The sequence below is a fragment of the Streptomyces sp. NPDC002853 genome (genome assembly GCF_053591915.1).
In genome coordinates this window covers 55,558-283,117 of record NZ_JBSFUS010000001.1, presented here as the reverse complement: position 1 = coordinate 283,117, position 227,560 = coordinate 55,558, and the positions used below count along the sequence as shown (strand labels likewise).

The window sequence follows — 227,560 nt, the reverse complement described above, 5'->3', positions numbered from 1 at the left end:
TCGGCGGCGACCAGCTGGCTGACGATGTCCTTGGCCGGGCACTCCTTGCGAGCGGCGGCGAGATTCATCGCGTAGGAGACGATCTCCATGGCCGCCTCGGCGCCGACCTCCTCGGTGATCGCGTACTCCGGGTCGTCGTAGGCCGCCATCTTGTTGGACCAGTCGAAGATCTTCGTACGGTCGTCCTGGGGCACGCCGATGAGCTCGGCGATCGCCTGGAGGGGAAGTTCCACGGCGACGTTGGTGACGAAGTCGAAGGAGCCGTCGGCCGCGGCGTTCGCCAGGGCCGTCTCGACGATGGAGCCCGCGCGCTCGCGCAGGGCGTCCTCCAGGGAACGTATGGCGCGGGGGGTGAAGCCGCGCTGCACGATCTGGCGGACGCGGGTGTGCTCGGGCGGGTCCATGTTCAGCATGATCAGCTTCTGGACCTCGATCTGGTCGCGGCTGATCGTCTCGTTGAACCGGATGACCGCGGTGTTGAGGTTCGAGGAGAACAACTCCGGGTGCGTGGAGACGTACTTGACGTCCGCGTGCCGGGTGACGGCCCAGTAGCCCGAGTCGTCGAAGCCGGAGATGCGTGGCGGCTGGGCGATCCAGCGCACCGGTTCGGTCTGCCGCAGCTGGGCGAACTCCGGGTGGGGCACGCGCTCTTGGAGCAGGTCGGGATCGGTGAAGTCGAACCCGTCGGGCAGCGCTGGACAGGGCATCGGCAACTCCAGGAGTTCAGTTCTGGCAGCTCTGTAGCTGTCCTGACGGTCCATCAGGAGATGACCCGCAAGGTAGTAACGGGTTCTACAAGTGGCAAGGCCCGCGTCGGGGTCGCTTCCCCAAGCTCTTAAAGATCAGGGGAGGCCCCACTGTGTACGTCCTGCGCAAGGTGCGTGCAAGCCCCTTGCGGTGCCGGGGTCGCGCTCAGCAGACTGCTTGCAGAACTAGAACGCGTACTAGTTCTCCGCGTGGGTGCCGGGACACTCGCGCGGGATGCGGATGGAGAGGACGCCCATGGCCGCGGAACCTGTCATCGTCGAAGCCGTACGCACCCCCATAGGTAAGCGCGGCGGCGCGCTCGCCAATCTCCACCCCGCCTATCTGCTCGGTGAGACCTACCGCGAGCTCCTCGGCCGCACGGGCATCCACGCCGACTGCGTCGAGCAGATCGTGGGCGGCACGGTCACGCACGCCGGGGAGCAGTCCATGAACCCGGCACGCACGGCCTGGCTCACCATGGGCCTTCCGTACGAGACCGCCGCGACGACGGTGGACTGTCAGTGCGGCTCGTCGCAGCAGGCCAGCCACATGGTCGCCAACATGGTCGCGGCCGGTGTCATCGACGTGGGCATCAGCTGCGGCGTCGAGGCGATGTCGCGGGTGCCGCTGGGGTCGGGCTCCAAGCACGGTCCTGGCAAGCCGTTCCCCGAGGAGTGGAACGTCGATCTGCCCAACCAGTTCGAGGCGGCCGAGCGGATCGCCCGTCATCGTGGCCTGACCAGGGAGAACGTCGACTCGCTCGGCCTCATCTCGCAGGAGCGCGCCGCGACCGCCTGGGCCGAGGAGCGCTTCAAGCGCGAGACGTTCGCCGTCCAGGTCCCGACGACGGAGGAGGAGCAGGCCGCCGGGCAGGGCATGTGGCGCCTCGTCGACCGGGACGAGGGGCTGCGGGACACCACGATGGAGGGCCTCGAGCGGCTCAAGCCGGTGATGCCGACCGCCGTGCACACCGCGGGCAACTCCTCGCAGATCTCGGACGGCGCGGCGGCGATCATGTGGGCGTCGAAGCGGATGGCGCGGGCCCTGAAGCTGCGGCCGCGCGCGCGGATCGTGGCACAGGCGCTGGTGGGCGCCGATCCGCACTTCCATCTGGACGGACCGATCGACGCGACACGGGCGGTGCTCGGCAAGGCGGGGATGTCCCTGAAGGACATCGACCTCGTGGAGATCAACGAGGCGTTCGCATCGGTGGTGCTGAGCTGGGCGCAGGTCTTCGAGCAGGACCTGGAGAAGGTGAACGTGAACGGGGGCGCGATAGCCATCGGCCACCCGGTCGGGGCGACCGGGGCGCGGCTGATCACCACCGCCCTGCATGAACTCGAGCGGCGGGACAAGGAGTTCGCGCTGATCACGATGTGCGCGGGCGGGGCCGTCGCCACGGGGACGATCATCCAGCGGCTGTAGGCCGTTTCCGGAAGCCGAAAACGCCGGACGGACTGGAGTATCCAGCCTGTCCGGCGTTTGAGGACGAACTCGGCGGAGCCGGTGATCTCCGGTGCGCCGCGAGGGAGTTCGCTCAGTACGAGCCGTTGGCCTGCCAGTGGTTCCACGCGCCGACCGGGCTGCCGTAGCGGTCGTTCATGTAGTCGAGGCCCCACTTGATCTGGGTCTCGGGGTTGGTCTTCCAGTCTGAGCCCGCCGACGCCATCTTCGTGGCGGGCAGGGCCTGGACCAGGCCGTAGGCGCCGGAGGAGGCGTTCGTGGCCTTGGGGTTCCAGCCGCTCTCGTGCTCCACGATCTTGCTGAACGCCTTGTACTGAGCGGGGTCCGGGATCATCTTCTTCGCGATCGCCTGGGCCGAGGAAGGCGCCGCGGCGGGAGCGGCGGCCGGAGCCGCGGCCTTCGCCGCCGTGGGGGTGGCGGCCTGGGCCGCGCCCGCGCTGAACACCATGCCGGTCGTGGCGACGGCCACGGCGGCACCGGTGAGGGCCTTCTTCGGGGTGGCGATACGGCGGAGGAGCGTGGCGGACAAAGCGTGGCCTTCCGTGGGGGACATGGTGTCGCGGGCATGCCGTGGGCCACGGGGGTGTGGCCGGAAGAATGCGTCGGCGCCGTGGGCCTTGCGACCGGCGGCGCCGTGCGACTCGATCCAGAGAAGCAGGGCTGCCACGTCTCCGCAATGACCCTTTTTACTAGTGGATGTCGCATGTGTGCGGAAGGTCCCTCATGTGACGTGGCTCTCAATCCGCAGGTCAGCGCAGGTTTTGACGCGTACGTGCCACCAGGCTGCCGCTACGGCCCGCCCTAGTAGAGGACCAAAGTACTGTGGGCCGCCTCACCGCGAAGGACCCCGAAGGGCGACGGAGAGTCACCGGCCACTCACGGCTTCGGCCCCTCGAATGTGACCTGTGCCTCGAAGGCGGCCCGGCGAGTGGCCCGGCGCAGCGCCTTCAGGACGGCGGGGCCGAGGGCGAGGCTCAGCAGGACGGTCACGACGGCGCGGGGCAGGTCCCAGCCCAGCGAGGTCGCCAGGCAGTACGCGATGAAGCGGCCGAGGTTGTCGCCGACGGGGTCGCCGGGCACGAAGGAGACGCCGGTCGCGAGGCCGCCGAGGTAGGGCCACCCCTGCAGATTCATGACGGTCCCGTACAGGACGGACGAGACGGCCCCATAGGCGGCGAGCAGCCACAGCTCCCCGCGCCCGCGCAGGGTGTCCGGTCCCGGCAGCAGCCCCGCCCCCATGCAGACCCACCCCATGGACAGCATCTGGAACGGCATCCACGGCCCGACGCCGCCGGTGAGCAGCGCGGAGGCGAACATCGACACGGCACCGAGCACGAACCCGAACCCGGGTCCGAGCACCCGCCCGCTGAGCACCATCAGGAAGAACATCGGCTCGATCCCGGCCGTCCCCGCACCCAGCGGTCGCAGTGCGGCACCGGCGGCTGCGAGCACCCCCAGCATCGCGATGGCCTTCGCGTCGAGCCCGACATCGGCGATGGTCGCCACGACGACGGCGAGCAGCAGCGGAAGCAGCGCCGCGAACAGCCAGGGCGCGTCCTGCGCGTGCGCGCTCAGCCCTGACTCCCCGCCCGCGATCAGCGGCCACCCGAAGGCCACGACGCCTACCGCGCTGACGAGCGCGAGGGCGCCGATCGAGCGCGGCCCCAGGCGGATGGGACGGGCCTGCCGGGCCACGGGGGAGCCGCTCACGGGGTACCGCCCTCGGCGCCCAGGGCGTCCCGTACCTCGGTGACCGTCAGCCACTTCTGCGGGGCGAGGATCTTGGTGGTCTGCGGGGCGAAGGAGGGGGAGGAGACCACGATGTCGGGGGTGGGGCCGTCGGCGACGATCTCACCGTCGGCGAGGATCGCGACCCGGTGGGCCAGTTCCGCGGCCAGTTCCACGTCGTGTGTGGCGAGGACGATGGCGTGGCCGTCGGCGGCGAGGCCGCGCAGGAGCGTGACCAGGCGGGCCTTGGCCGCGTAGTCGAGGCCCCGGGTCGGCTCGTCAAGGAGGAGCAGCGGCGGCCGGGCGGTCAGGACGATCGCCAGGGCCAGGGTGAGGCGCTGGCCCTCCGAGAGGTCGCGGGGGTGGGTGTCGTCCGCGATACCGGGGAGCAGCTCGGTGACCAGCGCGCGGCAGGTGCCGGGCGCCGCCCCCGCGTCCTGGTCGGCGGCCGTGCACTCGGCGGCCACCGTGTCCGCGTAGAGGAGGTCACGTGGCTCCTGGGGGACCAGGCCCACGTGCCGGATCAGCTCGCGGGGGCCGGTGCGGTGGGGGATCGCGCCGCCGACGCGGACCGAGCCGGCCGCCGGTTCGAGCAGGCCCACCAAGGTGGCGAGGAGCGTGGACTTTCCGGCGCCGTTGCGGCCCATCAGGGCCACCGTCTCGCCCGCGGAGACCGTGAGGTCCACGCGGCGCAGGGCCTCCACCCGGCCCCGGCGCACGGCAAGACCCGTGACGCTCGCGGCGGCCGCCTCGGGTGCGTCGGCCTTCGTACGCCTGCGGAGCCGGGCCAGGCCGGTCGCGGGGCGCTCAGCAGGGCGCGCGGCCGTGCCGGCGTCCCGCGGTCCGGCCCCGGCCAGCCGCTCCCGCAGCGAGCCGGCCTGCCTCCTGGCGTCCCGCACCGTCAGCGGCAGCGGGGACCAGCCCACGAGGCGGCCGAGGCCCACCACCGGCGGGAAGACCGGCGAGACGGCCATCAGCGATGCGGGGTCGCCGAGCACGGGCGGCTCACCCGGCGCCGCGAGCAGCAGGACCTGGTCGGCGTACTGAACGACCCGCTCCAGGCGGTGCTCGGCCATCAGGACCGTCGTGCCCAGGTCGTGCACGAGGCGCTGCAGCACGGCGAGGACCTCCTCGGCGGCCGCCGGGTCGAGGGCCGACGTCGGCTCGTCGAGGACGAGGACCTCGGGGTGCGGCGTGAGCACCGAGCCGATGGCGACGCGCTGCTGCTGGCCGCCGGAGAGCGTGGCGATGGGCCGGTCGCGCAGATCGGCGAGGCCGAGGAGGTCGAGGGTCTCCTCGACGCGGCGGCGCATCACGTCGGGGGCGAGCCCGAGCGACTCCATCCCGTACGCGAGCTCGTCCTCGACCGTGTCCGTCACGAAGTGCGAGAGCGGGTCCTGGCCCACCGTGCCGACGACATCGGCGAGTTCACGCGGCTTGTGCGTACGCGTGTCGCGCCCCGCCACCGTCACCCGGCCCCGCAGCGTGCCCCCGGTGAAGTGCGGCACGAGCCCGCTCACCGTGCCGAGCAGCGTCGACTTGCCGACCCCCGAAGGCCCGACGAGGAGCACCAACTCGCCCTCGGGGACGGCGAGATCGACCCCGCGCACGGTGGGCCCCGCGACCCCTTCGTACGTCACGGAGACATCCTCGAAGCGGATCATGAGGGCTCCTTGGTGCGAGCGGGGGCGGAAGGGACGGGGGAAGCGGGGGCGGCGGAGTCGGCGGGCACCGGTGCCACGAAGGCGGGCAGCAGTCCGATGAGGACGGCCACCGCGGGCCACAGCGGCAGCGTCGGCGCCGTCAGGGGGACGACCCCGGGGTGCAGGGCCGCCGCGTCGTACGAGGCGGCCCAGATCATCAGGCCCGCCACCGCGAACCCCGACCCGGCGACGAGCCAGGCGCGCACGCCCCACGCGTCGGGGCGGTAGCGGGTGCGCACGGAGCGCCGGCCGCCGAGGCGGAGCCCGGCGAGGGCGGCGACGAGACCGACGGCGAGGACGGGCAGGCCGTACTCCGTGCCGTCCGCGGTGAGCAGGCCGTACGTGCCCACGCAGACGCCCATCAGACCGCCGAGCGTCAGGGCCGCCGTCGCCCTGCGCACCCCGGCCGGAACCGGCGCGCTGCGGCCGAAGCCGCGCGCGTCCATCGCGGCGGCCAGCGCGACCGACCGCTCGAGCGCGCCCTCGAGGACCGGGAGCCCCACCTGGAGCAGCCCCCGGATGCCCCTGTCCGCACGCCCGCGCAGGCGCCGCGCGGCACGCAGGCGCTGCACATCAATGATCAGGTTCGGCGCGAACGTCATCGCGACGACGATGGCGACCCCCACCTCGTACAGCGCGCCCGGCAGCGACTTGAGCAGCCGTGCCGGGCTCGCCAGGGCATTGGCGGCGCCGACGCAGATGAGCAGACCGGCCAGGCGCACCCCGTCGTAGAGCGCGAAGAGCAGCCCCTCGGCCGTCACCCGGCCCCCGATCCGCACCCCCTTCGCCCAGTCGGGCAGCGGCACTTCGGGGAGCGTCACGATGACGTGCGTACCGGGGATGGGGGAGCCGAGGACGACGGCGAAGACGAGCCGGATCGCGATCACGACGAGGCCCAGCTTCACGAAGGCCCCGTACGACCGCGCCCACGGGGCCGAGGTCCTGCGGGCCGCGACGACATACCCCGCGACCCCGATGAGGAGACCGATCAGCAGGGGATTGGTGGTGCGCGACGCCGCGACGCCGAGCCCGAGCGCCCACACCCACCAGGCGCCGGGGTGCAGCGCGTTGCTCCGGTGCGCCTCGGGGGCCAGACGCCTCCGCGGCGCACCGGGAGCGGTGCTCGGGTGATCGGTCATCGTGCGGTCAGCCGCGTCGGCGGCGTGCCTGCCAGACGGCGGCCCCGCCGAGCAGGGCGATGGCGGCCACGCCCGCGATCAGGCCGACGGAGGGGCCACCGGAGTCGCTGTCCTCGTCGCCCGCGGTCGGCTTCTTCTGCGCGCCCTCGGACTCGCCGTTGCCCGAGACCTGCTCGCCGCAGCCCGACTTCGGGTAGTCCGCGATGGCGCAGAGCAGGGCATTGCTGTCGTAACGCAGGGGCCGCGCGACCGCGGCGAGGGCGTCCGCGCTGGTCGCGTCGTCCGCGATCTGAGCGCAGGCCGTGCGCGGCTTCGGCGGGTTCTCCCCGTCGGGGGCGTCACCGGGCGTGCCGAAGTCGATGACCAGGGCGACCCGCTTGCGGTCGTCCTTGGCCGGGGTCCTGGCGCAGATCGCGTCGAAGTCCGCGGCTCCGCGCGGCTTCGCGGCGTCCTTGGAGTCGGCGGACACGGCGAACCGGAAGCCCTGGACGGCCCCGTCGTCGGGGCGTGCGGTGCTCGGCCCCTGGCTCGCGTAGGCCCACGTGGAGCCGTCCCGGTCCCAGAAGGACCAGTAGCGATACCCGGCGGCCTGGGCGGGGGCGGCGATGAGGACGCCGAGGACGCCGAGCAGGGCGGCGAAGAGCGCCCCGGTCACCAGGCGCCCCCACCGCGCGCGACCCCGCGTCACAGCTGCTGCTTCTTCTTGTTGCCGCTGTAGAGGAAGCCGATGCCGATGCCGGCGACCATGCCGACGCCGATGATCCACCAGATGCTCACGCCGCTGTCGTCGTCGTCCTTCTTCTCGTCGGCGGCCTGCTCCGTCGCCTGCGGGGCAGGGCCCTGCGCGTTGAGCTGCTTGACCAGGTCCGCGCCGCCGAAGTCACGCGGGTCCAGGCCCGAGGCGTGGGCGGCGAAGATCAGCTGGGCGTAGGCGGCGGGGCCGGACTTCTCGGCCCACTGCGCGGAGTTCTTCGCCAGCCACTCGGCCGACTTCTTGGCCTGCTCCGGCTGACCGGCCGCGGCGAGCGCGAGCACCGAGTCGGCGGTGTTGCCGAGGTCGGGCATGTTCTTGGCGCCGGGCATCGACGACATCAGGTGGTCGTCACCCTTGGCGAGGGTCTTCAGGAGGTAGCCCGTGCCGTTCGACGCCGCCTGCTCCGCGGTGTCGGCCTTCGCGCACTTCGGGGCTGCCTCCTGCTTCTTGGCCGCGTCCACGACCAGGCCCTTGCCGTGGGCGCCGAGGACGCCGGCCGCGGTGGCGTCCGCGTTCGGCGAGAGCTTGCCGGACTTGACGTCCGCGAGGCCGAAGGCGCCGCCGTTGGCGGCGGAGCAGCTCATGGAGAGGGCGGGCAGCGCGTCGTACGGGGACTTGCCGTCCTGCGACTTCACCGACTGCGGCTTCTCACCCGCCGCGGCGAGCGCGCCGATGACGATGCCGGTGGAGTTGGCGTCCGACTCCATGCCGGGGGTGTAGCCCCAGCCGCCGTCCTGGTTCTGCACGGACTTCAGCCAGTCGACGCTCTTGCCGACCGTCTTCTTCTGGCCGCCGAGCGCGGCGAGCGCCTGCACGGCCGACGCCGTGGCGTTGCTGTCGAACATCGTTTTGGAGTCGCAGGGTTCGCCCGCGTCGGCGCGGTAAGCGGCGTAGCCGCCGTTCGCGCAACTCTGCCCGGTGAGCCAGTCGACGGACTTCGCGGCGGGCTTCACACCGGCCGAGTCCTGGGCGAGCAGGGCGTACGACTGCCGGAACACCCCGTCGAACTTGGGGTCCGCGTCGCCGTACAGACCGGAGGGCAGCTTGGCGGAGGGCGACGGGGACGCGGTGTCCGCGAAGGCGGCCGGGGCGGCGGCCGAACCGAACACGGCGACGGCGGCCAGGACCGCTGCGCTGCGGCGAACGTTCATGATGCGGCGGGTGCCTCTCCCTGCGGGGGAGCGGGGCAGCGCGGGCGCGTGCGGGCACGGGCACCGGGCGGCTCCGGCTCCGTATACCTCGACGGTGCCGGTCATCGGCGGTTCCGATGACGCGAGCCGGTCACGTTCCGTGCGGGGCGATCCGGCTCTCCGGCGGTCCTTTGGACCGTGGATCACGGCTGCGGGTCAGCGCCGGATTCGCACCGGCTTCCCCCCGTACGGGCATGATGACGACGGGGCCACTCTACCGGCCCGTAGGGCAGGGGCCCCGAGGTGGCCGCCCCCCCTGGCCGGAGGTCACACCGCGCGGTACCGCACGGGATCGTTGCCCACCGCCTCGGCGCGCCCCAGCTTCACCAGGCGCCGCACATGGGCCTCGGCCTCGGAGACCGCGATGTTCCGCGAGCCGTAGCGGATCTGGGCCCAGGGGCGGTTCCACTCCATCTGCTCGGCGAGCTGCCAGGGCGTGAGGGGCTCGGCGAGGAGGGCGAGCAGGTCCGTCAGGCGCTCCTCGTGGTGGGCCAGGATCTCCCGGACGCGGGCCGGGGCGTCGGTGAACGCGTGCTGGTGGGCCGGGAGGACCTCGGCGGGGCCCAGGCGGCCGATGCGCTCCAGGGAGTCGAGGTAGTCGCCGAGCGGATCGGTGACCGTGTCGTCGTCGGGGTCCTCGTACAGACCGATGTGCGGGGTGATCCCGGGGAGCAGATGGTCGCCGGAGAACAGGCGGCCGTGGCCCGGCAGCCGCGCCGGGTGCTCCTCCTCCAGGTGCAGGCAGACGTGGCCGGGGGTGTGGCCGGGGGTCCAGATCGCGCGGAGCCTGCGCCCCGGCAGTTCGAGCAGCTCGCCGGGGGTGATGTCGCGGTCGGGGAGCGCGGCGGCCAGGCCGGGCAGCCGGGGCGCGCGGCCCGCGTCGCGTGCGGCGAGGAGAGGGGCCAGATGGTCGGCGGGGGCGCCCGCGGCCGTCAGCTTCTCCACCATGTAGTCGAACCAGCGGGCGGGTGGCCCGGTCCGGGTGCGGCGTACGACCGACGCGTCCGCCTCGTGCATCGCGATCCACGCGCCCGACGCCTCGCGGACCTTGGCCGAGAGGCCGTGGTGGTCGGGGTGGTGGTGGGTGATGACGACGCCGTGCACCGCGTCGGCGGACGTGCCGCAGGCGGTGAGGCCATCGGCGAGGGCGTCCCAGGAGGTGGGGTCGTCCCAGCCCGTGTCGATGAGGACGGGACCGGCGTCCGTGTCCAGGAGGTGGACGAGGGTGAAGCCCAGGGGGTTGTCCGGGATGGGGACCTTGATGCTCCACACGCCCCCGCCGTGCTCGGTCACCTGCGGATCGGTCACCTGCGTCATGGGGTGCCCTCATCTCTCCGTAACTAGAACCAGTTCCAATGATCGCCCAAGTCGACCGATTCGTCAGGCCACTTGGACAGGCCGGTCGCAAGTGAGGTGCCGGTCACACTCCGCCCCGGCTCCGCCGTGGACTCCTGGAACTAGAACTGGTATCAGTTCTGCATCAGCAAGTCCTGAAACAGCGTCAGAAAAGCGTGCCGCACACGGCGGAATCCCGCAGGAGGCAGTCAGCCATGACCGAGCTCGTGGAACACGGACAGCTGTTCATCGGCGGGGAGCTGGTGGACCCCCTCGGCAAGGACGTCATCGAGGTGGTCTCACCGCACACCGGCCAGGTCTTCGCACGGGTGCCGCACGCCGCGCCCGCCGACGTCGACCTCGCCGTCGCCACCGCGCGCAAGGCGTTCGACGAGGGGCCCTGGCCCCGGATGACCCTCGACGAGCGGATCGAGGTCATCACCAGGATCAAGGACGCGTTCGCCGTGCGGCACGAGGAGATCGCCCGTGTCATCAGCTCCCAGAACGGCACCCCGTACACGTCGAGCGTGATGGTGCAGGCCCTCGCCGCGATGATGGTCTGGGACTCCGCGCTCACGGTCGCGAAGAACTTCACGTACGAGGAGGCGCGTGACGGCGCCCTCGGCAAGATCCTGGTCCGGCGCGAGCCGGTCGGCGTCGTGGCGGCCGTGGTCCCCTGGAACGTCCCGCAGTTCACCGCGGCGGCCAAGCTCGCGCCCGCGCTGCTCGCCGGGTGCCCGGTGATCCTCAAGACCTCGCCCGAGACACCGCTCGACGCGTACATCCTCGCCGACATCGCCACCGAGGCGGGGCTGCCGCAGGGCGTGCTCTCGATCATCTCGGCCGACCGCGAGGTGAGCGAGTACCTCGTCGGCCACCCCGGCGTCGACAAGGTGTCCTTCACCGGCTCCGTCGGTGCGGGCAAGCGCGTCATGGAGGTCGCGGCCCGCAACCTCACGCGCGTGACACTGGAGCTGGGCGGCAAGTCGGCCGCCGTGATCCTGCCGGACGCGGACGCTGCGGCCGCGGTCGCCGGCATCGTCCCCTTCGCCTGGATGATCAACGGTCAGGCGTGTGTGGCCCAGACCCGCATCCTCGTGCCGCACTCCCGACACGACGAGTTCGCCGAGGCCTTCGCCGCCGCGGCCTCGGCGCTCAAGGTCGGCGACCCGCTCGACCCGGAGACCGAACTGGGCCCGCTGGTCGCCAGGCGCCAGCAGCAGCGTTCCCTGGACTACATCCGCATCGGCCAGGAGGAAGGCGCCAAGATCCTTACGGGCGGCGGCCGTCCGGCCGGGTTCGACGACGGGTGGTACGTCGAGCCGACGCTCTTCGGCGGCGTCGACAACTCGATGCGCATCGCCCGCGAGGAGATCTTCGGCCCGGTCATCTGCCTCCTCCCGTACGGCGACGAGAGCGAGGCCGTGAAGATCGCCAACGACTCCGACTACGGGCTCAGCGGCAGCGTGTGGACCGCGGACACGGAGCGCGGCATCGACATCGCGCGCCGGGTGCGCACCGGGACGTACTCGGTGAACACCTTCAGCCTCGACATGCTCGGTCCGTTCGGCGGCTACAAGAACTCCGGTCTCGGGCGGGAGTTCGGGCCCGAGGGGTACGGCGAGTACTTCGAGCACAAGATGATCCACCTCCCGGCCGGATATGAGGGGGCGGGTGCCTGATGGGTGACCGCTGGCACGTCGAGGTGGACCGGTCGGTCTGCATCGGCTCCGGGATGTGCGTGATCACGGCACCGGGCGGCTTCACGCTCGACTCCGCCCGCCAGTCCCACCCCGATGACCCCGAGACCGACGCCAACGAGAAAGTGCTCGAAGCGGCCGAGGGGTGCCCGGTGGAGGCGATCACCATCACCTTGTCCGGCAGCGGGGAGGTCGTTTTCCCGCCGGAGGACTGACGGGGTCCGCTCCCGCGGCGGAATTTACTTGTGTGACGCCGTCTGCGCCGAATTGTGTACGTTCTGCGGGCGTTATGTGTGCTCGAAAGTGTGCGAACAGGACTTTACCCATGCGTTCCGCATGCCCGATCGATGACATCCGTGACTGTCCGTCCCCTTTGCGGCCTGGAACTCTCTGAGCCAGACCACATGGGGAGGAGACGTTCGTGGACAAGCGGTACGAGGTCTACTGTCTGGCTGACAGGCACTTCTACGAGACTCCGGACCGCTTGTCCGTGGGCGGGAGCGCCCCTGAGTTCGAGACCGGGGCACGGCCGGTCCCGCAAGGGTGGCGGTCGGCCCGCCAGGGTGACTGGCTGACTTTCGTCCCCCTCGACGAGGACGGGCACGCACGGCCCGCGCCCCAGCAGGGCTGGAAGATCCATGTGTCCGCCACTCTGGAGAACGCCGACCGCATAGCCGCCGCGGTGCGGGAGCACTGCGTGCCGCGCGCCGTGCCGTTCAAGTTCATCGCGGGCCGGCACCTGCTCCACCTGCGCAACAGCAAGTACGCGGGACGCGACGGCAGCGGCAAGTTCGCCACGATCTACCCGGCCGACGAACAGCAACTGCACTCACTCCTCGTCGAGTTGGGGCGGATACTCGAAGGGTACGAAGGCCCCTACATCCTCACCGACCTGCGCTGGCAGGAAGGCCCGCTGTACGTCAGGTACGGCGCCTTCACCCGCCGCATGTGCGCCGACGAGCGCGGCGGCCTCGTGCCCGCGATCGAGGACGACCAGGGCCGACTCGTCCCCGACTCACGCGACCCGGCCTTCAAGGTCCCCGAGTGGGTGACGCTGCCGCCGTTCCTCGGACCGCAGCTCGCGGCGCGCAACAACACGACGGTCACCGACCTGCCGTATCGCATGGAGAAGGCGCTGCACTTCTCGAACGGCGGCGGGGTCTACGCGGGCACCGACACCCGGGACGGCCGAAAGGTCGTCCTGAAGGAGGGCCGGCCGCACGCGGGCCTGGCCTCCGACGGGGCCGACGCCGTGGCCCGCCTGGAGCGCGAACGGGGCGCGCTGGAGAAGCTGGCGGGCCTCGGTGTCGCGCCCGAGGTACGGGACTGGTTCGAACTCGGCGGCCACCGCTTCCTCGTCATGGACTTCCTGGAGGGCCGCACCCTCAACTCCTTCTTCGCGGACCGGCATCCGCTCCTGGTCAGTGAGCCGGACGCCGGCGCGATCGCCACGTACACGGCCTGGGCGCTGCGGATCCACCGGGCCGTCGAGGAGGCCGTCGCGGCCGTGCACGAGCGGGGTGTCGTCTTCAACGACCTCCATATGTTCAACATCATGGTCGCGCCCGACGAACAGTCCGTCTCCCTCCTCGACTTCGAGGCGGCGACGCGGGTGGGCGAGGGTGGCCGGCAGGTCGTGGCCCACCCCGGGTTCATCGCGCCCGCGGACCGCGAGGGCGTGGACGTCGACCGCTACGCCCTGGCGTGCCTGCGGCTCGCCCTCTTCCTGCCGATCACCACGCTCCTCGCCGTCGACCGGAGCAAGGCCGCGCATCTCGCGACGGTGATCGCCTCGCAATTCCCCGACGTACCCCGCGAGTTCCTCGACGAAGCCGTGGCGGAGATCGAGCGAGGCGGGCAGGACCCGGTCGACGCGAAGGTGACCGGACGCCGGACCGCGGGGCCGGCCACGCCCCTCGTCGACGTAGCCGACTGGCCCTACAGCCGGGACTCGATGGTCAAGGCCATCCTCGCCTCGGCCACCCCGGACCGCGACGACCGGCTCTTCCCCGGCGACATCGCGCAGTTCACCGACAGCGGCGGGCTCGGCCTCGCGCACGGCGCCGCCGGAGTGCTGCTCGCCCTCGCCGAGAGCGGCGGTGAACGCTACGAGGAAGGCGAGCGCTGGCTCCTGAAGCACACCGAGCCCGCGCCGCCCGGCACGCCCCTCGGGCTCGACGACGGCCTCGCGGGCATCGCCCACGTACTCGGCCGGCTCGGCCACCGCACCCGCGCCCTCGACCTGATGGAGACCGTCCTCCAGGAGAACTGGCAGCGGCTCCCCTCCGACCTGCACGGCGGCCTCGCCGGACTCGGCCTCGCCCTCGACGCCCTCGCGCACAGCACCGGCGAGGAGGCGCTCGCCCAGCACGCCCTACAGGCGGCCGAGGTGATCGGCGAGCGGCTGACCTCCTCCGAGGACCCGCCGAAGGGGCGGCCACGGGCCGGGCTGCTGCATGGCGCCACCGGCCCCGCACTGCTCTTCCTGCGGCTCTACGAGAGGAACGGCGACACCGCGCTCCTCGACCTGGCGGCGCGGGCCCTGCGCGTGGACCTGGCCCGGTGCGTCGCGCGGCCGGACGGCAGCCTCGGGGTGGACGAGGGCTGGCGCACGATGCCGTACCTCGGCGACGGCAGCGTAGGCATCGGGATGGTCATCGACGACTACCTCGCGCACCGGGACGACGCCGGGTTCGAGGCGGTACGGCCGGGCATCGTGGCCACCGCGCGCTCACGCTTCTGCGTGCAACCGGGCCTGTTCCAGGGGCGGGCCGGACTGCTGACGCACCTCAACCGCAGCACCGCGCCCGGCATCACGCCCGAGGACATCGCCGCGCAGATCGAGGGCCTCGGCTGGTTCGCGATGCCGTACGCGGGCCAACTCGCCTTCCCCGGGCACCAGATGCTGCGGCTCTCCATGGACCTGCACACCGGAACGGCGGGCTGTCTCCTCGCCCTCGCCGCCGCCCTGGGGGACGGCGGAGCACACGTCCCCTTCCTGCCGCCGCCCAGGCGGCCCCAGAGCCGGTCCCGCCACGCGGCGGGGTCGTGACACCACCCATAAGGACAACTACGTCCCCAAATGAAAGGGAAGACCATGGCGCTTCTCGACCTGCAGAGCATGGAGTCCGACGAGATGACCGGTGGTGGCCACGGTGGCGGCGGCAGCAACGTGAGCCTGCTGCTGTGCTGGAGCGACGCGAGCGTGCTGCTCTGTCTGTGACGCAGACCGTGCCTGAGCGGCACGGTTCGTGAGGGACCGGGCGGTGCCTCTGCCCAGAGGCACCGCCCGGTTCCCGCACGCCCCGGACACCCGGTATGGACAGCAGTCACGGACGGTCGTTGCGGCGGGGGGCCTCCTTCACCGGCGCCCGTCCCGACACCCGGTCGCTTCGTCACGGCTGCTCCGCCAAGGAACACGAGGACTGCGAGGGCCCGCACCGCATGGCGATCACGACCACACGTCCTCCGCGCCCCGGCCACGACGCGGGCCTGTTGAAGGCCGCGACCCGCCACAGCGCCGCACGCTGCGTGACACTCGCCCTGTGCGGTGTCGCGGGGGCCGGCGCGAGCCTTCTCCTGCCGTTCGCGATCGGCAGCGCCCTTGACGCCGTCATCGCGGGACACGCGGCCGGCCACTTCGGCGCCGACGCCACCCGCTGGATCCTCGTCTGCGCGGCGCTGATCGGCGCGAGCGCGCTCCTCGACGCCTGCGAAGGCGTCCTCACCGGAACCACCAACGCCCGTACGACGGCCTGGCTGCGGGGCCGTGTCGGTCGCCACGTCCTGGCCGTCGGCCCGCGCACCACCGCGCGCTTCGCCCCCGGCGACCTGGTGGCCCGCCTCATCGACAACGCGGCGCACGCGGGCGTAGCGCCCGCCACGCTCGCCGGGCTTCTCGCCGTCCTGGTCGTGCCCGTCGGGGCCGTGGCGGCACTCGCCCTGATCGACGGCCTGCTCGCCGTGGCGTTCATCGCCGGTGTCCCCGTACTCGTCCTGCTCCTCCGGGCGTTCACCCGCGCGACCTCCGACTGCGTGACGCGCTACCAGCAGGTCCAGGGTGACATCGCGGGCCGTCTCAGCGAGGCGGTCGGCGGGGCCAGGACCATCGCGGCAGCGCACACCGAGGACCAGGAGGCCAGGCGCGTGCTCGGGCCGCTGCCCGAACTCTCCCGGCACGGGCACCAGATGTGGCGCGTCCAGGGTCGCTCCCAGTCACAGGCCGTGGCCGTCGCCCCTCTCCTGCAGCTCGCGGTCGTCGCGGTCGCGGGCCATCTGGTGCTGCGAGACAGCATCTCCGTGGGCGAGTTGCTGGCCGCGTCCCGGTACGCCGTGCTCGCCACCGGCATCGGCATGCTCGTCGGCCAGCTGGGGGCGCTGGTGCGAGCCAAGGCCGCGGCGCGCCGCCTGGGGGAGGTGCTCGCGGAACCTTCGACCACTTACGGTGACGCGGAACTCCCGCCCGGCGGCGGTCTGTTGGAGTTACGAGGGGTCAAGGTGACCCGCGGCGAGCGCGCCGTACTCGACGGTGTCGACCTGACCGTCCCGGCGGGCCGCACGCTCGCCGTGGTCGGCCGCTCCGGCGCGGGCAAGTCGCTTCTGGCGTCCGTCGCAGGCCGTCTCGCCGACCCCGACGAAGGGGACGTACGCCTCGACGGGGTCCCGCTGCGTTCGCTCGGCCGCGAGGAGCTGCGCCGCGAGGTCGGTTACGCCTTCGAGCGGCCCGCGCTCCTCGGCACGACACTGGAGGGCACCATCGGCTTCGGCGCCCCGCGCCCGACGCCGTTCCGCGTCCGCGAGGCGGCCCGTGCCGCCCACGCGGACCCTTTCATCACACGCCTCCCCGACGGCTACGCCACGCCCTGCGCCGACGCGCCCCTCTCCGGGGGCGAGGCCCAACGCCTGGGCCTGGCACGGGCGTTCGCACGAGGTGGCCGGATCCTGATCCTGGACGACGCGATGTCGAGCCTCGACACGGTGACCGAACACCACATAGCCGAGGCCCTGCTCCACCACACCCCGCACCGCAGCCGCCTGATCATCGCCCACCGCGCGGCGACGGCGGCACGCGCGGACGTGGTCGCCTGGCTGGAGGGCGGCCGCATCCGGGCGGTGGGGACGCATGCGGAGCTGTGGGAGCGGGCGGAGTACAGGGAGGTGTTCGGCGCGTGAGAAAGCCTTCTGGCGCCTCTCGGCCGGGCGGTACGGCCTTTTCGGCCTTCTCGGCGCAGCCGGGCACCTACCGTCGCGGCCTGCGGTTCCTGCGGCGTCGGTGGCAGGTGGTGCTGCGGCTCGCGCTCTGGTCCGTCCTCGAGACCGGGCAGACCTTCCTCACCGGATACGCCCTCGCACGCGCCCTGGACGACGGGTTCCTCGCGGGGCGCGAGGCGGTCGGGCTCGGGTGGCTCGGCGGGGCCGGGCTCGGCGTGGTCGTGGCCGCGTACGGGACGGGGCGGGTGTTCCGTGCGATCGCCGATCTGGTGGAACCCCTGCGGGACACCCTGGTGCGGCAGGTCGTCGGGCGGGGCCTGCGCGAGGCGGACGGCGCCTCCGTGTCCCGGCTCACCCAGCAGGTGGAGATCGCCAGGGACACCTTCGCGGGCCTGGTCCTGGTGTCCCGCTCCTTCGTCTTCACGGCGGCGGGCGCGCTGATCGGCCTGTTCTCGCTGGCCCCGCTCCTCCTCCTGGTCGTCGCGCCACCGCTGCTCGCCGGAGTCGGCCTGTTCGTGGCTGGCCTGCGGCCGCTGGCGCGCCGCCAAGAGGAGTTCCTCGTCGCCGACGAAGGCATCGCGGGGCAACTGGGCGCGGTCGCCCCGGGGTTGCGGGACGTCGCCGCCGCGGGCGCGGAACAGGACGTGGCGGGGGACCTGGACCGGGGCATCGCCGCGGAGTACGCGGCGGCCGGTTCGCTCGCCCGCTGGGGCGTCCTGCGCACGGCGGCCCTCGTGACCGGCGGCCAGCTCCCGCTCGTCCTGCTCCTCGTGACGGCCCCCTGGCTCCTGACCAACGGGGTGACGCCGGGCGCCCTGGTGGGCGCGATCGCGTACGTCACCCAGGCCCTGCTCCCGGCCCTGCACAACCTCATCCACGGCCTGGGCACAAGCGGCTCCCGCCTGGCCATAGTCCTGCGCCGCCTGACATGGACCCCGGAGCCGGAGCTACCTGAGCAGCGGGACACGCACGAGGCTGCCCCCGCCGACGACACGACAGGGGCTGTCGCCGGGACGCCGAAACGCGGCAACACACCTTCGCGAGCCGAGGGACCCGCTTCAGGCGGGGCGCCTGCTGCGGACGAGGGGCCTGGCTCCGGCTACGGGTCTGCCGGGGGTGGGCCTGCCAAGGACGGGCCTCCCGGTGGAGTCCCCGTCCGGGGAGCCGCGTATGGCGGGGTCCCCGCGGCTCACGTGCCCCCCGCCCTCCAGCTCGATTCCGTCACCTTCGCCTACGGACCCCAGGCCGAGCCCGTCGTGCGCGGCCTGTCGCTCAGCGTGCCGCGAGGGGGGCATCTGGCGGTGGTCGGGCCCAGTGGGATCGGGAAGTCCACCCTTGCCGGGCTGGTGGCCGGGCTTTTGAAGCCCGGCAGTGGTGTCGTCCGCGTCGACGGGCGGGCCGTGCGGGGGCGTGAGGGCGTCGCGCGGCGGGTGCTGATCCCGCAGGAGGCGTACGTCTTCAGCGGCACGGTGCGCCAGAACCTGGAGTACCTGCGGGCGGACACCGTCGGTGACGCGGAGTTGCTGGCCGCCGCGCGGGCCGTCGGGCTCAGTGGCGTGATCGAGCGGCTCGGCGGCCTCGCGGCCCCGGTCGACCCCGCCGCGCTCTCCGCGGGCGAACGGCAGCTCGTCGCGCTGACCCGTGCTTACGTCTCGTACGCGCCCCTCGCCCTGCTGGACGAGGCGACCTGCCACCTCGACCCGGTGGCGGAGGCCCGCGCCGAGCGGGCGTTCGCGGCGCGGCCGGGCGGCACCCTCGTGGTGATCGCCCACCGCATCAGCTCGGCACGCCGCGCCGACCGGATCCTGGTGATGGACGGGACGCACACCGTGTGCGGACGCCACGAGGAGCTGCTCGACACCTCACCCCTCTACCGCGAGCTCTCCGGGAACTGGGGGCCGGCGAGCGGTCCGGCGTCCGGTCCGGCCAACGGGGCCTCATACCCAGCCCTCGACCCGCGAGATCCGAATGGCGTCGATCCTGTTCCGGGCCCCGGTCTTGCGGGTGATCGAGGCCATGTAGTTGCGCACCGTCCCGTTCGTCAGATGCAGGCGGTTCGCGATCTCGGCGACGGGCGCGCCCCCGGCGGCCAGCGAGAGCACCAGTAACTCGCGTGCGGTGAGGGGCATCTGAGCAGCCTTCAGGAACCCGAACCCCAAGGTCTCGTCCACGAACCGCCGGCCGGCGGCAACCTGTCTTATCCCGGCCAGTAATCGGTCCGGCGGGCTCGCCTTGTCCACGTAGCCGATGGCCCCCGCGTCCATGCAGCGGCGGAGCAGCCCCGGCCGGTTGCCGGACACCAGGACGAGGAGCGGGCAGCCGAGGCCGCCGAAGACGGGATGGGACTGCTCCCCGAACTCGGCGGACGCGTGGGCCGCGTCGCCGTCGGGGTCGACCACGCAGACGTCGGGACGCACCGCACCCGTACGGTCGCGGGCGTTGTGCCACGGTGCATGGGACACCTCCAGATCCGGCTCACGGGCGAGGCGTTCGGCCAGAGCCGATCGCAGCAGACAGGCGTCGTGCACGAGAAGTACCCGGATCACGCTTCGCTCCTCCAGGTTCCCGCTTCTGGTCCCGATGGCTTCGTACAGCACGTAGCCATTCATACGGCGCCGACGGCTCGTACGGACGCGGATAACTGGCCAAGCGGGACCAAGGAGAGGCTCAGGGGCGCAACTGCCAGGAGGGTGTGCGCCCCCCTTGCAACGGTTCGGGGGTTAGGTGTCGCGTGTTCCCGGGAAAACGGGGCGGCCCGCGCTAGACGGCCTCAGGGGAGGTCAGGTCGATCAAGCGGCACACCATCTCGATGTCGATCTTGACCTGCGCGATCGACGCCCGCCCCGAGAGCCAGGTGATCAGCGCCGAGTGCCAGGTGTGCTCGATGACCCGGACCGCCGAGAGCTGCTCGGGGGTCGGCGCCTCCGCGAGGCCCATCGCGTCCAGGATGATCGCCGTGGTCAGCCGCGAGACCGTGTCCACCTCGGGGCTCACGGAGCGGTCGGCGAACGTCAGCGCCCTGACCATCGCGTCCGCCAGATGCGGCTCGCGCTGCAGGGCACGGAAGGCCCGCATCAGCGTCTCGGCGCACCGTTCGGCGGGCGTCTCGCCGGCGGGCGGGCGCTTACGGATCGTCGTGTGCATGTGCTGGAGCTGGTCCTGCATGGTGGCGACCAGGAGATGCACCTTGGAGGGGAAGTAGCGGTACAGCGTGCCGAGGGCGACGCTGGAGGACTCGGCGACCTCGCGCATCTGCACCGCGTCGAACCCGCCCCTGCTCGCGAGTTGCGCGCTCGCGTGCAGGATGCGGCGGCGGCGCGCCTCCTGCCGCTCGGTCAGGGGCGGTGACGCCGGATCAGCTGCTGCGACTTCCGCTGCCTTGGCTTCCGCTGTCATATGTCCCGTTGTCCGTCGTCCCGGTCCGGTCATGTGGTGGGCCAGCATGGCAGGGCGCCTGCCGTGGCGCGAATCACCTGATCCGGGCCTTACAGCGCGGCTACCTGCCGGTAGATTCAATGCTCGTTCAGCGATCATTCAACGATCAAGTCTGAAACTTGTTCTAGATTACCGTCCCGGCGTAACCTCGCGGACAACCGCAGGCAGAAGGGGGCCGAGAGTGACCGCTGAGGCCATGGAGGCGGGCCCCCGGACGGGGCCGCACGCCGATGGTGACCGTCCGTTGCGCATCGCTCTCCTCACGTACAAGGGCAACCCGTTCTGCGGGGGCCAGGGCGTCTACGTACGTCACCTCTCGCGCGAGCTGGCCCGCCTCGGCCACAGCGTCGAGGTGATCGGCGCGCAGCCCTACCCGGTGCTCGACGAGGGCCTGGAGGGTCTGCGGCTCACCGAGCTGCCGAGCCTCGACCTCTACCGCTCGCCCGACCCCTTCCGCACGCCGAAGCGCGACGAGTACCGCGACTGGGTCGACGCGCTCGAAGTGGCGACGATGTGGACCGGCGGCTTCCCGGAGCCCGCGACGTTCAGCCTGCGGGCCCGTCGCCATCTGCGGGCCAGGCGGGGCGAGTTCGACGTCGTGCACGACAACCAGACGCTCGGCTACGGCCTGTTGGGCGACCTCGGGGCCCCGCTCGTCTCGACGATCCATCACCCCATCACCGTGGACCGCCGCCTCGAACTCGACGCCGCGCCCGACTGGCGGCGCCGCATGTCCGTGCGCCGCTGGTACGCGTTCACGCGCATGCAGAAGCGCGTGGCCCGCCGCCTGCCCTCCGTGCTCACCGTCTCCGGCACGTCGCGCCAGGAGATCGTCGACCACCTCGGCGTACGCGACGACCGCATCAGCGTCGTGCACATCGGCGCCGACACCGACCTCTTCTCGCCGGACCCCTCGATCCCCGAGGTGCCCGGACGCATCGTCACGACGTCCAGCGCGGACGTCCCGCTCAAGGGCCTCATCCATCTCGTCGAGGCGCTGGCCAAGGTCCGCGCCGAGAACCCCGCCGCCCACCTCGTCGTCGTCGGCAAGCGTGCCGAGGACGGCCCCGTGGCGCAGGCCATCGAGCGGTACGGCCTCGAAGACGCCATCGAGTTCGTCAAGGGCATCACCGACGCCGAGCTCGTCGACCTGGTCCGCTCGGCGGAGGTCGCCTGCGTCCCTTCGCTGTACGAGGGCTTCTCGCTCCCCGCTGCCGAGGCCATGGCCACCGGGACGCCGCTCCTCGCGACGACCGGCGGCGCGATCCCGGAGGTCGCGGGGCCCGACGGCGAGACCTGCCTGGCGGTACGCCCCGCCGATCCCGGGGCGCTCGCCGCCGGACTGAACCGACTGCTCGGCGACCCGGAGCTGCGCGCCCGCCTCGGCGCCGCCGGGCGTGAGCGGGTTCTCGCCAAATTCACCTGGGCCCGCGCCGCCCAGGGCACCGCAGAGCTGTACCGCGCGGCGATCGCCACCAACGCGGCCCCGCAATCCGGCCGCCCCCCGGCCACCACCCCGACGTACTCCGGGAGCCATCGCTGATGCTGACCGTCGACTTCACCCGCTTCCCGCTCGCCGCGGGCGACCGCGTCCTCGACCTGGGCTGCGGCGCGGGCCGGCACGCCTTCGAGTGTTACCGGCGGGGGGCCCAGGTGGTGGCCCTCGACCAGAACGCCGAGGAGATCCGCGAGGTCGCCAAGTGGTTCGCCGCGATGAAGGAGGCCGGCGAGGCGCCGGCGGGCGCGACCGCCACGGCGATGGAGGGTGACGCGCTCAACCTGCCGTTCCCCGACGCCTCCTTCGACGTCGTGATCATCTCCGAGGTGATGGAACACATCCCCGACGACAAGGGCGTACTCGCGGAGATGGTCCGCGTGCTCAAGCCCGGCGGCCGCATCGCGGTGACGGTCCCGCGCTACGGCCCCGAGAAGATCTGCTGGGCCCTGTCGGACGCCTACCACGAGGTCGAGGGCGGCCACATCCGCATCTACAAGGCGGACGAACTGCTCGGCAGGATGCGCGAGGCGGGCCTGAAGCCGTACGGCACGCACCACGCGCACGCCCTGCACGCGCCGTACTGGTGGCTGAAGTGCGCGTTCGGCGTGGACAACGACAAGGCGCTGCCCGTGCGGGCGTACCACAAGCTCCTGGTCTGGGACATCATGAAGAAGCCGCTGGCCACGAAGGTGGCGGAGCAGTTGCTCAACCCGGTCGTGGGCAAGAGCTTCGTGGCGTACGCGACGAAGCCGCACCTGCCGAAGACCGACGCGAAGACCGACGCGTGACGAGCCCGGAGCGGACGGAACACCTGGTCCTGCCGGGCGTCCTGACGGCGGATCAGGCCACGCGTACGGTCCGCGGGATTCTCGCGGTCCAGCGCGAGGACGGCGCGATCCCGTGGTTCCGCGGCCACCACCTCGACCCCTGGGACCACACCGAGGCCGCCATGGCCCTGGACGCGGCGGGCGAGCACGCGGCCGCCGCCCGCGCCTACGACTGGCTTGCGCGGCACCAGAATCCGGACGGGTCCTGGTACGCGGCGTACGCCGACGGGGATCCGCACGACGTGACGGACCGGGGCCGCGAGACGAACTTCTGCGCATACATCGCGGTGGGCGTCTGGCACCACTACCTCTCGACGGGCGACGACACGTTCCTCGACCGGCTGTGGCCGACGGTGGTGGCGGCGGTGGAGTTCGTCCTCGCGCTGCAGCAGCCGGGCGGCCAGATCGGCTGGAAGCGCGAGGACGGCGGTGAGCCGGTCAATGACGCGCTCCTGACGGGCAGTTCATCGATCCACCAGGCGCTTCGCTGCGCCCTGGCCATCGCCGAGCAGCGCGAAGAGCCGCAGCCGGACTGGGAGCTGGCGACGGGTGCGCTGGCCCACGCCATCCGCTGTCACCCCGAGCGCTTCCTGGACAAGGGCCGCTACTCGATGGACTGGTACTACCCGGTCCTCGGCGGCGCGCTCACGGGTGCGGAGGCCAAGTCCCGTATGGAGGAGGGTTGGGCCCGCTTCGTGGTGCCGGACCTCGGCGTGCGCTGCGTCGTCCCCAACAACTGGGTGACGGGCGGTGAGAGCGCCGAACTCGCCCTGTCCCTGTGGGTGTTGGGCGAATCGGACCGCGCCCTGGAGATCCTCCAGTCGATCCAGCACCTGCGCGACCCGGAGACCGGCCTGTACTGGACGGGCTACGTCTTCGACGACGGGGCGATCTGGCCCGAGGAGCTCACCACGTGGACGGCGGGCTCCCTGCTGCTCGCGGTGGCGGCACTCGGCGGCGACGAGGCGACCTGCGCGGTCTTCTCAGGCGAACGCCTCCCCGAGGGCCTGGCCCCGGAATGCTGCGGCGCCGCCACCGGGGGCCAGTAGCGACGACCGCGGCGGCGCCGCTGCCGGGGGGTGACAGCGGCGCCCGTGGCGGTACGCGCGGGCTCCTCCGCTCAGTAGCGGCGGAGGCGGCCTGCGATGGCGTGGCCGATGAAGACGTAGACCAGTGCCGCGAGGCCGTAACCGCAGACCACGCGGGCCCAGGCCTCGTCGAACGTGAACAGATCGTGTGACCAGCCGGCCAGCCAGCGGGCCACGTCGTGGATGAACTGGACGAGGTCGTTGGCGCGGTTCGCGTCCAACAGATACATGAGGATCCACAGGCCGAGGATGATGGCCATCACGTCCGCGACGATGACGATGACCCTCGCTGCGGTGCTACCACGTGCTTGTCGGGTGGACATAAAGACCGTGTACCTGCCCCGGCCCGGTTGAAACCCGTACGGGCTCGCCCGAGTGGCGGGCCCCGCCGACCGGGGTGAGGCTGCCGGGAGAGCTGTCCCCAGGCTGTCCACCCCCGGAGGTCCCCGTGTTGCCGTCCGCCGCGACCGTACGCCGGTCTCTCGTCGCCCCTGTGCTGTGCGGAGCCCTGATCGCGGGGGCGACCGGGTGCGGGGGTGACGACGCGGACGCGGCGTCGTCCGCCGCGGCGCCGTCGAGTTCGAGCTCCGCCGAGAAGCAGAAGTTCGCCAAGACGCGGTTCGTGGCGAACGCGGGAATCGCCGCCGGGGCGACGTACCAGTGGATCGTGAAGCCCTTCCGGGCGGGGAAGTTCAAGAAGGGCGCCGACGGGCGGAAGTTCGCCCTGGTCAAGGCGGGCCTCGCCGGGACCCTCGCCTACAACCGCCTGAAGGCGGCGTCGAAGAACGCGAAGGGCGACCCGACGCTGGCAAAGGCGGTGGCCCCGCTGACGGCGGGCATCGACGCCCTCAAGGATCTCCCGTCCAAGCTCCGCAAGGGCGACTCCACGGACTCGGTCGTGAACTCCTTCGACGACGTCATCAAGCAGGTGAAGGACGCGGGGAAGGGCGCGGGGGCGGAGGTCAAGGACAAGGTGCCTTCGGCAGGGGAGCTGGCGAAGGGATAGGCCCCCGGCGAAGGGGCAGGCCCCCGGCCGCGGGCGGCGGGACCGGACCTGTCACCGGCTCCGCCGAGCCGGGCCCCAAGCCCCGGACGGGCTGAGCTAAGCCAGCTCGGCCAGCGTCCGCAGCGTATGCCGATCCGGCGCCAGTACGAGCAGATCCGTGACCGGCCCCTTGCGCCACAACTCGAGCCGCTCCGCGATCCTTTCCCGCGGTCCCACGAGCGAGATCTCGTCGGCGAAGGCATCGGGAACGGCCAGTACCGCCTCTTCCCGGCGCCCCGCCAGAAACAGCTCCTGAATCCGCCGCGCCTCCGCCTCGAATCCCATCCGCGCCATCAGATCCGCATGAAAGTTTCGCGCGGAGTGCCCCATTCCGCCGATATAGAACCCCAGCATCGCCTTGACCGGAAGCAAGCCCTCCGCAGCGTCGTCGCAGACCTTCGCCCGCGCCATGGGCGCGACCATGAAGCCGTCGGGTGCCCCTTCCAGCGAAGCCTCGTACACGTCGGCCCGCATCGGCGACCAGTACAGCGGCAGCCAGCCGTCCGCGATCCGCGCCGTCTGCGCGATGTTCTTCGGGCCCTCCGCACCGAGCAGCACCGGCAGATCCGCCCGCAGTGGATGCGTGATCGGCTTCAGGGGCTTGCCCAGGCCGCTGCCGTCCTCCCCTCGGTAGGGGTGGGAGTGAAAGCGCCCGTCCAGCGCCACAGGCCCCTCGCGGTGCAGCACTTGGCGGATGACGTCCACGTACTCCCGGGTGGCCGTCAGCGGCGACTTCGGGAACGGCCGTCCGTACCACCCCTCCACCACCTGCGGCCCGGAGAGCCCGAGCCCGAGCATCATCCGCCCGCCGGACAGATGGTCCAGGGTCAGTGCGTGCATCGCCGTCGTCACCGGTGACCGTGCCGCCATCTGTACGACCGCCGTGCCCAGCTTGATCCGCGAGGTCTGCGCCGCGATCCAGGTCAGAGGGGTGAAGGCATCGGAGCCCCACGCCTCGGCCGTCCACACGGAGTCATATCCGAGCCGCTCGGCCTCCTGGGCGAGTGCGACGTGCCCGGGGTCGGGGCCGCGCCCCCAGTAGCCGAGTGCGAGTCCCAGGCGCATACGAGATCCCGATCCCTTCCGACTTTCTGACGGCTCGTCAGTTCCCTTCAGGATCGCGACTGTACGACAACGGCCCCCCGCCCGGAAGGGCGAGGGGCCGCGAGGTACGGGAGAGATCAGCCGCGCTGAATCCCCGTGGTGTCCTGCAGCACGCCACGACGGCCGTCCTGCGTCTGGGCCACCAGGCCCGGACCGCGCTGCTCGACGGCCAAGTACCAGGTACCGGGCGCCAGTTCGGCGATCGGCGTCGGCGAGCCGTCCTCCGCGTACAGCGGACGCGGCACCGGCACGGCAAACCAGAACGGCGAGAAGTCACCGGTGGCCTGCGCCTGCCCGGGAGGCGGCGTCTGCTGCTGCGGCTGCCCCGGCTGAGCACCGAAGGGCTGACCCTGCTGCGGCTGACCGGGCTGGGCGCCGTACGGCTGACCCTGCTGCGGCTGGCCCTGAGCACCCGGGTACCCGTACCCACCCTGCGGCTGACCGCCGTAGGGCTGGGGGGCGGGGCGGGGGGCGCCGACGAGGGGGGCCTTGAGCGCCGGAACCAGCGCGGTCGCGACCGCGGCGGCGGCCAGGACCAGGGCGGCGATCAGGCCGAGGATGAGGCCGACGCCGGCTTCGGGGCCGCCAGAGCCACCGCCCAGGCTGCTGTCGAAGAAGAAGCCGTAGGACTGGTCGGCGTCGAAGATCGCACCGAGCGAGCTCCAGGCGGCGGCGATGGTGAAGGCGACGCCCAGCTGGCCGAGGTCGAGACCCGCGACCTTGCGCGGCTGCGGCAGCGCACGGCCCACGACGATGAGCGCGGCACCGATGATCCCGAGCAGGTACACACTCAGCAGCAGGTTGCCGTTCTCCCAGGCGTTGGGGAGCTTGTCGCTGTCGCCGCCGTCGGCGTCAAGGGTGTTGAGGAACGAGGCGATGAAGAGCAACACCGCTGCCCCGATCACCACGCCGTCGCCTCGAGTGAGAGAGCGGATATTCACTTCAGGTCCTTCGTAAGTCGTCTCGTCGGTGGAGGCGTCGCTCGCCCCATGGTCGTGGTGCGGAGCGCGGGGATGGCCCCCCATCGTACGGAGGACATTATCGTTCACGTGGGTGGGGTGTCTGCTCGGCATAAAGACCAACCAACCCGTTATCCCCGGCCAACCAACCCGTTATCCCCGCAGGAAGCTCACGATTCCGTCGGAAATACCCCGCGCCGCCTTCTGCCGCCAGGCACCGCTCGTGAGCAACGCCTCGTCCTTCGCGTCGCGCATGTTGCCGCACTCGATGAAGACCTTCGGGACGGTGGAGAGGTTGAGACCGCCCAGATCCTTGCGCACGTCGAGCCCGGTGCCGTCGCCGACGTAGTTGGAGGGGGCACTGCCGGTCGCGCTCAGGAACTTCCCCGCGATGCGCTCGCCCAGGGCGCGCGACGGGACGACGATCCCGGAGGTGTCCGCGTCGCCGGACTTCACCGATGCGGGAAGGATCACATGGAAGCCGCGGTTGCCCGCGGCCGATCCGTCGGCGTGCACGGAGACGACGGCGTCCGCGTGGGCGTTGTTGCCGATGCGGGCGCGCTCGTCGACGCAGGGCCCCCAGGGGCGGTCGCCGTCCTGGGTGAACTTGACCGTGGCGCCCTGCTTCTCGAGCAGCGTGCGCAGGCGGCGCGAGACGTCGAGGGTGAACTGGGCCTCGCTGTAACCGTTGTTGGTGGAGGTGCCCGTCGTGTCGCACTCCTTGCGGTGCGTGCCGACATTGACGAGGCGGTTGATCTCGGCGGTGTGCTTGCCGTTGCCCGTGTTGTGACCGGGGTCGACGACGATGACCTTGCCCTTGAGCGGGCCGGAGGCGGCGGGGCGGGTGGAGGACTTCGGGGGCTTCGACGTGCTCGGCTCGTCACTCGCGTCGCCGTCGCCCTTGTCCCCCTTGCCGTCGTCCTTCTCGGAGGCGGACGGGGAGGGCGGGGCGGAGGACGAACCCTGCGCGGACTGGCTCGTGGAGGGAAGCGTTCTGGCCGGCTCACTGCCGCCGGGTCCGCTCGTGGCCTCGTAGATGAGCCATCCCGCGAGGGCAGTCGGCACCAGCGCGGCGAGCGTCACGGTGAGGGGGCCGCCGGTGAAACGGCGGGGCGGGCGTGGGGGCTGGCTGTCCGGACCTACGTACGACACGAGAGCGACTCTAACGGGGAGGTCAGATCCCCGCTCCCGTTCGCCGCAGGACGCGCAGGGAGTCGGTTGCCGAGAGCTCGGTGAACGCGCCGGACTCCAGGGCCCTGAGGTAGACGCGGTACGGGGCCTGGCCCGTCATGATGTCCGCCGGGTTCGGGAAGACGTCGTGGATCAGGAGCAGGCCGCCTTCCGCCAGGTGCGGGGCCCAGCCCTCGTAGTCGCCCGTCGCGTGCTCGTCCGTGTGGCCGCCGTCGATGAAGACCAGGCCGAGCGGTCCGCCCCACGCCTTCGCCACCTGCGGGGAGCGGCCGACGATCGCGATCACGTGGTCCTCCAGGCCCGCGTGGTGCAGCGTGCGGCGGAAGGTCGGGAGCGTGTCCATGTGGCCGACCTGCGGGTCGACCGTCTCCGGGTCGTGGTACTCCCAGCCCGGCTGCTGCTCCTCGCTGCCGCGGTGGTGGTCCACGGTGATGGCCGGGACGCCGGCCTGGCGGGCGGCGTCCGCGAGCAGGATCGTGGAGCGGCCGCAGTACGTTCCGACCTCCAGGAGCGGCAGGCCGAGGGCCGCCGCCTCCGTCGCCGCGGCGTACAGGGCGAGGCCTTCCCCGGTCGGCATGAAGCCCTTCGCCGCTTCGAAGGCGGCGAGGATCTCCGGCTTGGGGTGCGGGGCGGCCATGGGGGCCATGCGGGGTTCCTCCCGGTCGTCGATGCGGTGGGGTACGTCGGTGGGCCGCCCTATGCTGCCGTATGGTCCGGCCGTTCAGGGAGGCGGGGCCCGTCGGTCCCGAGTGCGAGGCAGCTTCCCTGAGCCACGTCCCGGCCGATCCGACGGTGCCGCATCCCTTTCCGGACCAGCCTCGGGGCGTGCTCCTGAGGAGGACTCGGAGCACGCCACCGAGTTCGAGACGCGTTTCGCCCTATGCCGGCACGTCACTCCCGCGCGGCAGCAGCAGATCGACCTCCACCGTCTCCCCCCGATGCGCCGCCGCCGAGGCAAGCGGCGCATGCCCGGCCGCCGTTGCCGCCAGGACGTACGAGCCGTCACCCGGGACGGAGAGCGCGTAGCGGCCGCCGTCGTCCGTGAGGGCGGAGCCCGCCTGGCGTCCCCGGCGGTCGATCAGCGTCACCTTGGCCCGCGCGACCGGCGCCCCGGAAGGGCTCAGGACGCGGCCGTGGAAACCGGCCAGCGCCTCCGTGGCCGCGCGCAGGTTCGCGTCCTCCTCGCTGCTGGCCCGCAGTTGGGTCTTGACCGAGCGGCGGGCGGAGGGGAGGAAGAGGGCGAAGACCAGGCCCAGGGCGACCGCGCCCGTCGCGATGAGGAACGACGTGCGGAAGCCCGTCATGGTGGGGATGGCGACGCCGCCCACGTGGTCGGCCGTGTTGGCGAGAACCATGCCGATCACGGCGGACGAGACCGACGTGCCGATGGAGCGCATCAGCGTGTTGAGGCCGTTCGCCGCGCCCGTCTCCGAAGGCGGCACGGCGCCGATGATCAGCGCCGGGAGCGAGGAGTAGGCGAGGCCGATGCCCGCGCCCACGACCACCGCGATGATGATCGTCTGCCAGGCGGCGCTCATCAGGCCGAGTCCCGCCCCGTAGCCGATCGCGATGATCAGCATGCCGAGGATCAGGGTGATCTTCGGGCCGTACTTCGCCGAGAGGCGGGCGTAGATCGGGGCCGTGAACATCATCGTGAGGCCCAGCGGCGCCACGCACAGGCCCGCGACGACCATGGACTGGCCCAGGCCGTAGCCGGTGGAGGCCGGGAGCTGGAGCAGCTGGGGCAGGACCAGCGAGATCGCGTAGAACGCCACGCCGACCATGATCGAGGCCAGGTTGGTGAACAGGACCGCCGGGCGGGCCGTGGTGCGCAGGTCCACCAGCGGCGCCTTGAGGCGCAGCTCCATCACGCCCCAGAGGACGAGCACGACCGCCGCCGCGCCGAACAGGCCAAGGGTCGTGCCGGAGGTCCAGCCCCAGTCGCTGCCCTTGGTGATGGGGAGCAGGAAGAGGACCAGGCCGGCCGAGAGGCCGAGCGCGCCGAGCACGTCGAACGTGCCCTGTGCCTTCACCGTGCTCTCGGGCACGAAGAGGACGGTCAGGAGCATCGACATGACGCCCAGGCCCGCCGCGCCGAAGAAGAGGGTGTGCCAGTCGGCGTGCTGCGCGGTCAGTGCCGCGAGCGGCAGCGCGAGGCCGCCGCCGACGCCGATGGAGGAGCTCATCAGGGCCATCGCCGAGCCGAGCTTCTCGCGGGGCAGCATGTCGCGCATCAGGCCGATGCCGAGCGGGATGGCGCCCATCGCGAAGCCCTGGAGGGCGCGGCCGACGATCATCACGACGAGGTTGTCGGTGAAGCCGCAGATCAGGGAGCCCACGACCATCACGGCGAGGCTCATGAGCAGCATGCGGCGCTTGCCGTAGAGGTCACCGAGGCGGCCCATGATCGGGGTCGAGACGGCCCCGGCGAGCAGGGTCGCCGTCATGACCCAGGTGGCGTTCGACGGCGTGGTGTCGAGCAGCGTCGGCAGGTCCTTGATGACCGGCACCAGGAGCGTCTGCATCACCGCGACGACGATGCCGGCGAAGGCGAGTACGGGGACGACTCCGCGGGTGCCGCGTTGGTGGGTCGTCGACTGCGTCATTACGTGGGGCCTCCGGGGGCGGTGCAAGGCTGGCAGGGGTACGTGCAGTACGAACTTGTTTCCCCGGGCGACTATTCCGACGGATGTCGTACGAGGGGAATTCTTGACCTGTTGTTAACCGGCCGGTTAAGCGGGGCGCCGGTGACCGGTCGCGGGCGGCATCGGGGGGCGGCGCATCTGACCCTGCGTCAGTCTTCCGGAAGATTGGAACGTGTTCTAGTGTGACGCCGTCCCGGAAGCTGCTACCGGCGAGGACGCGCATGGGCATCGGAATCACGCAGGAACAACGGGAGTTGGCGGCGGCGGTGCGCGGCTGGATCGCCCGCGCGGTGCCGCCCGAGGAGATACGCAAGCTGCTCGACGCCCCGCAGGGAACAGGGGGCAGGCCCGCGTACTGGGACGGGCTCGTCGAGCAGGGGCTGCTCGCGGTGCACCTGCCCGAGGAGTGCGGAGGCGGGGGCGGCGACCTCGTGGACCTCGCGGTCGTCCTGGAGGAGGCCGGGCGGGCCGCGCTCCCGGGGCCCTACCTGGCCGGCTCCCTCGCCTCGGTCGTGCTGCACCGGGCAGGCGCCGCCGACCTGGCCGCCGACCTGGCATCCGGGGCGCGGATCGGCGCCGTCGCGCTCGGTGCGGGCACGCTGACCGCGGTGTCCGTGGCGGACGGCTGCCTCCTCGACGGCAGCGCGCCGCCCGTGCTCTGCGGGGCCGACGCCGACCTCCTGATCCTGGCCGCCGAGTCCGCGCGCGGAACCGAGTGGCTGGCCGTCGACGCGGCCGAGCTGACCGTACGTACGCAGGAGAGCGCCGACCCCACGCGGCCCACCGCCGACGTGGCGGCGCACGGCGTCGAGGTCCCGGCCGGGCGGGTGCTCGACATCGACCCGGCACTCGTACGCGACCTGGCCTGTGCCCTGTACGCGGCGGACGCGTGCGGGGTGGCGGCCTGGGCGCTGGAGACCGCCACCGAGTACGCGAAGGTGCGCGAGCAGTTCGGGCGGCCGATCGGGCAGTTCCAGGCGGTCAAGCACCTCTGCGCGGACATGCTGGTGCGCCTGGAGCAGGCACGGGCGCTCACCTGGGACGCGGCACGGGCGGCGGGCGACCCGGCGCCGGGCGAGCCGCCGCACGACGTGCGCGCCCAGGATGTGCGGAGCCTGGTCTCCGCGCTCGCGGCCGGGGGTGCCCTCGACGCCGCGTACTCCTGCGCCAAGGATGCCATCCAGATCCTCGGCGGCATCGGCTTCACCTGGGAGCACGACGCGCATCTGTATCTGCGCAGGTCACTCGTCGCCCGGCAACTGCTCGGCACCGGCGACGCACACCGGCTGCGGGCGGTGCGGCTCGCGGAGGGCGGTGCGCGCCGGGAGCTGCGGATGGAGCTGCCCGAGGAGGCGGCGGCCTACCGGGAGCAGGCGCGCGCGGCCATCACTCCGGCCCGCGGCCTCGACCCGGCCGCCGCACGCAAGGTCCTCGCGCCCACCGGCCATGCCGCGCCACACCTGCCGGAGCCGTACGGCCTCGGCGCCGGGCCCGTCCAACAGCTGGCCGTACAACAGGAGTTGGCGGCGGCCGGGGTGCGCGTCAGCGATCTCGGGATCGCCACCTGGGTGGTGCCCTCGCTCATCGCGTACGGGACGAGGGAGCAGCAGGAGCGGTTCCTGGCGCCGACGCTCAGGGGCGAGGTGCTGTGGTGCCAGCTGTTCAGCGAGCCCGGGGCGGGGTCCGACCTGGCCGCGCTGCGGACACGGGCCGAGCGGGTCGACGGCGGCTGGCTGATCAGCGGCCAGAAGGTGTGGACGAGCGCGGCGCAGTGGGCGGACCACGGCATCCTGCTGGCCCGCACGGACCCCGATGCCCCCAAGCACAAGGGACTCACGTACTTCCTCGTCGACATGAAGCGGGCATCGGGCATCGACATCCGCCCGCTGAAGGAGATCACCGGGGACTCCCTCTTCAACGAGGTCTACTTCGACGACGTCCTGCTGCCCGCCGACGCGGTCGTCGGCGAGGTGAACGACGGCTGGCGGGTCGCGCGGCACACGCTCGGCAACGAACGCGTCCACATGGCCGACCAGTTGACCTTCGACACCGGCCTCGAGGCGCTCATCGAGCGCGTCGGCGAGCTCGACGGCGCCTGCCGCGCGCGCATCGGTGCGCTCGCCGCCGAGGCGCACGCACTCGCCTGCATCGGTCTGCGCACGACGATGCGGCAGGTGGCCGGGGCGGAACCGGGGGCCGGGGCCTCCGTCCGCAAGCTCGTGCAGACCCCGCATCAGCAGAAGGTCGCCGAGCTGGCCCTCGAACTGCTCGGCCCCGCGGGCGCGGTGCGCGAGGGCGCCGGGGAGCGGGCGCTGCACGGCTTCCTGATGTCGCGCTGCCTGACCATCGCGGGCGGGACCACGCAGGTGCAGCTGAACGTCGTCGCGGAACGGCTCCTCGGCCTGCCGAGGGACCCCGAGCCGCGCCCCACCATCTGAAGGAGACGGCTCGTGAAGGCGTACATAGTCGGCGTCGGCATGACGAAGTTCGAGAAGCCCGAGACGCGGGACTGGCAGTACTGGGACATGGCGAAGGAAGCGGGCGGCAAGGCGCTCGACGACGCCGGGATCTCGTACGAGCAGGTGGAACAGGTACCGGTCGGGTACTGCTTCCAGGCCTCGACGGCGGGCCAGCGGGCCGCGTACGAACTGGGCCTGACCGGTGTCCCCGTCTACAACGTGAACAACAACTGCGCGACGGCGTCGACCGCGCTGATGATGGCGCGGCAGTTCGTCGAGGGCGGCATCAGTGACTGCGTGCTCGCGCTGGGCTTCGAGAAGATGGCGCGCGGCGCCCTGGGAGGCGGCAGTGACGGCGGCGACTTCAAGACGTCCCCCGTGGCCCGGCACTACGGCGTGATGGCCGCACGGCACGGCTTCGAGATGACCCCGCCCACCGCCCAGATCTTCGGCAACGCGGCACGCGAGCACATGGAGAGATACGGCACGACCGAGGCGCAGCTCGCCGCCGTGGGCGCGAAGAACCACCGGCACTCGGTGAACAATCCGTACGCCCAGTTCCAGGACGCGTACACCGTCGACGAGATCCTCGCCGCCAAGACCATCCACCGCCCGCTCACCAAGCTGCAGTGCTCGCCGACCTCGGACGGGTCGGCCGCCGCCGTGGTGGTCTCGGAGAGGTTCGTCGAGCGGCACGGCCTGCGGGAGCGTGCCGTGGAGATCGCCGCCCAGGCGATGACCACGGACACGGGGGAGTCCTTCGACTCGGGCTCGTGCATCGACGTCGTGGGGCAGCCGATGTCGCGGGCCGCGGCGCGGCAGGTGTACGAGAGGTCGGGGCTCGGCATCGAGGACGTCGACGTCGTCGAACTGCACGACTGCTTCTCCGTCAACGAGCTCCTCACCTACGAGGCCCTTGGCATGTGCGGGCCGGGGGAGTCGGGGAAGCTCGTCGAGAGCGGCGCCACGACGTACGGCGGGCGCTGGGTGGTGAACCCCTCCGGCGGTCTGATCTCCAAGGGACACCCGCTCGGCGCCACGGGCATCGCCCAAGTGGCCGAGCTGACCTGGCAGTTGCGGGGTGAGGCGGACGCGCGGCAGGTGGCGGGGGCGCGGGTGGGGCTCGCGCACAACATCGGTCTCGGTGGGGCCGCGGTGGTGACGCTGCTGCGCAAGGGGTGAGGAAGGCGGGGCGGGAGGTGAGAAAGGAGGGGCGGGAGTGGCGGAAAGAGGGGCGGGAGTCGGCCCGGGGTCCTAGGACCCACGGCCGAGGATCTCTGCGGCGAAACCCCGATGCAAGGGGCATGCACTCCTGAGAGCATGGCTGTCATGGTCCAAACGCCCCCCGACACTTACATGCCCGCCACCCCACGGAAGTCCGCCCCCGTGTGGGCGGTGGTGCTCGCGGCCTGCGCGGGGCAGTTCCTCGTCGTCCTCGACGTGTCCGTGGTGAACACCGCGCTGCCCTCGATGCGGGCCGACCTCGGCATGAGCGCGGTGGGCCTGCAGTGGGTGGTCAACGCGTACTCGATCGCCTTCGCGGGCTTCATGCTGCTCGGCGGGCGGGCCGGCGACCTCTTCGGCCGCAAGCGGATGTTCCTGGTCGGGCTCGGGCTCTTCACGGTGGCCTCGCTCGCGGGCGGCCTCGCGCAGGCCGAGTGGCAGCTGCTCCTCGCGCGGGCCGTGCAGGGACTCGGCGCGGCGGTGCTCGCCCCCTCGACCCTGACGATCCTGACCTCCGCGGTGCCCGAGGGGCCCGCACGCATACGGGCCATCGGCACCTGGTCGGCGGTGGGCGCGGGCGGTGGCGCGGCGGGCGGCCTGGTCGGCGGAGTCCTCACCGACCTGCTCTCCTGGCGCTGGGTGCTCCTGATCAACGTGCCGATCGGCGCGCTCGTCCTCGTGGCGGGTGTGCTGTGGCTGACCGAGAGCCGCGCGGGCGGCAGCCGCAGGCTCGACCTGCCGGGCGCGGTCCTGGTGACGGGCGGGCTCGCCACCCTCGCGTACGGCATCGTCCAGACCGAGGAGCGCGGCTGGACGGCGGCCGAGACCCTGGTGCCGCTGGCGGTGGGCCTCGTGCTGCTCGCGGCGTTCCTGGTGGTGGAGGCGCGGGCGGCGGTGCCGCTGATGCCGCTGAAGCTGTTCCGGGTGCGGTCGGTGTCGGCGGCGAACGCGGCGATGTTCGTGTGCGGCGCCGGAATGTTCGCCATGTGGATGTTCATGACGCTGTACGCGCAGAACGTACTCGGCTACTCGGCGCTCAAGGCGGGCCTCGCGCTGATCCCGTCCTCGCTGACGATCGTCTTCGGGTCGAAGCTGGCGCCCCGCCTGATGCCGGTGCTCGGGGCGAAGAACGTGTCGCTGCTCGGCATCGTCGTGGCGGCGGCCGGGTTCGGCTGGCAGTCGACGATGACGGCCGACGGCGCGTACCTCACCTCGATCATGCTGCCCGGCATCGTGATGATGTTCGGCGCCGGCCTGGCCGCGACGCCGCTGGCCTCGCTCGGCACGTCCGGGGCGGCGCCGGGCGACGCGGGCCTCGTCTCCGGCCTCATCAACACCTCGCGCACGATGGGCGGGGCGCTGGGCCTCGCGGTGCTCTCGACCGTCGCGGCCTCGCGCATGGGGGGCTCCACGAGCCCCGAGGCGCTGACCGAGGGGTACGCGGCGGCGTTCAGGACCAGCGGCTTCATTCTGCTGGCGGGGGTCGTGGTGCTGCTGGTGTGGATGCCGCGGGAGAAAAAGAGCCCGTCCGGCGCTTGAGGACGAACGCGGCGGGGCCGGTGATCGAGGGTGACTGGGCCGCGGGGCCGGTGATCGAGGGTGACTGGGCCGCGGGGCCGGTGATCGAGGGTGCCTGGGGGCGCGGGGTCGGTGATCGAGGGTGCCTGGGGCCGCGGGGTAGCAGGGTCGCGGGCGGTGGGCTGGTCCAGGGGCGCGGGGTCATGAGCCCCCGGGCCGGGCCAGGGCGGCCCGGGGGCCAAGGGCCGTAGCCCGGGTCAGGGCCCGGGGCCGTAGCCCGGGACAGGGCGCAGGGCCATAGACCGGGACAGGGCGCAGGGCCGTAGACCGGGTCAGGGCCCGGGGTCATAGACCGGGTCAGGGCCCGGGGTCATAGCCCGGGACAGGGCGCAGGGCCGTAGCCCGGGACAGGGCCCAGGGGCCAGTCACAACCAGCCCCGCTGCCTCGCTTCCCGGACCGCCTCCATCCTGTTTCGCGTCCCCGTCTTGCCGATCGCCGCCGAGAGGTAGTTCCGCACGGTCGACTCCGACAGGTGCAGCTTCTCCGCGATGTCGGAGACCGTGGCGCCGTCCACCGAAGCCTTCAGGACGTCCGCCTCCCGGCCGGTCAGCGGGCTCGGCCCCGCGCTCAGGGCGGCCGCGGCCAGCGCGGGGTCGATCACCGTCTCGCCCCGCAGCGCCTGCCGGATCGCCTCCGCGAGGTCCTCCACCGGGCCGTCCTTGACCAGGAAGCCCACCGCGCCCGCCTCCATGGCCCGGCGCAGATAACCCGGCCTGCCGAAGGTCGTGAGGATGAGGACCCGGCACTCCGGGCACTCGTCCCGCAGATCCGCCGCCGCGTCGAGCCCGCTGCGGCCCGGCAGCTCGATGTCGAGGAGCGCCACGTCGGGGCGGGCGGTCAGCGCCGCGTCCACGATCTCGTCGCCCGCGCCGACCTGCGCGACGACCTCGATGTCCGCCTCCATGCCGAGCAGCAGCGCGAGCGCGCCCCGCATCATGCCCTGGTCCTCGGCGAGCAGGACTCTGATCATGGGGTGCGCTCCTCCAGGAGGGGACCGGAACCGGGACCGGGGCCGGGGCTTGGCTCGGTGACCGGCAGCTCCGCCGCGACCCGGAATCCGCCGCGCGGCGCGGGGCCCGACTCCAGCGAGCCGCCCACCGCCGCGAGGCGTTCGGCCAGGCCCTTCAGCCCGCTGCCGGGCGTCCCCGAGCCTACGCCGCGACCGTCGTCGGTGATCAGCAGCCGAGTCCGTTCGGCGGTGCCCGTCACCTCGATCTCGCAGCGGGTGGCCCGTGCGTGGCGTACGACGTTCGTGGCGGACTCCCGGACCACCCAGCCGAGCAGCGCCGCGGTCTGCGGGGCGAGCGGCGGGCCCGACTGGCGTACGACGGCCTCGATGCCCGCCGCGTCCAGGAGGTCGCGGGCCCGGTCCAGCTCCGTGGCGAGACTGCCCTCGCGGTAGCCGGTGACCGCCTCGCGGATCTCGGTCAGGGCCTGGCGGCCGACGGACTCGATGTCGGAGACCTGGCCGAGCGCCGCGTCCAGGTCGCGAGGGGCCAGACGGCGCGTCGCCTCCGCCTTCACGACGATCACCGAGAGCGTGTGGCCGAGCAGGTCGTGCAGGTCCCGCGAGAAACGCAGCCGCTCCTTCTCGACCGCGCTGCGGGCCAACTCCTCGCGCGTGGAACGCAGTTCCTTCACCGTCTCGGAGAGGGCGAGGATCGCGGCCGTCACCATGACGGAGATGAACGTGCCGTACGCGATGCCCGCCGCGTCCCAGCCGTCCTTCAGACCGCCGACCACCGCCGCCGTGATGCTCAGGGCGAACCCCGCGGGAACGAGCTGCCGGCCCCGGAGCACCGAACCCGTGGCCAGGCCGAGCAGGGGGAAGAACATCAGCCAGCTGTCGCCGTAGCCGATGGCGAGGGCCAGGGTGACCGCGGTCAGCGCGAGCAGGAGCTGCCTGGTGACGCGCGCCTCCCGCGCCCTCTTGTCGAAGGCGCGGAACACCACGCTGATGTAGAGGGAGTTGAAGACCAGCAGGCCGAGCCCGCCGAGCCAGGGATTGCCCGTCTTGCCCTGGAGGATGTTGGAGAAGGAGCCCATCCCCATCAGGAGCCAGGGCAGCATCGCGAAGCCGTTCGGCGGGCCGAGATCCTCGGGCCTGCTCCGGCCGGACTTCTCCCGCGCCCGCACCTCGGCCAGCTGCGCCCCGCTGCTGTGTTTCCAGCGCGCGAGGCGCGTGTGCCGCTGCCAGAAGCCCTTCGCCGCCACCTTCACCGACATCGTCTCTCCTGTCGCGCCGCGGCGCCTCGTCCCAGGCTGCCGACCCTACGGAGCCGGGGCGGAAAACCGGCAGATGTGGTTGTACGGACTCGGCCGGTACAAATGTCACGGGCCGGCCGGGGAGGTCCGCCGAGCGTCTATCTGACGTGACGTCAGGAGTCTTCACAACTACCGGACCCTCGGCTATACATGGGATCGCCGGACTGGAACGCGTTCTAGAACGGGCTCCTTCCGGCCCTGTTGCGACCTCGGTGCGACCGACGGTGCGGACGGCCGCACCGAGGTCTTCAGACCGGCCAAGGAGCTGCCACCCCATGCCCATCGATGCCGCGAAAGCACTGGCCGCGGAGCCCAGGTCGGCCGAGATCGCCTGGGATCACAAGGACATCCAGCTCTACCACCTGGGCCTCGGCGCGGGCGCCCCCGCCACCGACCCCGACGAGCTGCGCTACACCCTGGAGTCCAGGCTGCACGTCCTGCCCAGCTTCGCGACCGTCGCGGGCGCCGGCATGGGCGTAGTCGGGGGCCTCTCGTCCCCCGGCATCGAGGTGAACCTGGCAGCGGTCCTGCACGGCGGCCAGAGCATCACGCTGCACCGCCCGATCCCGGTCAAGGGCAAGGCCACCACCACCTCCAAGGTGGCCGCCGTGTACGACAAGACCAAGGCCGCGATCCTCGTCCTGCGCACCGAAGTGGCCGACGCCGAGGGTCCGTTGTGGACGAGCGACGCCCAGATCTTCGTACGCGGCGAAGGCGGATTCGGCGGCGAACGCGGCCCCTCCACCCGCCTGGCGGCCCCCGAGGGTGAGCCCGACAAGACCGTCGAACGCCCTGTCCGCGAGGAACAGGCGCTGCTCTACCGCCTCTCCGGGGACTGGAACCCGCTGCACGCCGACCCCGAGTTCGCCAAGCTCGCCGGATTCGACCGGCCGATCCTGCACGGCCTGTGCACCTACGGGATGACGCTCAAGGCCGTCGTCGACACGGTGCTCGGCGGTGATGTGTCGCGGGTGCGGAGCTACAGCACACGCTTCACCGGGATCGTCTTCCCCGGGGAGACCCTGCGGATCCGGATGTGGCGCTCCGAGGGCCGCGTCCACGTGGCGGTGACGGCAGCCGAGCGGGATGACGCGCCGGTCCTCGCCGACACGGTCGTCGAGCACACCTGAAGCTCCCCGCACGCCTGAAGCTCCCCACACGCCTGAATCTTCGTACGAGAGGAGCCGCACCATGCGCGCAGCCGTACTGCACGAGATAGGCCAGGACAAACTCGAGGTGCTCGACGACGTCGAGGCGGTGGGCTTCGGCCCCGGCAAGGTGAAGATCCGGGTGCGGGCCACCGGCCTGTGCCACTCCGACATCTCCGCGATGAACGGCGTGCTGCCGCAGCCGGCGCCCTTCATCCCCGGCCACGAGGGCGCGGGCGAGATCGTCGACGTCGGCGACGGCGTGACCGGCATCAGTCAGGGTGACAGGGTCCTGGTCTGCTGGCTGCCCGCCTGCGGCCAGTGTCCGGCCTGCAAGCGAGGCCAGAGCCAGCTGTGCCTGGCCGGTTTCATGAACGCGGGCACGCCCAACTTCAAGCGCCCCGGCGGGGACGTCTTCGGCTTCGCGGGCACGGGCACGTTCACCGAGGAGGTCGTGGTCGACGCGGGCTGCGCCGTGCCGATCCCGGACGACGTGCCCTTCGACATCGCGGCCCTGATCGGCTGCGGGGTGACGACGGGGCTCGGCGCGGCCATCAACACCGCGAAGGTGGAGGCAGGTTCGTCGGTCGCCGTCATCGGCTGCGGCGGCGTCGGCATCTCCGCGATCCAGGGCGCGCGGCTCAAGGGCGCGGCGCAGATCGTCGCCGTCGACCCGGTGGCATCGCGGCGCGAGGCCGCGTTGCGGTTCGGCGCCACGGAGGCGGTCTCCCCGGACGAACTCGCCGACGCCAAGCAGCGGATCACCGCGGGCGAGGGCTTCGACTATGTCTTCGAGGTCGTGGGCAAGTCCGCCACGGCCCGTACCGCGTACGAGACGACGCGGCGCGGCGGCACGCTGGTCGTCGTCGGCGCGGGCGCGATGGACGACAACCTCCAGCTCAACATGTTCGAGCTGTTCTTCGACGAGAAGAGGATCCTGCCGTCCATGTACGGCGGCGGCGACGTCCTGCAGTCCTACGAGCGGGCCATCGCGCTGTGGCGCGCGGGCCGGATCGACCTGGAGAGCCTCATCACCCACCGGGTGCCGCTCTCCGAGATCAACGAAGCGCTTGACCAGATGCGTACGGGCGTCGCGCTGCGTACGTGCATCGAGATCTGAGAGGACTTCGATCCCTGATGGCACAGCCATTGCCACGGCCACTGGACGGTTTGGCCGCGATCGTGACGGGCGCGGGCCGGGGGCTCGGCCGTGCGGAGGCCCTCGAACTGGCCCGGCTCGGCGCGAGCGTCGTCGTCAACGACTTCGGGCAGCCGGGCCGTGACGGCTCGGGCGAGGCGTCCGCGACGCCCGCCGAGGAGGTCGCCGCCGAGATCCGTGCGGCGGGCGGGCAGGCGGTCGCGCACCTGGGTGATGTCGCGGACCACGAACAGGCGCGCGGGCTCGTTCAGTTGGCGATCGACACGTACGGCAAGCTCGACATCCTGGTGAACAACGCGGGCATCCTGCGGGACCGGATGATCTTCTCGATGAGCGAGAGCGAGTGGGACTCGGTCATCCACGTCCACCTCAAGGGCCACTTCAACACCTCGCACTTCGCATCCGTGCACTGGCGCGAGCGGTCCAAGGCGGCGGGCGAGCCGGTCTACGGCCGGATCGTCAACACCTCGTCCGAGGCGTTCCTCGCGGGCTCGGCGGGCCAGCCGAACTACGCGGCGGCCAAGGGCGGCATCGTCGGCCTGACGACGTCGAGCGCGCTGGCACTCGGCAAGTACGGCGTGACGGCGAACGTCATCTGCCCCCGGGCGCGGACCAGGATGACGGAGGACGTCTTCGCGGGGTTCCAGGAGCCGGGCGCGGGCGAGCTGGACGCGCTCGCCCCCGAGCATGTGGCGCCCCTGGTCGGCTATTTGGCGTCACCCGCGGCGGCCGGGGTCAACGGCCAGCTGCTCGTCGTGCACGGCGGGATGGTGGCCGTGGTGGAGCGCCCCAAGGTGGCGGCGAAGTTCGACACGGCGAAGGACGTCTTCACGTACGAGGAGCTGGACGAGGCATTGTCGCCCTATTACGCGGGGCGGCCGGAGGGGGAGACGTTCGCGGCGTCGGAGGTGCTCGGGCTGAAGCGGGGATAGATCCCCGACCCCGCCCCTTACCTCCTCGAACGCCGGACGGGCTGGGTTTCCAGTCCGTCCGGCGTTCGAGGACAAGGCCCCCGCGCCAGAGCGGGTTTTCGGGAAGGGGTGGGGTCGGGGAATGAATCAGTTCTCGTCGCCCGGACGACGGTGCCGCCCCCGCGGCGCTGCCGGAGCGTCACACTCGGCCACAGGCCCCCGATGCCTACCGGCACCGGAAGTACCCGCCGCCTCCCGCGGCTCGGGATTCCGCTCGGATTCCGTACGTATCTCGGTTCTGGTCAACACACTCACCCCGTAAAAGCTGTAACTCTGTAAAGAAGATCGTTCGGTGCAGCCGGGCGAGTCTAACCAACGCCCGCGCGCCCGTTGAGGGGCGCCTGCTGCAACGGAACGGGCCGCGCGGCGACCGCCGCGGGCGCCGCCGCCGGAGCGGGAGGTTCCAACTCCGCGACCCCGCACGGAACCGCCTCCGTCACATACGGCAGCCGCAGCGCGCCCTCCCGCGTCCACCACCCCGAACCGGCCAACCACCCCTCGGGCGCCGCCAGTTGATGCAGGCGTCGCTCGGCGGGCCGCCACAGGCCGAGCCAGCTCCCCGCCGCCCCGTCGATCCGCAGCGCCACCGCACAGTTCTCCGGCATCAGCGTCTGGCCGGGCTGTATGGCGAACGGCGTCACCGCGAGGTCGGGCAGGCGCAGGCACTCGGGGAAACGCACCGGGCGCGTGCCGCCGAGCACCCCCCAGCCGAGCCTGTCGTGGCCCGGCGCGTCCGAGCGGATCAGGAGCAGCCCGCTGTCGGGGTCCGCGAGCAGCAGCCGGTCGTCGCTCTCGTCGGCGATCTGGAGAAGGGGCGACACCTCGCCGCCCCGCTCCAGGTCCACCGCCACGGCCTTCACCCGGCCGCCCACCTCCCGGTCCAGGGCCAGCATCCGGCCTTCCCCGTCCAGCCAGACCCCGCCCGAACAGTGCCCGGGGATCTCCGCGACGTGCTCGGGACCGAAGGCGCCGCCCGCCACGAGCCACAGGGCGGTCGACCCGGCGCCCACCGCGAGTGCGTACGCGTGACCGGCCGCCGGTGAGGGCGGGAGCAGCGTCAGCCGGGACTCGCCGCACTCCACGGCGCCCAGCGGGATCTCGCCGGTCTCCGGCCCCGTCGGGTACAGGAGCGCGAAGACGTGCCGGCCGTCGACGACGCGGTGGATCAGGACCCGGCCGTCGGGCATCGGGAGCACCTCGGTGCCGGGCTCCTCGGGCTGGTTGCCGGGCAGCGGCACCGTGTACGGCTCGGGGGAGTCGAGGGTCCAGCGCTCGGGGAACCAGGAGCCGCCGTCGAGGGCGAGACGGGCGGCGTACGCGCCGTCGGCGGTGATCACCGGGGGTGTCGCGGGCGCCGGGGCGGAGATCGGCGCGGTCATGGGTTCGGGCTCAAGCGTGGGCGCTGTCATGGGGGAACCTCCGGGCCATGAAGCTAGTTTTCGCACGCGCTGCCGTGGCACCTGTGGGCGCCCGCTTCACACAGAAGGGTGGCGATGTACCGATTCGCCTGAGGGGGCGGGGGTGGTTGTGCAGGGTGAGGAGGACGCGCTTAAGGTAAGGGCGACCTAAGTGATTGCGGGCCTGCGGAAGCGGCAGCAGCACACCCCCTGGAGCCTGGAGCACCGATGGCACCGCTTTCCCCCTCCCCACGGTCCCCACGGTCCTCACGGTCCGGACGTCCCCGCCGCCACCGGGCCACCGCCGCCATCGCCCTGGCCGCGGCCGGTGCGCTCTCCCTCGCGGCCTGCGGGTCCGGCGAGGGCTCCGGCAAGTCCGGCGACGGCACCGGCAGCAAGGCCGTCGCCCAGGGTGGCGAGGACTTCTCCAAGGCCGCCGAGCAGACCGCGAAGATGGGCACCAAGGCGAAGCCGGGCGAGTTCCCGCGCACCATCACGCACGCACGCGGCAAGACCGAGCTGACGACGCGGCCCGAGCGGGTCGTCGTCCTCGACGTCGGCGAGCTCGACAACGTCGTCTCGCTCGGCATCAAGCCCGTCGGCTACGCCCCCACCGAGGGCGACGACGGCATCCCCGGCTACCTGAAGAAGGACGCGGGCCACCCCAAGGACGTGGGCACGATCAACGCCCTCAACCTGGAGGCGATCGCGAACCTGAAGCCGGACCTGATCCTGGGCAGCGAACTGCGCGCGGCCAAGCTCTACCCGCAGCTCTCCAAGATCGCCCCGACCGTCTTCTCCATCCGCCCCGGCTTCACGTGGAAGGAGAACTACCTCCTGAACGCCGCCGCGCTGGACAAGACGGCCAAGGCGAAGAAGGAGCTGGCCGCGTACGAGGAGAAGGCGAGGTCCCTGGGCCGCGACCTCGGCGACGACAAGCCGACGATCACGATGCTCCGCTACATGCCGGACCGCGTACGCCTCTACGCGAAGGCGTCCTTCATCGGCACGATCCTCGACGACACCGGCCTGCCCCGCCCCAAGAACCAGCAGGTCAACGACCTCGCCACGGAGATCAGCACCGAGAAGATCGACGAGGCCGACGCCGACTGGATCTTCACGGGTGTCTACGGCGACGCGAAGAAGACCGGCCGCTCCGAGGCCGAGAAGAACCCCCTGTGGAAGAAGCTGGACGCGGTGAAGAAGGGCCGGGCCAAGAACGTCCCGGACGAGACCTGGTACCTGGGCCTCGGCGTGACGGCGGCGAACTCGGTCCTTGACGACCTCAGGTCCACCCTGGCCTCGTAAGGGGCGCGGGGAACTGCGCGCTCAGCCACAAGAGAGCCGCGGACGGGCGCTCAGTAGCAGTCCGTAGCGGTGCGTGACGTACGACATGCCGAGCGCAGCGGGAAGGTAGCCTTTCTCCGTGCCCCGTCTGTCTGAAGTCATCGCCGCCCTCGACGTCCTGTGGCCCGCCGAACTCGCCGAGAGCTGGGATGCGGTCGGCACGGTCTGCGGCGACCCCGACGCGGAGGTCTCCCGGGTCCTGTTCGCCGTCGACCCCGTCCAGGAGATCGTCGACGAAGCGGTGAAGCTGGGTGCCCAGCTCCTGGTCACGCACCACCCGCTCTACCTGCGCGGCACGACGACGGTCTCGGCCGCCACCTTCAAGGGCCGGGTCGTCCACGACCTCATCAAGAACGACGTGGCGCTGCACGTCGCGCACACGAACGCGGACCGCGCCGACCCCGGCGTCTCCGACGCCCTCGCCGGCGCGCTCGACCTCCGGATCGTCCGCCCCCTCGTACCGGACCCCGCCGATGCGCACGGCCGCCGGGGCCTCGGCCGGATCTGCGAGCTCGAACACCCGCTGACGCTCCGCGAACTCGCCGCCCGCGCTGCCGAGCGGCTGCCCGCCACCGCGCAGGGCATCCGCGTCGCGGGCGACCCGGAGCAGCTCGTCCGGACCCTCGCGGTCAGCGGCGGCTCCGGCGACAGCCTCTTCGACGACGTACGCGCGTCGGGCGTGGACGCCTTCGTCACCGCGGACCTGCGCCACCACCCGGTGTCGGAGGCCCGCGCACAGACTCCGCTCGCGCTTCTCGACGCCGCGCACTGGGCCACCGAGTGGCCGTGGTGCGAACTGGCGGCGACGCAGCTCGATCAGATCTCCGACCGTCACGGATGGGGACTTCGCGTCCACGTCTCCAAGACGGTCACCGACCCCTGGACCGCCCACGCGGCCTCGACTACCGACACAACAGGAGACCCCAATTAACGCCGCGCCCGCCGACCAGATCCGACTCCTCGACGTCCAGGCACTCGACGTACGCCTCCAGCAGCTGGCGCACCGGAAGAAGTCCCTGCCCGAGCACGCCGAGATCGAGTCGCTGAACAAGGACATCGCGCAGCTGCGCGACCTGCACGTCGCCTCGACGACCGAGGAGAGCGACTGCGCCCGCGAGCAGACCAAGGCGGAGCAGGACGTCGACCAGGTGCGCCAGCGCGCCAACCGCGACCAGCAGCGCCTGGACTCGGGCGCCGTGACGTCCCCCAAGGACCTGGAGAACCTCCAGCGCGAGATCGCGTCCCTCGCCAAGCGCCAGGGTGACCTGGAGGACGTCGTCCTCGAGGTCATGGAGCGCCGCGAGTCCGCCCAGGAGCGGGTCTCCGAGCTGGCGGAACGTGTCTCCTCGGTCCAGGCGAAGATCGACGACGCGACCGCCCGCCGTGACGCGGCCTTCGAGGAGATCGACGGCGAGGCCGCCACGGTCACCAAGGAGCGCGAGGTCGTGGCGGGTTCGGTCCCGGCCGACCTGCTCAAGCTCTACGACAAGCTGCGCGCCAAGGAGGGTGGCATCGGCGCGGCCAAGCTCTACCAGCGGCGCTGCGAGGGCTGCCGCATCGAGCTGGACATCACCGGGGTCAACGAGGTGAAGGCGGCGTCCCCCGACACGGTCGTGCGCTGCGAGAACTGCAGCCGCATCCTGGTCCGCACGTCCGAGTCCGGCATCTAGATCCAGGGAGCCCTGCCCGTGCGGGAGTTCATCGTCGAGGCCGACGGCGGGTCACGGGGCAACCCGGGTCCCGCGGGCTACGGCTCGGTCGTCATCGACGCGGCCACGGGGGTAACCCTGACGGAGGCCGCCGAGTACATCGGCGTCGCGACGAACAACGTCGCCGAGTACAAGGGCCTGGTGGCCGGCCTGAAGGCGGCACACGCCCTGGACCCGGACGCCTCGGTCCATGTCCGGATGGACTCCAAGCTCGTCGTCGAGCAGATGTCGGGCCGCTGGAAGATCAAGCACCCGGACATGAAGCCGCTCGCCGCCGAGGCCGCGCGGGTCTTCCCGCCGGACCGGGTGACGTACGAGTGGATCCCGCGCGCGCAGAACAAGCACGCGGACCGGCTCGCCAACGAGGCGATGGACGCGGGCAAGCGGGGCGAACAGTGGTCGGCCTCGGACTCGACGGCGGATCTTGACGCGCGGGCCGCGCGTTCTGCGGCGCAGGCGCAGGTGCCGGAACCCGTTCCCGAGGCAGGGGCGGACGTGGACGCCCGAGCCGCGGGCAACGTGGCCGCGCAGGCACCACCCGTCGGCTGGGCGGCGCCCGCTGACCTGGGCGCCCCCGCGACCTTCGTGCTGCTGCGGCACGGGGAGACCGCGCTGACGCCCCAGAAACGCTTCTCCGGCAGTGGCGGTTCGGATCCCTCCCTCTCCGAGGTGGGCCGGGAACAGGCCGAGCGTGCGGCGGCCGCGTTCGCTGCGCGGGGCACGATCCAGGCCATCGTCTCCTCGCCGCTGAAGCGGTGCCAGGAGACCGCGCAGGCAGTCGCCGCCCGCCTCGGCCTCGACGTACGCGTCGACGAGGGGCTGCGCGAGACGGACTTCGGGGCCTGGGAGGGCCTCACCTTCGGTGAGGTGCGGTCGCGCGGGCCCGAGGAGCTGGACGCGTGGCTCGCCTCTCCTGATGCCGCGCCGCCCGGCGGGGAGTCCTTCTCCGCGGTGGCCCGCCGGGTGTCCGCGGCCCGGGACCGCCTCGCCGCGGAGTACGCGGGCCGCACGGTGCTCCTGGTCACGCATGTCACCCCGATCAAGACACTGGTCCGCCTGGCCCTGGGTGCCCCGCCGGAGTCCCTGTTCCGCATGGAACTCTCGGCGGCGTCGGTCTCGGCGGTGGCGTACTACACCGACGGCAACGCGTCGGTCCGCCTACTGAACGACACGTCGCACCTGCGGTAGGGCTTGCCATGCCTTGCCATGCCTTGCCTCGTCTCGCCTGTGGGTCGGTGGGGGCCGGCCGCGCAGTTCCTCGCGCCCCTTAGCGGGCGTGCCGTCATGGTTTCCCGCGGGCCGGTGGGGGCTGGTCGCGCAGTTCCCCGCGCCCCTTACGGGCGCGGTGCCGTGCGCCCCGTAAGGGGCGCGGGGAACGGCGCGATCGGCCACGGTGCACCCGCAGGTGTCAGCGCCGGGATGCGGTTTCGTGCCCCATGAGGGGCGCGGGGAACGGCGCGATCGCGGCCCCCACCGACCCGCACCCCGCGGCGGGGCACATGCACAAGGCCCCCGGCCCGACTCATCGGAGGGAAGCCGCCTCCCGCGCCAAGGCCTCGACGCGAGGCCAGTCCTTCGCCGAGACCGCGTCAGCGGGAAGCATCCAACTGCCGCCCACGCAACCGACGTTCGGCAGGGCGAGGTACGACGGCGCGGAGGCTAGGCCGATGCCGCCCGTCGGGCAGAAGCGGGCCTGCGGCAGCGGACCACCGAGCGACTTGAGATAGGCCGTACCACCGGCCGCCTCCGCCGGGAAGAACTTCATCTCGTGCACCCCGCGCTCCAGCAGGGCCACCACCTCGGAAGTCGTTGAGACCCCCGGCAGGAACGGCACCCCGGACGCCTTCATCGCGGCGAGCAGCGTGTCGGTCCACCCCGGGCTGACCAGGAAGCGGGCCCCGGCGTCGACGGACTCCGCGACGCCTTGGGGCGAGATGACGGTGCCGGCACCGACCACCGCGTCCGGCACCTCCGCCGCGATGGCCCGGATCGCGTCGAGCGCGGCTGGCGTACGCAGCGTCACCTCGATCGCGGGCAGCCCGCCCGCCACCAGCGCGCGCGCCAGCGGCACGGCGTCGGCGACGTCCTCCACGACGACTACGGGGACGACGGGAGCGAGATCGAGCACGGAGCCGGAAGCCGCGGCGGAGGAGGCGGAGGGGGAGGGGGAAGTCATGGGAGCATCCTGCCTCGCGTCACGCAGCATGCGCAAAGGGTGTTGCGCATGCTGCAACCACTAGGCGGCCGGGCTAGTGAATCTCCCGAACCACCACGTCGAGCGCCCACGCCTTGCCCGCCTTCGAGGGAGCCTCGGCCTCCACCACGTGCCCGAGGTCCCGCAGCGCCTCGACCAGCTCGGCCGGGTTCTTCGGCTGGGTGCCAGTCTCGAGCAGGGAGCGGACGATCCGCCCCTTGGTCGCCTTGTTGAAGTGCGAGACGACGGACCGCTTCTCGACGCCGTCGACCATCTGCGCGTGCAGCACCCTTACCGTCGCCGTCCGGTCCGCGACCTCGCCCTTCGGCTTCCACGCGGCCGCGTACGCCGACGAACGCAGGTCCAGTACGAGCCCGTCGCCCGCCGCCTCGGGCATCGCCGAGGCCATCGGCGTACGCCAGTAGGCGCCCAGCGCGCCGAGGCCGGGCAGCTTCACGCCCATCGAGCAGCGGTAGGAGGGGATGCGGTCGGTGACGCCGACGGCGCCCCACAGCCCGGAGAAGACGAGCAGCGACCGTGCCGCACGGCGCTTGGCGGCGGCGTCCAGCGTGGCGAGGCCCAGCGCGTCGTACAGGACACCCGTGTAGATCTCGCCCGCGGGGCGCGCGCCCGCCGTGCGCAGCTCGGCGTTCTTCGCGACCTCGCCGCGCAGGCCCTCGCTCAGACCGAGTACGTCACGGGCCTTCTCCTCGTCCGCCACGCAGAGGTCGACCAACTCGTCGAGCACCGCCTGCCGCGCGTCCGCGAGCGCCGGCAGGGAGAGCGACTCCGGCTTCAGGGGGGCGCCACGGCCGGAGGACGCCTTGCCTTCGGAGGGCGGCAACAGGACGAGCATGGGTCTGGTTCTCCTTCGGAGGGCAACGGGTGGGGGTGCGGGCCCTGCGCCAGGGTAATCGTCACCGGAAACGTCGAGCGCCTGCGCCTGCGGCGGGCGGGGCGTTGTGGCTGCGGCGACGGCGCTGACCTTCGCCGCTTCCTGGCGGGTCTCCCGGCCACCCGGCCGAGTACCCGGCAGCGGAGGCCCCCGCCCGCCCGTGCCTGCGTCCGGCGATGGTGCTGGCCTTCGCCGTTCCCGGCGGTCTCCCGGCCACCCGGCCGAGTACCCGGCAGCGGAGGCCCCCGCCCGCCCGTGCCTGCGGCGGGCTGACCGTCGTGGCTGCGTCCGGCGATGGCGCTGGCCTTTGCCGTTTCCCGGCGGGTGTCCCGGCCACCCAGACCCGGCAGCGCAGGTCCCGCCCCCGGACGTGACCCCTTCACCGTGCCGCCTCGCCCCTCCCCGCCTACGCTCGACCCATGCCCCGTCGTCATCTCCGCGTGACCGGCGCAGCCGAAGCTCCCCTGTGGGGTGTGCTGCGTGAGCTGCGTACGAAGTTGGACGTGCCCGAGGGATTTCCCGCGGACGTCCTGGCCGATGCCGAGCGGGCCCTCGCCTCTCCACGGCTTCCGGCGCACGACGCGACCGACATCCCCCTGTTCACCATCGACCCGCCCGCCTCCGTCGACCTCGACCAGGCGATGCACCTCGCCCGGCGCGACGGCGGCGGATTCCGGGTGCGGTACGCCATCGCGGACGTCGCCGCGTACGTCACGCCCGGTGGGCCGCTCGACGCGGAGGCCCACCGGCGCGTCACCACCCTCTACTTCCCCGACGAGAAGGTGCCCCTGCACCCCACCACGCTGAGCGAGGGCGCGGCCAGTCTGCTCCCGGGGCAGGACTGCCCGGCCGCCCTCTGGACGATCGACCTCGACGAGGAGGGACGCGCCGTCTCCACCGACGTGCGCCGAGCTCTCGTACGCAGCCGCGCCAAGGTCGACTACGAGGGCGTGCAGCAGGCCATCGATGGCGGCACCGCGGAGGAGCCGCTCGCGCTGCTCGCCGACATCGGCCGGCTGCGCGAACGGCTGGAGGTCGAGCGGGGCGGCATCTCCCTCAACGTGCCCGAACAGGAGATCGTCGAGCGCGGCGGCACGTACGAACTCGGCTTCCGCGCCCCGCTGCCCGCAGACGGATGGAACGCCCAGATCTCCCTCCTCACCGGCATGGCAGCCGCCGAGCTGATGATCCGGTCGGGCGCCGGCATCCTGCGCACCCTGCCCACAGCCCCCGACGGCGCCGTCGGCCGCCTGCGCCGCACCGCGAAGGCCCTGGACGTCGACTGGCCGCACCACGTCCCGTACGCCGAACTCGTCCGCTCCCTGGACCCGCGCCTGCCCCACCACGCCGCGTTCCTCCAGGAGTGCACCACGCTGCTGCGCGGCGCCGGATACACCGCGTTCAGCGGCGGCGACGTCCCCGAGCTGACCACCCACGCCGCCGTCGCCGCCCCCTACGCCCACTGCACCGCCCCGCTGCGCCGCCTCGTCGACCGCTACGCCTCCGAGCTGTGCCTGGCCGCGGTCGCCGGTGACGAACCGCCCGAGTGGGTGCTCGCCGCGCTGCCCGAGCTGCCCAAGGAGATGGCGGACGGGACGCGGCGCGCCAACACCGTGGAGCGCGAGTGCGTGGACCTCGTCGAGGCCGCGCTGCTCAAGGACCGGGTGGGCGAGCTCTTCGACGCGGTGGTGGTGGACGTCCATGAGCGTGAACCCGCCGTCGGGACGGTCCAGTTGACCGACCCCGCGATCGTCGCCCGCATCGAGGGCGGCACCGGCGGCCTGCCGCTGGGGGAGCGGCTGCGGGTGTGGCTCACGCAGGCCGATCCAGGGGCGGCGAAGGTGCGGTTCGCGCCTGCGTGAGCTCCAGGGCCCGCCCCAGCGCGGCTCGCAGCTTCGCCGGCTCGTCGGAGTGCAGCCGTACCGTCGTCACCGGCCTGCGCCCACCAAGGAAACCGACCGCCATGACGGGCTCCGTCAGCTCCAGCGTGAGGGAGGTCTGCGCGGCGACGGGAATGTTGAGCACCCCGTCGGCGGCCTCGTGCGTGAAGCGCCGCTCACCGCGCACGGCGGCGATCCGCTCCAGCGGTATCGTCACGTCCCGGTGGGCGCCGTGGCGTACGCGGAGTGCGTCGGCGGACAGCACGTGCGGCCGGGTCACGGAGGCGGCGTGGATGCCGAGCATCAGGATCACGCCGTAGACGTCGATGACGAGGGTGATCGCGTGGAGCGTGGGCCAGTTCCGCAGCAGTAGGGCGAGCCCGATGGTCTCCACGACGGAGACGAACACGAAGCCGTAGAGCATCGCGGCCTGATCCCGGGCGTGCCCGAAAGCGAGATCCCCCTCCCGCACCCCGTGCCGCCGCCGCGCCACCCACAGCACCAGGCTCGACAGCGCCCGCACCTCGTGCCCGACGATCCGCCGCACCGGCTCCGGCACGACGTCCCTGACCGCCGCGCGCCCGCCCCGCCGGTACACGATCAGGAGCCCCGCGCACTCGACGAGCAGCAGCGCCAGGGCCACCGCCTCCATGCCGACCAGTGCGTGCGCGGGGATCACCGGCCCCGCCAACAGGCATACGACAAGGACGAGTTCGAGGGGTACGACGACCCAGGCGAGCGTCCGCACGAGCCTCGTCATCGCGCACCCCGTTCCAGGAGCAGCCGCATCCCACGGCGCACGGCCTCGGCCTGGGCGGGGGAGAAGTCGGAGAAGAAGGCTTCCAGGAACCGGTCGTCGCCGCGACCCCGCCCGTCGGCCACCGCCTGCACGCCCTCGGTGCCCAGCTGCTCCAGGAGCGAGTCGGGCAGCGCCGCGGCGAGCGCCTGCGCCGCCTCGTCCACGGCAGCCTGCGTACGCGGATCGGCGAGGTCGGCGTCGGCCAGGGCGTCGAGCAGCGCGTACACCTCGTGCGCGCGCTCCACCGCGTCCGGGGTGGACAGCGCGGGGTGCAGCGCGGCCATGAACCTGTCGCGGTCCTCCGGGGGCGCCGTCGTGTCGATCAGGGCGAGCAGTTCCCGGTCCTTCGCGGCCATTGCGGACTCGGGGCCCTCGCGGCCGGCGTCGGAACGGGCCATCTCGGCGAAGAATTCGCCCAGTTGAGGCGAGACGGGCCCCTCGGCGGACAACCGCCCGTGCTCCGCGTCGTCCAACAGCACCCGCAGCCGCTCCCGCCGCTCGCGGATCGCGCTCTCCTGCCGCGCGAGGTCCGTGTCCAGCTCGGCGAGCACCTCGGCCAGTTCACGCCCCGCGTCGTCCGCGAGCACGTCCCGCACCTCGGCGAGCCCGAGCCCCAGCTCGGTCAGCCGCCGGATCCGCGCGAGTACGACGGCGTGGCGCAGCCCGTACTCCCGATAGCCGTTGGCCCGGCGCTCGGGCTCGGGCAGCAGCCCGAGGTGGTGATAGTGCCTGATCGCCCGTGTGGTCACCCCGACGATCCCGGCGAGCTCGCCGATCCGCATCCCGCCCGCCCCGTTCACGAGGCCGCTCTCATCCCGTTCATGAGCCCAGTAGAAACGTTGACGCTGCGGCAAGGTCAAGCAACGACGGCCCAGGACCCGCCGGGCGGGCGAAGCCTGCCGCCCGCGCGTGTTCCTGTGCCACGATCGAGGGAACAACTCCCGATCTCTTGGACGGCGGATCAAGCGATGTCCCAGTCTGGCGAGCGACCGAGGAAGGGGCGTGACATGACTGCCATGGCACACGAGCCGCTCACGCAGGCAGAGGTCCTCCTGGAGGGTTTCCTCGCGCTGGACACCCCGGAGGGTTTCCGGGCGGAGCTGATCGAGGGGGAAATCGTCGTGACGCCGCCGCCGGACGGGGACCACGAGGACTGCATCAACCTGATCATGAAGCAAGTGATCAGGCGCTCCAGGACCGATATGGACTACTCCGGGAACAAGGGGCTGAAGCTGAAGAGCGGGGGTGCCTGTCCGAAGAACCACGCCATCCCGGACGGCACATTCGCCCCCACAGAACTCCGCCTCTTCCGTGGCGCCGAGCCCTGGATGCCCTGTGAAGGCGTGGCCCTGGTGGTCGAGGTGACGTCCACCAAGCCGCAGGCGGACCGCGAAGCAAAGCGCCGCTGCTACGCCCGCGGCGGCATTCCGCTCTACCTGCTCATCGACCGTGAGGGCTCCTCGCTGACGCTGTTCAGCGACCCGGAGGGGGACGACTACCGCCAGCACTGCACCCTCCCCTTCGGCAAGGCGGTGGCCCTCCCCGAGCCGTTCGGCTTCGAGCTGGAGACGGCGGAGTTCGACTGAGGGTCCGCGGGGCCGGAGCTGCGGCACCCGGCGGGTAGCATGGTCGGCACGGCAGACGAGCCGGGCGGACGGCCGCGTGAAGCTTCCCTCACCAGGGAATCTTCCCGAGGAACGTCCGGGCTCCACAGGGCAAGGTGGTGGCTAACGGCCACCCGGGGTGACCCGCGGGACAGTGCCACAGAAAACAGACCGCCGGAGGCTTCGGCCGCCGGTAAGGGTGAAACGGTGGTGTAAGAGACCACCAGCGCCTGAGGTGACTCAGGCGGCTAGGTAAACCCCACCTGGAGCAAGGTCAAGAGGGGCCCTGGAGACAGGGCCCTGCGCGGATGATCGAGGGCTGCCCGCCCGAGTCCGCGGGTAGACCGCACGAGGTCCGCAGCAATGCGGACCCTAGATGGATGGCCGTCTCCCCGGCCGCCGCGAGGCGACCGGGCGACAGAACCCGGCGTACAGCCCGACTCGTCTGCCGCTATAGCTCTGACCTGGCCTTATGCTTGGTCGGGGCCTTTTGTCGTGTCTGGACACATACCTCCTCTAGCTGCGACTTCCCGAAAGTTCCCGTGGAGGCGTGCACACGTTGTGCATTTGGCGCGGGGCCTGGGATGGCCTCGATGAGTGATGTTGCCGAGTCGCTGGAGGGGGCTGGCGAGTGTCGGGGCGTCGACCTCGACGCCCTGTGGGTTCGGTCTCTGTGCGCTTTGGTCGTTGCCCGGCGTCGCCGCTGCCTGGTGAGCTCCCACAAGCTGTCCGGAAGGCCAACTCCACGTTGCCCGCCCCATAAAGAGGCTAACCGAACGATCACCACTTAGGACATCGTCTTAATACGCCTTCGAGGTCCGAGTTGCTGAGCGTGTGTGGACGCGCCGCGTCACTTTGTTGAACAGCGCGCCTTGAGCGCGCATAGGTAGAGCGCTGAGGCGAGGTGTCCTCCCGCTCTGTGTCTGATCAGTGCTGCCAACTCGCCTACCGTTGGCTTTATTTGTATGAAAATCTGACTGTTCTGTGGCATGGTCATGGCCTCAGTCGATCGTTTGGGATCGGCGCAGAGGTAGGCGGTCACGGAGGAAGGCACTTGGTGAGGCACGAGAACAGCCGCAAGGACGACGCCCCTGCTCCCCTCCACAGTCCCTCTCGGGCAGCCTCGTTCGTGATGGTCCACGTAGGTCAATCGTCCGGAACGCAGCGCAACCTGCAGTACGGGATCGAAACCCGGTCGTGGGGGTTCCCTGCGTGGAAGCCCGAGTACCGGTCCGCGCGCCCGCGCTTCGCCGTGCTGGCCACGGGAGTGGGCCCGCGCGTACAACTCGACGTATGGAGTGCCAAGAAGATCACTCTGTACCTGTTCGAAGTACGTGAGAACTTCTACGAGGCAGAAGCCCCTCACTGGCCGGACGAGGAAGCCGAAAACGCCATCAAGTACCCGGTGCGCTTCGGCATCGAGCCATTGGCTGTGCTCCACGACGTCCGTCTGGATGAGGACGGGCCGCTTGGAATGGCCGCCAGTGACGCCATACGTGTTTCGGGGACTCAACGAGGCATAGGCATGGTCGTCGACATGGATCCGCAGCCGTTGCTCGATGAGGCCGGAATCCCAGCCAACTGGTCCCAACAGCAGACGGTGGCCCTGAACCACACGCCCGGGTTCACCGCGGAGCAGGTGAAGCTGCCCAAGCAATCGAAGCGGCCCTCCGGTGGAGCGGGCTTCGTCTCCGACCCCAAGAAGCGCAAGGCCATCGAACTGCACGCGGAGGACATGGCAGTCGCTCACTACGAGGGGGAGGGCTGGATGGTCGAACGCCTTGGCAAGCCGTACGACCTCCACTGCACGCGTGGCAAGGAAGAGCGCCGCGTAGAGGTGAAGGGGACAACGGGCGCGGCCACAAGTGTCGACCTGACAATCAACGAGGTTGAGCATGCCCGGGACCCGCAGAACACCGTGGACCTATTTGTGGCCAGTGACATCAAGGTGGACTTGCGGTCCGACAACTACACAGCGAGTGGCGGCAGGGTGTTGCACCTCCATGACTGGGCGCCGGCTGAGGCGGACCTGAGGCCGCGCAGTTTCGAGTACCGCCTACCGCTCGCCTGACTGCCCAGATGCACCTTCGGGGTTTCCGGGGCAAGTCCCGCTAGCCCTCGTGCCTTCGAGTCCACCGCCCTTGTGGGGATTTCCCGTGCCTCTTCTTCGTATGTCCGCACGTGCGCTGTTCGATCAGTGCAGTGACGGAGCCCTCTTTGAGCGGCTTGCCCAGAAATACCGCTCCGTGCTCTGTCAGAACCCGTCGTCCAGTGAACGCCGCTCGTGGGAGAGCAGTCTCCCGGCCCTGGCAGAGGTTCTGTGCGATGCCGGGCTTGATGGCATCGAGGTACTGGTCGAGCACCGATTACCCCTTACCAGCCTGCGCGCAGATATCGTCCTTGCCGGTTCCCACCCCGCGACGGGCAGACCGTCCTACGTCATCGTCGAACTCAAGCAGTGGAGCGAAGCACGTCTCGTTCCTGGCACTGACGATTTATGTTTAGTGGCGAGAATGGAAAATCGACCACCAGTTCTACATCCCGTGACTCAGGTGCGCCGCTACTGCGATTACCTGCAGGACTTCACCAATGTGCTGAGTGATCAGGAGGATGCCGTCGCGGGCGTAGCCTATCTGCACTACGCAGCCGATCGGGATGTCAGTGAACTATTTAAATTACCAGACGCGAAGGCCCAACTCTTCACGGATGCATCCCGCGGAGAACTTATCAAATATCTGCAGACCCGTCTTTCTGCCCTGGATGGTTCGCCAGAGGCTGACTACCTCCTGAATAGCCCCCATGCTCCCGGTCGTCAATTGATGCGTGCCGCTGCTGCCGAGATAATCGACGGCGGCGAGTTTATCCTGATGGATGAGCAAGAGGTGGCGGCTCGTTTGGTGAAGCGGGCGGCGGACCTGTCGCGACAGTCAGACCAGAAGGAGGTCATAGTGATATCCGGGGGTCCTGGTTCGGGTAAGAGCGTCATTGCGTTACACCTGATGGGATACCTCGGGAGGAATGGGAGGAGCGTTGTCCACGCCACCGGATCCAAGTCCTTCACTACCACTCTCCGGCACGTCGTTGGCAGTAAGAACAGCAGAATTTCAAAGCTCTTCCGATACTTCTTCGACTTCACAAGTGCTGAACGAAACGGGCTGGACGTCTTGATCTGCGATGAAGCCCATCGCCTTCGCCAGCGGTCTACGAAGCAGGGCGCGTACGCCGGGCATCGGAGCGGTCGAGGCCAAGTGGAGGAACTCATCGACGCAGCCAGGGTCCCTGTCTTCTTGATCGACGAGCATCAGGTCGTAAGGCCCGGGGAGATGGGAAGTGTCGAGACCATCGATGAGGCTGCTCACGCGCGCGGGTGCATCGTTCGCCATGTCGATCTCAATAACCAGTTCCGGTGCGGCGGGAGCCGTGCCTACGAATATTGGGTTCTCCGTCTTCTCGGCCTTGAGCCCGGTGGTCCGATTCAATGGCAGCCCGAGGAAGATTTCGAGTTGCTCGTCGCTGAATCGCCCCAGTGGATGGAGAATTACCTAAGCGGCCAGCAGGAATTCGGATACACCTCGCGTATGACGGCAGGGTTCTGCTGGAATTGGAGCGATCCACGGATCGATGGCAGTCTCGTCGACGACGTAGTTATTGGAGAATGGCGCAGACCCTGGAATCTTAGAGGTGAGCAGCCCGTGAGAGGGGTACCGGTTTCCTCGCTGTGGGCCACTGATCCGTCAGGATTCGGACAGGTCGGGTGCATTTACACGGCCCAAGGGTTCGAGTACGCCTGGAACGGAATGATCTTCGGTCCCGACTTGGTGTGGCGCGGGAATAAGTGGCTTTCTGTCCCTGGGGAGAGCAAGGATTACACCGTTAAAAAGGCGGATCCGGAAACCTTCGGTCACCTTATTCGAAATACATATAAAGTGCTACTCACGCGGGGGATGGTCGGGACCGTCCTCTATTCAACTGATCCCGAGACTCGGGCCATGCTGGCTAGCCTGGTTCCGGATCGGATAAAAGCGGGGCCCGTGAGCGGGAGACCTTCGCCAGCCACTGGGTCCGCCGGTGCCCCTCCCAAAGAGCCGGGTGATATCTGACCGGGCATAGTCCCAGCATCCTGCGTCACGCATGTGGAAGGCCTGAACTGGAACATTCAGTGCCGCCTGGCCTGTGCGGCGACAAGAGAGCGGCACTGCCCGTGCGTAGGAGAGACGCGGCATCGGTACCGCAGGGCAACGGGCAATGGACGGGGTCATTGATGTCGGACAGCGGATGGGCTGTCGGCGGCGGAACTGTTCCGAGCCGCCGAGCCCGCGCCCGTGCCGACGTGCGTGTTCTGCTCACCACTCCAGAGTCGCTCGAGGCGATGCTGGTGAGCGCGAACGTCGATCACACGTCCTTCTTCTCCGGACTGCGTGCCGTGGTCGTCGACGAGGTGCACGCATTCGCCGGGGAGGACCGGGGCTGGCATCTGCTCGCGGTCCTGGAGCGGCGGCTCGGGCGCACAGGACGCAGGGCCGGAACGTCACGCAACTGCCTTTTCCTAGCGCTGGACCGCGGTGGACTCCTCGGCGCGGCGGCTCTTCTCATGCAGTGGTCGCGTGGCTGGGTGGAGCCCGTCGTCGCGCCGCCGGAGCCGCGGATCGGCAGGACGGATCCGAGTCTGCTCACCGAACGGATCGACGGGCCGAGGCGGTTGCTCCTGGCCGGCCGGAGCTGGCAGGTCACGTACATCGACTGGAAGCGCAAGCGGTGCTTCGTCGAACCCGTTGACGGCGGCGGCAGAGCGAAGTGGAGCGGTGCCGGGCTCGACTTCGGTATCTCCTTCGAGCTGACGCGCGCGGTACGGGAGGTGCTCCTTGGGGCGAACCCGCCGGTGGACCTCACCGCGCGTGCCGAGAAGTACCTGGCCGAAGCACGGGAGCACTTCATGGAAGAGGTACATCCCGGAGGGACGGTGATCATCCGCGGCTCGGGTGGATACGTGAAGTGGTGGACATGGGCAGGTCACCGGGCGAACGCCACGCTGGCGGCCACGCTGGCCGAGGTTGCCGCACCTGCCCAGCAGGTCAACGACTGCTGGGTCCGATTGCGAGAGGACCTCAGCCTTGCCGCTTGGAGACATGCTTCGGCCGACGCCCAGGACCATTTGTGCCTGCCGGAAGTCGATGAACGGGCCGTCAAGGGGCTGAAGTTCGCGGAGGCTTTGCCACCCAGGCTCGCCGAATCGACCCTGGCGAGGCGCCTGGCAGACCTGGGGTCGGCGACGCACGTACTCACTGAATCCGTGCGATTCGCTGTTTGGCAATGAGCACCAGGCCACTAGGGAGTCGGTCAAGCCGGAATCATCGGGCGGCCTGTCTGAACCTGGGCTGAAGTACCCCTCTCGGGGCCGGAAGGGGGTACGCAGAGGAGCCTCTTGCGTAGCCAGCAAGGTAGCCACTCAGATGGCCGCCCTGTGTGTTTGTGCAGGTCATAGCGCTGCGATCACTTTCCCCGGCGTACAGCCCGACTCGTCTGCCGCTCAAGCCCGGGACCGGCCACGGCCGTTCCCCGCCCGGCTTGCCGCCGGTCCGCCGCCGATGCGCGGTCGCGCCTCAGAACACCGAAAGTCCCGTCAGTGTCGTGAAGCGGTCCAGTGCCGCCACTCCCGACACCGAGTTGCCCCGCTCGTCCAGGCCCGGGCTCCAGACGCAGAGCGTGCAGTGGCCGGGGACCACGGCGATGATGCCGCCGCCCACGCCGCTCTTGCCGGGCAGGCCCACGCGGTAGGCGAAGTCGCCGGCGGCGTCGTACGTCCCGCAGGTGAGCATGATCGCGTTGACCTGCTTGGCCTGGCTGCGGCTGAGCAGGCGGGTGCCGTCGGCGCGGATGCCGTGGCGGGCGAGGAAGCCGGTGGCGAGGGCGAGGTCGGCGCAGGACGCCTCGACGGAACACTGGCGGAAGTACTGGTTGAGCAGGACCGGGACCGGGCTGGCGATGTTTCCGTACGACGCCATGAAGTGGCCGAGCGCGGCGTTGCGGTCCCCGTGCGCCGACTCGGAGGCGGCGACGCTCTCGTTGATGGCGAGCCCGGCGTTGCCGCTCTCCGCGCGCAGGAAGTCCAGGAGGGTGTCCGCCGCGTCGCCCGTCTGGGTCTGGAGGCGGTCGGTGACGACGAGCGCGCCCGCGTTGATGAAGGGATTGCGCGGGATGCCGTTCTCGTACTCCAGCTGCACGAGCGAGTTGAAGGGGTTGCCGGAAGGCTCGCGGCCCACGTGGTCCCATAGGGCGTCGCCCTCGCGGGCCAGGTCGAGCGCCAGGGTGAAGACCTTGGTGATGGACTGCGCGGAGAACGACTGCCGCCAGTCGCCCACCCCGTACACCGTGCCGTCGGGCTCCGCGACGGCCATGCCGAACCGGCTCGGGTCGCAGGCGGCGAGCGCCGGGATGTAGTCGGCGGGCCTGCCGCGCCTCGGCGTCCTCTCGATCTCGGCCGCGATGCGGTCGAGGACCGGCTGGTAGGTCTGGGGCGTCCGGGGCGAGGTCATGATCGCCATTTTGCACCCGCGTGAACGGCACCGCGGGGCGCGGGGCGCCGGGCGCGGGGCGCGGCCGGAATTGGCCGTAGCATGTCAACAAGTGTGCAGGTCGCTCTTGTTACCTCCAGTAAGTCGTGCCTCAATGCGGTAGAGGGTGCTGACTGGCCGTCAGTTCGGTTCGCTCACTTCACTTCAGATCAGGTCAGGTCAGGTCGGTCAGGTCAGGTCACCTGAGTTCCCCCCGCATTCCCCCCACCTGAAGGCAGGCCCCCCATGAGGCATGACATTCGCGCAACAGGCAGGCCGCAGCGCAGATTCGGCGCCGACAGGCTCGACAGGCTCCGCAGGCTCGGCACCGGGTCGGCGTTGGGCGTCGGGCTGGTCGCCGTGGGGGCCATGGTGATGGCACCCGCCGCCACCGCGGTCACCCCGGAGACCGCCACGATCTCGTTCGACTGCGGGACCTGGGGCTCGGGCTCGGCGACGCTCAAGGCCACCCAGGACGGGACCGCCGCGACCATCAGCGTCTCCACCTCGGCGATCAGCGCCCCCATCGACATCGCGGCCGGCTCGGTCGACTCGACGCTCACGCTCACCAAGAACGGAACGGACAGCACCACCTTCACCGGCAGCTCCAACCCGGCCATTCCCGCGGGCGGCGAGGTGTCCACCGGACCGCTCGACGGGACCGTCGCCACCGGTGACAGCCTGGAGGGCAAGTCGCTTCAGGTCGTGGTCCTCGGGATCAGCGTGACCTGCAACGCCACGTCCGCGCAGGCACCCGGGCCGTTCGTCTTCTGACGGTCACCTTCTGACGGTCGTCTACTGGTGCCCGTCGGCTTCCCCTGCCAGCGGGCGCCAGTACTGGTCCTTGCCCTCGTCCCGTACGACGTACCCCAGACCCTGCATCGTCTCCGCGAGGTCCCGGACGTCCTCCGCGGCCTTGTTCTTCAGCGCGGCCTTCCGTGCCGCGAGGACGGCGTGTGCCTCGGCGGGCAGACCGGGGGCGCCGGGGATCCAGCGGTGGAACAGGGCCGCGTGCGGGTCGGCGTCCTGCCATGGGTAGCCGTGCGAGCGGAACGCACCGGCCAGGGCAGCGGCCGGCGTCTTGTGGACGCCCCGGGTGATTTCCCGTGACGTCTCGTCCAGGACCACCAGTTCCTTGCCGTCCAGGAACACCGCGGAGACGCGGGCGCGTTCGACGGTGCGCGTCCGTTCGTGCTGCTCCGTCACCAGCTCCTGGTCGGTCAGGCGCAGCTTCAGGGTCTCGTCGAAATCCGTGCCGGCGAGGAGGAGGCCGGCGACCAGGCCGACGCCCGTCACGACCGCCGTATGCCACGGCCTGTCCAGCGAGCCGACGAACGTGATGCCGTCCCGCCAGGGCAGCACCGGCAGGTCCGTCAGCCAACGGGCCAGCGGCGGCAGCGCGATGCCCAGCAGGAGGCCGAGGACCGGCATGCCGATGATGATGGTCAGCAGGTCACCGCGCGGGTAACCGAGGACCGTCGTCCGGTCCTTGCGGAGCGGGACGGGGCGGCCGAGACTCTCTTCGCTGGTCATGTCCCCGACGCTAGGCGTGCGGGTGGCCGCGGGGGAGCGGCCGAAAGTCGATGGGCGGCAGACTTCGGTCGGTGCCCGATCGGTCTTCGGACGGTCTCCGGGCCCGATCGGTCTTCGGACGGTCTCCGGGCCCGATCGGTCTTCGGACGGTCTCCGGGCCCGATCGGTCTACGAACGGTCTCCGGTCGGTGGGCGGTCGGTGTCCGGTCGGCCCGGTGGTGTCGCAGGATGCGTGCCGGGTTGTGGGCGTCCACAAATGCGTTGCCGCCCGCCCGGCCCCCCTCCTACTGTGCCGATCATGCTGCCCACCGTGGACACCGACGAGCAATGGGACGTCGTCGTCCCCGACGAGGCCGTGATGCGGCCCGGAGTCGAGGACCTCTGCCGCAGGCTCGGCCTCGCCGGAGCGCCCCTCGACCGGTTCACGGAGGGGACACAGCCCGTCTACGCCGTCGGGGACGACCTCGTCCTGAAGCTCTTCCCCGGCGCCGTCGCAGACGACGGCCTCGTCGAGGAGCGGGTGTTGAGCCATCTTCAGGGCCGGCTGCCCGTCCCCACACCTCGGGTGCACGCGTCCGGGGCGTACGAGAACGGCTGGTGGTACGTGCTGATGTCCCGGCTGCCCGGCGAGGACCTCGCCGCCGCCTGGCCGCGCATCCCGCGTGCCGACCGGGAGCGTCTGGTCACCGAGGCCGGTGAGGCGCTCGCCGCGCTGCACGCCCTGGACCCCGGGCCGCTCGCCGACGTGCTCGGGCCCGGCGACTGGGGGGCCTTCCTCGACAAGCAGCGTGCCGGGGCCCTCGCGCGACAGCGGGAGCGCGGGCTGCCGGAGAGCTGGCTGGAGCAGATCCCCGGCTTCCTGGACGCCGTGCCGCTGCGGGCCGACGCGCCACGCGTACTCCTGCACACCGAGTTCATGCGCCAGCACCTGCTGGTCGGCCCCGCCCCGGGGGAGGGGCGGCTCGGGCTCACCGGGCTCTTCGACTTCGAGCCCGCCATGATCGGCGACAGGGCGTACGACTTCGTGGGCGTCGGGCTCTTCGTCACGCGCGCGGAGCCGGGACTCCTCGGCCGCTTCATGCGGGCCTACGGCCACACCTTCGAGCCGCGCGAACTCCTCGCCCACACCTTGCTCCACGTCTACAGCAGCCTGCCCTGGTATCTGCGGGAACTGCCCGCCCCGCCCGAGCCGACGCTCGACGCGCTGGCCCGGACGTGGTTCGACGGCGGAAACGGCTGAACCCCGGTGGCCCGCCCTCAGGCCACCGGCACCAGGGTCAGGTACGCGAGGCCGAGCACCCGGCGGTAGCCCCTCAGCCAGGTGGACCGCTGGCGGTCGGCCTTCGCGCGGGTCTCGGCGGCCAGCGGGTGGCCGGGGTTCCCGGCCAGCCATTCCTCCACGTCCGTGCGGTAGCCGGACTCGAAGTCCTCCCACTCCTCCGCGCTCGCCGTCTCCACCCACAGGGGGCGGAAGCCCGCTGCGATCGCCGCGTCCACGAGGTCGCCGAGGAAGAGGTGTTCGCCGGTGTGGGCCCCCGGCCACATCCCGGCGAGTTCTTCGGAGGTGGGCGCGCGCTGCCAGAAGCCCTCGCCGAGCACGACGCGGCCGCCGGGATTGACCAGGCGGCGCAGGGCACGCAGCGCCTCCTCGGTGTGGCCGGGCGGTTCGGCGGAGCTGAGCGCGTGGCTCGACCCCAGGCACAGCACCAGGTCGGCGGGGCCGCGGGCGGTGTCCGTCGCGGACTCCTCGACGAAGGAGACGCGCTCGGCCAGGCCGCGCTCCTTGGCGGCGGCGCGACCCCTGGCCAGGTCGTCGGCCGACAGATCGACGCCCACGCCGGTGGCGTCCGGGGCGGCCTCAAGGACGCGGAGCAGCAACTCGCCCCAGCCGCAGCCGAGATCGAGGACGGAGCCGGCGCGCGGCGCGACACGCTCGACGAGGCGAGCGGCCCGCGCCTCGGAGAGCGGCCCGTGGAAGGTCAGGCCGGTGAGGCGGGGCGGCAGGTTCTGCGTGGTGGACTCGGTCATGGCCGAGGACGCTATCCGGTCAACTCCCCTCGCGACCAGCGACTTTCGCCGCGATGAGCCGGGCGACCTCGTCCGGCGACGTGTCCGTCGTGTCGATCACCTCGCCCGCGCGTCGCAGCCACGGCAGCGCCTCCTCGTAGGGAGTGACGTGACCGAGGCGCCAGGGGGTGATCGCCGGGATGTCGGACTCGATGCGCCGGATCAGCGTCGCGGAGTCGGTGTGCAGGATGAAATGCCGTACGGGCACGCCGAGTTGGTCCAGGCCCTCGCGCAACTCCGCCCAGTACTCCTCGACCAGGACGGTCTGCGGGATGACCAGCGTCCCGCCCTTGTACGCGAGCAGGTGCCGGGCCGTGTCGACGACGAGGGCCCGCCACGGCGGCCAGTGCTGGAAGTCGGCCTCCTCCTGGAGGGGGCCGAGGACGTGGTGCAGCATGTAGCCGACCTCTTCGGCGTCGAAGAGACGGGCGTCGGGGATCAGGCGGACCAGTTCGTCGGACGTGGTGGTCTTGCCCGCGCCGAAGCTTCCGTTGATCCACACAATCATGGGGGCCAGGCAATCACGTACGCCGTGAAGCGGCCGTCAGGTCTCGTCCGGTGCTGAGACGCTCTCCCGCTCCCGTACGTTCTTCGCCCGCGAGCCCACCGAGACGAGCACGCCGAGCGCCGTACCCGCCAATGCCGCGGGCACCATCCAGCTGCGGTTGAAGGAGTGGCCGAGCGAGCTGTCGAGGGAGTAGGCGCCGGGGCCCGTGACGGCGAGAGTGGCGGCGACCATGCCGAGGAACGCCGGGTACTCGTAGCCGCCGGCCTGGCTGAAGAAGCCGTTGGGGGCGTGCACCGCGGTCGCCCCGGCCATCGCGCCGGCCGCCGCGGAACCGGCGGCGGGGGTCGCGAGGCCCAGCGCGAGCAGCGTGCCGCCGCCCGCCTCGGCGAGCCCGGCGATGACGGCGTTCGCCTTGCCGGGCGCGAAGCCGATGGACTCCATGAAGGCGCCGGTGCCCTCGATGCCGTGGCCGCCGAACCAGCCGAAGAGCTTCTGGGCGCCGTGGGCGGCGAGGACACCGCCGGTTCCGACGCGGAGCAGCAGAAGGCCCAGGTCACGTCGGTCGAAGCAGGAACGGGTCATGGCGCTGTCTCCTGGGATGGGTGCCGGGTGCTCGTCACCTCCCACCGTCCGTCAGAGCTTCGCCGTGCACCCCGCTCGAGCGGCCGTACGGGTGACCCCGTCCGGTGGCGGGGCGGGGCGGGCGATGTGACGGTGAGCGCATGAGCATCCAGGTAAACCGCCTCGCCGACCCGACGGTCCAAGCCTTCGTCACCGCCGTGAACGCCCACGACGAGGCCGCGTTCCGGGCCGTCCTCACACCGGACGTGACCATGTCCGACGACGGCTCCGACCGGGACGTCGCCGACTGGGCGGACCGCGAGATCTTCTCCTCCAACGGCCACATGGAGGTGGAGAGCGAGGCGGACGGCGGGCGCGCGCTGATCGTCTCGTACCGCAACGACACGTGGGGCGAGATGCGGACGAAGTGGCTGTTCACCGTCGACGGCGGGAAGGTCTCCCGGTTCGAGACGGGGCAGGCCTGACGCCCAAGGCCTGATGCCCAAGGCCTGATGCCCAAGGCCTGATGCCCAAGGCCTGATGCCCAAGGCTTGATGGACAAGGCCTGAAGCCCCTGAGGTGCGTCCTGGAACAGCACCCCCGCGTGACGTGTTCCGCGTCAGGTCTTGCCTTCGCGTGCGCTTCAACTCCTACTGTCCACCGGCATGGAGACGACACGCAGGACACTGGGGCGCAGCGGCATCGAGGTGAGTGCGCTCGGCCTCGGCTGCTGGGCCATCGGCGGCGAGTGGTCGGGCCCCGGCGGTGAACCGTACGGCTGGGGCGCCGTCGACGACGAGGAGTCGGTGCGGGCGATCCGGAAGGCCGTCGATCTCGGCGTGAACTTCTTCGACACCGCCGACAACTACGGGACCGGGCACAGCGAGCGCGTCCTGGGGCGCGCGCTGGGGGCGCGCCGGGACGACGTCGTCATCGCCACGAAGTGGGGGAACCTCTTCGACGAGGAGACCCGGACCGCGATCGGGGGCGCGGACGACTCGGTCGCGTACGCACGACGTGCGCTGACCGCCTCGCTGAAGCGGCTCGGCACGGATCACGTCGACCTCTACCAACTGCACATCGGCGACGCGGACCCCGAGAGCGCCGAGCGGCTGCGCGACGCGTGCGAGGAGTTCGTGCGCGAAGGGCTCGTCCGGGCCTATGGGTGGAGTACGGACGACCCCGCCAGGGCGGCGCTGTTCGCCGAGGGCCCGCACTGCACGGCGATCCAGCACCGGTGCAATGTGCTGCAGGACGCCCCCGAGATGCTGGCGCTCTGCTCGGAGCTCGGTCTGGCGAGCGTGCTGCGCAGCCCCTTGGCGATGGGGCTGCTCACGGGGAAGTTCGGCGGCGGGCGCGTGCCGGCGGCCGGGGACATCCGCAGCGCGCCGCCCTCGTGGCTGCCGGGCTTCGGGACGGGCGGGGGCGCGGATCCCGAGTGGCTGGGGCGGGTGGACGCGGTGCGTGCGGTGCTTACCGGCGGCGGACGGACTCTCGCGCAGGGCGCGCTCGCCTGGCTCTGGGCCCGGAGCCCGCTGGCCGTGCCCGTCCCGGGTTTCCGGACGGTGGCGCAGGTCGAGGGGAACGTGGGCGCGCTGGAGTACGGGCCGCTGACCGCGGGGGAGTCGGAGGAGGTCGCGCGGATCCTGCGAGGGGAAGAGGGTGAGGAGGGGGAGTGACCCGTCCTCCTGTGGACGTATCGCAGGGCAACCGTTCCGTGGCCTCGGCCATTCCCGCGGCTGTGCGCGGGTCCCCGCCGGTGGTCACGGAGCGGCTGCCCTGCCCCCTCCCCCATTCACTGTGGCAGGTGTAGCAGGTGTAGCAGGTGTAGCTGATGTGGCGGACGCGCCGTCAGTGGCAGTTCTTGTAGCCGGGGTTGCTGTTCGTCCAGGAACAGGAGTCCTTGAGCGAACCGCTCGGCTTGATGAGGCGGGCCTTGTCGCTGGTGTTGTTCCAGACGTACGAGCCACGACCCCAGTAGCGGACGCCGGACGCGTTGGTGCCCTTGCCGGTGCGGACCTTCACCGTCTTGCCCGCGCCGATCTTGTAGCTGCCGAAGGTGTACGTGTAGCCGGTGTTGTCCTTGAGCTTGTAGCCCTTGAGCTGGACCGCCGAGCCCGAGTTGTTGTGGATGTTCACCCACTCGGCGTTCAGCGAGGAGTTGGAACGTGAGTCCCGGCCCGGGCTGTCGAACTGGATGTACCCGAGGTGCAGTCCGCCCTGGTGTGCGGCCGCCGTCGCGGGGGACGCGGCGAGCAGAGGGGCCGCGAGTGCGGCCGCGGCGAGGACGGCCGGGGCCGCGGAACGTATGCGCAAGATGTGCTCCGAGTGTGCTCTGAATGTGCAGTTCGCGTGGAGGGCACGCCGAGCATACGGGGGTTGATGCGCGTAATTGACGCGGTATTTCCCATTCCGTTTGTGGAGATGCGGGCCGACCGTGAACGAAGGGTCACGGTCGGCCACGAGGGGCTGAGGGGGCAGGCGAGGCCCTCGGCGCTAACCCCGCCCGATGAACGGCATGTTCGTCGCGAGCACGGTGGCGAACTGGACGTTCGCCTCCAGCGGCAGCTCCGCCATGTGACGCACCGTCCGCGCCACGTCCGACACGTCCATCACCGGCTCGGGCGCCAACTCGCCGTTGGCCTGGAGGGTCCCGGCCTGCATCCGCTCGGTCATGTCCGTCGCCGCGTTGCCGATGTCGATCTGGCCGCAGGCGATCCGGTAGGGGCGGCCGTCCAGGGAGAGGGACTTCGTCAGGCCGGTCAGCGCGTGCTTGGTCGCCGTGTACGCGATGGAGCGCGGCCGCGGCACGTGCGCGGAGATCGAGCCGTTGTTGATGATCCGGCCGCCCTGCGGGTCCTGCTCCTTCATCTGCCGGAAGGCCGCCTGCGCGCACAGGAACGCGCCGTTGAGGTTCGTGTCGACGACGTGCCGCCACGCGTCGTACTCCAGTTCGTCCACGGGTACGCCGCCGGGGCCGAACGTGCCGGCGTTGTTGAAGAGGAGGTCGAGCCGGCCGAAGCGGTCGCGCACGGCTGCGAACAGCGCGCCCACGTCCTCGGGCCGTGAGACGTCGGTGCGCACGCACAGGGCGTCGGTCTCGGCGGGGGCGTTCGCCTCCGCGGATCCCTCGGCGTGCGGGACGGGCCGCACCGCGGCGCCCTCCGACACTCCCGCGGCAATCGCCGCCGTCTCCTCCAGCGTCTCCTTGCGGCGCCCCGCGAGCGCCACGGACCATCCGGCCCGCAGCAGTTCCACCGCCACGGACCGGCCGATTCCGGATCCCGCGCCGGTCACCACGGCGATCCTCTTCTGTTCGGTCGGATGCCCGGTCGGGTGCCCAGTTGGCTCAGCGTTCATGGCCCCGCAGCGTACGGGAGGTGTGTCTATAGGGTCATCATCCGCCCGCCATTTGGGTGTTGTGTACGCGACAGTCGCGCGTCTTCCCCCGCCACTTGCATGCCCAGGACACCAATCGTCAGGGGAGGGCCATATGACACCCACAGGCCAGCAGGACACAGCCGAGCTTCGAGCCGCCGCGCGCCACCTGGGCCGCCGGCGCTTCCTGACCGTCACCGGCGCCGCGGCCGCGCTCGCGTTCGCCACCAATCTGCCGACAGCGGGCGCCGCGGGCGCCGCCGAGATGGACGCGCGGAAGATCGCCGACGATCCGTTCACCCTCGGCGTCGCGTCCGGCGACCCGCAGCCCGACTCGGTCCTTCTCTGGACCCGTCTCGCCCCGTCCCCGTACGAACCGGGCGGCGGGCTGCCGAACCAGCGCGTCGTCGTCGAGTGGGAGCTTGCCCACGACGCCGGTTTCCAGCGTGTCGCCAGACGCGGCTTCGAGATCACCCACCCCGAGTTCAACCACACGCTGCACGTCGAGGTGGGGTTCCTGGACGCGGGGCGCACCTACTACTTCCGGTTCAAGACGGGGAAGTGGATCAGCGAGACGGGCCGGACCCGCACCGCGCCCGCGGCCGGCAGCACGGTGAGCTCCCTGAAGTTCGCCGCGGTGTCCTGCCAGGCGTACCACGACGGCTACTTCACCGCGCACAAACACCTGGCGAAGGACGACGTCGACGTCGTCTTCCACCTCGGCGACTACCTCTACGAGTACGCGGTGAACTCGGCCGGCGGCCACCGCAACTACACCGACCGCGTGCTGCCCGACGTCTTCAACCGCGAGACGCAGACCCTGGAGGACTACCGCCTGCGGTACGCCCTCTACAAGTCCGACCCGGATCTGCGGGCCTCGCACGCGGCGCACCCCTTCGTCGTCACCTGGGACGACCACGAGACCGAGAACAACTACGCGGACGACCTCGACGAGAACGGCAGCCCGCCCGCCGAGTTCCTGGTGCGCCGCGCCGCCGCCTACCGCGCGTACTGGGAGAACCTGCCGCTGCGCAGCCCCCAGCAGCCCGTCGGCCCCGACCTGCAGCTCTACCGCCGCGTGCAGTGGGGCCTGCTCGCGCAGTTCGACATCCTGGACACCCGGCAGTACCGCTCCAACCAGGCCTACGGCGACGGCGCGGACATCCCGGGCCCCGAGTCGACCGACCCCAAGCGCAGCATCACCGGGGCCACCCAGGAGCGCTGGCTCATCGACGGCTGGCGCAACTCGAAGGCGGTGTGGAACGTCATGCCGCAGCAGGTCAACTTCTCGCAGCGCAAGCTGGACCTCAACGCGGTGGCGAAGCTCAGCATGGACGCCTGGGACGGCTATCCGGCCTCCCGCGACCGCGTCCTCGCGGGCGCGGCGTCGGCCGGGATCAAGAACCTGATGGTGCTCACCGGCGACGTGCACGTCGGGTACGCCTACGACATCAAGGCCGATTTCGACGACCAGACGTCCAAGACGGTCGGCACGGAGATCGTCGCCACGTCCGTCGCGAGCGGCAGGGACGGCGCCGACAAGCCGGCGACCTGGGACACCTACACCAAGGCCAACCCGCACATGAAGTTCTACAACGGGCGGCGCGGCTACGTGACCGTGGACCTCGGGCAGGAATCCGCGCGCGCCGACTTCAAGACGGTGTCGGCGGTGACCACGCCGGGAGCGCCCATCAAGACGGCGGCCTCCTTCGTGACGGAGGCGGGGAACCCGGGGCTCAAGCCCGCGTGACCCGGCGGTGCGGTGCGCTCACTCGCCCGGGTAGCGCACCCCGATCCGCTCCCGCACCGTGTCCAGGGTGCGCATCACCGCGAGGGTGCCGTCCAGCGGGACGAGAGGCGACTCGGTGTCGCCCGCGCGCAGGCGGTGCATGACCTCGGCGGCCTCGTGCTTGAGGCTGTCGCGGGGGCCGTACTCGGGGGAGGCGGCGAACTCCTCCGGGTCGCGGCCGTCGCGGTGCAGCACGAAGCTCTCCGGGAAGAAGAAGCCGTTCGGGATGTCGATCCGGCCCCGCGAACCGGTGACGGACGCGGTGACGGGGGTGCCCGCGTTGATGGAGCAGTGCAACAAAGCGTGAGCACCGCTCTCGTACGAGAGCAGCATTCCCGTCTGGAGATCGACGCCCTCGTCCGAGAGCGTCGCTCTCGCACTCACCCCCGAGGGCTCCCCGAGCAGCAGCTGCGCGAACGACACCGGGTACACCCCGAGATCGAGCAGCGAGCCACCGCCCTGCGCCGGGTCACGGAGCCGGTGCGCGGGCGGGAAGGGGCCCGCGAGGCCGAAGTCGGCCTGCACGGTCCGCACCTCGCCGATCGCCCCGTCGTCGACCAGCGCCTTCATCCGCCGGATCAGCGGATGGCAGTACATCCACATGGCCTCCATCAGGAAGAGGCCGCGCCGCCGGGCGAGCGTCACCAGCTCCGCCGCCTCGCGCGCGTTCAGGGTGAACGCCTTCTCGCAGAGCACCGCGCGGCCGGACTCCAGGCAGAGGCCCGCCGCCGCCCGGTGCGAGGCGTGCGGCGTCGCCACGTACACGACGTCGACGTTCTTGTCCTCGGCGAGCGCGCCCCACTCGCCGTACGCGCGCGGTATGCCGAACCGCTCGGCGAACGCCTTCGCCGACGCGTCGGTCCGCGAGGCGACCGCGACGACCTCCGCGTCCGGCATGTCGAGGAGGTTCGCCGTGAACGATGCGGCGATCCCGCCCGTCGCGAGGATGCCCCAACGCACGGGCTCACGGTTGTCTTCCACTACAGGGCCCCTGTTCGTACAGCCGGAGAGCCGCGGAGTACCGCGGAGTAGCACGGAAATGGTCTCAACCAGCACAGCTGAGCTGAGAGCATAGGTAATCGCACGCCTAATCGGGAGGGAATCCGCATGCCGGAGCACGGCAGCCGCACCACGAGCGGGTCGCAAGGCCCCCTCATACGGCAGTCAAGGACGGTGGAAGGGACGGTGGAGAAGGGCCCGGCACCCGACGCCGTGACCCTCACCGCCCGGCGCCGCACCGGCCTTCTCGTCACCCTCGTGCTCGGCGGCCTCACCGCGGTCCCGCCGCTCTCCATGGACATGTACCTCCCGGCGCTGCCGGAGGTCACCCGCTCGCTGCAAACGTCCGCCGCGACGGCGCAACTGACCCTCACCGCCTGCCTCACCGGCATGGCGCTCGGGCAGCTCGTCGTCGGGCCGATGAGCGACAAGTGGGGGCGGCGCAGGCCGCTGCTCATCGGGCTCTTCGTCTACATCCTGGCCACCGCGATCTGCGCGTTCGCGCCCACCGCCGAACTCCTCATCGCCTTCCGCCTGTTGCAGGGCCTCGCGGGCGCCGCGGGCATAGTCATCGCCCGCGCCGTCGTCCGTGACCTCTACGACGGCGTCGAGATGGCCCGCTTCTTCTCCACCCTCATGCTGATCTCCGGGGTCGCCCCGGTCGTCGCGCCCCTCATCGGCGGCCAGGTCCTGCGCTTCACCGACTGGCACGGCATCTTCGCCGTGCTCACCGTGGTCGGCATCGCCCTGACAGTGCTCGTGTGGCGGTGCCTGCCCGAGACGCTCGCCCCCGAGAAGCGGCACAGCGGCGGCACCGTCGAGGCGCTGCGCACCATGAAGGCGCTGCTCGCCGACCGCGTCTTCACCGGGTACATGATCGCGGGTGGGTTCGCGTTCGCCGCGCTCTTCGCGTACATCTCCGCCTCCCCGTTCGTCATCCAGGAGATCTACGGGGCGTCCCCGCAGACCTTCAGCCTGCTCTTCGGCGTGAACTCCGTCGGCCTGATCGCCGTCGGCCAGATCAACGGCAAGGTCCTCGTCGGCCGGGTCAGCCTCGACAAGGCGCTCGCCTTCGGCCTGACGGTCATCGTGCTCGCCGCCACCGCGCTGCTCCTCATGACCTCGGGGGTCTTCGGATCCGTCGGCCTGTTCCCCGTCGCGGCCGGGCTCTTCGTGCTGATGTCGGCGATGGGCCTCGCGATGCCCAACACGAACGCTCTCGCCCTGATGCGCACCCCGCACGCCGCGGGCTCCGCGTCGGCGCTGCTCGGCACGTCCTCGTTCCTCGTCGGCGCGATCGCGTCCCCGCTGGTCGGCATCGCGGGCGAGGCCACGGCCGTACCGATGGCCGTGGTCCAGCTCGTCTGCGGCCTTGCGGCCATCGGCTGCTTCTTGGGACTGTGCCGACCCTGGCAGAACTCGCACTCGCACTCGAGCTCGCACGCGTTTTCGGCGAGACCGACTCAGGAGGGGACGGACCACTGACCGCGCCACGCCTGCTGCGCGCCGGGACGCCGGATCGCGCGGGGCTCGACACGGACGAGATGGCCCACCTCGTACGCGAGGTGCGTGCGCTGACGCGCGGCGAGCGGCCCTGGTGTGCCGGCGCCGTGGTGCTCGCAGGGCGCGGGCCGGTGATCGCCGTCCATGAGGCGGTGGGCCGTGCGGTGCGGTACGCCGCGTACGACCCCGAGAAGGACGCGGGCGTCGAACTGCCGCCCGCGGAGCAGGTGTTGACCCGCACGGGCACCCCCTTCGACCTGGCCTCGCTCACCAAACTGTTCACGACCGTCGCGGCGATGCAGCAGCTGGAGCGGGGCACGCTCGGCATCGACGCGCTGGTCTCCGCGTACGTCCCGGAGTTCACGGCGGCCGCCGAGCACGGCATCACGGTGCGGCAGCTGCTCACGCACACCTCGGGTCTGCGGCCCGAACTCCCGCTGTACGACTGCCCGGACGACGCGGCGCGCCTCGCCGCGCTGCGTGCGGAGGCTCCGTCGGGTCCGCCGGGCGACCACCTCTACTCCGACCTGAACATGCTGCTCCTCCAGCACGTCCTGGAGCGCCTCACGTGCCGTCCGCTCGACGTGCTCGTCCGGGAGGGCATCACCCGGCCCCTCGGCATGGCGGCCACCGGCTTCGGGCCGCGTCCCGACGCCGCCGCCACCGAGGACCAGCGCAGGCCCTGGGCGAAGGTTGACCGGGGGATGCTGCGGGGTGAGGTGCACGACGAGAACGCCTGGGCGCTGGGCGGTGTCGCGGGCCATGCCGGGCTCTTCTCGACCGCGCGTGACCTCGCGGTCTTCTGCCGCGCGCTGCTCTGCGGCGGCTCGTACGGTACGGCGCGGATCCTCGGCCCGGACTTCGTGGAGCTGATGCTGACGCCGCCGGGGCTTGGCTTCGGGCTCGACCAGGCGTGGTTCATGGGGGAGCTCGCGGGGCGTGGGGCTGCGGGGCACACGGGATTCACCGGGACGTCGCTGGTCATCGACCCCGCCACGGACACGTTCCTGATCCTCCTGGCGAACACGGTCCACCCCCGGCGGGGGTCGGCTGACAGCGGGCCTCGGGCCCGCGCGGCTTCCCACCTGGCCCGCGCGGCCCGCTGAGCGCGGGGCTTCGCTGGGGGGCGGTGCGGTCGTCGTTCACCTGCGGGCCGGTGGGGGCTTGTCGCGCAGTTCCCCGCGCCCCTTACGGGGCCCGGTCGTGCGGTTCCCGGCGCCCCTTGCGGGGCCCGGTCGTGCGGTTCCCGGCGCCCCTTGCGGGGCCCGGTCGCGCAGTTCCCGGCGCCCATGCAAGGCCCCGTAGAATCACCGGGTGAACGTCCCGATTTCCTCGGCATCCCCGGCCGAGACCCTGCGTACCGCCCTTGCGGGGCTTCTCGAGGGTCTTCCGGCCAAGCAGGCCGCGCAAGCCGTTGAGCGGCTGATCGCCAATTATCGGGGGGTCACCCCTACCGACGCCCCGATTCTGCGGGACCGGGCGGACGTCGCCGCGTATGCCGCGTACCGCATGCCCGCGACCTTCGAGGCGGTGCGTTCCGCGCTCGGGGCCCTCGCGGACGCGGCGCCCGCCGGGTGGGTGCCCGGCAGCCATGTGGACGTCGGCGGCGGGACCGGCGCGGCCACCTGGGCGGTGAGCGCGACCTGGGACGGCGAGCGGCCCGTCACGGTCCTCGACTGGGCCGAGCCCGCCCTCGCCCTGGGGCGTGAACTCGCCGCCGCGAACCCGTGGCTGAAGTCCGCCCAGTGGCAGCGCTCTCGTATCGGATCGGCGCTCAGCATCGAGAGCACTGATCTCGTCACCGTCTCGTACGTTCTCAAGGAGCTGACCGAGGGCGACCGGCGCTCGGTCGTGGACGCGGCCGCCGACGCCGCGCAGGCCGTCGTCATCGTCGAGCCCGGCACCCCCGACGGCTACGCACGCGTCATCGAGGCCAGGGACCGCCTCATCGAGGCCGGCTTCCGCGTGGCCGCGCCCTGCCCGCACAGCTCCGCCTGCCCGATCGTCCCCGGCGAGGACTGGTGCCACTTCTCCGCCCGCGTCAGCCGCTCCTCCCTCCACCGGAAGGTCAAGGGCGGCTCGTTGGCGTACGAGGACGAGAAGTTCAGTTATGTGGCCGCCGTGCGGTTCGACGCCGGGCCCGCGGCCGACCGTGTCGTGCGCAGGCCGCAGATCCGCAAGGGACAGGTCCTGCTCGACCTGTGCGCGGTGGACGAGACGCTGCACCGCGAGACGGTGACCAAGCGCCACGGAGCGCTGTACCGCGCGGCCCGCGACGCGGAGTGGGGCGACACCTGGCCGCCCCACCAGGAGAGCTAGCCGCGCAGCTCCTGCGTGCAGCACTTCACGCTGCCGCCGCCCTTGAGCAGCTCGCTCAGATCCATCGCGACGGGTTCGTAGCCACGTTCCCGCAGGGGTGCGAAGAGACCGGCCGCGGCCTGCGGGATCAGCACGTGCAGGCCGTCCGAGACCGCGTTGAGCCCGAGGGCCACCGCGTCCGGCTCATCGGCGATCAGCGCGTCCGGGAAGAGGCGTCGCAGCACCGCCTGGCTGCCCGCCGAGAACGCGGGCGGGTAGTACATGACGTCGTCCGCCGCGTCGTCGAGCACGGCGAGGGCCGTGTCGAGGTGGTAGTAGCGGGGGTCGACGAGATCGAGCCCGAGGACCGGGCGGCCGAAGAACTCCTGGGCCTCCCCGTGCGACAGGGGACTCGCCCGGAAGCCGCGCCCCGCAAGGACGTACGAGGACGTGACGGCGAAGTCGCCCTCGCCTTCGTTGATGTGCGTCGGTTCATGGAGGTCCGTGAAGCCGTGCTCCCGGAACCACTCCAGGTGGGCGACCGCTTCGTCGCCGCGCTCGGGATGGGCGAACCGCGCGCCGAGCACACGGCCCCCGATGACGGTCGCGCCGTTCGCCGCGAAGACCATGTCCGGCAGGCCGGGACGCGGGGTGAGCTCCTCGACGGTGTGGCCGAGCGAGCGGTAACGGTCGCGCAGGTCCTCCCACTGGGCGATGGCCAGGGGGACGTCGACCGGTTTCGAGGGATCCATCCAGGGGTTGATGGAGTACGTGACCTTGAAGTGTGCCGGTGAGCACATCAGATAGCGCCGGGGTGTGGCGCGACGAGGAAAACGACTCAACGAGGGCTCCTCACGTACCGCGGTGGTCAGTTGCTGCCCACCGTGGGGCAGTTGCTGCCCATGGTGCGGTCTGAGGAGCCCTCGCGCTGTGATCTGAACGGGTGGTTCATCGAATGGTCATGACCGGCCGTCCGCCGTGCGGCCTTCCCGCAGTTTGCGCAGCAGCTCACGCTTCTGCGCCTGCGGGCTGAGCCCGCCGCCGACCTGGCCGCCACGGCCGCCGCCGCGCAGCGCCTTGCGGGAGAGGTTGGTGCGCGTACCGCCCACGCCCAGCATGTTTCCTGCTCCGCCTCGCGTCATGTGTGCACCTCCGGATAGAGAGTCTCTTACCGGCGAGACGTATCGTCTCGCTTCGATGTCCCTACATTGAACGAGACGGTTCGTCTTGTCAAGGGTTTACGAGACGGTACGTCTCGGCTCGCTCGCTGCTACATTCGAGGGCATGGCCACGAAATCCGCCCCTGACTCCAAGCGCCGCAGCGAACGCTCGCGCCGCGCGATCTATGACGCCGCCCTCGACCTGGTCTCCGAGGTCGGGTACGGCAAGCTCACGATCGAGGCGATCGCCGCCCGTGCGGGCGTGGGCAAGCAGACGATCTACCGCTGGTGGCCGTCGAAGGGCGCCGTCCTGCTCGACGCCTTCCTGGACCTCGGCGAACAGGCCCACCAGGAGGCGAGCGACAACGCGGGGCGGGACCTGACCCCGACCGAGATCCCGGACACCGGAGACCTTGAGGCCGACCTCAAGCTCGTCATGCGGGCCACCATCGACGAGTTCAAGAACCCCAAGTACGACGCCCCTTGGCGCGCGCTCGCCGCCGAGGGCATGCTCAACACGGAGCTCGGCCGCGAGTACGTGGACAAGCTCCTGGAGCCCGGCCTCCAGATGTACGTGCGGCGCATCGAGATCGCCCAGGAGGCCGGCCAGGTCTCGCCCGACGTGGACCCCCGCATCGCCCTCGAACTGTGGACGGGCCCGCTCGCCCAGCGCTGGATGCAGCGCACCGGCCCGCTCGACCACGAGTACGGCGACAAGCTCGTCGAGTACGCCCTCTACGGAATCGCGCCCCGCTGACAGCTGCCCGGCGCCCGCGCCCCGCCGGTCACGGGGAGTTGACCGGCCACTTCCGTCGCGGACCGGCCGCGCTCACGCCCTTGGCCCCCTTCACCGGAGTCCGCGACAGCAGCCCCGGCGTGTCCGTGATCACGCCGTTGCAGCCGAGCCGCAGCGCCCGGTCGCGCTGGCGCGGCGTGGTCACCGTGTGCGCCCACACCCGGGGCACCCCGGAGTAGACCGCGCGCAGCAGATCCGTGTCCCGCGCCCTGTGGTCCACGTCCAGGACGTCGACGAACCCGGCCCACCGCTCGGGCAGGTCCGTGCGCATCTGCGCCTTGGAACGCCACAGCTGCGCGAGCAGCCCCATCCGGTGGGCGCGCGCGGCGACGAGGGGGTCGTTGGAGTTCACGAACACCGAGCGCGTCAGGCCGCGGGCACGGATCAGCGAGCCGAGCGGCCGCAGGCTGCGCGGGTCCTTCGCCTCCAGCATCAGCACGATCCGCCCGCCGAAGCGGTCGAGGACCTCGGCGACCGTCGGCGGCCGCTCGGAGCGCCAGCTGCCGGGCAGACCGGAGCCGGGCCGCAGCCTCACCCGGCGCCATTCGCGCAGGGTGAGCGAGCTCACCGGCCCCGTGGACGTCGTCGTACGGTCCAGGGTCGCGTCGTGCATGGCCACCAGGGTGCCGTCGCGCAGTATCCGCGTGTCCACGTCGATGACCTGCGCCGTTCCGCGTTTGTAGGCCGCCACCAGGCCGGACATGCTGTTCTCCGGCACTTCCAGGGCGCCGCCGCGGTGTGCGGTGTACGTGACCCGGGGGAGTGCCTCGACCGTCAGCGGGCCGCCACCCCATTCGAGCGGGGCCAGTGGTCTGGCGGGCGCGCCGAGGGCCAGCGTGGTGAGGCTCATGAGCCCCGAGAGTCCCGTGAGCACAGTCCTGGTGACCATGGCGAACACGGTAGGGGGGTAAATCACCGGTTAGTACGCAATGACGCGCGATGTCACCCTGCGCCTTGCATCACCCCAGCTACCCCGGATGTGGGCTCTGGCCCCCCGAGGCGCAGGATGGTGCGACCATGGGAGATGCTTCTCGGCACATATGCGAGGTGAGGGGATTGATGGGCGCGGAGTTCGGCCGCCGGTCCGGCGGACAGAGCAAGATTTCCCAGTGGCTTCGCCGGCGTCCCCGACCGGAGGACACGGCAGGTGACGAGGCGAGCCGCGAGGCCCTGCTGATCGCCGCCGCGGCAGCGGGTCTGCCGCTCTCACCGGCCGCGCACCCCTCCGCGTACCGATGTTCCTGTGACCGCATCGGCTGTCCCACCCCCGCCAGGCACCCCATCTCCTTCGCCTGGCAGACGCAGTCCACCACCGACCGCGGGCAGATCGAGCGCTGGGCGAGGCATCAGCCGCAGGCCAACTTCATCACCGCGACCGGCATGGTCCACGACGTCCTCGACGTGCCGCTGGCCGCCGGACGCGAGGCTCTCACCAGGCTCCTTGCCGACGGCATCGAGGTGGGCCCCGTCGCCGAGTCCGAGGGCACCATGGACGAGGGGCGGATGCTCTTCTTCACGCTCACCCGCGGCACCCCCGAGGACGAGGACGAGTGGTGGCCCTGCGAGCTGGACTGCCACCCCGAGACGACGAACGAACACCCGGGTCTGCGCTGGCACTGCCGCGGTTCGTACGTCCTCGTGCCGCCCGCGCGGCTGCCCGGTGACCTGGCGGTCCACTGGATCCGCGGCCCCGAGCACGCGCTCCCGGACCCCCTGACGCTCCTCGAGACACTCACCGACGAATGCGCACGCGTCGCGGGCGAGCCCCAGCACGACGTCGCCGCCTGGCCGATGAGGGGCTGACGCCCGCGCGCCGGCCCACCGGTCACCCGCCCCCGCTATTCGCCCTTGGCGCCCGTCAGTCCCTGGATGCGGCTCAGGAACGTCACCTTGCCCGCTCCCGCCGGGTCGAGGACGACCTGGTTGGAGACGCGCTCCAGCGTCACCGACTGCTTGACCTCGCCCGTCAGGAGGGGCTTCACCTCGGGCTCGACGGTGAGGTTCACGCCCTTCGCGGCGGTCTGCTTCTCGTAGTGGTGCGTCGAGAAGAAGACCATCGCCCCACCGTCCTGGGTGCGCAGGCCCACCGGCGCGAACGTCCCGTCGTTCTTCGGCTCGTCGATGTACTGCACGGCGATGCCGCGGCGCTTGGTGTTCTTGTCGCGGAAAGCCTTCCACGTCGACGTGTGGTCGCCCGGCGCGAACGTGTCGCCGCCCGACCTCAGATACGTCGTGTACTGCTTGCCGAGGTTCTTCGGCGCCACCGCCAGAGCCGAGGAGTCCACCTCGACCGGCTCCGCCCAGCCGTCCTTGTCCTTCTTCAGCTCGGGCATCTTGGAGGGCGTGACCAGATTCAGGTAGGACGCCTCCCACAGCTGGTCCTTGCTGCCCTTGGTGAACACGAGCAGCCACCGCAGATCACCCCTGCGGTTGGACTTCGTGTCGGCCACGAACCACCGGGGCCAGCCGGCCTTCTTGGGGATCGAGAACTTCGCGTCCGTCAGCTCCAGGGGCACCTGGCCGGGGTTGCCGCCCGGATTCCGCGCGCCCTTCGACTTCAGGCCCGCCTGGTTGATGGCGCTCAGCGGACCCGTCACCCGGGCCGCGTCCAGGGCCGGGTCGTACGCCTTCTCGGCCTTGTTGTACGCGGTGAGGAAGTCCTTCAGCGCACGGTCGGCCTCAGCCTTCGTCGCCGACGGGACGACTTCCCGCTCCCCGTGCACCGTCACGCAGCCGCTCGCCGTCACCGTCAGTACGGTCACCGTCGACGCCACCATCGCGAACCGGACCGGCCGTCGCGACCGGCCGTCCCGCATCGGAGTGCGCTGCCTTGGAAGCCTGCTCATGCGTTGCGTTCACCTTCCCCTTCCCGGGCCCGAACCCTACCGGGGCGAAGAAGAACGCGAGCGTCGGGATCAGGTACAGCAGCCACACCGTGACCTGGACAACCGTCGGGTCGGGCTGGAAGTTGAAGACGCCCTTCAGGAGCGTGCCGTACCAACTGTCCGGCGGGATCGTCGCGCTGATGTCGAACGCCTTGTTCCGCAGCCCGCCGAGGAACTCCGCCTCCTGCAGGTCATGCACGCCGTACGCGAGCACGCCCGCCGCCACGACCACCAGCATCGCGCCGGTCCAGGTGAAGAACTTCGCCAGGTTGATGCGGACCGTGCCCTTGTAGAACAGCCAGCCCAGCGCGATCGCCGTGAGCAGCCCGAGGAGCACGCCGATCAGCGGCCCCGGCGTCCCGTCGTTCGACGCGCGCACCGAGGCCCACACGAACAGCGCGGTCTCCAGGCCCTCCCGGCCCACGGCGAGGAACGCGGTGGCGACCAGGGCGCCCGTGCCCATCTGCAGGGCCGCGTCCAGCCTGCCGTGCAGCTCCGCCTTGAGATGACGGGCCGTACGCCGCATCCAGAAGACCATCCACGTCACAAGGGCGACCGCGACGATGGACAGCGAACCGCCCAGCGCCTCCTGCGCCTTGAACGTCAGCTCCTGCGAACCGAAGGTCAGCGCGCAGCCGAAGCCCAGCGCGAGACCGCACGCGACACCGATGCCGATCCAGATGGGCTTGAGGGCGTCGCGCCGCTCCGTCTTCACCAGATAGGCGATGAGGATGCAGACGACCAGGCTGGCCTCAAGTCCTTCGCGCAGGCCGATCAGGTAATTGCCGAACATGTCTGTCAGATCCCCTCAGACCTCAGCCGAACAGTGCCCGGCCCCACCAGTCGTCCTTGTCCCGGACGCCCGGCGGGATCGCGAAGACCGCTGAACCCACGTGCTGGATGTACTCGTTGAGAACGTCGGCGCGCGCCAGACTGCGCTGCACCGGGATGAAGCCGGTGCGCACGTCCCGCTGGTACGCGAGGAAGAAAAGCCCCGCGTCCAGGCGGCCGAGGCCGTCGGTGCCGTCCGTGAAGGAGTAGCCGCGGCGCAGGATCGTCGCACCGTCGTTGGTGTCCGGGTGCGCGAGCCGGACGTGCGAGTCCGGCTTCATCGCCTTCAGGAACGGCTCGTCGTGCTCCTTGGCCTTGCCGACCGGGGCGCCCTCCCCCTTGTCGCGCCCGAAGATGTCCTCCTGCTCGCCGAGCGGAGTCCGGTCCCAGGTCTCGACGTTCATGCGGATACGGCGTGCGACGAGGTACGAGCCTCCGGCCATCCAGCCGGGCCCGTCCTTCTCGCCGACCCACACATGCTTGGCGAGCGCGGAGTCGTCCTCGCCCGAGATGTTGCGGGTGCCGTCCTTGAAGCCGAAGAGGTTACGGGGCGTCTGCGCGCCCGGAGTCGTGGAGGACGTCTTCCCGAAGCCGAGCTGCGACCAGCGCACCGCGACCTTGCCGAAGCCGATGCGGGCGAGGTTGCGGATGGCGTGCACGGCGACCTGCGGGTCGTCCGCGCAGGCCTGCACGCACAGGTCGCCGCCGCCGCGGGACTTGTCGAGATTGTCGCCGGGGAACTTCGGCAGATCGACGAGGGCCTCGGGCCGTTTGCCCGTGAGCCCGAACTTCTCGAAAAGGCCCGGCCCGAAGCCGATGGTCAGCGTCAGCCGAGACGGCTTGAGGCCCAGCGCCTCGCCGGTGTCGTCCGGCGGCGCCTCCGTGAGACCGCCGAAGGCACCCTCACCGACCTCGTGCCCCGCGGTCATCCGCGCGGCGGCCTTCGTCCAGTCCTTGAGGAGCTGCACGAACTGCTCGCGGTCGTCCGTCCGCACGTCGAAGGCTGCGAAGTGCAGCCGGTCCTGGACGGCGGTCGCGATGCCCGCCTGATGCTTGCCGAGGAAGGCGACAGCGCCGCCCGCCGACGAGGCGGGCACGGCCTCTTCCCCTTCCCCGGACCGGGCCGCCGCGACCGCGCCCCCGGTGACGGCGGCGCCGAGGGCGAGCCCGGCACCGCCCCAGCCGAGGAGCGAACGCCGGGAAGGGGAGCCGGAGTTGACGACGGTCTCGTCGTCGGTCTCGCCGACGGTCCCGCCGTCGGGCGCGGTGTCGTGCGTGATCTCAGCCATGGTTCCGGCCCCTTGTCGCCACTTGCCGCTACTTGCCGCTCACGACAGCGGCGGCCAGCTTCGACAGCGGCTCCGCGAGCGCGTTGACGCCGTCCGACAGCTCCTTGGTGTCCGCCTTGTCGAGCTTGTCGTACGACGTGAACGTGTACGAGTCCTTGCCGCCGCCCTTGCGGTACTCGCCGAGCAGCTTGTCCAGCGCCGCGAACTGCTTGTCGAGCTCCTTGGTCAGCGCCGGGTCGTTCTCCGACGCGACGGCCTTGAGCAGGCCGTACGCCTTCTCCGCGCCCTCGACGTTCGCCTTGAAGTCGACGAGGTCGGTGTGCGAGTAGCGCTCCTCCTCGCCGGTGACCTTGCCGGTGGCGACCTCGTCGAGGAGTTCCTTGGCGCCGTTGGCCATGGAGGTCGGCGTGATCTCCGCCTTGCCGACGCGGTTCTGCCAGTCCTTGAGGTCCTTGTCCAGCTGGGTGGCGAGCTCCTTCTCACGCTCACCGATCTTCTTGTCCTGCCACAGGGCCCGCTCCAGCCGGTGCCAGCCCGTCCAGTCCTTCTCCAGGTCCTGGTCCTCCTCCAGGCCGTCCTCGCGGAGGTCGACCTTCGGGTCGATGTCACCGAAGGACTCGGCGACCGGCTCGGTGCGCTCCCAGCCGATGCGGGAGTTCGAGTACGCCTTCTTGGCGGCCTCGATGTCGCCCTCGCGCACGGCATCGGTGAAGAGCTTCGTCCTGGGCAGCGTCGCGTCGGCCTGCTCCTGCGCGTAGGCGCGGTAGTCGGCGACGGCCTTGTCCAGACGCGGGTCGCGCTTGACGGCCTTGCCGCCGCTGACGGTGACCTTCTGGCGGATGCCGTCGCCCTTCATGCCGGGCTTGCAGGCGATCTGGTACGAGCCGGACTTCACCTCGGCGGTGAGCTTCTGCTTCGTCCCGGGGCCGATGTTCTCGCGCTCGCTGACGATGCGGTCGTCGGGGAAGAGGAGGTAGACCTCGGTGACCTTGGAGCCCTTGTTCTCGATGGCGAGCTCCACGTGCCCTGCGCTGAGCTTCGTCTTCGAGACCTCGCACTTGTCGTCGGTGGCGGTCACCTCGACGGTGTTGCCGCCGCCCTTGGCGTCGCTCTTCTCGGTGCAGCCCGTGACGGCGGTGAGGGCCGCTGCCGCTGCGGCGATGGCAGTGGCGGTGGTGAGGCGGGCGGGACGCATAGGGGCTCCAGGCGGGTCACGGACGGTTCCGTCGTGCGGGTTAGGGGGGCCTAACTTATCTGAGGCTTACCTCGCTGAGGGGCAAAGTGCAGGTCAAGACTGGCGCGGGGGCCTTGGCCTTCGTTGCCGTCAGAGCCCCGGGCCGGAATGTTTCAGCCCCTCCGGCGTTCGAGGAAGCCCCGCAGGGACCGCCCGAACCTCAGCCCCGCACCGGGGCCACCAGCGGAGCCCCCGTCCGCGGGTGCGGAAACACCTCCACCGCCTGCCGGTAGACCTCGCTCAGAAGCTCCCCCGTGAACACCTCACCCGGAGCCCCCTCCGCGGCGATGGCCCCGCCCCGCAACACCGCCACCCGATCCGCGTACGCCGCCGCGAGCCCCAGGTCATGCAGCACCACCACCACCGCGTCCCCCGCGGCGGCCCGCTCCCGGCAGATCCGCAGCACCAGCTCCTGGTGGCGCAGATCGAGCGCGGCGGTGGGCTCGTCGAGCAGGAGGAGCGGCGCCCCCTGGGCGAGGACCCGCGCCAGCGCGACCCGCGCCCGCTCACCCCCGCTCAGCGCGGAGAAGGGACGTGAGGCGAACTCACCGACCTCCGTCGCGCCCATCGCCTCCCGCACCACACGGTCGTCGTCGTCCTCGAACACCGTCCCGGCCCATGGCGCACGCCCCATCCGTACGACGTCCTCGACCGCGAACGGAAAGGAGAGGGCGGCGGACTGCGGCAACACCGCTCGCCGCAGGGCGAGTTCACGGGCGGGCCACTGCGCGGTGGGCCGCCCGCAGACGCGCACGACCCCCTCATCGGTCGGAAGGTCGGCGGCCAGCGCGGCCAGCAGCGTCGACTTGCCCGCCCCGTTCGGCCCGACCAGGGCGAGCACCTCGCCCGCGCGGGCGCAGAGAGAAACCCCGGCGAGCACCTCGCGCCCCCCGAGCCGCACCACGAGCCCCGACGCCTCGGCGAGCGGGTCGCCGGGAGCGAAGGGCTCCGGGAGCGCGAGCCCACGGCCGGACGGGAACAGCCGCTCGGCGATCCGCGTGATCATGCCCAACCCCCTTGCCTACGACGGGTCCTGCGCAACAGCCAGAAGAAGAACGGGCTCCCGAAGAGCGCGGTGAGCACCCCGAGCGGCAGCTCCGCGGGCGCCGCCACCGTCCGCGCCGCGAGATCCGCACCGACCAGGACGACGGCCCCGCCCAGCGCACTGCCGGGCACGAGGAAACGATGACCGGGACCCGCCGCCATCCGTAGCAGATGCGGGACGAGCAGACCGACGAACGTGATGATCCCGGCGACGGCCACGGCGGCGGCGGTCAGCAGCGCCACCACGAGGACAAGGGCGAGCCGCAGCCGCTCGACGTCGACCCCGAGATGCCGCGCGGGCCGCTCGCCGAGCGCGAGGAGGTCCAACTTCCGTGCGTACAGCGGAGCCACGGCAAGACCGGCCACCGCACACGGCAGTACGGCGAGCACCTTCGGCCAGGTGGCCCCGGCGAGCGAGCCGAGCTGCCAGAACGTGATCTGGGTGATCTGCGCGTTGTCCGCGAAGAAGATGCAGAGCCCGATCAGCGCCCCCGCGAACGCGTTCACGGCGATCCCGGTGAGGATGAGCGTGACGACTTCCGTACGCCCGCCGTCGCGCGAGAGGACGTACACGAGAAGGACGGTCGCGAGCCCGGCGACGAACGCGCAGACCGTCACGGTCCAGTTCCCGAAGAAGCTGAGGCCGAGCGCGATCGAGGCCACCGCGCCGACGGCCGCGCCCGCCGAGATGCCGATGACACCGGGCTCGGCGAGCGGATTGCCGAACACGCCCTGCATGAGCGCGCCCGCGCAGCCGAGCGACGCCCCGACGAGCAGGGCGAGCGTCACGCGCGGCAGCCGCACGTTCCACAGGACGCTCTCGCCGACCCGGTCGAGCGCGCTTCCGCCGAGACCGATCCGGTGCTGTACGGAACTGAGGACGTCCCCGAGGGGGATGTCGTACGCGCCGACGCCCGCGGAGAGGAGACAGAGCAGGACGAGGGTGGCCGTGAGCCCGGTGGTCAGGCCGGCCGTCGCGCCGCGCCGCCGGCTCCGGGGAGGCGTCGGCTCCTCCGTCCCGGGTGGCCCGGCGTCCGCCGCCTTGGTCAGTACGGTCACTTCTTGCCCCCGTACAACTGCCCCACCAGCGACTTCAGGACCTGGTCCGTGCGCGGCCCGTAGTTCAGGAGCACCCCGTCGTCGACCGACACGATGCGGCGGTCGAGCCCGGCCGGTGTCTCGGCGACGCCGGGGATCTTGAGCAGGCCGTCCACGCCGTCGACCGATGCGAGTCCCTTGGACATGACCAGGATCGCGTCCGGGGCCGCCTTGGCGAGCGCCTCGCTGGTGATCGCCGTGAAGTCCTTCTCGAGTCCCGACGCCTTGCCCGCGTCGACCGCGCCCGCCGCCTCCAGGAGCGAACCCGCCCCGGACTCGCGGCCGCCGAGCAGATAGACGGAGGCGGAGCCGCGCAGGTAGAGGAAGGCGACGCGGGGCTTCTCGGTGCGGGCGGATGCCGGGATGGACTTCCGCACCTTCGCGATGCGCTCCTGCGTACGGGACCTCAGCTCGTCGCCCGACTTCTCGACCCCGAGCGCCTTGGCCACCGCATCGATCCGGGGACCTACGTCGTCGAGGCCCTTCGCCGGGTCGAAGACGACCAGCGGGATGCCCGTGTCACGGATCTGGCCGATGGCCTCCGCGGGTCCCGTCGTGGTGTCCGCGAGGACGACCGTCGGCTTCAGGGAGAGGACGCTCTCCGCCGAGACGTCGTGCGCGCGTGTCACCACCGGCAGCTTCTCGGCCTGCTCGAAGGTCGCGGTGATGTCGCGCGCCACGACGTTCTCGCCGAGCCCGAGCGTGAAGACGATCTCGTTCAGGCTGCCGGTGAGCGGCACGACGCGGCTCGTGTCCTTGACGGTGACCTTCTTGCCGTCGGCCGACGTGACGGTGGCGGGGAGCACGGGGTCGGGGCGGGACTTCAGCGGCTCGACCCGGTCGGGCGCGGAGGCCGCCGCCTTCGCCTTCGGGGACGCCTCGCCGGCGCCGTCCGAGGACGATCCGCAGCCCGTGAGGGCCAGGGCGAGAACGGCGGTCCACGCGCCGGCGATACGGAGTGAGCGCGGCATACGCACCGAAGTCCACCGTCCTGTCGTGCTGTTGAGGGCTGCCGCCGAGGACCCGCTGTGGGGCGTCTGGGGCGGGGCGGCCGGGATGGGGGTTCCAGCCGGAGTGATCGTAGTTTAGGTTAGCCTTACCTCATTAGCTACACCCGGAGGGGTCCCCATGTCGTCGTCAGGACAGGCGCGAGCCACCGCTCGCGCCGGAGTCGTGGCCGTGCTCACCGCACTCGTCGGAGCACTGCTTCCCACGGCCACCGCGCACGCCGAGGACCGCACGGTCCAGGGCGGACGGCTCGACTGGGGCATCAAATCCTCCTTCCAGAGCTACGTCACCGGGCCGATCGCCCAGGGGAGTTCGACCCTCCAGGGCGGGGCCGCCACGGTCGGCGGCAGCCAGTTCCGCTTCCACTCGGCGAAGGGCTCGTACGACCCGGACAGCGGGGCCTTCAGCGCCGGGTTCTCCGGCGGAGTGCACTTCCTGGGGCACAAGAAGGGCGGCTCGTACGAGCTCGACCTGACCATCAGCCGCCCCACCGTCAAGATCTCCGGCGGCTCCGGCACGCTCTACGCCGACATGGTCAGCAAGGAGAAGGGCACGGGCAAGGTCACGACCAACGCCCAGGTGCCGCTCGCGACCCTCGGCATGTCCGGCGTCAACATGAAGGGCGGCTCGGGACCGATCGCCCTCAACAATCTCCCCGCGACGCTCACTTCCCAGGGTGCGAAGGCCTTCGCCGGGTACTACACGGCGGGCACCGAGCTCGACCGGGTGAGCCTCTCCACCGACCTCGCGGCGAAGGCGTCCGGCTCCGACAAGCAGTCGAAGAAGCCGTCGCCGAAGCCCGCGAAGTCCTCGGATGCCGGGAAGAAGCAGACGAAGGCGGGCCGGATCGAGGACGCCGCCGTCGACTGGGGCGTGCGCCGCACCTTCCGCGAGTACGTCACCGGCTCCATCGCCCAGGGCGAATGGAAACTGTCCGCGGGAGCCCAGGACGGCGGCGCGCTCTTCCGCTTCCCCGAGGGCGAGGGGACGTACGACAAGAAGAAGCAGAGCCTCGACGCGGACTTCACCGGCACCGTCCGCTTCACCGGCGAACACGGCCTCGACCTCGCGCTGAGCGAGGTCGCCGTCAAGGTGAAGGACGGCAAGGGCACCCTCCTCGCGGACGTCGAGAGCAAGGGCGACAAGGGCGTCACGCTCAAGCAGGCTCCGCTGATCACCTTCGCGGCCGAGGAACTGAAGCCGAAGGACGGCCTCGTCTCCCTGACCGAGGTGCCCTCGAAGCTCACCGCCGACGGCTCCAAGGCGTTCGGCGGCATGTACAAGGCGGGTTCCGAGATGGACCCGCTCTCCCTCGCCGTCGCCCTCGACGCCGACGCGAAGCTGCCCGCGCTGCCGGACCTCGGCTCGTCCGCGAGCCCCACCCCGCAGGCGAAGAAGGCCGCCGAGCCGAAGACCGAGAACGCCGCCGAATCCTCCGACTCCTCGTCGCCCGCCGTGCCGATCGGCATCGGCGCGGGCGTTGCGGTGCTGCTCGCCGCGGCGGTCACGTTCGGGGTCCTGCGCAAACGGCGCGGCGCCGACCAGACGTAAGACGTCGCCGCCCTGCCCCGCATCCGCACCGCACCTCACCACGCCTCATTCCAAGGAGACCACTGACCATGGCAGCCATTCGCCGCCCGATAGCCCTCGCCGCAGCAGCCGCCACCGCCGTGACACTCGGCGCCACCGTCCTGGCGGCCGCGCCCGTGTCCGCGGCCGAAGTGCCGCTGAAGGACTACCGGCTGACATGGGGCGTCAAGGAGAGCTACCGCGCCTACGTCACCGGCATGGCGGCGGGGAAGATCACAGTGGCCGACGGCGCCGAACAGGCCGCGGGCAACGGCCCGTTGAGCTTCGTCGACGGCGCGGGGACCTACGATTCCGAGAAGCACACCGTCGACCTGGGCTTCAAGGGAAGCGTGAACTTCACCTCCAAGCTGCACGGCTTCGACGTCAAGCTCGCGGACGTCCGCTTCGACAGCGCGCAGGCGAAGATCACCGCTGACGTCACCAGAGACGGCGGTACGCCCAAGGAAGACGTGCCCCTCGCCGACGTCACCGTCACGCGCACCATGACCGACATGAAGACCAAGCTGACGAAGGAGGCGGACGAGGCGCTCGGCGGCGGTGGCCGGTACACGGGCGCGGAGGGCGACCCGCTGACGGTCGCGCAGAAGACGCCTCCGACGGGCACCCCGACCCCGACGCCCACCCCGACGCCCACGCAGAAGCCGACCTCGACGCCGAAGCCGACGGCCACCCCCACGCCGTCCGGCACGACGACGTCCTCGCCCGCTCCCGCTCCCACGTCGTCCACCTCGGAGCCCGCGCCTTCACAGGAGGCCGGCGAGGTCCACGACGGCTCGCTCGCCTGGGGCGTGAAGGAGAGCTTCCGCCGCTACATCGAGTCCGGCGGTGGTGCCACACTCTCCGGCGGCGCCGAGAAGAACGACAACGGCTACGACTTCCCGTACGCCGACGGTGACGTGGACAGCGACGCGAAGAAGCTGAACGCGTCCTTCGGCGGCGCCGTCCGCTTCGCGTACAAGGCACACGGCATCGACATGAAGTTCAGCGACATCAAGATCGCGGCGGACGGTGCCAAGGGCACGCTGAGCCTGGACGTCACCACGCCCAAGGGCACCGACAACGACGTGCAGTTCGCGACGCTGGACCTCTCGAAGGCGTCGTACGCGGCGAAGGACGACGTCGTGGTCCTCGACAAGGTGCCCGCGGCGTTCACCGCGGCGGGGGCCAAGCAGTTCGCGAGCGAGGACGCGCCGTCCAGCTACAAGGCGGGTGACGCGATCGACCCCGTGACGGTGGCGCTCTCGGTCGCCGAGGACGCGGAACTGCCGGGCGGCAGCGGCGGCTCGACGGGCGGTTCGACCGACTCCGGGACCACGGGCGGGGGTTCGTCCGACCTCGGTGGCGGCGGCACGGTCGGCGGCGGTACGGGGGGCTCGCTGGCCTCCACCGGTTCGTCGGTGCCGACGGGTGCGCTGCTCGGGGCCGCCGGGGCGATCGCCGCCGCGGGCGCCGGGGCGGTCTTCGTGGCTCGCCGCCGGGCTTCCTGACTCCCGGGGATGCTTGAATGCCCGGATGACGCACCTGCCTGACGGTCTCGACGTACTCCGCGTGTTCTGCGGGCCCGACGGTCGGCACGGCAACGAGCTGGGAGTCGTGCGCGACGGGACCCGTGTTCCGGGGCGGGGCGAGCGGCAGGAGGTCGCCGGGAAACTCGGCTTCAGCGAGACGGTGTTCGTCGATGACCCCGAGCGCGGGGTCATCGACATCTACACCCCCACCCTGCGACTCCCCTTCGCCGGACACCCCTGCGTGGGTACGTCCTGGCTCCTCGACGTCCCCGAACTGGTCACGCCCGCGGGGGTCGTGGAGGCCCGCCAGGACGGGGAGTTCAGCTGGATCGCCGCGCGGGCGGAGTGGGCGCCGCCGCGGACCCTGCGCGCGTACGCGACCCCGGCCGAGGTGGACGCCCTCGCGGTGCCTCCGCCGGGGGAGTGGATCTACGCGTGGGCGTGGGAGGACGAGGCGGCGGGCCGTGTCCGGGCCAGGGCCTTTCCCGGCAGGGACGACGGCATCCGGGAGGACGAGGCCACGGGGGCGGCGGCCCTTCTTCTGACGGACCGTCTCGGCCGTGCGCTCAACATCACGCAGGGGCGTGGCTCGCAACTCCTTACGGCGCCGGGCCCTGGCGGGGTGATCGAGGTGGGGGGACGGGTGCGGCTGGCAGGGAGCTGAGGTCGCCGTCGTCACCGGCTTCGCCGAGTTCGTCCTCACACGCCGGACGGGCCGGAGGCGGCCCGGCCGGCGTGGGCGGAGCCCCAGGGCCTACGCCGACAGCGGGAACTCATCCCCCAGCTCACGGAACACCTGCGTATTCAAGGCGAAAGCGCGCTTGCACTCGTCCACGATCCGCTGCCGCTCCAGCTCATCCGGGACCACTTCGCCCAGCCCGTCAAGGAGCTCCCGATATCCCCGCTTGAACGCGGCCGGGTTCGAGATCCCCTCGAAGACGTAGAAGCGCACGCCGTCGCCCTTGCGGGCGAAGCCCCACGTCTGCTCCGCCTTGCCGCGGATGATCTGGCCACCGGAGAGATCCCCGAGGTAGCGGGTGTAGTGGTGGGCGACATAGCCGCCGGGCCACTCCTCGGCGCACTCCGCGACCCGTGCCGCGTACGTCGCGGTGGCGGGCAGCGGGGCTGCGGAGGACTTCCAGCCCGCGCCCCGCAGATGCGCGAGGTCCCGCTCGAGCTCCGCCACGCGCAGCAGCTCGGGCTGTATGAACGGTCCCGCGACCGGATCGTCCTTCAGCGCGGCGGCGCCCTCCTCCAGGGCGCGGTACACGAACCACAGCTGTTCCGTGTAGCGCGCGTACGCGTCGACGCCGAGCCTGCCGCCGAGGAGGTCGCTCATGAACGTCGAGGTCTCCGCCTCCGTGTGCTGCTCGTGCGACGCGGTGCGGATGACCGTCGAGAACGGATCCATGAGGGACCTCCGAAGCCGGGGAAAGCGAGGAACGCCGAAGAAGGGCAGGAACCAGTCGACGAAGAACGAATGAACCGGTGACCTCCACCGATCATCCGAGTTAGGCTTACCTAAGTCAACTGGTTCCCGACGTCCTGTCGGTAAAACGCTACCCGCTCCGAGCTCAGGGAAGCGTAAGGATCTCCGCTCCGCTGTCCGTCACCACGAGGGTGTGCTCGAACTGCGCGGTCCGCTTGCGGTCCTTCGTGACGACCGTCCAGCCGTCCTCCCACATGTCGTACTCGTACGTGCCGAGGGTCAGCATCGGCTCGATGGTGAACGTCATGCCGGGCTTGATCACGGCCGTGGCGTGCGGGCTGTCGTAGTGCGGGACGATCAGGCCGGAGTGGAAGGACGTGTTGATGCCGTGGCCGGTGAAGTCACGGACGACGCCGTAGCCGAAGCGCTTGGCGTACGACTCGATGACGCGGCCGATGATGTTGATCTGGCGGCCGGGCTTGACCGCCTTGATGGCACGGTCGAGGGACTCCCGGGTCCGCTCCACGAGGAGCCTGGACTCCTCGTCGACGTCCCCGACCAGGTACGTGGCGTTGTTGTCGCCGTGCACGCCGCCGATGTACGCGGTCACGTCGAGGTTGATGATGTCGCCGTCGTTCAGGACGGTGGAGTCCGGGATGCCGTGGCAGATGACCTCGTTGACGGAGGTGCACAGCGACTTCTTGAAGCCGCGGTAGCCGAGCGTGGAGGGGTAGGCGCCGTGGTCGCACATGTACTCGTGGGCGACACGGTCCAGCTCATCGGTGGTCACCCCGGGCGCGATGTGCTTGGCGGCCTCGGCCATCGCGCGTGCGGCGATACGGCCCGCGGTGCGCATCAGATCGATGGTCTCGGGGGTCTGCACCTCGGGCCCGGTGTACGGGGTGGGCGCGGGTTTCCCCACGTACTCCGGGCGCCTGATGTTTCCCGGAACGGGGCGGATGGGGGAGAGCTCCCCTGGGACGAGCAGTGACTGGCCAGACATGCCAGCGAGTCTAACCAGCGGTCTCGGGGCAGCATGGCTGAAGAGAGAGGAGCAGATCACATGCCACTGTTCAAGAAGCGGACCGTCGGTAAACCAGGCGAGTGGTTCTACTGCCTGGAGCACAAGAAGGTCGAGGAGGGCCCAGACTGCCCGGGCAAGGACCGCTTCGGGCCCTACGGCTCCCGCGAGGAGGCCCAGCGGGCGATGGAGACCGCCGCCGAGCGGAACCTGGAGTGGGAGACCGACCCGAAGTGGCACGACAAGGACCCCGGCAGCGCCTGATCCGCCGCCGGGGCGCAGCCGGCTACCGGGTGGCGGACACCTCCCGGCGCCGGACCGCGTCCTCGTCCGTGCTCGCGTCGTACGACAGCAGCTTCGGCAGCACCGCCGTCAGGGCGGCGACCGAGGCCACGCAGGCGAGGCCGCCGGACCAGATGGCGCTGCGGGTGCCCGTCCAGCCGGCGGCCGCCCCCGCGCGGACCTGGCCGAGCTGCGGGCCGACGCTGTAGGACAGCACCTCGATGCCCGCGAGCCTGCCCCGCAGCTCGTCCGGGATCGTCTGGTTCCAGATCGTGGAGCGGCCGAGCCCGCTGAGCATGTCGCCCGCGCCGGCCAGGGCCAGGCACACGAGGACCAGCCAGACGTTGCCGAACCATCCGGCGGCCGTGATCGCAAGCCCCCATCCCGCCGCCCCGAACACGACGAGCAGCCCGTGCCGCCGCACCCGTGACGTCCACCCGCTGGTCAGGCTCAGCAGCAGCGAGCCGACCGCCCCGGCCGCGTACATCAGGCCGAGCGACCACTCGGCGTCAAGATCCTCGGCGAGGAACGGAAAGATCGTGTTCGGGAAGGCGAAGAACATCGCCGCCATGTCGATGGCGTACGTGCCGAGCAGCACCGGCCGCGACCACGCGTACCGCGCACCCTCCGCCAGGCCCCGCAGGGAGGGCTTCTCCGCGTCGTGCGCGGGAGGCGCGGGCGCGATGTGGGTGCACAGGGCCACGGAACCGGCGAAGGAGAGCACGGTCACCGCGTACGCGGGTGCGTGCCCGGCGTAGGCGACGACCAGGCCGGCCAGGGCGGGGGCCGCGATCGCGCCGACGTTCCAGCGCAGCGAGTTGAGCGCCGCGGCCGCCGTCAGCTGGTCGTGCGGCACGATGCGGGCCATCAGGGAGTCGAGCGCGGGGCGTTGCAGCCCCGCGAGCGCCGAGACGCCCGCCGCCACCACGTACAGCGGCCACAGCATCGGCTCCGGGAGCAGCGCGTTCACCAGGAGCACCGCGGCCAGCAGGCCGAGCCCCGCCTCGGTCAGGAGAATCACCCGGCGCCGGTCCACCGCGTCGGCCAGCGCGCCCCCGTAGAGCCCGAAGACGATCAGCGGCACCAGCTCGACCGCGCCCATCGCGCCGACGGCGAGCGGTGAGTCCGTGAGGTCCTTGATCTGGAGCGGCAGCGCGACCAGGGCCATGAAGCTGCCGAAGGTCGTGACGAGCCCCTGCACCCAGAGCAGCCGGAAGTCACGCGTGGAACGCCAGGGTGAGAGGTCGGGCAATATCGAGGAGATGGACACGAACAGCCATGGTCAGTGCTGCTCATGGAGTGGGGCAACCGAATTTGCGGCGCTCTCACCACCGCGCCGGCGGCGGCGCCGTCAGCTGGTCGGCCAGGCGGGACAACCGGTCGCGCAGGCGCCTGCGGCCGCGCGCCGCGGGCAGTGAGTTCTCGCCCGCCGCCGCGCTCACCAGGTGCTGGACCATGTCCAGGTCGAGGTCCGGGGACTCCGGCACCGCCAGGGCCTCGTGCGCCATGGCCCGCAGATCGCCGTGCCCCGAGCCCAGGGACAGCACCGTGGCGCCTGCCGCGCGGGCGTCGTGGACCCGTTCAAGCAGATCCGCCCCCGGGGGCGGGGCGGGCGTGTCCGGCGCCACCACCAGGAGGGTCTCGCCGCGCCGCGCCGCCTCGATCCGGCCGAGCCCCGTCGACAGATGCGCGGGATCGCCCTCCCGCACCCGGTGACGTACGAGCGTCGGGGTCAGTTCAGGTGTCCCCGACCAGGCCGCCTCGTCCACGAGGTGCGCGGCCAGATGCCACGGCTCGTACTCCCGCGTGCCCACCAGGAGCAGCCCGCCCCCGTGCGGGACCACGGAGGACCGCAGCGTCCCCGCGAAGCGGCGCGTCGCGCCCACCCACTCGGTTCCCGCGAGCACTTCGCGCAACAACGCGACCCGTACGGCGTCCATGGGGTCGCATCCTGCCGCAACGGGCGAGTCGTCAGGCGGAGTTCACCGGGAATTCGCACGGGATGGGGACGGACCGGGAATGGCTGATGAGACAACTGTTCCCTTCCGGGCCGGACGCGAGGGCTACGCGAGCTTCCGGATCCCCGCCGTCGTGCTCTCCAGTTCCGGCACCCTGCTGGCCTTCTGCGAGGGGAGGGTCGGCTCGCAGGAGGACTTCGGCAACATCGACGTGGTCCTCAAGCGATCCAGCGACGGCGGCCGCACCTGGGGCCCGCTCCAGGTGGTCGCGCAGAACGGCACCGGCCTCGCGGGCAACCCCGCCCCCGTCGTCCTCGACACCGGCCGGATCCTCCTCGTCCACGTCCGCAACGCCGCCGCCGCGACCGAGGACGCCATCCGGCGCGGCAAGGTCTCCGCAGCCAACGGGCGGCGGGTCTGGGTGCGGCACAGCGACGACGACGGGCTGACCTGGTCGGCGGCCCGGGAGATCACCGGGCAGGTGAAGAAGGCGAACTGGCGGTGGTACGCGACCACGCCGGGCCACGCGGTGCAGATCAGCACGGGGCGCGTCGTCGTGCCCGCCAACCACTCCCTGCCCCCGACCGGCACCGACAACGGCACCGAGGGCAAGTACAACGGCGGCCACTGCCTGCTCAGCGACGACCTCGGGCAGACCTGGCGCATCGGCTACGTCGACGACAACACCGACGGCTACGTGAACGTGAACGAGACCACCGCCGCCGAACTCCCCGACGGGCGGCTCTACTTCAACACCCGCAACGACTCCCCGTCCCCCGGCACCCGCGCCGACGCCCACTCCCTCGACGGCGGCCAGAGTCTCATCAAGCCCTTCCGGCCGCAGGCGGGTCTCGTCGGCCCCGTCGTCGAATGCAGCGTGCTGCAGCTGCGCGCGCCGGACGTGCTGCTGTTCTCCGGACCCGCCGACCCGGGCTTCCGCGCCCTGATGACGGTGCGCCGCAGCCGCGACGGCGGCCTCACATGGCAGGACGCGTACACGGTGGACGGGCTGCCCGCCGCGTACTCCGACCTCGTCCGTGCCGACGAGGAGACCGTCGGACTCCTCTACGAGACGGGAGACTTCAGCGCGTACGAGACCATCACGTTCCGGCGGATACCGGTGGGCGCGCTGGTCTGACGGTGGCGGCGCCGAACCGGTGAGTAAGGTCGGCGGCATGACCTCTAACGACAATGCGCAAAAGCCCCCGGCCAAGGATCCCTGGGAGCTGCCCGACGTCTCCGGGCTCGTCGTCGGCGTACTCGGCGGCACCGGGGACCAGGGCCGCGGCCTCGCCTACCGGCTGGCCCGCGCGGGCCAGAAGGTGATCATCGGCTCCCGCGCGGCCGAGCGGGCGCGGACCGCCGCCGACGAGCTGGGTCTCGGCGTCGAGGGCGCCGAGAACGCGGAGTGCGCGCGGCGCAGCGACATCGTGATCGTCGCCGTGCCGTGGGACGGGCACGCCAAGACCCTCGAAGCGCTGCGCGAGGAACTGAGCGGCAAGCTCGTCATCGACTGCGTGAACCCGCTGGGCTTCGACAAGAAGGGCGCCTACGCCCTGAAGCCCGAGGAGGGCAGCGCCGCCGAGCAGGCCGCCGCCCTGCTGCCGGACTCCCGGGTCACCGCCGCCTTCCACCACCTGTCGGCGGTCCTGCTCCAGGACCCGGCCGTCGAGGAGATCGACACCGACGTCATGGTCCTCGGCGAGGTCCGCGCCGACACGGACATCGTGCAGGCGCTCGCCGCCCGGATCCCCGGGATGCGGGGCGTCTTCGCGGGGCGCCTTCGCAACGCCCACCAGGTCGAGTCCCTGGTGGCCAACCTGATCTCCGTGAACCGGCGCTACAAGGCCCACGCGGGGCTGCGCGTGACCGACGTCTAGGACGTGGCGGGCATGGGGGACACTGGTGGGCGGACGCCGCTTCCCGCGACCGGCCGCCAGCACCCGGACCTACCCCCGACAGGAGCCGACCCCCATGCCCCGCCTCGCTCTCTACGCCCTCACGGTCTGCGCCCTCGCCGTCGTCGCGGCCGTGGTCTCCTTCGTCCAGGGCTACTGGATCGGCGTCGTCTGGGTGCTGCTCGCCGGGCTCTCCTCGAACATGGCGTGGTACTACCTGCGCCGCGCGAAGGCCGAGCGGGACGCGCGCGCCGCTACGGGTTGAGCGTGCAGTACTGGCTCGGGTCGCCGTCCCAGAAGCGGTAGAAGTCCTGGCCGCAGTACGTCTCCAGATCAGTGACGCCGAGGCCGCGCAGGATCGCGTCGACCGCGTCGAAGAAGGCGCCGTTGACCTCGGGGATCCACAGGATGCCGAAGACGGCGAGCAGACCGAACGGCGCGAACGGCTCCACCTGGCGGCGGATCTTGTGCGACAGCCAGGGCTCGATGACGCCGTAGCCGTCCAGGCCCGGGACGGGCAGCGAGTTCAGGATCGCGGCCGTCACCTGGAGCAGCGCGAGGAAGGCGAGCGCGAAGCGGAAGGTGTCGGGGACACCGGAGAGCGCGTCCAGCCAGAAGGGCGCGGTGCAGACGACCGCGAACGCCACGTTCGTGAGCGGCCCCGCGGCCGAGATCAGACTGTGCTTCCACTTGCCCTTGATGCGGCCGCGCTCGATGAAGACGGCACCGCCGGGCAGGCCGATGCCGCCCATGATCACGAAGAGCACCGGAAGGATGATGCTGAGCAGCGCGTGCGTGTACTTCAGCGGGTTGAGGGTCAGATAGCCCTTCGCGCCGATGGAGATGTCGCCGCTGTGCAGGGCGGTGCGCGCGTGCGCGTACTCGTGCAGACAGAGCGAGACGATCCAGGCCGCCGTCACGAAGAGGAAGACCGCGAGCCCGGCGTTGTCCGCGAACCCGGTCCACGCGGCCCAGCCGGAGACCGCGGTGACGGCGGCGATCCCGAGGAAGACTGGGCTGATCCGCCGGTCGCTCGGGCGGGTGGGAGCGGTGGTCATGGGGCGGGGCTCCTGAAGACGGCGGGCCGGGTGTCGTACGGGACCGTACCCCGGCATACGTCGAAAACGTCTCGCACCAGGTGGGTGGTTCCGGGGAGGGTGGGGGCATGGCGCCGTGGAACGTGAGACCGAGACTTCCGGACCCGGGCGGGCCGGGCCGTCGGCCCGCCGCGCGTTCGGGGACGAACCGGGCGGCGCCGGTGACGAGAGGTGCGCCGGTGCCCGGCGCAGCGCCCGGCACCGCTCCTCACCGCCACCAGAGACAATGGACCCCGTGCGCTATCGCATTCTCGGCACCACCCAGGCATTTCACACCGACGGCACCCCGATCGCCGTGGGCGGCTCAAGGCTGCGCGCGCTCCTGACGGTCCTCGCCCTGCACGCCCCCCGGGCCGTCCCCGCGCCCGTGCTCGTCGACGAGGTGTGGCACGGAGATCCGCCCGCCGACGCGACCGGCGCCCTGCAGGCCCTGGTGGGCCGGCTGCGCCGGGCCGTCGGAGCCGGGGCCGTCGTCTCCACCGACGGCGGCTATCAGCTGTGCGCCGCCCCGGACGACATCGACCTGTACCGCTTCGACCGCCTCGCGGCCGAGGGCGCGGACGCCCTCGCCGACGGTGACGCGGCCAAGGCGGCGGCGATCCTGGACGACGCGCTCGCCCTCTGGCAGGGCCCCGCACTCGCCGACCTGCCGGACCGCACGGCGGAGGCGGCCCGGTGGGAGTCCCGCCGCCTCGAAGCCCGCCGCGCCAGGCTGGCCGCGGCCCTCGCGCTGGGCCGGGCCGAGCAGGCGCTGCCCGAGCTGGCCGCCCTGTGCGACGACCACCCCCTCGACGAGCCGCTCCAGGCCCTGCGGCTGAGGGCGCTGCGGGACGCGGGCCGCCCGGCGCAGGCCCTCGCCGCGTACGACGAGGTGCGCCGCCTCATCGCGGACCGCATCGGCGCCGACCCCGGGCCCGAACTCCGGGCACTGCACGAGGAGTTGCTGCACGCCGACGCCTCCCGGCCGGCCGCGGCGCGAGCCCGCCCGCCCCAGAGACCGCAGGGCAACCTGCGGGCCAGGCTCACCTCCTTCGTCGGCCGCGAGGGCGACATCGAGGCCATCCGGGGCGACCTGGCCCGGGCCCGCCTGGTCACGCTGCTCGGGCCCGGCGGCGCCGGGAAGACACGGCTTTCGCAGGAGGCGGCCGAGGCCCACGCCGAGGGGGTGCCCGACGGCGTATGGCTGGCCGAACTCGCCCCGGTCGAGGACCCGGACGCGGTGCCGGAGGCGGTCCTCACCGCGCTCGGCGCCCGCGAGACGGTGCTGCGCGGCGCGGGCGCCGAAGAACTGCGGGCGGTCTCCGAATGGCACGGCGACGACCCCGTCGTCCGCCTCACCGAGCACTGCGCCGCGCGCCGCATGCTCCTCATCCTCGACAACTGCGAGCACGTCATCGACGCCGCGGCCCGCCTCGCGGACCGGCTGCTCGCCCACTGCCCCGGCCTCACGGTGCTCGCCACGAGCCGTGAACCCCTTGGCGTACCGGGGGAGTTGCTGCGCCCCGTGGAGCCGCTGCCGGAGCCGATCGCGCTGCGCCTGCTCGCGGACCGCGGCGCGGCGGCGCGGCCGGGCTTCCGCGTCGAGGACGACAGGGCCGCGGCGGCGGAGATCTGCCGCCGCCTGGACGGCCTGCCCCTGGCCATCGAACTGGCCGCGGCCCGGCTGCGCATGCTCACCCCCCGGCAGATCGCCGACCGCCTCGACGACCGCTTCCGCCTCCTGACGAACGGCGCCCGCACGGTCCTGCCCCGCCAGCAGACCCTGCGCGCGGTCGTCGACTGGTCCTGGGACCTCCTGGACAGCCCCGAACGCACCGTCCTGCGCCGCCTCTCCGTCTTCGCGGGCGGCTGCGACCTCGCCGCGGCGGAGGCGGTGTGCGGGGCCACGGCCGGGTCGCCCGACGTCGCCGACGTACTCGGCTCGCTCGTCGACAAGTCCCTTGTCGTCGCCGCCCCTTCGCCGCAGGGCGTGATGCGCTACCGCCTCCTGGAGACCGTGGGCGAGTACGCGGGGGAGCGGCTCGACGAGGCCGGTGACCGCGGCGCGGCCGAGCGGGCCCACCTGGTGTACTTCCGCGAGCTGGCCCGGACGACCGAACCGCGTCTGCGGGGCGGCGGGCAGCGGGAGGCCGTCGAACGTCTCGAGGTCGAGTACGAGAACCTGCGCACCGCCCTGCGGCACGCCGTCGCCGCCCGGGACGAGCAGGAGGCGCTCTGCCTGGTCCTCTCGCTCTCCTGGTTCTGGACCATCCGCGACCTGCGCATCGAGACCCGCAACTGGTCCCGCGACGTCGTCGCCCTCGGCCCCGACCCCTTCACACGGCCCGTCGCCCCGGTGGAACCCCTCTACGAACGCTGCACGGACAACCCGCCGCCCATGCGCCCCGAGGTGCTCCAGGAGGCACGGCGCGGTGTCCACCTCATCCAGCTGTCCTGCATGGACATGAACCTGGAGTCCTGGCACACACCGGAGGCCGTGGACAAACTCGCGGGCATCAGGGAGGCCTACCGGCCGGGGCTTCCGCAGACCTGCTGGTCCCCGGGGAGCCTGTGGTTCTTCGCGGTGCTGCTCGACGGTGACATCGACAAACTGCACGCCATCATCGACGCGACCATCGCCACCTGCCGCGAGCGCGGCTACGACTGGGAGCTCGCCGCGTCCTTGCAGCAGCGCGCCAACGTCCTCGCCAACCGCGCCGACCGGGCGGGCGACGCGCGCCGTGACGCCGACGAGTCCCTTGAGATCTTCACCACCCTCGGCGACGTGTGGGGCATGGCCGAGGCGCTCTCCTCGCGCGGCGAGGCCCATGAGCGGCGCGGCCGGTTCGCCCTGGCCGCCGAGGACTTCGCGGCCGCCATCGGGCACGCGGAGCGGCTCGGTGCCCCCGCGCAGGTGAGCGTGCTCACGGCGCGGCTCGGGGCGGTGCTCGCGGAGGGCGGTGAAGAGGCCCGGGGGGAGGAGCTGCTCTGGTCTGTCCTCGAACACGACGGTCAGGCCGCCGCGAACTCCGGCGAGTCGCTGCCGGCCGCCCGCTTCTTCCTCGTGGACCTGCTCGCCCGTACCGGCCGGACCGACGCGGCGCGGGAACAACTCCGTTTGCTGAAAGAGGAGTTCAAGGCCGTCGAGTTCGTCATCTTCGAGGGCTTCATGCTGGGCGCCGAGGCCTGGCTCGACACCGTGGACGGCCGGCACGCGAAGGGCCTCGCCACGGCGCGCGGCGCGCTCGACAAGTCCCTCGACCCGCTGGTCAAGATGATGGCGCCGCAGATGACGTCCGTGCACCTCACCACCGCCGCCCGCGCCCTGGCCGCCCTCGACGACGGCCGGTACGCCCACGACGCGGTCCGGCTGATCGCGGTCGCCGACCGGGAGCTGCCGGCGGGTCACTTCGCGCCCGCCGCGGAGCGCGACATCCGCGACACCGCCGTGGAGTTGGCCCTCGGAGCCCTGGGCGACACCGCGTACGAGGCCGCGTACGCGGAAGGCGGCAGCCTCTCCGTGGAGGAGGCCGCCGCCCTCTGCGACAGACACATCGGCTAGCGCGTCCGCACTCAGTTCTTCGTGCGGAACTTGTGGATCGCGATCGGCGCCATCGCCAGCGTGAGCACCGCCGACCAGCCGACCGTCACCCAGACGTCGTGCGCGACCGGGCCGCCCACCATCAGGCCGCGCGCGGAGTCCGCGAGCGAGGACAGCGGGTTGTAGTCGGTGAAGCCCTGCAGCCAGCCCGGCATCGACTGCGTCGGCGCGAAGATCGACGAACCGAACTGCAGCGGCATCAGGACCAGGAAGCCCATCGCCTGCACGGACTGGGCGCTCTTCATCGTGACGCCGAGGACCAGGAAGATCCACATGATAGACGTGCCGAAGAGCGCGGAGAGGCCCACCGCGGCGAGCAGTCCGCCCCAGTTGGTGATGTCGAAGCCCACCAGGACACCGACGATCATCATGATCGTCGTCGCGATGAGCAGACGCATCAGCTCCACCACGATCTTGGCGAAGAGGACCGAGCCCTGACCGATCGGCAGGGTGCGGAAACGGTCCATGATGCCGTTCTGGAAGTCCTGGTTGAAGCCGGTGCCGACGGCCATGGCGATGTTCATGCTCATCATCGCCATCATGCCCGGGACCACGTACTGCACGTACTGGTCCTGACCACCGCCGAGCGCCTGGCCGATGGAACCGCCGAAGACGTACACGAACAGGAGCGTGAAGACGATCGGCATCAGGACCGCGTCGAACATCGACTCCGGGTCCTGGCGGATCCACAGCAGGTTGCGGCGGACCAGCGCGCTGGTGTGCCGGACGTGGTCGCGAAGACCGATGCGGGCGTCGGCCTCTCCCTGGTGGAGGGGCGGCGTGAGAGTGGTGCTGCTCATACGGCAACCTCCTCGAGTTCGGGGCGGGCGTCCTGCGGGGCGCTGGCCTTCTGGCCGGTGATGGAGAGGAACACCTCGTCCAGGCTGGGCAGTTCGGTGCCGATCGAGCCGATCGTGATGCCGCGCGCGGTGACGGCGCCGACCACGGCGGTCAGCTGCTCGTCGCTGAGGATCGGCACCAGGACCGTGCCGGACTCGGCGTCCACGGTGGAGGTGGCGAGGCCGGTCAGGCCCATGTCGTCGAGCGCGCCGGCCAGCGGGCGCAGCTCCAGCGGGTCGGCCGGGCGGATGCGCAGGGTGCGGCCGCCGACCTTCGCCTTCAGCTCGTCGATGCCGCCGTTGGCGATGACCTTGCCGCGGTCGATGACGGTCAGCTCGGAGGCGAGCTGCTCGGCCTCCTCCATGTACTGCGTGGTGAGCAGCACGGTGACGCCCTCGGTGACCATGCGCTTGACCTCGGCCCACACCTCGTTGCGGGTACGGGGGTCGAGGCCGGTGGTCGGCTCGTCCAGGTAGAGGACGGAGGGGCTGCCGATCATCGACGCCGCGAGGTCGAGGCGGCGGCGCATGCCGCCGGAGTACGTCTTGGCCGGGCGGTTCGCCGCCTCGGTGAGCGAGAACCGCTCCAGGAGGCCGTCCGCCCTCGCCCTGGACTCCTTGCGGGAGAGGTCGAGGAGGCGCCCGATCATGTAGAGGTTCTCGCGCCCGGAGAGCTTCTCGTCCACGGAGGCGTACTGGCCGGTGAGGCCTATGACCCGGCGGAGCTGGCGGGGCTGCTTGGCCACGTCGTACCCGGCCACGTGGGCGGTGCCCGCGTCGGGCGTGATGAGGGTGGAGAGGCAGCGCACGAGGGTGGTCTTGCCGGCGCCGTTCGGGCCGAGCACGCCGAGGACGGTGCCTTCGCGTACGTCGAGGTCCACGCCGTCCAGTGCTTTGGTCTCGCCGTAGTGCTTGACCAGTCCCCTCACGGTGACGGCGCTTCCGGCGCCGCCGGGGATGTTGTCGATTCGCGTCATGCCGCAAGACTGTCAGCAGCCACCGACAAACCACCGACAGCTTGCCTACACCTGGGCGGTGGGCCGGTGCCTGTACCTGGGCGGTGGGCCGGTGCGGCGTCCTGTCCCGCCGCTGCGCGGCGGATCTTTCGCGCCCACCCACCCGATTACCCCGGAGTAATGGGTGGGTGGGAGACATCGCCGCGAAGCGGCGGACAAAAGCCCGCGCAGACCCGCGGGGAAAACGGACAGCCCGTCGACGGGGGAAATCGACGGGCTGCCGGTGGTGCCGCTATGGCTCATACGGCGGTACGGAACCGCCCCGCGGTACTAGTGGACCGCATGCTCCCCGGAGGGGAACGCCCCGCCCACCACATCCTCCGCGAACGCCTTGGCCGCCCCGCTCATCACGCCCCGCAGATCCGCGTACTGCTTCACGAAGCGCGGCATCTTGCCGCCGGTCAGGCCCAGCATGTCCGTCCAGACCAGGACCTGCGCGTCGCACGCGGCCCCCGCGCCGATCCCGACCGTCGGGATGTGCAGGGAGCGGGTGACCTCGGCCGCCAGCTCCTCGGGGACCAGTTCGAGGACGACCGCGAACGCGCCCGCGTCCTGCGCGGCCTTCGCGTCGCTCAGGAGGCGGTGCGCCGCCTCGTCGCCGCGGCCCTGGACGCGGTAGCCCATGGTGTTCACGGACTGCGGCGTCAGGCCGAGGTGGGACATGACGGGGATGCCGGAGGAGACGATGAGCTCGGTCTGGGGGAGCGAACGTTCGCCGCCCTCCAGCTTCACCGCGCCGACCCCGGCCTCCTTCACCAGGCGGGTCGCCGAGCGAAGGGCCTGGACCGGGCCTTCCTGGTAGGACCCGAAGGGCAGGTCGCCGACGATCAGGGCACGCGACGTGCCCCGTACGACGGCCGCGGACAGCATGGTCATCTCGTCGAGGGTGACGGGCACGGTCGTCTCGTACCCGAGGTGACAGTTGCCCGCCGAGTCGCCGACCAGCATCACGGGGATGCCGGACTCGTCGAAGACGGACGCGGTCATCGCGTCGTACGCGGTGAGCATGGGCCACTTCTCGCCGCGCTCCTTGGCGGCGGCGATGTCCCGGACGGTGATGCGGCGGGTGCTCTTGCCTCCGTACAGCGCCTTGCTGCTGTCGGTGGACTGGCCGGCGGGGCCCGCGGGCTGGTTCTGGGCAGCCGAAAGTTGCGTCATCGCAACGGCTCCTTCTGTTATCTCGAGGCGCCCTGACGGCGTCCCCGGATCACCTCCATGGTGGCATCGCGTGCCGCCCGGCGGCTAGTGGACCCTTCGGTAAAGTCTTTACAATACGAGACGGTCTCGTATCGGAATGGGCCTAGAGTGGCTGTCATGACTACTCCCGCCGTCTCCACTCCACGCATACCGGAAGCCGTTCACCGGCGCCGGTGGGCGATCCTCGGCGTCCTGATGCTGAGCCTGCTGATCGTGGTGCTCGACAACTCGATCCTGAACGTCGCCATCAAGACGATCTCGACCCCCGAGCCCACGGGCCTCGGCGCCACCCAGGGCGACCTGGAGTGGGCCATCAACTCCTACACCCTGGTCTTCGCCGGGCTCCTGTTCACCGCGGGCCTGCTCGGTGACCGGCTCGGCCGCAAGAAGGTGCTGCTCGCGGGCCTCGCCGTCTTCGGCATCGGCTCCGCGCTCGCCGCCGAGTCCGGCTCGCCCGTGCAACTCATCCTGTTCCGCGCGGTGATGGGCCTCGGCGCGGCCTTCGTGATGCCCGCCACCCTCGCCGTCCTGATGAACGTCTTCGAGCGCGACGAGCAGCCCAAGGCCATCGGCATCTGGGCGGGCGGCGTCGGCCTCGCCATCGCGATCGGGCCCATCACCGGCGGTGTCCTTCTCGACCACTTCTGGTGGGGCTCGGTCTTCCTGGTGAACGTGCCGATCGTGATCGTCGCGATCGGTCTGATGATCTGGCTCGTGCCCGAGTCGCGCGACCCGAAGCCGGGCCGGATCGACCTGGTGGGCGTCGCCCTGTCCGTCGTCGGCCTGGTCCTGCTCGTCTACGGCATCATCAAGGGCGGCCAGCTCGCCGACTTCACCGACCCCGCCGTCATCGGAACCGTCGCCCTGGGCCTCGCCGTACTCGTCGGCTTCGTGCTGTACGAGAAGCGCAGCGACCACCCGTCCATCGACATCTCGTACTTCAGGAACCGTGTCTTCTCGGCGGCGATCAGCTCCCTCGCCCTGGTCTTCTTCGCGCTGATGGGCGTGACGTTCTTCGCGGTCTTCTACACCCAGAGCGTGCGCGGCTACTCGCCGCTGCAGACCGGTCTGCTGATGCTGCCGCTCGCCGCGGCCCAGCTCATCTTCGCGCCGCGCGCCCGCCTCGTCGTCGACCGCTTCGGCGTCCGCGCCGTCTGCTCGGGCGGGCTGCTGCTCCTGGCCGCGATGCTCGCCTCCTTCACCACCCTGGAGGCCGATACGCCGATCTGGATCCTGGAGGTCATCTTCTTCCTGATGGGCACCGGCATGGCGCACATCATGACGCCCGCCAGCGTCGTCATCATGCAGGCGCTGCCCCGCGAGAAGGCGGGCTCCGCCTCCGCGTTGAGCAACACCTTCCGGCAGGTCGGCGGCGCCCTCGGCATCGCGGTCCTCGGCTCCGTGCTCTCCGCGGCCTACCGCAGCGGCGTCGAGGACAAGCTCACGCTGCTGCCCGCCGACGCGCGGCACGCGGCGGGCGAGTCCATCGAGGCCACCCTCGGCGTCGCCGCCAAGCTCGGCCCGCGCGGCGAACCGCTGGTGACAGCGGCCCACGACTCCTTCCTGCACGCCATGCACATCACGGCACTGTGCGGCGCGGGCGTCGCCCTGATCGGCGTCGTGGTCGTCGCCCTGTTCCTGCCGGGCCGCACACCCCAGGAGCCGCAGGCGGAGCGTCCGGAGGCCGACCCCGTGGGCGCGGGGCACTGACCGGGGCAGGGAGAATCGCCACGGCAGAGCGCCGGACGAAGAAGCGGAGTTGACGTGGGCCACATCGCCAAAGGGGCCAGGGGGCGCCCCCGGAGTGAGGCCGTGGAGCGGTCGATCGTCGAGGGCGTCCTGAAGCTGATCGAGGACGGCGTGCCTCTGGCCGATCTCTCCATCGAGCGGATCGCGCGCACGGCGGGTGTCGGCAAGGCGACCATCTACCGTCGCTGGAGCGGCAAGGAGGAACTCTTCGTCGACATCCTGCGCGGCATCGACGACCCGCCGCCCGAGCTGGCCGGCGATTCGATGCGCGGCGACATCATCGTCCTCCTCGACCATCTGCGCAGGCGCGGCGTGAACATGCGGTCCTCCGCGCTGCTGCACAACGTGTTCGCGCAGATGAAGAGCCTGCCGAAGCTGTGGGAGGCGTACCACGCGACCGTCATCGAACCCCAGCGCCGCGTCATGCTCGGGGTGCTGCGCCGCGGCGCGGAGAACGGCGAACTGCCCGCCGACGTCGACATCGTCCTCGCCAACGATCTCTTCGTCGGCCCCATGCTCGTACGCACCGTCCTGCGCTCCGACGCGCCGCTGGAGGAGGACCTCGCCGAGCGGATCGTGGACACCGTGCTCGCGGGGCTACGGCCCACGGGGTGAATGTGCGCGTTTCGTCACAGCGGCCCGTTGTGCGGTGAGATGCGGAACCCGCCGCGCCGCGCCGCTCGTCCTCGTCCCGTACGGCCGTCACGGACGGCGGGGAGGACACCCGATCATCGCCTAGGGTTTCAGGGGCGAGGACGGTTGCACGGCACCAGTGAGGCGACGAGCGTATGGCGCAGGCGTATGTGACGGAGACAGGCAGCGGCGGCTCGGAACCCGGCCGCCAGGGGTCTCGGTTCCGGCGCCTGGCCGACGGCTGGCGGGGCGACCGGGACATCTGGCGACGCGGGCTCGTCACGGCCGGGGTCGCGGTGCTGCTCGCCCTGGTGATGCTCTTCCACGCACAGATCCCGAACGGCGTCGGCAACCTCGGCAGCCTCATCGAGACGTTCCTGCCCTGGCTCGGCATCCTGATCCCGGTGCTGCTCGTCATCGGCTTCGTGCGCAAGTCCGCCACCGCGCTGATCGCCGTGCTGCTGCCCTCGGTCATCTGGGTCAGCTCCTTCGGCGGCCTGATCAGCGACAAGTCGGGCGCCGGCGGTGACCTCACGGTCGCCACCCACAACGTGAACGCGGAGAACGCCGACCCGTCGGGCACCGCCCGTGACGTCGCCGCTTCCGGCGCCGACGTCGTGGCCCTGGAGGAGCTCACGGCGAACGCCGTCCCGACGTACGAGAAGGCGCTGGCCGGCACGTACAAGTACCACTCGGTGCAGGGCACGGTCGGCCTGTGGAGCAAGTACCCCCTGACCGGCACCAGGCCCGTCGACATCAAGCTGGGCTGGACGCGCGCGATGCGCACGACGGTCAACAGCCCCAAGGGCGAGGTCGCCGTCTACGTCGCCCACCTGCCGTCGGTGCGGGTCAAGCTGGACGCCGGCTTCACCGCCAACCAGCGTGACGACAGCGCGGACGCGCTGGGTGAGGCGATCGCCGACGAGCAGGTCTCCAAGATCGTGCTGCTCGGCGACCTGAACGGCACGATGAACGACCGCGCCCTGAACGCGGTCACCTCACAGATGCGCTCCACGCAGGGCGCGGCGGGCGACGGCTTCGGCTTCAGCTGGCCCGCGTCGTTCCCGATGGCGCGGATCGACCAGATCATGGTGAAGGGCGTCGAGCCGCTGTCGTCGTGGACGCTGCCGGAGACGGGCAGCGACCATCTGCCGATCGCGGCGCGGGTCGAGTTGTGAGGCTCGCGGAATACTGGGCCGGAGTGACTTTGTTCCGTACGTAAACTTACGGAACACCAGTCCCTCATGCGCTCCCCCGGAAGGTTCTTCATGCCCCTGGCCCTGCTCGCCCTAGCCGTGGGCGCCTTCGGCATCGGCACGACCGAGTTCGTGATGATGGGCCTGCTGCCCAACGTCGCGGACGACCTGCACATATCCATCCCGACCGCCGGACACCTGGTCTCGGCGTACGCGCTCGGTGTCGTCATCGGCGCCCCGCTGCTCGCCGCGGTCACCGCGCGCATGCCGCGCCGCCGCGTCCTCATCGGCCTGATGGTGCTCTTCGTCGCCGGCAACGCGCTCTCGGCTGCCGCCCCCGACTACCACTGGCTGATGGCCGCCCGCTTCCTGAGCGGCCTCCCGCACGGCGCGTTCTTCGGCGTCGGAGCGGTCGTCGCCACCGGTCTGGTGGCCCCCGAGCGCAAGGCGCGCTCCGTCTCGCTCATGTTCCTCGGCCTGACCGTCGCCAACATCGTGGGCGTGCCCGTCGCCACGGCCATGGGACAGCAACTCGGCTGGCGCGCGACGTTCCTCGCGGTCAGCGCGATCGGCCTCGCCGCCATCGCCGCCCTGGCCCTCCTCGTCCCCGCCGACCACGGCCACGGCGAGAGCGGCGGCCTGCGCGGGGAGATCCGGGCACTCGGCAGCGTTCCGGTGTGGCTCGCGCTCGGCACGACGGTGGCGGGCTTCGGGGCGCTGTTCTCCGCGTACAGCTATGTCACGCCGATGCTCACCGACGCCGCGGGCTACGCCGAGTCCAGCGTCACGCTGCTGCTCGCGCTGTTCGGTGTCGGCGCGACGGCGGGCAACCTGCTCGGCGGCCGGCTCGCCGACCACTCCCTGCGGGGCACGCTCTTCGGTGGGCTCACGGCGCTCGTCGTGGTCCTCGCCCTGTTCCCCGTCCTGATGGGGACGGCGTGGAGCGCGGCGCTCGCGGTGACGCTGCTCGGCATGGCGGCGTTCACGACGGGCTCGCCCCTGCAGCTGATGGTGATGGAGAAGGCGTCGGCGGCCCCCTCCCTGGCCTCCTCCGCCAACCAGGCCGCGTTCAACCTCGCCAACGCGGGAGGTGCCTGGGTCGGCGGCCTCGCGCTGGCCGCGGGCTTCGGGGTCACTTCACCGGCCTTGACGGGCGCGGCTCTCGCGGTGCTCGGCCTCGGGGTGGCCGGGGTGGCGTACGTCGTCGACCTGCGGTCGCCGGCGCCCGCGGCGGGCAGCGAGCGGCTGGTGGCTTCGGGGGCGCCGCTGCGAGAGACCTCCCGGCGGTAGAACCCCGCGTTCCAAGGATGACGGGTGGGTGGGCGGAACTTCCGCCCACCCACCCGTTTCCGTCAGACCGCTTCCCGCCAGCGATTGGTGATCGGCAGCCGCCGGTCCTTGCCGAAGCCCTTCGCGGAGATCTTCGTGCCCGGCGGGTACTGCCGTCGCTTGTACTCGGCGGTGTCCACCATCCGCAGCGTCTTCACGACCAGCTCCCGGTCATAACCGGCGGCGACGATCGTGTCCGCGCCCATGTCCCGGTCGACGTACATCTCCAGGATCGCGTCGAGGACCGGGTAGTCCGGCAGCGAGTCCGTGTCCACCTGGTCGGGACGCAGCTCCGCGCTCGGCGGCTTGGTGATGGAGTTCTCCGGGATCGGCGGCGTCTGGCCACGGTCGACGGCCGCGCGGTTGCGCCACTCGGCGAGCCGGAAGATCAGGGACTTGTAGACGTCCTTGATCGGGCCGTACGCCCCGACCGAGTCGCCGTAGAGCGTCGAATACCCCACCGCGAGCTCGGACTTGTTGCCCGGGGCGAGGACGATGTGGCCCTCCTGGTTGGAGAGGGCCATCAGCATCGTGCCGCGCAGCCGCGACTGGAGATTCTCCTCGGCGAGACCGGTCAGACCCAGCGACCCCATGTAGGCGTCGAACATCGGGGCGATCGGCACGGTACGGAAGTTCAGCCCCGTACGGTTGGCCAGATCCTCCGCGTCACTGATGGAGTGCTCCGACGAGTAGCGGGAGGGCATCGCGACGCCGTACACGTTCTGCGCGCCGAGCGCGTCGCAGGCGATCGCGGCGGTGAGGGCGGAGTCGATGCCTCCGGAGAGCCCGATCAGGACGCTGCTGAATCCGTTCTTCGCGGTGTACGCACGCAGCCCGACGACCAGCGCCGAGTACACCTCTTCCTCGTCGTCGAGCCGCTCGGCGTACCCACCGGTGAGCTCCGGCTCGTACGCGGGCAGGGGATCCTGCGAGACCGTGACGTGCTCGATGCGCAGGCCGTCGTCCACGATGCCCGACGGCGGCTGCGCGGCGGCGGCCGGAAGGTCCAGATCGAGGACCACACAGCCCTCGGCGAACTGCGGGGCACGCGCGATGACTTCGCCGTCCCGGTCCACGACGACCGAGTCACCGTCGAAGACGATGTCGTCCTGGCCGCCGATCATGGCGAGGTAGGCGGTGGTGCAGCCGGCCTCCTGCGCGCGCTTGCGCACGAGCTCAAGCCGTACGTCGTCCTTGTTCTGCTCGTACGGCGACGCGTTGATGGACAGCAGCAGCCCCGCGCCCGCGGTGCGCGTGGCGGGGACACGGCCGCCGTCCTGCCAGAGGTCCTCGCAGATGGCGAGCGCGACGTCGACGCCGTGCACGCGCAGGATCGGCAGGGTCTCGCCCGGCACGAAGTAGCGGAACTCGTCGAAGACGCCGTAGTTCGGCAGGTGGTGCTTGGAGTACGTCAGGATGGCCTCGCCGCGGTGCAGCACGGCGGCGGCGTCCCGCGGGGCGCCCGCGGGCTGGCCGTACTTCGGCTTGGCCTCCTCGGTGCGGTCGAGATAGCCGACGACGACCGGCAACTCGCCGTACCCCTCGTCGTTCAGCCGCGCGGCGAGCGCGCGCAACGCCTCCCGGGAGGCGTCGACGAAGGACGACCGCAGGGCGAGGTCCTCGACGGGATAGCCGGTCAGCGCCATCTCGGGGAACGCGACGAGGTGCGCTCCCTGCTCGGCGGAGTGCCGGGTCCAATGGACGATCGCCTCGACGTTCCCGGCGAGATCGCCGACGGTCGAGTCGATCTGATTCAGGGCGAGGCGTAGTTGAGGCACGAGGCTCAGTGTAATCGTCAGAGCGACGCGATGCCTTGCGGGGCGGGGGTGGGGTGCCCCACCGGGGGCACCCCACGGACTCGCCGCGGTTGGGCGGGGTGGCCCTGGGCCGTTGGGCGCGGAGGCCCTGGGCCGTCAGGCCGTCAGGCGCGGTGGCCCGAGGGCGTTAGGTGCGGTGGCCCGAGGCTGTCAGGTTCGGTAGCCGAGGACCGTCATCATTCCTGCCTCCGAGTGGTAGACGTTGTGGCAGTGGATCATCCACAGGCCTGGGTTGTCGGCCTCGAAGTCCACCGTCAGGGTGCCGTTCGGCAAGATGACCGCGGTGTCCTTGCGTGGGCCGTCCGGCGTGTTCGCCAGGGTGAACGTGTGGCCGTGCAGATGGATCGGGTGCCACATCGTCGTCGAGTTGGCGAAGATCAGGCGGACCCGTTCGCCCGCGCGGACCGGGTGGCGGCGGTCGGGGGAGTAGGGCGTCTTGTCGAAGGCCCAGTCGTACTTCGCCATTCCGCCCGTCAGTTGCAGCCTGATCGTGCGGTCCGGCTTGCGGGACGGGAGGGCCACCGATCGCGCGGCCCGGAGCTTGTCCGCCGTGAGGAGTCGGCCCTTCAGTTCCTTGGGGCGTGTCGAGGGGGCAGGCGCCCGGCCGCCGCCCGTGCGCAGGACCGCGAGGGCTGCCGCCTTCTTGCCCTCGGCCGCCGCGGTCAGCGGGAAGACGCCGTCCTTGGCGGTGACCAGGACGTCATAGCGCTCGCCCATGCCGAGCAGCAGCGCGTCCGTCCTCGCGTGCTCCACCGGGAAGCCGTCCGTGTGCGTCACGGTCATCTCGTGGCCCCCGAGCGCCACCCGGAAGGCCGTGTCCCCGCCGGCGTTGATGATGCGCAGGCGGATGCGGTCGCCGGGGCGGGCCTTGAAGGAGGACGGGGCGTCCGGCGTGCGGCCGTTGATCAAGTAGTGCGGGTAGGCGACGTCGCCCGCGTCGCCGCCCAGCAGGTCGCTCTTGGCGCCCATCATCATGCGGGAAGGGGCACTCGGCATTGCGGAGGGATGCGGCGTCGCGGAGGAGTCTGACGTCGCGGAGGGATTTGGCGTCGCGGCCGTGCGCGGTGCCGTGCCGGACATGCTGTGGCCGGAGTGGCCGCTGTGGCCGCCGTCATCGCCGCTATCGCCGTGGTTCATGCCGCTCCCGTCAGAGCCGCCTCCCTCCTCGCTGGCGCCTCCCATGTCGTGGCCGCCCATGCCCTTGCCGAGCTCGGCGAGCACGGCGTCCGGGGTGGAGCCGTCCACCCCGTCGAGCCAGTCGTCCAGGACGACGACCCACTCCTTGTCGTACCGCAAGGGCTCCTTGGGGTCCTCGACGATCAGTGGTGCGTACAGACCGCGGTCCTGCTGGGTGCCCGAGTGGGGGTGGAACCAGTAGGTCCCCGGGTGCGGCACCGCGAAGCGGTAAGTGAACTCCGCACCGGGCTTGACGGCCTTCTGGGTCAGGCCGGGGACGCCGTCCATGTCGTTGCGCAGAGCCAGGCCGTGCCAGTGCAGGGAAGTGGCCTCGGGGAGGTGGTTGGCGAGCGTGAGGGCGAGGGTGTCGCCCGCGGTGACGCGGACTTCCTTGCCGGGGAGCCGGTCGCCGTACGCCCACGTCTTCACCGTGCGGCCGCCGAGGTCGAGCTTGGCCGTCATGGCCATGAGCTTCACCTCGTGGACCGTGCCGCCGCCGGTTCGCTTCTTCTCCGCGGCGGCGACTTCCTTGCCCGCGGGATCGACGTAGCCCTCGGGCTCGGAGCCGCCGCCGTGCCCGGCGTGGGCGGAGTCCGCACCGGAGCCGGACCCGGAGCAGGCCGTCAGGATTCCCGGACCGGCGACGGCCGTCGCGGCGCCGAGCAGGGCGCGGCGCGAAAGTGCGCGGCGCGAAGGGGTGCGCGGGGGTTGAGTGCGCGGGGGTTGAGTGCGCATGGCTGAGACACCTCGTCGTGGTGGTGCGTGCAGATGGGCGCATCTGCTGCTTCTGATACACCGCTCGACGCCGGGAGGTTCCCATTCACGGGCACACCGGGGCGCGGGCAGCGCGAAGCAGCCGGTGCGTCGGCCTAAATGCGCAGCACCGAGAGGTGGGAGAGGAGTATGCGGGGCGGCGGCGGATTGGGCCGCAGCCCGTCGAGCAGCCGGGCGAGCGGCCGTGCGGGGACGGCGAAGCCGCCGGGCCGCAGCAGGCCTGCCTTGAGCAGCAGGACGAGGGTGAGCGCGGCAAGGACGGCGAGGCAGACGGACAGCGGGTCCATCCCGCCCATCCCTGCGGGGGCGCCCACGGCCGCCGCCGCGCGCGCGTGGCCGGTGACTACGGCCATGCCCGGGGGTGCTGAGTCGCCCGCACTCATTTCGTGCCGCCCGGCGGCCAGTTCGGGCCCGCCCGGATGGCTCGGGTCGATCAGCTGGCTTGGGTCGCTCAGGTCGCTCAGCGGGCTCGGGTTGTTCAGATGGCTTGGGTCGCCCGGGTCGCTTGGGGAGTGATCCGTCGCGGGACTTGGCGAGTGGCTTGTCGCGGAGCTTGTGGAGTGGGCTGTCCCAAAGCTCGTGGAGTGGACCGTTCCGGGACCCGGCGCGTGGCCGGTCGGGTGGCCCAGCGTGTGCATCGTCACGATGCCGAAGAGCAGGGCGGCGAGCAGCAGGAGCTGCCTGCCGTGCGCTGGTCTCCTCGTGGCCGCCATGGGCGGAACCTTACCCCCGCCGGGTATGGGACGACATGCGGCCCCCCGGTATGCCGTCGATCATGACTTCATGACGATTACGGACAAACTGGGGCGCGTGTCGGTGTGCGCGAACGGCGGCGGGGACGCGCGTGTCGTCACCGACTAGCGCCGTCCGCCCCGCCGTGCCGGCCACGCCGACGAAGCCCTGCCACGGCCGCTCCCGCGCTCGCGCCGTCACCGTCTCGGCCCTCCTGGCGCTCGGTGCGGTCGCCTACAGCACGTGGCTCATCGAAGCCTTCCTCGGTACGGGACTCTCGCCGCTGAGTTCGTACGTCAGTGAACTCGGGGCCCGGGACCAGCCGTACGGCACGCTGTTCCGCACGACCGACCTGACCGCGGGTCTGCTGCTCCTCGCGGGTGCGGTGGGCGCGCTGCTGTGGCTCCCGCGGCGGTGGAGCGGGGTCGCGGGGTGGGCGGGGCTCGTCCTGTTCGGGGCGGCCACCGCGGTCGATTCGCGGCTGCCGCTGAGCTGCGCACCGACCGCCGACGCGGTCTGCGGGGCCAGGGAGCGGGCAGGGCTCGTGCCCGCTGCGCACTCGGCGCATGTGGTGAGCAGCAGTGTCGCGGTGACGGGGGCGCTGGTGGGGATGGTGGCGCTGACGTACGCGGCGCGCAGGCACGGGCTCCTGCCCTCCCTCGCGGGCGGCCCAGGTCTCGTCCTCGTTGGCCTCGAACTGGCCGCCACCGCCTGGACCTTGGCCGCGATCGCCGCCTTCGACGCGGGGTACGGCACGTGGGCGCTGGGGGCGGGGCAGCGGTTCCAGGTGCTGCTGATCGCGGTCTGGCTGGGGTTCCTCGCGCGTGCGGTGGTGCGGCGCGGGTGAGTTTCGTACGGATCGGGGGAGTGCCGCATCACGTGCGGGTGGCGGGGAGCGGGCCGGTGTGCGTGCTGAGCGCGGGGCTCGGGCTCGCGTGGTTCGACTGGGACGCGGTGGTGGAGCGCCTCGTCCCGTGGCGGACCGTTGTCCGCTTCGACCGGCCGGGGGCAGGGCTGAGCGGGCACGCGCGCGTGGCGCCCACGCTTGCGGGCGAGGCCGAGCGGATCGCGGCGGTCCTGCACGCGGTGGGCCTCGCCGGCCCGGCCACCGTGGTCGGACACTCCCTGGCGGGCTTCCACTGCGAGGCGTTCGCCCGGCTCTTCCCTGAGCGTACGGCGGGCCTGGTCCTGGTCGACTCCAGCGTCGAGGAACGGCCGAGGGTGCGGGTTCCGCGCGGGGTGCGGGTGGGGGCGGCGCGGGTGGGCGGGGCGGTTCTCGCCGGAGCGGGGTTGCCGTGGGCGGTGGGGCCTGCGGTGCGGAGGGTGGCGGTGGGGGGTGGCGGGCCGTTGCGGCGGGTCTACGGGGTGAGTCGGGTGTGGCGGGGGGCGTTGCTGGAGTACGCGACCTACGGTGACGTGGCGTTGCAGCTCGCCGCGCTCCGGGGGGTTCTCCCCCTGCCGGGTGAGCTCCCGGTGACGGTGCTTGCCGCGTACGGGGGTGGCTCTTCGGCCTGGCCGGCCCGGCAGCGAGGTCTCGCCGCCTCCCTCGGTGCGACCTTCCGCGTCGCGGAGCCCTCGGGGCATTTGCCGATGCGGGATGCTCCGGGGGTTGTGGCGGATGCGGTGCTGGCCCCTGGGCCTGTCGCCCGCCCCTGAACCGCCGCTGCGCGGCGGGTCTTTCCCGCGGCCTCGGGCCTCCCCCGTCCGGGGGTTGGTCGTGCGCCGTCGGTGGTCTTGGTCTGCCGCTGCGCGGCGGTTTTCTCCCGCCCACCCACCCGAGCGCCCGGCATCGGGCCGTCCCCCCCGTCCGGGGGGCGGTCGTGCGTCGTCGGCGGTTCTGGTTCGCCGCTGCGCGGCGGTTTTCTCCCGCCCACCCACCCGAGTGCCCGGCGGTGCCTTGGTGGCTTGGTGCCGGGCAAACGGGTGGGTGGCGGGAAAATCTTGCCGCGCAGCGGAGATCTGACGTGCACGTCGAGCAGCGCGACGCCCACCCACCCCGACTCGACCCGGGGCAATCGGGCGGGTGGGCGGGGAAAACCCGCCGCGGAGCGGCGGTTCAGGCCACACCCCCGGTGCACCTAACCTCCGCCCACACCCCCGCCGGCAACGGCAACGGCACCCCCACCCAAGGGCCCCCGCAAAGCCCCCCCCGCCCCAGCCCTGAGGCGGTCCAGGGGTTCGGCCCCTACGAACCGTCGGCCCCTACGAACCGCCCTCCCGGAGCCCCCGCACGCTCTCCCGGATCACGATGTGCGTGCCCAGGAGGTGGCGTTCCTGGCCCGTTCGGGGGGAACCCGACAGGGCGAGGCGGACGGCGGTGCGGCCCATCTCCTCCGCGGGGATGTGCACGGTCGTCAGGCCGGGAGTGATGTCCGCCGCCACCGGATCGTCGTTGTAGCCGACCACCGAGATGTCCTCCGGCACCCGCAGCCCATGCTCCCGCAGGGCGATCACCGTGGCCGCCGCCACCCTGTCGTCGCCCGCGAACACCGCGGTGAAGTCCGGCCGGCCGTCCGCCTTCTTGAGGAGGTCCTTGATCGCCTCGTACCCGTGATTCTGACCGAAGCCGATGCCGTGCAGGATCGCCTCCTCGCGCGGCACCCCGTGATCGGCCAGCGCGCGGAGGTAGCCCGCGACGCGGTCCTCGCCCGTGGTGTGCCCGGGCTGGTAGCCGATCAGGGCTATCTTGCGGTGGCCGGCGCCAAGGAGGTGGCTCGTGATGGCGTACGCGCCCGCCTCGTTGTCGTACTCGACGACCAGCGCGGGGACATCGGGCGCCGGCGCCGGACGCCCGCACAGGACGAGGCGGGAGCCCGCCGCGGCGAGGGCCTCGGCGTACCGCGCCATCCGTTCGCGGTACTCGTCGTCCTCGATGACCCCGCCCACGAGCACCACCGCCTCAGCGGCCTGCTCGCGCATCATCTGCACCAGGGCGAGCTCGCGGGCCGGATCGCTGTTCGTCGACGAGATGAGCGTGAGCCGCCCCCGCTGGGCGGCCTCCATCTCCACGCCCTGCGCGACATGCGCGTAGAAGGAGCTCACCACGTCGAACATCAGCACCGCGATCGTCTTGCGGCCCGCGCCCGCCAACGCGCGCGCGTGCGCGTTGGCGACGTAGTCGAGGTCCTTGACCGCCCGCAGCACCTTCCCCCGTGACGCCGTCGACGTCGGGTAGTTGCCCGCGAGAACCCGCGAGACGGTCGCGACCGAGACGCCCGCCCGCGCCGCCACATCGCGGATGGTGACCCGCTCACCCACTGTGTCTCCCTCAAGTAGCAGAATCCGGGGCGGCGTTGCCCCTCGGCAGCCCGCGCTCCACGGCAGCCCGCCCCCGGACCATCATCCCGCTCCCGCGCCGGATCAGTGCGCGGCTTCGTACTCCTTCGCGAACTCCTCGCGAGCCTTCTCGCCGCCCTGGGTCTGCCACTTCTTGTAGACGGCGTCCCAGTCGGACAGCTTCTTGCGGCCCGAGACGATCGCCGTGACGCCGTCCTCGATGACCTGTTGCATGGACGCTCCCTGCCGGTTGTACGTGTCCGACATCAGGCCCCAGTGGTCGTCCCGGACGAGGTTCGGCACGACCGCCTTCTCCCAGGTGTGCAGCCGCTTGGTGAGATCGGGGAAGCCGGGGAAGTACAGCGGCTGCGGCGCGTCCATGAGGTAGGCGAAGGGGAGGTTCGTGCGGTTCTCGACCAGGCCGAGCGAGGTGGGGATCGGGTCGCCGTTCTTGTCGTACTCGAAGTGCGTGCCCTCGACTCCGGAGTGCATCAGCTCGTACTCCTTGGAGCCGAACGGGGACGCCAGCCAGTCCAGGACCCGCAGCATCAGCTTGACGCGGTCCTTGGAGGCCTTCTTGATGACGGTGTAGCCGAAACAGCCGCGGTTCTGCTGATAGACGGGCGTCGCGCCGTCCACCACGTACGGCACGGCGGCGTCAAGGGTGAACTCGTCCTTGATGCCCTGCGCGTTGGAGATGGCAGCGCCCCAGCCGTCCGTCATGGAGCGGACGGTGCCGTTGTAGAACTGCGTCTTGAGGTCGACCTGGGAGATCGAGGTGGCGTCGGAGTTGTACGAGCCCGCCTTGCGCATCTTGGACATGTACTCCAGGGCGGCCTTGAACTCGTCGGTCCCGAACATGTCGGTGACCTTGCCGTTCTTGATCTGCCACTGGTTCGGCGCGCCGTGCCACATCGCGTGGTAGAGGTAGCCGAAGAAGCCGACCGACGAGGCGCCGAGCGCGGACTTCTTGTTCCGCGACGCCTCGCGCGCCATCGCCTGGAAGTCGGCCGCCGCCATGCCCGGCTTGTAGCCCGCCTTGTCGAAGGCCTCGCGGTTGATGAACATCGCGCCCTGCACCTTGGCGCGTTCGATCGGCAGGCCGTAGATGCGGCCGGCGACGCGGCCCATGCCCTCCCACGCGTACGTGGGGATGTTGGCGAGGTTCGGGTAGTCCTTGACCGCGTCTCCGGAGAGGTGCTCCGAGAGATCCTCGCACCGCGACTTCACGAACTGCGACTCGCGCGGAAGGACATACCCGCCACCGAAGTTGATCATGTCGGGCAGGTCGTCGCCCGACATCAGGGTGGACATCTTGGAACGGAAGTCCGCGTCCGGCACGACCGAGAACTCGACCTCCACGCCGAGGGCGTCGTTCATCGCCTGCCAGAACTTGTTCGATCCGACCGGCTTCGGCGGGGTGCCGTAGGTGATGGTCATGACCTTGATCTTCTGCTTGCCGTTGCCCGGCTTCTCGGCGGTCGCCGCGACCAGCTTCTGCGGGTACCTGGTGAATCCGGGCTGTACGCCCTCGGTGCTGGGCGCGAGGTCGGGCGTCGGGCCCTTGGCGGGCGTGTACGTCGGCCAGGGCGCCGCCTTCTTGTTGGCGTTGCTGACCGAACCGCCGCCGCCCGAGCCGGTGGAGCAGGCGGTGAGCAGGGAGGGGGCCGCGACCGCGGCCCCGCCGACGGCTATGGAGCGCAGCAGCGTACGGCGCGACATTGCGGAAGCCGAGGAACCAGACACAGTGACGTCCTTTCGAAGGTACGGGGAAGTTGGCTCAGCTCTTGATGGCGCCCGTGAGTACGCCCTTGGTGAAGTACTTCTGGAGGAAGGGGTAGACGATCAGGATCGGCACGGTGGCGATCACCAGGACGGCCATCTGCATCGTCTGCGGGGCCGAGACGTTCGCCGCGTCGCTCAGGCCGGTGTCCGCGATCTGCGAGCCGCCCATCACGTACGTACGCAGCACCTGCTGGAGCGGCCAGTGGTCGGACTCCAGGTAGATCGAGGCATGGAACCAGGCGTTCCAGTAGCTCACCGCGTAGAAGAGGCCGACCACCGCGAGGGCGGCCTTGGAGAGCGGGAGCACGACCCGCCACAGGATCTGCCAGTCGTTCGCGCCGTCCAGCCGCGCCGCCTCGTACAACTCCTCGGGCACGCCCTGGAAGAAGCCGCGCAGGACGACGAGATTGAAGACGTTGATGAGGACGGGGACGATCAGCGCGCTGTAGCTCTCCAGCATTCCCATGCCCTTGACCAGCAGGAACGCGGGAATCATGCCGGGCGGGAAGAGGAAGGTGAACAGGACGATCAGGAGGATCGGCTTGCCGCCGTACACCTTGGGGCGGCTCAGTGCGTACGCGAGGAACGTGGTGCACGCGAGGGAGGCCAGGGTGCCGATGACCGTGATGCCGGCGCTGACCCCGAGCGCCTTGGTGACGATGCCGCCCTCGAAGACCTGCTCGTAGGCGCGCAGGGTCGGGTGCTGCGGCCACAGCACCCAGCCGCCGTTGGCGATGACCTCGCGGTTGGAGGCGAACGACGTCGAGATGATGACCAGGAACGGCACGAAGACCATGACCAGGATGGTGACGATGGCGAGGGCCTTGGCCACCTGGGTGACCGGCTTGGGCTTCTCCATCCAGGAGGGGCGTACGGGGCGCGGGGGCTTCGCTGCCCGCGGGGGTCTCGTGGCCCGTGTCGCCGTGGATTTCGTGCTCACTTGTAGACCCCCTGCTCGCCGAGGCGATGGGCGACCTTGTTGGCCGCGAAGACGAGAATCGCGCCGACCACGCCCTTGAACAGGCCCGCCGCCGCGGCGTATCCGGTGTCGCCGCCGACGATGCCCTGCCAGAAGACGAAGGTGTCGAGGACCTCACCGGCCTCGGGTCCCACCGACTGCCGTTGCAGCAGCATCTGTTCGAAGCCGACGGAGAGGATGTCGCCGAGCCGCATGATCAGCAGCAGGATGACGACCGGCCGGATCGACGGCAGCGTCACGTGCCAGAAGCGGCGCAAGGGGCCGGCTCCGTCGATGGCGGCGGCCTCGTACTGCTGCTCGTCCACCTGCATCAGCGCGGCGAGGAAGATGATCGTGCCCCAGCCCGCGTCCTTCCAGACGACCTGGGCGACGACGAGCGCCGGGTAGGCGTCGGGGTTGCCGATGATGTCGACGGAGTGCAGACCCGCCTGCCCGAGCACGGAGTTGAGCAGCCCGGTGTCGGCGAGCACCTGCTGGAACAGGGCGACGACGATGACCCACGACAGGAAGTGCGGCAGATAGACCACCGACTGCACGAAGCGCCGTGTCAGGTCCGAGGTCAGGCTGTGCAGGAGCAGGGCGAGGCCGAGCGGGACCGGGAAGAAGAAGACCAGCTGGAGCACCGCGAGGAAGAGCGTGTTCCAGGTCGCGTGCCAGAAGTCCGGGTCCCCGAACATCCGGTCGAAGTTCTCGAGGCCGACCCAGGGGCTGGCCCAGAGGCCGTCGAAGGGGACGTACTCCTTGAAGGCGACGGCGTTCCCGATGAACGCGCCGTAGTGGAACACCAGGAAGTACGCGACTCCCGGGGCCATGAGCAGCAGCAGGACTCGCGAGGAGCGAAACCGTTTCCATCGCTCATCACGCTTTGTTTTGTTGCCATTTGGCCGATTGCTGCGCTTGCCGGGCGGCTTCACCGCCTCGGTTTCCGTCCGTTCCTTCGTCACCGCCGACACGGCAGCCCCTCCGTTGTCCGAACAAGGTGACCGGAATCTAAAGCGGTTACTAACCCCGGTCAACCCCCTTGACCCCGCGATCTCTTGACCCCCGTCCTGACTTCGGCCTAGCCTCCAGGCGATGTTGGGTAACCGGTTACTACGAGGGATGGTCACGCGTGGCAGACCAGGCAGAGCTGCAGGGCCGACCGAACGCGGTGCTCGCGATGAGCGCGGACGTGGCGGAGCGGGTCTTCGCCCCCGACATCCGTGAACGGCTCGACCGCAGCGTGGAGTTGGCGCCCGCCCTGCTCACCGGCTCACTCACCGGAGCCGGGGCGCTCGCGGCGCTGGCCGACGCGGAGATCCTGGTCACCGGCTGGAACTGCCCGCCCGTCACGGCCGAGGTCCTCGCCCACGCCCCTCGGCTCAGGGCCCTCGTGCATGCCGCCGGCTCGGTGAAACCCGTGGTGACGGACGCGCTGTGGGACCGGGGCGTGGTGGTCTCGTCGGCGGCCGACGCGAACGCCGGGCCCGTCGTGGCGTACACGCTCGCCGCGATCACCTTCGCGGCGAAGGGCGCGCTGCCGACCGCGGCGGGATACGCGGCCGGGTGGCCGCCCTTCACCGAGCGGACCGGCGCCGACGCACGCACGATCGGCATCATCGGCGCCTCCCGCATCGGCCGCGGGGTCATCGCGGCGCTGCGCGCGTCCGACGCGGGGTGGCGCGTGCTGCTCAGCGATCCGTACGTCACGCGGGAGGAGGCGGCCGGCCTCGGCGTGGAGCTGGTCGACCTCTCGGAGCTGTGCCGGCGCAGCTCGATCGTCAGCGTCCACGCGCCCCAACTCCCCGAGACACGGGGCATGGTGAGCGAGGAGATGCTGAAGCTGATCCCCGACGGGGGAACGCTCATCAACACGGCGCGCGGCGCGCTGATCGACACGGAGGCGCTGGCCAGGGAGTGCGGGGCGGGTCGCCTCGACGCCTTCCTGGACGTGACGGACCCGGAGCCGCTGCCGGCCGGCCACCCTCTTCTGACGCTGCCGAACGTCCTGGTCACCCCGCATGTCGCGGGGGCGCAGGGCAGCGAGGTGCGCAGGCTCGGGGAGTTCGCGGTGGGGGAGGTGGAGCGGTTCCTGGCGGGGGCGCCTCTGCGGGGGCAGCTTCGGCGGGAGGAGTTGCCCCGGCTGGCGTAGGGGCTGGCCGGCCCCGGGGAGGGGAGGGGAGGGGAGGGGAGAGGAGATGGAGGGGGCTGGTCGGTCCGGTGGTCAACCGGGCCGGTCGGGCAGGGGAATTCAGCCCGTCCGGCGTGCGAGGACGAACTCGGCGAAGCCGGTGACGAACGCCGCGCCAGGCCAAGGCGCAGCCGTCACGGCTTCGCGCCCCGCGCCTTCAGCAGGTCCGTCATCAGCTCGATCTCCGACTCCTGCGACTCCACCATTCCCCGCGCGAGCCGCACCTCCGCCCCCACCTCGCACCGGTCCACACACCCGTCGGCCATGTGGACCCCGCCCTTGTGGTGCTTGATCATCAATTGCAGGTAGCGGACCTCGGCGGCCCGTCCGTTCAGCTTGCCGAGCTTCTTCAGCTCCGTGTTCGTCGCCATCCCGGGCATCAGGGCGCCGTCCTCGCCCGGCGGCAGGTCCCCCATCCCCATCCACTCCATCGGAGCCTTCTCGGGCACCTTCGGCAGTTCCCACAGGTCGAGCCAGCCGAGCAGCATGCCCCGCTGGTTCGCCTGGGTCTGGGCGATGTCGTACGCGAGACGGCGGATCTCCCCGTCCTTCGTGCGGTCGCGCACGATGTACGACATCTCCACCGCCTGCTGGTGATGCGTGGCCATGTCCCGGGCGAAGCCCGCGTCGGCCGACTCCGTGGTGGGGGAGGTCACGGCGGACGAGCCGTCCGACGACGCGACGGCGACGGTGATCCCGCCGCCGGCCACGGCCACCGCGGCGACCGCCCCCACCACCCAGCAGGTGCGCCGCCTCACTGGGCCTTGCCACCCGTGCACGCGGCCCCCGGCTCAGGGGTCTGCTTGCCCTGGACGTACTTGGAGAGGAAGGAGGCGACCTTCGGGTCGGACGCGCCGGTCACCGTGCGCTGGTGGCCCCAGGCCGTCAGCATGATCGGGTCCTTCTGGTCCTTGACCGGACTCATCAGCGTGTACGGCGTCTGCTTGACCTTCGCCTCGAGCTTCTTCAGGTCCGCGGCCTTCGCCTTGTCGTTGTACGTCACCCAGACCGCGCCGTGCTCCAGGGAGTGCACGGCATGGCGCTCGGGGAGCTCGTCCTTGTAGACGTCGCCGTTGCAGTTCATCCACACCTGGTCGTGGTCGCCGCCCACCGGCGGGGTCATCGCGTAACTGACGTCCTCGGTGACATGCGTACGGCCCAGCTTCTTCGCGTCCCAGACCTTCTCGCCGTCCGCGGCCGTCTTGAAGGTCGGCGCGGCCTTCGCGTCGGCGACCGAGTCGGAATCATCGGCCTTCTGGAAGAGGAGGACACCGCCCACGGCCAGCGCGGCGACCACCACCGCGCTCAGGGTGATCGTGATGACGCGGCCACGGCGGTCGCGTGCGCGCTCAGCCCGGCGCATCTCCTCTATCCGGGTCTTGCGGGACGAGCTGCTCGTGTTCTTGGCGGAACCCATGATGTGTCCTTCGGCGATACGGCGATACGACGGAAAGGGCGGGACGCGCGTTGCGGAACATGGTGGAGCGGTTCGCTGATCGTAATGGGCGATCCCGGCGCGCTGTAGGGGCAGTCCGAGCCGCCCGCTGTTACGGGCGCGCCGAACAGCAGGCACTATGGGCACAGGGCGGCACATGGCCCGCAACGCGCTCGAAACGGTGTGGTGGGATGCTCATGTGCCCCGCGGTGTCCCCGGACGAGAGCACAGCGCGACAACAGCGCGAGCACAGCGCGGACGCAGGTGGCCTGACCAGCAAGGATGGGTGGAAGCGGAAGATGGACAAGCAGCAGGAATTCGTGCTCCGGACACTGGAGGAGCGCGACATCCGGTTCGTACGCCTGTGGTTCACGGATGTCCTCGGCTTCCTGAAATCGGTCGCGGTGGCTCCCGCCGAGCTGGAGCAGGCCTTCGACGAAGGCATCGGCTTCGACGGCTCGGCGATCGAAGGATTCGCCCGGGTGTACGAGTCGGACATGATCGCCAAGCCGGACCCGTCGACGTTCCAGGTCCTGCCCTGGCGCGCGGAGGCCCCCGGCACCGCCCGCATGTTCTGCGACATCCTCATGCCGGACGGCTCCCCGTCCTTCGCGGACCCGCGGTACGTCCTCAAGCGGGCCCTGGCGAAGACCTCCGACCTCGGGTTCACCTTCTACACCCACCCCGAGATCGAGTTCTTCCTCCTGAAGGACAAGCCGCTGGACGGCTCACGGCCCACCCCCGCCGACAACTCCGGCTACTTCGACCACACCCCGCAGAACGTCGGGATGGACTTCCGCCGCCAGGCGATCACGATGCTCGAATCGATGGGCATCTCGGTCGAGTTCAGCCACCACGAGGGCGCCCCCGGCCAGCAGGAGATCGACCTGCGGTACGCGGACGCGCTCTCCACGGCCGACAACATCATGACGTTCCGCCTGGTCATGAAGCAGGTCGCGCTGGAGCAGGGGGTCAACGCGACCTTCATGCCCAAGCCCTTCTCCGAGCACCCGGGCTCGGGCATGCACACGCACCTCTCCCTCTTCGAGGGCGACCGCAACGCGTTCTACGAGTCCGGCTCCGAGTACCAGCTCTCCAAGGTCGGCCGCTCCTTCATCGCGGGCCTCCTGAAGCACGCCGCGGAGATCTCCGCGGTGACCAACCAGTGGGTGAACTCCTACAAGCGCATCTGGGGCGGATCGGAGCGCACGGCGGGCGCGGGCGGCGAGGCCCCCTCGTACATCTGCTGGGGCCACAACAACCGCAGCGCCCTCATCCGCGTCCCGATGTACAAGCCCGGCAAGACCGGCTCGGCCCGGGTGGAGGTCCGCTCGATCGACTCGGGCGCGAACCCGTACCTGACGTACGCGGTGCTGCTCGCCGCGGGCCTCAAGGGCATCGAGGAGGGCTACGAACTCCCGCCGGGCGCCGACGACGACGTGTGGGCCCTGAGCGACGCGGAACGCCGCGCGATGGGCATCGAGCCGCTCCCGCAGAACCTGGGCGAGGCGATCGCCCTGATGGAACGCTCGGAACTGGTCGCGGAGACGCTGGGCGAGCACGTGTACGACTTCTTCCTGCGCAACAAGAAGCAGGAGTGGGAGGAGTACCGCAGCGAGGTCACGGCCTTCGAGCTGCGGAAGAACCTGCCGGTGCTGTAGAGCCCGGTAAGGGGTGCGGGGAACTGCGCGAGCAACCGTCAAAGAAGCCGCAGACGCATCTGCCGGATCATCGGGCAGATGCGTCTGCGGCTTCTCACGCGCTCAGCGCGCCGCCTACGGGGCGCTGACAATCGCAGCCCGCAAGGGCGTGTCCGCCCGGACCCGGTACTCCTGGATCGCCCAGCCGTTGCCGTCCGGGTCCTTGAAGTACATGAACGTGCCGCCGTCCTGCGGCGCGTGCGCGACCGGCTCCGAGACGTCCAGGCCGCGCGCCGTCAGCTCGGCGTGCGCCGCCTTCGCGTCGGCGACGCACAGCTGGAGGCCCTGGTAGGAACCCGGGGCCGGGGTCGGGCCGTCCATCGTGTCCCAGAGGGTGTCCGCCAGGGCGATGGAACAGCCGGAGCCCGGCGGAGTCAGCTGGACGATGCGCATGCCCGGCATGACCTCCTGGTCGATGTCCACGTGGAATCCGAGCTTGTCGCGGTAGAACTCCATGGCCCGGTCGACGTCACTGACGGGGAGCGGGATCACCTCGAGTGTGTATTCCATGGGCCGAGTACATCAGGGCCCGGGGCCCCTGTCAGCGCTCCGCCACACCCCGTGTCACCGCTCGGAAAGCGGAGTTGGGGCCTCCTGCACCGACCAGCCGTTGCCGTCCGGATCCCGGAAGAAGCAGAAGCCGTTCCAGGTGCCTCCCGTCCCCTCCGCCCAGCCTTCGGGGCCCAGGTGCAGGACGGGCGAGACGTCCACGCCGCGCTCCGCGAGCTCTGCCCGCGCGGCCACGATGTCCGTGACGCACAGCTGCAGGCCGTGCAGCGAGCCCGGCGTCATCTCCGACGCCCCGGGAGCGGGCGGCATGCCGGTCATCATGGCGAACGAGCAGCGCGAGCCGGGCGGGGTGAACTGAATGACGCGCACGCCCGGGGCGACCGCGCTGTCCAGGTCGGCCTTGAAGCCGCACTTGTGCTCGTAGAAGTCCTTGGCGCGGTCCATGTCGGTGACAGGGACGAGCACCACTTCGAGTGTCCAGTCCATCAGATGGCCCCTTCGTGGGTCATGTGAAGCTCCAGCGCGTCTGGCTGAACGGTTCGCCCTTGCCGAAGCCGAAAGCGGTACGGGGGGCCACCTCGAAGACGTACGCGTGGCCCGGCCCGTGGTGGAAGCAGCCGTCCCGCACCTCGTAGTGCCAGAAGCTGCCGTACTTCTCCTCCCAGGCCGCCGCGAGGCGCCGCAGCCTCTCCTCGTCGGTGATCCGGACCGCGGAGCCCTCGACGACCAGGTCGTGGCCCTTGTCCCAGAGGTTGACGCCCGTGGTCAGGACCGTCTCGGGGTTGGCCGCGAGGTTCCGTGCCTTGCGCTCCTCGGGGCCCGTGCAGAAGTGCAGCGCGCCGTCCATCCAGACCGCGGGCAGCGGGGTGACGTGCGGCCGCCCGTCGGGGCGCACGGTCGAGATCCAGAAGAGCTCGGCCGTCCGGAGCTGCCGCACGGCCTCGGACCACGGGGTCGCGGCGGCCCCCGCGCTGCTGTAGCGGGAATCCAGTTCCGTACGGGGTTCCTTGCTCGGCATGGTCCGCCTCCCTGGCGCTGCCATCAATGGTTCCGTCCAAGTACGGACTCCGCACGCGGGCAGAACTCATCGGTCAGGCCGTAGGCTCGAGCCAGGATGATCGAACGGAGGCGCGGGGATGACGGTGCCGCAAGGGCGCAGAAGCAGCACGTTTACGCGGCTGCTGCGGCATGGCTTCACCGATCCGTCCGCGGCCGAGCGGCTGCTCGGCGCCCCCGAGCTGTCGGCGGTGCGGACCGACCCGGTGCTCCTGGACGCGCTCGGCGCCGCCGCGGACCCCGACCTGGCGCTCCTGGGCCTCGTACGCCTGGTCGAGGGCCAGCCCGACGACACCAGCCGCCAGGAGCTGCTCGACACCCTGGTCAGCGCCAAGCCGCTGCGTGACCGGCTGCTCGGCGTGCTCGGCGCGTCCGAGGCCCTCGCCGACCACCTGGCCCGCCACCCCAGCGACTGGCAGGCCCTGGTCACGTACGAACTGGCCGACCTGCACCCCGGCGTCGAGGAGTTCGAGCGCGGCCTCGCCGACGCCACCGACCCGGTGTCGCTGCGCGTCTCCTACCGCCGCTGTCTGCTCGCCATAGCGGCCCGTGACGTCTGCGGCACGACGGACCTGCCCGAGGCGGCCGCCGAGCTGGCGGACCTGGCGACGGCGACCCTGCGCGCCGCGCTCACCATGGCCGAGCAGGCGGCACCCGCGGACGCCGCGCTGTGCAGGCTCGCGGTCATCGCGATGGGCAAGTGCGGTGGGCACGAGCTGAATTACGTGTCGGACGTCGACGTCATCTTCGTCGGCGAGCCCGCAGAAGGCCCAGGCGGCGTGGACGCCGCCGACGAGGCCAAGGCGCTGCAGGCCGCCACCCGGCTCGCCTCGCACATGATGCGGATCTGCTCGGAGACCACGGTCGAGGGCACCATCTGGCCGGTCGACGCCAACCTCCGCCCGGAGGGCCGCAACGGCCCCCTGGTGCGCACCCTCAGCAGCCACCTCGCCTACTACCAGCGCTGGGCCAAGACCTGGGAGTTCCAGGCGCTGCTCAAGGCCCGTCCGGTGGCCGGCGACCTGGCTCTCGGCGCGGAGTACGTCGAGACCCTCGCGCCCCTGGTCTGGCACGCGGCCGAGCGCGACAACTTCGTGCCCGACGTGCAGAAGATGCGCCGCCGGGTCGTGGAGAACATCCCGGCGGGCGAGGTCGACCGCGAGCTGAAGCTGGGGCCCGGCGGGCTGCGGGACGTCGAATTCGCCGTACAGCTGCTGCAGTTGGTGCACGGCCGCGGTGACACCTCGATCCGCAGCGGCTCGACTCTGGTGGCCCTGGAGGCGCTCGCCGCCGGTGGCTACGTGGGGCGGGTGGACGCGGTCCAGCTCGACGACGCCTACCGCTTCCTGCGGTCCCTGGAGCACCGCATCCAGCTCTTCAAGCTGCGGCGCACCCATCTGATCCCGGAGGACGACGCGGACCTGCGGCGCATCGGCCGCTCCCTGGGCATGCGCACGGAGCCGATCACCGAGCTGAACCGCGCCTGGAAACGGCACACTTCAGTCGTGCGCCGCCTGCACGAGAAGCTCTTCTACCGCCCGCTCTTGGACGCCGTGGCCCAACTCGCCCCGGTGGAAACCAGGTTGAGCACGGAAGCCGCCCGCGAACGCCTCGTCGCCCTCGGCTATCACGACCCCGCGGCCGCCCTGCGCCACCTGGAGGCCCTGGCATCGGGCGTCACCCGCAAGGCGGCCATCCAGCGCACCCTGCTCCCCGTCCTCCTCGGCTGGTTCGCGGACTCGGCGGACCCCGACGCGGGCCTCCTGAACTTCCGCAAGGTGTCGGACGCGCTCGGCAAGACCCCCTGGTACCTGCGGCTCCTGCGCGACGAGGGAGCGGCGGCCGAGAACCTGGCCCGCGTCCTGTCCGCCGGCCGCCTGGCCCCCGACCTGCTGATGCGCGCCCCCGAAGCGGTGGCCCTGCTCGGCGACCAGCGCGGCCTCGAACCGCGCGACCACGCCCACCTGGAGCAGGAGGTCCTGGCCGCGGTGGGCCGCGCGGACGGCGCCGAACAAGCCGTGACGGCGGCGCGCGGCGTCCGGCGCCGCGAGCTGTTCCGCACGACGGCGGCGGACATCATCGGCTCGTACGGCACGGAGGAGAGCCCCGTGGCTGCGGATCCCGGCGCCCTCCTCGACCGGGTGGGCGACGGGGTCTCCGACCTCACGGCGGCCACGATCGCCGGGACCTTGCGCGCGGTGGTCCGCGAGGGCTGGGGCGACACGCTGCCGGTGCGGTTCGCCGTGATCGGCATGGGCCGCTTCGGCGGCCACGAACTGGGCTACGGCTCGGACGCGGACGTCCTGTTCGTCCACGAGCCGCGCGAGGGCGTGGGGGACCACGAGGCGGCGAAGGCGGCCTCGCAGGTGGTATCCGAGATGCGCAGGCTGCTCCAACTCCCGAGCTCCGACCCGCCGTTGCTGATCGACGCGGATCTGCGCCCCGAGGGCAAGAGCGGCCCCTTGGTGCGGACCCTCGCCTCGTACGAGGCCTACTACCGCCGCTGGTCGCTGGTCTGGGAGTCACAGGCGCTGCTGCGAGCCGAGCCGGTCGCGGGCGACGCCGATCTTGGCCGGGCCTTCATCGAGCTCGTCGACCCGCTGCGCTATCCCGCGGAGGGCCTCGGGGACGACGCCGTACGCGAGATCCGCCGTCTGAAGGCCCGCATGGAGGCGGAGCGCATGCCGCGCGGCGCCGACCCCACCCTGCACACGAAGCTGGGCCGCGGCGGGCTCTCGGACGTGGAGTGGACCGTCCAGCTCATGCAGCTGTCCCACGGCTGGGTCGAACCGGGCCTGCGCACCACCCGCACCCGCCAGGCCCTCGCCGCTGCCTGCGCGGCCGAGCTGATCCCGACCGAGGAGGCGGCGATCCTGGACGAGGCGTGGGTCCTGGCCGCCCGGGTGCGCAACGCGGTGATGCTGGTGCGCGGCCGGGCCGGGGACACGTTCCCCTCGGACGGGCGGGAACTCGCGGCGGTCGGCCGGTATCTGGGATACGACCCCGGCCACGTGGGAGACATGCTCGACGACTACCGAAGGACCACCCGCAGGGCACGGGCCGTGATGGAGGAGAGGTTCTACGGGGCGTAGGGGCCCGCTCAGGACTTGAAGCGGGCCCTGACCTTGGCCGGCAGGAGCGGCGGCCGGTTCTCCCGCGGCGGCACCCCTTTCGGCAGCTTGTGCGGCATCGCCCCGTACCAGGCCCAGGCCACCGCGATGCCGAACGCCAGGCAGATCATGCCGCCCACCGCGTCCAGCCAGAAGTGGTTGGCGGTGGCCACGATCACGATCAGGGTCGCCGTGGGGTAGAGCAGGCCGAGGATCTTCGCCCACGGTGCCGAGGCAAGGGCGAAGATCGTCAGGCCGCACCACAGGGACCAGCCGATGTGCATCGACGGCATCGCCGCGTACTGGTTCGACATGTGCTTGAGGTCGCCGGAGGCCATGGAGCCCCAGGTCTGGTGGACCAGGACCGTGTCGATGAAGTCCTGGCCGTTCATCAGGCGCGGGGGAGCGAGGGGATACAGGTAGTAGCCGAGCAGGGCCACCGCCGTGGTCGCGAAGAGCACCGTGCGCGTGGCCGCGTAGCGTCCCGGATGGCTGCGGAACAGCCAGACGAGGACACCGAGCGTCACCACGAAGTGCAGCGTCGCGTAGTAGTAGTTCATGCCGACGATGAGCCATGTCACCGAGTCCACGGCGTGGTTGACGCTCTGCTCCACCGCGATCCCGAGGTGCTGCTCCACCCGCCAGATCCAGTCGGCGTTGCGCAGGGCCTGTGACTTCTGTTCCGGCACCGCGTTGCGGATCAGGGAGTACGTCCAGTAACTCACCGCGATCAGCAGGATCTCGAACCAGAGCCGAGGGCGCCGGGGGGTGCGAAGACGGCGCAGGAAAGTCCGCCCATTGCGGTCATCCTGCTCGCCCGCGACGGGTGATGTGGTGGGCCGCTGCTGGCCTTCCAGTGTCGTCACAGTCATCTCACCCATAGGCACAGAGTCTGCCAGATACCGACCCTCCGACCGATCATCCCAAGGTCTGGTTCAGGTCGCATTCTCTACGCCCTACGGACGAGTGCGTCCCCGAGGGGCCGAGGCGGTTGAACCTCGAACGACCAGCTCAGGCATGAAGACGAATTCGCTGTGCGGGGCGGGAGTGCCGCCGATCTCCTCCAGGAGTGTACGGACGGCCGCCTGCCCCATCGACGGGACGGGCTTGCGCACCGTGGTCAGGGGCGGATCGGTGAACGCGATCAGCGGGGAGTCGTCGAATCCCACCACCGATATGTCGTCCGGGACCTCGAATCCGCGCTGCCGTGCCGTCCGTATCGCCCCCAGGGCCATCATGTCGCTCGCGCACACCACGGCCGTACAGCCGCGGTCGAGCAGGGCGGACGCCGCGGCCTGGCCGCCCTCCAGCGTGTACAGAGAGTGCTGGACCAGCTCCGTCCCGATCTCCTCGGGGGTCAGCGCCAGCAGGTCCTGCACCGTGCGTACGAAGCCCTCGATCTTCCGCTGTACGGGCACGAACCGCTTGGGGCCGAGGGCGAGTCCGATGCGTGTATGACCCAGGGATACGAGGTGGGTGACCGCCAGGCGCATCGCCGCCCGGTCGTCCGGGGAGATGAAGGGTGCCCGCACCTTGGGGGAGAAGCCGTCCACGAGCACGAACGGCACGCCCTGCGCGCGCAGCTGCTCGTAGCGCTGCATGTCGGCGGAGGTGTCCGCGTGCAGGCCCGAGACGAAGATGATGCCGGAGACGCCGCGGTCCACCAGCATCTCCGTCAGCTCGTCCTCGGTGGAACCGCCCGGCGTCTGGGTGGCGAGGACCGGCGTGAAGCCCTGCCGGGTCAGGGCCTGCCCGATGACCTGGGCGAGCGCGGGGAATATCGGGTTCTCCAGCTCCGGCGTGATCAGCCCGATGAGTCCCGCGCTGCGTTGGCGCAGCCGCACCGGGCGTTCGTAGCCGAGGACGTCGAGTGCGGCAAGCACTGACTGACGGGTGGCCCCGGCGACGCCGGGCTTGCCGTTGAGCACCCGGCTGACCGTCGCCTCGCTGACCCCCGCCTGCGCTGCGATGTCGGCCAGTCGCGCGGTCACAGGATTGGACTGTACCGGTCACATCTCAGGCTGCCCACCAGACCGTTGAATCCGCGGGCAGGATCGTCGCGTCGGCGCCGGGGGTCGCCTCCGCGCTCGACAGTAGCAGGGTGCCGGGGGCGGTGACGGTGACAGGGGCGTCCGTGAGGTTCACCGTGCAGACCACCGAACCGCGCGCGGACGTACGGCGGAAGGACAGGACGCCCTCGGGGGCTTCGAGCCACTCCACGTCGCGGCCCGCGCCGAGCGCCGGGTGCTCGCGGCGCACGGCGAGCGCGCGGCGGTAGAACTCCAGGGTCGACGCGGGATCGCCCTCCTGCGCCTCGACCGAGAGGTCCTTCCAGATCGCTGGCTGCGGCAGCCAGCTCGGGCCGCCCTCGACAGGACCGAAGCCGAACGGCGCCCGCTCCCCGGACCAGGGCAGCGGCACCCGGCACCCGTCCCGCGTCCCGTCCTGCCCCGTGCTGCGGAAGAACGCCGGGTCCTGGCGCACCTCGTCCGGCAGTTCGGTCACCTCGGGCAGGCCGAGCTCCTCGCCCTGGTAGATGTACGCCGAGCCGGGCAGGGCCAGCATCAGGAGCGTGGCGGCCCTCGCCCGGCGCAGGCCCCGTGCCGCGTCGCCGTCCGCGAGGCGGGTGGAGTGGCGTACGACGTCGTGGTTGGACAGCACCCAGGTGGCGGGCGCCCCCACGGCGTTCATCGCGACGAGGGAGCGGTCGATGACGGAACGCAGCGCGTCCGCGTCCCAACCGGTCGTCAGATACTCGAAGTTGAACGCCTGGTGCAGCTCACCCGGGCGCAGATACCGTGCGCTGCGCTCCACCGTCGGCGTCCACGCCTCGGCCACGGCGATCCGCTCGCCCGCGTAGTCGTCGAGGATCCGCCGCCAGTCGCGGTAGATCTCGTGCACGCCGTCCTGGTCGAAGTAGGGGACGGACTGCTTGCCGAGGAGCCGCACCTGCTGCTCGTGGCCGATGTCGGGCAGACCCGCGGCCTTGACCAGGCCGTGCGCCACGTCGATGCGGAAGCCGTCGATGCCGAGGTCGAGCCAGTAGCGCAGGATGGAGCGGAACTCGTCGCGCACCGCCGGGTGGTCCCAGTTGAAGTCGGGCTGCTCGGGCGCGAAGAGATGGAGGTACCACTCGCCGTCCGCGACCCGCGTCCAGGCGGGCCCGCCGAACACGGACTCCCAGTCGTTGGGCGGCAATTGCCCCTCGTCGCCCTTCCCGGGCCTGAAGTGGAAACGCTCGCGCAGCGGCGAGCGCCCGCCCTCGCGCAGCGCCTGCCTGAACCATTCGTGCTGGTCCGAGCAGTGGTTGGGCACCAGGTCGACGATCACCCGCAGCCCGAGCGCGTGCGCTTCCCGTACGAGGTCGTCGGCGTCCGGCAGGGCGCCGAACATGGGGTCCACCGCGCGGTAGTCGGCCACGTCGTACCCCGCGTCGGCCTGCGGTGACGCGTAGAAGGGGGAGAGCCAGACGGCGTCCACGCCGAGCCGCTGCAGGTGGGGGAGGCGGGCCGTGACGCCCGGCAGGTCGCCCATGCCGTCGCCGTTCCCGTCGGCGAAGCTGCGCGGGTACACCTGGTAGATGACGGCGTCGCGCCACCACTCGTGGCGCGCGGAGCCGTCGGCCGAGGCGTCTGCGGGAAGGGCGGCGGTGACGTGCTGGGTCATGAAGTCCTCGGGAGTACGGGGGCGGGCGGCGCTTTGTTGAACGCCGCGCGGAAGCCGAAGGTCACGAGAATGCCTCCTCGCCGCCGGCCTCCGTACGACGCGGGGACGTGCGGTGGACGCCGACACGCCCTTCCCGCAGGCCGAAGCCGGAAAGTCTACTGTCGGGCAAGCCGCGTGCGCGGCCGGTTCGCCCACCTGTACCGGACCGGGTCGTACTGCCGCGGTCTTCCCCCGGCGCGTGCGGCAGCGCGCTAACTTGATGGGGCAGGCACGAGTCGGCCTGCGCCGTTTTGCGCCGAGGGGCTGTCCCGCGTGAGCGTCAAGGGCAAGGCAGTGAACACAGTCAGCACGGTCCTGGTGGTCGACGACGCACCCGCCAGCAGGTACGCGCTGAGCGCCGTCCTGCGCAGGGACGGCCACCGTGTGCTGCTCGCCGCGAGCGCGAGCGAGGCGCTGATCGAACTCGACGTGCGGATGCGGGCCGGGGATCTGCCGGACGTCGCGCTCGTCGACGTGGGCCTGCCCGACATGAGCGGGTACGAACTGTGCCGCCGCATCAAGCAACTGCCGCCCATCGCGAGCCTGCCCGTCGTGCACTTCTCGGCGGCGGCCCGCCCGCCGGCCGACCGGTGCCGGGGGCTCGACGCGGGCGGCGAGTCCTACCTGACGGTGCCCGCCGAACCCGAGGAGATCCAGGCGGTCGTACGGGCCGCCGCACGCGGGGCCCGCTCCCGCAGCGACGCCCAACTCCGGGCCGGGCGCCTTGCGCTGCTCGCCGGGACGATCCTGTCCGTGCAGTCCGCCCGCTGCCTCGGCGAGCTTGCGGACGCGGCCGCCACCGGCACGGAGCGGCTGACCGAGACTCCCGCGACGGTGTTCGTGCTCGGCGGGGACGGCGAGATCCACCTGGGGCTCTCCCGGCGCAGGGCCGCCGCCCTGCTGCCGGATTCCGGGGCGCACGAGGCGGTGGCCCGGCTGATGCGGCGGGTCATGTCGGGGCGTACGGGCGTGCGGCGCACCGTCGTGCCGGCTCCGCTGTGGCCCGCGGGCTTCTTCCGCTCGGTGGGCGGCAACGGGCGGTGGGGCGACGGGGCGCCGGAGGAGGCAGCACTCGTCATGGCCCGGCTGAGCGACGGCCGCACGCTGGTGTGCCTCGCGACGCCCGCGTACCGGGAAGGGCTTTCCGACGAGACGGAGCAACTCGTCGAACGGCTCGCCCACGCCACCGCGCTGGCCGCGGAACCCCTGGTCATGTACGAGGAGGAGCGCCACGTCGCGCTGACCCTCCAGCGCAGCTTCCTGCCGTCGAAGCTGCCGGAACTGCCCGGCACGGATGTCGTCGTCCGCTATGAACCCGCCTCGCGGCAGGCGGAGATCGGCGGTGACTTCTACGCGGCGCTCCCGACGCCAGGCGGCGTCCTGACCGGCATCGGTGACGTCGTCGGACACTCGCTCGAAGCGGCCACCGTGATGGTCGAGATCCGGCACGCGCTGCGCGCCTACTGCGTCGAGGACCCCGACCCCGGCGCGCTCGCCGAGCGCCTCGACCGGATGCTGCAGCACTACCACCCGGGCGTGACGGCCACCATGTGCCTGAGCCTGATCGAACCGGCCACCGGACGCGTCCGGATCGCCAACGCGGGGCACATCCCGCCGCTCGTGGTGCGGGACGACGGCACGGCCGGGTACGTCGACGTGCGGGGGCCGCTGCTCGGCCTCGGCCTCGACCGGCCGAAGCCGAGCGAGTTGGTCCTGCGGCGGTCCGAGCGCCTGCTGATGGTCACGGACGGACTCATCGAGACGCGGGGCATGGATCTCGCGGTGTCGATGGAGCAGTTGCGGATCGCGGCGGCGGGCGCGCCGCGGGGCGTCGCCGACCTGTGCGACACGCTCCTCGCGTGCTTCGGCCGCGAACGCGAGGACGACATCGCGCTCCTCGCGCTGCGCAGGACGAACTGACCCGGCGCCGCGCATCCGTCCCGAGGCGAACCGTCGAATTAACCGCCGCAAGGATCTGTACCCGCACGCCTACCCGTCAGTACATTGACGCCATGTCTAATACGCAGAGCCGGGAGCCGAAGCCCCTCGCGTCCGAGCACATACCGCTCAAGGCACGCAAGGTCTCCTTCTCCTGGGAGGACACCCCGCTGCACTGGGTGCCGGGCGACCCCTTCGCCACGCACACGATCAACGTGCTGCATCTGCTTCTCCCCGCGGGCGAACGCTGGTTCGTCCACGTGTACAAGCAGGTCCTGCCGTACATCCGGGACGACCGGCTCCGCGAGGACGTGATCGGCTTCATCGGCCAGGAGGCCATGCACGCGCAGGCCCACGACGAAGTCCTGCCGCACCTCAAGGAGCAGGGCCTCGACCCCACGCCCTACACCGCCCAGGTCGACTGGCTCTTCGAGAAGATGCTCGGCGACCGGACGCTGCCGCCCGGCAAGGCCCGCAAGTGGTGGCTGATGGAGCGCGTCGCGATGATCGCCGCCATCGAGCACTACACCGCCTTCCTCGGCAACTGGGTCCTGAACGCGGACGAGTTGGACCGCAGGGGCGCAGACCCGACCATGCTCGACCTGCTGCGCTGGCACGGCGCCGAAGAGGTCGAGCACCGCTCCGTCGCCTTCGAGCTCTTCATGCACGTCGACGGCAGCTACCGCCGCCGCGCCCGCACCTGGGCCACCGCCTTCACCGCCCTGGTCTTCCTCTGGCAGCGCGGCGCGCGCTTCTTCATGGAGAACGACCCGACCCTCATCGGCGGCAAGGCCTCGTTCAAGGACTTCTACCGGGGCGGCAAGCAGGGCACGCTGCCCACGACGCCGGACATGATCCGCTCCATCCCCCGCTATCTGAGCCGCGCCTACCACCCCTCCCACGAGGGCAGCACCGCCCAGGCCGTCGCCTACCTCGCCTCGTCCCCGGCGGCCACCGCCGCCGAAGCCGCGACGGAATCGCTGCCGAAGGGAGCCCGCTGACATGCCCCGCATCCGCACCGTCCTGCTCGTCACGGGCGCGGCGCTGCTCGCCAAGCGGGCCATGCGCCGCCGCATCGACGCCTCCCCGCTCTGGCCGCTGCCCGCCCTGGAGGAGCCGGTCTCGGGCCGCCCGCGCTCCCGTGCGCTGCGCCTGGTCGTCACCCGGCGCGAGACGGTAGCCGACGGGGTCGTACAACTGCGCCTGGAGGGCGGCCACTTGCCCGCCTGGGAACCGGGCGCCCACCTGGACCTCGTCCTGCCCTCGGGACTCGTCCGCCAGTACTCGCTGTGCGGGGACCCGGAGGACACCTCCTCGTACACCGTCGCGACCCGCCTCATCGACGAGGAGCAGGGCGGCCGCGGCGGTTCGCGCGAGGTGCACGAGCGGCTCCAGGAGGGCACGGAGGTCGAGGTGCGCGGCCCGCGCAACCGCTTCCCCCTTGCCGACGCCGAGGCGTACGTCTTCGTGGCGGGCGGCATCGGCATCACCCCGATCCTCCCCATGCTGCGGCAGGTCGAGGCCGCGGGCCGTGCCTGGCGGCTGCTCTACGGGGGCCGCTCCCGGGCCTCGATGCCGTTCCTGGAGGACGTGGAGAAACTGGCCGGCGCCACGCCGGGCCGGGTCACGGTCGTCGCGGAGGACGAGGGCGGCCGCCCGGATCTCGCCGCTTTCCTCGCTGACCTGGCACCCGCCGGCGCGGTGCACGTGTGCGGTCCCGAGGGCCTGATGGAGGCGGTGGCCGCGACGCTGCCGGAAGACGCCGAGCTGCACCTGGAGCGTTTCACGCCGCACACCTCCACGCAGGGCAACGGCACCTTCGAGGTGGAACTGCGCCGGAGCCGGCGGACCCTCACCGTGGCCGCGGACACCACGGTCCTGACCGCGGTGCGCGGGGAGCTGCCCAACACCGCGTACTCCTGCGAGCAGGGCTTCTGCGGAACCTGCCAACAGCGGGTCCTGGAAGGGGAGATCGACCACCGGGACGAACTGCTCACGGACGCCGAGCGCGCCGACTCGATGCTGATCTGCGTGTCGAGGGCGGGCGGCGACCGAATCGTCCTGGACATGTGAGACAGGTGACAGGAGATGTGAACGGTTGAGGAGGACCAGCCCCTTGGACGGCTGGATCTGCTCGGTAAGGTGTTCGCATGACTACCGGGGTGCGCCGCAGGATGGGTGTCGAGGAGCGGCGGCAGCAGCTGATCGGGGTCGCGCTCGACCTGTTCAGCCACCGCTCGCCCGACGACGTGTCCATCGACGAGATAGCGGCGGCCGCGGGCATCTCGCGTCCGCTCGTCTACCACTACTTCCCGGGCAAACTCAGCCTGTACGAGGCGGCGTTGCAGCGGGCGGCCGACGATCTCGCCGGCCGCTTCGTGGAGCCGATGGAAGGCCCGCTCGGCGTGCGGCTGCTGCGGGTGATGGGCCGCTTCCTGGACTTCGTGGACGGCCACGGCCCCGGCTTCTCCGCGCTGATGCGCGGCGGCCCCGCCGTCGGCTCGTCCACCACCAACGCGCTCATCGACTCGGTGCGGCAGGCGGCGTACGTCCAGATCCTCGCGCACCTGGGCGTCACGGACCCGCCCGCCAGGCTCGAACTGGTGATCCGCTCCTGGATCTCGCTCGCCGAGTCCACGGCACTCATCTGGCTCGACGGCCGCCGCATCCCGCGCGCCGAGCTCGAACTGCAACTGGTGCACGACTTCGCCGCGCTCGCCGCCGTGAGTGCCGCCCACGACGAGGAGATGGCCGTCATCCTGCGCCGCATCCTCGCCGAGGAGCCGCCGGACGGACCGTTCGCCGCGCTGATCACCCGGCTGATCGGCCTTGTCCCGCAGGAGCAGAGCAGTTGACCCACCGCCTGGCCGACGAGAACGACATCCCCACCCTCGTCGCCCTCTATGACGGCGCCGCGCACTGGATGCGGGCCCGGGGGATCGACCAGTGGAAGCCGGGCGAGAAGGGCGCGGAGCACTTCCGCGGGCGTATCGCGTCGGACGAGGTCTGGCTCGCCTACGACGGCGAGATGGTGACCGGTGCGTACGAGGTGTGGTGGGCGGACGAGCCCGCCTGGGGCGAACAGCCGCCCGTCGCGGGCTACGTGCACCGCCTGATGACCCGGCGCGGCGCCCCTGCGGGGTCGGGCCGCGCGATGCTGGAGCGCGCGGAGCGGCGGATAGCGGAGGCGGGCCGGGACCGCTGCCGCCTGGACTGCGTGTCGTCCAACCCGCGCCTGCGGGAGTACTACGAGGCGGCGGGTTACACGGTGGTGGGGGAGCTGCCGGGGAAGGTGGCGGCGGACGGGAGCACGTACGGCGTGATGCTCCTGGAGAAGGATCTGCGGGGTCCGGTCCCGTCCGACGCCTGAGACGTCAACGCAGCGTCGACACCTTCGAGCCGTCCGCGAGCCGCCCGGTGAGCCCGGCGCGCACGCCCCGCTTCACGGGTGCGGCCACGGTGTTGCCGGGAGTCCGGGTCCCGCCGGAAGCCTGGACCGAGACGACGTCCCTGCTGCCGGCGCCCAGCAGATACCAGTTGCCGCCCCGGGACTTCCACCGCACGCCCGCGAGCACCGACGGCTGTCGCGCCCCGCATGCCGCGGAGTCCTCCGCCTTCGCCGCCACCGCTGCCGCGCCCGCCGCCTGGAACTGCGCGAGGGCCCGGCCTCCGTCGCCGCGCCAGGTGTCCGCGCGGGTGCAGAGCCAGGCCGCGGCGCCGTTCGCCTCGGGCAGCGCCTGGCGTGCGTACTGCCAGGAGTTCACGGAGCGCACGCCGTTCGAGCGCGCGTCGGCGAGGGAGCAGGCGGCCGACGACCAGTTCGCGGCCGTGGCCTCGCGGGGGGCCTGCGGGCGGCCGGCGGTGAGATGGGCGGGGACGAGTTCGCCGAGGTCGGAGGAGAGTCGATTCACCCCGGAGTCGTCCCGCAGCTCCAGGGCGTTCCAGGAGGTGCACGCGCGGGCCTGCGCCGGGCTGGCGAACGGCTCCGTGACACCCTCGCCGTCCCGCTTCAGGGCATCGGCGTTCCGCTGCGGCTTCAGCAGGTCGCGTACGCCGACACCGCCCACCCAGGGCGCGGTCAGATACCGGACGTTGCCGTCGACGCGGCTCACCACCAGGGCTCCGGCCTCCGCGCTCGTCGCGCCGTCCACGCGGGCGAAGTCGAGGGCGGCTCCGCTGGTGCCTTCCTTGGGCTCGGCGTAGCGCACGATGCGCAGTCCGTCGTAGAGGAGCACGACCCGGGCCGCGTCGACCTCGCCGGCGAAGAGCAGCTGGGCGGGGCCGGGCGGGGCGCCGGCGGCCGTGCCGGGCGTGGCGGAGACCTGAACCGATTCTCCGGGGCGCGCCCAGACGGCCAGGGCGCGCCGCAGCAGGGCGTCGTCGTCGACGAGCGCGCCCCTGGCGGGCCACACGGAGAAGTCCGCGCGCGCGGACTTCTGCCACGTACCGGCCGCGACCTTCGTCACCTGCTCCGGGTCAAGGGCGGCCTGGCCCGCGGGGTTTCGCGCGTACGCGGGCGCGGCGGCCCCGTCCGGTCCCCAGCCGTCGCCCGGAAGTCCGAGCAGCGCGCCGCAGACCAGGGCGGCGGCCAGCGCGACACCCGCGGCCTTCATGTGCTGCCTGCGGCGCATCAGGTCGGTGGGCCGCGCCTGCAGCGAGCAGGGGTCGAACTCGGGTGACCTGAGCAGTTCGTACGCCGCGTCCACGCCGTCGGCCTCGGCGAGCGCCCGGGCCGGCTCGTCGACTCCGGCGGCGGCGAGCACCTTGCGTACGTCGCCGTCGGGGAGGCGCTCGAGGCCGCGCAGCACGTACGCGGCCCGGGCGGGGCCCGAGAGCGCCGAGAGCCGCTGGTCCAGGGCGAGTTCGTCGGCGCCCCCCGACCGCGGGAAGAGCCGCAGCCCCCAGACCTGCGGCAGCAGCGGCGGCAGCTGCGAGCGCTTGGGCCAGGCCTTGCGCCGCAGCGGAAGCCCCGCGTCGAGCGCCGTACCGACGATCCGCAGCCGTACGTACGCGTACCCGGGGTCGCCGTTGCGTCCGTCCCCCGAGCGCTGTTCCGGGATGACCTCGGCGTCAGCCGGCCTGCGGGGCAGGGCGCGCTGGGTCAGGGCGTGGGCGGTCAGGACCCGCCGGTTGCGCCCGAGGCTGGGCGGCAGGACCAGATAGGCGAGCCGCACCAGACGCGGGTAGTGCTCGACGAGGGCGGCCTCGGCCTGCTCGACATCGACGACGCCGGAGAGATCCTGGGGCGGGGAGGGGGACTTCACATTCGACGACACGTTCAGCAAAACGAGCGAATCGTCGGATGGTCACCTCTCCGTGAGCTTTCGAGCATAGTTGCCCATTGACCGCTGGTAGCGCGGGAGGTGGGGCGCGAGGGCGCCGAGTACCAGCGCCAGGCCCTCCCGTTCGCGCCCGAGGTCGGCGAGGCAGAGGGCGAGGGTGGCGCGCACGGCGTCATCCAACTCGTCGCTCGGCGCGTCCAGTTCGGCCTCCAGGAGCCTGACGCCCTCCTCGGCCTGCCCGATGTTCCGCAGGGAGCTGCTGAGTTGGATGACGGTGCGGCGTCGCCGGTAGCCGTCGAGGCCCTTCTCCAGGGCCTCCCGGTACAAGGGAACGGCGCGGTCCGAGTGACCGGTGGAGTCGAAGGCGCAGGCCCTCTCGAAGGGGGCCAAGGGGCTCCCCTCCGGTAGCTCGTCGACCAAGGCGTCGATGATCTTCCGGAACTCCTCGCCCCGGTCGTCGTACTCCGCCACCGAGGCCCACGCCTCGGCCACCCGCTGCTCCCACGCGATATCCATGGCCACACCTTTGCACGGGGTGCCGGGCGCCGGGAGGAATTTGTGCCTCCCGGCGGACCGGGCGACCTGCCTCAGTCAACTCCCCACTCGCTGAACTCCACCGTCCCGCGCGTCCCGTCGCCCCCGTTGGTCGCGCTCATGAACAGCCCCACGTCCTGCGCCGCCGTGACCCCCGGCATCGGCACAGTCGCCACCACCTGCCAAGTGCTCCCGCCGTCCGTCGAGCACGAGCCCGTCACCGCGTCGCCCGCCCGCGCCAGGCGCAGCAGCACCGGGGCCTTGATTCCCGTGATGCGCTTGTACGTGTCCAGGGTTCCGTCGCCGTTCGTGTCGTACGACAGGACCACCCCGTTCGACGGCGTGACCGCGAGGTCGACGAAGCCCCGGGACCCCGCGACCCCCATGTCGTTGCGTGCGATCAGGCCCGCCCTGGCCCAGGGCCCCGTCGCCGCCTGGGTGTCGACCCGGACCGTCACCGAGACGCCGCCGCGCAGCGCCCCCTCCCGGTACAGCGTGCCGAACTCCGTCGTGCCCTTCCACAGGTCCGCGCCCCCGCCGTTGATCGCGTACCGGCCGTCCAGCTCACCGAAGACCGCGGCGTTGTTGGTGTACTTCTTCCAGTCCGCCCCCACCGGACCCGCCTCGAACAGCACACCCTCGTGGACCGCCTCCACCCGCCGCTCGCCCGCGGGGCCGTACCGCACGGCGATCTCGTACGGAAGCGGCCGCAGCGGACGGTCCAGCGGGGTGTCCGGAGCGCTCACCCGCCACGCCACCCTGCCCGTGCCCGCGGGAGCCACCCGGGGCAGCGACACCGGTCCGGAAGGCTCCGCATCGATCCCGGTCAGCCGGAAGTCGACACGGCCGGTGGCCCGCAGTCCGTTGACGTTGCGGAAGACCGCCTCGACGCGCGCACTCCCGCCGGGCGGCAGCGACGGCGGGTCGGCGACGACCTCCAGGGACCCCTGGTAGGGCGCCCGTGCCAGCACGTCCCGGACCCGGGAAGCGGTCCGGTACGGGTCGCCGGTGCCCCGCAGCGGATAGTCCTTGCGCTCCCGGGTCCACGGCTCCTCCACCGCGAACCAGTCCACCGCCCGCGGCTCCCGCCCCGCGGCCAGTGCGTCGGCCAGCTCGTCGAGCCACTTCTGCCAGCGGGGCACGTAGAAGTCGGCCATGAGCCCGGACCACTCACGGTTCCCGTACTCGTGCAGCTTCCCGCCGTCGGACGTCGCACGGTCGCCCCACACCGTGATCAGCACCTTGGCGGTCCGCTCGAACTCCGCCCGCTCCTCGCCGGTGGTGCCCATGCGCCGCGCCGACTCGATCCAAGGGCCCAGCAGGAACGCCGAGTTGGTGGCCGTCAGCTCGTCCGAGAGCCGCATCAGCCGCAGCCACAGCGTCGACAGCGCCCGGAAGGTGTCCGCGTCCTTGCGCCGATATGCGGACCGCAGCTGCGGCAGCAGCTGCCGGCTGCGGTGCGCGAGCGCCTGCCGGGCCACGTCCACCAGGTCGTACCGGTAGGCGGCACTGCCCCGCAGGCCGCCGCGGACCCCAAGCAGCCCGGCGAACGCCGCGTCGAAGCGGCCCGGGTCGTAGGTCAGCGCGCGCGGCGCGTACTCGGCGGCGCGGTTCGCCGCCAGGTCGGGGCGGGCCGCGAACAGCGAGTCGTGCGGATCGCTGCGCTCGACGGCGGTGTGCCGGTACGCGGTGTCGTGCAGGGCCCGCCACGCGCTCCGGGCGCCGGAGTCGCGGCCGCCGTAGCGGAAGCCCGCGTAGCCGTCGAACCAGGACTTCAGGTCGAGCTTCTCCTTCGACCAGGCCAGCTCCGAGAAGAGCTCGAAGGCGGCCGGGTCCCGGTCCGTCGCCTCCGGCATGAACGCCGTGCCGACGAGCGCGCTGCCGCCCTTGTCCCGCCACGCGAAGAACTTCTCGTTCCAGATGTGGGCGCGGGCCCCGATCGTCGTACGGCCCCCGAAGTTCGGGATGGTGCCGAACGCGTACGGCGTGCCGCCCCAGTCCTTCTCGCGGTCGGTGACGCTCGTGAACCGGTCGGAGACCCCGTCCACGATCAGCATCCGGCGCCGGTCGATCGCGTCGAGCAGCTCGGGCAGCGGATTGGCCTCCCAGCCGAGGATCACCCAGGTCGCGCCGGGGCGGGCCTTGCGCAGGGCCGCCTCCACGCCGCGTGCCGCGTCCGGCACCGGGACGTCGCCCGGTGTGCCGCCCTCGTGGAGCAGGTCCATCTTGAAGTGGTCGGCGGCCCCGAAGAGCTGCTCCTGGTGCCGGTAGAAGGAAGCGGCGACCTTCGCGAAGGACGAGGTCCTCGGGTCGAGCCAGTCCGGCCGCTTGAACCCGTGCCAGATGCCCTGGGGAATCACCCGTGCGTCCCCGCCGTTGCGCGCGACGAACCCGTCGGGGACGTGCCCGTAGTAGCCGGGGAGCACCGGCGCCATGCCCAGCGAGCGCAGCCGGTCCACGATCCTGCGGCCGAGCTCGGCCCGGTCCGCGATGACGGCGGGGGACAGCGGCCCCCCGTACCCGGACAGGTTCTGCAGCAGCCACCACGCCTGGTGCGAGGGTGCGGGCAGCCATGCGCGGGCCTCCGCGTCGCTGTAGCCGAAGTCCTGGAGAACCCGGTGGTAGACGGCCTCCGCCCCCGCGATCACCAGGACCTCGTTGCAGCCGTGCAGGGCGAGGATGTCGATCATCCGCTCCCAGTACGCCCAGTCGGCGTGGGGCGCGGTGTAGCCGTCGTTCGTGTCGTTCAGGGCGAATCGGTGCGCGAGCCCGGTGGACCGCTCCAGGGGGCGGGCGGGTGCGGGGAGCTTGCGGGGCAGGTCCAACTGGCTGCCGTTCCAGGCGACATGGGCCCCGCAGACGTACTTCAGGTACCAGTGGACCCCGGTGAGCAGCACGGCGGGCGTCGTACCGGACACATCGATGCGCCCCGTGGTGCCCGAAACCCGGAATCGGTCCGTGCCGCCCTTCGCGGGGACGAGTCTGAGACGGAGCTGTTCCGCGTGATGCGGCAGGAGTCTGTTGAGTGCTGAGCGCGCGGAATCCGTATCGAGGGCGACAGCGGGGCCCTGGACGGGCCCCTCGGCGGCGTGGGACGGAACCGCCACCCCGCCGACGGCGGCACCGAGGCCGATGGCCCCGGCGGTGCCGAGCACGGAACGTCGGGACGGATCGGTCATGTGTACCCCCTGGGTCGAATGGTGCGGCGCACGGTATCCGTGCGACGTCCTGCGCTCAACGGTGCATACGGACATGGCGAGTTCACCTCGCCTGAAGGGACTGATGGGGCGATGAAGGCAGCGCGAAAGCCGCTTGCGGGCGCGAGTGAGGGCATGCGGGGGCGCATGCGGTCGGGCATGGCTGTGGGGATGGGTGCGGGACTGCTGATGGTGCTCGCGGCGTGCGGCTCCGACGGCGACGACGCGCCACCGGACACGGCGAGCGGCAGCCTGGAGCAGCTGGCGGCCAAGGCGCGCTGCAAGCCCGACATCCAGACGGACGCCGCCGAACTGCGGCAGGCCACCTGTGACAAAGGTGCCCGCCGCTACGTCCTAGTAACCTTTACAAATGCCCGTGGCCAGGCCGAATGGTTCGACGAGGCGACCGATTACGGCGGCACGTACCTCGTCGGCAAGAAGTGGATCGCGGTCGGCGACGAGAAGGTGGTCATGCGGCTGCGCGGCCGGCTCGGGGGGACCGTGGAGAAGTCCTCGCACCACTCGGGGAGTAGCGGTGGTGGGGATCACGAGGACTCAGGCCCGGGGCACTCGGGCCACTCCGGTCACCGCACGAGCTGACCGCGCAGCGGTATGGGGGTCGGCCTGCGGTACTGAGCCGGGAAGTGCGGCTCAGTACCGCTGAAGGCGGGTCACTTGCAGCGCTGACCGCTGTTGATGCACTTGGCCATGCGGTTCATCAGCCGCTCGTCGAAGACGTTGATGAAGTCACCGTGATCGGTGATCGGCTTGTGCAGTTGCTCGGGGAACGAGTCGACGGCGAACCCCGGACCCGGCGGCACGTCGTACACGATGCGCTGCACCAGCTGCGGGATGGCCTTGAAGCCCTGCGGGCACGCGCCGGTCTGCTCGTCGGCGAAGGCCACGTGCGTGCGGTGGTTGGCGCTGTCGGTGTTCTGACCGTCCCAGCAGCTCTGGAAGTTGAACGTCCGCACGACCTGGCTGCCCTCGGGGCAGATCGGGTACTTGTCCTTCAGCTGCCGGTCCTCGAACCCGGTGCAGCTCCACGACGCGTTGGCGTTCGCGTCTCCGTTGGTCAGCGATTTGGCGTCACCGGTGATGATGCGCAGGAAGCGCGGCATCGCGACGACCTTGCCCGTCGGATTTCCGGCGAACTTCAGCGTGACCGACGTCGGGGTCTGGATCTCGCCGACGTTCTGGTCCTTTCCGCCGCCGTCCGCGTCGGCGTCGTTCTCGTCCTGCCCGTTCTGCAGCCTCAGGACCGGCCAGTAATAGGTCGACTTGTCCCCTTGGTTGCGGCAGGTGGTGTCGCCGTTCGCGAGATCGTCGTCACCGGAGAAAGCGTCCGTGGCCTGATTGCCGACGTAGTCGTGCATGTGGTGGGCGCCATTGCTCACGCCGGGCGCCGCGATGACATTGTCCGGATTGAACTTGCCGTTCTCGTTCGTCCCGCATTTCGTGGTGAAGGTGCCGCGCGACGCGCCGCGTCGCTTGTCGGGGCGGTTGACGTTGGGCTGGACGGAGTTGATGTCGACGAAGTCGGAGGCCTCGGGGCCGTTGCCGTTCTGGCCGGGCGGCTGCTCCTGGTCGCCGCCGTCACCGTCCTGCGGCGGCTGCTCCTGCCCGTCGCCCCCGTCCTGCGGCGGCTGTTGCCCCGCCGAGTCGTCCGCCCGCATGGTGCACGGCGCCATGCCGTCGATCCCTTGCGGCGGCTGGCCGCCCGCCTGGTCGATCGAGGACCCGATGCCCTCGATGGTCGGCCGCCGCTGCTCCTCGAGGGGCTCGAGCACGGCCTCGGCCTGCTCGGTGTTCCGCGCGTCGGCGAACTTCTCGTACGCGGCGGTGATCTGGGTGTCCAGCTCCGCGAGCCGCCGGTCCACGTCCTCGCGGGCCCCGTCCGGTACGTCCGAGAGCTGGGTGCCCACGTCCGGGCAGCTGATGGTCGCCATCCCCACCCCCGGCCCGCCGCCCTGCTCGCCGGACCGGGTGGAGGCGGACGGCGAGCCGTTGCTTTCGCCGGCGTTCGCGTAGACATTCACCGCGACCATTCCGCCGCCGCCCAGGATGAGCGCAGCCGATGCGGCGATCGCGCGCCCGGCGAGTTTTGATCGTTTTCGTGATGTGCGTCGTGGAGTGCGTCCCATGGGACTACGTACGCAACAGGAGTCGGCCCCGTTCAATCATGCGCGGAATTCCCCGGCAATCTCATGAGCGATCTTCGGTGTTCCGCTCAGCGCCCTTGATCCAGATAGGCGAGTACGGCGAGAACCCGCCGGTTGTCGTCGTCCGACACCGAAAGGTCCAGCTTTCCGAAGATGTTGGACGTGTGTTTGGCGATCGCCCGTTCCGTCACGACGAGCTCCGCGGCGATCGCCGCGTTCGACCGTCCCTGCGCCATGAGTTCGAGCACCTCGCGCTCGCGCGGCGTCAGCTTGCCGAGCGGCTGGTCCGCCGACCGGCGCGACAGGAGCTGCTGGATCACCTGCGGGTCCATCGCGGTGCCGCCCGACGCGACCCGGCGTACGGCGTCGATGAACTGGTCGGCGTCGAAGACCCGGTCCTTCAGGAGATAACCGACCCCGCCGTTCCCGTCGGCGAGCAGCTCGCGCGCGTACAGCTGCTCCACGTGCTGGGAGAGCACGAGCACGGGAAGGCCCGGCCGTGCCTTCCGCGCGGCGAGCGCGCACTGCAGTCCCTCGTCCGTGTGGGACGGCGGGAGCCGGACGTCCACGACGGCGACGTCCGGCTCCAACTCGGCCAGGGCCTTGGTGAGTTCGGGCCCCGTCTCGACCGCGGCGGCGATCTCGAAGTCGAATGCCTCCAGCATTCGCACCAGGCCGTCACGCAGCAGGAAGAGATCTTCGGCTAGGACAACTCGCAAGGGATCTCCATGGTCACCATGGTCGGGCCGCCCGCGGGACTGCTGACGGCCAGTACGCCGTCGAATGTACCGAGTCGGCGTTCGATCCCGCTCAGCCCGGACCCGGTGCCGATGGACGCGCCGCCCTTGCCGTTGTCGGTGACCGCCACCCGCAGCATGCCCTGCGCGTGGTGGACGTCCACCCAGATGCGGTCCGCCCCCGAGTGCTTGATGGCGTTGGTCAGCGCCTCACTCACCGCGAAGTACGCCGCCGACTCGACCGGCTCATCGGCCCGGCCGAACAGCTCCACGTCCACCTCCGTCCGTACCGGCAGCCGCAGCGCGAGGGCCTTCACCGCGTCACCCAGACCACGCTCGGCGAGCACCGGCGGATGGATGCCGCGGACCAGGTCACGCAGCTCGGTCAGCGCCTCGCCGGAGTTCTGCCGGGCCTTGGCGATCATTTCCTTGGCCTTCGCCGGGTCCTTCTCGATCATCGCCTCGATGGTGCCGAGGTCCATGCCCATCGCGACGAGGCGGGCCTGCGCCCCGTCGTGCAGGTCCCGCTCGATGCGGCGCAGTTCGGCGGCGGAGGTGTCCACGGCGTCGTGCCGGGTCTCGGTCAACCGGTCGACGCGCTGGGCCAGTTCACGCTCCCGCATGGAGGTGGTGGGCGCGAGCAGCGCCCGGGTCAGGAGGAAGTGACCGCGCACGATGGAGGTGTTGGCGAAGACGCCGGTGATGCCGAGCGCGGTGCCGAGCAGCGCCGCCATGTTGGCGTCACCCTGCGAGGTGACGTGGATGAAGCCGTACCACTCGCCGCCGCCCGCCTCGTAGATCGGCTCCCAGACGCCGAGGGCCAGGACGTAGCCGTACAGCATGTACAGCAGCAGCGCGGGTGCGAAGATCGCCGTGACGCAGCCCGCGGTCATGTCGACCAGGAGCCACTGCAGGTCACGCCAGGTCGCCGGGTCCTTCAGGAGCAGCGAGGTGCGCTCCACCTGCCCGGTGACACCCCCGCGCAGGTCCGCGGGGAAGGGGCGGTAGGGCGACGGGATGCGTACGTCCGACCACGCGCCGGCCTGGGCGCGGCGCAGGTCCGCCCACTTGCGTACGACGGCCAGGATCACCGGCGTCGTGAAGACGCCGATGCCGAGCAGGATGAAGGCGATCGAGAGGACCGACAGCACGAAGAGAGTGATGGAACCGGCGAGCGTGACGACCGCCAGGTAGAGCCCTCGGGCTCCCGCGATCACGGATTCACGGACCCTCGTCATTTTCTGATCCCCATCTCTTCCAGTGGCATGAACACATTCTCGCCGCTGGGCCGGGCGCCGGTCATTGGGTTCGGCACCCGGCCCGGGGGTGTACCTGACGACACCCCCTGACCTCGCCCTGTGCTTCGGGCAGTGGGGGCTTCGGCGGCTGGGTGGGCGGGCCCCGGATTTCTAGCGTTGTCCCTGTCATCAACCGGCTTATCCACTGCTTACTTATGGGGGCGAAACGCCATGAGGCCAAACCTCGCGGCACGACTCGGGGTGTGGAGCGCGCACCACCGCAAGACGGCCATCCTCGGCTGGCTGCTCTTCGTCGTGCTCGCCACGACCATCGGCGGGGCCTCGGGCATGGTCACCGCCTCCGACGACGAGATGGGGGTCGGCGACTCGGGCCGCGCCGCGACGATCCTCAAGGACGCGGGCGTCGAGGAGCCCGCCGGCGAGCTCGTCATGGTCAGCTCGAAGACCGCGGACGGCTGGCGGGACGCGGCGAGCGACCTCTCCAAGGCCCTGACCGCGACCGGCGAGACGCGCGGGATGCAGGCGCCGCTGCCCTCCGAGGACGGCAAGGACGCGCTGCTGCGCTTCGAGATGAAGGGCAAGTCCGACGAAGCCGCCGACCGCGTGCAGCCGGTGCTCGACGCGGTGCAGAAGGCCAAGGACGACGGCGCCCAGAAAGGCGTGTCCGTCTACCAGTTCGGCGACGCCAGCTCCGAGAAGCACCTCAGCGACCTGCTCGCTGACGACCTCACCAGGGCCGAGTTCACCGCGGTGCCGCTGGCCCTCGGCATCCTCCTGGTCGCCTTCGGCGCGGTGGTCGCCGCGCTGCTCCCGGTCGGGCTCGCGCTGACCGCGTGCGTGGCGGCCTTCGGCCTGCTCTCGCTGGCCAGCCACCAACTGCACCTGTTCGAGACGACGTACTCGGTGATGTTCCTGATGGGGCTCGCCGTCGGCGTCGACTACTGCCTGTTCTACCTGCGCCGCGAGCGGGACGAGCGCGCCGCGGGACGTGACGCCGAGACCGCGCTGCGGATCGCGGCGGCCACCAGCGGGCGTGCCGTCCTTGTCTCCGGCCTGACGGTGATGGTCGCGATGGCGGGCATGTTCCTCTCCGGGCTGCTGCTCTTCAAGGGCTTCGCGGTCGCCACGATCCTGGTGGTGTGCGTGGCGATGCTGGGCTCGGTCACGGTGCTTCCCGCGCTGCTCTCCGCGCTCGGCGACCGGATCAACGCGGGGCGCATCCCCTTCCTCAACCGCAAGAACAAGAAGGGCGCGCACGCCAGCGGCGGCATCGCGGGCAAGCTGCTGCGGCCGGTCCTGGCCAAGCCGAAGTTCTTCGCCATCGGTTCGGCGGTTCTGCTGCTCGCGCTCGCGGCCCCCGCGCTCGGCATGAAGACCGAACAGCTGGGCCTGGAGAAGCAGTTCGGTTCGGACGCGCCGCTCTCGGTCTCCTTCCGGGAGATCACCCAGGAGTTCCCGGGCGGCCCCGCGCCGGCCCGGATCGTCGTCGAGGCGGACGACATCGGGTCGAAGGAGACACGCGAGACGCTCGCCGCGGTGGTGCGGGACGCGGGCAAGGGCGCCGAACTCACCGTCCACAAGAGCGCGGGCGTGGCCGAGATCGACGTACCGCTGCCCGGTGACGGCAGTGACGCGAAGTCCAAGGAGGCCCTTGGCGAGCTGCGCGACGACGTGGTTCCCGCCGCCTTCGACGGCCTGGACGCGGAGGCGTACGTCGGCGGCGACCTCGCCGAGTCCGAGGACTTCAGCGATCAGCTCAGCAAGGGCATCGTGCCGGTGTTCGCCTTCATCGCGGCGGTGACGTTCCTGCTGATGCTCTTCAGCTTCCGCTCCGTGGTGATCGCGGTGACGTCCATCGGCCTCAACCTGCTGTCGGTCGGCGCCGCCTACGGCGTGATGACCGCGGTCTTCCAGCACGGCTGGGGCGCGGAGCTGATCGGTTCGGAGCAGGTGGGCGCGATCGAGAACTGGATGCCGCTGTTCGTCCTCGTGGTCCTCTTCGGCCTGTCGATGGACTACCACGTGTTCGTGGTCTCGCGGATCAGCGAGGCGCGGGAACGGGGCCTGGACAACCGCGCGGCGATCCGCGAGGGCATCACGCGGACCGCGGGTGCGGTGACGGGCGCGGCCGTGATCATGGTGGCGGTCTTCGCGGTCTTCGGCACGCTGTCCATGCAGGACATGCAGCAGATGGGCGTGGGCCTCGGCGTGGCGGTCCTGCTGGACGCGACGGTCGTGCGGATGGTGCTGTTGCCGTCCCTGATGACGCTCCTCGGCGAGCGCAACTGGCATACGCCGCGCCACCTCTCGTGGCTGCCGAGGATCTCGCACGGCGAGGAGCCGGTGGCGCCGGCAAAGCCCGCCGCCCGGCCGGTTCCCTCGGCCACGGCGTAGCCCCGGAAGGGGAACGGGGCGGCGGCCGGACCGGCAACAACGGTCCGGCCGCCGCCCCGTCGTCGTGTCACAAGCCGAGCGCCTTGGCCTCCACCTCGGGGTCGACGCCCTTGGCCCCGCGGTCGGGGAGCTGCGGGGCCACCCCGCCCAGGGACTGGATCCAGGCCCAGGTGTCCGCGACCGTCTCGGCCACGGGCCGCGCACGCAGCCCCGCGGCCGCCGCCTTCTCGGTCGACGTGCGGTGCATGGTGTCGTGCAGTTCGCCCGGCGGGAGCCACACCGGGAGCTGCGACCACGGCTCGATGCCGTGCTCGGCGATCACCGCGGGGTCGGTCCACCGCAGCTCCGCGTCGGCCGCGCCCGCCACGGCCACGCATGCCTGGAGGAACTCCTCCATCGTGGTGTGCGCGATGGGGGAGATGATGTTGTACGGGCCGTGGAGACCCGCGAAGGCGGCATCAAGGACCCACTCCGCGAGGTCCCGCACGTCGATGTACTGAAGGTCCAACTCCCGTGGCCCCGGAGCCAGTACGGGCCCGCCCCGCGCGACCCGGTTCAGCCACCACGGCAGCCGCCCGACGTTCTCGTACGGACCGAGGATCAGTCCGGCGCGGGCGAGCACCGTGCGCTCGGCCCCGAACTCCGCGACGGCGGCGAGCTCGCCGCCCCGCTTGTCCTGCGCGTACGCCACCGAATCCGCGTCGGGGTCCCCCTCGACCAGCGGGTAGCTCTCGTCCGAACCCGCCACTCCCGGATACCGGTACACGGACGCGCTCGACACATACACATAGCGCCCGGCCCGTCCCGCGAGCAGCCGCGCCGTGTCCCGCACGGCGCGCGGCGCCCCCGACCAGGTGTCGACGACGATGTCCCACTCGCCGTCGAAGGCGGCTAGCGCGTCGAGGCCGCCCTCCGCCGTCCGGTCACCGAACAGCGACACCGCGCCGGTGGGCGCCTCGTGCTGCCCGCGGTGGAAGACCGTCACCTCCCAGCCACGCGCGAGCGCCGCCTCGACGACGCCACGTCCCACGAACTGCGTACCGCCCAGCATCAGAAGTCTCATGGCGCAGACTCTGCCCGCTCCCGGCCGTCGGGGGTACCGGTTTCTGCTGGTGGCAGAGCCCGGTCCCGCCCGAGAAACCGGAGGTCAGCGAGTTGCCGGCGGTGCGTACTTGTAGCCGACCCGCCGCACCGTCTGGATCGTCCTGCGGTGCTCGGCCCCCAGCTTGCGCCGCAGCCGCGCGATGTGGACGTCCACGGTGCGCCCGTCGCCCACATGCCCGTACCCCCACACCGTGGTGACCAACTGGTCGCGCGTGTGCACCCGGTGGGGGTGGGCGACGAGATGCGCGAGCAGCTCGAACTCCAGGTACGTGAGGTCGAGCGGGCGGTCGTCGACCCGCGCCGCGCGCTGCACGGCGTCGATCCACACGGGACCGCCGGACGTCTGCCGGGGCTCGGGTGCGGCGGTGGTGGTGGCAGCAGCGGCCACCGGCTCCTGCCCGGCCGGTACGAGGACCAGGTAGCCGATCATCGGCGGCTGTCCCGGCAGCGTGGGCAGCGTGTGCTGGGGCGCGGGCAGCCAGGTCGCACCCGGCGGCAGGAAGTCGGTGATCTGCGCCACCTCGTCCGGGGCGACGGCTCGCAGCCGCCCGCGGCCGACCTGCGGCGGAACGGTGGCCGTGACGGCGGCGGTCGAAGCGGTGGAGGCGGAGAAGGAACGGGAGTTCGCCATGGAAGTCAGCTCTTTCGCGCGAAGGAGTCGTCAGTCGTCGAAGACGTACGTCGTGCGCGTCAGGCGAAGGCCGGGTGAACGGCTTTAGCGGGCCTGCGCGTTCATCGCGCGGCAACACACCCGGTCGAAGTCGTGGTGCTGACGGGAAGGCCAGAACGGCTCGAGGTCGTGTTCACGACCCGTAGCGATGTTCCCGTGGCTGCCCATGACCCCATTGAAGCAGATGGGAGGGGCCGAGGTCGCTCCCTCTCGCATGCTGCCATGCCGGAGGGGGCGTCCACCGGTTCGGCGGACGCCCCCTCCGGGAACGTGCGAGGCACGTGCGGACACCGCGATCAGACCTGGCCGGCCTTCTCCAGGGCGGCGCAGCAGGTGTCGACGATCAGACGCGTCACGACGTACGGGTCGACGTTCGCGTTCGGGCGGCGGTCCTCGATGTAGCCCTTCTGCTCCACCTCGACCTGCCACGGGATGCGGACCGAGGCGCCGCGGTCCGAGACGCCGTAGCTGTACTCGTTCCACGGGGCGGTCTCGTGCAGGCCGGTGAGGCGGTCGTCGATGCCCGCGCCGTAGTTCTTGACGTGGTCCATCGGCTTGGAGCCCTCGCCGAGGGACTCGGCGGCGGTGATGATCGCGTCGTAGCCCTCGCGCATCGCCTTCGTCGAGAAGTTGGTGTGCGCGCCCGCGCCGTTCCAGTCGCCCTTCACCGGCTTCGGGTCGAGCGTGGCCGACACCTTGAAGTCCTCGGCGGTGCGGTAGAGCAGCCAACGGGCGATCCACAGCTGGTCGGAGACCTCGAGCGGCGCGAGCGGGCCGACCTGGAACTCCCACTGGCCCGGCATGACCTCGGCGTTGATGCCGGAGATCCCGAGGCCGGCCTTGAGGCAGTTCTCCAGGTGCGCCTCGACGATGTCACGGCCGAAGATCTCGTCGGCGCCGACACCGCAGTAGTAGCCGCCCTGCGCGGCGGGGAAACCGCCGACGGGGAAGCCGAGCGGGCGGTCGCCCTCGAAGAAGGTGTACTCCTGCTCGATGCCGAAGATGGGCTCCTGCGAGCCGAAACGCTCCTCGATCTCGACGAGCGCGGCCCGGGTGTTGGACTCGTGCGGCGTCATGTCCGTGTTGAGGACCTCGCACAGCACGAGTACGTCGGCGCCGCCGCGGATCGGGTCCGGGCAGGTGAAGACCGGCTTGAGCACGCGGTCGGATGCGTGACCCTTGGCCTGGTTCGTGCTGGATCCGTCGAAGCCCCAGTTCGGGAGCTCGGCGCCGTCCGTCATGATCTTCGTCTTCGAACGGAGCTTGGCGGTCGGCTCGGTGCCGTCGATCCAGATGTACTCAGCCTTGAAGGTCATGGGGCCATCCTTTAAACGCTCGGTACGGCGCAGAACGTGCGGGTGCTGCGGTGCCGTGGTGATGTCGCGCAGCCTGCCAACGCGCGATTTCCCGTCCGTTGCTCGAATGTGAACCCCGTGTTACCTGCGGTGGATGTGGCCCACTTCACGCCGAAAGCCTCACTTGATGACGGCGTTGGCCGCCGCGATCAGCAGCCCGATCGCCGCGTCCGCCACGCCGAGCAGCACGGCCGAGCGGCGCCGGTAACCCGCCCGGAGCGCGGCGAAGGTGCCCCAGCAGAGCAGGAGCGCCGCGTTCAGGAGAAGCGCGGCGCAGGTGACGGGCGGCTCGGACCAGCCGAAGGTACCGGCGAGGAGAAGCAGCGCCACGGTGGGCCAACAGGCCACGACCACCGGCCACTCGTCCATGAGCTCCCGGCCCAGCTGGCGCCACCGGTGCAGGCCGGTGCCTGGCCGGTGCGTGCTCATGTGGTGCGCGTACCCGTGCGCGAGGGCGGCCGTACCCGCGGTCACCATGATCCAGGCCGCGTCGTAGTAGGGCGTGTACGTCTGCTGCTCCGAGTGCAGGGCCGCGACGAGCGCGCTCGCGAGGATGGTTCCGTAAACACCTCCGGACGTCAGGTTCCGCACGGTTGCACTCCTTTCGGGGAGTTATCAACCGTATGGAGGCATATGTAACGATCGGCCGGAGATGGCGCATCGGTCAGCCGTCATCTGCCGCCCCGCGGGGAACTGTCGCCGTTACCGGGACAGCGCGTCCCGTACCGCCTCCTCCGTGCGCCCCACCACCGCGGTGCCGTCGTCGGCGGTGATGATGGGCCGCTGGATGAGCTTGGGGTGCTCGGCGAGCGCCGTGATCCAGCGGTCGCGGCCCGATTCGTCACGCGGCCAGGCCGCGCGGTCCTTCAGGTTCAGCTCCTTGGCGGCGTCCTCCTGCGTGCGCGTGATGTCCCATGGCTCCAGGCCGAGCCGCTCCAGGACGGCGCGGATCTCGTCCTCGGTGGGGACGTCGTCCAGGTAACGGCGGACGGTGTAGTCGGCGCCCTCGGCGTCGAGCAGCGTGAGCGCGCCACGGCACTTCGAGCAGGCGGGATTGATCCAGATCTCCATGCCACACACGCTACCCGCGACCCACCCGCGACCCACCCGCCACACGTCCTCAAAGGCCGTCTGGCCAGCGGCGATTGTCAGTGCCCGGCAGTAGAATTGAAGCAATGTTCGAGGGTTCCCGACGGGGGTCCTGATCGCGACAGGAGGATGCCTGTGCCCGCTGCCGCACTCACATCGAAGTCGAAGCGCAACGCTTCCCGGCCCGTGTTCATCGACCCGACGTACGCACCACTGGAGAAGCGACCGCTCCCGGCCGGACGGCCGCGCGAGTGGTACATCACGCACAACCGGCGCCTGAAGGCCATGCGCCTGGCGATAGCCCTGCTCGACTCCGGCGTCTATCTGGCGAACCAAGCGAACAACACCAGGATCCGGAGCATGGCGGAGGACGTGGGAATCCACCCGCCGTCGGACATCACCTGCCACATGGTGCGCGCCCTGATGCGGTACAGCCGCTGAACGGACGCGCGCGTCGTACGGGCGGGGGCCCAAGGGGCCGCCGCCCGTGGGCGTGGTTCATGCTGTCCGCATGACTCAGCCGGAATCCGCCCCCGCCCAGCAGGAGCCCGCGGACGAGCTGCCGCTGCTCGTCACCGCCCAACTTCCTGACGGGGCACGGTTTCCCGTCCGCGGCCTGCGCGGGAGCGAGGCGGCCCCCCGCCCCGCGCCGGCCGTCCTGATCCTCCCGGCCATGGGCACCCCCGCCCGCTACTACCGCGCGTTCGCACGCCAGTTGAACGCCGAAGGGCTCACCGCCCTGAGCGTGGACATGCGCGGGCAGGGGGAGAGCACCCCGCGCGTGACGGACCCGGACGCCCTTGACCACGGATACGGCACGATCGTGGAGCAGGACCTCGTCGCGGTCCTCGAAGCGATACGCGCCGAACTGGGCCCCGAGCCACCGCTGTACCTCATCGGCCACAGCATGGGCGGACAACTGGGCTTGGTGCACGCCGCGTTGGGGATCGGCCCCGGCGTCGACGGAGTCGCCCTCGTCGCCTCGGGTTCCGTCTGGTTCCGGGCGTACGGCCCCCTGCGCGGACCCCTGCTGCTCATCGGCGAGCTGCTCACCGCGGCCACGTCGACGCTGCTCGGCAGGTGGCCGGGGACCCGGCTCGGCTTCGGCGGCAACCAGCCCAAGGGCGTCATGCGCGACTGGGCACGGCAGGGGCGTACGGGCCGCTACTCGTCCCCCGGCTCCCCGCACGACTACGAAGCGGCCCTGCGCACCCTCACGCTGCCCGTCCTCGCGGTCTCCGTCGAGGGGGACACCTGGGCCCCCGTGGCCGCCCTGGACCACCTCGTCGGCAAGGTGCCCGCGGCCCGCGTCACCCGCCTGCGGTACTCCGTGGCCGAGGCGGGCGCCCGCCTCGACCACTTCGTGTGGACGCGGGCCTCAGAAGCGCTGGCCAAGAGGGTGGCGGCATGGGCGGTGGCGGGCGGAAGCTGAGGTCCCGGCACAACCGGCACCCCTTGGACCCGGTCACCCGTTCGGCGTACCCGGCATGCGTACGCGCCCGAGGCGGCATTGGCTGCTCCTGAGGGGAGGCTGTTGCCGGGTGCCGCCGACGGAGAGGGGCGAGGGGCGATGACCACTCCGCAAGAGCGTGCCCGCCAGGGCAAGGCCGCCCGCAAGCGTGCCTCCCGCTCGTCGCACGGGGCGTGGATACCCTCCGCCGACCGCGCCGACCCGGTGGCCGTCCTGGAGCGGCAGGGCGCGGACCGCGTCCAGGATCTGCTGCCCATCCGCTACGCCCGCATGGCCGCCTCCCCGTTCTCCTTCCTGCGGGGCGCCGCCGCCGTCATGGCGGGAGACCTCACCGTCCAGTGGGACACCGGTCTGACGGTCCAACTGTGCGGCGACGCACACCTGTTGAACTTCGGCCTGTTCGCGTCACCGGAGCGCGCCCTGCTCTTCGACCTGAACGACTTCGACGAGACCTGCCCCGGCCCCTTCGAGTGGGACGTCAAACGGCTGGCCGCGAGCATCGCCGTGGCGTCCCGCGACAACGGCCACCCGCGGGGCGCGGCACGCGCGGCCTGCCTCGCGGCGGTGGCGGCGTACCGCACCTCCATGAGGCGTCTGGCCGGTCTCGGTGAACTGGCGGTGTGGTACGAACGGACCGACGCACACGACCTGTTGCCGCTCATCCGCTCCGCCGGTCACCGCAAGCGCGCGGCGACCGCCCTGGACCGCGCCCGCCGCCGCACGAGTCTTCAGGCGCTCGGCAAGCTGACCGAGAAGGTCGACGGAGCTCCCGGTGTCCGCCGCATCATCCACGATCCACCGCTCATCGAACCCGCGAGCCCCCCGGACCTCGCCGCGCTCCGCAAGATCTTCGGCGACTACCGCTCCACGCTCTCCGAGGAGCGCCGACTCCTCCTGGACCGCTACCACTTCGTGGACGCCGCGCGGAAGGTCGTCGGAGTGGGCAGCGTCGGCACCCGCTGCTACATCGTGCTCCTCGCCGGGCGCGACGCCGGTGACCCGCTCTTCCTCCAGATCAAGGAGGCGGTCCGCTCGGTCGTCGAGGAACACCTGCCGGCGGGCCCGTACGTCCACCCCGGCCACCGGGTGGTCGCGGGCCAGCGCCTCCTCCAGGCGGCCGGAGACATCTTCCTCGGCTGGATGACGGGCCCCCAGGGCCGTGCCTTCTACTGGCGCCAGCTGCGCGACATGAAGGGCTCGGCGGACGTCGAGTCCATGTCCCCGGCGGAACTGAGCTCCTACGCCCGCCTCTGCGGCACGGCCCTGGCCCGCGCCCACGCCCGCTCCGGCGACCGCATCGCCATCGCCGCCTACCTGGGCGGCGCCGACACCTTCGACCGGGCGATAGCGGACTTCGCGCTGCTGTACACCGCGCAGAACGCCCGGGACCACGCGGCGCTGACCGAGGCGATCTCCTCGGGCCTGATCGAGGCCGCGGGGCGGGAAGCCGGAGACGGAGGCTCCGATGGGGACGGAGGCGGGGATGGGGACGGAGCCGGGGACGGCGGCGCAGGCGCCTAGCGGATCTCGTCCGGGACCACCGTCAGCCACCGCTTGTCCGCGGTGACCTTCTGACCGAGCTCCCGCTGCCGGTCGGCGTTCTTCCGCTTCATCCCGTCCAGCTCCTTCATGTACGCGTCCTTGCGGTTGACCCAGACCCGCGCCCCGCCGTGCTCCACGTCCGCCGAGTGGAACAGCATCGGACCGTCGCTCTTGGGGGTGTCGCCCGCCACCAGGACGGGCTTCTTCCACTCGTCGATGTACGTGTTGATGGCCGCGGGCTTGCCCTGGTACCAGGTCAGGGGCGCCCACAGGTTCGGCGTCAGCTCATGTCCCGCGAGCTTCTTCTGGTCGAAGCGGCCCTCCGCGATCTCCTTGCGGGAACTGGTGACCTCGCCGGTCTTGCGGTTCTTGAGCTGCAGGCCGACGCCGATGACGTTCTCGGGCTTCACGGCGTAGCCGTACCTGGGGTCGGAGAGGACCATGCGCACCAGGTCCTCGCTGGCCGCGCTGACGACGTAGACCTCGATGCCGTGCCGCCGCAGCGACTTGTGGAGCTCCTGCATGCCGGTGAAGAACTCGGGCGGCTTCACCTCGGTCTTCGTCAGCTTCCCGTCCTCGTAGTACTCGGCGGGGATCGGCTCGTCGCGGGCGAGGAGTTCGTCGACGTACCCCTTGAGCTCCTTCAGCGTGAAGCCGGAGAAGATCTGCGCGACCCACGGGTAGCAGACCTGGTCGTCGACCTCGCAGAGCCTGTTGTAGTAGCTGTAGAGGCTCTCCTTGTGCTTCGCCGTGTCCTTGAAGGGGATGAGCTTCAGCGACGGGTCCATCGACTTGCGGGTCAGCACCCCCTTCATCTCCAGGAAGGGCAGGAGGGACTCCTCCAGGTCGTTGCGGTACGTCGTGTTGTCCGCGTCGAAGACGGCGTACGCGCCCTTGTCCTCGTTCTTCGCGATGACCTTGCCCAGCTTCTTCGCGACCGGCTTCGGCCAGTGCTTCAGCTCGGACGTCGCGGCCTTCGCCGCCCTCGCCGTCGTCGCGGAGGCGTCCGCGGCCGTCGCGTCCTTGCTCGGCCAGAGCGCCGTCCCCGCGAGAACGGCCGCGGTGAGCGCGCCCGCCGTGCCGATGACGGCCAGCTTGCCCTTTGCCTTTGATGCCATGGTTCCGTGCCCCCTGAGAGCGGTCTGCGCCCCGTCCGGAGCGGCGGGTCATCGTATGGGGTCGCACCACGGATTCCCATGATCGACATCACCGGACGGAACGGGCATGGGACCTCCGTACGGGGGTAGGGGAGACGGACGCCCACCGCGCTTTCGGGCCTGCTCCGGAGCGGCGCCCAGCGCATACTGGAAGGCATGGAGAGCGCCTCCCGGGAGTTCGTGCGGGCCGCCCCACGGCTCGACGGCATGGTGGTGTCCGCCGTCGGCTACCGCACGCGGGGCGAGATGCGCGGCCTGCACCGCGGCCTGCCGTCCCCGTACCTGACGCTGATCTTCTCCCTCGACGGCCCCGTCGTCACCGGCGCCACCCCCGAGCAGGCCGGCACCCGCGACGCCGTCCGCACGGACATCGTCCTCGGCGGCCTCCACCAGTCCCCGGCGTACGTCGTGCGGCCCGAGCACGAGGCGGGCATCCAGCTCGCCGTGCACCCGCTGGCCGCCCGCGCCCTGTTCGGCCTGCCGGCGGCGGAACTCGCCGGTGAGCTGGTGACGCCCGGCGCGGAGGTGATGGGGCGCCGCGCCGCCGAGCTGCGGGAGCTGCTGTGCGAGCAGGGCGGCTGGGAACAGCGGTTCGCCTCCCTGTCCGCCTACTTGAGGCAGCGCGCGGCCACCGACACCTCCGGCGGCTCCGTACGCCCCGAGGTCGGCGAGGCCTGGGCCTGGCTGGCCCGGCACCAGGGGGTGGGCACCCTGCGCGGGCTCTCCCGGCACGTCGCCCTCAGCGAACGCCGCCTCACCACCCTCTTCCGCGCCGAGACGGGCCTGAGCCCCAAGCAGGCAGGACGCCTGATGCGCTTCCAGCGCGCGCGGAACGCCGTCGTGCGCCCCGTCGCGGCGGGCGCGGCCCCCGACCTGGCCCGCGTCGCCGCGGAGTGCGGTTACTACGACCACTCCCACCTGGTGCGGGACTTCCGGCAGTACACCGGCGCGAGCCCCAGCGCCTGGCTGGCCGAAGAGTGCCGGAATATCCAAGCCGGGAGCCATGCCGGGGGCGAAGAGTAGGAGCCATGAACACCACCGAGAATCAGCAGAAGCAGCCCGGGACCGCCCCCGGCGGGCGCGCTCCCAGCGTCTGGCCGACCCTCCAGGCGAACGACGCCCCCGCCCTGATCGATTTCCTGGTCGGCACCGTCGGTTTCCTGCGCACCGTCGTCTACGAGGACGGCGGCAGCGTGGCCCACGCCGAGCTCGACTGGCCCGAGGGCGGAGCGATCATGCTCGGCTCGTACGACGACGGCGCCGGGGACTGGTGCCTGAAGCCGGGCACCTTCGGCACGTACGTCGTCACCGACCGGGTGGACGACCTCCACCAGCGGCTCAGCACCGCGGGCGTCGAGATCATCCGTGAGATCGAGGACAAGCCGTACGGCAGCCGGGAGTTCGCCATCGCCGACCCCGAGGGCAACAAATGGTCCTTCGGCACCTACCGCGGCGCACTGAGGCCCCAGCAGCCGTCCTGACCTCGCGTGATAGCTTGCGCACGCCAGTCAACCCACACCAGGGCCAGGGAATCCGGTGCGAATCCGGAACTGACGCGCAGCGGTGAGGGGGAACGGGCGGGGCCACGGCCACTGGGCGTCCACGGACGCCTGGGAAGGCGCCCCGCCCGGCCGATCCCCGAGTCCGAAGACCTGCTGGCACCTTCGTCCGCGCACCGGGCGGCGGAGGTGACGAAGCAGGCCAGGCTCCGCGTATGAGCCGTGAGACTCAAGGGATCTCGTGTCCTCCACCGCCCGTCGTGTACGTACGTCTGTTCTCCTCGCCACGGCCCTGGCCGTCACCCTGACCTCCTGCGGCGGTTCATCGGGAACCCCCGGCACGTCCACCGCGGACGACAAGGCCGCCGGTTACCCGCTGACCCTCACCTCCTGCGGCGAGAAGGCGGAGATCAAGGCGCCGCCGCGGCGAGCGGTCTCCCTCGACCAGGGCTCCACGGAGATCCTGCTCTCCCTCGGCCTCGCGGACCGCATGGCCGGCACCGGCACCTGGACGGACCCGGTGCTCAAGGGCCTGGAGAAGGACAACGCCAAGGTCGACCGGCTCGCCGACAGCTACCCCTCCTTCGAGAAGGTCCTCGCCCAGGAACCGGACCTCGTCACCGCCTCCTTCCTGGCGACGGTCAGCAAGGGCGGGGTCGCCGACCGCGCCAAGTTCGCCGAACTCGGCGTACCCGCCTATGTCTCGCCCTCCGACTGCGCGGGCAAGGACAACAGCGGCGACGGCGACGGCAAGCGCGTCAAGACGCTGACCATGGACACCGTCTACGGCGAAGTGCGCGACCTGGCCAGGGCCTTCGGGGTCGAGAAGCGCGGCGAACGCCTGATCGCGGAACTCAAGGGCCGGGTGGCGAAGGCCACGAAGACCGTCAAGAACGCTTCCGCGTCCGGCACTTCGCTCCTCTACTGGTTCGCCAACTCCGACGCCCCCTACATCGCGGGCTGCTGCGGGGCACCGGGCATCATCACGCGCGAACTGGGCGTGCAGAACGTCTTCGACGACACCCGCGAGGAGTGGCCCCAGATCAACTGGGAGACGGTGGCGGACCGGGACCCGGACGTCCTGGTGATCGGCGACCTCACCCGCAAGTCGCAGACGGCCGAGAGCGCGAAGAAGAAGATCGAGTTCCTGGAGTCCAACCCGGTCACCAAGAACCTGACCGCCGTGAAGAAGAAGCGGTACGTACTGCTGAGCGGCCAGGCCATGAACCCGACGATCCGCACGGTGGACGGCATCGAACAAGTCGCGGCCGCATTGCGCCAGTTCGGCCTCGACAAGTGAGGAAGGCCGCCCAGGGCCGCCTACGTTCCGCCCTGCTCTGGACGGCGGGCCTCGCCGCCCTCGCCCTCTCCGTGGCGCTGGCCGTCACCATCGGCCCCGCCGACATCTCCGTCCCCGACGTGTGGTCGGCGGTCGCGGCGCACCTCGGCTGGGGAGAGGCGAAGCTGACACCCATCCGGGACGGCATCGTCTGGAACCTGCGCATGCCGCGCACGCTCCTCGCGGCGGTCTGCGGCGCGGGCCTCGCGGTCTGCGGAACAGTCCTCCAGTCCCTCCTGCGCAACCCGCTCGCCGACCCCTTCGTGCTCGGCGTCTCCTCGGGGGCGTCCACGGGTGCCGTCGCGATCGTCGTCCTGGGGGTCGGCGGGGGAGTGGTGTCGGTCTCGGCGGGCGCCTTCGCCGGAGCCCTCGTCTCCTTCGCGCTCGTGCTGCTGCTCAGCCACACCCTGGGCGCGAGCGCCGACAGGGTGGTGCTCTCCGGGGTGGCGGCGATGCAGCTCTTCTCCTCGCTCACCTCGTTCGTGATCCTGACGTCGGGCGACGCGGAGACGACGCGGAGCGTCCTGTTCTGGCTGCTCGGCTCGTTGAGCGGGGTGGGCTGGACGGACGTCTCGCTGTGCGCGGCGGTGCTCCTCGTGGCCCTCGCCGTCTGCCTGACGCAGGCCCGCACCCTGGACGCGTTCGCGTTCGGCCAGGACGCGGCGGCGACACTGGGCGTCCACGTGGCGCGGGTCCGCCTGCTGCTGCTTTCCGTCACGGCCCTGCTCACGGCGGCACTGGTCAGCAGCGCGGGCGCCATCGGTTTCGTGGGCCTGGTGCTGCCGCACGCGGCCCGCGCCCTGGTCGGTTCCGGGCACGCGCGGCTGCTCCCGGTCACGGCGCTCGCGGGGGCGGTGTTCCTGGTCTGGGTGGACACGCTGGCCCGCACGGTCCTCGACCCCCAGGAGGTTCCCGTGGGGGTGGTGACGTCACTGATCGGCGTCCCGGCGTTCGTCCTGGTCCTCTACCGCACCAGGAAGACGGGCAGGACGACATGACCCCGCACACCGACCACGTCGACCACACCGACCACACCGACTCAGGCCTGCGGGCGGACAGGGTCACCAGAACAACCGCGGGCCACCTCATCATCGACGGAGTGACACTGGCCCCGCCCCCCGGAGCCACGGTCGGCCTGCTCGGCCCGAACGGCTCGGGCAAGTCAACGCTCCTCCGCATCCTGGCGGGCGTCCTGACCCCGACGTCAGGGGTGGTCACGCTGGACGGCGACCCGCTGCGGGACGTGGGCCGCCGCACGGTGGCGCGCAGGGTCGCGGTGGTGGACCAGGACGCCACGACGCAGGTCGAGCTGTCGGTGGAGGAGGTCGTGCGCCTCGGCCGCATCCCGCACCGCAGGGCGTGGTCCGCCCCGACAGCCCAGGACGACGAGGCGGTACGGGAGGCCCTGACCCGCACGGGCCTGTCCGACCGCGCAGCCCAGTCCTGGCACACACTCTCGGGCGGCGAACGCCAACGGGTCCAGATAGCAAGGGCGTTGGCCCAGACCCCCCGGGAGCTCCTCCTGGACGAACCCACCAACCACCTGGACATCCACCACCAACTGGACCTCCTGTCCCTGGTGGCGGACCTCCCCCTGACCAGCGTCATAGCCCTGCACGACCTGAACCTGGCGGCCATGTTCTGCGACCAGGTCCTGGTCCTGCGCGAGGGAGTGGCGCACGCGTCGGGCACACCGTCCGAGGTGATCACGGAGGAACTGATCGCGAAGGTGTACGGGGTGCGGGCGGAGGTCACGCGACACCCGACGGAAACGCACCCGTCGATCCGCTTTCTGCGCGCCTGAGCCCCCCGCCGTGCGTGTCAGCGGCCCCGGACGATCTGCTCGGCCCGGAGCCGGAGCTTGGCGTCGCCATCCTCCAACAGGGTCTCGGCTGCCCGCAGTTGACCGGGACCGCCCTGCGCGCAGAGCAGCCGGAAGGCGGCGACGCGGGTGGGCCGGGGCAGCTCGGGCCCGACACGGGCCATCAGCCACTCGGTGGGCAACTGCCGCGCGGAGGGCAACAGCGCCGTGCAGGCCTCGCGGGCGACGGCGGACGCGGGGTCGTCCAGGAGCGGCCGCAGCCGCTCGGTGGCCGCGACGTCGAGCACCCGCAGCCCGGCCACGGCACGCGCCCGTACCGCGGACACCGGATGCCCGAGAAGCGACAGCAGCAACCCGGCGTCCGCACGCGCACCGCACTCGCCGAGACCGACGGCCGCACCGGGCGGCAGAGCGAGATCATCGGGCTCGGCACACCACTCCCGGTAGAGCGGCAACGGATCGACCCCGGCCTGCTTCAGCACGTAACGGGCGCAGGCCCGCACGAGCGCCGACCGGTCGACGAGATACGACCGGGCCTCCTGCGCCCGCCCCACGCGCCGCAGAGCGGTGACCCCCGCGGACCGGACACGGGGGCTGCGCGCCCCGAGCAGGGGCGAGACGACGAGGTCGTACGCCCGCTCACCCATGCCCATGCCCATGCTCAAGCCCGCGAGCGCGGCGTCGGCGCAGAGGTTCTGCACGACGACATCGGCGTCGAGGGCGGCGGTACGGGCCAGCTCCGCGGCCGACAGGACGTGCTCGTCGACGGCGATCCGATGAGCGAAGCGGCGTACTCCGGGGTCCTCGTGGCCGAGCAACGGCACGAGCCGTGCGCGGCCCGCCGCCCCGCTCAAGATCTCCCGCAGCAGCCCGACACCGAAGACCCCGCGATCCCGGCGCCCCACCCGCAACAACACGGGCGCGAGCGCCGCCAGCTCCCCGGCACCGAGCCGGGGCAGCGCCTCACGCACCATGCCGCGCGCCTTCTCCCGTACGGGCGCGGCCCAGTCGGCACAGCGAATGACGACCAGCGGCAAGAGCACCGGATACGCCGCGGCCCGCCGCAACGCGGCCTCGCGCACCCGCCCGTCGCCGGCACACAGATCGAGGGCGGTCCGACTCTCACCGGCCTCCAGCTCGTCCCACCGCGCATACATGTCGCGCACGTCGACATCGAACGCGATCCAGGCGGAAGGCTCCGAGACATCAAGCACGTCCCGCAAGGAAGCCCCACGGACCACCCGCAGCAGCTCGACCTCCCTGCCCCCGTCGAACCAACTCATCCCCACCGCGCCCCCACTCATCGCACCCCCTGAGAGGGCGATCGTAGGCCGCACCCCTGGCCCGCGGCGCAGGCGGTGGGCGGCGCCGCGACACGAGAACGAGCGAGGCCGCCACCCCGATGGGGAGTGGCGGCCTCACTGGTGCCGACGCTACGGCAGAGAACTACGGGTGGCGTGCACCCGCGGCTTCTCTAGATGTCGAAGTACAGCTCGAACTCGTGCGGGTGCGGGCGCAGCTGGATCGGGGCGATCTCGTTCGTCCGCTTGTAGTCGATCCACGTCTCGATCAGGTCGGACGTGAAGACGCCGCCCGCCTGCAGGTACTCGTTGTCCGCCTCCAGGGCGTCGAGGACCGCGGGGAGGGAGGTCGGGACCTGGGCGACGCCCGCGTGCTCCTCGGGAGCCAGCTCGTAGAGGTCCTTGTCGATCGGCTCCGGCGGCTCGATCTTGTTCTTGACGCCGTCGAGGCCGGCCATCAGGAGCGCCGAGAACGCCAGGTACGGGTTCGAGGACGGGTCCGGCGCGCGGAACTCGACGCGCTTGGCCTTCGGGTTCGAGCCCGTGATCGGGATACGCATGGCGGCCGAGCGGTTGCGCTGCGAGTACACCATGTTGACCGGCGCCTCGAAGCCCGGGACCAGGCGGTGGTACGAGTTCACCGTCGGGTTCGTGAAGGCGAGCAGCGAGGGGGCGTGCTTGAGGATGCCGCCGATGTAGTAGCGGGCGGTGTCCGACAGGCCCGCGTAACCCTGCTCGTCGTAGAAGAGCGGGTCGCCGTTGGCCCACAGCGACTGGTGGACGTGCATGCCCGAGCCGTTGTCACCGAAGATCGGCTTCGGCATGAAGGTCGCGGTCTTCTGGTTGCGCCAGGCGACGTTCTTCACGATGTACTTGAAGAGCATCAGGTCGTCGGCCGCGGCGAGCAGCGTGTTGAACTTGTAGTTGATCTCCGCCTGGCCGGCCGTGCCGACCTCGTGGTGCTGGCGCTCGACCTGGAGGCCGTTCTTGTCCAGCTCCAGGGAGATCTCGGCACGCAGGTCGGCGAAGTGGTCCACCGGCGGGGCCGGGAAGTAGCCGCCCTTGTAGCGGACCTTGTAGCCGCGGTTGTTCTCGACCGCACCGGTGTTCCAGGCGCCGGCCTCGGAGTCGATGTGGTAGAAGCTCTCGTTCGCCGACGTCTGGAAGCGGACGTTGTCGAAGACGTAGAACTCGGCCTCGGGGCCGAAGTACGCGGTGTCCGCGATGCCGGTGGACGCGAGGTAGGCCTCGGCCTTCTTGGCGATGTTGCGCGGGTCACGGCTGTACTGCTCGCCCGTGATCGGGTCGTGGATGAAGAAGTTGATGTTGATGGTCTTGTCGCGGCGGAAGGGGTCGACCCGGGCGGTCGACAGGTCCGCGCGCAGCGCCATGTCCGACTCGTGGATGGCCTGGAAGCCGCGGATCGACGATCCGTCGAAGGCCAGCTCCTCGTTCGGGTCGAACGCCGCTGCCGGGATCGTGAAGTGCTGCATCACTCCGGGCAGGTCGCAGAACCGGACATCTACGAACTTCACGTCCTCGTCCGCGATGAACTTCTTTGCGTCGTCGGCGTTCTGGAACATCCAACTCCTCCTACTCCCGACCCCCAGGCGGGGACGGGGTTGCAGCTCGTTGTGCGGCCAGTGCGGTGGCACACGCTGGGACCCGACCATAGGGACGGGGGATTTCTCAAGCATGACCCATTTGTTTCGCGGAAGTTAACCGAGGCGGGTTCACGCCGGGTGGCATTCGCCCTACCCCGCCCGTCCTCGTACGAAATCGGGCGCAGTACCGTGGACGGGTGGACAACAGGCAAGCAATCGGATCGTGGCTCTCCGGCCCTCGTGCGGCGGCAGAGGACGCGGGTGTCGACTTCGGGTATCGGGGCGAGCAGCTCGGCCTGCCGGAGGAGGGGCCGGGATCGATCGCGCGTCCCGGACGGCGGATGGGCGCCATCGTCGTCGACTGGGCCCTGTGCATGCTCATCGCATACGGCCTGTTCGCTCGCGGTGACCAGCAGGCGATGGGCAACTGGGCCCTCGGCATCTTCTTCGTCATGACCGTCCTGACGGTCGGCACGGTCGGCTGCACCCCCGGCAAGGCCCTCTTCAGGCTGCGCGTCATCGCCGAGGGCGGCGGCCGGCTCGGCTTCGTCCGCGTCCTCATCCGCAGTGTGCTGCTCTGCGTCGCCGTCCCGGCCCTGATCTGGGACCGCGACGGCCGCGGCCTCCACGACCGCCTCGGCCGCGCCGTCCAGGTGCGCATCTGACAGCCGCGAACGACACGGCGAAGGCCCCGGAACCGATCGGTTCCGGGGCCTTCGCCGTACGTAGAGACAGACGGTAGAGGCGGGAATTACCGCATCTTCGGTCCACCGCGAGGCATCCGCATGCCCTTCGGCATCGGCCCCTTCGGCAACGGCATGTTGCTCATGAGGTCGCCCATCGCGCGCAGTCGGTCGTTCGTCGCCGTGACCTGCGGGCCCTGGAGGACGCGGGGCAGCTTCAGAAGCGTCGTACGCAGCTTCTTCAGCGGGACCTGGCCCTCGCCGGTGCCGACGATGACGTCATGGACCGGGACGTCCGAGACGACGCGCGCCATCCGCCGCTTCTCGGCGGCCAGCAGGCTCTTCACCCGGTTCGGGTTGCCCTCGGCGACGAGCACGATGCCCGCCTTGCCGACCGTGCGGTGCACGACGTCCTGGCTGCGGTTCATCGCCACCGCCGGAGTCGTCGTCCAGCCACGGCCGATCTTGTCGAGCACCGCGGCCGCCGCACCGGGCTGGCCCTCCATCTGCCCGAAGGCGGCACGCTCGGCCCTGCGCCCGAAGACGATCGCCATCGCGAGGAAGGCGAGCACGAAGCCGAGAATGCCGAGATAGATCGGGTGACCGATCAAGAAGCCGATTCCGAGGAAGACACCAAAGGTGACGATTCCCACAGCCGCGATGATGAGACCGATCCGCGGATCGGCCCTGCGGGTCATCTTGTAGGTCTGAGCGATCTGCTTGAGTCGCCCGGGGTTCGCGGCGTCCGCCGCGGTTGCCTTCCTCGCCATGCCGTGAAGTCTACGTGTCCCTGGAGGTGACTACGACGTGCGGGTTGTCATCGCCTCTTCGAGCACACGCAGCGCCTCGGCCCGGTCCTTGGCGCGGCGCCGGTCGTCGAGCACGGACGTCCAGGCGTTGCGGCGAGCGGTGCGCTGACCGCTGCTCATGAGAATCGACTCGACGGCACGCAGTGCGTCGGTGACGGACGGGATCGCGGTGGCGCGTACGGGCGCGGCCTGCATGGTGGGGCCCTCCTGGGGCTGTGGGTAGGGCTGTACGTGGGGTAATTCCAGGGTCACTGATTGGTGTTACCAGGGCGTGACCGACCGGTCAAACACGGATGAAGCCTTGACGCCGGACCGCAAAACACTGACGCGGCCGCTGCGGTCCCCCTCACCTGCGGGGACCGCAGCGGCCGCGTCATCTCGGCCACTACTCGTCAGTAGTCGCTTGTGCGGCGATTCACACAGTCGGTCGCCGCCCGAGCAACCGCCCCGGAGGGATCACACCGCCTGCGAGGCCACGTACGCCCCGCGCTTCTCGATCGCCATCTGGTAGAGACGCCCCGCACGGTACGAGGAGCGGACCAGCGGCCCGGACATGACGCCGGAGAAGCCGATCTCCTCGGCCTCCTCCTTCAGCTCCACGAACTCCTGCGGCTTGGCCCAGCGCTCCACGGGGTGGTGGCGCGGCGTCGGGCGCAGGTACTGCGTGATCGTGATGAGCTCGCAGCCCGCCTCGTGCAGCGCGTGCAGCGCCTCGCTGATCTCCTCGCGCTCCTCGCCCATGCCGAGGATGAGGTTCGACTTGGTGACCAGACCGGCCTCGCGGGCGCGGGTGATGACCTCAAGGGACCGCTCGAAGCGGAAGCCGGGGCGGATCCGCTTGAAGATGCGCGGCACCGTCTCGACGTTGTGCCCGAGGACCTCGGGGCGCGAGGAGAAGACCTCGGCCAGCTGGTCGGGGTCGGCGTTGAAGTCGGGGATGAGGAGCTCGACCTTGGTCTTGCCCTCGGCGCGCTCGGCCGTCATCGCGTGGATCTGGCGCACGGTCTCCGCGTACAGCCAGGCGCCGCCGTCGTCCAAGTCGTCGCGGGCGACGCCGGTGATCGTGGCGTAGTTCAGGTCCATCGTGACGACGGACTCACCGACGCGGCGGGGCTCGTCGCGGTCGAGGGCCTGCGGCTTGCCCGTGTCGATCTGGCAGAAGTCGCAGCGCCGGGTGCACTGGTCGCCGCCGATGAGGAAGGTGGCCTCGCGGTCTTCCCAGCACTCGTAGATGTTGGGACAGCCCGCTTCCTGGCAGACCGTGTGCAGGCCCTCGCTCTTCACGAGGTTCTGCATCTTCGTGTACTCGGGGCCCATTTTCGCCCGGGTCTTGATCCACTCGGGCTTGCGCTCGATCGGGGTCTGGGCGTTCCGGACCTCGAGGCGCAGCATCTTGCGTCCGTCCGGTGCGACTGCGGACACATCGGCTCCCTGTAGCTTCGATTCTTCGGCGCACACCAGGGTACGCCCGTGATGTCATTGGGCTGACGTCCGGCCAACCTCCGGCCGGCGGGGTGCATTCCCCGAGGGCCCGCGTGGGCCCGGCCGTACCGGCTTTCTAGGCGGTCGCCTTCTCGGTTTCCGGGCTCTCAACCGTCTGCCCGGCGGTCTGTCCGGCGGTCTTCTCCACGGCCCGCGGCTTGAGCTCCGCGTTCTCCAGGACGTCCCGCAGGTGCTTCTCGGCGACGGGCAGGATCTCGGCGATCGTGACCTCGCGGCCCAGCTCGTACGAGAGTGACGTCACGCCCGCGTCGCGGATGCCGCACGGGATGATCTTGTCGAACCAGGTGTTGTCCGGGTTCACGTTCAGCGCGAAGCCGTGCATCGTCACGCCCTTGGCGACGCGGATGCCGATGGCCGCGATCTTGCGGTCCTCGCGGCGCTGGCCCGCGTTGGAAGGGGCGTACTCCGGGCCGTTGAACCGGGCGTCGAACTCGTCGTCCTGCGTCCGGGGGTCGAGGTCGAGGGTCAGGCCGCCCAGCGCCGGACGCTCGTCCACGGGGTCACCCAGGACCCATACGCCACTGCGGCCCTCGACGCGGGACGTCTCCAGGCCGAATTCCGCACACGTACGGATAAGCGCCTCTTCCAAACGGCGCACATGTGCTACGACGTCCACCGGGCGCGGCAGCTTCTGGATCGGGTAGCCCACGAGCTGTCCGGGGCCGTGCCAGGTGATCTTGCCGCCGCGGTCCACGTCGATGACGGGGGTGCCGTCCAGCGGACGCTCGCTGTCCTCGGTGCGGCGGCCCGCGGTGTAGACCGGCAGGTGCTCGAGCAGCAGACACGTGTCGGGCAGTTCGTCGGCGAAGCGGGCGGCGTGCACGCGGCGCTGCTCGTCCCAGGCATCTTGGTACTCGACCGAATCCGGGCCGAAGCCCAACCGGACGAACCGAAACTCACTCACGGCAAGTGCCTCCCTAGAACCTGCACCGTGCACATATCGCGCCCCCAGCCACTGTACGGGCAGCGGATTCTCGTCAGTCGTCCGGTCAATCCTCACACGATCGGATGAATGCGGGTCGAAGGCCGCGATGAGGGCGGTGGGGGCCGCTACATTCACGCCGTTCACAGAGCCATAAGGGCTGCTCAAGGCAACGCCCGAAAGGCAGGAGACCGCACAGCTGATGACGGAACGACCTCCGCAGCGCACGCCAAACCGCCAGCTAGCCGCGCTCATCTCAGAAGCCGGTTTCTCCAATGCGGGCCTCGCGCGCCGCGTCGATCAGCTGGGCCTCGAGCACGGTCTCGACCTGCGGTACGACAAGACCTCGGTGACCCGCTGGCTGCGCGGGCAGCAGCCGCGCGGCACCACCCCCGCCCTGATCGCCGAGGTGTTCACCCGGCGGTTAGGGCGCCGCCTCTCCGCGCAGGATCTCGGTCTCGACGCCTGTGCGCCGGTGTACGCCGGTCTTGAGTTCGCGGCGAGCCCCGAAGAGGCGATCAACATCGTCGGCGGACTCTGGCGCAAGGACTCCGGAAGCCATGCCGAACTGCGGAAGATCGCGTTCACCCCGGCAGGCCTTGTCGTCCCCAGCAGGGACTGGCTGATCGGCCGCGCCGACGACCGGGTGAGCCGCGGCGACTACGCGCCGAGCGCCGCCCGCGTCCCCACGCAGGGCCGGCCCGCCATACCGCGCCAGCGCAAGGAACCCGAGCGGGGCGCCGGAGCCAGGGTGACCAGCGGCGACATCTCCGCCCTGCGCTCCGTGGGCGAGCTCTTCCGGGCGCTCGACCACGCGTACGGCGGCGGGCACGCCCGGCAGGCGCTCGTGCGCTATCTGGAGCACGAGGCCGAGCCGATGCTGCGCGGCACGTACGGCGAACAGGCCGGGCGGCGGCTCTTCGCGGCCGCCGCCGACCTCACCCGCCTCGCGGGCTGGACCTCGTACGACATCGCGGCGCACGGCCTCGCCCAGCGCTACTACGTCCAGGCGCTGCGCCTGTCGCAGGCGGCGGGCGACCGTGCGTACGGCTCGTACGTCCTGGTCACCATGAGCCGCCAGGCCGTCTACCTCGGGCACGGCAGAGAGGCCGTGCAGTTGGCGCGGGTGGCCCAGCAGGGCGTCGGGTCATCGGCGCCGCCCGTCGTGCAGGCCCTGCTGCACTCGGTCGAGGCGCGTGGGCACGGGGTGCTCGGCGAGGTGCGGGCGTGCACGGCGTCGATGGTGCGGGCCGAGCGCGCCCTGGAGACGTCGCGGCCGGGAGACGAGGTCCCCCACTGGGCGCGGTTCTTCGACGAGGCCCAGCTGGCGGACGAGTTCGGGCACTGCCACCGGGACCTCCAGCAGTACCGCGTGGCCGCCCAGCACGCGGAGCGCTCGCTCCAGCTGCGCGCCCCTGGGTACGCCCGCAGCCGCCTGTTCTGCCGGGTCGTGCTCGCTTCCTCGCGCCTGGCCCTCGGTGAGCTGGAGCAGGCCTGCCAGTTGGGCGCGGAAGCGGCGCAGGCGGCGGGCGAGATGCGGTCGGTGCGGGCCGTCGAGTACGTACGCGACTTCGAGCGGCGGCTCGAGCCGTACCGCGACGCCGCGGCGGTGCGCGGGTACCGCGACCGGGTGTCGGCGCTGGGCTGACATCCGGGGTGGTGCTGTAAGGGGCGGGCCTGCGCAGGCCCGCCCCTTACACATGTGCGCGACTCACGCGTGTGCGGGGCCGGGGCTCAGCGCAGGCGCGCGACCTCTTCGGGGGACAACGCCTCGTCCCACGTGGTGAGTTCGTCGAGATCGCCCCGCAGGCCCGCCTTCTCCGTGCCGATGGAGCGCAGCGGCAGCGGGATCGACGCAGCGACGGACCCGACCCGTCGGCCGTCGGCGTACAGAGTGGTGTGTCCCCGAGTCGTCACCCACGTCAGCCGCGTCCAGCGGTCGAGCGGCAGCGTGTGGTCGAAGCTGAAGTCGGCCGTGCCGTACCGCGTGAAGCCGACCTTTCCGGTGCCGTGCTGCATCAGCTTCAATGCCCCCGCCTTCGAGCTGAGCAGCACCTGGTCCCCGGTCCGGGCCGTCGGGCGGACCTGCACCGACACGGTCCATGGCTCGGCGACGTCGAGACCGCCGAAGCCCACGCCGTCGCGGTCGGAGTCGAACCGCCAGGCCTGGCCGCGCACGCCCCGCACGGGGGTGGGGTTGTTGATGATGTACGAGGTGCCGGGGAGGGAGCCCGCCACGTCCTGGGCGAGGATCGTGTTGCCGGGGCTGCCCGCGTACGTCCAGCCGCTGGGGTAAGTGGCGTCGTCGAACGTCCAGTGGTGGCTCGGCCGGCCCTGAACCCTCGGCGGCACCGGGGCAGGCGTCGTGCCCGGGGGATCGCCGATGCGGGCGGCGCGGGCCCGGAAGTCGGCGAGTGTGTCAGGCGTCGCGGACTTGTTCCAGGTGCGGTCGGCGAGGATCGCGCGGGCGCCCGCCATGCTCTGCTCGAAGTAGCCGTCGTCGGCCCAGAAGTTGTAGTCGGCCCAGTTGGTGACGCCGGAGCCGAGCATGTCGGGGTCGGTGTTCGGCGCCCAGCTGTCGTACATCCAGGGCTCGTCCGGATACAGGTGGTGGTAGTTGTTCGGGGTGTCGTAGAACGGGCCGATGGCGATCTCGTCGTGGCCGGGGATCGCGGGCTCGGCGTCCGTGCCCTCCCAGGTGAGGAAGACGACGGGGGCGTGCACCTTCTGCCGGGGCGCGTCGAGGTGCTCGGAGCCGTTGTATACGGCCGTGCGCTTGCCGTGCGAAGTGACGACGTCGTCAAGGGTGTTGATGTAGCGGTTCAGGAGGTCGCCGAGCGTGTCCACCTCCGGGCTCTGGGCCAGGTGATTCTTCACGCGCGGGCACTGGGCGAGCTGCCCGGGGACCTCCTCGGCACCGATCGAGAACAGCGGCGCGTCGAACCAGCCCGCGAACTCGTCGACGATCTCCTTGGACTTCGCGATCGCCTTCTCGCTGGTCATGTCGATGATCCAGTCGGGCGTGAGGTGTGAGTGCGTGTGCGCGCCGGTGCACGCGCCCGCGCCGGCCCCGAAGCCGATGCCGAAGGCCTCGCTGATCACGGTGGCGTGGCCGGGGAGTTCGAGGCCGGGCATCAACTGGACGTGATGGCGGGCCGCGAAGGTCTTCAGGTGCTCGATGTCGGCGCGGCTGTAGCTGTGGTCGGGGTCGGCGAGGCCCGGGAACTTCGGGCTGTGGAGGCGGAATCCCTCGGACTCGGAGAGATGCAGGAAGAGGGTGTTGAGCTTCTGGTCGCCCATCCTGCGGATCAGGTTCTCCAGGTAGGAGATCTTCCAGTACTTGCGGCCCGCGTCGAGGTGGACCATGCGGACGGCCTGCGCGGGGCGGTCGGTGGAGCGGGCGCGGGGGACGGCGCGGTGGTCGTCGGCCGTGGAGCGCAGGAGTTGGAGGAGGGTGCGGGTGCCGTAGTAGAGGCCGTGGGTGGACGCGGCCTCGATGCGGATGGGGCCCGCGCTGTCGAAGCCGTAGCCCTCGGCTCCGAGGTTCCCCTTGGCGGTGAGGCCGAGCGTGATGTCGCCGGCGGCCGGTCGGCCCGTGTGGGCGATCCGGGGGGTGATCCCGGTGACCTGCCTGATCTCCGTGCGGAGCTGGTGGGCGAGCTTGCGTACGGACTGGTGTGCGGGGCCCGGGAGTTCGCTGCGGCCCGAGGGGAGCGCGGTGGTGGATGCGGCGCGCGGGTCGATCAGGATGCGGCTGCGTTCGGTGAGCTTCGTACGGCCGTCGAGCGCGGTCCAGTCGGTGGGGCGGGGGACCACGGAGGGTGTGTCGGTTCCTGAGGGCCCTGTGGCGGACGAGGTGGTTGCTGTGGCGGTCGGCAACGATAGACCTCCCATGAATAGGCCGAGGATGAGTGATATCACCGGGATGGTGCGACGCACGTGAGTCCTCCCGCGGCTTGGCGATCCGGTGGGACCGTAGCCGTGGGATACCGGTGTGGCAAGGGAAGTTGCAGGGGCGGGTGCGGTTCGCGAGTACGTACTTGGAGGGCTGTACGGGAAAGGGGGAAGCCCCCGCGTGGGGCCGCGAGGGCTTCCAGAGGTGGCGTATAGGTCGGATGGCTACGGTCAAGCCGCCATCGGTAGCTGTCCCGTGCCGGGAGCCGGGCGCACGCCGAGGTCCATGAGTGCGGCCCGCGCCGCGCGGCGGCCCGAGTACAGGGCGCCCTGCACCGTGCTGGTGTCCCGGTGGTCGCCGCACACGTAGAGCCCCGAGAGCAGTCGTACCGGGCGGCGCAGATCGTGCGGCGGCGGCATCGCGGGCACCGCCTCGCGGGTGTGATGGACGGCGAGGGATTCCCAGCGGGCGGTCGACGTGCCGTACAGCTCGGCGAGATGGGCGAGGACGGCGCGCTCGTCCGGCGGCGGGCCGAGGACGGTCGACGAGACGAGCGACCTGCCCGCGGGCGCGCGCGAGGGGTCGACGTGGCTGACGACGGCCGTGTGCGCGACCGGGCCCGAACGGTCGGCGTCGAGCAGCAGCGCGGGCTCGGCGAGCGGTGCCTCGGGCGCCGCGTGGTGCAGCACCGTCACCTGGTGGAAGGACGGCACGCGCAGGCCGGGCAGCAGAGCGGCGGCTGCCCGGGCGTCGGTGGCCAACAGGACGGCGCGACAGCGCACCTCACCGTGTTCAGCGGTGGTGACGGAGGTCGTGGAGACGCCCGTGACGCGTACGCCGGTGCGGACCGTGCCCGGCGGCAGCGTGGCCGCCAGGAGCTCGGGCAGCACCTCGGCGCCGCCTTCGGGCAGGCACAGGCGGCCACGTGCGAAGGAGTGCAGGGCGAGGTCGGCGCAGCGGCTCGATGTCGTCAGGTCCGGGTCGCAGAGGAGTGCGGAGAGCAGCGGGCGCAGGAAGCCGGTGACGGTGCGCGCGGGCAGGCCCCGGGCGAAGAGGGCCTGTGCGGCGGGGAGTTCGGGGCGGGCGAGGAGACGCTTCGGGTCCGTCGCCGCGAGCCTGGCGAGTGCGGCGCCGAGCCGGGCTTGGTCGAGCGCGCCACCGAGGGGGGCGGCGCGGGGCGTGGTCCGTGCGGTGCGCGGACCCCTGGGGGCGCTAGCGAGGGCGCGTGCGGCGGTAAGTGCGCCCCTTGCGCGCCGGGGGCTCGTGGGCTCGACGGCGCGGTGGTGCCGACCGTCGCTGTGCACCAGGACACCGGGCACGAAGGGCCGGAGCACGAGGGCGTCGAGCCCTGGCGTGTGACGCAACTCGGGGTAGGACGTGGTGAGCAACTGCCCGATCCTGTCGAGGCGGAACCCGTCGACCTTCTCCGTCGACATGCGCCCGCCGACGTAAGGGGCGGCTTCCAGGACGACGGTCGTTACACCAGCACTGGTCAGCTGGTGGGCGGCCGACAGTCCCGCGACCCCAGCTCCCACGATGACGACATCCGCATGGTGCCCAGGCTCTAGCACGTGCCCCTCCCGGAGGTTGCGCGGCTGCTGGGGACGTCATGCCCTCAACAGGGCTTCGGAATCACGGAGTTCCGCACGAGGGTAGGAGCACGAACGGTCGGGGGCAGTCGCGCATCGACCGGGCACGGTCGCACGCCGGTCGCACGGCGGGTCGCGCGGCGGGTCGCACAGCGTGTCGCGCGGCGGTCGCGGAACGAAGGTCCTGAGAGGCGGTTGCCGCACGCCCTCTACCGCAACGCCGCGCGGATCGTCTCCTCGATGCCCGGGAACGCGAACGAGAAGCCCGACTCCAGGAGCCGGGTCGGCAGCACCCGCTGGCTGCCGAGCACGTCACCGGCCATCTCGCCGAGCACGACGCGCAGCGCGGGCGCGGGCGCCGCGAAAAGGGTGGGCCGGTGCAGCACCCGGCCCATCGCGGCCGTCACCTCGCGGTTGGTCAGCGGGTCGGGCGCGGTCAGGTTGACCGGGCCCGCAAGCGACTCCGTGTCGAGCAGGTGCCGCAACGCGGCCACCGCGTCGTGCAGCGAGATGTAGCTCCAGTACTGCCGGCCGTCGCCGAGTCGCCCGCCGAGCCCCGCCTTGAAGAGCGGGAACATCCGCTGCCAGGCCCCGCCCTCGCGCGCCACCACCAGGCCGTTGCGTGCGAAGACCGTGCGGATGCCCGCCGCGTGCGCCGCGGCGGCCGCGCCCTCCCACTCCACGCACAGCGACGGCAGGAAGCCCTCTCCGGAGGGGGCACTCTCGTCCACCGCACGCTGACCGGTGTCTCCGTAGTAGCCGATCGCACTCGCGCACAGGAACACCCGGGGCGGCTCGTCGAGGGAGGCCGCCGCCTCGGCGAGCGCCGCGGTGCCGAGCACCCTGCTGTCGCGCAGCTCCCGCTTGTAGGCGTCCGTCCAGCGGCGGTCACCGATCCCGGCTCCCGCCAGGTTGACCAGCGCGTCGCATCCCGCGAGCCCCGCGGTGTCGACGTACCCCTTCTTGGGGTCCCACCGCACCTCATGCTTCGTACGAGGTGCCCGGCGCACCAGTCGCACCACCTCGTGGCCGTCGTGGGCGAGGGCGCGGGTCAGCGCCGTTCCGATGAGGCCGGACGCACCGGCCACGGCGATACGGGACCGCGCCGACGAAGGGGCTGACTGCTCGGGCTCGGTGGGTGCCATGAAGTCATCCTGCCCCGGAAACCCCCCGAGAGGCGTCAGGCGGCCGTCGTACAGTGACGCCCATGCAGGACACGCTCATACGTACCGCTCTGCCGGACGACGAAGAAGCCCTCGGCCGCATCGACCGCGTCACCTGGTCCACGCTGCACGCGGTACAGCCTGCTCCGCAGCTTCCGTACCCGCCGTTCTTCAGTGACCGCTTCGGGCCGCACGATCACTTGGTCGCCGAGCTGAACGGCGTGGTCGTCGGCTACATACGGCTCGGATACCCCACCTCCGTCCTGGCCAACGCCCACGTGCGCCAGATCCTGGGCTTCGCCGTCGCGGACGAGGCGCGCGGCAAGGGAGTGGGCCGCCGGCTGGTCAGGGCCGCGGTGGAGGAAGCCCGGCGCCAGGGCGCGCGGCGCATCACGCTGCGGGTGCTCGGCCACAACATCCCGGCCCGGACGCTCTACACCTCCGAGGGCTTCGTGATCGAGGGGGTGCTGCCGGGCGAGTTCTTCCTCGACGGAGCGTACGTGGACGACGTGCTGATGGGGCGCGCGCTCTGAGACTCCCGTGGCTGCCGTGACCCCGGCACGGGAGCTGCCACCCGACGGACCGGCCCGGCGTGCGGCGGGCACGCGCGCGTAGGAGCGTGGAATGGCCGACCGGAAGGAGCGAACCGATGTTCAGGGTCGCTGCTGCCAGTCGGCGGGACCGGGACGAGCCCGGCTGGCTGCGCGGCGCGCCGCCGCCCACCTGGGTGCGCTGGCCTCCGCCCGTACTCCTGGTCGTGACCTGCGTCATCCAGCTCTCCACCCCGGAGACGGTCGACCTCAGCTTCCTGCTCGCCGCCGTGCCCCCGCTGGCCGCGCTGTCGTACGGCGCCTTGGTCACGGCCCTCTTCGGCGGCACCGTGGTGTTGCTGCTCTACCTGCCGGGCTTCGGGCTCGGCCGCCCCGGGGACAGCGATGTGCTGACGGTCGCCTTCGTGGCGCTGCTCAGCATCATGTTCGCCTGGGTGCGCAGCCGCCGCGACACCCAGCTCGTCACCGTCCGCACCGTCGCCGAAGCCGCCCAGTTCGCCGTCCTGCCGCCGCTGCCGGAGCGGGTGGGCCCGGTGCGCTGCGCGGGCCTCTACCGCGCGGCCCAGGGCGGGACGCTGGTCGGCGGTGATCTCTTCGACGTGCGCAAGGGGCCCAGCGGCGTACGGGCGCTGGTGGGCGATGTGCAGGGGCACGGCCTCGCGGCCGTCGGAACGGTCGCCGCGCTGCTCGGTGCCTTCCGGGAGGCGGTGCTCGACCAGCCCGACCTGGAGGGGGTCGCCGGCCGGCTCGACCGGCGGCTGGTGGTCGACTCCGAGGAGGCCGAGCACGCGGAACTCTTCGCCACCGCCGTGCTCCTGGAATTCCGGGGCGATGCGGCCGAGCTGCGGGTCGTCTCCTGCGGCCACCCGCCCCCGCTGCTGCTGCGGGGCGGGGCCGTCGAGGAGCTCGCCGTGGCGCCGGGCGCTCCGCTGGGCCTGGGGATCGCGGGAGTCGCCCCGCCCGAGGAGGTGACCGTGCGGCTGCGGCCCGGCGACCGGTTGCTCGTGGTGACCGACGGGGTGACCGAGGCACGCGACGGGTCAGGCGCCTTCTATCCGCTGACCGAACGCCTTCCGGGGCTCTGCGCCGACCTGCGGGACGACCCGGCGGCGATGACGTCCGCGGTCTGGAAGGACCTGGTGCGGTTCTCCGGTGGGGTCGGGGACGACGTGGCCCTGCTGGCGTTCTCGCTGGACCTGGGGCCGGACGGGCGGCCGAGCCCGCGGGTGGTCCCGGAGCCGTAGCGGGGGCGCCGTCTGCCGGATCGGCCGCCGATTGGGCGCCGCAACGGGTGTCGGGTCTCAGGCCTCGCCCTGCCGGGCGGCCAGGAGCCGCAGCCCGCCCGTCAGTTCGCGCAGGCAGCGCACCGCGAGGACGGCGGGGGAGCCGGGCCCGTCGGCCGGTGCGTCCCCCGCGGCCCAGGTCTCCAGGGCCAGACGGATGGCGTCGGTGGCGGCCGCGGCGGCCAGGCGTACGTCCAGCTCGTCGGCGTCGTTCCCGGCCAGCCGGGCCAGTACGGGCACGAGCTGCTCCTCGGACTCCTGGTTGACGCGGTACCAGACGGCGCGCAGGGCCGGGTCGTCCTGCGCGGCGCGCAGCAGGCCGCGGGTCCACTCAAGGGCCTCGGCCGCGTGGTCGTCCGCCGCGGTCAGCGCGTCCGCGATCGAGCGCTCCAGGGCTGTCGGCACCCCGGCGGCCGGGTCGAGGGCCGCCAGGTGGGCCCGCCACTCGGCGGCGCCGCCCGCGAGGAGCGGACCGACCGCGTCCTGTTTGTTGCGGAAGTACCGGTAGAAGGTGCGCAGCGCCACTCCCGCCCGGCCCGCGATCTCCTCGGCCGTGGTGCCGTCCGGGCCGCGCTCGGCGAAGAGCTCGGCCGCGGCGCGGGCGATGTCGAGCTGCGTGGCCGCCTTGCGGCGCTCGGTCAGCGACGGCTGGGCCGGGGGCGGGGGCGGCGATGACTGCGACGGGTGGGTGCTCACCCCCGCAGCCTACGCGCGATCCTCACCCTGATACATGAATTGCCTGCATGGCAAAACGTGCCAGAAAGGCGTACATTGAAATCAGATCGGGAAGGCCGGATCCATGGAGGGACCCGGGAGCCCGGAGTTGATCGGAGGCATCTCATGAACCGGTACGCAGGCCGTCGTGCACTCATCACCGGCGGTGGCTCGGGGATCGGGCAGGCCTCCGTCCTGCGGATCCTGGAGGAGGGCGGCAGGGTCGTGGCCGCCGACGTCAGCGAGGCGGGTCTCAAGGACACCGCCGAGAAAGCGGGTGCGGCGGCCGACCGCCTCACCACCCTCGTGGTCGACATCTCGGACGAGACCTCGGTGCGCGAAGGCGTCGCCGCCGCGGTCACCGCGCTCGGCGGCCTGGACGTGCTGGTGAACGCGGCGGGCGTGCTCCGCTCCTCGCACACGCACGAGACCAGCCTGGAGTCGTTCGAACACGTCATCCGGATCAACCTGGTGGGCACGTTCCTGGTGATCCGCGAGGCGATCCCGGCGCTGCTCGCGGGCGAGGACGCCGCCGTCATCAACTTCAGCTCCACCTCGGCGGTCTTCGCCCACCCGTACATGGCGGCATACGCGGCCAGCAAGGGCGGCATCCAGTCCATGACGCACGCGCTGGCCAGTGAGTACGGCAAGCAGGGAATCCGCTTCAACTCCGTCCAGCCGGGCTCCATATCCAGCGGCATGACCGACGGCAGCGGAGCCAGCAGGCAGAGCGTGGGCCCCGGTCTGCCCGAGGACGCCGACATGAGCCTGTTCGTGAAGCTGGCGCCTGCGATCGGTCAGGGCTTCGCGGGGCCGGAGTCGGTGGCATCGGTGGTCGCGCTGCTCGGCTCGCGGGACGGCAGGTTCATCACCGGCACCGAGGTCCGGGTGGACGGCGGCACCCACTTCTGAGCTCCCTGCGAGCCCTCCCCGGGTCCCCCTCAGCTACCCCTGCGGTTCACCCGATCGGCCGAGCGCGGATCGCGGGTGGAGGGGGTGGGCCGGACAGTCGGAGCATGCGTGTCTTCCGTGGGTCGTCCGCGGCACGCGTGCCGAAGGTGGCGCGTGTGGTGCTGGGCTGCGTGCCCGGAGCCGCGGCCGTGGTGCTTCTGCTGTTGTGCGCGTGGTTCGTGGGGCCGGGGGTGCCGGGGGCGTCGGTGCGGGCGGGTGACGGTGCGGTGGCTTTCGCCGGGCTCGGCGAGCGGGCCGGCGTGACCGGGCGGCACTCCCTGATGCCGGCGGCAGCGGCTCCGGTACGGCGGGAAGCGGGCCATTCCGCGGCGCGGCCACGCGTGGTGCCGCGAGCCGAGTGGGTGGGCGACGCGTCGGGCGAGACGCCGCCCGCCCGGTACGCCGGCCGGGTCCAGGCGGTGTTCATACACCACACGGACACCCCGAACAGCTACGACTGCGCCGACGCCGCGCGCACCATCCGCTATCTGCACACCGGCCAGACCGAGGGGAGACAGTGGGACGACATCGGCTACAACTTCCTCGTCGACCGGTGCGGGACCGTCTATGAAGGGCGTGCGGGCGGCATCGAGAGGGCCGTCGTGGGAGCGCACACGCAGGGCTACAACAAGGGGTCGGTGGGGATCGCGGCGATCGGGACGTTCACGGAGGGCACGCCTGTTCCCAAGGCCATGACCGACGCCATGGCGGGGCTGATCGCGTGGAAGCTCGGCCTCTCGGACGTGGACCCGCGCGCCACGGTGCGGCTGGTCTCCACGAACAGCCTCAGCAGGTATCCGGCGGGGGCGGTCGAGGCGTTCAGCGCGGTGTCCGGGCACCGCGACGGCTACACCACCTCCTGCCCGGGTGCGGCGCTGACGGCCGCGCTCCCCGCGATCAGGGAGAAGGCCGCACGGCTGCAGGGCCGGTAGGGGCGTGCCGGTGCCAGGCTGCAGGGCCGGTAGGAGGCGGTGGTTCCCGCTCAGTCGATCTCGGCGAAACGTTCCCACAGCCTCGGGTAGCGCTGGGCCATCGCCGCTTCGTCCTCGAAGTCGAGCGGTGTTCCCTGCGGCTCCGTCGGGGCGGGAGCGATGCCGAGATCGGGGGTGACCACGCCGGTGAGCTGCTCGTAGGCCTCGTCCGCCGCGTAACCGAGCTCTTCGCCGTCGCCGTCGATGTCCTCGTCGAAGTCGTCGAGGAGATCCGCGAGCGAGTCCGGGTCGTGCAGGGCTCCCTCGAACACCTCGCGCCCCTGACCGATCAACCAGCAGCGGAAGTAGTCGAAGGCGTCGTCGCTGGCGCCACCGAGGAGGACCCAGGAAGCGCCCCACAGATCCCAGCGGTAGGCACGGTTGTAGCGCGCCTCGAAGTGACGGGCGAAGTCGAGCACCATGTCCGGCTCGAGTTCCAGGAGTTTCTCGGTGAGCAGGTCGGCGTGGTCCTCGGGGTCGCCCTCGGCGGCCACGCGGGTGCGGTCCACGATCTCCCAGAACTCCGTCTCGTCCATCACGGGACAAGCATCGGTCCTGAGGGGTGGGTACGCACGCGGAGTGCGGCGGATGCGACTGTCTCGTTATGCGTGCACATGCCCATGGAAAACCCGACAGCAGGTGTCGGCATTGGGTGGCAGCCTCGACATCATGGAGAACGAAGAGACGGACACCACGCACGCACCCGCGCACCCCCTGGCCGGAAAGGTCGCCCTCGTCGCCGGTGCCACCCGCGGCGCGGGCCGGGCCATGGCCGTGGAGCTCGGCCGAGCCGGAGCCACCGTGTACGCGACGGGCCGTACGACCCGGGCGCACACCAGCGAGGTCGGGCGCACCAAGGAGACCATCGAGGGGACCGCGGAGCTGATCACCGCCGCGGGCCGGGAGGCGGGCGGACCGGGCACCGGCATCGCCGTGCCCACCGATCACCTGGAGCCCGAGCAGGTCGAGGCCCTCGTCGACCGGATCGACCGCGAGCAGGGCCGCCTGGACATCCTGGTCAACGACATCTGGGGCGGCGACCTCCACGTCGAGTGGGACAAGAAGATGTGGGAGCACGACCTCGACAAGGGGCTGCGCCTGATGCGCCTCGGCATCGAGACCCACATCGTCACCAGCAGGTACGCGCTGCCGCTGCTCATCAAGAACCCCGGCGGACTGGTCGTCGAGGTCACCGACGGGACCAAGGAGTACAACGGCCCCAACTACCGCAAGCCCTTCTACTACGACCTCGCCAAAGCCGCCCCGCTGCGGATGGCGAAGGGCCTGGCCGAGGAGCTCGAGGAGTACGGCTGCACGGCGCTCTGCCTGACCCCCGGCTGGCTGCGCTCCGAGGCAATGCTCGACACGCACTTCAAGGTCACCGAGGAGAACTGGCTCGACGGCCGCAAGCAGAACCCGCACTTCGCGATCTCCGAGACCCCGACCTTCGTCGGCCGGGCCCTGGTCGCGCTCGCCGCCGACCCCGAAGTGGCCCGCTGGAACGGCGAGTCGCTCTCCAGCGGCGGGCTCGCCAAGGAGTACGGCTTCACGGACATCGACGGTTCGGCGCCCGACGCCTGGCGCTACATCGCGGAGGTCGAACAGAAGGGCAAGCCCGCGGACGTCGCGGGCTACCGCTAGTCGGACGGTTCGCCTATACGGCTCCCGGCTCCCGGCTGGCGGCATCATGGGGCCATGCGCGCTGCTCGCCTCATCAAGATGGTGCTTCTGCTCCAGGCCCGCCCCTCCATGACCGCCGCCGAGCTCGCGGGTGAGCTCGAAGTGTCCGAGCGGACCATCACGCGGGACGCCCAGGCCCTCTCGGAGGCGGGCGTCCCGGTCTACGCGGACCGGGGGCGGGCCGGCGGCTACCGGCTCATCGGCGGCTACCGCACCCGGCTCACCGGCCTCGGACGCAGCGAGGCGGAGGCCCTCTTCCTCTCCGGAGTGCCGGGCGCTCTGCGCGAGATGGGCCTGGAGGACGCGGCATCGGCGGCCCGCCTCAAGGTGTCGGCGGCGCTGATGCCCTCCCTGCGGGACGCCTCGCAGAACGCGTCGCAGCGGTTCCACCTGGACGCGCCGGGCTGGTTCCAGGAGACACCGGCCCCCGAACTGCTGCCCCCGCTGGCCGACGCGGTGTGGGACGACCGCCGCGTCACCGCCCGCTACCGGCGCCAGGACACCGAGGTGGAACGGGAGTTGGAGCCCTACGGCCTCGTGCTCAAGGCCGGGGTCTGGTATCTGTGCGCACGGGTGCCCGACACGGATTCGTTCCGCGTGTACCGCATCGACCGGTTCACCGCGATCGCCGCGGGCGACGACCGTTTCGTACGCGACGAGGAATTCGACCTGCCGGGTTTCTGGGCGGAACGAGCCGCGCAGTTCGCGCGGGCGATCCTGCGGTCCGAGGTCGTGGTCCGGCTCTCCGAGGCAGGCGTACGACAGCTGCCGTACGCCACCGATTCCGCGTCCACCCGCGAGGCACTGGAGGGAGCGAGAGACCTGGATGACCAGGGCTGGGTGACGGTGACACTCGCGGTCGAGAACGAGACGGTCGCGTACACCCAGCTCATGGCCTTGGGCCCGGAGGCGGAGGTACTGGCTCCGCAAGCTCTCCGGGAGCGATTCGCCGTAGCAGCGACACAAATGGCCCACCGCTACAAGTAGCCGAGACGGGTGGGTGGGAGAGCATCCGCCGCGAAGCGGCGGCTCTGAAGCGCACCCGCACACAGGAACGGGCCCCGCACACAGGAACGGGCCCCGCACACAGGAACGGGCCCCCGCCGAAGAGACAGAGACCCGTACCCGCATCAAGCCGAAGGCTACAGACCGTACTTGGCCCGAGCTTCCTTCACCGCGGCAGCGGGAACTTCGCCCCGCCGCGCCAGCTGCGCGAGAGCAGCCACCACGATGGACTCCGCGTCGATGCCGAAGTGGCGACGCGCCGCGTCACGCGTGTCCGAGATGCCGAAGCCGTCCGCGCCGAGGGACGAGTAGTCCTGCTCGACCCACTGCGCGATCTGGTCGGGGACCTGTCGCATGTAGTCGGAGACCGCGAGCACGGGACCCTGCGCACCCTCGAGCGCCGTACGCACGTAAGGAATCCGCTCCTCGCCGCGCAGGATCGCCTCGTCCGCCTCAAGGGCGTCGCGACGCAGCTCGGTCCACGAGGTCGCGGACCACACGTCGGCGGCCACGCCCCACTCCTCGGCGAGCATCTTCTGGGCCGCGAGGGTCCAGTGGATGGCCGTGCCCGAACCGATCAGCTGGATGCGCGAGGCGTTGGCCGCGGGGGAGTGCCCCGCCGTCTCGGCGGTGTTGAAGCGGTACAGGCCCTTCACGATGCCCTCGTCCACACCCGCGGGCTTCGCGGGCTGCGGCATCGGCTCGTTGTAGACGGTGAGGTAGTAGAAGACGTTCTGGTCCTCACCGGGGGCGGCCTCGCCGTACATCCGGCGCAGACCGTCCTTGACGATCGCCGCGACCTCGTAGGCGAACGCCGGGTCGTACGACATGGCGGCGGGGTTCGTCGCGGCGATCACCGGCGAGTGGCCGTCCGCGTGCTGCAGACCCTCACCCGTCAGCGTCGTACGCCCTGCGGTGGCGCCGACGAGGAAGCCGCGGCCGAGCTGGTCGCCGAGCTGCCACATCTGGTCGGCCGTGCGCTGCCAGCCGAACATCGAGTAGAAGATGTAGAACGGGATCATGGCTTCGCCGTGCGTCGCGTACGACGACGACGCGGCGATGAAGTCCGCCATCGATCCGGCCTCGGTGATCCCCTCGTTGAGGATCTGGCCGTCCTTCGCCTCGCGGTAGTACATGAGCTGGTCGCGGTCGACCGGCTCGTACGTCTGGCCCTTGGGCGAGTAGATGCCGAGCGACGGGAAGAGCGACTCCATGCCGAACGTGCGTGCCTCGTCGGGGACGATCGGCACCCAGCGCTTGCCGGTCTCCTTGTCGCGGATCAGGTCCTTGACCAGGCGTACGAAGGCCATGGTCGTCGCCATCGACTGCGAGCCCGAGCCCTTGTCGAACGCGGCGAACGACTTGTCGGCCGGGGCGGGCAGCGGCGCGAGCGGCTGCGTGCGGCGGGCCGGGGCCGGACCGCCGAGGGCGGCACGCCGCTCCTGGAGGTAGCGGACCTCGGGGGAATCGGCGCCCGGGTGGCCGTAAGGCACCACGCCGTCGACGAACTGGCTGTCCGAGATCGGCAGCTCAAGGAGGTCACGCATGTCCTTGAACTCGTCCACCGTGAGCTTCTTCATCTGGTGGTTGGCGTTCTTGGACTCGAAGCCCTTGCCGAGGGTGAAGCCCTTGACCGTCTGCGCGAGGATCACGGTCGGCGCGCCCTTGTGGGTGAGTGCCGCACGGTAGGCCGCGTAGACCTTGCGGGCCTCGTGGCCGCCGCGCGAGAGGTGGAAGCACTCGCTGATCTTGTCGTCGCTGAGCAGCTTGCCCAGCTCGACGAGGGCGGGCTCGGCACCGAAGAAGTGCTCGCGGATGTAGGCGGCGTCACGCGTCGCGTACGTCTGGAACTGGGCGTCCGGCACCTCGCGCAGGCGGCGGACCAGGGCGCCGTTGGTGTCGAGCTGGAACAGCTCGTCCCAGGCGTTGCCCCACAGGACCTTGATGACGTTCCAGCCGGCACCGCGGAACTGGGCCTCCAGCTCCTGCACCACGCGGAAGTTGGCGCGGACCGGGCCGTCGAGGCGCTGCAGGTTGCAGTTGATGACGTACGTGAGGTTGTCCAGACCCTCACGCGCGGCCAGGGCGAGGGCAGCCGTCGACTCGGGCTCGTCCATCTCGCCGTCACCGAGGAACGCCCACACGTGCGAGGCGGAGACGTCCTTGATGCCGCGGTTGGAGAGGTACCGGTTGAAGCGCGCCTGGTAGATCGCGGAGAGCGGACCCAGACCCATCGACACGGTCGGGAACTCCCACAGCCAGGGCAGACGGCGCGGGTGCGGGTACGACGGCAGGCCGTTGCCACCCGCCTCCTGGCGGAAGTTGTCGAGCTGCGCCTCGTTCAGACGGCCGTCGAGGAAGGCGCGGGCGTAGATGCCGGGGGACGCGTGGCCCTGGATGTAGAGCTGGTCGCCGGAGCCGTCCCCCTCCTTGCCCTGGAAGAAGTGGTTGAAGCCGGTCTCGTACAGCCAGGCCGCCGAGGCGAAGGTGGCGATGTGGCCGCCGACGCCGTGCTTGCTGCCCCGGGTCACCATCGCGGCCGCGTTCCAGCGGTTCCACGCGGCTATGCGCTGCTCCATCGCCTCGTCGCCCTCGATCGCCGGCTCGGCGGAGGTGGGGATGGTGTTGACGTAGTCGGTCTCAAGGAGCTTGGGCAGCGCCAGGCCCGCGCCCTCGGCGCGCTCCAGCGTGCGACGCATCAGGTATGCAGCACGGTGCGGCCCGGCCGCCTGGGTAACGGCGTCCAGGGAGGCCTGCCATTCGGCGGTCTCCTCGGGGTCGCGGTCCGGGAGCTGGTCGAGCTCGCTCGGCTGGATTGCGGAGGGGTCGGTCATGTCGCCGCCTTCCTGAGTCGGAGGGGGTCCCCTGTTCGGTAAGGGGTGGGGGTGCCCTAGGTCTTTGGCAGGACAGGGCGTAAGGCTCGGGTGAGAGCCCGTCGAAGACTGTAACTCCGTGATCGATGATCGATCAAAGGGTTGAAGGTGAAAACTCCCGCATACTCAGAAAGTAGGCATCCGGTGCCATTAATGCGGGCACGCGGTGCCTTCGAATTGAAGGATCGCCGCAGGTGAGAGCACGTATGAGCGGGTCGGCCACGGATGAGCGCGGCCGCCGTGGACGCGGTCAGGGGCGCGGCGCGCAGCCCAGTACGTGGGCCTTCACCAGCTCCGCGATCGCGGGATCGCGCTGCTGGAAGGCCGTCACGAGGGCCTCGTGCTCCTCCGCGTACGACTGCTGAACCGTCCCGAGCCACCGGATCGAGAGCGCGGTGAAGACCTCGATGCCGAGGCCCTCCCAGGTGTGCAGCAGAACGGAGTTGTTCGCCGCCCGCACCAACTCCCGGTGGAAACCGACCGTGTGCCGCACCTGGGCGGTTCCGTCGGAGGCCCGGTCCGCCTCGTACAGGGCGGCGACATGGGGTTCGAGGGCCGAGCAGTCGGCGCCCAGGCTCTCCGCCGCGAGTTCGGCGGCGATGGCCTCCAGGCCCGCGCGGACGGGGTAGCTCTCCTCCAGGTCCGCCGCGGTCAAGTTCCTCACGCGGACGCCCTTGTTGGGCGCCGACTCGATGAGCCGCAGCGTCTCCAGCTCGCGCAGGGCTTCGCGCACGGGAGTCTGCGAGACCTCGAGCTCGACGGCGATCCGCCGCTCCACGATCCGCTCGCCCGGCTGCCAGCGCCCGCTGACGATCCCCTCCACGATGTGCTCGCGGATCTGTTCGCGCAGCGAGTGAACGACGGGCGCGGTCATGTGGGCTCCTCCGGCGGGGGCAGCGCCCCAGGGCGTGGTGACCCCTAGACAATACGGCGACGCCCCCGCCCGGAAACCTCCGAACGGGGGCGTACGCCCTGATGAGACGAGTCTTACAGCCCTGGCTCCGAAGAACCACGGTCCGTGTGACTACAGGCCGAGCTCGACCTCGAACTCGCCGGCCTCAAGGATCGCCTTGACCGTGGTCAGGTAACGGGCGGCGTCCGCGCCGTCCACCAGACGGTGGTCGTAGGAGAGCGAGAGGTACGTCATGTCCCGCACGGCGATGGTCTCGCCGAGGTCCGGGTGGTTGATGACGACCGGACGCTTCACCGTGGCACCGATGCCGAGGATCGCGGCCTGGTTCGGCGGCACGATGACCGTGTCGAACAGGGCACCGCGCGAACCGGTGTTGGAGACCGTGAAGGTGGCGCCGGACATGTCGTCCGGGGTGAGGCCACCGCCACGGGCCTTGCCCGCGAGCTCGGCGGTCTTCTTCGAGATGCCGGCGATGTTCAGGTCGCCCGCACCCTTGATGACCGGCGTCATCAGACCCTTCTCGGCGTCAACGGCGATGCCGATGTTCTCCGAGTCGAAGTACGTGATGGTGCCCTCGTCGTCGTTGATCCGGGCGTTGACGACCGGGTGGGCCTTCAGCGCCTGGGCGGCGGCCTTGACGAAGAACGGCATCGGGGAGAGCTTGACGCCCTCGCGGGCCGCGAACGCGTCCTTCGCCTTGGCGCGCAGCTTCATCAGCTTCGTGATGTCGACCTCGACGACCGAGGTCAGCTGGGCCTGCGAGTGCAGCGCCTTCATCATGTTGTCGCCGATGACCTTGCGCATGCGGGTCATCTTGACCGTCTGACCGCGCAGCGGGGACGCCTCGATGGCCGGAGCCTTCGCAGCGGCGGCCGGGGCGGCAGCGGCGGGAGCCGGAGTGGCCTTCGCGGCCTCGGCGGCCGCGATGACGTCCTGCTTGCGGATGCGGCCACCGACGCCGGTGCCCTTGACGTCCGACAGGCTCACGCCGTGCTCGCCCGCGAGCTTGCGGACCAGCGGCGTGACGTACGCGCCCTCGTCGGCCGGGGAGGCCGGAGCGGCGGGCGCGGACGGGGCTGCGGGCGCGGGCTGCGCGGGAGCTGCCGGCTGGGCCGGAGCCGGGGCCTGGGCCGCGGGCTGCGCCGGGGCCGCGGGCTGCGCGGGGGCGGCGGGCTGAGCGGGAGCCGGGGCGGCCTCCTGCTTCGGGGCCTCCTGCTTGGGGGCCTCCTGCTGCGCGGGGGCGGCCGGGGCCTCCTCCTTGGCCGGAGCCGGAGCGGCACCGGGAGCGCCGATGACGGCGAGCTTGGCGCCGACCTCAGCGGTCTCGTCCTCGCCCACGACGATCTCGAGCAGCACGCCCGCGGCCGGGGAGGGGATCTCGGTGTCGACCTTGTCCGTGGAGACCTCGAGCAGGGGCTCGTCCTCCGCGACCTCCTCGCCGACCTCCTTCAGCCAACGGGTGACGGTGCCTTCGGTGACCGACTCGCCCAGGGCGGGCAGCGTGACGTCGGTGCCCTCGGCGGAACCGCCGGACGGAGCGGGAGCGGCGGGCGCCTCGGCCTGGGCCGGGGCCTCTTGCTGCTGGGGGGCCTCCTCCTGGGCAGGTGCGGCCGGGGCCTCCTGCGCCGGGGCGGCCGAGCCGCCCGCGTCACCGGAGCCGTCGTCGATGACGGCCAGCTCGGCGCCGACCTCGACGGTCTCGTCCTCGGCGACCTTGATGGAGGCCAGGATGCCCGCGGCAGGGGAGGGGATCTCGGTGTCGACCTTGTCGGTCGAGACCTCGAGCAACGGCTCGTCGGCCTCGACGCGCTCGCCCTCGGCCTTCAGCCAACGGGTGACAGTGCCCTCGGTGACGCTCTCGCCGAGCGCCGGAAGGGATACGGAAACCGCCATGGTTTCAGTTGCTCCTTACGAATTGCGGAAAGTCTGTGGTCGTCGCGCCCGAAACTGAGGTCAGTCGTGGGAGTGGAGAGGCTTGCCCGCGAGGGCCAGGTGAGCCTCGCCCATCGCCTCGTTCTGCGTCGGGTGGGCGTGGATGAGCTGGGCGACCTCGGCCGGCAGCGCTTCCCAGTTGTAGATCAGCTGGGCTTCGCCGACCTGCTCGCCCATGCGGTCGCCGACCATGTGGACGCCGACCACGGCACCGTCCTTGACCTGGACGAGCTTGATCTCGCCCGCGGTCTTGAGGATCTTGCTCTTGCCGTTGCCCGCCAGGCTGTACTTGAGGGCGACGACCTTGTCCGCGCCGTAGATCTCCTTGGCCTTGGCCTCGGTGATGCCCACGGATGCGACCTCGGGGTGGCAGTACGTCACCTTCGGCACGCCGTCGTAGTCGATCGGGACGGTCTTGAGACCGGCCAGGCGCTCCGCCACCAGGATGCCCTCGGCGAAGCCGACGTGCGCGAGCTGGAGGGTCGGCACCAGGTCGCCCACGGCCGAGATGGTCGGAACGTTGGTCTGCATGTACTCGTCGACCAGGACGTACCCGCGGTCCATCGCGACGCCCTGCTCCTCGTACCCGAGGCCCTGGGAGACCGGGCCGCGGCCGATGGCGACGAGCAGCACCTCGGCGTCGAAGGTCTTGCCGTCGGCGAGGGTCACGCGGACGCCGTCCTGCGTGTACTCGGCCTTCTCGAAGAAGGTGCCGAGGTTGAACTTGATGCCGCGCTTGCGGAACGCGCGCTCAAGAAGCTTCGAGGAGTTCTCGTCCTCGACCGGCACGAGGTGCTTGAGGCCCTCGACGACGGTCACCTCGGAACCGAAGGACTTCCACGCCGAGGCGAACTCGACGCCGATGACGCCGCCGCCCAGGATGATCGCGGACTTCGGCACGCGGTCCAGGGTCAGCGCGTGGTCCGAGGAGATGATGCGGTTGCCGTCGATCTCCAGGCCCGGCAGCGACTTCGGCACGGAGCCGGTCGCGAGCAGCACGTGGCGGCCCTGGACGCGCTGTCCGTTCACGTCCACGGAGGTGGGGGAGGAGAGCTTGCCCTCGCCCTCGATGTACGTCACCTTGCGCGAGGCGATGAGTCCCTGGAGGCCCTTGTAGAGGCCCGAGATCACGTCGTCCTTGTACTTGTGGACGGCCGCCATGTCGATGCCCTCGAAGGTGGCCTTCACGCCGAACTGGTCGGCTTCGCGTGCCTGGTCGGCGATCTCGCCGGCGTGCAGCAGTGCCTTCGTCGGGATGCAGCCGTTGTGCAGGCAGGTGCCGCCGACCTTGCCCTTCTCGATCAGGGCGACGTCCAGGCCCAGCTGCGACGCGCGCAGTGCCGCGGCGTAACCGCCGCTACCGCCGCCGAGGATCACTAGGTCGAAAACGGTGCTGGCGTCGTTCGCCACGTCACGTCCTCCATGCATGTGCGCCGTACGCCGGACCCCTTTTCTCGGGGGACGACCGGTCGGTCGGCTGGTATCGGCCGCTCTTGTTTCGGCCCTGTGGTGGGGGCCCTGTCCTGCCGAGAACCCATCTTCGCACTTGTCGGCGGGAGGTGGGACGGCGGGCCGGGCTGTGAGACGTCTGATTCGCCACGTCCAGGCGTTACCGAGGCGTGTGAACGTACGGATTTCGTCGAGGGCGAAATCGGGCAGGGCCCGGACATCTGGATGTCCGGGCCCTGCCGCGCGTACGACAGATCAGCCGGTCAGCCGAGGTCGCCCGCGGCCGTGCGCTCGGCGAGGCGGACCAGGGTGCGGACCGCGGTGCCGGTGCCGCCCTTGGGCGTGTAGCCGAAGGGGCCGCCCTCGTTGAAGGCCGGGCCCGCGATGTCCAGGTGCGCCCAGGTGATGCCTTCGCCGATGAACTCCCGCAGGAAGAGACCGGCCACCAGACCGCCGCCCATGCGCTCGCCCATGTTGGCGATGTCGGCGGTGGGGGAGTCCATGCCCTTGCGCAGGTGGTCGGGCAGCGGCATCGGCCAGGAGGGCTCGCCCGCCTCCTCGGAGGCGTCGTGGATCGCGGCGCGGAACGCGTCGTCGTTGGCCATGATGCCGAAGGTGCGGCTGCCGAGCGCCATCATCATCGCGCCGGTCAGCGTGGCCACGTCGACGATCGCGTCGGGCTTGTCCTCGGAGGCCTTGGCGAGCGCGTCGGCCAGGACCAGACGGCCCTCGGCGTCGGTGTTCAGGACCTCGACGGTCTTGCCGCTGTACATCCGCAGGACGTCGCCGGGGCGGGTCGCGGAGCCGGACGGCATGTTCTCGGCGAGCGCGAGCCAGCCGGTGACGTTCACCTCGAGGCCCAGGCGCGCGGCGGTGACGACGGCCGCGAAGACGGCGGCGGCACCGGCCATGTCGCACTTCATGGTCTCGTTGTGACCGGCGGGCTTCAGCGAGATGCCGCCCGAGTCGTACGTGATGCCCTTGCCGACGAAGGCGAGGTGCTTCTTCGCCTTGGACGAGGTGTACGAGAGCTTGACCAGGCGCGGCGGGGCGTCCGAGCCGACGCCGACGCCGAGGATGCCGCCGAAGCCGCCCTTGGTGAGCGCCTTCTCGTCCAGGACCTGGATCTTGATGCCGTGCTCCTTGGCGGCCGCGGTGGCGACCGCGGCGAAGGCCTCGGGGTTCAGGTCGTTCGGCGGGGTGTTGATGAGGTCGCGGGCGCGGTTGAGCTCCTCGGACAGGGCGGTGGCGCGCTCGACGGCGGCCTTGTACGCCTTGTCGCGGGGCTTGCCGCCCAGCAGGGCGATCTCGGCGAGCGGACCCTTGGCGTCCTTGCCGTTCTTGCCCTTCGCGGAACCGTTTTCCTTGTACGCGTCGAAGGAGTACGCGCCGAGCAGGGCGCCCTCGGCGATCGCGCCGGTGTCCTCGGCGTCCTCGGCGGGCAGCGCGAACGCGGCCTTCTTCGAGCCGGACAGGGCGCGCGCGGCGGTACCGGCGGCGCGGCGCAGGGCATCGGTGCCGTACGTCTCGTCCTTCTCCGGCACCGTGCCGAGGCCGACCGCGACGACGACCGGGGCCTTGAAGCCCGAGGGCGCGGGCAGCTTGGTCACCTCGCCCTCGGCGCCCGAGGCACCGAGGGTCTCCAGGACGGAGGCGAGCTTGCCGTCGTACGCCTTGTCCACGGCCTCGGCGCCCGGTGCGACGACCAGGGTCCCGTTGGATGCGGCAGAGCCCTTCGCGACGCCGACGACGATCGCGTCGGCACGCAGGCCGGACGCGGCGGCAGTGCTGAGAGTCAGAGCAGTCACGGTGGTGAATTCTCGCTTCCGTTGAGTTCCTTGGCCGATGGGGTGGGTCGACCCGCCCGGCGCCAGCCTAGAACGGGCCGGAAAGGCGCCGAACATGAGCCTACGCGCGTCGTGCCCATTCGATCGTGTCGGCGCAGATTCATCCGTTCGTGTCGGCGCTTTTATGTTTCAAGAGAGGGCCAGTACGACCAGCGCCGCCGTGGCGGCGGTCTCGGCGAGCGCGCCGAACACATCGCCGGTGATGCCCCCGAAGCGGCGGACGCAGTGCCGCAGGAGGAGTTCGGCGGCGCACACCGCCAGGACGACGGCGGCCGCGTACTGCACGCTCTCGTACGTCCCGAAGGGCGCGGCGGCGAGCGCGGCCACCGCGGTGACCAGCGCAGCCGTCAGCAGGGCGGCGCCCTGGGGGACCGTCCCGGCCACCGCTGCCCCCAGGCCCTCCGGACGCGCCGGGGGGATGCCCTTGCGGGCGGCCAGCGTGAGGGCCAGACGGGCGGCGGCCGCCGAGACGACCGCGGCGAGCGCGCCCCGGGTCCAGGAGTCCTCGTAGAGCTGGAAGAGGACGGCCACTTGGGCGAGCAGGACGAAGAGCAGCGTGATGACGCCGAAGGGGCCGACGTCGGACTGCTTCATGATGCGGAGCGCCTGGTCGGCCGGCTTGGCGCTGCCGAGCCCGTCGGCGGTGTCGGCGAGGCCGTCGAGGTGGAGGCCGCGGGTGAGCGCGGCGGGGGTCGCGGCGGTCGCGGTGGCGGCGAGCAGAGGGCCCGCCCCGAGTGCCATGAGCGCGCTGCCGAGCGCGGCCGCGCAGAGCCCCACGACGAGCCCGGCGAGCGGGGCACAGAGCATCCCGGAGCGGGCGGCGTCACGGTCCCAGCGGCTGACCTCGACCGGGAGCGCGGTGAGGGTGCCGAAGGCGAAGCGGAGGGCGTCGGCGGGGGAGGTTCGGGGCACCGCGGAAGGGTATCCGGCCTGGACGCGGCATTGATCGGCACCCGGCACCCGGCAGCGGGGGACCCCCATCGCCCTGCGGAACGACTGCCCACAGCCGAGGACCGGCGTGCGACATGTTGCCCCCCGGCCCAGGATGGCCCCATGGCCGACTGGTGGTACCGGAACATCACGGAGCCCGGAAAGCTCCCGCTGCTCCTGGCCCTGCTCTCCTTCGTGGGCTGCTTCCTCGTCACGAGGACCATCACCCGCCTGATCCGCGCGGGCAAGGGCCCCTTCCGGAACATCAGCTCGGGAGACGTGCACATCCATCACGTCGTCCCGGGCATCTTCCTCATGCTCGTCGGCGGTTTCTGGGCGGTCGCGGCGGGCCGGCACAGCCTCGCCTCGATGTTCGCGGCGGTCATCTTCGGCATCGGCGCCGGTCTCGTGCTCGACGAGTTCGCCCTGATCCTCTATCTGGACGACGTCTACTGGAGCGAACAGGGCCGCAAGAGCGTCGAGGTCGTGATGCTCACCGCGGCGCTGGTGGTGCTCATCCTCACCGGCTTCACCCCGTTCGGCGTGAACGACCTGACGCCCGAGGAACGCGGCAACCGCGCGGGCTTCGCCCTGAACATCGCCGTCAACTGCTGCTTCGCCCTGGTCGCCCTGGCCAAGGGAAAGCTGCGGACGGCCCTCATCGGCATGGTGATCCCGCTGGTCGCGCTGGTGGGCGCGATCCGCCTCGCCCGCCCCGGATCGGCGTGGGCCAAGCGCTTCTACCGCAACCGGCCGCGCGCCCGCGCCCGGTCGGGCCTGCGTGTCTTCCACCACGACCGCCGCTGGGCGGGACCGCGCCGCAGGATTCAGGACCTGATCGGCGGCAGACCCGACCCGGAACTGCCCCGCCCGCCACGCCGCTGAAGCGCCTCCGAGCAGGCGCACAGCACCAGCGCGGCCGTGATCGCCGCCAGATGCTCCTTGCCCGCGAGGTTGTCCTTGACGAGCACCTCGGCGACCATCACCGCGATCACCAGACCCGCGGTGAACCAGGCCCGGTACCGCCAGCACACGTACACCGCGAGGCCGACCACCGCGGCGGACGGCCCGGTGTCGATGACCCGCGCGTCGGACGCGGGGAGCCCCAGCGGGTGGCCCGGTCCCCACGCGATGCCCACGCGCGCGTAGAGCGTGCCCGCGAGGGTGGCCGCGTAGCCGATCACGAGCGTGCGCCACCAGCCGACGCAGATCTCCGCGATGCCGAACACCAGCAGGATCTGCGCGAGCGCACCCCAGACGGGCAGGTCGAGCGCGGGCACGAAGAGCGAGAGCGGGGTGCGCAGCAGGGCGAGCCAGAGCGGGTCGTCGGCCCGTACGGAGCCGATGTTCTGCACGAACCGATAGCCCCAGGACTGGTTCTGCGTGAACTGGAGCAGGGCGGTGAGGCAGACGGCGGCGAGCGTCATGGGCGCGGCCCGCCACCGCCGCCCGGCGATGCCGTCGCGCACGGCGGCGTAGAGCGGACCCCACTCGGTGCGCGCCATACGGGTGAGACGGGTCAGACGGCCCCCGGCCAGGGAACTCAACGTCGGGACTCCAGATGGTTGCGGTGCAGCCGCCCCCAAGTTCTCGGCTTCGCTCGAACAGGGAGGGACCCTCTTGGCAGGCTCGGCGCTTCGAGGAAGCCCTCCGCGCGGGCCGACGCGATGCCGATGCGCGGCAGGTCCCCGCTCTTCTCGAAGAGAAGGAAGCGGGGCTCCCAGATCGGGCGGTACTTCGCGTTGGCGCGGTACAGCGACTCGATCTGCCACCACCTGGAGAAGAAGGTGAGCAGGGAGCGCCACAGCCGCAGGACCGGGCCCGCGCCGAGCCGCGAGCCACGTTCGAAGACGGACCTGAACATCGCGAAGTTGAGGGACACCTGAGTGATCTTGATCTCGGCCGCGCGCTGGAGCAGCTCGATGACCATGAACTCCATCAGGCCGTTCTCGGAGTCGCGGTCCCGCCGCATCAGGTCGAGCGAGAGCCCGTTGGGCCCCCACGGCACGAAGGAGAGGACGGCCCGCAACTCGCCGTCGCCATCGGTGCATTCGAGCATCACGCATCGCCCGTCCGCGGGGTCACCGAGCCGTCCGAGCGCCATCGAGAAACCGCGCTCCGTCGCCCCGTCCCGCCAGTCGTCGGCGCGCTCGAGGAGGTACGTCATCTCGTCGGCCGGGATGTCCTCGTGGCGGCGGATCCGCACCTCGTACCCCGCCCGCTTGACCCGGTTGTACGCCTGGCGGACCGTCCGCATGGCCCGTCCCTCCAGCGTGAACTCCGAGGTCTCGACGATGGCTTCGTCGCCCAGTTCGAGCGCGTCCAGGCCGTGCCGGGCGTAGATCGTGCCCGCCTCCTCGCTCGCGCCCATCACGGCGGGGATCCAGCCGTGCTCGCGGGCGTCGGCGAGCCAGGGTTCGATGGCCCCGGGCCAGGCCTCGGGGTCCCCGATGGGATCACCCGAGGCCAGGGACACCCCGCCGATGACCCGGTAGGCGACCGCGGCCTTGCCGCTCGGCGACCACACGACGCTCTTCTCGCGGCGCAGCGCGAAGTAGCCGAGCGAGTCGCGTTCGCCGTACTTGTCGAGCAGTTCGTGCAGCTTGCGCTCGTCGTCCTCGGTGAGCGTGTCGACCGCCTTGCGCGAGCGGAACGCGGCGTACAGGACGGCCAGGAGGAGAAGCGTGCTGAGCACGTTGATGGTGACGTTGACCCAGCCGGGCGTGGCGATGCCCTCGAAACGCCGGTCGTCGGCGGCCAGCGAGACCAGGCGCATGGTGCCGTAGCGCCAGCGGTCGAGGAAGGCCGAACGGCTCTCGTCGTGCGCGTGGTTGGTGACGGTGACGAGCAGCGCGGCGATCAGCGAGGTCACGAGCAGCCCGCCGACGGCGACGGCCGCGGCGAGCTTCGGGTTGGAGCGGTCGCCCTTGGCGTAGAACTCGCGCCGTCCGACGATCAGTGAGGCGACGAAGGCGGCCGTCAGGACGAGGGAGATCCAGTTCTGCGCATGACGGCGGATCTCCGGGAAGACCATCGCGAAGGCGAAGAGGAGCAGGAAGAGCCCGCTGAGCACGAGGTTGAGGATCCAGGCGGCGCGTTTGCGGCGGCGCATCGTGATCGCCAGGAACATGGTGAACGCGCCGGAGGCGAAGCCCGCGGTGAGCAGATAGGGCGTGAAGTAGTTCTCGGTGTTGTGCCGCCGCAGATCCTGCCCGAGGGAGACCCAGACCGCGCTCAGGAAGTTGATGAAGGTGACGGCGCGGAGGTACCAGACGCTGAAGGCCGCAGCGAGGCGCTGACGGCGCCCGGCAGCAGATTGTTCATCTCCCATGAAAAGGGATCATATGGGGCATGCCGGGCCGTCATCGGCTGCGCGCGGACGCGCCGCTCACTCCGCTTCGGACGGGCCGCCTACTCCGCTTCGGGGTCCCCTGCCCTGGCCGGAACCCCCGAGCGGGGCGCGGGCCGGGCCTCGGGCTCCGGCGCGGCCTCCGGGTCCGGCTCGGGCTCTGCCGCCGGCTCCCGCTCCGGCAACTCGGCCGAGAGCGCCGCCGCGGCCCGCACCAGCGGCAGCGCGAGCAGCGCGCCGACGCCCTCGCCGACCTGCACGCCCTGCTCGATGACGGGGTCGAGCGCCATCCGGTCCAGGGCCTTGGCCTGCGCGGGCTCCCCGCTGTTGTGCCCCGCGAGCCACCAGTCGGGCGCCCGGAAGGCGACCCGCTGGGCAACGAGCGCCGCGGCCGATGCCACCACGCCGTCCAGGACGACCGGAGTACGCCGTACCGCGCACTGCAGCAGGAACCCGGTCATGGCGGCGATGTCCGCACCGCCCACCGTCGCGAGCAGTTCGAGTTGATCCCCGAGTACGGGGCGCGCCCGCCGCAGCGAATCCCGGACCGCCGCGCACTTGCGCATCCACGCGAGGTCGTCGATCGGCGAGCCGCCCCGCCCGGTGACCACGGAAGCGTCGGTTCCGCACAGCGCGGCGACCAGCGTCGCCGCGGGTGTCGTGCCGCCGACGCTCACATCGCCGAGCACGACCAGGTCCGTCCCGGAGTCCGCCTCCTCGTCGGCGACGGCCATCCCGGCCCGCACCGCGGCCTCGGCCTCCTCCGTCGTCAGCGCGTCCTCGATGTCGACGCGACCCGAGCCGCGCCGCACCCGGTGCCCCGCGACCTCCGCCGGAAGCTCGGCGGGGTCGCAGTCCAGGGCCATGTCGACGACCCGGACGGGCACGTCGAGACGGCGCGCGAGAACGGACACGGGGCTGGCGCCGGAGAGCACGGCGCGCACGAGTTCGGCCGCGCCGCCCGCGGGCCTCGCGGACACATCGAGGCCCGCGACCCCGTGGTCACCGGCGAAGAGGATCACGCGCGGCCGCTCGATCGGCTTGACCGGCACCGATGACTGGGCCGCGGAGAGCCACTCGGCCAGCTCGTCCAGGCGGCCGAGCGCTCCGGGCGGCACGCTCTGGCGTTCCCTGCGCTCCTCGGCGTCGCGGCGGATCCCGCCGTCGGGCCGCTCGATCAGGTCGGTGAAGTCGTCGAGATTCAGCGAGCTCATTCGCCGAACAGTACCGGCAGGGCCCTGGCCCGGCTCGAACGGCCCGGCGGCAGGCGTCCGCGCGCGAGCGAGGCCCGCGGGGACGGGCCGCCTCCGCGGTGTCATTGCACCGGCGTCGATGTTCCTTTACGTACCGTTTGCGGGTAGTTGTCGCACTGCAAGTACGCGCACCGTACGCGGCACCGTCCGCACCGCCCCGACAGAGGAGCCCGCCACGCCCATGGACGCAGCCCAGGCCGCCGCCGCCCAGGCCGAGAAGATCTTCGCCGTCCCGTGCTCCACCCGCCGCCACCGGGCACGGGCCCGCGCGATGGGCCGCTTCATCGACCCCGAGAGCTGGCTGGACGTCGAGACCGGGCTCGGACACTTCCCCGCCGTCGCACAAGCGGTGCACCCGTACACCTCCTTCGACGGCCTCGACCTCACCGGGCGCGTGGAGGAGGGCCGCAGGGCCGGCCGCGTGGAGGAGGCCCACCGCGGGTTGCTCGTCGACCTGGCGCCGAAACTCGCGGGGCGCTACGACGCGCTGAGCATGTTCCACTACCTGGAGCGCAGCGCCGACCCGCGCATCGAACTCATCGCGGCCCGCACGGTGTTGCGGCCGGGCGGCCATCTGATGATCGAGGTCCCCGTGCCGCGCAGCCGGTACGCGAGGATTCTCGACACGGGGTGGATCAGGCCCCAGCCCTACCACCGCATCCCGTCCGCCGCCCTGCACGCCGAGCTGGAGAGCCTCGGCTACACAGTCGTGGCCACCGACCGGCGCGAGCCGCACATCCCCTTCGACCTCACCGCACGGCTCGCCGTCACTCTCGGCCGCATCCGTGCCGCGGCGCGCATCGCGGTGCCGCTCCTGGCCGTGGCAGCCCTGGCCGACCGCATCCTCGCCCCCTTGGTCAGCCGCACCCGCTTCTCCAACGCCTACCGGATCATCGCCCGCCGCAACCCCAACGCGTGAGCCGCCGGTTCAGCCGCGCAGGGTGAGCGCCTGGCCCGCCACGACCATCAGCACGTGTTCGCACTCCGAGGCGAACGCCGCGTTCAGACGGCCCAGTTCATCGCGGTAGCGGCGGCCCGACGCGGTCGCCGGGACGATGCCGGAGCCGACCTCGTTCGACACGGCGACGACCGTGCGCCGGGTCGCCCGCACCGCGTCCGTGAGCTCGGCGACCCGCTTGCGCAGCGCCCGTTCGCCACCGCCCGCCCATTCGTCGTCGTCCCACGCGTTCACCTCGTCCATGGCGTACGTCAGCCACAGCGACAGGCAGTCGATGAGCAGGGGAGGGCCGTTCTCGGCGAGCAGCGGCACGAGGTCGCAGGTCTCGGCCGTGCTCCACGACCCGGGGCGCCGTTCACGGTGGGCGCTCACCCGGTCCGCCCACTCGGAGTCGCCGTTCCTGGTGCCGCCCGTGGCCACGTACAGCACCTCGGGGAATGCCTCCAGGCGGCGCTCGGCCTCCACCGACTTCCCCGACCGCGCACCGCCGAGGACCAGCGTCCGGCGCGGCACGTCGGGCACGTCCTCATAGGCGCCGACCACCAGCGTCGCCCCGTCCGGCACCGCCCGCGCACCGGCGGCGGCCAGCCTGCGGGTCAGTTCCGCGCCCGGCGGCACCTCGTGGCCCAGATGGACGGCGACGACGTCCGTGGTCGGCCCGATCGCCCCGGTGGCCCGCAGCCGCGCGAGACCGTCGGGGCGCCCGACCACATCGGCGAGGACCATCTCGTACGCGGGCTGCTCCTCCGGCAGTCCGGCCGGCGCACCGCCCGGCGGCAGATACAGCAGCCGCTCCCCGTCGGGACCCACGACTTCGTACCCCGTGCCGGGGTGGTCCATCGCCACCGCGCGCACCCTGTGCCCGGTGAGCAGCGCGAGCTCCCGCCCGTCGGGCACCCGGCCCGGCTGCGGCAGGCCCGCGGGCACCTCCACCGAGGGGCCGTCGTGCGGATGGGAGAGGAGCACCTGGCGTACACCGCCGAGCGAGTGCCCGGAGCGGGCGGCCGCGAAGGCGGCGCCGGGAGTGAGGTCGAGCAGCAGGACGCCGTCCACCAGAAGCGCGGTGGCGGCGCGCGCCGCGCCGCCGAGCGCGGTCGCGCAGGCCGCGCAGGGGCAGCCGGGGCGGGGCAGGCCTTCGGGGGCGCCGGTGCCGAGCAGAGTCAGTTCCACAGGAAGATCCTCCCGCGTCACCGCTCGCGCCGCTCGCCCGGCTAGGCTGCGAAGGGCTTCACACAGCTGTCGGACCATCGGGAGGCTGGCATGGCGGCATGGACGTGGCGGTTCGAGAAGGCGGACGGGACGGAGGTCCAGCCCGCTCTGACGCCGGAGGAGTTCACGACTCAGGGGGACGCGGAGTCATGGCTCGGCGAGTTCTGGAAGGAGCTCGCGGAAGGCGGCGCCGACCAGGTGTCGCTCTTCGAGGACGCGAACAAGATCTATGGGCCGATGAGCCTGCACGCGGAGGACGCGGCGCAGGGGTGAGTGACGCCTGAACGTGAGGGGGCGCCCGCTCGAAGCGGGCGCCCCCTCATGCGTTCTGCGTCGCGCGCCCCTACATCTCGCCCAGCGTGACGTCGGCGGTCTTCTCGGAGCCGTCCCGTACGTACGTCACCTGCGCCTTCTCACCCGGCTTCTCCCCGGCGAGTGCCTCGGAGAGCGAGGTGATCGTGGTGATCCGGGAGTCGCCGAGCTTGGTGATGATGTCGCCGTTCCGCAGGCCGGCCTTGGCCGCGCCGCCGTCCTTCTGCGCGTCGACGACGGCGACGCCCGCGGGCCTGTAGTCGTCGCCGAGGACCGTGCGCCCGGTGATGCCGAGCGCGGCCCGGCCCGAGTCGGTGACCTTGCCGTCCTTGATGATCTGGTCGGCGATGGTCTTCACCATCGAGGACGGGATCGCGAACCCGATCCCCGGTGCCGCGCTGTCGCCCATCTGCGGATCGGTCGCGGCGAGCGTCGGGATGCCGATGACCTCGCTGTCCAGGGTGACCAGGGCTCCGCCGCTGTTGCCCGGGTTGATCGCGGCGGACGTCTGCACCATGTTCGCGATCGTGGCCCCGGCCGCGCCCTCAGCACGGGGCTCGCTGACGGTCCGTCCGGTGGCGGAGATGATGCCCTGCGTGACGCTGGACGACAGGCCGAGCGGCGAGCCCATGGCGAGCACGATCTGCCCGACCTTGGCCTTCGTCGAGTCCGCGAACTTCGCGGGCTTGAGCTTGCTCGGCGGGTTGTCGAGCTTGATGACGGCGAGGTCCTGCTCGGGATAGGCGGCGACGAGCTTCGCGGTGAGGGCCTGCTCCCCGGTGGCCGTCGTGACCTTGAAGGTCTCCTCCTTGCCCACGACGTGGGCGTTGGTGACGACGTGGCCCTTGTCGTCGTAGACGACTCCGGAGCCGAGGCTGTCGGAGGCGTCGATCTGGACGACCGAGGGCAGGACGTCCTCGATCACCTGCTGGTAGGCGTCCTGCAGATCGCTCTCCGCCATGGGCGCGGCCTGAGTGGTGGACTCACCGGAGTCCCCGGAACCGGGGCTTGAGCAGCCCGCGAGGATGAGCGCGGCGGCAAGGGAGGCGGTCACGGTGACGGCACGGGTACGCGAGGCATTCATGCCCCGAGTGTCGCGTTGGCCCCGATATGCCGCCCTGAAATAGACGGCCGATCAGGGGGTCGCGGTGCGTTTCTGACGGTGTCGGAAGCGTCCTCGCGCCCCTGCCCACCGGGTGGGCGGGAAACATCCGCCGCGAAGCGGCGGTTCAGTCAGTCCCGCACACCGCAGACGTGCAGCAGGGCCGCGACCCGGCGGTACGGGTCGGTCCGCCCAGCCCGCTCCTCGGCGGCGAGCAACGCCGCCAACTCCGCGTCCTCCGGCGGAACAGCGTCGTCCGAGGCCTGGTCGGTGAAGACCCGCACGCCGTACCAGGCATGCAGCGGCGCAGCGATCCCCGCGAGCGACGAGGACACGGCGTCGAGCCGATCGGCCCGCGCCTGGATGCCGAGCCGATTGCGGTACACGGTGGAGTCGAAGGCGCCCATCGCCCCCGCCCAGTCCCCGGCCAGCCCCGGCCGCATGGCCAGCGCGTCCGCGTTCCGCACGAGGAGGGAGAGCAGCCCGCCGGGTGCCAGCATCCGGGCGAGGCCCGCCAGCAGCGCGTCCGGCTCCTCGACGTACATCAGGACGCCGTGGCACAGCACGACGTCGAAGCTGCCCGGCAGGAAATGCACCCCGGTCTCGCGCCCGTCGCCCTCGACGATCCGCACCCGGCCCTGGATTCCCTCGGGCTCGGCGGCGAGTGCGGCACGCGCCGCGGCCACCATCGCCGCATCCTGCTCGATGCCGGTCACCTTGTGCCCGGCGCGGGCGAGCCGCAGGGCCTGCGTGCCCTGGCCCATGCCCACGTCGAGCACCCGCAGCCGCTGCCCCACGGGGAAGCGCCCGGCTATCTGCTCGTCGAGCTGCCGGGTCACCAGCTCCTGGCGTACGGCGTTACGCAGGCCGCCCAGCTTCTCCAGCCACGCGGCAGCCCCGCCGGCGAATCCGCTCAGGGCCGCTCTCCGCGCTTGACCTGCGGCTTCGGCAGACGCAGACGGCGCATCTGGAGCGTACGCATCAGGGCGTAGGCGACCGCGCCCTTCTTGCTCTCGCTCGGGAAGCGCTCGTTCAGGCGCTTCTTCAGGCGCACCGCCGTCGTCACCGAGTCCACGATGATCAGGACGATCACGAAGAGCCAGAGAAGCAGCGCGATGTTCTGCAGCTGCGGGATGCGGACCATGCTCAGCACGAGGATGATCACCGCGAGCGGCAGGAAGAACTCCGCGATGCAGAAGCGCGAGTCGACGAAGTCCCGCGCGAACTTGCGCACGGGCCCCTTGTCGCGGGCGGGCAGATAGCGCTCGTCACCACTGGCGAGCGCCTGACGCTGCTTGTCCATCTGGACGCGGCGTTCATTGCGCTGCCGCTTGGCCGCCTCCTTGCGCGTCACAGGCGTGTTGGCCACGCTGCGGCGCTGGGTCTGGGCCTCACTGCGCTTGGGCGTGGGGCGGCCCTTGGGGGCCTGCGGGTCACGGGGCTGCTGGGAGTCGGTCACCGGGGCCTTGGCTACCGGGGCCTTCTCGTCCTTGGATCGGCTACGGAACACAAAACCCAAGGGTACGGGGTGCGGACGTGTGGACCCCAGCCCGACGGGGAACGATCCGGCAACACCGGGCGTCTTGATTGTGTGGCTAAGGGGATGTTCCGTGTGGTTTACAAGCGGTTTTCGGGCGGTTCCCGGGGGTGCACCTACTCCCTACGCCTGAGCCCGGCCGGACACAGTCGTCCTTGGGGATGAGCGCATCCGCACGCGAACAGTGCGGTAATGGATGCAGGGCCCGTACTGTGGGTTCTGAGCAGTACCTGGAGCCGGAAGTCCGTCAGAAGGGGGCGCGCGAAGCCCATGAGCGGTGTCATGAAGCGTATGGGGATGATCTTCCGCGCGAAGGCGAACAAGGCCCTTGACCGGGCCGAGGACCCGCGCGAAACCCTCGATTACTCGTACCAGAAGCAGCTTGAGCTGCTTCAGAAGGTGCGCCGTGGTGTCGCCGACGTGGCGACGTCGCGCAAGCGCCTCGAACTGCAGCTGAGCCAGCTCCAGAAGCAGTCCTCGACCCTTGAGGACCAAGGTCGCAAGGCGCTGGCGCTCGGCCGCGAGGACCTGGCCCGCGAGGCCCTGTCCCGCCGCGCCGCGCTCCAGCAGCAGGTGACCGACCTGGAGACGCAGCACCAGACGCTCCAGGGCGAGGAGGAGAAGCTCACCCTCGCGGCGCAGCGCCTGCAGGCCAAGGTCGACGCCTTCCGCACGAAGAAGGAGACGATCAAGGCCACGTACACCGCCGCCCAGGCGCAGACCCGGATCGGCGAGGCCTTCTCCGGCATCTCCGAGGAGATGGGCGACGTCGGCATGGCGATCCAGCGTGCCGAGGACAAGACCGCGCAGCTCCAGGCGCGGGCGGGCGCGATCGACGAACTGCTCGCCTCCGGTGCTCTCGACGACTCCTCCGGGCTCGCCAAGGACGACATCCAGTCCGAGCTGGATCGCCTCTCCGGTGGTACTGATGTAGAGCTGGAACTGCAGCGCATGAAGGCCGAACTGGCCGGCGGCTCGACGTCGAAGCAGGCCATCGAGCCGGGTCAGGGACAGCCCCAGACCCAGCAGCCGCAGGACACCCCGCGCTTCGACAAGCAGTAGGTCACCGCTCACGTCCGAGGAGGGCGACATGATCGTACGGATCATGGGGGAGGGGCAGGTGAGGCTGGCCGACAGCCACTTCACCGAACTGAACAAGCTGGACGACGAGTTGCTCGCCGAAATGGAGAGCGGCGACGAGTCCGGCTTTCGCCGAACCCTTGGCGCGTTGCTGGACAAGGTCCGGGAGCTGGGCGAGCCCCTCCCGGACGACGCCCTGGAACCCTCCGAGCTGATTCTCCCGGGCCCGGACGCGACCTTGGAAGAGGTCCGCGAGATGCTGAGCGACGACGGCTTGATCCCTGGCTAGCGAAGGGACCCAGGGCAATCGGGTGGGTGAGCGGGAAAGATCCGGCGCGAAGCGCCGGTCCGGTCCGTCCCCAAGGCCGGGCGGCCAGGGACGGCCCCGTACGGTTCAAGGCGTGACCACTCTCGTGCGAGGCCGCTGCTGGGCCAAGGCGCACCCCCTGGCTGTGGACGGAACCCTCGCGGCAGCCGTCCTCGTGTGCATGGTCATCGGCTCCTTCGTCGAGCCGTACGGCCATGACGGCGGCCCCACCTGGGGCACCCGCACCCCGGGCACCCTCAGCCTCGTCCTGATGCTGCTCGGCGCCTCCGCGCTGATCTTCCGCCGCCGGGCCCCCTGGATCGTGCTCGCGGCGACCTGCACCTTCACCGTCGTCGACCTGGTCACCGGCGCGTTCCGCGGAAGCGTCGTCATGAGCGCGGTCATCGCCCTCTACACCGTCGCCGCCACCACGAACCGTCCCACCACCTGGCGCGTCGGCTTGATCACCATGACCGGGCTCACCGCGGTCGCGATGCTGGCCGGCCCCCTGCCCTGGTACGCGCAGGAAAACCTCGGCATCTTCGCATGGACCGGCATGGCCGCGGCCGCCGGTGACGCCGTCCGCAGCCGCCGCGCCTTCGTGGACGCCATACGCGAGCGCGCCGAACGCGCGGAACGCACCCGCGAGGAAGAGGCCAGGCGCCGCGTCGCCGAGGAACGGCTGCGCATCGCCCGCGACCTGCACGACGTGGTCGCCCACCACATCGCCCTCGTCAACGTCCAGGCGGGAGTCGCCGCCCACGTCATGGACAAGCGGCCGGACCAGGCCAAGGAAGCCCTGTCCCACGTACGCGACGCAAGCCGCTCCGCGCTCAACGAACTGCGCGCCACCGTCGGCCTGTTGCGGCAGACCGGCGACCCCGAGGCGCCCACCGAGCCGGCCCCGGGCCTGGCCCGCCTCGACGACCTTGTCGAGACCTTCCGCCACGCGGGCCTCCCCGTCGAGGTGACCTGCGACGACACCGTGGCCGACCTGCCCGCCGGGGTCGACCTGGCCGCCTACCGCATCATCCAGGAAGCCCTCACGAACGTGCAGAAGCACGCGGGAGCGGGCGCCAAGGCCGAGGTCAGCGTCATCCGCGTGGGGCCGAACGCCGAGGTCACGATCCTGGACGACGGCGGGGGCGAGAAGAAGGAACCGGCCGGTGAGAGCGACGGCGGCGGGCACGGCCTCCTCGGCATGCGCGAGCGCGTCAGCGCCCTGAACGGCCGCTGCACCGCCGGACCCCGCTACGGCGGCGGCTTCCGCGTCCATGCGATCCTGCCGGTCACGGCAACGCCGGTCACCCCGGCAGAGGGAGGGACCGCGTGACGATCCGGGTGCTGCTCGCCGACGACCAGGCCTTGCTGCGCAGCGCGTTCAAGGTGCTCGTCGACTCCGAGCCCGACATGGAGGTCGTCGCCGAGGCGTCGGACGGCGCGGAGGCCGTCGAGCTCGCCAGATCCGAGGCCGCGGACGTCGTCCTGATGGACATCCGTATGCCCGGCACGGACGGCCTCGCCGCCACCCGGCTGATCAGCGCCGACCCCGAACTCGCCCACGTACGCGTGGTCATGCTGACCACCTTCGAGGTCGACGAGTACGTGGTGCAGTCGCTGCGTGCCGGTGCCTCCGGCTTCCTCGGCAAGGGCGCGGAGCCGGACGAGCTGCTCGGCGCGATCCGGATCGCGGCCGCCGGTGACGCCCTGCTCTCCCCGGTGGCGACGAAGGGGCTGATCGCCAAGTTCCTTGCGCAGGGCGACAGTTCGGACGCGAAGGACGGGGTGCGCGGCGAGCGGCTCGACGCGCTCACCGGGCGTGAGCGCGAGGTGCTCGTACAGGTCGCGGGCGGCCACTCGAACGACGAGATCGCCGAACGCCTGGAGGTCAGCCCGCTCACCGTGAAGACGCACGTGAACCGTGCGATGGCGAAGCTGGGCGCCCGTGACCGGGCGCAACTCGTCGTGATTGCCTACGAATCGGGCCTGGTACGTCCAAGGGTGGAGTGATTGCGGTCGCGACGTACTGCACTCGCAGTATGCGCCGCATAAGAACGGGTCCTCGGAGTGACGATTCCTGCTCTGGACATGGCAGATCGTGTAGGGGGCACCGGCCCTGCCGGTGCCGTTCCTGCGCAGTACGCCACAGAGAGAGACCACCATGTCCTGGCTGTCCCGGTTCAGCCTCGCCCAACGGGCCCTTGTCGGGCTGATATCGATCATCGCCCTCGTCTTCGGCGTGATCGCGATCCCTCAGCTCAAGCAGCAGCTGCTGCCCTCCATCGAACTGCCGATGGTGTCCGTCCTGGCCCCGTATCAGGGCGCGTCCCCCGATGTGGTGGAAAAGCAGGTCGTCGAACCCCTCGAGTCCTCGATCGACGCGGTCGACGGCATCACCGGCATCACCTCCACGGCGAGCGAGGGCAACGCCGTGATCATGGCCCAGTTCGACTACGGCAGCGGCTCCAAGCAGCTCGTCGCCGACGTCCAGCAGGCCGTGAACCGCGCCGGGGCCCAGCTCCCCGACGACGTGGACCCGCAGGTCATCGCGGGCTCCACGGACGACATCCCGACCGTCGTCCTCTCCGTCACCTCCGACAAGGATCAGCAGGCGCTCTCCGACCAGCTCGACCGCACCGTCGTGCCCTCCCTCAAGGACATCGACGGCGTCGCCCAGGTCACCGTCGACGGCGTGCGCGACATCCAGGTCGACGTCACCCCCGACGACAAGAAGCTGGCGAAGGCGGGCCTGACCCCGGCCGCGCTCGGCCAGGCGCTCCAGGCCGGCGGCGCCACGCTGCCCGCGGGCTCCTTCGACGAGGACGGCAAGAACCGCACCGTCCAGGTCGGCGGCGGGTACACCTCCCTGAAGCAGATCCAGTACCTGATGGTCACCCCCGAGGCCAAGCCGGGGGAGCGGCCGGGCAAGCCGGTGCGCCTCAGTGATGTCGCCACGGTGAAGCAGACGCCTTCCGAGGCCACCTCCATCACGCGGACCAACGGCGAGCCGAGCCTCGCCCTCGCGATCACGATGGACCAGGACGGCAGCGCCGTCGCCATCTCCGACGCGGTCAAGGACAAGCTGCCCGACCTGCGCAAGGACCTGGGAGCGGGCTCCGACCTGACGGTCGCGAGCGACCAGGGCCCCGCGGTCTCCAAGTCCATCGACGGCCTCACCACCGAGGGCGCACTCGGCCTGGTCTTCGCGGTCCTCGTCATCCTGGTCTTCCTGGCGTCGATCCGCTCGACGCTGGTCACCGCGGTCTCCATCCCGCTCTCGGTCGTCCTCGCCCTGATCGTGCTGTGGACGCGGGACCTCTCCCTCAACATGCTCACGCTCGGCGCGCTGACCATCGCCATCGGCCGTGTCGTCGACGACTCGATCGTGGTCCTGGAGAACATCAAGCGCCACCTCGGCTACGGCGAGGAGCGCGAGGCCGCGATCATCACCGCGGTCAAGGAGGTCGCGGGCGCCGTGACGTCCTCGACCCTGACGACCGTCGCGGTGTTCCTGCCGATCGGCCTGGTCGGCGGCATGGTGGGCGAGCTCTTCGGCTCCTTCTCGCTGACGGTCACGGCGGCGCTCCTGGCGTCCCTGCTCGTCTCGCTCACGGTCGTGCCCGTCCTCTCGTACTGGTTCCTGCGTCCCCCCAAGGACGTCCGCGGCGCCGACCCGGAGGAGGCCCGCCGCAAGGCCGAGGAGAAGGAGGCGAAGAGCAGGCTCCAGCGCTTCTACGTCCCGGTGCTCCGCTTCGCCACCCGGCGCCGCTTCACCAGCCTCGTCATCGCGGTCGTGGTCCTCGTGGGCACGTTCGGCATGGCGCCGCTCCTGAAGACCAACTTCTTCGACCAGGGCGAGCAGGAAGTCCTCACCATCAAGCAGGAGTTGAAGCCGGGCACCAGCCTGGCGGCGTCCGACGCCTCGGCCAAGAAGGTCGAGAAGATGCTGGACGGTCTCGACGAGATCAAGGACTACCAGGTCACGGTCGGCTCCTCCGGTTTCATGGCTGCCTTCGGCGGCTCCACGGACACCAACCAGGCCTCGTACACCCTGACGCTCAAGGACAAGTCCTCGTACGACAAGACGCAGGACAAGGTCGAGGAGGAGCTCGGCAAGCTCTCCGGCATCGGCCAGACGTCCATCGCGGCCGGTGACGGTTTCGGCAGCCAGGACCTGAGCGTGGTCGTCAAGGCCGCCGACGGCGACGTGCTGCGCAAGGCGTCCGACGAGGTGCGCGACGAGGTCGCGAAGCTCGACGACGTCACGGACGTGCAGAGCGACCTGTCGCAGAGCATCCCGCGGATCTCGGTCAAGGCGAACTCCAAGGCCGCCGCTGCCGGGTTCAACGACACCACGCTCGGCCAGGCCGTCGCCCAGTCGGTCCGCGGCACCAAGAGCGGCAAGGCGATCCTTGACGACACCGAGCGCGACGTCGTGGTGAAGTCCGCGCAGCCCGCGAAGACCGTCGCCGAGCTGCGGAAGCTGAACCTCGGCGCCGCGAAGCTCGGTGACATCGCCGACGTCGAGCTGGTCGACGGACCGGTCTCCATGACCCGCATCGACGGCGCCCGCGCCGCGACGATCACCGCGAAGCCGACCGGCGAGAACACCGGCGCGGTCAGCGCCGACCTCACCAAGAAGCTCGACGCGCTGAAGCTGCCGGACGGCGCCACCGCGTCCATCGGCGGCGTCTCCGAGGACCAGGACGAGGCCTTCGCCTCGCTCGGCCTCGCGATGCTCGCGGCGATCGCGATCGTCTTCATGCTGCTCGTGGCGACGTTCCGCTCGCTCGTCCAGCCGCTGATCCTGCTGGTCTCGATCCCGTTCGCGGCCACGGGCGCCATCGGTCTGCTCATCGCGACGGACACCCCGATGGGCGTCCCGGCGATGATCGGCATGCTGATGCTGATCGGCATCGTGGTGACGAACGCGATCGTCCTGATCGACCTGATCAACCAGTACCGCAGGCAGGGTCACGGCGTGGTCGAGGCGGTCATCGAGGGCGGCAGGCACCGCCTCCGCCCGATCCTGATGACGGCCCTGGCGACCATCTTCGCCCTGCTTCCGATGGCCCTGGGCATCACGGGCGAGGGCGGCTTCATCGCCCAGCCGCTCGCGGTGGTCGTCATCGGCGGCCTGATCACGTCGACGCTCCTCACGCTCCTCCTCGTCCCGACGCTCTACGCGATGGTGGAGCTCCGCAAGGAGAAGCGGCGCACGAAGCGCGAGGCCAAGCGGGCGAAGAAGGCAGGCGTCCCGCCGCAGTCCGCCGCCGAGTCGGACGACCCGGCACCGGCCCAGGTCTGACCCTGCGGGCCGGCGGGGGCTGATCGCCCAGTTCCCCGCGTCCCTTGAGTGACGGGGTGCCCCTCGACCAGAGGGGCACCCCGTCACTGTCCGGCCAGGCCTACGGCAACGCCAGCATCCGCTCCAGCGCCAGCTTCGCGAACTGCTCGGTCTCGCGGTCGACCTCGATCTGGTTGACCAGCTTGCCCTCGGCCAGGGACTCCAGGGCCCAGACCAGGTGCGGCAGGTCGATCCGGTTCATGGTCGAGCAGAAGCAGACCGTCTTGTCGAGGAAGACGATCTCCTTGTCCTCGGCGGCGAAACGGTTCGCCAGGCGGCGTACGAGATTCAGCTCGGTCCCGATCGCCCACTTGGAACCGGCGGGAGCCGCCTCCAGGGTCTGGATGATGTGCTCCGTGGAGCCCACGTAGTCCGCCGCGGCCACGACCTCGTGCTTGCACTCGGGGTGCACCAGGACGTTCACGCCGGGAATCCGCGCGCGCACGTCCTCCACGGACTCCAGCGAGAAGCGCCCGTGCACCGAGCAGTGCCCGCGCCACAGGATCATCTTCGCGTCACGCAGCTGCTCGACGGTCAGGCCGCCGTTCGGCTTGTGCGGGTTGTAGAGGACGCAGTCGTCGAGCGAGAGGCCCATGTCGCGGACCGCGGTGTTCCGCCCGAGGTGCTGGTCGGGAAGGAACAGCACCTTCTCGCCCTGCTCATAGGCCCACTCCAGGGCCCGCTTGGCGTTGGACGAGGTGCAGATCGTCCCGCCGTGCTTGCCGGTGAAGGCCTTGATGTCGGCCGAGGAGTTCATGTACGAGACGGGCACGACCTGCTCGGATATCCCGGCCTCGGCCAGCACGTCCCAGCACTCCGCGACCTGTTCGGCGGTGGCCATGTCGGCCATCGAGCAGCCGGCGGCCAGGTCGGGCAGGACGACCTTCTGGTCGTCGGTCGTCAGGATGTCCGCGGACTCGGCCATGAAGTGCACGCCGCAGAAGACGATGTACTCCGCCTCCGGCTTGGCGGCCGCGTCCTTGGCCAGCTTGAAGGAGTCACCGGTGACATCCGCGAACTGGATGACCTCGTCCCGCTGGTAGTGGTGGCCGAGCACGAAGACCTTGTCGCCGAGCTTCTCCTTGGCGGCACGGGCGCGTTCCACCAGGTCGGGGTCGGAGGGCGACGGCAGATCGCCGGGGCACTCCACGCCACGCTCGCTCTTGGGGTCCGCCTCGCGGCCGAGCAGCAGCAGAGCGAGCGGTGTGGGCTGAACATCGAGTTCCACGAGGTCCACGGGGGACTGGGCGGTGGTCACGACACGCACCCTTTCTGAATGTGATGAGCGCGGCGGCAGCCGCTCCGGTGGAGCCGGTGCTTGCACCGGGGAGCCTTTTCGTCTAATTGACGTTATCTATCATAACCGCTTCACGTCAGTTTGACGATGGCCATAGTGTCGATGTGACGCGTTCGCCTCCGACGGGCCGATGCCCCGCCGCCCCGCATGTGCGAGCATGAAGGGACAACAGCCGAATGACAGCCGAGAGACAGTCGAGAGACACAGCACTCGGCCCGGAATGAATCCGCGGCCCCGACGGTTGCAACCGTCGGCAAGCAGTCTCCGTACAACCCGGGAGAGAAGCAGATGTCCGTATCGGACGAGACCACCACCGTGAGCGACGGCATCCTCCTGTCCGACGCCGCCGCGGCCAAGGTCAAGGGCCTTCTGGAGCAGGAGGGCCGGGACGACCTGGCGCTGCGCGTCGCCGTTCAGCCCGGTGGCTGCTCCGGCCTCCGCTACCAGCTGTTCTTCGACGAGCGCTCGCTCGACGGCGACGTGGTCAAGGACTTCGACGGCGTGAAGGTCGTCACCGACCGGATGAGCGCTCCGTACCTGGGCGGCGCTTCCATCGACTTCGTCGACACCATCGAGAAGCAGGGCTTCACGATCGACAACCCGAACGCCACGGGCTCCTGCGCCTGCGGCGACTCGTTCAGCTAGATCAGTACGTACGAAGGCGGCCCCCGAAGCACTTCGGGGGCCGCCTTCGTGTGCGCGGTGCTTCCTGTCGGTGTGTGCCTCTACTTGCGCGGCACCGTCCCGCCACCCGTCTCGTCCACGACCTTGCGGTCGCCGAGCGGCTGGTCCAGGGTCACGGTCTTGGTGAACTTCTTGGCCATCATCACGCAGACCTCGCCCTTCTTTTGGGTCCCGGTCACCTCCACGCGCACGCTGCTCTTGCTCTCGTCGGCCGAAGCCGAGTACTCGCTGCAGACGCCGCCCCAGAAGGACAGGGTCAGGGACTTGCCGTCCACGCGGTAGGACTCGACGCGCGTACTCGAGTCCTGCTTGCCCGTGCCCGGCTTCTCGGTGGGCGTCGGAGCGGCGGACGGCGTGCTCGGCGAGGTGAGGAACTTCGGCTCCACGGCCGTGTGCGTCACCGTGAAGGTGTCCTGCGCACCCTGCGGCTGCACGTCGAACAGCCAGGAGGGCACGAGCGCCTGGCGCCCGTCCACGAACTGCACCGCGAGCCCGAAGGTGGCGCCCTTCACCGTGACCGGCTTCGGCTTCGGAGGCGCGGAGGAAGGCTCCTCGCACGGCGCCTTCGTCCCCGTCTCGACCGCGGGGCCGTCACCCTCCGAGCTGGTGGCGGTGTCGCCCGCGGGGTTCGGCACCGCCGACGCGCAGCCGCCGATGCCGACCCGGCCGCCGCCGTCGGCCGACGCGTTGAGCTGGTCCAGGGTCTCCTCGGCGCTGATCACCGGGTAGGTGTCGCCCTTTTCCGGCGCCTTCAACTGCCCGCTACCGCCGACCACTTGGCCGTCCGCGCCGACCTGGATGCCGGTCGACCAGCCGTAGGTCGGCAGGCCGCCCACCTTCGGGTCGGCGTTCACCACCCGTACGCCGCCCATGAGTTGGCCCGCGTCCAGCTTCGCGTCGTCCTGGCCCACGGCCTTCAGGATCGGCGCCGCCGCCTTCTTCGCCGCGCTTTCGCCGACCGCCTCACCCTCGCCGTTCGGCGCGGCGGACGACCCCGGAGCCTCCGAACAGGGCTTGCCCTTCTGGCAGTTGTCGCTGCCGCCGGTGGCGTACTTCGTGAACGTCCAGGTGCCGGGCGCCTGCTTGCTCACCTGGAGCGAGGGCCCGGAACCGTCCTTCGTGGGGCCGATCTTCCAGGCGCCGTCCTGCGACGTGGGCTTGCCCGTGACGCCGAGGGCCTTGGCCAGCTCGGTGACCTGGTCCTGGCTGACGGTGCCGCGTGCGTGGTAGACGGGCGCGTCGTCCGGGCCACCGGGCAGCTTGCCCTCGGCGCGGTAGGTGGCGCCGCTCGGGTCGGGCTCTCCGGGGGCGATGCCGCTCGTGTCGCCGGTGCCGCCGCCTTCCTGCCGGTCGCCGTCCGTGTGGCCGTCGAGGGCAAGAGGTGGGGGCGTGCCGCCGTCGGCGGCCGGAGAACTGCCGTTGCCGTCGCTGCCGCCTGACGCGGTGGCGGCGAAGTAGGCGCCGCCGCCACCGACGAGCAGCACCGTGGCCGCCACCGACGCGACGGCAAGGCGGGAACGCCGCCGGTGCTGCTCGGCCGCGTCATGAACGGGTCGCTCGGTGCTCACCGCATCGCTCCTTCGACTGCACTGCTGTCCCTGGAGGCCCTTGTGCGGGCCTCGTTCGTATTCCACGTCCCCTTTACGGGGGACAGCGGTGGGACGCAGCGGGGGAGCGCGCGGTTCCCTCGGCGCGCGCCGATGCCCCTGGGCCGGTCGAGGACCGGCTCTCGCCTCAGTCGCCGTACTCGGACATGCCGTCGATCAGCCGCGCGGAGGCGGACGGGACGCTGACGCCGTGGATCAGAGCGGGCGACACCGGGGCGGTCGCGGCGGCCGCGGGGGTCACCCAGTGCGGGGCCATGCGGGCGCAGTCGCCGCGCAATGTCTCCAGGGACTCGGCGGGCAGTTCGACGGGGCGGGCGTTCACGACATGCTTCGAGATAACGGCCATAACCGCACCGTACGCATCGCACACCTCGCGAAAAAAGACCTACTAACGGGTAGTTTGGCCTCTTCAGTGACGGTGTCCCCACCCGGTAGCGTGAAGTGTCAACCCCTCGCCTCTCCTCCACAGGAGCATGCCGTCGTGCGTATCGCAGTCACCGGCTCCATCGCCACCGACCACCTGATGACCTTCCCCGGCCGCTTCGCCGACCAACTGGTCGCGGATCAGTTGCACACGGTTTCTCTCTCTTTCCTGGTCGACGCCCTAGACGTACGCAGGGGAGGAGTGGCCGCCAACATCTGCTTCGGCATGGGCCAGCTCGGCACGAGCCCGATCCTGGCCGGCGCCGCGGGCTCGGACTTCGGCGAGTACCGCGCCTGGCTCGACCGGCACGGCGTCGACACGGCATCGGTCCGCATCTCCGAGACGCTGCACACGGCCCGCTTCGTGTGCACCACGGACGCCGACCACAACCAGATCGGCTCCTTCTACACGGGCGCGATGAGCGAGGCCCGCCTCATCGAACTGAAGACCGTGGCCGACCGCGTGGGCGGCCTCGACCTGGTTCTCATCGGTGCGGACGACCCCGAGGCGATGATGCGCCACACCGAGGAGTGCCGGACGCGGAAGATCCCCTTCGCGGCCGACTTCTCCCAGCAGATCGCGCGCATGGAGGGCGAGGAGATCCGGACCCTCCTCGACGGGGCCACGTACCTCTTCTCGAACGAGTACGAGAAGGGGCTCATCGAGTCCAAGACCGGCTGGACCGACGCCGAGATCCTCTCCAAGGTCGGCCACCGCGTGACGACCCTCGGATCGCGCGGCGTGCGCATCGAGGCGACGGGCCAGGACCCGATCGAGGTCGGCGTTCCCGAGGAGGAGGCGAAGGTCGAGCCGACCGGCGTCGGCGACGCCTTCCGCGCGGGCTTCCTGTCGGGTCTTGCCTGGGGCGTCTCCCACGAGCGTGCGGCGCAGGTCGGCTGCATGCTCGCCACCCTGGTCATCGAGACCGTCGGCACCCAGGAGTACGAGCTGCAGCGCAGCAACTTCATGGACCGCTTCACCAAGGCCTACGGCCATGAGGCGGCGTCCGAGGTCCAGGCCCACCTGGTCTAGTCAGGAGCTCCGGCGGACCACATACGCGGCACCGTGGTCCGTCGGCTCCTCGCCCACGTACTCCTGCCCCCGCATCTCGCACCACGCCGGGATGTCCAGCCGCGCCGCCTCGTCGTCGGCGAGGACCGTGACCGTGCCGCCCACCGGCACGTCCCCGATGACCTTCGCGAGCTCGATGACGGGCAGCGGGCAGCGCTTGCCGAGCGCGTCGACGACGAGTGACCCGGACGCCGCCCGCGGGGCCGAGGCCACCGGTGCGCCCAACTGCTCCCGTACGCCGGTCACCACACCCGGCAGAACCTCCAGAAAACGCTCGACGTCCGCTTCCTGGGTCCCCCGTGGGAGTGACACCCGGACGTTGCCCTCGCTCAGTACGCCCATCGCCTTCAGGACATGGCTCGGGGTCAGCGTCGAGCTGGTGCAGGACGAGCCGGACGAGACCGAGAAACCCGCACGGTCCAGCTCGTGCAGCACTGTCTCCCCGTCGACATAGAGACACGAGAAGGTCACCAGGTGGGGCAGGCGCCGCTCCGGATCGCCCACCACCTCCACGTCCGCCACCAGACCCGGCACCCGCGCCCTGATCCGCTCGGTCAACTCCCGCAGCCGGGCGCCCTCATCGGCGGCCTCGGCCTGCACGGCACGCAGCGAGGCCGCGGCGGCGACCACCGCCGGAATGTTCTCGAAGCCCGGGGCGCGCCCCGACTCCCGCTCGTCGGCCGGGCCTTGCGGGGCGAACCGCACCCCCTTGCGCACCACCAGCAGCCCCACGCCCGCGGGCCCGCCCCACTTGTGGGCACTGGCGGCGAGCAGTGACCACTCCCCGCCCACCCGGCCCCACGGCAGCGACTGCGCGGCGTCCACCAGGAGCGGCACCCCGGCGGCCCGACACGCCGAAGCGACATCGGCCACCGGCTGCTCGGTGCCCACCTCGTGGTTGGCGGACTGAAGGCAGGCGAGCGCCGTGTCGGGGCGCAGCCCTGCGGTGTACGCGGCCGTGGACACCGCCCCCGACCGGTTCACGGGGATCTCCGTCACCGTCCCGCCGTCGGCTTCGAGGGCCGCCGCCGCATGGAGCACCGAAGAGTGTTCGACCGCGGACACCACGAGATGGCGTCCGACACGCCGACGCCCCGCCAGGGCCCCGGCGATCCCGGAGTGCACCGCCCGGGTACCCGAAGGGGTGAAGGAGAGCTCGTCGGGGCGGCACCCCACGGCCTCGGCGGCGGCCTCCCGCGCCGCGTCGAGCAGCAGCCTGGCCCGCCGGCCCTCGCGATAGAGCCGCGCCGGATCGGCCCACCCCTCGTCGAGCGAGGCCTGCAGCGCCTGCCGGGCCACGGGGTGAAGGGGAGCGGAGGAGGCAGCATCGAAGTAGGACACGCGGTCACGCTAAGCGCCCTGAAGGGGCGCGGGGAACTGCGCGATCAGCCACGACAGCCCCGCAGCCGCGGACCGGGCTGTTCCGCCGGGCCACCGGACGGCCGGACCTCCCGTCAGAAAGCCGCTGCGGGCCGGGCATAACACCCTTCGGAGTGACCCGCGGCGCGTTAGGCACCCTCCCCGCGCGACCCCAAATAGCGTCCAGTAAGGTTTGGCCCGCATAAACATCCAAACCCCTGCCCGCCGCAGGGCGGCGACCGACGACCGAGAAGGCCGCACCCGACCGCGCGGGCCGAGACTCTCGGGAAGGCGCTACGTGAGTCCCAACGGCTCCGACCGCTCGTCGCGGCGCCCGATGCGGCGGAAGCTGCCGCAGGTGCTGACTGCGGGCCTGATCTTGGCAACCGCGACCGGTTGCACATACAAGGACTTTCCCCGCCTTGGTATGCCCACCCCCGTAACGGAGGAGGCTCCTCGGATCCTCTCCCTCTGGCAGGGCTCGTGGGCGGCAGCGCTCGCCACGGGCGTGCTGGTCTGGGGTCTGATCCTGTGGAGTGTCATCTTCCACCGGCGCAGCCGCACCAAGGTCGAGGTACCTCCGCAGACGCGTTACAACATGCCCATCGAGGCGCTCTACACGGTGGTGCCCCTCATCATCGTCTCGGTGCTCTTCTACTTCACGGCACGTGATGAGACGAAGCTCCTCGCTCTCGAGGACAAGCCCGCCCACACGGTCAACGTGGTCGGCTACCAGTGGAGCTGGGGCTTCAACTACATCGAGGACGTGCCGGGTTCCGACAAGGGAGACGCGAAGTCTGCCAAGGAGCTGGAGGCCATCCCGGACAAGTTCCGTGATGCGTTCCCGTCCAACGCCGGTGGCGTCTACGACGTCGGTACGCCCGGCCAGCGGAACCCGCAGAACGGCAACCCCGGCCCGACCCTCTGGCTCCCCAAGGGCGAGAAGGTCCGGTTCGTACTGACTTCGCGTGACGTCATCCACTCCTTCTGGGTGGTGCCGTTCCTCATGAAGCAGGACGTCATCCCGGGCCACACGAACGCCTTCGAGGTGACTCCGAACAAGGAGGGCACCTTCATGGGCAAGTGCGCCGAGCTCTGCGGTGTCGACCACTCCCGGATGCTCTTCAACGTCAAGGTCGTTTCCCCCGAGCGCTACCAGAAGCACCTCGAGGACCTGGCGAAGAAGAACCAGACCGGTTACATCCCGGCCGGCATCGAGCAGACGAAGCACGAGAAGAACCGGGAGACGAACAACCTGTGAGCATCCTCAACGAACCTCAGGGTGCCGCGGCAGCAGAAGACTCGTACGAGGACGAACTGCCGGTACGGCGCAAGCAGCCGGGCAACGTGGTGATCAAGTGGCTGACGACCACCGACCACAAGACCATCGGCACGCTCTACCTGGTCACGTCGTTCGCGTTCTTCTGCATCGGCGGCGTCATGGCGCTCTTCATGCGCGCCGAACTCGCTCGTCCCGGCTCGCAGCTCATGTCGAACGAGCAGTTCAACCAGGCGTTCACGATGCACGGCACGATCATGCTGCTGATGTTCGCGACGCCGCTGTTCGCCGGATTCGCGAACTGGATCATGCCGCTGCAGATCGGCGCGCCCGACGTGGCGTTCCCGCGGCTGAACATGTTCGCGTACTGGCTGTACCTCTTCGGCTCGCTCATCGCGGTGGCCGGCTTCCTCACCCCGCAGGGTGCGGCCGACTTCGGCTGGTTCGCCTACTCCCCGCTGTCGGACGCCGTCCGCTCGCCGGGCATCGGCGCCGACATGTGGATCATGGGTCTGGCCTTCTCCGGCTTCGGCACGATCCTCGGTTCGGTCAACTTCATCACCACGATCATCTGTATGCGTGCTCCTGGCATGACGATGTTCCGGATGCCGATCTTCGTGTGGAACGTCCTGCTGACCGCGGTTCTGGTCCTGCTGGCCTTCCCGGTTCTGGCCGCCGCGCTGTTCGCCCTTGAGGCGGACCGTAAATTCGGCGCCCATATCTTCGACGCGTCCAACGGCGGCGCGTTGCTGTGGCAACACCTCTTCTGGTTCTTCGGCCATCCAGAGGTGTACATCATCGCGTTGCCATTCTTCGGAATCATTTCCGAGGTCATCCCGGTCTTCTCCCGTAAGCCGATGTTCGGCTACATGGGTCTGATCGGCGCGACGATCGCCATCGCGGGTCTCTCCGTGACCGTGTGGGCGCACCACATGTACGTCACCGGTGGCGTGCTCCTACCGTTCTTCTCCTTCATGACGTTCTTGATCGCCGTGCCAACGGGCGTGAAGTTCTTCAACTGGATCGGAACGATGTGGAAGGGCTCACTGAGTTTCGAGACACCGATGCTCTGGGCCGTCGGCTTCCTGATCACCTTCACCTTCGGTGGTCTGACCGGCGTCATCCTGGCCTCGCCGCCGATGGACTTCCACGTCTCCGACTCGTACTTCGTGGTCGCGCACTTCCACTACGTCGTCTTCGGCACCGTGGTCTTCGCGATGTTCTCCGGCTTCCACTTCTGGTGGCCGAAGTTCACCGGCAAGATGCTGGACGAGCGGCTCGGCAAGATCACCTTCTGGACGCTGTTCATCGGCTTCCACGGCACGTTCCTGGTGCAGCACTGGCTGGGCGCCGAGGGCATGCCGCGTCGTTACGCGGACTACCTCGCGGCCGACGGTTTCACCGCGCTGAACACGATCTCGACGATCTCCTCGTTCCTGCTCGGCCTGTCGATCCTGCCGTTCTTCTACAACATCTGGAAGACGGCCAAGTACGGCAAGAAGATCGAGGTCGACGACCCGTGGGGCTACGGCCGTTCGCTCGAGTGGGCGACGTCCTGCCCGCCGCCGCGGCACAACTTCCTCACCCTGCCGCGGATCCGTTCCGAATCCCCGGCGTTCGACCTGCATCACCCTGAGATCGCGGCTCTCGACCAGCTCGAGAACGCCGATCACGGTGGCAAGGCGCTCGCGGGCGGCAAGGAGGCCGGCAAGTGAAGGTCCAAGGCAAGATGTTCATCTGGCTGAGCGTCTTCGTGCTCGTCATGGCGATCGTCTACGGCTGGTGGTCCAAGGAGCCGGCGGGTACGACCGCGCTGTTCCTGGCGTTCGGCCTGTGCATCATGATCGGCTACTACCTGGCCTTCACGGCCCGGCGTGTCGACGCGGCCGCACAGGACAACAAGGAGGCCGACGTAGCGGACGAGGCCGGCGAGGTGGGCTTCTTCAGCCCGCACAGCTGGCAGCCGCTCTCGCTGGCCATCGGTGGCGCGCTCGCCTTCATGGGCGTCGTCTTCGGCTGGTGGCTGCTGTACTTCTCGGCCCCCATCCTGATGATCGGCCTCTTCGGCTGGGTCTTCGAGTACTACCGGGGCGAGAACCAGACCCAGTGAGTCTGTGACCTCGCGCTCCACCGAAGGGCCCGGACACTCCGTCAGGAGCGTCCGGGCCCTTCGGCGTGTCGCGCTTGACACTCGTACGGGTCACTCGGCGCGCCGGAGCCCGGGAACGTCCATACCGTGAGTTCATGAGCCACTCACCGCGAATCCGCACGGTACTGAGCTGCACCATGCTGGTGGCCGCCCTCGGGGTGGGAGCCACGGCGTGCGGCAGCTCCGACGGCCATCCGCTCTCGGCGAAGCCGTACGACGCGGCAGGCCAGATCGCCTTCAACGGCCCGGTGGGCAGTCAGAAGGCGGATCCGGACAAGCCCTTGGAGGTCACCGCCCAGGGCGAGGACGGGCGCATCACCGATGTGACGGCCACCGACGCGCAGGGGCGGTACGTGGCGGGTGAACTCGCCGCCGACGGCGCCCGTTGGCACAGCACGGAGCCTCTCGCGGCGGGCGCGCACTACACGGTGCGGGTCAGCACGGAGGACGAGGAGGGCTCGCCGGGCCGCAAGGTCCTGACCTTCGACACGAACGAGGCGGCCAAGAAGAAGCGGCTCGACGTCACCTTCGGCCCCGAATCGGGCAAGTACGGGGTGGGGCAGCCGGTCACGGCCAAGCTCAGCGCCAAGGTGAAGGACAAGAAGGCCAGGGCCATCGTGGAGCGCTCGCTGAAGGTCGAGACGCAGCCCGCCACGAAGGGCGTGTGGCACTGGGTGGACAGCAAGACGCTGCACTACCGGCCCAAGGAGTACTGGCCCGTGGGCGCCACCGTCAACGTCCGGAGCAACCTCGCGGGCATCAAGGTCCGCGACAGGCTCTGGGGCGGTGAGGCCAAGCCGCTGCGGATGACCATCGGCGACCGCATCGAGGCCGTCACGGACGCCGGCTCGCACTGGATGACGGTCTACCGCAACGGCGAGGAGATCAACTCCATGCCGGTGACGACGGGCAAGCCCGGCTACTCCACGCGCAACGGCGTCAAGGTGGTGCTGGGCAAGGAGTACTCCGTACGAATGACCAGTGCCAGCATCGGCGCATCGGACTTCTACGACAAGATGGTCTATTACGCGACGCGGGTCACCGATTCCGGTGAGTACGTGCACGCCGCCCCCTGGTCGGTCGGCTCGCAGGGGAACGCGAACACCAGCCACGGCTGCACGGGCATGAGCACCAGCAACGCCGCCTGGTTCTACGAGACCGTCCGGCAGGGTGACATCGTGCGGGTCGTCAACAGCTACGGCGCGGACATGGACCCGTTCGGCAACGGCTTCGGCGACTGGAACGTCGACTGGAAGAACTGGCGGGACGGCAGCGCGCTGCTCGGCGGCGCCAAGGAAGGCCCCACGGCGCTCGACGCGGCCCGGCTGCGGCCGCAGGTCTAGCGGCTCCGCAGAACAGCACAGAAGGCCCCGTGCCGAGGCGCGGGGCCTTCTGCCGTGGCGTCAGGCCTGGACGGCCAGCTTCTCGCGCAGGAGGGCGGCCAGGGAGTTCGCGAACTCGACCGGATCGACCGGAAGGGTGACCGCGGCCTCCGCGCGGCTCCAGGTGGCCAGCCAGGCGTCCTGCGGGCGTCCCATGAGCAGCAGGACGGGCGGGCACCGGAAGATCTCGTCCTTGAGCTGACGGCAGACCCCCATGCCGCCGACGGGAGTGGCCTCGCCGTCCAGGACGCAGACGTCGATGCCGCCCCGGTCGAGTTCCTTCAGCACGGCGGGCAGCGTCGCGCACTCGATGAACTCGACCGCGGGAACGTCCGCCGCCGGCCTGCGTCCGGTGGCCAACCGGACCTGCTCGCGGGTGCTCGCGTTGTCGCTGTAGACCAGCACCGTGGCGGTCGGCTGCATTGTTCCTCCGCTTCGTTGAGGGCATTCGGCCGGGGACCGATGCGCGGATGCTACCTCTCCGGACACCCCGTCAACAGCGGTTCGGACAGCCCTTCGATGGGCCATACGGGCAGGACACACCCCGCAGACACTCCGAACGGCACCCCCCGGGGTGAGGGCGGGATAAGCGACCGACATAATGTCGGTCGTGGCGACAGCAACGACAGTAGATACCGGGCACGCGCACCCGCCGGTCAATCGGCCGAACCTCACCAGCGTCGGAACCATCATTTGGCTGAGTTCCGAGCTGATGTTCTTCGCGGCCCTCTTCGCGATGTACTTCACCCTGCGATCGGTGACAGGACCTGAGCACTGGAAGGAAATGGCGTCCGCGCTGAACTTCCCGTTCTCGGCGACGAACACCACGATCCTGGTGCTCTCCTCTCTCACGTGTCAGCTAGGCGTGTTCGCCGCTGAGCGTGGTGACGTGAAGAAGCTCCGGATGTGGTTCATCGTCACCTTCATCATGGGTGCGGTCTTCATCGGCGGTCAGGTCTTCGAGTACACCGAGCTGGTCAAGCACGAGGGCCTCTCGCTCTCGTCCGACCCGTACGGATCGGTGTTCTACCTGACCACCGGCTTCCATGGCATGCATGTGACAGGCGGTCTCATCGCCTTCCTGCTGGTCCTCGGCAGGACGTACGCGGCCAAGAGGTTCACCCATGAGCAGGCGACCGCAGCCATCGTCGTGTCCTACTACTGGCACTTCGTCGATGTTGTCTGGATCGGTCTCTTTGCCACGATCTACATGATCAAGTAAACGGGGCCGGGCCCGCCGGGCCCGACGTTCCGACTCATTCCAGAAGCATCGACGCAGAAGATCCTGACACCGGGGTAATCCGTGAAAAAGCTCTCCGCACGACGACGCCACCCGCTGGCGGCGGTCGTCGTCCTACTCCTCGCGCTGGCGGCCACCGGGGGGCTGTACGCCGCGTTCGCACCCGCGGACAAGGCGCAGGCCGACGACACCGCCCAGTCCCTCGCCATCGACGAGGGCAAGAAGTTGTACTCCGTGGGCTGCTCCAGCTGCCACGGAACCGGCGGTCAGGGGTCCTCCGACGGTCCTAGCCTGGTGGGCGTCGGCGCAGCCGCCGTCGACTTCCAGGTCAGCACCGGCCGTATGCCGCTCCAGCAGCCGGGCGCCCAGGCGCCGAAGAAGAAGGCCATCTACAACCAGGCCCAGATCGACCAGCTCGCGGCGTACATCGCCTCGCTGGGCGCTGGCCCGACCATCCCCACCGAGAAGCAGTACAGCCCGGACGGGGCGGACATCGCCAAGGGTGGCGAGCTGTTCCGCACCAACTGCGCGCAGTGCCACAACTTCACCGGTGAGGGTGGCGCGTTGACGAAGGGCAAGTTCGCTCCTTCGTTGGAGGATGTCTCCCCGAAGCACATCTACGAGGCCATGCAGACCGGCCCGCAGAACATGCCGTCCTTCCCCGACACCGTGATGCCGGAGAAGAACAAGAAGGACATCATCGCGTACCTCGACGCGGTCAACGGCGAGCAGACCGAGAGCCCTGGCGGTCTCAAGCTGGGTGGCCTGGGTCCGGTCAGTGAAGGCCTGTTCGGCTGGATCTTCGGTCTCGGCACGCTGATCGCGGTCGCCGTGTGGGTCGCCGCTCGGACCGCAAAGGCCAAGAAGTCATGAGTAGCCAAGAGAAATCAGAAGAGAACCTGCCCAGCGTGCAGGAGACCGAGCACGGCTCGGTGGCCGTCGCGGACGAGAACCCGTTCGCCGACCCGGGCCTTCCGCCCCACGAGCACCGTGTCCAGGACATCGACGAGCGGGCCGCCAAGCGGTCCGAGCGTGCGGTCGCCTTCCTGTTCACGCTGTCGATGCTGGCCACGATCGGCTTCATCGCCTCGTACGTGGCCTTCCCGGTCGACAAGCGCGTCTACATCTGGCCGATCGGTCACATCAGCGCGCTGAACTTCTCCCTGGGCATGACCCTGGGTATCGCGCTGTTCTGCATCGGCGCGGGAGCGGTCCACTGGGCCCGCACCCTGATGTCCGACGTGGAGGTCGCCGACGAGCGACACCCGATCGAGGCCGAGCCCGAGGTCAAGGCCAAGGTCATGGCCGACTTCAAGGCCGGTGCCGCGGAGTCGCAGTTCGGCCGGCGCAAGCTGATCCGCAACACGATGTTCGGCGCGCTGGCCATGGTGCCGCTCTCCGGCGTCGTCCTGCTGCGTGACCTCGGTCCGCTGCCGGAGGACAAGCTGCGGCACACCCTGTGGGCCAAGGGCAAGCTGCTCGTGAACATGAACACGAACGAGCCGCTGCGTCCCTCGGACATCCAGGTCGGCTCGCTGACCTTCGCCAAGCCCGAGGGCCTGGAGGAGCACGATCACGACTTCCAGAAGGAGATCGCCAAGGCGGCCCTGATGATCGTCCGGATCCAGCCGGACAACATCAAGGACAAGCAGGAGCTCGAGTGGTCGCACGACGGTGTCGTCGCGTACTCCAAGATCTGCACCCACGTCGGCTGCCCGATCTCCCTGTACGAGCAGCAGACGCACCACGTCCTCTGCCCGTGTCACCAGTCCACCTTCGACCTCTCCGACGGTGCCCGAGTGATCTTCGGCCCGGCCGGTCACGCGCTGCCGCAGCTGCGCATCGCCGTGAACGAAGAGGGCTACCTCGAGGCGCTCGGCGACTTCGCTGAGCCCGTCGGTCCTGCTTTCTGGGAGCGCGGATGAGCACTAAGACGACTGAGACGCGCAAGAAGGAGGCGCCCGCCGGAGAGCGGGTCGCCGACTGGGCCGACGGACGTCTGGGGATCTACTCCCTGGCCAAGGCCAACATGCGCAAGATCTTCCCGGACCACTGGTCCTTCATGCTCGGTGAGATCTGCCTCTACAGCTTCATCATCATCATCCTCACGGGTGTGTACCTGACCCTGTTCTTCCACCCGTCGATGAACGAGGTGGAGTACCACGGCAGCTACATCCCGCTGCAGGGCCAGCTGATGTCCGAGGCGTTCAACTCGACCATGCACATCAGCTTCGATGTGCGCGGTGGTCTGCTGATCCGGCAGATCCACCACTGGGCGGCGCTGATCTTCCTCGCGGCGATGTTCGTGCACATGATGCGCGTCTTCTTCACGGGTGCCTTCCGCAAGCCCCGCGAGGTCAACTGGGTCTTCGGGTTCCTGCTGTTCGTCCTGGGCATGTTCACCGGCTTCACCGGTTACTCGCTCCCCGACGACCTGCTCTCCGGTACCGGTGTGCGCTTCATGCAGGGCGCCGTCCTGTCCGTGCCGATCGTGGGCACGTACCTGGCGATGTTCCTGTTCGGCGGGGAGTTCCCCGGCGGCGACTTCGTGGCCCGGTTCTACTCGGTGCACATCCTGCTGCTGCCGGGCATCATGCTCGGGCTCGTGGTGGCGCACCTGATCCTGGTCTTCTACCACAAGCACACCCAGTTCGCGGGACCCGGCAAGACGAACAAGAACGTCGTCGGCATGCCGCTGCTGCCCGTCTACATGGCGAAGGCCGGAGGCTTCTTCTTCCTGGTCTTCGGTGTGATCGCGGCCATCTCGGCGATCGCCACGATCAACCCGATCTGGGCGCTCGGTCCCTACCGTCCGGACCAGGTCTCCACCGGAGCGCAGCCCGACTGGTACATGGGCTTCTCCGAAGGCCTGATCCGTGTCATGCCGGGCTGGGAGATCAACGCCTGGGGTCACACGCTCGTCCTGGGCGTGTTCATCCCGCTGGTGATCTTCCCGCTGGTCCTGGTCGCCATCGCGGTCTACCCGTTCATCGAGTCCTGGGTCACCGGCGACAAGCGCGAGCACCACATCCTGGACCGCCCGCGCAACGTCCCGACCCGTACGGGCTTCGGTGTCGCGTGGATCACCTGGTACATGGTGCTGCTGATCGGTGGTGGAAACGACCTCTGGGCCACGCACTTCCACCTGTCGATCAACGCGATCACCTGGTTCGTGCGCATCGCCTTCTTCGTGGCACCGGTCCTCGCCTTCATCATCACCAAGCGGATCTGCCTGGGTCTGCAGCGGCGTGACAAGGACAAGGTCCTGCACGGACGCGAGTCGGGCATCATCAAGCGCCTGCCGCACGGTGAGTTCATCGAGGTCCACGAGCCGCTGGGCCAGGAGCAGCTGCACACGCTCACCGCGCACGAGCAGTACGCGCCGCTCGAGATCGGCCCCGCGGTCGACGAGAACGGCGTCGAGCGCAAGGTGTCCGGTTCGCAGAAGCTCCGGGCCAAGCTCAGCAAGGGCTACTACGGGGAGGACAACCAGATCCCCAAGCCCACCACCGAGGAGTACAAGGAGATCACGAGCGGCCACGGCCACCACTGATCCCTGAAGCTCTGACGTATCGAAGTTCCGACCCAGGTCGCCACGGCGAGAGCCCCGTCCCATGCATCCAGTGCATGGACGGGGCTCTTTGCCGTCCCCGGAGCTGGATAAGGTGTTCCTGTCCTACGTCTGAACGAACCCAGGAGCGGCAGATGAGCGCTGTGACCCCCGCAGGAGGCGACACCGCGGCGGCCCGTTCCTGGCCCGGTGTACTGAACGGCCTGCTCGACGGCCGCGACCAGAGCGCCGAGGACACGGCCTGGGCCATGGACCGCATCATGCGCGGCGAGGCGACCGACGCGCAGATCGCGGGTTTCGTCGTCGCCCTGCGGGCCAAGGGCGAGACCGTGGACGAGATCTCCGGCCTCGTCCGCACGATGTACGAGCACGCGAACGTGATCGAGGTGCCGGGGCGGACCGTCGACATCGTCGGCACCGGCGGTGACGGAGCCAAGACCGTCAACATCTCCACGATGTCCGCGATCGTGGCCGCGGGCGCGGGCGCGAAGGTCGTCAAGCACGGCAACCGCGCCGCATCCAGCGCCTCGGGAGCCTCCGACGTCCTGGAGAAGCTCGGGGTGAACCTGGAGCTGCCGCTGCATCGCGTCGTCGAGGTGGCCGAGGAAGCCGGGATCACCTTCTGCTTCGCCGTGAAGTTCCACCCGGCGCTGCGGCACGCGGGCGGGGCGCGCAGCCAGTTGGGCATCCGGACCGTCTTCAACGCCCTCGGTCCGCTCACCAACCCGGCCAAGGTGCGGGCCCAGGCGGTCGGCGTGGCCGACCCGAGGATGGCGCCGATCGTGGCCGGGGTCTTCGCCGAGCGCGGGCACTCCTCCCTGGTCTTCCGCGGCGACGACGGTCTCGACGAGCTGACGACCACCTCGACCTCCCGGGTCTGGGTGGTGCGGGACGGAGCCGTGCGCGAGGAGGCCTTCGACCCGCGGGACGTCGGCATCGACCTCGTCCCCGTCGAGGCGCTGCGGGGCGCCGACGCCTCGTACAACGCCGAGGTGGCGCTGCGCCTCCTGGACGGCGAGAAGGGCCCTGTGCGGGACGCCGTCCTGCTCAACACGGCGGCGGCCCTGGTGGCCCTCTCGCCGGGCGAGGGGACCCTGGTGGAGCAGATCGGCGCCGGCATCGCGAAGGCGGCGGAGTCGATCGACTCCGGGTCGGCGAAGAAGGCCCTCGAGCTGTGGGTGGCGGCCAGCAACAGGTGAGTGTGGCGCCCACCGCAGTCCGGCATCCGGACTGCGGTGGGCACCGAGAAGATCGTGTGGCAAGATGCTGCGCAGGTCATGAGTGACAGCGATTAGGCCCCGGCTCGCTGTCCGGCAACCCTCCGTCCGTGGCGGGGTGCCCCGGGTGAAGACCAGGCCGTGGACAGCAAGGTCCATGGCAAGCGCGGACCCCTGCGAACAACCCTGGGGTCCTGGTCCTCAAGGGAGCAGTCTCGTGAGCAAGCGAATGCGA

Annotated in this window: 199 protein-coding genes, 1 other RNA gene, 1 pseudogene and 2 riboswitches (1 of these 203 cut by a window edge); of the genes and pseudogenes, 96 read left to right on the top strand and 105 right to left on the bottom strand. The window is 70.9% G+C overall.

Going from position 1 to position 227,560, the window contains the following annotated elements; translation table 11 throughout:
- Positions 1-707: the 5' portion of a cytochrome P450 gene (locus tag ACWD02_RS01285; protein ID WP_451203218.1), read on the bottom strand. It extends 538 nt beyond the left edge of the window; the window shows 707 of its 1,245 coding nt (coding positions 1-707); its start codon is at positions 705-707; its stop codon lies beyond the left edge, outside the window.
- 295 nt (positions 708-1,002) lie between these two features.
- On the opposite strand from ACWD02_RS01285, the gene ACWD02_RS01280 reads away from it, so the two are divergent.
- Positions 1,003-2,172 (top strand): steroid 3-ketoacyl-CoA thiolase, encoded by a 1,170-nt coding sequence (locus ACWD02_RS01280; RefSeq protein ID WP_451203215.1) that lies wholly within the window; start codon positions 1,003-1,005, stop codon positions 2,170-2,172.
- Positions 2,173-2,284: 112 nt separating this feature from the next.
- On the opposite strand, the gene ACWD02_RS01275 is transcribed toward ACWD02_RS01280, so the two are convergent.
- The 7 genes from ACWD02_RS01275 to ACWD02_RS01245 form a co-directional block, all read right to left on the bottom strand.
- Positions 2,285-2,740: an aggregation-promoting factor C-terminal-like domain-containing protein gene (locus tag ACWD02_RS01275; RefSeq protein ID WP_451204335.1), complete on the bottom strand. Its 456-nt coding sequence runs from the start codon at positions 2,738-2,740 to the stop codon at positions 2,285-2,287.
- Positions 2,741-3,087: 347 nt separating this feature from the next.
- Positions 3,088-3,921 (bottom strand): ECF transporter S component, encoded by an 834-nt coding sequence (locus tag ACWD02_RS01270; protein ID WP_451203212.1) that lies wholly within the window; start codon positions 3,919-3,921, stop codon positions 3,088-3,090.
- Positions 3,918-5,603 (bottom strand): ABC transporter ATP-binding protein, encoded by a 1,686-nt coding sequence (locus tag ACWD02_RS01265; protein WP_451203209.1) that lies wholly within the window; start codon positions 5,601-5,603, stop codon positions 3,918-3,920. Before ACWD02_RS01265 ends, ACWD02_RS01270 begins: the two co-directional genes overlap by 4 nt.
- Entirely contained in the window at positions 5,600-6,781 is a 1,182-nt protein-coding gene (locus tag ACWD02_RS01260; protein ID WP_451203207.1) for an energy-coupling factor transporter transmembrane component T, read from the bottom strand. The genes ACWD02_RS01265 and ACWD02_RS01260 overlap by 4 nt, the downstream gene beginning before the upstream one ends.
- A gap of 7 nt (positions 6,782-6,788) precedes the next feature.
- A complete protein-coding gene (locus ACWD02_RS01255; protein ID WP_451203204.1) occupies positions 6,789-7,469 on the bottom strand; it encodes an SCO2322 family protein in 681 nt (226 codons plus the stop codon).
- Entirely contained in the window at positions 7,466-8,686 is a 1,221-nt protein-coding gene (locus ACWD02_RS01250; RefSeq protein WP_451203202.1) for a prenyltransferase/squalene oxidase repeat-containing protein, read from the bottom strand. Before ACWD02_RS01250 ends, ACWD02_RS01255 begins: the two co-directional genes overlap by 4 nt.
- Before the next feature lie 306 nt (positions 8,687-8,992).
- Positions 8,993-10,042, bottom strand: coding sequence for an MBL fold metallo-hydrolase (locus ACWD02_RS01245; protein ID WP_451203199.1), 1,050 nt, complete (start codon positions 10,040-10,042; stop codon positions 8,993-8,995).
- Positions 10,043-10,275: 233 nt separating this feature from the next.
- On the opposite strand from ACWD02_RS01245, the gene ACWD02_RS01240 reads away from it, so the two are divergent.
- The 6 genes from ACWD02_RS01240 to ACWD02_RS01215 all read left to right on the top strand — a co-directional run bounded on the left by ACWD02_RS01240 (position 10,276) and on the right by ACWD02_RS01215 (position 19,079).
- A complete protein-coding gene (locus tag ACWD02_RS01240; RefSeq protein WP_451203197.1) occupies positions 10,276-11,742 on the top strand; it encodes an aldehyde dehydrogenase in 1,467 nt (488 codons plus the stop codon).
- Positions 11,742-11,975 (top strand): ferredoxin, encoded by a 234-nt coding sequence (locus ACWD02_RS01235; RefSeq protein ID WP_451203194.1) that lies wholly within the window; start codon positions 11,742-11,744, stop codon positions 11,973-11,975. Before ACWD02_RS01240 ends, ACWD02_RS01235 begins: the two co-directional genes overlap by 1 nt.
- A gap of 206 nt (positions 11,976-12,181) precedes the next feature.
- Positions 12,182-14,812, top strand: a complete 2,631-nt coding sequence (gene lanKC, locus ACWD02_RS01230; RefSeq protein WP_451203191.1) for a class III lanthionine synthetase LanKC — start codon at positions 12,182-12,184, stop codon at positions 14,810-14,812.
- Between the two features lie 45 nt (positions 14,813-14,857).
- Positions 14,858-14,983 carry a SapB/AmfS family lanthipeptide gene (locus ACWD02_RS01225; RefSeq protein WP_383271570.1) on the top strand — a complete coding sequence of 42 codons (126 nt, stop codon included), beginning with the start codon at positions 14,858-14,860 and terminating at the stop codon, positions 14,981-14,983.
- Positions 14,984-15,204: 221 nt separating this feature from the next.
- Positions 15,205-16,932 carry an ABC transporter ATP-binding protein gene (locus ACWD02_RS01220; RefSeq protein ID WP_451203188.1) on the top strand — a complete coding sequence of 576 codons (1,728 nt, stop codon included), beginning with the start codon at positions 15,205-15,207 and terminating at the stop codon, positions 16,930-16,932.
- A gap of 107 nt (positions 16,933-17,039) precedes the next feature.
- A complete protein-coding gene (locus ACWD02_RS01215) occupies positions 17,040-19,079 on the top strand; it encodes an ATP-binding cassette domain-containing protein (RefSeq protein ID WP_451204332.1) in 2,040 nt (679 codons plus the stop codon).
- On the opposite strand, the pseudogene ACWD02_RS01210 reads toward ACWD02_RS01215, so the two are convergent.
- Positions 18,993-19,235 (bottom strand): annotated as a pseudogene (locus ACWD02_RS01210) (LuxR C-terminal-related transcriptional regulator); the annotation flags it as partial. The gene ACWD02_RS01215 and the pseudogene ACWD02_RS01210 overlap by 87 nt on opposite strands.
- A gap of 496 nt (positions 19,236-19,731) precedes the next feature.
- Complete coding sequence (locus ACWD02_RS01205; protein ID WP_451203186.1) at positions 19,732-20,367, bottom strand: TetR family transcriptional regulator; 636 nt, start codon at positions 20,365-20,367, stop codon at positions 19,732-19,734.
- A 220-nt stretch (positions 20,368-20,587) separates the two neighbouring features.
- On the opposite strand from ACWD02_RS01205, the gene ACWD02_RS01200 reads away from it, so the two are divergent.
- From ACWD02_RS01200 to ACWD02_RS01190, 3 genes are read left to right on the top strand one after another with little or no spacing between them, the layout of a single operon-like run.
- Positions 20,588-21,949, top strand: coding sequence for a glycosyltransferase family 4 protein (locus tag ACWD02_RS01200; protein ID WP_451203183.1), 1,362 nt, complete (start codon positions 20,588-20,590; stop codon positions 21,947-21,949).
- The gene (locus ACWD02_RS01195) at positions 21,949-22,692 is read left to right on the top strand and encodes a class I SAM-dependent methyltransferase (protein ID WP_351159880.1); all 744 of its coding nucleotides are present in this window, start codon (positions 21,949-21,951) and stop codon (positions 22,690-22,692) included. The genes ACWD02_RS01200 and ACWD02_RS01195 overlap by 1 nt, the downstream gene beginning before the upstream one ends.
- Complete coding sequence (locus tag ACWD02_RS01190; RefSeq protein WP_451203180.1) at positions 22,689-23,780, top strand: prenyltransferase; 1,092 nt, start codon at positions 22,689-22,691, stop codon at positions 23,778-23,780. The genes ACWD02_RS01195 and ACWD02_RS01190 overlap by 4 nt, the downstream gene beginning before the upstream one ends.
- A 71-nt stretch (positions 23,781-23,851) precedes the next feature.
- Here ACWD02_RS01190 and ACWD02_RS01185 read toward each other — a convergent pair whose 3' ends face one another.
- Positions 23,852-24,142, bottom strand: a complete 291-nt coding sequence (locus ACWD02_RS01185; protein WP_451203177.1) for a hypothetical protein — start codon at positions 24,140-24,142, stop codon at positions 23,852-23,854.
- A gap of 128 nt (positions 24,143-24,270) precedes the next feature.
- Here ACWD02_RS01185 and ACWD02_RS01180 point away from each other — a divergent pair, with 128 nt between their 5' ends.
- Positions 24,271-24,825, top strand: coding sequence for a hypothetical protein (locus ACWD02_RS01180; protein ID WP_451204328.1), 555 nt, complete (start codon positions 24,271-24,273; stop codon positions 24,823-24,825).
- A gap of 96 nt (positions 24,826-24,921) precedes the next feature.
- Here ACWD02_RS01180 and ACWD02_RS01175 read toward each other — a convergent pair whose 3' ends face one another.
- From ACWD02_RS01175 to ACWD02_RS01155, 5 genes are all read right to left on the bottom strand, one after another.
- Positions 24,922-25,929, bottom strand: coding sequence for an LLM class F420-dependent oxidoreductase (locus ACWD02_RS01175; protein WP_451203174.1), 1,008 nt, complete (start codon positions 25,927-25,929; stop codon positions 24,922-24,924).
- A 116-nt stretch (positions 25,930-26,045) separates the two neighbouring features.
- A complete protein-coding gene (locus ACWD02_RS01170; RefSeq protein ID WP_451203171.1) occupies positions 26,046-26,909 on the bottom strand; it encodes a hypothetical protein in 864 nt (287 codons plus the stop codon).
- Between the two features lie 171 nt (positions 26,910-27,080).
- A complete protein-coding gene (locus ACWD02_RS01165) occupies positions 27,081-28,079 on the bottom strand; it encodes an N-acetylmuramoyl-L-alanine amidase (RefSeq protein ID WP_451203169.1) in 999 nt (332 codons plus the stop codon).
- A 22-nt stretch (positions 28,080-28,101) separates the two neighbouring features.
- Positions 28,102-28,755 carry a class I SAM-dependent methyltransferase gene (locus tag ACWD02_RS01160; RefSeq protein ID WP_451204326.1) on the bottom strand — a complete coding sequence of 218 codons (654 nt, stop codon included), beginning with the start codon at positions 28,753-28,755 and terminating at the stop codon, positions 28,102-28,104.
- Between the two features lie 241 nt (positions 28,756-28,996).
- Positions 28,997-30,724 carry an MFS transporter gene (locus tag ACWD02_RS01155; protein WP_451203166.1) on the bottom strand — a complete coding sequence of 576 codons (1,728 nt, stop codon included), beginning with the start codon at positions 30,722-30,724 and terminating at the stop codon, positions 28,997-28,999.
- A 260-nt stretch (positions 30,725-30,984) separates the two neighbouring features.
- On the opposite strand from ACWD02_RS01155, the gene ACWD02_RS01150 reads away from it, so the two are divergent.
- The 3 genes from ACWD02_RS01150 (at position 30,985) to ACWD02_RS01140 (ending at position 35,985) form a co-directional block, all read left to right on the top strand.
- Positions 30,985-33,201, top strand: a complete 2,217-nt coding sequence (locus ACWD02_RS01150) for an acyl-CoA dehydrogenase (protein ID WP_451203163.1) — start codon at positions 30,985-30,987, stop codon at positions 33,199-33,201.
- 12 nt (positions 33,202-33,213) lie between these two features.
- A complete protein-coding gene (locus tag ACWD02_RS01145; RefSeq protein WP_451203160.1) occupies positions 33,214-34,404 on the top strand; it encodes a lipid-transfer protein in 1,191 nt (396 codons plus the stop codon).
- Between the two features lie 147 nt (positions 34,405-34,551).
- Complete coding sequence (locus ACWD02_RS01140) at positions 34,552-35,985, top strand: DHA2 family efflux MFS transporter permease subunit (RefSeq protein WP_451203158.1); 1,434 nt, start codon at positions 34,552-34,554, stop codon at positions 35,983-35,985.
- A gap of 404 nt (positions 35,986-36,389) precedes the next feature.
- Here the strand turns inward: ACWD02_RS01140 and ACWD02_RS01135 are convergent, their stop codons facing one another.
- Together ACWD02_RS01135 and ACWD02_RS01130 are read right to left on the bottom strand one after the other, a co-directional pair.
- Positions 36,390-36,995, bottom strand: coding sequence for a response regulator (locus tag ACWD02_RS01135; protein WP_451203156.1), 606 nt, complete (start codon positions 36,993-36,995; stop codon positions 36,390-36,392).
- A complete protein-coding gene (locus ACWD02_RS01130) occupies positions 36,992-38,251 on the bottom strand; it encodes a sensor histidine kinase (RefSeq protein WP_451203153.1) in 1,260 nt (419 codons plus the stop codon). Before ACWD02_RS01130 ends, ACWD02_RS01135 begins: the two co-directional genes overlap by 4 nt.
- Positions 38,252-38,565: 314 nt before the next feature.
- On the opposite strand from ACWD02_RS01130, the gene ACWD02_RS01125 reads away from it, so the two are divergent.
- From ACWD02_RS01125 to ACWD02_RS01115, 3 genes are all read left to right on the top strand, one after another.
- Positions 38,566-39,420: a MaoC/PaaZ C-terminal domain-containing protein gene (locus ACWD02_RS01125; protein WP_451203151.1), complete on the top strand. Its 855-nt coding sequence runs from the start codon at positions 38,566-38,568 to the stop codon at positions 39,418-39,420.
- 61 nt (positions 39,421-39,481) lie between these two features.
- On the top strand, positions 39,482-40,558 hold the full coding sequence (locus tag ACWD02_RS01120; protein ID WP_451203148.1) for a Zn-dependent alcohol dehydrogenase: 1,077 nt from the start codon (positions 39,482-39,484) through the stop codon (positions 40,556-40,558).
- Between the two features lie 17 nt (positions 40,559-40,575).
- A complete protein-coding gene (locus ACWD02_RS01115; RefSeq protein ID WP_451203146.1) occupies positions 40,576-41,529 on the top strand; it encodes a 3-oxoacyl-ACP reductase in 954 nt (317 codons plus the stop codon).
- Positions 41,530-41,876: 347 nt separating this feature from the next.
- Here ACWD02_RS01115 and ACWD02_RS01110 read toward each other — a convergent pair whose 3' ends face one another.
- Complete coding sequence (locus tag ACWD02_RS01110) at positions 41,877-42,977, bottom strand: hypothetical protein (RefSeq protein WP_451203143.1); 1,101 nt, start codon at positions 42,975-42,977, stop codon at positions 41,877-41,879.
- 216 nt (positions 42,978-43,193) lie between these two features.
- Here ACWD02_RS01110 and ACWD02_RS01105 point away from each other — a divergent pair, with 216 nt between their 5' ends.
- From ACWD02_RS01105 to ACWD02_RS01090, 4 genes are all read left to right on the top strand, one after another.
- On the top strand, positions 43,194-44,273 hold the full coding sequence (locus ACWD02_RS01105) for an ABC transporter substrate-binding protein (protein WP_451203140.1): 1,080 nt from the start codon (positions 43,194-43,196) through the stop codon (positions 44,271-44,273).
- 118 nt (positions 44,274-44,391) lie between these two features.
- Entirely contained in the window at positions 44,392-45,243 is an 852-nt protein-coding gene (locus ACWD02_RS01100) for a Nif3-like dinuclear metal center hexameric protein (protein ID WP_451203138.1), read from the top strand.
- Positions 45,239-45,982 (top strand): zinc ribbon domain-containing protein, encoded by a 744-nt coding sequence (locus ACWD02_RS01095; RefSeq protein WP_451204324.1) that lies wholly within the window; start codon positions 45,239-45,241, stop codon positions 45,980-45,982. The genes ACWD02_RS01100 and ACWD02_RS01095 overlap by 5 nt, the downstream gene beginning before the upstream one ends.
- A gap of 18 nt (positions 45,983-46,000) precedes the next feature.
- Positions 46,001-47,209 carry a bifunctional RNase H/acid phosphatase gene (locus ACWD02_RS01090; RefSeq protein ID WP_451203135.1) on the top strand — a complete coding sequence of 403 codons (1,209 nt, stop codon included), beginning with the start codon at positions 46,001-46,003 and terminating at the stop codon, positions 47,207-47,209.
- A 334-nt stretch (positions 47,210-47,543) separates the two neighbouring features.
- On the opposite strand, the gene eda is transcribed toward ACWD02_RS01090, so the two are convergent.
- Both eda and yaaA read right to left on the bottom strand, forming a co-directional pair.
- Positions 47,544-48,197 (bottom strand): bifunctional 4-hydroxy-2-oxoglutarate aldolase/2-dehydro-3-deoxy-phosphogluconate aldolase, encoded by a 654-nt coding sequence (gene eda, locus ACWD02_RS01085; protein ID WP_451203132.1) that lies wholly within the window; start codon positions 48,195-48,197, stop codon positions 47,544-47,546.
- Positions 48,198-48,270: 73 nt separating this feature from the next.
- Positions 48,271-49,071, bottom strand: coding sequence for a peroxide stress protein YaaA (gene yaaA, locus ACWD02_RS01080; RefSeq protein ID WP_451203130.1), 801 nt, complete (start codon positions 49,069-49,071; stop codon positions 48,271-48,273).
- Between the two features lie 458 nt (positions 49,072-49,529).
- Here yaaA and ACWD02_RS01075 point away from each other — a divergent pair, with 458 nt between their 5' ends.
- On the top strand, positions 49,530-50,972 hold the full coding sequence (locus ACWD02_RS01075) for an RNB domain-containing ribonuclease (RefSeq protein WP_451203127.1): 1,443 nt from the start codon (positions 49,530-49,532) through the stop codon (positions 50,970-50,972).
- Here the strand turns inward: ACWD02_RS01075 and ACWD02_RS01070 are convergent.
- Positions 50,923-51,750 (bottom strand): hypothetical protein, encoded by an 828-nt coding sequence (locus ACWD02_RS01070; protein WP_451203124.1) that lies wholly within the window; start codon positions 51,748-51,750, stop codon positions 50,923-50,925. The two genes, ACWD02_RS01075 and ACWD02_RS01070, sit on opposite strands and share 50 nt — an antisense overlap.
- A complete protein-coding gene (locus ACWD02_RS01065) occupies positions 51,747-52,571 on the bottom strand; it encodes a MerR family transcriptional regulator (RefSeq protein ID WP_451204322.1) in 825 nt (274 codons plus the stop codon). Before ACWD02_RS01065 ends, ACWD02_RS01070 begins: the two co-directional genes overlap by 4 nt.
- A 234-nt stretch (positions 52,572-52,805) precedes the next feature.
- On the opposite strand from ACWD02_RS01065, the gene ACWD02_RS01060 reads away from it, so the two are divergent.
- From ACWD02_RS01060 to ACWD02_RS01040, 5 genes are all read left to right on the top strand, one after another.
- Complete coding sequence (locus tag ACWD02_RS01060; protein WP_451204320.1) at positions 52,806-53,375, top strand: Uma2 family endonuclease; 570 nt, start codon at positions 52,806-52,808, stop codon at positions 53,373-53,375.
- Positions 53,376-53,431: 56 nt separating this feature from the next.
- Positions 53,432-53,841, top strand: an RNA gene (gene rnpB / locus ACWD02_RS01055) — RNase P RNA component class A.
- 609 nt (positions 53,842-54,450) lie between these two features.
- Positions 54,451-55,464, top strand: a complete 1,014-nt coding sequence (locus tag ACWD02_RS01050; RefSeq protein ID WP_451203121.1) for a protein NO VEIN domain-containing protein — start codon at positions 54,451-54,453, stop codon at positions 55,462-55,464.
- A 100-nt stretch (positions 55,465-55,564) separates the two neighbouring features.
- The gene (locus ACWD02_RS01045; protein ID WP_451203120.1) at positions 55,565-57,493 is read left to right on the top strand and encodes a DNA/RNA helicase domain-containing protein; all 1,929 of its coding nucleotides are present in this window, start codon (positions 55,565-55,567) and stop codon (positions 57,491-57,493) included.
- Between the two features lie 161 nt (positions 57,494-57,654).
- Positions 57,655-58,707, top strand: coding sequence for a DEAD/DEAH box helicase (locus tag ACWD02_RS01040; protein WP_451203118.1), 1,053 nt, complete (start codon positions 57,655-57,657; stop codon positions 58,705-58,707).
- 286 nt (positions 58,708-58,993) lie between these two features.
- Here the strand turns inward: ACWD02_RS01040 and ACWD02_RS01035 are convergent, their stop codons facing one another.
- The gene (locus ACWD02_RS01035; RefSeq protein ID WP_451203116.1) at positions 58,994-59,935 is read right to left on the bottom strand and encodes a glutaminase; all 942 of its coding nucleotides are present in this window, start codon (positions 59,933-59,935) and stop codon (positions 58,994-58,996) included.
- 378 nt (positions 59,936-60,313) lie between these two features.
- Here ACWD02_RS01035 and ACWD02_RS01030 point away from each other — a divergent pair, with 378 nt between their 5' ends.
- On the top strand, positions 60,314-60,718 hold the full coding sequence (locus ACWD02_RS01030; RefSeq protein WP_451204318.1) for a hypothetical protein: 405 nt from the start codon (positions 60,314-60,316) through the stop codon (positions 60,716-60,718).
- Between the two features lie 21 nt (positions 60,719-60,739).
- On the opposite strand, the gene ACWD02_RS01025 is transcribed toward ACWD02_RS01030, so the two are convergent.
- The gene (locus ACWD02_RS01025; RefSeq protein ID WP_451203114.1) at positions 60,740-61,477 is read right to left on the bottom strand and encodes a YqeB family protein; all 738 of its coding nucleotides are present in this window, start codon (positions 61,475-61,477) and stop codon (positions 60,740-60,742) included.
- Between the two features lie 298 nt (positions 61,478-61,775).
- On the opposite strand from ACWD02_RS01025, the gene ACWD02_RS01020 reads away from it, so the two are divergent.
- Entirely contained in the window at positions 61,776-62,717 is a 942-nt protein-coding gene (locus ACWD02_RS01020) for a phosphotransferase family protein (protein WP_451203111.1), read from the top strand.
- A gap of 17 nt (positions 62,718-62,734) precedes the next feature.
- On the opposite strand, the gene ACWD02_RS01015 is transcribed toward ACWD02_RS01020, so the two are convergent.
- From ACWD02_RS01015 to ACWD02_RS01005, 3 genes are read right to left on the bottom strand one after another with little or no spacing between them, the layout of a single operon-like run.
- Positions 62,735-63,505, bottom strand: a complete 771-nt coding sequence (locus tag ACWD02_RS01015; RefSeq protein WP_451203109.1) for an SAM-dependent methyltransferase — start codon at positions 63,503-63,505, stop codon at positions 62,735-62,737.
- A gap of 19 nt (positions 63,506-63,524) precedes the next feature.
- Entirely contained in the window at positions 63,525-64,052 is a 528-nt protein-coding gene (locus ACWD02_RS01010) for an AAA family ATPase (protein ID WP_451203107.1), read from the bottom strand.
- A 36-nt stretch (positions 64,053-64,088) separates the two neighbouring features.
- The gene (locus ACWD02_RS01005; RefSeq protein WP_451203105.1) at positions 64,089-64,634 is read right to left on the bottom strand and encodes a DoxX family protein; all 546 of its coding nucleotides are present in this window, start codon (positions 64,632-64,634) and stop codon (positions 64,089-64,091) included.
- A gap of 140 nt (positions 64,635-64,774) precedes the next feature.
- On the opposite strand from ACWD02_RS01005, the gene ACWD02_RS01000 reads away from it, so the two are divergent.
- Entirely contained in the window at positions 64,775-65,098 is a 324-nt protein-coding gene (locus ACWD02_RS01000) for a nuclear transport factor 2 family protein (RefSeq protein ID WP_451203102.1), read from the top strand.
- Between the two features lie 180 nt (positions 65,099-65,278).
- Positions 65,279-66,292, top strand: coding sequence for an aldo/keto reductase (locus tag ACWD02_RS00995; protein WP_451203100.1), 1,014 nt, complete (start codon positions 65,279-65,281; stop codon positions 66,290-66,292).
- A 172-nt stretch (positions 66,293-66,464) separates the two neighbouring features.
- On the opposite strand, the gene ACWD02_RS00990 is transcribed toward ACWD02_RS00995, so the two are convergent.
- Positions 66,465-66,929: a lamin tail domain-containing protein gene (locus ACWD02_RS00990; protein WP_451203097.1), complete on the bottom strand. Its 465-nt coding sequence runs from the start codon at positions 66,927-66,929 to the stop codon at positions 66,465-66,467.
- Positions 66,930-67,109: 180 nt separating this feature from the next.
- Positions 67,110-67,973 (bottom strand): SDR family oxidoreductase, encoded by an 864-nt coding sequence (locus ACWD02_RS00985; protein WP_451203094.1) that lies wholly within the window; start codon positions 67,971-67,973, stop codon positions 67,110-67,112.
- A gap of 133 nt (positions 67,974-68,106) precedes the next feature.
- Between ACWD02_RS00985 and ACWD02_RS00980 the strand changes: the two genes are divergently transcribed.
- Entirely contained in the window at positions 68,107-69,741 is a 1,635-nt protein-coding gene (locus ACWD02_RS00980) for an alkaline phosphatase D family protein (protein WP_451203091.1), read from the top strand.
- Between the two features lie 18 nt (positions 69,742-69,759).
- On the opposite strand, the gene ACWD02_RS00975 is transcribed toward ACWD02_RS00980, so the two are convergent.
- A complete protein-coding gene (locus ACWD02_RS00975; protein WP_451203088.1) occupies positions 69,760-70,761 on the bottom strand; it encodes a Gfo/Idh/MocA family protein in 1,002 nt (333 codons plus the stop codon).
- 126 nt (positions 70,762-70,887) lie between these two features.
- On the opposite strand from ACWD02_RS00975, the gene ACWD02_RS00970 reads away from it, so the two are divergent.
- The 3 genes from ACWD02_RS00970 to ACWD02_RS00960 all read left to right on the top strand — a co-directional run bounded on the left by ACWD02_RS00970 (position 70,888) and on the right by ACWD02_RS00960 (position 74,601).
- The gene (locus ACWD02_RS00970) at positions 70,888-72,264 is read left to right on the top strand and encodes a Bcr/CflA family multidrug efflux MFS transporter (protein WP_451203085.1); all 1,377 of its coding nucleotides are present in this window, start codon (positions 70,888-70,890) and stop codon (positions 72,262-72,264) included.
- Between the two features lie 59 nt (positions 72,265-72,323).
- On the top strand, positions 72,324-73,388 hold the full coding sequence (locus ACWD02_RS00965) for a serine hydrolase domain-containing protein (RefSeq protein WP_451204316.1): 1,065 nt from the start codon (positions 72,324-72,326) through the stop codon (positions 73,386-73,388).
- A 208-nt stretch (positions 73,389-73,596) separates the two neighbouring features.
- Positions 73,597-74,601: a small ribosomal subunit Rsm22 family protein gene (locus tag ACWD02_RS00960; RefSeq protein WP_451203083.1), complete on the top strand. Its 1,005-nt coding sequence runs from the start codon at positions 73,597-73,599 to the stop codon at positions 74,599-74,601.
- Here the strand turns inward: ACWD02_RS00960 and ddaH are convergent.
- Together ddaH and ACWD02_RS00950 are read right to left on the bottom strand one after the other, a co-directional pair.
- Positions 74,598-75,422 (bottom strand): dimethylargininase, encoded by an 825-nt coding sequence (gene ddaH, locus ACWD02_RS00955; protein ID WP_451203080.1) that lies wholly within the window; start codon positions 75,420-75,422, stop codon positions 74,598-74,600. The two genes, ACWD02_RS00960 and ddaH, sit on opposite strands and share 4 nt — an antisense overlap.
- Before the next feature lie 117 nt (positions 75,423-75,539).
- Positions 75,540-75,722 carry a DUF6243 family protein gene (locus tag ACWD02_RS00950; protein ID WP_451203078.1) on the bottom strand — a complete coding sequence of 61 codons (183 nt, stop codon included), beginning with the start codon at positions 75,720-75,722 and terminating at the stop codon, positions 75,540-75,542.
- A 142-nt stretch (positions 75,723-75,864) separates the two neighbouring features.
- Here ACWD02_RS00950 and ACWD02_RS00945 point away from each other — a divergent pair, with 142 nt between their 5' ends.
- Positions 75,865-76,497: a TetR/AcrR family transcriptional regulator gene (locus tag ACWD02_RS00945; protein WP_451203076.1), complete on the top strand. Its 633-nt coding sequence runs from the start codon at positions 75,865-75,867 to the stop codon at positions 76,495-76,497.
- Positions 76,498-76,525: 28 nt separating this feature from the next.
- Here ACWD02_RS00945 and ACWD02_RS00940 read toward each other — a convergent pair whose 3' ends face one another.
- Complete coding sequence (locus tag ACWD02_RS00940) at positions 76,526-77,425, bottom strand: glycerophosphodiester phosphodiesterase (RefSeq protein WP_451203074.1); 900 nt, start codon at positions 77,423-77,425, stop codon at positions 76,526-76,528.
- A gap of 170 nt (positions 77,426-77,595) precedes the next feature.
- Between ACWD02_RS00940 and ACWD02_RS00935 the strand changes: the two genes are divergently transcribed.
- On the top strand, positions 77,596-78,339 hold the full coding sequence (locus ACWD02_RS00935; RefSeq protein WP_451203071.1) for a bifunctional DNA primase/polymerase: 744 nt from the start codon (positions 77,596-77,598) through the stop codon (positions 78,337-78,339).
- A 35-nt stretch (positions 78,340-78,374) separates the two neighbouring features.
- On the opposite strand, the gene ACWD02_RS00930 is transcribed toward ACWD02_RS00935, so the two are convergent.
- From ACWD02_RS00930 to ACWD02_RS00900, 7 genes are all read right to left on the bottom strand, one after another.
- A complete protein-coding gene (locus tag ACWD02_RS00930; protein WP_451204315.1) occupies positions 78,375-79,313 on the bottom strand; it encodes a hypothetical protein in 939 nt (312 codons plus the stop codon).
- Positions 79,216-80,214 carry an iron uptake transporter permease EfeU gene (gene efeU, locus ACWD02_RS00925; RefSeq protein WP_451203068.1) on the bottom strand — a complete coding sequence of 333 codons (999 nt, stop codon included), beginning with the start codon at positions 80,212-80,214 and terminating at the stop codon, positions 79,216-79,218. The genes ACWD02_RS00930 and efeU overlap by 98 nt, the downstream gene beginning before the upstream one ends.
- 22 nt (positions 80,215-80,236) lie before the next feature.
- Positions 80,237-81,541, bottom strand: coding sequence for an iron uptake transporter deferrochelatase/peroxidase subunit (efeB, locus tag ACWD02_RS00920; protein WP_451203066.1), 1,305 nt, complete (start codon positions 81,539-81,541; stop codon positions 80,237-80,239).
- 28 nt (positions 81,542-81,569) lie between these two features.
- Positions 81,570-82,736: an iron uptake system protein EfeO gene (efeO, locus tag ACWD02_RS00915; protein ID WP_451203064.1), complete on the bottom strand. Its 1,167-nt coding sequence runs from the start codon at positions 82,734-82,736 to the stop codon at positions 81,570-81,572.
- Between the two features lie 199 nt (positions 82,737-82,935).
- A complete protein-coding gene (locus ACWD02_RS00910) occupies positions 82,936-83,781 on the bottom strand; it encodes a heme ABC transporter ATP-binding protein (RefSeq protein ID WP_451203063.1) in 846 nt (281 codons plus the stop codon).
- On the bottom strand, positions 83,778-84,869 hold the full coding sequence (locus ACWD02_RS00905) for a FecCD family ABC transporter permease (RefSeq protein ID WP_451204313.1): 1,092 nt from the start codon (positions 84,867-84,869) through the stop codon (positions 83,778-83,780). The genes ACWD02_RS00910 and ACWD02_RS00905 overlap by 4 nt, the downstream gene beginning before the upstream one ends.
- A gap of 5 nt (positions 84,870-84,874) precedes the next feature.
- Positions 84,875-85,888, bottom strand: a complete 1,014-nt coding sequence (locus ACWD02_RS00900) for a heme/hemin ABC transporter substrate-binding protein (protein WP_451203061.1) — start codon at positions 85,886-85,888, stop codon at positions 84,875-84,877.
- 157 nt (positions 85,889-86,045) lie between these two features.
- Here ACWD02_RS00900 and ACWD02_RS00895 point away from each other — a divergent pair, with 157 nt between their 5' ends.
- The 3 genes from ACWD02_RS00895 (at position 86,046) to ACWD02_RS00885 (ending at position 89,687) form a co-directional block, all read left to right on the top strand.
- Positions 86,046-87,476: an HtaA domain-containing protein gene (locus tag ACWD02_RS00895; RefSeq protein ID WP_451203059.1), complete on the top strand. Its 1,431-nt coding sequence runs from the start codon at positions 86,046-86,048 to the stop codon at positions 87,474-87,476.
- A gap of 68 nt (positions 87,477-87,544) precedes the next feature.
- The gene (locus ACWD02_RS00890) at positions 87,545-89,002 is read left to right on the top strand and encodes an HtaA domain-containing protein (protein ID WP_451203056.1); all 1,458 of its coding nucleotides are present in this window, start codon (positions 87,545-87,547) and stop codon (positions 89,000-89,002) included.
- Between the two features lie 25 nt (positions 89,003-89,027).
- The gene (locus tag ACWD02_RS00885; RefSeq protein WP_451203053.1) at positions 89,028-89,687 is read left to right on the top strand and encodes a PhzF family phenazine biosynthesis protein; all 660 of its coding nucleotides are present in this window, start codon (positions 89,028-89,030) and stop codon (positions 89,685-89,687) included.
- A 90-nt stretch (positions 89,688-89,777) separates the two neighbouring features.
- Here ACWD02_RS00885 and ACWD02_RS00880 read toward each other — a convergent pair whose 3' ends face one another.
- Both ACWD02_RS00880 and map read right to left on the bottom strand, forming a co-directional pair.
- The gene (locus tag ACWD02_RS00880) at positions 89,778-90,434 is read right to left on the bottom strand and encodes a biliverdin-producing heme oxygenase (RefSeq protein WP_451203050.1); all 657 of its coding nucleotides are present in this window, start codon (positions 90,432-90,434) and stop codon (positions 89,778-89,780) included.
- A gap of 163 nt (positions 90,435-90,597) precedes the next feature.
- Positions 90,598-91,455 carry a type I methionyl aminopeptidase gene (gene map, locus ACWD02_RS00875; protein ID WP_451203047.1) on the bottom strand — a complete coding sequence of 286 codons (858 nt, stop codon included), beginning with the start codon at positions 91,453-91,455 and terminating at the stop codon, positions 90,598-90,600.
- A 60-nt stretch (positions 91,456-91,515) separates the two neighbouring features.
- Here map and ACWD02_RS00870 point away from each other — a divergent pair, with 60 nt between their 5' ends.
- Positions 91,516-91,737 (top strand): hypothetical protein, encoded by a 222-nt coding sequence (locus ACWD02_RS00870; RefSeq protein WP_451203045.1) that lies wholly within the window; start codon positions 91,516-91,518, stop codon positions 91,735-91,737.
- 22 nt (positions 91,738-91,759) lie between these two features.
- Here ACWD02_RS00870 and ACWD02_RS00865 read toward each other — a convergent pair whose 3' ends face one another.
- Together ACWD02_RS00865 and ACWD02_RS00860 are read right to left on the bottom strand one after the other, a co-directional pair.
- Positions 91,760-93,025 (bottom strand): MFS transporter, encoded by a 1,266-nt coding sequence (locus tag ACWD02_RS00865; RefSeq protein ID WP_451203042.1) that lies wholly within the window; start codon positions 93,023-93,025, stop codon positions 91,760-91,762.
- Positions 93,026-93,080: 55 nt separating this feature from the next.
- Positions 93,081-93,695 (bottom strand): hypothetical protein, encoded by a 615-nt coding sequence (locus ACWD02_RS00860; RefSeq protein WP_451203039.1) that lies wholly within the window; start codon positions 93,693-93,695, stop codon positions 93,081-93,083.
- A 79-nt stretch (positions 93,696-93,774) separates the two neighbouring features.
- Here ACWD02_RS00860 and ACWD02_RS00855 point away from each other — a divergent pair, with 79 nt between their 5' ends.
- The 3 genes from ACWD02_RS00855 (at position 93,775) to ACWD02_RS00845 (ending at position 95,876) form a co-directional block, all read left to right on the top strand.
- The gene (locus ACWD02_RS00855) at positions 93,775-94,851 is read left to right on the top strand and encodes a sialidase family protein (protein WP_451203036.1); all 1,077 of its coding nucleotides are present in this window, start codon (positions 93,775-93,777) and stop codon (positions 94,849-94,851) included.
- Between the two features lie 37 nt (positions 94,852-94,888).
- On the top strand, positions 94,889-95,593 hold the full coding sequence (gene npdG / locus ACWD02_RS00850; RefSeq protein WP_451203034.1) for an NADPH-dependent F420 reductase: 705 nt from the start codon (positions 94,889-94,891) through the stop codon (positions 95,591-95,593).
- Between the two features lie 94 nt (positions 95,594-95,687).
- Entirely contained in the window at positions 95,688-95,876 is a 189-nt protein-coding gene (locus tag ACWD02_RS00845) for a hypothetical protein (protein WP_363307329.1), read from the top strand.
- On the opposite strand, the gene ACWD02_RS00840 is transcribed toward ACWD02_RS00845, so the two are convergent.
- Entirely contained in the window at positions 95,866-96,669 is an 804-nt protein-coding gene (locus tag ACWD02_RS00840) for a site-2 protease family protein (RefSeq protein ID WP_451203032.1), read from the bottom strand. The two genes, ACWD02_RS00845 and ACWD02_RS00840, sit on opposite strands and share 11 nt — an antisense overlap.
- 265 nt (positions 96,670-96,934) lie before the next feature.
- On the opposite strand from ACWD02_RS00840, the gene ACWD02_RS00835 reads away from it, so the two are divergent.
- Positions 96,935-100,249 carry an AfsR/SARP family transcriptional regulator gene (locus tag ACWD02_RS00835; protein WP_451203029.1) on the top strand — a complete coding sequence of 1,105 codons (3,315 nt, stop codon included), beginning with the start codon at positions 96,935-96,937 and terminating at the stop codon, positions 100,247-100,249.
- Positions 100,250-100,260: 11 nt separating this feature from the next.
- On the opposite strand, the gene ACWD02_RS00830 is transcribed toward ACWD02_RS00835, so the two are convergent.
- The 3 genes from ACWD02_RS00830 to panB form a co-directional block, all read right to left on the bottom strand.
- Positions 100,261-101,088 (bottom strand): ABC transporter permease, encoded by an 828-nt coding sequence (locus ACWD02_RS00830; RefSeq protein WP_451203027.1) that lies wholly within the window; start codon positions 101,086-101,088, stop codon positions 100,261-100,263.
- A complete protein-coding gene (locus tag ACWD02_RS00825; protein WP_451203025.1) occupies positions 101,085-102,104 on the bottom strand; it encodes an ATP-binding cassette domain-containing protein in 1,020 nt (339 codons plus the stop codon). Before ACWD02_RS00825 ends, ACWD02_RS00830 begins: the two co-directional genes overlap by 4 nt.
- 309 nt (positions 102,105-102,413) lie before the next feature.
- Complete coding sequence (gene panB / locus ACWD02_RS00820; protein ID WP_451203022.1) at positions 102,414-103,301, bottom strand: 3-methyl-2-oxobutanoate hydroxymethyltransferase; 888 nt, start codon at positions 103,299-103,301, stop codon at positions 102,414-102,416.
- A 156-nt stretch (positions 103,302-103,457) separates the two neighbouring features.
- Between panB and ACWD02_RS00815 the strand changes: the two genes are divergently transcribed.
- From ACWD02_RS00815 to ACWD02_RS00800, 4 genes are all read left to right on the top strand, one after another.
- Positions 103,458-105,050: an MFS transporter gene (locus ACWD02_RS00815; protein ID WP_451203020.1), complete on the top strand. Its 1,593-nt coding sequence runs from the start codon at positions 103,458-103,460 to the stop codon at positions 105,048-105,050.
- A 102-nt stretch (positions 105,051-105,152) separates the two neighbouring features.
- Entirely contained in the window at positions 105,153-105,704 is a 552-nt protein-coding gene (locus tag ACWD02_RS00810; RefSeq protein WP_451203017.1) for a TetR/AcrR family transcriptional regulator, read from the top strand.
- A gap of 173 nt (positions 105,705-105,877) precedes the next feature.
- The gene (locus ACWD02_RS00805) at positions 105,878-106,900 is read left to right on the top strand and encodes an endonuclease/exonuclease/phosphatase family protein (protein WP_451203015.1); all 1,023 of its coding nucleotides are present in this window, start codon (positions 105,878-105,880) and stop codon (positions 106,898-106,900) included.
- Positions 106,901-106,990: 90 nt separating this feature from the next.
- Positions 106,991-108,208, top strand: a complete 1,218-nt coding sequence (locus ACWD02_RS00800) for an MFS transporter (RefSeq protein WP_451203013.1) — start codon at positions 106,991-106,993, stop codon at positions 108,206-108,208.
- 62 nt (positions 108,209-108,270) lie between these two features.
- On the opposite strand, the gene ACWD02_RS00795 is transcribed toward ACWD02_RS00800, so the two are convergent.
- The 3 genes from ACWD02_RS00795 to ACWD02_RS00785 all read right to left on the bottom strand — a co-directional run bounded on the left by ACWD02_RS00795 (position 108,271) and on the right by ACWD02_RS00785 (position 112,727).
- Positions 108,271-110,025 carry an NAD+ synthase gene (locus ACWD02_RS00795; protein ID WP_451203011.1) on the bottom strand — a complete coding sequence of 585 codons (1,755 nt, stop codon included), beginning with the start codon at positions 110,023-110,025 and terminating at the stop codon, positions 108,271-108,273.
- A gap of 189 nt (positions 110,026-110,214) precedes the next feature.
- A complete protein-coding gene (locus ACWD02_RS00790; protein ID WP_451203009.1) occupies positions 110,215-111,975 on the bottom strand; it encodes a multicopper oxidase family protein in 1,761 nt (586 codons plus the stop codon).
- A gap of 134 nt (positions 111,976-112,109) precedes the next feature.
- Positions 112,110-112,727 (bottom strand): hypothetical protein, encoded by a 618-nt coding sequence (locus ACWD02_RS00785; RefSeq protein WP_451203006.1) that lies wholly within the window; start codon positions 112,725-112,727, stop codon positions 112,110-112,112.
- A gap of 233 nt (positions 112,728-112,960) precedes the next feature.
- Here ACWD02_RS00785 and ACWD02_RS00780 point away from each other — a divergent pair, with 233 nt between their 5' ends.
- Both ACWD02_RS00780 and ACWD02_RS00775 read left to right on the top strand, forming a co-directional pair.
- Positions 112,961-113,593 (top strand): DUF998 domain-containing protein, encoded by a 633-nt coding sequence (locus ACWD02_RS00780; protein ID WP_451204311.1) that lies wholly within the window; start codon positions 112,961-112,963, stop codon positions 113,591-113,593.
- A complete protein-coding gene (locus ACWD02_RS00775) occupies positions 113,590-114,402 on the top strand; it encodes an alpha/beta fold hydrolase (RefSeq protein ID WP_451203003.1) in 813 nt (270 codons plus the stop codon). Before ACWD02_RS00780 ends, ACWD02_RS00775 begins: the two co-directional genes overlap by 4 nt.
- A 546-nt stretch (positions 114,403-114,948) precedes the next feature.
- Here the strand turns inward: ACWD02_RS00775 and ACWD02_RS00770 are convergent.
- From ACWD02_RS00770 to ACWD02_RS00755, 4 genes are all read right to left on the bottom strand, one after another.
- A complete protein-coding gene (locus ACWD02_RS00770; RefSeq protein WP_451203000.1) occupies positions 114,949-116,004 on the bottom strand; it encodes a LacI family DNA-binding transcriptional regulator in 1,056 nt (351 codons plus the stop codon).
- Between the two features lie 102 nt (positions 116,005-116,106).
- Positions 116,107-117,744: an extracellular solute-binding protein gene (locus tag ACWD02_RS00765; RefSeq protein ID WP_451202998.1), complete on the bottom strand. Its 1,638-nt coding sequence runs from the start codon at positions 117,742-117,744 to the stop codon at positions 116,107-116,109.
- Positions 117,745-117,802: 58 nt separating this feature from the next.
- Positions 117,803-118,666 carry a carbohydrate ABC transporter permease gene (locus ACWD02_RS00760; RefSeq protein ID WP_451202995.1) on the bottom strand — a complete coding sequence of 288 codons (864 nt, stop codon included), beginning with the start codon at positions 118,664-118,666 and terminating at the stop codon, positions 117,803-117,805.
- A gap of 77 nt (positions 118,667-118,743) precedes the next feature.
- The gene (locus ACWD02_RS00755) at positions 118,744-119,598 is read right to left on the bottom strand and encodes an ABC transporter permease (RefSeq protein WP_451202992.1); all 855 of its coding nucleotides are present in this window, start codon (positions 119,596-119,598) and stop codon (positions 118,744-118,746) included.
- A gap of 347 nt (positions 119,599-119,945) precedes the next feature.
- Here ACWD02_RS00755 and ACWD02_RS00750 point away from each other — a divergent pair, with 347 nt between their 5' ends.
- Complete coding sequence (locus ACWD02_RS00750) at positions 119,946-120,917, top strand: hydroxyacid dehydrogenase (protein WP_451204309.1); 972 nt, start codon at positions 119,946-119,948, stop codon at positions 120,915-120,917.
- Between the two features lie 173 nt (positions 120,918-121,090).
- Here ACWD02_RS00750 and ACWD02_RS00745 read toward each other — a convergent pair whose 3' ends face one another.
- Positions 121,091-121,714: a DUF305 domain-containing protein gene (locus tag ACWD02_RS00745; protein ID WP_451202989.1), complete on the bottom strand. Its 624-nt coding sequence runs from the start codon at positions 121,712-121,714 to the stop codon at positions 121,091-121,093.
- Positions 121,711-122,373, bottom strand: coding sequence for a DUF3105 domain-containing protein (locus tag ACWD02_RS00740; RefSeq protein ID WP_451202986.1), 663 nt, complete (start codon positions 122,371-122,373; stop codon positions 121,711-121,713). Before ACWD02_RS00740 ends, ACWD02_RS00745 begins: the two co-directional genes overlap by 4 nt.
- Positions 122,374-122,690: 317 nt before the next feature.
- Here ACWD02_RS00740 and ACWD02_RS00735 point away from each other — a divergent pair, with 317 nt between their 5' ends.
- Entirely contained in the window at positions 122,691-124,052 is a 1,362-nt protein-coding gene (locus tag ACWD02_RS00735; RefSeq protein ID WP_160504710.1) for a glutamine synthetase family protein, read from the top strand.
- A 114-nt stretch (positions 124,053-124,166) separates the two neighbouring features.
- On the opposite strand, the gene ACWD02_RS00730 is transcribed toward ACWD02_RS00735, so the two are convergent.
- Genes ACWD02_RS00730 through ACWD02_RS00720 form a run of 3 tightly spaced genes read right to left on the bottom strand, consistent with a single transcriptional unit; the run spans position 124,167 to position 125,619 of the window.
- Positions 124,167-124,601, bottom strand: coding sequence for a VOC family protein (locus tag ACWD02_RS00730; protein ID WP_451202982.1), 435 nt, complete (start codon positions 124,599-124,601; stop codon positions 124,167-124,169).
- Positions 124,602-124,655: 54 nt separating this feature from the next.
- Positions 124,656-125,087 carry a VOC family protein gene (locus ACWD02_RS00725; protein ID WP_451202980.1) on the bottom strand — a complete coding sequence of 144 codons (432 nt, stop codon included), beginning with the start codon at positions 125,085-125,087 and terminating at the stop codon, positions 124,656-124,658.
- A gap of 19 nt (positions 125,088-125,106) precedes the next feature.
- Positions 125,107-125,619: a pyridoxamine 5'-phosphate oxidase family protein gene (locus ACWD02_RS00720; RefSeq protein ID WP_451202978.1), complete on the bottom strand. Its 513-nt coding sequence runs from the start codon at positions 125,617-125,619 to the stop codon at positions 125,107-125,109.
- A 118-nt stretch (positions 125,620-125,737) separates the two neighbouring features.
- Here ACWD02_RS00720 and ACWD02_RS00715 point away from each other — a divergent pair, with 118 nt between their 5' ends.
- The gene (locus ACWD02_RS00715) at positions 125,738-128,749 is read left to right on the top strand and encodes a bifunctional [glutamine synthetase] adenylyltransferase/[glutamine synthetase]-adenylyl-L-tyrosine phosphorylase (protein ID WP_451202975.1); all 3,012 of its coding nucleotides are present in this window, start codon (positions 125,738-125,740) and stop codon (positions 128,747-128,749) included.
- 8 nt (positions 128,750-128,757) lie between these two features.
- Here the strand turns inward: ACWD02_RS00715 and ACWD02_RS00710 are convergent, their stop codons facing one another.
- From ACWD02_RS00710 to ACWD02_RS00700, 3 genes are all read right to left on the bottom strand, one after another.
- A complete protein-coding gene (locus ACWD02_RS00710) occupies positions 128,758-129,648 on the bottom strand; it encodes a phosphatase PAP2 family protein (protein WP_451202973.1) in 891 nt (296 codons plus the stop codon).
- A gap of 75 nt (positions 129,649-129,723) precedes the next feature.
- A complete protein-coding gene (locus tag ACWD02_RS00705) occupies positions 129,724-130,758 on the bottom strand; it encodes a LacI family DNA-binding transcriptional regulator (protein ID WP_451202971.1) in 1,035 nt (344 codons plus the stop codon).
- A 25-nt stretch (positions 130,759-130,783) separates the two neighbouring features.
- Positions 130,784-132,433 carry a glycoside hydrolase family 13 protein gene (locus tag ACWD02_RS00700; protein ID WP_451202969.1) on the bottom strand — a complete coding sequence of 550 codons (1,650 nt, stop codon included), beginning with the start codon at positions 132,431-132,433 and terminating at the stop codon, positions 130,784-130,786.
- Between the two features lie 333 nt (positions 132,434-132,766).
- Between ACWD02_RS00700 and ACWD02_RS00695 the strand changes: the two genes are divergently transcribed.
- The 5 genes from ACWD02_RS00695 to ACWD02_RS00675 all read left to right on the top strand — a co-directional run bounded on the left by ACWD02_RS00695 (position 132,767) and on the right by ACWD02_RS00675 (position 137,780).
- Positions 132,767-134,392 carry a SpoIIE family protein phosphatase gene (locus tag ACWD02_RS00695; RefSeq protein WP_451202966.1) on the top strand — a complete coding sequence of 542 codons (1,626 nt, stop codon included), beginning with the start codon at positions 132,767-132,769 and terminating at the stop codon, positions 134,390-134,392.
- Between the two features lie 92 nt (positions 134,393-134,484).
- Entirely contained in the window at positions 134,485-135,411 is a 927-nt protein-coding gene (locus ACWD02_RS00690) for a metal-dependent hydrolase (RefSeq protein ID WP_451202963.1), read from the top strand.
- Position 135,412: 1 nt separating this feature from the next.
- Positions 135,413-136,483, top strand: coding sequence for a PDR/VanB family oxidoreductase (locus ACWD02_RS00685; protein WP_451202960.1), 1,071 nt, complete (start codon positions 135,413-135,415; stop codon positions 136,481-136,483).
- A 77-nt stretch (positions 136,484-136,560) separates the two neighbouring features.
- A complete protein-coding gene (locus tag ACWD02_RS00680; RefSeq protein WP_451202957.1) occupies positions 136,561-137,265 on the top strand; it encodes a TetR/AcrR family transcriptional regulator in 705 nt (234 codons plus the stop codon).
- On the top strand, positions 137,262-137,780 hold the full coding sequence (locus ACWD02_RS00675) for an N-acetyltransferase family protein (RefSeq protein WP_451202954.1): 519 nt from the start codon (positions 137,262-137,264) through the stop codon (positions 137,778-137,780). The genes ACWD02_RS00680 and ACWD02_RS00675 overlap by 4 nt, the downstream gene beginning before the upstream one ends.
- A 4-nt stretch (positions 137,781-137,784) precedes the next feature.
- Here ACWD02_RS00675 and ACWD02_RS00670 read toward each other — a convergent pair whose 3' ends face one another.
- The 3 genes from ACWD02_RS00670 to ACWD02_RS00660 all read right to left on the bottom strand — a co-directional run bounded on the left by ACWD02_RS00670 (position 137,785) and on the right by ACWD02_RS00660 (position 143,405).
- Complete coding sequence (locus ACWD02_RS00670; RefSeq protein ID WP_451202951.1) at positions 137,785-139,674, bottom strand: hypothetical protein; 1,890 nt, start codon at positions 139,672-139,674, stop codon at positions 137,785-137,787.
- A 42-nt stretch (positions 139,675-139,716) separates the two neighbouring features.
- Complete coding sequence (locus ACWD02_RS00665; protein WP_451202949.1) at positions 139,717-140,208, bottom strand: tetratricopeptide repeat protein; 492 nt, start codon at positions 140,206-140,208, stop codon at positions 139,717-139,719.
- A gap of 71 nt (positions 140,209-140,279) precedes the next feature.
- Positions 140,280-143,405 carry an alpha-N-acetylglucosaminidase gene (locus ACWD02_RS00660; protein ID WP_451202947.1) on the bottom strand — a complete coding sequence of 1,042 codons (3,126 nt, stop codon included), beginning with the start codon at positions 143,403-143,405 and terminating at the stop codon, positions 140,280-140,282.
- A 165-nt stretch (positions 143,406-143,570) separates the two neighbouring features.
- On the opposite strand from ACWD02_RS00660, the gene ACWD02_RS00655 reads away from it, so the two are divergent.
- Positions 143,571-144,023 (top strand): hypothetical protein, encoded by a 453-nt coding sequence (locus ACWD02_RS00655; protein WP_451204307.1) that lies wholly within the window; start codon positions 143,571-143,573, stop codon positions 144,021-144,023.
- Between the two features lie 71 nt (positions 144,024-144,094).
- On the opposite strand, the gene ACWD02_RS00650 is transcribed toward ACWD02_RS00655, so the two are convergent.
- The 3 genes from ACWD02_RS00650 to ACWD02_RS00640 all read right to left on the bottom strand — a co-directional run bounded on the left by ACWD02_RS00650 (position 144,095) and on the right by ACWD02_RS00640 (position 147,560).
- Positions 144,095-145,567, bottom strand: coding sequence for a DUF1996 domain-containing protein (locus tag ACWD02_RS00650; protein WP_451202944.1), 1,473 nt, complete (start codon positions 145,565-145,567; stop codon positions 144,095-144,097).
- 86 nt (positions 145,568-145,653) lie between these two features.
- Positions 145,654-146,304, bottom strand: a complete 651-nt coding sequence (locus ACWD02_RS00645) for a response regulator transcription factor (RefSeq protein ID WP_365822959.1) — start codon at positions 146,302-146,304, stop codon at positions 145,654-145,656.
- A complete protein-coding gene (locus tag ACWD02_RS00640; protein ID WP_451202942.1) occupies positions 146,289-147,560 on the bottom strand; it encodes a sensor histidine kinase in 1,272 nt (423 codons plus the stop codon). Before ACWD02_RS00640 ends, ACWD02_RS00645 begins: the two co-directional genes overlap by 16 nt.
- Before the next feature lie 231 nt (positions 147,561-147,791).
- On the opposite strand from ACWD02_RS00640, the gene ACWD02_RS00635 reads away from it, so the two are divergent.
- Positions 147,792-149,975, top strand: coding sequence for an MMPL family transporter (locus ACWD02_RS00635; RefSeq protein ID WP_451202939.1), 2,184 nt, complete (start codon positions 147,792-147,794; stop codon positions 149,973-149,975).
- Between the two features lie 67 nt (positions 149,976-150,042).
- Here the strand turns inward: ACWD02_RS00635 and ACWD02_RS00630 are convergent, their stop codons facing one another.
- From ACWD02_RS00630 to ACWD02_RS00610, 5 genes are all read right to left on the bottom strand, one after another.
- Positions 150,043-151,038 (bottom strand): NAD-dependent epimerase/dehydratase family protein, encoded by a 996-nt coding sequence (locus ACWD02_RS00630; RefSeq protein ID WP_451202937.1) that lies wholly within the window; start codon positions 151,036-151,038, stop codon positions 150,043-150,045.
- Between the two features lie 84 nt (positions 151,039-151,122).
- Positions 151,123-151,710 carry a winged helix-turn-helix domain-containing protein gene (locus tag ACWD02_RS00625; RefSeq protein WP_451202935.1) on the bottom strand — a complete coding sequence of 196 codons (588 nt, stop codon included), beginning with the start codon at positions 151,708-151,710 and terminating at the stop codon, positions 151,123-151,125.
- A 335-nt stretch (positions 151,711-152,045) separates the two neighbouring features.
- Entirely contained in the window at positions 152,046-153,065 is a 1,020-nt protein-coding gene (gene glnII / locus ACWD02_RS00620) for a glutamine synthetase (protein WP_451202933.1), read from the bottom strand.
- A 159-nt stretch (positions 153,066-153,224) separates the two neighbouring features.
- Positions 153,225-153,695, bottom strand: coding sequence for a hypothetical protein (locus ACWD02_RS00615; RefSeq protein WP_451202930.1), 471 nt, complete (start codon positions 153,693-153,695; stop codon positions 153,225-153,227).
- Positions 153,696-153,806: 111 nt separating this feature from the next.
- Positions 153,807-154,175 carry an arsenate reductase family protein gene (locus tag ACWD02_RS00610; RefSeq protein WP_451202927.1) on the bottom strand — a complete coding sequence of 123 codons (369 nt, stop codon included), beginning with the start codon at positions 154,173-154,175 and terminating at the stop codon, positions 153,807-153,809.
- A 153-nt stretch (positions 154,176-154,328) separates the two neighbouring features.
- Here ACWD02_RS00610 and ACWD02_RS00605 point away from each other — a divergent pair, with 153 nt between their 5' ends.
- The 3 genes from ACWD02_RS00605 (at position 154,329) to ACWD02_RS00595 (ending at position 157,185) form a co-directional block, all read left to right on the top strand.
- Positions 154,329-154,634 carry a hypothetical protein gene (locus ACWD02_RS00605; protein WP_361045748.1) on the top strand — a complete coding sequence of 102 codons (306 nt, stop codon included), beginning with the start codon at positions 154,329-154,331 and terminating at the stop codon, positions 154,632-154,634.
- Positions 154,635-154,704: 70 nt separating this feature from the next.
- The gene (locus ACWD02_RS00600) at positions 154,705-155,625 is read left to right on the top strand and encodes an alpha/beta hydrolase family protein (protein WP_451202924.1); all 921 of its coding nucleotides are present in this window, start codon (positions 154,705-154,707) and stop codon (positions 155,623-155,625) included.
- Positions 155,626-155,763: 138 nt separating this feature from the next.
- Positions 155,764-157,185, top strand: a complete 1,422-nt coding sequence (locus tag ACWD02_RS00595) for a DUF2252 domain-containing protein (RefSeq protein WP_451202923.1) — start codon at positions 155,764-155,766, stop codon at positions 157,183-157,185.
- Here ACWD02_RS00595 and ACWD02_RS00590 read toward each other — a convergent pair.
- Positions 157,182-158,324 carry a haloacid dehalogenase-like hydrolase gene (locus tag ACWD02_RS00590; RefSeq protein WP_451202921.1) on the bottom strand — a complete coding sequence of 381 codons (1,143 nt, stop codon included), beginning with the start codon at positions 158,322-158,324 and terminating at the stop codon, positions 157,182-157,184. The genes ACWD02_RS00595 and ACWD02_RS00590 overlap by 4 nt on opposite strands.
- 195 nt (positions 158,325-158,519) lie before the next feature.
- On the opposite strand from ACWD02_RS00590, the gene ACWD02_RS00585 reads away from it, so the two are divergent.
- From ACWD02_RS00585 to ACWD02_RS00565, 5 genes are all read left to right on the top strand, one after another.
- Complete coding sequence (locus tag ACWD02_RS00585; RefSeq protein ID WP_451202919.1) at positions 158,520-159,386, top strand: helix-turn-helix domain-containing protein; 867 nt, start codon at positions 158,520-158,522, stop codon at positions 159,384-159,386.
- A 5-nt stretch (positions 159,387-159,391) separates the two neighbouring features.
- A complete protein-coding gene (locus ACWD02_RS00580; RefSeq protein ID WP_451202917.1) occupies positions 159,392-159,844 on the top strand; it encodes a VOC family protein in 453 nt (150 codons plus the stop codon).
- Between the two features lie 7 nt (positions 159,845-159,851).
- A riboswitch (cobalamin riboswitch) is annotated at positions 159,852-160,037 on the top strand.
- A gap of 66 nt (positions 160,038-160,103) precedes the next feature.
- A complete protein-coding gene (locus ACWD02_RS00575) occupies positions 160,104-161,162 on the top strand; it encodes an ABC transporter substrate-binding protein (RefSeq protein ID WP_451202915.1) in 1,059 nt (352 codons plus the stop codon).
- Complete coding sequence (locus ACWD02_RS00570) at positions 161,159-162,199, top strand: FecCD family ABC transporter permease (protein WP_451202912.1); 1,041 nt, start codon at positions 161,159-161,161, stop codon at positions 162,197-162,199. Before ACWD02_RS00575 ends, ACWD02_RS00570 begins: the two co-directional genes overlap by 4 nt.
- Positions 162,196-163,005, top strand: coding sequence for an ABC transporter ATP-binding protein (locus ACWD02_RS00565; RefSeq protein ID WP_451202910.1), 810 nt, complete (start codon positions 162,196-162,198; stop codon positions 163,003-163,005). The genes ACWD02_RS00570 and ACWD02_RS00565 overlap by 4 nt, the downstream gene beginning before the upstream one ends.
- 17 nt (positions 163,006-163,022) lie before the next feature.
- Here the strand turns inward: ACWD02_RS00565 and ACWD02_RS00560 are convergent, their stop codons facing one another.
- Together ACWD02_RS00560 and glnA are read right to left on the bottom strand one after the other, a co-directional pair.
- Positions 163,023-164,327: a hypothetical protein gene (locus tag ACWD02_RS00560; RefSeq protein WP_451202908.1), complete on the bottom strand. Its 1,305-nt coding sequence runs from the start codon at positions 164,325-164,327 to the stop codon at positions 163,023-163,025.
- A gap of 170 nt (positions 164,328-164,497) precedes the next feature.
- Entirely contained in the window at positions 164,498-165,907 is a 1,410-nt protein-coding gene (gene glnA / locus ACWD02_RS00555) for a type I glutamate--ammonia ligase (RefSeq protein ID WP_451202905.1), read from the bottom strand.
- Between the two features lie 218 nt (positions 165,908-166,125).
- On the opposite strand from glnA, the gene ACWD02_RS00550 reads away from it, so the two are divergent.
- Positions 166,126-166,593, top strand: a complete 468-nt coding sequence (locus ACWD02_RS00550; RefSeq protein WP_365822917.1) for an RDD family protein — start codon at positions 166,126-166,128, stop codon at positions 166,591-166,593.
- A gap of 86 nt (positions 166,594-166,679) precedes the next feature.
- Here the strand turns inward: ACWD02_RS00550 and ACWD02_RS00545 are convergent, their stop codons facing one another.
- From ACWD02_RS00545 to lipB, 4 genes are all read right to left on the bottom strand, one after another.
- Positions 166,680-167,381, bottom strand: a complete 702-nt coding sequence (locus ACWD02_RS00545) for a DUF4191 domain-containing protein (RefSeq protein WP_451202902.1) — start codon at positions 167,379-167,381, stop codon at positions 166,680-166,682.
- 30 nt (positions 167,382-167,411) lie between these two features.
- Complete coding sequence (locus tag ACWD02_RS00540) at positions 167,412-167,615, bottom strand: SCO2195 family GlnR-regulated protein (protein WP_363208335.1); 204 nt, start codon at positions 167,613-167,615, stop codon at positions 167,412-167,414.
- Between the two features lie 261 nt (positions 167,616-167,876).
- Positions 167,877-168,842: a lipoyl synthase gene (locus ACWD02_RS00535; RefSeq protein ID WP_451202900.1), complete on the bottom strand. Its 966-nt coding sequence runs from the start codon at positions 168,840-168,842 to the stop codon at positions 167,877-167,879.
- Positions 168,843-168,978: 136 nt separating this feature from the next.
- On the bottom strand, positions 168,979-169,827 hold the full coding sequence (lipB, locus tag ACWD02_RS00530) for a lipoyl(octanoyl) transferase LipB (RefSeq protein ID WP_451202898.1): 849 nt from the start codon (positions 169,825-169,827) through the stop codon (positions 168,979-168,981).
- 220 nt (positions 169,828-170,047) lie between these two features.
- Here lipB and ACWD02_RS00525 point away from each other — a divergent pair, with 220 nt between their 5' ends.
- The gene (locus ACWD02_RS00525; protein WP_451202897.1) at positions 170,048-171,493 is read left to right on the top strand and encodes a regulator; all 1,446 of its coding nucleotides are present in this window, start codon (positions 170,048-170,050) and stop codon (positions 171,491-171,493) included.
- A gap of 86 nt (positions 171,494-171,579) precedes the next feature.
- Here the strand turns inward: ACWD02_RS00525 and ACWD02_RS00520 are convergent, their stop codons facing one another.
- The 3 genes from ACWD02_RS00520 to ACWD02_RS00510 form a co-directional block, all read right to left on the bottom strand.
- Positions 171,580-173,661, bottom strand: a complete 2,082-nt coding sequence (locus tag ACWD02_RS00520; RefSeq protein ID WP_451202895.1) for a family 20 glycosylhydrolase — start codon at positions 173,659-173,661, stop codon at positions 171,580-171,582.
- Positions 173,662-173,970: 309 nt separating this feature from the next.
- On the bottom strand, positions 173,971-175,311 hold the full coding sequence (locus ACWD02_RS00515; RefSeq protein WP_451202893.1) for an NAD(P)/FAD-dependent oxidoreductase: 1,341 nt from the start codon (positions 175,309-175,311) through the stop codon (positions 173,971-173,973).
- A 227-nt stretch (positions 175,312-175,538) separates the two neighbouring features.
- The gene (locus ACWD02_RS00510; protein WP_451202892.1) at positions 175,539-176,474 is read right to left on the bottom strand and encodes a TIGR01777 family oxidoreductase; all 936 of its coding nucleotides are present in this window, start codon (positions 176,472-176,474) and stop codon (positions 175,539-175,541) included.
- A 62-nt stretch (positions 176,475-176,536) separates the two neighbouring features.
- Between ACWD02_RS00510 and ACWD02_RS00505 the strand changes: the two genes are divergently transcribed.
- Both ACWD02_RS00505 and ACWD02_RS00500 read left to right on the top strand, forming a co-directional pair.
- Positions 176,537-177,025 (top strand): N-acetyltransferase family protein, encoded by a 489-nt coding sequence (locus ACWD02_RS00505; protein ID WP_451202890.1) that lies wholly within the window; start codon positions 176,537-176,539, stop codon positions 177,023-177,025.
- A 116-nt stretch (positions 177,026-177,141) separates the two neighbouring features.
- Positions 177,142-178,287, top strand: coding sequence for a PP2C family protein-serine/threonine phosphatase (locus ACWD02_RS00500; protein WP_451202887.1), 1,146 nt, complete (start codon positions 177,142-177,144; stop codon positions 178,285-178,287).
- Between the two features lie 57 nt (positions 178,288-178,344).
- Here ACWD02_RS00500 and ACWD02_RS00495 read toward each other — a convergent pair whose 3' ends face one another.
- A complete protein-coding gene (locus ACWD02_RS00495) occupies positions 178,345-179,022 on the bottom strand; it encodes a TetR family transcriptional regulator (RefSeq protein WP_451202884.1) in 678 nt (225 codons plus the stop codon).
- Positions 179,023-179,166: 144 nt separating this feature from the next.
- Between ACWD02_RS00495 and ACWD02_RS00490 the strand changes: the two genes are divergently transcribed.
- Positions 179,167-179,952 (top strand): SDR family NAD(P)-dependent oxidoreductase, encoded by a 786-nt coding sequence (locus ACWD02_RS00490; RefSeq protein ID WP_451202882.1) that lies wholly within the window; start codon positions 179,167-179,169, stop codon positions 179,950-179,952.
- 104 nt (positions 179,953-180,056) lie between these two features.
- Entirely contained in the window at positions 180,057-180,923 is an 867-nt protein-coding gene (locus tag ACWD02_RS00485) for a peptidoglycan recognition protein family protein (RefSeq protein ID WP_451202879.1), read from the top strand.
- Positions 180,924-180,973: 50 nt separating this feature from the next.
- Here the strand turns inward: ACWD02_RS00485 and ACWD02_RS00480 are convergent, their stop codons facing one another.
- On the bottom strand, positions 180,974-181,498 hold the full coding sequence (locus ACWD02_RS00480) for a DUF4240 domain-containing protein (protein ID WP_451204305.1): 525 nt from the start codon (positions 181,496-181,498) through the stop codon (positions 180,974-180,976).
- Positions 181,499-181,631: 133 nt separating this feature from the next.
- On the opposite strand from ACWD02_RS00480, the gene ACWD02_RS00475 reads away from it, so the two are divergent.
- Together ACWD02_RS00475 and ACWD02_RS00470 are read left to right on the top strand one after the other, a co-directional pair.
- Positions 181,632-182,603 (top strand): SDR family oxidoreductase, encoded by a 972-nt coding sequence (locus ACWD02_RS00475; RefSeq protein WP_451202877.1) that lies wholly within the window; start codon positions 181,632-181,634, stop codon positions 182,601-182,603.
- 54 nt (positions 182,604-182,657) lie between these two features.
- On the top strand, positions 182,658-183,629 hold the full coding sequence (locus tag ACWD02_RS00470) for a helix-turn-helix transcriptional regulator (RefSeq protein ID WP_451202874.1): 972 nt from the start codon (positions 182,658-182,660) through the stop codon (positions 183,627-183,629).
- A gap of 155 nt (positions 183,630-183,784) precedes the next feature.
- Here ACWD02_RS00470 and aceE read toward each other — a convergent pair whose 3' ends face one another.
- The 6 genes from aceE to cobS all read right to left on the bottom strand — a co-directional run bounded on the left by aceE (position 183,785) and on the right by cobS (position 193,573).
- On the bottom strand, positions 183,785-186,481 hold the full coding sequence (gene aceE, locus ACWD02_RS00465) for a pyruvate dehydrogenase (acetyl-transferring), homodimeric type (protein ID WP_451202872.1): 2,697 nt from the start codon (positions 186,479-186,481) through the stop codon (positions 183,785-183,787).
- Positions 186,482-186,770: 289 nt separating this feature from the next.
- Positions 186,771-187,394, bottom strand: coding sequence for a GntR family transcriptional regulator (locus tag ACWD02_RS00460; protein ID WP_451202869.1), 624 nt, complete (start codon positions 187,392-187,394; stop codon positions 186,771-186,773).
- Between the two features lie 150 nt (positions 187,395-187,544).
- Positions 187,545-189,326 (bottom strand): 2-oxoglutarate dehydrogenase, E2 component, dihydrolipoamide succinyltransferase, encoded by a 1,782-nt coding sequence (sucB, locus tag ACWD02_RS00455; RefSeq protein WP_451202866.1) that lies wholly within the window; start codon positions 189,324-189,326, stop codon positions 187,545-187,547.
- A 60-nt stretch (positions 189,327-189,386) separates the two neighbouring features.
- Positions 189,387-190,775: a dihydrolipoyl dehydrogenase gene (gene lpdA, locus ACWD02_RS00450; protein ID WP_451202864.1), complete on the bottom strand. Its 1,389-nt coding sequence runs from the start codon at positions 190,773-190,775 to the stop codon at positions 189,387-189,389.
- Positions 190,776-191,077: 302 nt separating this feature from the next.
- Entirely contained in the window at positions 191,078-192,622 is a 1,545-nt protein-coding gene (locus tag ACWD02_RS00445; protein WP_451202861.1) for a leucyl aminopeptidase, read from the bottom strand.
- Positions 192,623-192,790: 168 nt separating this feature from the next.
- Positions 192,791-193,573 carry an adenosylcobinamide-GDP ribazoletransferase gene (gene cobS, locus ACWD02_RS00440; protein WP_451202859.1) on the bottom strand — a complete coding sequence of 261 codons (783 nt, stop codon included), beginning with the start codon at positions 193,571-193,573 and terminating at the stop codon, positions 192,791-192,793.
- Between the two features lie 141 nt (positions 193,574-193,714).
- Between cobS and ACWD02_RS00435 the strand changes: the two genes are divergently transcribed.
- On the top strand, positions 193,715-194,476 hold the full coding sequence (locus ACWD02_RS00435; protein ID WP_451202857.1) for a hypothetical protein: 762 nt from the start codon (positions 193,715-193,717) through the stop codon (positions 194,474-194,476).
- On the opposite strand, the gene ACWD02_RS00430 is transcribed toward ACWD02_RS00435, so the two are convergent.
- From ACWD02_RS00430 to cobT, 3 genes are all read right to left on the bottom strand, one after another.
- Complete coding sequence (locus tag ACWD02_RS00430) at positions 194,419-195,096, bottom strand: hypothetical protein (RefSeq protein ID WP_451204303.1); 678 nt, start codon at positions 195,094-195,096, stop codon at positions 194,419-194,421. The genes ACWD02_RS00435 and ACWD02_RS00430 overlap by 58 nt on opposite strands.
- 38 nt (positions 195,097-195,134) lie before the next feature.
- A complete protein-coding gene (locus ACWD02_RS00425; RefSeq protein WP_451202854.1) occupies positions 195,135-196,922 on the bottom strand; it encodes a phosphatidylglycerol lysyltransferase domain-containing protein in 1,788 nt (595 codons plus the stop codon).
- An 80-nt stretch (positions 196,923-197,002) separates the two neighbouring features.
- Positions 197,003-198,154 carry a nicotinate-nucleotide--dimethylbenzimidazole phosphoribosyltransferase gene (gene cobT, locus ACWD02_RS00420; protein WP_451202851.1) on the bottom strand — a complete coding sequence of 384 codons (1,152 nt, stop codon included), beginning with the start codon at positions 198,152-198,154 and terminating at the stop codon, positions 197,003-197,005.
- A gap of 220 nt (positions 198,155-198,374) precedes the next feature.
- Here cobT and ACWD02_RS00415 point away from each other — a divergent pair, with 220 nt between their 5' ends.
- The gene (locus ACWD02_RS00415; protein WP_451202849.1) at positions 198,375-199,112 is read left to right on the top strand and encodes a class I SAM-dependent methyltransferase; all 738 of its coding nucleotides are present in this window, start codon (positions 198,375-198,377) and stop codon (positions 199,110-199,112) included.
- Between the two features lie 9 nt (positions 199,113-199,121).
- Here ACWD02_RS00415 and ACWD02_RS00410 read toward each other — a convergent pair whose 3' ends face one another.
- Positions 199,122-200,321: a bifunctional adenosylcobinamide kinase/adenosylcobinamide-phosphate guanylyltransferase gene (locus tag ACWD02_RS00410; protein WP_451202846.1), complete on the bottom strand. Its 1,200-nt coding sequence runs from the start codon at positions 200,319-200,321 to the stop codon at positions 199,122-199,124.
- 90 nt (positions 200,322-200,411) lie between these two features.
- Here ACWD02_RS00410 and ACWD02_RS00405 point away from each other — a divergent pair, with 90 nt between their 5' ends.
- A complete protein-coding gene (locus tag ACWD02_RS00405) occupies positions 200,412-200,633 on the top strand; it encodes a hypothetical protein (RefSeq protein ID WP_363208308.1) in 222 nt (73 codons plus the stop codon).
- Positions 200,634-200,703: 70 nt separating this feature from the next.
- On the opposite strand, the gene ACWD02_RS00400 is transcribed toward ACWD02_RS00405, so the two are convergent.
- The 3 genes from ACWD02_RS00400 to ACWD02_RS00390 all read right to left on the bottom strand — a co-directional run bounded on the left by ACWD02_RS00400 (position 200,704) and on the right by ACWD02_RS00390 (position 203,362).
- Complete coding sequence (locus ACWD02_RS00400) at positions 200,704-201,756, bottom strand: S1C family serine protease (RefSeq protein ID WP_451202843.1); 1,053 nt, start codon at positions 201,754-201,756, stop codon at positions 200,704-200,706.
- A gap of 149 nt (positions 201,757-201,905) precedes the next feature.
- Positions 201,906-202,613 carry a class I SAM-dependent methyltransferase gene (locus ACWD02_RS00395; protein WP_451202841.1) on the bottom strand — a complete coding sequence of 236 codons (708 nt, stop codon included), beginning with the start codon at positions 202,611-202,613 and terminating at the stop codon, positions 201,906-201,908.
- A gap of 74 nt (positions 202,614-202,687) precedes the next feature.
- Positions 202,688-203,362, bottom strand: coding sequence for a DUF3043 domain-containing protein (locus tag ACWD02_RS00390; RefSeq protein ID WP_363208686.1), 675 nt, complete (start codon positions 203,360-203,362; stop codon positions 202,688-202,690).
- Positions 203,363-203,581: 219 nt separating this feature from the next.
- Here ACWD02_RS00390 and ACWD02_RS00385 point away from each other — a divergent pair, with 219 nt between their 5' ends.
- The 5 genes from ACWD02_RS00385 to ACWD02_RS00365 all read left to right on the top strand — a co-directional run bounded on the left by ACWD02_RS00385 (position 203,582) and on the right by ACWD02_RS00365 (position 210,006).
- Positions 203,582-204,373 carry a PspA/IM30 family protein gene (locus tag ACWD02_RS00385; RefSeq protein WP_451202839.1) on the top strand — a complete coding sequence of 264 codons (792 nt, stop codon included), beginning with the start codon at positions 203,582-203,584 and terminating at the stop codon, positions 204,371-204,373.
- A gap of 28 nt (positions 204,374-204,401) precedes the next feature.
- Positions 204,402-204,680 carry a PspA-associated protein PspAA gene (pspAA, locus tag ACWD02_RS00380; RefSeq protein ID WP_451202837.1) on the top strand — a complete coding sequence of 93 codons (279 nt, stop codon included), beginning with the start codon at positions 204,402-204,404 and terminating at the stop codon, positions 204,678-204,680.
- Between the two features lie 112 nt (positions 204,681-204,792).
- Positions 204,793-206,031, top strand: coding sequence for a sensor histidine kinase (locus ACWD02_RS00375; RefSeq protein WP_451202834.1), 1,239 nt, complete (start codon positions 204,793-204,795; stop codon positions 206,029-206,031).
- Complete coding sequence (locus tag ACWD02_RS00370; RefSeq protein WP_451202832.1) at positions 206,028-206,708, top strand: response regulator; 681 nt, start codon at positions 206,028-206,030, stop codon at positions 206,706-206,708. The genes ACWD02_RS00375 and ACWD02_RS00370 overlap by 4 nt, the downstream gene beginning before the upstream one ends.
- Positions 206,709-206,859: 151 nt before the next feature.
- Positions 206,860-210,006 (top strand): efflux RND transporter permease subunit, encoded by a 3,147-nt coding sequence (locus ACWD02_RS00365; protein WP_451202829.1) that lies wholly within the window; start codon positions 206,860-206,862, stop codon positions 210,004-210,006.
- Positions 210,007-210,106: 100 nt separating this feature from the next.
- On the opposite strand, the gene nadA is transcribed toward ACWD02_RS00365, so the two are convergent.
- The gene (gene nadA, locus ACWD02_RS00360) at positions 210,107-211,312 is read right to left on the bottom strand and encodes a quinolinate synthase NadA (protein ID WP_451202826.1); all 1,206 of its coding nucleotides are present in this window, start codon (positions 211,310-211,312) and stop codon (positions 210,107-210,109) included.
- 318 nt (positions 211,313-211,630) lie between these two features.
- Between nadA and ACWD02_RS00355 the strand changes: the two genes are divergently transcribed.
- Positions 211,631-211,987, top strand: coding sequence for a HesB/IscA family protein (locus ACWD02_RS00355; RefSeq protein ID WP_030933606.1), 357 nt, complete (start codon positions 211,631-211,633; stop codon positions 211,985-211,987).
- Between the two features lie 80 nt (positions 211,988-212,067).
- Here ACWD02_RS00355 and ACWD02_RS00350 read toward each other — a convergent pair whose 3' ends face one another.
- A complete protein-coding gene (locus tag ACWD02_RS00350) occupies positions 212,068-213,594 on the bottom strand; it encodes a hypothetical protein (protein ID WP_451202823.1) in 1,527 nt (508 codons plus the stop codon).
- Positions 213,595-213,760: 166 nt separating this feature from the next.
- Positions 213,761-213,979 (bottom strand): hypothetical protein, encoded by a 219-nt coding sequence (locus ACWD02_RS00345; protein ID WP_451202820.1) that lies wholly within the window; start codon positions 213,977-213,979, stop codon positions 213,761-213,763.
- Positions 213,980-214,114: 135 nt separating this feature from the next.
- Between ACWD02_RS00345 and ACWD02_RS00340 the strand changes: the two genes are divergently transcribed.
- Entirely contained in the window at positions 214,115-215,089 is a 975-nt protein-coding gene (locus ACWD02_RS00340) for a carbohydrate kinase family protein (protein ID WP_451202818.1), read from the top strand.
- Here ACWD02_RS00340 and ACWD02_RS00335 read toward each other — a convergent pair whose 3' ends face one another.
- On the bottom strand, positions 215,090-216,469 hold the full coding sequence (locus ACWD02_RS00335; RefSeq protein ID WP_451202816.1) for an aminotransferase class V-fold PLP-dependent enzyme: 1,380 nt from the start codon (positions 216,467-216,469) through the stop codon (positions 215,090-215,092).
- 316 nt (positions 216,470-216,785) lie between these two features.
- Between ACWD02_RS00335 and ctaC the strand changes: the two genes are divergently transcribed.
- From ctaC to ACWD02_RS00315, 4 genes are all read left to right on the top strand, one after another.
- Entirely contained in the window at positions 216,786-217,748 is a 963-nt protein-coding gene (ctaC, locus tag ACWD02_RS00330; RefSeq protein WP_451202813.1) for an aa3-type cytochrome oxidase subunit II, read from the top strand.
- Entirely contained in the window at positions 217,745-219,481 is a 1,737-nt protein-coding gene (gene ctaD / locus ACWD02_RS00325; RefSeq protein ID WP_451202809.1) for an aa3-type cytochrome oxidase subunit I, read from the top strand. The genes ctaC and ctaD overlap by 4 nt, the downstream gene beginning before the upstream one ends.
- The gene (locus ACWD02_RS00320) at positions 219,478-219,876 is read left to right on the top strand and encodes a cytochrome c oxidase subunit 4 (RefSeq protein ID WP_363208294.1); all 399 of its coding nucleotides are present in this window, start codon (positions 219,478-219,480) and stop codon (positions 219,874-219,876) included. Before ctaD ends, ACWD02_RS00320 begins: the two co-directional genes overlap by 4 nt.
- A gap of 134 nt (positions 219,877-220,010) precedes the next feature.
- On the top strand, positions 220,011-221,258 hold the full coding sequence (locus ACWD02_RS00315) for an Ig-like domain-containing protein (protein ID WP_451202805.1): 1,248 nt from the start codon (positions 220,011-220,013) through the stop codon (positions 221,256-221,258).
- Positions 221,259-221,318: 60 nt separating this feature from the next.
- Here the strand turns inward: ACWD02_RS00315 and ACWD02_RS00310 are convergent, their stop codons facing one another.
- The gene (locus tag ACWD02_RS00310; RefSeq protein ID WP_451202803.1) at positions 221,319-221,720 is read right to left on the bottom strand and encodes a hypothetical protein; all 402 of its coding nucleotides are present in this window, start codon (positions 221,718-221,720) and stop codon (positions 221,319-221,321) included.
- Positions 221,721-221,898: 178 nt separating this feature from the next.
- Here ACWD02_RS00310 and ctaE point away from each other — a divergent pair, with 178 nt between their 5' ends.
- The 5 genes from ctaE to trpD all read left to right on the top strand — a co-directional run bounded on the left by ctaE (position 221,899) and on the right by trpD (position 227,307).
- The gene (ctaE, locus tag ACWD02_RS00305; protein ID WP_363208291.1) at positions 221,899-222,519 is read left to right on the top strand and encodes an aa3-type cytochrome oxidase subunit III; all 621 of its coding nucleotides are present in this window, start codon (positions 221,899-221,901) and stop codon (positions 222,517-222,519) included.
- Positions 222,520-222,600: 81 nt separating this feature from the next.
- Complete coding sequence (gene qcrC / locus ACWD02_RS00300; protein WP_451202801.1) at positions 222,601-223,410, top strand: cytochrome bc1 complex diheme cytochrome c subunit; 810 nt, start codon at positions 222,601-222,603, stop codon at positions 223,408-223,410.
- On the top strand, positions 223,407-224,462 hold the full coding sequence (gene qcrA / locus ACWD02_RS00295; RefSeq protein WP_451202799.1) for a cytochrome bc1 complex Rieske iron-sulfur subunit: 1,056 nt from the start codon (positions 223,407-223,409) through the stop codon (positions 224,460-224,462). Before qcrC ends, qcrA begins: the two co-directional genes overlap by 4 nt.
- A complete protein-coding gene (gene qcrB / locus ACWD02_RS00290; RefSeq protein ID WP_451202796.1) occupies positions 224,459-226,090 on the top strand; it encodes a cytochrome bc1 complex cytochrome b subunit in 1,632 nt (543 codons plus the stop codon). Before qcrA ends, qcrB begins: the two co-directional genes overlap by 4 nt.
- A gap of 152 nt (positions 226,091-226,242) precedes the next feature.
- Positions 226,243-227,307 (top strand): anthranilate phosphoribosyltransferase, encoded by a 1,065-nt coding sequence (gene trpD, locus ACWD02_RS00285; RefSeq protein ID WP_451202794.1) that lies wholly within the window; start codon positions 226,243-226,245, stop codon positions 227,305-227,307.
- A gap of 74 nt (positions 227,308-227,381) precedes the next feature.
- Positions 227,382-227,498: riboswitch (SAM riboswitch) on the top strand.
- Positions 227,499-227,560 lie beyond the last annotated feature (62 nt).

Excerpts from the sequence above, each read along its gene's own strand:
- ACWD02_RS00860 (WP_451203039.1), bottom strand. The coding sequence starts at position 93,695 with ATGGACGCCGTACGGGTCGCGTTGTTGCGCGAAGTGCTCGCGGGAACC.
- ACWD02_RS00785 (WP_451203006.1), bottom strand. The coding sequence starts at position 112,727 with ATGGCGGCCACGAGGAGACCAGCGCACGGCAGGCAGCTCCTGCTGCTC.
- ACWD02_RS01025 (WP_451203114.1), bottom strand. The coding sequence starts at position 61,477 with ATGACCAGCGAAGAGAGTCTCGGCCGCCCCGTCCCGCTCCGCAAGGAC.
- ACWD02_RS01075 (WP_451203127.1), top strand. The coding sequence starts at position 49,530 with ATGCCCCGTCGTCATCTCCGCGTGACCGGCGCAGCCGAAGCTCCCCTG.
- ACWD02_RS01045 (WP_451203120.1), top strand. The coding sequence starts at position 55,565 with ATGTCCGCACGTGCGCTGTTCGATCAGTGCAGTGACGGAGCCCTCTTT.
- ACWD02_RS00840 (WP_451203032.1), bottom strand. The coding sequence starts at position 96,669 with ATGACCACCGCTCCCACCCGCCCGAGCGACCGGCGGATCAGCCCAGTC.
- ACWD02_RS00690 (WP_451202963.1), top strand. The coding sequence starts at position 134,485 with ATGTCTAATACGCAGAGCCGGGAGCCGAAGCCCCTCGCGTCCGAGCAC.
- ACWD02_RS00825 (WP_451203025.1), bottom strand. The coding sequence starts at position 102,104 with ATGACGCGAATCGACAACATCCCCGGCGGCGCCGGAAGCGCCGTCACC.
- ACWD02_RS00950 (WP_451203078.1), bottom strand. The coding sequence starts at position 75,722 with ATGACGCGAGGCGGAGCAGGAAACATGCTGGGCGTGGGCGGTACGCGC.
- ACWD02_RS01135 (WP_451203156.1), bottom strand. The coding sequence starts at position 36,995 with ATGATCAGAGTCCTGCTCGCCGAGGACCAGGGCATGATGCGGGGCGCG.
- ACWD02_RS01040 (WP_451203118.1), top strand. The coding sequence starts at position 57,655 with ATGTCGGACAGCGGATGGGCTGTCGGCGGCGGAACTGTTCCGAGCCGC.
- ACWD02_RS00435 (WP_451202857.1), top strand. The coding sequence starts at position 193,715 with ATGGCCGACTGGTGGTACCGGAACATCACGGAGCCCGGAAAGCTCCCG.
- ACWD02_RS00505 (WP_451202890.1), top strand. The coding sequence starts at position 176,537 with ATGCAGGACACGCTCATACGTACCGCTCTGCCGGACGACGAAGAAGCC.
- efeU (WP_451203068.1), bottom strand. The coding sequence starts at position 80,214 with ATGTTCGGCAATTACCTGATCGGCCTGCGCGAAGGACTTGAGGCCAGC.
- ACWD02_RS01280 (WP_451203215.1), top strand. The coding sequence starts at position 1,003 with ATGGCCGCGGAACCTGTCATCGTCGAAGCCGTACGCACCCCCATAGGT.
- ACWD02_RS01245 (WP_451203199.1), bottom strand. The coding sequence starts at position 10,042 with ATGACGCAGGTGACCGATCCGCAGGTGACCGAGCACGGCGGGGGCGTG.
- ACWD02_RS00415 (WP_451202849.1), top strand. The coding sequence starts at position 198,375 with ATGGACGCAGCCCAGGCCGCCGCCGCCCAGGCCGAGAAGATCTTCGCC.
- ACWD02_RS00560 (WP_451202908.1), bottom strand. The coding sequence starts at position 164,327 with ATGAGTGGGGGCGCGGTGGGGATGAGTTGGTTCGACGGGGGCAGGGAG.
- ACWD02_RS00510 (WP_451202892.1), bottom strand. The coding sequence starts at position 176,474 with ATGGCACCCACCGAGCCCGAGCAGTCAGCCCCTTCGTCGGCGCGGTCC.
- ACWD02_RS01110 (WP_451203143.1), bottom strand. The coding sequence starts at position 42,977 with ATGACAGCGCCCACGCTTGAGCCCGAACCCATGACCGCGCCGATCTCC.
- ACWD02_RS01105 (WP_451203140.1), top strand. The coding sequence starts at position 43,194 with ATGGCACCGCTTTCCCCCTCCCCACGGTCCCCACGGTCCTCACGGTCC.
- ACWD02_RS00545 (WP_451202902.1), bottom strand. The coding sequence starts at position 167,381 with ATGGCGAGGAAGGCAACCGCGGCGGACGCCGCGAACCCCGGGCGACTC.
- ACWD02_RS01160 (WP_451204326.1), bottom strand. The coding sequence starts at position 28,755 with ATGGCCGCCCCGCACCCCAAGCCGGAGATCCTCGCCGCCTTCGAAGCG.
- ACWD02_RS00640 (WP_451202942.1), bottom strand. The coding sequence starts at position 147,560 with ATGACGAGGGTCCGTGAATCCGTGATCGCGGGAGCCCGAGGGCTCTAC.
- ACWD02_RS01260 (WP_451203207.1), bottom strand. The coding sequence starts at position 6,781 with ATGACCGATCACCCGAGCACCGCTCCCGGTGCGCCGCGGAGGCGTCTG.
- ACWD02_RS00755 (WP_451202992.1), bottom strand. The coding sequence starts at position 119,598 with ATGGCCCCGGGAGTCGCGTACTTCCTGGTGTTCCACTACGGCGCGTTC.
- ACWD02_RS00900 (WP_451203061.1), bottom strand. The coding sequence starts at position 85,888 with ATGCCGCGCTCACTCCGTATCGCCGGCGCGTGGACCGCCGTTCTCGCC.
- ACWD02_RS00600 (WP_451202924.1), top strand. The coding sequence starts at position 154,705 with ATGACTCAGCCGGAATCCGCCCCCGCCCAGCAGGAGCCCGCGGACGAG.
- efeB (WP_451203066.1), bottom strand. The coding sequence starts at position 81,541 with ATGGCTGAGATCACGCACGACACCGCGCCCGACGGCGGGACCGTCGGC.
- panB (WP_451203022.1), bottom strand. The coding sequence starts at position 103,301 with ATGACGCAACTTTCGGCTGCCCAGAACCAGCCCGCGGGCCCCGCCGGC.
- ACWD02_RS00680 (WP_451202957.1), top strand. The coding sequence starts at position 136,561 with ATGACTACCGGGGTGCGCCGCAGGATGGGTGTCGAGGAGCGGCGGCAG.
- ACWD02_RS00405 (WP_363208308.1), top strand. The coding sequence starts at position 200,412 with ATGGCGGCATGGACGTGGCGGTTCGAGAAGGCGGACGGGACGGAGGTC.
- eda (WP_451203132.1), bottom strand. The coding sequence starts at position 48,197 with ATGACTTCCCCCTCCCCCTCCGCCTCCTCCGCCGCGGCTTCCGGCTCC.
- ACWD02_RS01175 (WP_451203174.1), bottom strand. The coding sequence starts at position 25,929 with ATGCGCCTGGGACTCGCACTCGGCTACTGGGGGCGCGGCCCCGACCCC.
- ACWD02_RS00635 (WP_451202939.1), top strand. The coding sequence starts at position 147,792 with ATGAGGCCAAACCTCGCGGCACGACTCGGGGTGTGGAGCGCGCACCAC.
- trpD (WP_451202794.1), top strand. The coding sequence starts at position 226,243 with ATGAGCGCTGTGACCCCCGCAGGAGGCGACACCGCGGCGGCCCGTTCC.
- ACWD02_RS00805 (WP_451203015.1), top strand. The coding sequence starts at position 105,878 with ATGGCGCAGGCGTATGTGACGGAGACAGGCAGCGGCGGCTCGGAACCC.
- efeO (WP_451203064.1), bottom strand. The coding sequence starts at position 82,736 with ATGCGTCCCGCCCGCCTCACCACCGCCACTGCCATCGCCGCAGCGGCA.
- ACWD02_RS00485 (WP_451202879.1), top strand. The coding sequence starts at position 180,057 with ATGCGTGTCTTCCGTGGGTCGTCCGCGGCACGCGTGCCGAAGGTGGCG.
- ACWD02_RS01065 (WP_451204322.1), bottom strand. The coding sequence starts at position 52,571 with ATGCGGATCGGCGAGCTCGCCGGGATCGTCGGGGTGACCACACGGGCG.
- ACWD02_RS01010 (WP_451203107.1), bottom strand. The coding sequence starts at position 64,052 with ATGATTGTGTGGATCAACGGAAGCTTCGGCGCGGGCAAGACCACCACG.
- qcrA (WP_451202799.1), top strand. The coding sequence starts at position 223,407 with ATGAGTAGCCAAGAGAAATCAGAAGAGAACCTGCCCAGCGTGCAGGAG.
- ACWD02_RS01020 (WP_451203111.1), top strand. The coding sequence starts at position 61,776 with ATGCTGCCCACCGTGGACACCGACGAGCAATGGGACGTCGTCGTCCCC.
- ACWD02_RS01115 (WP_451203146.1), top strand. The coding sequence starts at position 40,576 with ATGGCACAGCCATTGCCACGGCCACTGGACGGTTTGGCCGCGATCGTG.
- ACWD02_RS00700 (WP_451202969.1), bottom strand. The coding sequence starts at position 132,433 with ATGACCCAGCACGTCACCGCCGCCCTTCCCGCAGACGCCTCGGCCGAC.
- ACWD02_RS00365 (WP_451202829.1), top strand. The coding sequence starts at position 206,860 with ATGTCCTGGCTGTCCCGGTTCAGCCTCGCCCAACGGGCCCTTGTCGGG.
- ACWD02_RS00660 (WP_451202947.1), bottom strand. The coding sequence starts at position 143,405 with ATGACCGATCCGTCCCGACGTTCCGTGCTCGGCACCGCCGGGGCCATC.
- ACWD02_RS00765 (WP_451202998.1), bottom strand. The coding sequence starts at position 117,744 with ATGTCGCGCCGTACGCTGCTGCGCTCCATAGCCGTCGGCGGGGCCGCG.
- ACWD02_RS00750 (WP_451204309.1), top strand. The coding sequence starts at position 119,946 with ATGAGCGCGGACGTGGCGGAGCGGGTCTTCGCCCCCGACATCCGTGAA.
- ACWD02_RS00885 (WP_451203053.1), top strand. The coding sequence starts at position 89,028 with ATGACGCACCTGCCTGACGGTCTCGACGTACTCCGCGTGTTCTGCGGG.
- ACWD02_RS00500 (WP_451202887.1), top strand. The coding sequence starts at position 177,142 with ATGTTCAGGGTCGCTGCTGCCAGTCGGCGGGACCGGGACGAGCCCGGC.
- ACWD02_RS00665 (WP_451202949.1), bottom strand. The coding sequence starts at position 140,208 with ATGGATATCGCGTGGGAGCAGCGGGTGGCCGAGGCGTGGGCCTCGGTG.
- ACWD02_RS00595 (WP_451202923.1), top strand. The coding sequence starts at position 155,764 with ATGACCACTCCGCAAGAGCGTGCCCGCCAGGGCAAGGCCGCCCGCAAG.
- ACWD02_RS01000 (WP_451203102.1), top strand. The coding sequence starts at position 64,775 with ATGAGCATCCAGGTAAACCGCCTCGCCGACCCGACGGTCCAAGCCTTC.
- ACWD02_RS01250 (WP_451203202.1), bottom strand. The coding sequence starts at position 8,686 with ATGAACGTTCGCCGCAGCGCAGCGGTCCTGGCCGCCGTCGCCGTGTTC.
- ACWD02_RS00880 (WP_451203050.1), bottom strand. The coding sequence starts at position 90,434 with ATGGATCCGTTCTCGACGGTCATCCGCACCGCGTCGCACGAGCAGCAC.
- ACWD02_RS00425 (WP_451202854.1), bottom strand. The coding sequence starts at position 196,922 with ATGGGAGATGAACAATCTGCTGCCGGGCGCCGTCAGCGCCTCGCTGCG.
- ACWD02_RS00830 (WP_451203027.1), bottom strand. The coding sequence starts at position 101,088 with ATGAGCAGCACCACTCTCACGCCGCCCCTCCACCAGGGAGAGGCCGAC.
- ACWD02_RS01185 (WP_451203177.1), bottom strand. The coding sequence starts at position 24,142 with ATGTCCACCCGACAAGCACGTGGTAGCACCGCAGCGAGGGTCATCGTC.
- ACWD02_RS00585 (WP_451202919.1), top strand. The coding sequence starts at position 158,520 with ATGGAGAGCGCCTCCCGGGAGTTCGTGCGGGCCGCCCCACGGCTCGAC.
- map (WP_451203047.1), bottom strand. The coding sequence starts at position 91,455 with ATGTCTGGCCAGTCACTGCTCGTCCCAGGGGAGCTCTCCCCCATCCGC.
- ACWD02_RS00725 (WP_451202980.1), bottom strand. The coding sequence starts at position 125,087 with ATGGACTGGACACTCGAAGTGGTGCTCGTCCCTGTCACCGACATGGAC.
- ACWD02_RS00935 (WP_451203071.1), top strand. The coding sequence starts at position 77,596 with ATGGGCGCGGAGTTCGGCCGCCGGTCCGGCGGACAGAGCAAGATTTCC.
- ACWD02_RS00895 (WP_451203059.1), top strand. The coding sequence starts at position 86,046 with ATGTCGTCGTCAGGACAGGCGCGAGCCACCGCTCGCGCCGGAGTCGTG.
- ACWD02_RS00470 (WP_451202874.1), top strand. The coding sequence starts at position 182,658 with ATGCGCGCTGCTCGCCTCATCAAGATGGTGCTTCTGCTCCAGGCCCGC.
- ACWD02_RS00385 (WP_451202839.1), top strand. The coding sequence starts at position 203,582 with ATGAGCGGTGTCATGAAGCGTATGGGGATGATCTTCCGCGCGAAGGCG.
- ACWD02_RS00475 (WP_451202877.1), top strand. The coding sequence starts at position 181,632 with ATGGAGAACGAAGAGACGGACACCACGCACGCACCCGCGCACCCCCTG.
- ACWD02_RS00735 (WP_160504710.1), top strand. The coding sequence starts at position 122,691 with ATGGACAAGCAGCAGGAATTCGTGCTCCGGACACTGGAGGAGCGCGAC.
- ACWD02_RS00720 (WP_451202978.1), bottom strand. The coding sequence starts at position 125,619 with ATGCCGAGCAAGGAACCCCGTACGGAACTGGATTCCCGCTACAGCAGC.
- ACWD02_RS00490 (WP_451202882.1), top strand. The coding sequence starts at position 179,167 with ATGAACCGGTACGCAGGCCGTCGTGCACTCATCACCGGCGGTGGCTCG.
- ACWD02_RS00815 (WP_451203020.1), top strand. The coding sequence starts at position 103,458 with ATGACTACTCCCGCCGTCTCCACTCCACGCATACCGGAAGCCGTTCAC.
- ACWD02_RS00590 (WP_451202921.1), bottom strand. The coding sequence starts at position 158,324 with ATGGCATCAAAGGCAAAGGGCAAGCTGGCCGTCATCGGCACGGCGGGC.
- ACWD02_RS00430 (WP_451204303.1), bottom strand. The coding sequence starts at position 195,096 with ATGGCGCGCACCGAGTGGGGTCCGCTCTACGCCGCCGTGCGCGACGGC.
- ACWD02_RS01030 (WP_451204318.1), top strand. The coding sequence starts at position 60,314 with ATGGTGATGGCACCCGCCGCCACCGCGGTCACCCCGGAGACCGCCACG.
- ACWD02_RS01060 (WP_451204320.1), top strand. The coding sequence starts at position 52,806 with ATGGCACACGAGCCGCTCACGCAGGCAGAGGTCCTCCTGGAGGGTTTC.
- ACWD02_RS00310 (WP_451202803.1), bottom strand. The coding sequence starts at position 221,720 with ATGCAGCCGACCGCCACGGTGCTGGTCTACAGCGACAACGCGAGCACC.
- ACWD02_RS01225 (WP_383271570.1), top strand. The coding sequence starts at position 14,858 with ATGGCGCTTCTCGACCTGCAGAGCATGGAGTCCGACGAGATGACCGGT.
- ACWD02_RS00870 (WP_451203045.1), top strand. The coding sequence starts at position 91,516 with ATGCCACTGTTCAAGAAGCGGACCGTCGGTAAACCAGGCGAGTGGTTC.
- ACWD02_RS00890 (WP_451203056.1), top strand. The coding sequence starts at position 87,545 with ATGGCAGCCATTCGCCGCCCGATAGCCCTCGCCGCAGCAGCCGCCACC.
- ACWD02_RS00845 (WP_363307329.1), top strand. The coding sequence starts at position 95,688 with ATGCCCCGCCTCGCTCTCTACGCCCTCACGGTCTGCGCCCTCGCCGTC.
- npdG (WP_451203034.1), top strand. The coding sequence starts at position 94,889 with ATGACCTCTAACGACAATGCGCAAAAGCCCCCGGCCAAGGATCCCTGG.
- ACWD02_RS00800 (WP_451203013.1), top strand. The coding sequence starts at position 106,991 with ATGCCCCTGGCCCTGCTCGCCCTAGCCGTGGGCGCCTTCGGCATCGGC.
- ACWD02_RS00345 (WP_451202820.1), bottom strand. The coding sequence starts at position 213,979 with ATGGCCGTTATCTCGAAGCATGTCGTGAACGCCCGCCCCGTCGAACTG.
- ACWD02_RS00965 (WP_451204316.1), top strand. The coding sequence starts at position 72,324 with ATGGCCCACCTCGTACGCGAGGTGCGTGCGCTGACGCGCGGCGAGCGG.
- ACWD02_RS00630 (WP_451202937.1), bottom strand. The coding sequence starts at position 151,038 with ATGAGACTTCTGATGCTGGGCGGTACGCAGTTCGTGGGACGTGGCGTC.
- ACWD02_RS00970 (WP_451203085.1), top strand. The coding sequence starts at position 70,888 with ATGCCGGAGCACGGCAGCCGCACCACGAGCGGGTCGCAAGGCCCCCTC.
- ACWD02_RS00480 (WP_451204305.1), bottom strand. The coding sequence starts at position 181,498 with ATGGACGAGACGGAGTTCTGGGAGATCGTGGACCGCACCCGCGTGGCC.
- ACWD02_RS00730 (WP_451202982.1), bottom strand. The coding sequence starts at position 124,601 with ATGGAATACACACTCGAGGTGATCCCGCTCCCCGTCAGTGACGTCGAC.
- ACWD02_RS01155 (WP_451203166.1), bottom strand. The coding sequence starts at position 30,724 with ATGACGCAGTCGACGACCCACCAACGCGGCACCCGCGGAGTCGTCCCC.
- ACWD02_RS00940 (WP_451203074.1), bottom strand. The coding sequence starts at position 77,425 with ATGGTCACCAGGACTGTGCTCACGGGACTCTCGGGGCTCATGAGCCTC.
- ACWD02_RS00835 (WP_451203029.1), top strand. The coding sequence starts at position 96,935 with ATGGACCCCGTGCGCTATCGCATTCTCGGCACCACCCAGGCATTTCAC.
- ACWD02_RS01015 (WP_451203109.1), bottom strand. The coding sequence starts at position 63,505 with ATGACCGAGTCCACCACGCAGAACCTGCCGCCCCGCCTCACCGGCCTG.
- ACWD02_RS00980 (WP_451203091.1), top strand. The coding sequence starts at position 68,107 with ATGACACCCACAGGCCAGCAGGACACAGCCGAGCTTCGAGCCGCCGCG.
- ACWD02_RS00945 (WP_451203076.1), top strand. The coding sequence starts at position 75,865 with ATGGCCACGAAATCCGCCCCTGACTCCAAGCGCCGCAGCGAACGCTCG.
- qcrB (WP_451202796.1), top strand. The coding sequence starts at position 224,459 with ATGAGCACTAAGACGACTGAGACGCGCAAGAAGGAGGCGCCCGCCGGA.
- ACWD02_RS00685 (WP_451202960.1), top strand. The coding sequence starts at position 135,413 with ATGCCCCGCATCCGCACCGTCCTGCTCGTCACGGGCGCGGCGCTGCTC.
- glnII (WP_451202933.1), bottom strand. The coding sequence starts at position 153,065 with ATGACCTTCAAGGCTGAGTACATCTGGATCGACGGCACCGAGCCGACC.
- ACWD02_RS00540 (WP_363208335.1), bottom strand. The coding sequence starts at position 167,615 with ATGCAGGCCGCGCCCGTACGCGCCACCGCGATCCCGTCCGTCACCGAC.
- ACWD02_RS00625 (WP_451202935.1), bottom strand. The coding sequence starts at position 151,710 with ATGGCGAACTCCCGTTCCTTCTCCGCCTCCACCGCTTCGACCGCCGCC.
- ACWD02_RS00460 (WP_451202869.1), bottom strand. The coding sequence starts at position 187,394 with ATGACCGCGCCCGTCGTTCACTCGCTGCGCGAACAGATCCGCGAGCAC.
- yaaA (WP_451203130.1), bottom strand. The coding sequence starts at position 49,071 with ATGCTCGTCCTGTTGCCGCCCTCCGAAGGCAAGGCGTCCTCCGGCCGT.
- ACWD02_RS01195 (WP_351159880.1), top strand. The coding sequence starts at position 21,949 with ATGCTGACCGTCGACTTCACCCGCTTCCCGCTCGCCGCGGGCGACCGC.
- ACWD02_RS00580 (WP_451202917.1), top strand. The coding sequence starts at position 159,392 with ATGAACACCACCGAGAATCAGCAGAAGCAGCCCGGGACCGCCCCCGGC.
- pspAA (WP_451202837.1), top strand. The coding sequence starts at position 204,402 with ATGATCGTACGGATCATGGGGGAGGGGCAGGTGAGGCTGGCCGACAGC.
- ACWD02_RS01150 (WP_451203163.1), top strand. The coding sequence starts at position 30,985 with ATGGGCATCGGAATCACGCAGGAACAACGGGAGTTGGCGGCGGCGGTG.
- ACWD02_RS01005 (WP_451203105.1), bottom strand. The coding sequence starts at position 64,634 with ATGACCCGTTCCTGCTTCGACCGACGTGACCTGGGCCTTCTGCTGCTC.
- ACWD02_RS00525 (WP_451202897.1), top strand. The coding sequence starts at position 170,048 with ATGACGGAACGACCTCCGCAGCGCACGCCAAACCGCCAGCTAGCCGCG.
- ACWD02_RS01220 (WP_451203188.1), top strand. The coding sequence starts at position 15,205 with ATGGCGATCACGACCACACGTCCTCCGCGCCCCGGCCACGACGCGGGC.
- ACWD02_RS00930 (WP_451204315.1), bottom strand. The coding sequence starts at position 79,313 with ATGGTGGCGTCGACGGTGACCGTACTGACGGTGACGGCGAGCGGCTGC.
- ACWD02_RS00655 (WP_451204307.1), top strand. The coding sequence starts at position 143,571 with ATGCGGTCGGGCATGGCTGTGGGGATGGGTGCGGGACTGCTGATGGTG.
- ACWD02_RS00985 (WP_451203094.1), bottom strand. The coding sequence starts at position 67,973 with ATGAACGCTGAGCCAACTGGGCACCCGACCGGGCATCCGACCGAACAG.
- ACWD02_RS00995 (WP_451203100.1), top strand. The coding sequence starts at position 65,279 with ATGGAGACGACACGCAGGACACTGGGGCGCAGCGGCATCGAGGTGAGT.
- ACWD02_RS00760 (WP_451202995.1), bottom strand. The coding sequence starts at position 118,666 with ATGGAGAAGCCCAAGCCGGTCACCCAGGTGGCCAAGGCCCTCGCCATC.
- ACWD02_RS01205 (WP_451203186.1), bottom strand. The coding sequence starts at position 20,367 with ATGACAGCGGAAGCCAAGGCAGCGGAAGTCGCAGCAGCTGATCCGGCG.
- ACWD02_RS01240 (WP_451203197.1), top strand. The coding sequence starts at position 10,276 with ATGACCGAGCTCGTGGAACACGGACAGCTGTTCATCGGCGGGGAGCTG.
- ctaE (WP_363208291.1), top strand. The coding sequence starts at position 221,899 with ATGTCGGTCGTGGCGACAGCAACGACAGTAGATACCGGGCACGCGCAC.
- ACWD02_RS00565 (WP_451202910.1), top strand. The coding sequence starts at position 162,196 with ATGACCCCGCACACCGACCACGTCGACCACACCGACCACACCGACTCA.
- ACWD02_RS00855 (WP_451203036.1), top strand. The coding sequence starts at position 93,775 with ATGGCTGATGAGACAACTGTTCCCTTCCGGGCCGGACGCGAGGGCTAC.
- ACWD02_RS00715 (WP_451202975.1), top strand. The coding sequence starts at position 125,738 with ATGACGGTGCCGCAAGGGCGCAGAAGCAGCACGTTTACGCGGCTGCTG.
- ACWD02_RS01130 (WP_451203153.1), bottom strand. The coding sequence starts at position 38,251 with ATGTCGGTGAAGGTGGCGGCGAAGGGCTTCTGGCAGCGGCACACGCGC.
- ACWD02_RS01035 (WP_451203116.1), bottom strand. The coding sequence starts at position 59,935 with ATGGCGATCATGACCTCGCCCCGGACGCCCCAGACCTACCAGCCGGTC.
- ACWD02_RS00790 (WP_451203009.1), bottom strand. The coding sequence starts at position 111,975 with ATGCGCACTCAACCCCCGCGCACTCAACCCCCGCGCACCCCTTCGCGC.
- ACWD02_RS00400 (WP_451202843.1), bottom strand. The coding sequence starts at position 201,756 with ATGAATGCCTCGCGTACCCGTGCCGTCACCGTGACCGCCTCCCTTGCC.
- ACWD02_RS01125 (WP_451203151.1), top strand. The coding sequence starts at position 38,566 with ATGCCCATCGATGCCGCGAAAGCACTGGCCGCGGAGCCCAGGTCGGCC.
- ACWD02_RS01140 (WP_451203158.1), top strand. The coding sequence starts at position 34,552 with ATGGTCCAAACGCCCCCCGACACTTACATGCCCGCCACCCCACGGAAG.
- ACWD02_RS00610 (WP_451202927.1), bottom strand. The coding sequence starts at position 154,175 with ATGGAGATCTGGATCAATCCCGCCTGCTCGAAGTGCCGTGGCGCGCTC.
- sucB (WP_451202866.1), bottom strand. The coding sequence starts at position 189,326 with ATGGCGGTTTCCGTATCCCTTCCGGCGCTCGGCGAGAGCGTCACCGAG.
- glnA (WP_451202905.1), bottom strand. The coding sequence starts at position 165,907 with ATGTTCCAGAACGCCGACGACGCAAAGAAGTTCATCGCGGACGAGGAC.
- ACWD02_RS01070 (WP_451203124.1), bottom strand. The coding sequence starts at position 51,750 with ATGACGAGGCTCGTGCGGACGCTCGCCTGGGTCGTCGTACCCCTCGAA.
- aceE (WP_451202872.1), bottom strand. The coding sequence starts at position 186,481 with ATGACCGACCCCTCCGCAATCCAGCCGAGCGAGCTCGACCAGCTCCCG.
- ACWD02_RS00910 (WP_451203063.1), bottom strand. The coding sequence starts at position 83,781 with ATGATCACGCGGATCGCCGAGCGGCTGTTCCCGTCCGGCCGTGGGCTC.
- ACWD02_RS00740 (WP_451202986.1), bottom strand. The coding sequence starts at position 122,373 with ATGGGTTCCGCCAAGAACACGAGCAGCTCGTCCCGCAAGACCCGGATA.
- ACWD02_RS00355 (WP_030933606.1), top strand. The coding sequence starts at position 211,631 with ATGTCCGTATCGGACGAGACCACCACCGTGAGCGACGGCATCCTCCTG.
- cobT (WP_451202851.1), bottom strand. The coding sequence starts at position 198,154 with ATGAGCTCGCTGAATCTCGACGACTTCACCGACCTGATCGAGCGGCCC.
- ACWD02_RS00315 (WP_451202805.1), top strand. The coding sequence starts at position 220,011 with ATGAGCCACTCACCGCGAATCCGCACGGTACTGAGCTGCACCATGCTG.
- ACWD02_RS01265 (WP_451203209.1), bottom strand. The coding sequence starts at position 5,603 with ATGATCCGCTTCGAGGATGTCTCCGTGACGTACGAAGGGGTCGCGGGG.
- ACWD02_RS00650 (WP_451202944.1), bottom strand. The coding sequence starts at position 145,567 with ATGGGACGCACTCCACGACGCACATCACGAAAACGATCAAAACTCGCC.
- ACWD02_RS00710 (WP_451202973.1), bottom strand. The coding sequence starts at position 129,648 with ATGGGTGAGATGACTGTGACGACACTGGAAGGCCAGCAGCGGCCCACC.
- ACWD02_RS01235 (WP_451203194.1), top strand. The coding sequence starts at position 11,742 with ATGGGTGACCGCTGGCACGTCGAGGTGGACCGGTCGGTCTGCATCGGC.
- ACWD02_RS01120 (WP_451203148.1), top strand. The coding sequence starts at position 39,482 with ATGCGCGCAGCCGTACTGCACGAGATAGGCCAGGACAAACTCGAGGTG.